This is a genomic window from Halolamina salifodinae, assembly GCF_017874235.1.
Lineage (GTDB): Archaea > Halobacteriota > Halobacteria > Halobacteriales > Haloferacaceae > Halolamina > Halolamina salifodinae.
Window position 1 is genome coordinate 163,864 of record NZ_JAGGLC010000003.1, and the last position, 220,821, is coordinate 384,684.

General features: G+C 67.4%; 236 protein-coding genes, 1 tRNA gene, 1 other RNA gene and 4 pseudogenes (1 of these 242 only partly in view). 118 read left to right on the forward strand and 124 right to left on the reverse strand.

The features are described 5' to 3' along the window. Positions 1-28 precede the first annotated feature (28 nt). A complete protein-coding gene (locus J2753_RS07810; protein WP_321168790.1) occupies positions 29-1,927 on the reverse strand; it encodes an ABC transporter substrate-binding protein in 1,899 nt (632 codons plus the stop codon). A gap of 197 nt (positions 1,928-2,124) precedes the next feature. Between J2753_RS07810 and J2753_RS07815 the strand changes: the two genes are divergently transcribed. Next, positions 2,125-3,264 (forward strand): acyl-CoA dehydrogenase family protein, encoded by a 1,140-nt coding sequence (locus J2753_RS07815; RefSeq protein ID WP_209491380.1) that lies wholly within the window; start codon positions 2,125-2,127, stop codon positions 3,262-3,264. Here the strand turns inward: J2753_RS07815 and J2753_RS07820 are convergent. Continuing rightward, on the reverse strand, positions 3,252-3,485 hold the full coding sequence (locus tag J2753_RS07820) for a DUF7542 family protein (RefSeq protein ID WP_209491381.1): 234 nt from the start codon (positions 3,483-3,485) through the stop codon (positions 3,252-3,254). The genes J2753_RS07815 and J2753_RS07820 overlap by 13 nt on opposite strands. A 126-nt stretch (positions 3,486-3,611) precedes the next feature. Here J2753_RS07820 and J2753_RS07825 point away from each other — a divergent pair, with 126 nt between their 5' ends. Continuing rightward, positions 3,612-3,980 (forward strand): cupin domain-containing protein, encoded by a 369-nt coding sequence (locus J2753_RS07825; protein ID WP_209491382.1) that lies wholly within the window; start codon positions 3,612-3,614, stop codon positions 3,978-3,980. Here the strand turns inward: J2753_RS07825 and J2753_RS07830 are convergent, their stop codons facing one another. The 6 genes from J2753_RS07830 to J2753_RS07855 all read right to left on the reverse strand — a co-directional run bounded on the left by J2753_RS07830 (position 3,981) and on the right by J2753_RS07855 (position 9,760). Then, positions 3,981-4,715 (reverse strand): hypothetical protein, encoded by a 735-nt coding sequence (locus J2753_RS07830; RefSeq protein WP_209491383.1) that lies wholly within the window; start codon positions 4,713-4,715, stop codon positions 3,981-3,983. A 2-nt stretch (positions 4,716-4,717) separates the two neighbouring features. Further along, entirely contained in the window at positions 4,718-5,773 is a 1,056-nt protein-coding gene (cyoE, locus tag J2753_RS07835) for a heme o synthase (RefSeq protein WP_209491384.1), read from the reverse strand. A 3-nt stretch (positions 5,774-5,776) separates the two neighbouring features. Then, positions 5,777-7,540: a cytochrome c oxidase subunit I gene (locus J2753_RS07840; RefSeq protein WP_209491385.1), complete on the reverse strand. Its 1,764-nt coding sequence runs from the start codon at positions 7,538-7,540 to the stop codon at positions 5,777-5,779. Continuing rightward, positions 7,541-8,545 carry a halocyanin domain-containing protein gene (locus J2753_RS14395; protein ID WP_245334542.1) on the reverse strand — a complete coding sequence of 335 codons (1,005 nt, stop codon included), beginning with the start codon at positions 8,543-8,545 and terminating at the stop codon, positions 7,541-7,543. 6 nt (positions 8,546-8,551) lie between these two features. Next, positions 8,552-8,695: a hypothetical protein gene (locus J2753_RS07850; protein ID WP_209491386.1), complete on the reverse strand. Its 144-nt coding sequence runs from the start codon at positions 8,693-8,695 to the stop codon at positions 8,552-8,554. 96 nt (positions 8,696-8,791) lie between these two features. Continuing rightward, a complete protein-coding gene (locus J2753_RS07855) occupies positions 8,792-9,760 on the reverse strand; it encodes a nucleotidyltransferase family protein (protein ID WP_209491387.1) in 969 nt (322 codons plus the stop codon). A 98-nt stretch (positions 9,761-9,858) separates the two neighbouring features. Between J2753_RS07855 and J2753_RS07860 the strand changes: the two genes are divergently transcribed. The 4 genes from J2753_RS07860 to J2753_RS07875 all read left to right on the forward strand — a co-directional run bounded on the left by J2753_RS07860 (position 9,859) and on the right by J2753_RS07875 (position 13,771). After that, a complete protein-coding gene (locus J2753_RS07860) occupies positions 9,859-10,146 on the forward strand; it encodes a transcriptional regulator (RefSeq protein WP_209491388.1) in 288 nt (95 codons plus the stop codon). 47 nt (positions 10,147-10,193) lie between these two features. Continuing rightward, the gene (locus J2753_RS07865) at positions 10,194-11,747 is read left to right on the forward strand and encodes a DHH family phosphoesterase (RefSeq protein ID WP_209491389.1); all 1,554 of its coding nucleotides are present in this window, start codon (positions 10,194-10,196) and stop codon (positions 11,745-11,747) included. 44 nt (positions 11,748-11,791) lie between these two features. Continuing rightward, a complete protein-coding gene (locus J2753_RS07870) occupies positions 11,792-12,589 on the forward strand; it encodes a CBS domain-containing ParB/RepB/Spo0J family partition protein (RefSeq protein ID WP_209491390.1) in 798 nt (265 codons plus the stop codon). A 66-nt stretch (positions 12,590-12,655) separates the two neighbouring features. Next, positions 12,656-13,771, forward strand: coding sequence for a M24 family metallopeptidase (locus tag J2753_RS07875; RefSeq protein ID WP_209491391.1), 1,116 nt, complete (start codon positions 12,656-12,658; stop codon positions 13,769-13,771). Between the two features lie 33 nt (positions 13,772-13,804). Here J2753_RS07875 and J2753_RS07880 read toward each other — a convergent pair whose 3' ends face one another. The 5 genes from J2753_RS07880 to J2753_RS07900 all read right to left on the reverse strand — a co-directional run bounded on the left by J2753_RS07880 (position 13,805) and on the right by J2753_RS07900 (position 18,032). Continuing rightward, positions 13,805-14,089: a hypothetical protein gene (locus J2753_RS07880; RefSeq protein WP_209491392.1), complete on the reverse strand. Its 285-nt coding sequence runs from the start codon at positions 14,087-14,089 to the stop codon at positions 13,805-13,807. 42 nt (positions 14,090-14,131) lie between these two features. After that, complete coding sequence (locus J2753_RS07885; RefSeq protein ID WP_209491393.1) at positions 14,132-15,349, reverse strand: putative manganese transporter; 1,218 nt, start codon at positions 15,347-15,349, stop codon at positions 14,132-14,134. A gap of 115 nt (positions 15,350-15,464) precedes the next feature. Next, positions 15,465-16,331: an ABC transporter ATP-binding protein gene (locus J2753_RS07890; RefSeq protein WP_209491394.1), complete on the reverse strand. Its 867-nt coding sequence runs from the start codon at positions 16,329-16,331 to the stop codon at positions 15,465-15,467. After that, positions 16,328-17,485: a FecCD family ABC transporter permease gene (locus tag J2753_RS07895; protein WP_379810698.1), complete on the reverse strand. Its 1,158-nt coding sequence runs from the start codon at positions 17,483-17,485 to the stop codon at positions 16,328-16,330. Before J2753_RS07895 ends, J2753_RS07890 begins: the two co-directional genes overlap by 4 nt. Positions 17,486-17,552: 67 nt before the next feature. Continuing rightward, on the reverse strand, positions 17,553-18,032 hold the full coding sequence (locus tag J2753_RS07900) for a YbaK/EbsC family protein (RefSeq protein WP_209491396.1): 480 nt from the start codon (positions 18,030-18,032) through the stop codon (positions 17,553-17,555). Between the two features lie 81 nt (positions 18,033-18,113). On the opposite strand from J2753_RS07900, the gene J2753_RS07905 reads away from it, so the two are divergent. Continuing rightward, the gene (locus J2753_RS07905) at positions 18,114-18,515 is read left to right on the forward strand and encodes a DUF7522 family protein (RefSeq protein ID WP_209491397.1); all 402 of its coding nucleotides are present in this window, start codon (positions 18,114-18,116) and stop codon (positions 18,513-18,515) included. 16 nt (positions 18,516-18,531) lie between these two features. Here the strand turns inward: J2753_RS07905 and J2753_RS07910 are convergent, their stop codons facing one another. The 17 genes from J2753_RS07910 to J2753_RS07990 all read right to left on the reverse strand — a co-directional run bounded on the left by J2753_RS07910 (position 18,532) and on the right by J2753_RS07990 (position 35,714). Next, on the reverse strand, positions 18,532-20,013 hold the full coding sequence (locus J2753_RS07910) for an NADH-quinone oxidoreductase subunit N (RefSeq protein WP_209491398.1): 1,482 nt from the start codon (positions 20,011-20,013) through the stop codon (positions 18,532-18,534). Next, positions 20,013-21,542: a complex I subunit 4 family protein gene (locus tag J2753_RS07915; protein WP_209491399.1), complete on the reverse strand. Its 1,530-nt coding sequence runs from the start codon at positions 21,540-21,542 to the stop codon at positions 20,013-20,015. Before J2753_RS07915 ends, J2753_RS07910 begins: the two co-directional genes overlap by 1 nt. Next, on the reverse strand, positions 21,543-23,603 hold the full coding sequence (gene nuoL / locus J2753_RS07920) for an NADH-quinone oxidoreductase subunit L (RefSeq protein WP_209491400.1): 2,061 nt from the start codon (positions 23,601-23,603) through the stop codon (positions 21,543-21,545). A 1-nt stretch (position 23,604) separates the two neighbouring features. After that, the gene (gene nuoK / locus J2753_RS07925) at positions 23,605-23,907 is read right to left on the reverse strand and encodes an NADH-quinone oxidoreductase subunit NuoK (protein ID WP_209491401.1); all 303 of its coding nucleotides are present in this window, start codon (positions 23,905-23,907) and stop codon (positions 23,605-23,607) included. Next, positions 23,907-24,299 (reverse strand): proton-conducting membrane transporter, encoded by a 393-nt coding sequence (locus J2753_RS07930; protein ID WP_209491402.1) that lies wholly within the window; start codon positions 24,297-24,299, stop codon positions 23,907-23,909. The genes nuoK and J2753_RS07930 overlap by 1 nt, the downstream gene beginning before the upstream one ends. Continuing rightward, positions 24,300-24,563 (reverse strand): NADH-quinone oxidoreductase subunit J, encoded by a 264-nt coding sequence (locus tag J2753_RS07935; RefSeq protein WP_209491403.1) that lies wholly within the window; start codon positions 24,561-24,563, stop codon positions 24,300-24,302. A 4-nt stretch (positions 24,564-24,567) separates the two neighbouring features. Next, positions 24,568-25,029 (reverse strand): NuoI/complex I 23 kDa subunit family protein, encoded by a 462-nt coding sequence (locus tag J2753_RS07940; protein WP_209491404.1) that lies wholly within the window; start codon positions 25,027-25,029, stop codon positions 24,568-24,570. Further along, positions 25,026-26,093, reverse strand: coding sequence for a complex I subunit 1/NuoH family protein (locus J2753_RS07945; protein WP_209491405.1), 1,068 nt, complete (start codon positions 26,091-26,093; stop codon positions 25,026-25,028). Before J2753_RS07945 ends, J2753_RS07940 begins: the two co-directional genes overlap by 4 nt. Next, positions 26,090-27,754 carry an NADH-quinone oxidoreductase subunit D gene (locus J2753_RS07950; RefSeq protein ID WP_209491406.1) on the reverse strand — a complete coding sequence of 555 codons (1,665 nt, stop codon included), beginning with the start codon at positions 27,752-27,754 and terminating at the stop codon, positions 26,090-26,092. Before J2753_RS07950 ends, J2753_RS07945 begins: the two co-directional genes overlap by 4 nt. Next, the gene (locus J2753_RS07955; RefSeq protein WP_209491407.1) at positions 27,751-28,452 is read right to left on the reverse strand and encodes an NADH-quinone oxidoreductase subunit B; all 702 of its coding nucleotides are present in this window, start codon (positions 28,450-28,452) and stop codon (positions 27,751-27,753) included. The genes J2753_RS07950 and J2753_RS07955 overlap by 4 nt, the downstream gene beginning before the upstream one ends. Beyond that, the gene (locus J2753_RS07960; protein WP_209491408.1) at positions 28,449-28,862 is read right to left on the reverse strand and encodes an NADH-quinone oxidoreductase subunit A; all 414 of its coding nucleotides are present in this window, start codon (positions 28,860-28,862) and stop codon (positions 28,449-28,451) included. Before J2753_RS07960 ends, J2753_RS07955 begins: the two co-directional genes overlap by 4 nt. A gap of 112 nt (positions 28,863-28,974) precedes the next feature. Beyond that, positions 28,975-29,583, reverse strand: coding sequence for a 5-(carboxyamino)imidazole ribonucleotide mutase (gene purE, locus J2753_RS07965; RefSeq protein ID WP_209491409.1), 609 nt, complete (start codon positions 29,581-29,583; stop codon positions 28,975-28,977). A 2-nt stretch (positions 29,584-29,585) separates the two neighbouring features. Then, positions 29,586-30,812: a 5-(carboxyamino)imidazole ribonucleotide synthase gene (locus tag J2753_RS07970; protein WP_209491410.1), complete on the reverse strand. Its 1,227-nt coding sequence runs from the start codon at positions 30,810-30,812 to the stop codon at positions 29,586-29,588. A gap of 67 nt (positions 30,813-30,879) precedes the next feature. Continuing rightward, positions 30,880-32,709: a flippase activity-associated protein Agl23 gene (locus J2753_RS07975; RefSeq protein ID WP_209491411.1), complete on the reverse strand. Its 1,830-nt coding sequence runs from the start codon at positions 32,707-32,709 to the stop codon at positions 30,880-30,882. Positions 32,710-32,836: 127 nt separating this feature from the next. After that, positions 32,837-33,691 carry a universal stress protein gene (locus J2753_RS07980; protein ID WP_209491412.1) on the reverse strand — a complete coding sequence of 285 codons (855 nt, stop codon included), beginning with the start codon at positions 33,689-33,691 and terminating at the stop codon, positions 32,837-32,839. 38 nt (positions 33,692-33,729) lie between these two features. After that, on the reverse strand, positions 33,730-34,578 hold the full coding sequence (locus J2753_RS07985) for a hypothetical protein (RefSeq protein WP_209491413.1): 849 nt from the start codon (positions 34,576-34,578) through the stop codon (positions 33,730-33,732). A 359-nt stretch (positions 34,579-34,937) separates the two neighbouring features. Further along, the gene (locus tag J2753_RS07990) at positions 34,938-35,714 is read right to left on the reverse strand and encodes a DICT sensory domain-containing protein (protein ID WP_209491414.1); all 777 of its coding nucleotides are present in this window, start codon (positions 35,712-35,714) and stop codon (positions 34,938-34,940) included. A 91-nt stretch (positions 35,715-35,805) separates the two neighbouring features. Here J2753_RS07990 and J2753_RS07995 point away from each other — a divergent pair, with 91 nt between their 5' ends. Continuing rightward, entirely contained in the window at positions 35,806-36,114 is a 309-nt protein-coding gene (locus J2753_RS07995) for a hypothetical protein (protein ID WP_209491415.1), read from the forward strand. Here J2753_RS07995 and J2753_RS08000 read toward each other — a convergent pair whose 3' ends face one another. Next, the gene (locus J2753_RS08000; RefSeq protein WP_209491416.1) at positions 36,115-37,446 is read right to left on the reverse strand and encodes an isochorismate synthase; all 1,332 of its coding nucleotides are present in this window, start codon (positions 37,444-37,446) and stop codon (positions 36,115-36,117) included. Positions 37,447-37,472: 26 nt separating this feature from the next. Continuing rightward, a complete protein-coding gene (locus J2753_RS08005) occupies positions 37,473-38,063 on the reverse strand; it encodes a sulfite oxidase-like oxidoreductase (RefSeq protein WP_209491417.1) in 591 nt (196 codons plus the stop codon). Positions 38,064-38,213: 150 nt separating this feature from the next. On the opposite strand from J2753_RS08005, the gene J2753_RS08010 reads away from it, so the two are divergent. From J2753_RS08010 to J2753_RS08020, 3 genes are all read left to right on the forward strand, one after another. Continuing rightward, positions 38,214-38,426, forward strand: a complete 213-nt coding sequence (locus tag J2753_RS08010) for a DUF7120 family protein (RefSeq protein WP_209491418.1) — start codon at positions 38,214-38,216, stop codon at positions 38,424-38,426. 113 nt (positions 38,427-38,539) lie between these two features. Further along, entirely contained in the window at positions 38,540-38,818 is a 279-nt protein-coding gene (locus J2753_RS08015; protein ID WP_209491419.1) for a UPF0058 family protein, read from the forward strand. Beyond that, complete coding sequence (locus J2753_RS08020) at positions 38,819-39,148, forward strand: DUF4112 domain-containing protein (RefSeq protein ID WP_209491420.1); 330 nt, start codon at positions 38,819-38,821, stop codon at positions 39,146-39,148. Here the strand turns inward: J2753_RS08020 and J2753_RS08025 are convergent, their stop codons facing one another. Further along, positions 39,149-39,694, reverse strand: coding sequence for a GNAT family N-acetyltransferase (locus J2753_RS08025; protein ID WP_209491421.1), 546 nt, complete (start codon positions 39,692-39,694; stop codon positions 39,149-39,151). Between the two features lie 100 nt (positions 39,695-39,794). On the opposite strand from J2753_RS08025, the gene J2753_RS08030 reads away from it, so the two are divergent. The 7 genes and pseudogenes from J2753_RS08030 (at position 39,795) to J2753_RS08050 (ending at position 47,090) form a co-directional block, all read left to right on the forward strand. After that, positions 39,795-40,952: a M24 family metallopeptidase gene (locus J2753_RS08030; protein WP_209491422.1), complete on the forward strand. Its 1,158-nt coding sequence runs from the start codon at positions 39,795-39,797 to the stop codon at positions 40,950-40,952. Positions 40,953-41,030: 78 nt separating this feature from the next. Then, on the forward strand, positions 41,031-42,332 hold the full coding sequence (locus J2753_RS08035; protein WP_209491423.1) for a hypothetical protein: 1,302 nt from the start codon (positions 41,031-41,033) through the stop codon (positions 42,330-42,332). 100 nt (positions 42,333-42,432) lie between these two features. After that, positions 42,433-43,149: pseudogene (locus J2753_RS14780) on the forward strand (hypothetical protein); the annotation flags it as partial. Between the two features lie 12 nt (positions 43,150-43,161). Beyond that, positions 43,162-43,353: pseudogene (locus J2753_RS14785) on the forward strand (hypothetical protein); the annotation flags it as partial. Further along, positions 43,336-44,046, forward strand: coding sequence for a hypothetical protein (locus tag J2753_RS14790; RefSeq protein ID WP_379810982.1), 711 nt, complete (start codon positions 43,336-43,338; stop codon positions 44,044-44,046). The pseudogene J2753_RS14785 and the gene J2753_RS14790, both read left to right, overlap by 18 nt. Positions 44,047-44,124: 78 nt before the next feature. Beyond that, entirely contained in the window at positions 44,125-45,354 is a 1,230-nt protein-coding gene (locus J2753_RS08045) for an MFS transporter (RefSeq protein WP_209491425.1), read from the forward strand. A 26-nt stretch (positions 45,355-45,380) separates the two neighbouring features. Further along, a complete protein-coding gene (locus J2753_RS08050; RefSeq protein ID WP_209491426.1) occupies positions 45,381-47,090 on the forward strand; it encodes a rhomboid family intramembrane serine protease in 1,710 nt (569 codons plus the stop codon). Here the strand turns inward: J2753_RS08050 and surE are convergent. The 3 genes from surE to J2753_RS08065 all read right to left on the reverse strand — a co-directional run bounded on the left by surE (position 47,081) and on the right by J2753_RS08065 (position 49,306). Then, positions 47,081-47,890 (reverse strand): 5'/3'-nucleotidase SurE, encoded by an 810-nt coding sequence (gene surE / locus J2753_RS08055; protein WP_209491427.1) that lies wholly within the window; start codon positions 47,888-47,890, stop codon positions 47,081-47,083. The two genes, J2753_RS08050 and surE, sit on opposite strands and share 10 nt — an antisense overlap. A 69-nt stretch (positions 47,891-47,959) precedes the next feature. Beyond that, a complete protein-coding gene (locus J2753_RS08060) occupies positions 47,960-48,787 on the reverse strand; it encodes an HAD-IIA family hydrolase (protein WP_209491428.1) in 828 nt (275 codons plus the stop codon). Positions 48,788-48,829: 42 nt separating this feature from the next. After that, the gene (locus tag J2753_RS08065) at positions 48,830-49,306 is read right to left on the reverse strand and encodes a DUF4112 domain-containing protein (protein ID WP_321168804.1); all 477 of its coding nucleotides are present in this window, start codon (positions 49,304-49,306) and stop codon (positions 48,830-48,832) included. Between the two features lie 89 nt (positions 49,307-49,395). On the opposite strand from J2753_RS08065, the gene J2753_RS08070 reads away from it, so the two are divergent. Together J2753_RS08070 and J2753_RS08075 are read left to right on the forward strand one after the other, a co-directional pair. Further along, the gene (locus J2753_RS08070) at positions 49,396-50,055 is read left to right on the forward strand and encodes a hypothetical protein (RefSeq protein WP_209491429.1); all 660 of its coding nucleotides are present in this window, start codon (positions 49,396-49,398) and stop codon (positions 50,053-50,055) included. Between the two features lie 135 nt (positions 50,056-50,190). Continuing rightward, on the forward strand, positions 50,191-50,949 hold the full coding sequence (locus J2753_RS08075) for a GTP cyclohydrolase III (protein WP_209491430.1): 759 nt from the start codon (positions 50,191-50,193) through the stop codon (positions 50,947-50,949). A gap of 44 nt (positions 50,950-50,993) precedes the next feature. Here the strand turns inward: J2753_RS08075 and J2753_RS08080 are convergent, their stop codons facing one another. After that, on the reverse strand, positions 50,994-51,167 hold the full coding sequence (locus tag J2753_RS08080) for a hypothetical protein (protein WP_209491431.1): 174 nt from the start codon (positions 51,165-51,167) through the stop codon (positions 50,994-50,996). A gap of 85 nt (positions 51,168-51,252) precedes the next feature. Between J2753_RS08080 and J2753_RS08085 the strand changes: the two genes are divergently transcribed. After that, positions 51,253-52,167: a hypothetical protein gene (locus J2753_RS08085; RefSeq protein WP_209491432.1), complete on the forward strand. Its 915-nt coding sequence runs from the start codon at positions 51,253-51,255 to the stop codon at positions 52,165-52,167. A 74-nt stretch (positions 52,168-52,241) separates the two neighbouring features. Then, a complete protein-coding gene (locus tag J2753_RS08090) occupies positions 52,242-53,063 on the forward strand; it encodes a BtpA/SgcQ family protein (protein ID WP_209491433.1) in 822 nt (273 codons plus the stop codon). A 147-nt stretch (positions 53,064-53,210) separates the two neighbouring features. Here J2753_RS08090 and J2753_RS08095 read toward each other — a convergent pair whose 3' ends face one another. From J2753_RS08095 to J2753_RS08110, 4 genes are all read right to left on the reverse strand, one after another. Next, positions 53,211-53,876, reverse strand: coding sequence for an alpha/beta hydrolase (locus J2753_RS08095; RefSeq protein ID WP_209491434.1), 666 nt, complete (start codon positions 53,874-53,876; stop codon positions 53,211-53,213). After that, positions 53,873-55,021: a VOC family protein gene (locus J2753_RS08100; RefSeq protein ID WP_321168791.1), complete on the reverse strand. Its 1,149-nt coding sequence runs from the start codon at positions 55,019-55,021 to the stop codon at positions 53,873-53,875. Before J2753_RS08100 ends, J2753_RS08095 begins: the two co-directional genes overlap by 4 nt. Further along, complete coding sequence (locus tag J2753_RS08105; protein WP_209491435.1) at positions 55,018-55,656, reverse strand: VOC family protein; 639 nt, start codon at positions 55,654-55,656, stop codon at positions 55,018-55,020. The genes J2753_RS08100 and J2753_RS08105 overlap by 4 nt, the downstream gene beginning before the upstream one ends. A gap of 89 nt (positions 55,657-55,745) precedes the next feature. After that, positions 55,746-56,774, reverse strand: a complete 1,029-nt coding sequence (locus J2753_RS08110; RefSeq protein ID WP_321168792.1) for a carbohydrate kinase family protein — start codon at positions 56,772-56,774, stop codon at positions 55,746-55,748. Positions 56,775-56,940: 166 nt separating this feature from the next. Here J2753_RS08110 and ilvA point away from each other — a divergent pair, with 166 nt between their 5' ends. After that, positions 56,941-58,161, forward strand: coding sequence for a threonine ammonia-lyase (gene ilvA / locus J2753_RS08115; protein ID WP_209491437.1), 1,221 nt, complete (start codon positions 56,941-56,943; stop codon positions 58,159-58,161). Positions 58,162-58,166: 5 nt separating this feature from the next. Here ilvA and J2753_RS08120 read toward each other — a convergent pair whose 3' ends face one another. The 5 genes from J2753_RS08120 to J2753_RS08140 form a co-directional block, all read right to left on the reverse strand. Further along, complete coding sequence (locus tag J2753_RS08120) at positions 58,167-58,904, reverse strand: class I SAM-dependent methyltransferase (protein ID WP_209491438.1); 738 nt, start codon at positions 58,902-58,904, stop codon at positions 58,167-58,169. A 63-nt stretch (positions 58,905-58,967) separates the two neighbouring features. Next, on the reverse strand, positions 58,968-60,815 hold the full coding sequence (locus J2753_RS08125; RefSeq protein ID WP_209491439.1) for an outer membrane protein assembly factor BamB family protein: 1,848 nt from the start codon (positions 60,813-60,815) through the stop codon (positions 58,968-58,970). Between the two features lie 2 nt (positions 60,816-60,817). Further along, positions 60,818-61,729, reverse strand: coding sequence for a twin-arginine translocation signal domain-containing protein (locus J2753_RS08130; protein WP_209491440.1), 912 nt, complete (start codon positions 61,727-61,729; stop codon positions 60,818-60,820). Between the two features lie 956 nt (positions 61,730-62,685). Continuing rightward, complete coding sequence (locus tag J2753_RS08135; RefSeq protein WP_209491441.1) at positions 62,686-63,006, reverse strand: hypothetical protein; 321 nt, start codon at positions 63,004-63,006, stop codon at positions 62,686-62,688. Positions 63,007-63,055: 49 nt separating this feature from the next. Then, positions 63,056-63,790 (reverse strand): pirin family protein, encoded by a 735-nt coding sequence (locus J2753_RS08140; protein WP_209491442.1) that lies wholly within the window; start codon positions 63,788-63,790, stop codon positions 63,056-63,058. Between the two features lie 199 nt (positions 63,791-63,989). Here J2753_RS08140 and sod point away from each other — a divergent pair, with 199 nt between their 5' ends. Further along, on the forward strand, positions 63,990-64,592 hold the full coding sequence (gene sod, locus J2753_RS08145) for a superoxide dismutase (protein WP_209491443.1): 603 nt from the start codon (positions 63,990-63,992) through the stop codon (positions 64,590-64,592). A 196-nt stretch (positions 64,593-64,788) separates the two neighbouring features. Further along, on the forward strand, positions 64,789-65,409 hold the full coding sequence (locus tag J2753_RS08150; RefSeq protein ID WP_209491444.1) for a TetR/AcrR family transcriptional regulator: 621 nt from the start codon (positions 64,789-64,791) through the stop codon (positions 65,407-65,409). On the opposite strand, the gene J2753_RS08155 is transcribed toward J2753_RS08150, so the two are convergent. Both J2753_RS08155 and J2753_RS08160 read right to left on the reverse strand, forming a co-directional pair. Beyond that, on the reverse strand, positions 65,392-65,805 hold the full coding sequence (locus J2753_RS08155) for a Rieske (2Fe-2S) protein (protein WP_209491445.1): 414 nt from the start codon (positions 65,803-65,805) through the stop codon (positions 65,392-65,394). The genes J2753_RS08150 and J2753_RS08155 overlap by 18 nt on opposite strands. A gap of 48 nt (positions 65,806-65,853) precedes the next feature. Next, positions 65,854-66,651 carry an SDR family oxidoreductase gene (locus J2753_RS08160; RefSeq protein ID WP_209491446.1) on the reverse strand — a complete coding sequence of 266 codons (798 nt, stop codon included), beginning with the start codon at positions 66,649-66,651 and terminating at the stop codon, positions 65,854-65,856. Positions 66,652-66,770: 119 nt separating this feature from the next. On the opposite strand from J2753_RS08160, the gene J2753_RS08165 reads away from it, so the two are divergent. Beyond that, positions 66,771-67,724, forward strand: coding sequence for an AAA family ATPase (locus tag J2753_RS08165; protein WP_209491447.1), 954 nt, complete (start codon positions 66,771-66,773; stop codon positions 67,722-67,724). 20 nt (positions 67,725-67,744) lie between these two features. Here the strand turns inward: J2753_RS08165 and J2753_RS08170 are convergent, their stop codons facing one another. The 4 genes from J2753_RS08170 to J2753_RS08185 all read right to left on the reverse strand — a co-directional run bounded on the left by J2753_RS08170 (position 67,745) and on the right by J2753_RS08185 (position 74,367). Next, positions 67,745-69,340 (reverse strand): DUF7519 family protein, encoded by a 1,596-nt coding sequence (locus tag J2753_RS08170; RefSeq protein WP_209491448.1) that lies wholly within the window; start codon positions 69,338-69,340, stop codon positions 67,745-67,747. A 34-nt stretch (positions 69,341-69,374) separates the two neighbouring features. Continuing rightward, a complete protein-coding gene (locus J2753_RS08175) occupies positions 69,375-70,868 on the reverse strand; it encodes a DUF58 domain-containing protein (protein WP_209491449.1) in 1,494 nt (497 codons plus the stop codon). After that, a complete protein-coding gene (locus J2753_RS08180; protein ID WP_209491450.1) occupies positions 70,861-71,529 on the reverse strand; it encodes a DUF7269 family protein in 669 nt (222 codons plus the stop codon). The genes J2753_RS08175 and J2753_RS08180 overlap by 8 nt, the downstream gene beginning before the upstream one ends. A 69-nt stretch (positions 71,530-71,598) precedes the next feature. Continuing rightward, entirely contained in the window at positions 71,599-74,367 is a 2,769-nt protein-coding gene (locus tag J2753_RS08185; RefSeq protein ID WP_209491451.1) for a transglutaminaseTgpA domain-containing protein, read from the reverse strand. Positions 74,368-74,523: 156 nt separating this feature from the next. Between J2753_RS08185 and J2753_RS08190 the strand changes: the two genes are divergently transcribed. The 6 genes from J2753_RS08190 to J2753_RS08215 are packed head-to-tail and all read left to right on the forward strand — an operon-like array spanning position 74,524 to position 78,382. Continuing rightward, positions 74,524-76,386, forward strand: coding sequence for an aldehyde ferredoxin oxidoreductase family protein (locus J2753_RS08190; protein WP_209491452.1), 1,863 nt, complete (start codon positions 74,524-74,526; stop codon positions 76,384-76,386). After that, positions 76,383-77,333, forward strand: coding sequence for a DUF7124 domain-containing protein (locus J2753_RS08195; protein ID WP_209491453.1), 951 nt, complete (start codon positions 76,383-76,385; stop codon positions 77,331-77,333). The genes J2753_RS08190 and J2753_RS08195 overlap by 4 nt, the downstream gene beginning before the upstream one ends. Positions 77,334-77,382: 49 nt before the next feature. Then, positions 77,383-77,646: a hypothetical protein gene (locus tag J2753_RS08200; RefSeq protein WP_209491454.1), complete on the forward strand. Its 264-nt coding sequence runs from the start codon at positions 77,383-77,385 to the stop codon at positions 77,644-77,646. Further along, positions 77,646-77,789: a hypothetical protein gene (locus J2753_RS08205; protein ID WP_209491455.1), complete on the forward strand. Its 144-nt coding sequence runs from the start codon at positions 77,646-77,648 to the stop codon at positions 77,787-77,789. Before J2753_RS08200 ends, J2753_RS08205 begins: the two co-directional genes overlap by 1 nt. Then, positions 77,789-78,142, forward strand: coding sequence for a hypothetical protein (locus J2753_RS08210; RefSeq protein WP_209491456.1), 354 nt, complete (start codon positions 77,789-77,791; stop codon positions 78,140-78,142). Before J2753_RS08205 ends, J2753_RS08210 begins: the two co-directional genes overlap by 1 nt. 39 nt (positions 78,143-78,181) lie before the next feature. Next, positions 78,182-78,382, forward strand: a complete 201-nt coding sequence (locus J2753_RS08215; protein WP_209491457.1) for a hypothetical protein — start codon at positions 78,182-78,184, stop codon at positions 78,380-78,382. Positions 78,383-78,413: 31 nt separating this feature from the next. Here J2753_RS08215 and J2753_RS08220 read toward each other — a convergent pair whose 3' ends face one another. Continuing rightward, positions 78,414-79,040, reverse strand: coding sequence for a TorD/DmsD family molecular chaperone (locus J2753_RS08220; RefSeq protein ID WP_209491458.1), 627 nt, complete (start codon positions 79,038-79,040; stop codon positions 78,414-78,416). 2 nt (positions 79,041-79,042) lie between these two features. Further along, complete coding sequence (locus tag J2753_RS08225; protein WP_209491459.1) at positions 79,043-81,160, reverse strand: 4Fe-4S dicluster domain-containing protein; 2,118 nt, start codon at positions 81,158-81,160, stop codon at positions 79,043-79,045. Between the two features lie 271 nt (positions 81,161-81,431). Between J2753_RS08225 and J2753_RS08230 the strand changes: the two genes are divergently transcribed. From J2753_RS08230 to J2753_RS08245, 4 genes are read left to right on the forward strand one after another with little or no spacing between them, the layout of a single operon-like run. After that, positions 81,432-84,644: a formate dehydrogenase subunit alpha gene (locus J2753_RS08230; protein WP_209491460.1), complete on the forward strand. Its 3,213-nt coding sequence runs from the start codon at positions 81,432-81,434 to the stop codon at positions 84,642-84,644. A gap of 1 nt (position 84,645) precedes the next feature. After that, positions 84,646-85,350, forward strand: a complete 705-nt coding sequence (locus J2753_RS08235) for a 4Fe-4S dicluster domain-containing protein (RefSeq protein WP_209491461.1) — start codon at positions 84,646-84,648, stop codon at positions 85,348-85,350. Next, the gene (locus tag J2753_RS08240) at positions 85,347-85,739 is read left to right on the forward strand and encodes a hypothetical protein (RefSeq protein ID WP_209491462.1); all 393 of its coding nucleotides are present in this window, start codon (positions 85,347-85,349) and stop codon (positions 85,737-85,739) included. The genes J2753_RS08235 and J2753_RS08240 overlap by 4 nt, the downstream gene beginning before the upstream one ends. Then, complete coding sequence (locus J2753_RS08245; RefSeq protein ID WP_209491463.1) at positions 85,736-86,728, forward strand: cytochrome b/b6 domain-containing protein; 993 nt, start codon at positions 85,736-85,738, stop codon at positions 86,726-86,728. The genes J2753_RS08240 and J2753_RS08245 overlap by 4 nt, the downstream gene beginning before the upstream one ends. An 85-nt stretch (positions 86,729-86,813) precedes the next feature. Here the strand turns inward: J2753_RS08245 and J2753_RS08250 are convergent, their stop codons facing one another. Continuing rightward, on the reverse strand, positions 86,814-87,212 hold the full coding sequence (locus J2753_RS08250) for a hypothetical protein (protein WP_209491464.1): 399 nt from the start codon (positions 87,210-87,212) through the stop codon (positions 86,814-86,816). Positions 87,213-87,302: 90 nt separating this feature from the next. Here J2753_RS08250 and J2753_RS08255 point away from each other — a divergent pair, with 90 nt between their 5' ends. Further along, on the forward strand, positions 87,303-87,482 hold the full coding sequence (locus tag J2753_RS08255; RefSeq protein ID WP_209491465.1) for a hypothetical protein: 180 nt from the start codon (positions 87,303-87,305) through the stop codon (positions 87,480-87,482). 108 nt (positions 87,483-87,590) lie between these two features. Here the strand turns inward: J2753_RS08255 and J2753_RS08260 are convergent, their stop codons facing one another. Next, positions 87,591-91,160, reverse strand: coding sequence for a UvrD-helicase domain-containing protein (locus tag J2753_RS08260; protein ID WP_209491466.1), 3,570 nt, complete (start codon positions 91,158-91,160; stop codon positions 87,591-87,593). 34 nt (positions 91,161-91,194) lie between these two features. Further along, on the reverse strand, positions 91,195-93,213 hold the full coding sequence (locus J2753_RS08265; protein ID WP_209491467.1) for a hypothetical protein: 2,019 nt from the start codon (positions 93,211-93,213) through the stop codon (positions 91,195-91,197). A gap of 122 nt (positions 93,214-93,335) precedes the next feature. Here J2753_RS08265 and J2753_RS08270 point away from each other — a divergent pair, with 122 nt between their 5' ends. After that, positions 93,336-94,325 carry an asparaginase gene (locus J2753_RS08270; protein WP_209491468.1) on the forward strand — a complete coding sequence of 330 codons (990 nt, stop codon included), beginning with the start codon at positions 93,336-93,338 and terminating at the stop codon, positions 94,323-94,325. 41 nt (positions 94,326-94,366) lie between these two features. Further along, on the forward strand, positions 94,367-94,642 hold the full coding sequence (locus J2753_RS08275) for a hypothetical protein (RefSeq protein ID WP_209491469.1): 276 nt from the start codon (positions 94,367-94,369) through the stop codon (positions 94,640-94,642). Here the strand turns inward: J2753_RS08275 and J2753_RS08280 are convergent. Beyond that, entirely contained in the window at positions 94,639-95,619 is a 981-nt protein-coding gene (locus tag J2753_RS08280; RefSeq protein ID WP_209491470.1) for an AAA family ATPase, read from the reverse strand. The two genes, J2753_RS08275 and J2753_RS08280, sit on opposite strands and share 4 nt — an antisense overlap. Positions 95,620-95,724: 105 nt before the next feature. Next, positions 95,725-96,189 (reverse strand): cupin domain-containing protein, encoded by a 465-nt coding sequence (locus tag J2753_RS08285; RefSeq protein WP_209491471.1) that lies wholly within the window; start codon positions 96,187-96,189, stop codon positions 95,725-95,727. A 95-nt stretch (positions 96,190-96,284) separates the two neighbouring features. On the opposite strand from J2753_RS08285, the gene J2753_RS08290 reads away from it, so the two are divergent. Further along, the gene (locus J2753_RS08290; RefSeq protein ID WP_209491472.1) at positions 96,285-97,682 is read left to right on the forward strand and encodes a sodium-dependent transporter; all 1,398 of its coding nucleotides are present in this window, start codon (positions 96,285-96,287) and stop codon (positions 97,680-97,682) included. Here J2753_RS08290 and J2753_RS14750 read toward each other — a convergent pair. Further along, positions 97,566-97,934 (reverse strand): hypothetical protein, encoded by a 369-nt coding sequence (locus J2753_RS14750; protein ID WP_379810671.1) that lies wholly within the window; start codon positions 97,932-97,934, stop codon positions 97,566-97,568. The two genes, J2753_RS08290 and J2753_RS14750, sit on opposite strands and share 117 nt — an antisense overlap. A gap of 106 nt (positions 97,935-98,040) precedes the next feature. On the opposite strand from J2753_RS14750, the gene J2753_RS08300 reads away from it, so the two are divergent. Next, positions 98,041-98,271, forward strand: a complete 231-nt coding sequence (locus J2753_RS08300) for a hypothetical protein (protein ID WP_209491473.1) — start codon at positions 98,041-98,043, stop codon at positions 98,269-98,271. Between the two features lie 158 nt (positions 98,272-98,429). Here the strand turns inward: J2753_RS08300 and J2753_RS08305 are convergent, their stop codons facing one another. Beyond that, the gene (locus J2753_RS08305; RefSeq protein ID WP_209491474.1) at positions 98,430-100,367 is read right to left on the reverse strand and encodes an aldehyde ferredoxin oxidoreductase family protein; all 1,938 of its coding nucleotides are present in this window, start codon (positions 100,365-100,367) and stop codon (positions 98,430-98,432) included. A gap of 176 nt (positions 100,368-100,543) precedes the next feature. On the opposite strand from J2753_RS08305, the gene J2753_RS08310 reads away from it, so the two are divergent. The 3 genes from J2753_RS08310 to J2753_RS08320 are packed head-to-tail and all read left to right on the forward strand — an operon-like array spanning position 100,544 to position 101,469. Further along, the gene (locus tag J2753_RS08310) at positions 100,544-100,927 is read left to right on the forward strand and encodes a hypothetical protein (protein ID WP_209491475.1); all 384 of its coding nucleotides are present in this window, start codon (positions 100,544-100,546) and stop codon (positions 100,925-100,927) included. Then, the gene (locus J2753_RS08315; protein ID WP_209491476.1) at positions 100,924-101,202 is read left to right on the forward strand and encodes a ubiquitin-like small modifier protein 1; all 279 of its coding nucleotides are present in this window, start codon (positions 100,924-100,926) and stop codon (positions 101,200-101,202) included. Before J2753_RS08310 ends, J2753_RS08315 begins: the two co-directional genes overlap by 4 nt. After that, positions 101,203-101,469, forward strand: coding sequence for a hypothetical protein (locus J2753_RS08320; protein WP_209491477.1), 267 nt, complete (start codon positions 101,203-101,205; stop codon positions 101,467-101,469). It begins immediately after the preceding gene. Between the two features lies 1 nt (position 101,470). Here J2753_RS08320 and J2753_RS08325 read toward each other — a convergent pair whose 3' ends face one another. Then, complete coding sequence (locus J2753_RS08325) at positions 101,471-101,821, reverse strand: hypothetical protein (RefSeq protein WP_209491478.1); 351 nt, start codon at positions 101,819-101,821, stop codon at positions 101,471-101,473. A gap of 105 nt (positions 101,822-101,926) precedes the next feature. Between J2753_RS08325 and J2753_RS08330 the strand changes: the two genes are divergently transcribed. Together J2753_RS08330 and J2753_RS08335 are read left to right on the forward strand one after the other, a co-directional pair. Continuing rightward, entirely contained in the window at positions 101,927-103,564 is a 1,638-nt protein-coding gene (locus tag J2753_RS08330; RefSeq protein WP_209491479.1) for a SufS family cysteine desulfurase, read from the forward strand. A gap of 114 nt (positions 103,565-103,678) precedes the next feature. Next, on the forward strand, positions 103,679-104,818 hold the full coding sequence (locus J2753_RS08335) for a PAS domain-containing response regulator (protein WP_209491480.1): 1,140 nt from the start codon (positions 103,679-103,681) through the stop codon (positions 104,816-104,818). A 183-nt stretch (positions 104,819-105,001) separates the two neighbouring features. On the opposite strand, the gene J2753_RS08340 is transcribed toward J2753_RS08335, so the two are convergent. The 10 genes from J2753_RS08340 to J2753_RS08380 form a co-directional block, all read right to left on the reverse strand. Next, positions 105,002-105,388 (reverse strand): type IV pilin, encoded by a 387-nt coding sequence (locus J2753_RS08340; RefSeq protein ID WP_394357471.1) that lies wholly within the window; start codon positions 105,386-105,388, stop codon positions 105,002-105,004. 95 nt (positions 105,389-105,483) lie between these two features. Next, positions 105,484-105,912 (reverse strand): type IV pilin, encoded by a 429-nt coding sequence (locus tag J2753_RS08345; protein WP_209491482.1) that lies wholly within the window; start codon positions 105,910-105,912, stop codon positions 105,484-105,486. Between the two features lie 928 nt (positions 105,913-106,840). Further along, complete coding sequence (locus J2753_RS08350; RefSeq protein ID WP_321168795.1) at positions 106,841-107,869, reverse strand: tyrosine-type recombinase/integrase; 1,029 nt, start codon at positions 107,867-107,869, stop codon at positions 106,841-106,843. Further along, positions 107,866-108,315, reverse strand: coding sequence for a hypothetical protein (locus J2753_RS08355; protein WP_209491483.1), 450 nt, complete (start codon positions 108,313-108,315; stop codon positions 107,866-107,868). The genes J2753_RS08350 and J2753_RS08355 overlap by 4 nt, the downstream gene beginning before the upstream one ends. Then, positions 108,308-108,613: a hypothetical protein gene (locus J2753_RS08360; protein ID WP_209491484.1), complete on the reverse strand. Its 306-nt coding sequence runs from the start codon at positions 108,611-108,613 to the stop codon at positions 108,308-108,310. Before J2753_RS08360 ends, J2753_RS08355 begins: the two co-directional genes overlap by 8 nt. Beyond that, the gene (locus tag J2753_RS08365; RefSeq protein WP_209491485.1) at positions 108,606-108,959 is read right to left on the reverse strand and encodes a hypothetical protein; all 354 of its coding nucleotides are present in this window, start codon (positions 108,957-108,959) and stop codon (positions 108,606-108,608) included. The genes J2753_RS08360 and J2753_RS08365 overlap by 8 nt, the downstream gene beginning before the upstream one ends. Next, the gene (locus tag J2753_RS08370; protein ID WP_209491486.1) at positions 108,956-109,549 is read right to left on the reverse strand and encodes a J domain-containing protein; all 594 of its coding nucleotides are present in this window, start codon (positions 109,547-109,549) and stop codon (positions 108,956-108,958) included. The genes J2753_RS08365 and J2753_RS08370 overlap by 4 nt, the downstream gene beginning before the upstream one ends. After that, positions 109,546-109,671 (reverse strand): hypothetical protein, encoded by a 126-nt coding sequence (locus J2753_RS14540; protein ID WP_281064189.1) that lies wholly within the window; start codon positions 109,669-109,671, stop codon positions 109,546-109,548. Before J2753_RS14540 ends, J2753_RS08370 begins: the two co-directional genes overlap by 4 nt. Then, a complete protein-coding gene (locus J2753_RS08375; RefSeq protein ID WP_209491691.1) occupies positions 109,671-109,997 on the reverse strand; it encodes a hypothetical protein in 327 nt (108 codons plus the stop codon). Before J2753_RS08375 ends, J2753_RS14540 begins: the two co-directional genes overlap by 1 nt. Further along, complete coding sequence (locus J2753_RS08380) at positions 109,994-110,401, reverse strand: PadR family transcriptional regulator (protein WP_209491487.1); 408 nt, start codon at positions 110,399-110,401, stop codon at positions 109,994-109,996. The genes J2753_RS08375 and J2753_RS08380 overlap by 4 nt, the downstream gene beginning before the upstream one ends. A 478-nt stretch (positions 110,402-110,879) precedes the next feature. Between J2753_RS08380 and J2753_RS08385 the strand changes: the two genes are divergently transcribed. Together J2753_RS08385 and J2753_RS08390 are read left to right on the forward strand one after the other, a co-directional pair. Beyond that, positions 110,880-111,098, forward strand: a complete 219-nt coding sequence (locus tag J2753_RS08385) for a winged helix-turn-helix transcriptional regulator (protein WP_321168796.1) — start codon at positions 110,880-110,882, stop codon at positions 111,096-111,098. Next, positions 111,099-111,701, forward strand: coding sequence for an AN1-type zinc finger protein (locus J2753_RS08390; RefSeq protein ID WP_209491489.1), 603 nt, complete (start codon positions 111,099-111,101; stop codon positions 111,699-111,701). A 16-nt stretch (positions 111,702-111,717) separates the two neighbouring features. On the opposite strand, the gene J2753_RS08395 is transcribed toward J2753_RS08390, so the two are convergent. After that, positions 111,718-111,996: a hypothetical protein gene (locus J2753_RS08395; protein ID WP_209491490.1), complete on the reverse strand. Its 279-nt coding sequence runs from the start codon at positions 111,994-111,996 to the stop codon at positions 111,718-111,720. 111 nt (positions 111,997-112,107) lie between these two features. Between J2753_RS08395 and J2753_RS08400 the strand changes: the two genes are divergently transcribed. Next, entirely contained in the window at positions 112,108-113,145 is a 1,038-nt protein-coding gene (locus J2753_RS08400) for a Cdc6/Cdc18 family protein (protein WP_281064190.1), read from the forward strand. A 65-nt stretch (positions 113,146-113,210) separates the two neighbouring features. After that, a complete protein-coding gene (locus J2753_RS08405) occupies positions 113,211-113,633 on the forward strand; it encodes a zinc-ribbon domain-containing protein (protein WP_209491492.1) in 423 nt (140 codons plus the stop codon). Positions 113,634-113,679: 46 nt separating this feature from the next. On the opposite strand, the gene J2753_RS08410 is transcribed toward J2753_RS08405, so the two are convergent. From J2753_RS08410 to J2753_RS14755, 3 genes and pseudogenes are all read right to left on the reverse strand, one after another. Continuing rightward, on the reverse strand, positions 113,680-114,090 hold the full coding sequence (locus J2753_RS08410; RefSeq protein ID WP_209491493.1) for a hypothetical protein: 411 nt from the start codon (positions 114,088-114,090) through the stop codon (positions 113,680-113,682). A 69-nt stretch (positions 114,091-114,159) separates the two neighbouring features. Then, positions 114,160-114,750 (reverse strand): CAP domain-containing protein, encoded by a 591-nt coding sequence (locus tag J2753_RS14405; protein WP_321168805.1) that lies wholly within the window; start codon positions 114,748-114,750, stop codon positions 114,160-114,162. A 126-nt stretch (positions 114,751-114,876) separates the two neighbouring features. Next, a pseudogene (locus J2753_RS14755) lies at positions 114,877-114,942 on the reverse strand (hypothetical protein); the annotation flags it as partial. A gap of 125 nt (positions 114,943-115,067) precedes the next feature. On the opposite strand from J2753_RS14755, the gene J2753_RS08425 reads away from it, so the two are divergent. Next, complete coding sequence (locus J2753_RS08425) at positions 115,068-115,655, forward strand: DUF2188 domain-containing protein (protein WP_245334543.1); 588 nt, start codon at positions 115,068-115,070, stop codon at positions 115,653-115,655. Positions 115,656-115,790: 135 nt separating this feature from the next. Then, positions 115,791-116,177 (forward strand): hypothetical protein, encoded by a 387-nt coding sequence (locus J2753_RS08430; protein ID WP_209491496.1) that lies wholly within the window; start codon positions 115,791-115,793, stop codon positions 116,175-116,177. A 2-nt stretch (positions 116,178-116,179) separates the two neighbouring features. Here the strand turns inward: J2753_RS08430 and J2753_RS08435 are convergent, their stop codons facing one another. Next, a complete protein-coding gene (locus J2753_RS08435) occupies positions 116,180-117,091 on the reverse strand; it encodes a recombinase family protein (RefSeq protein WP_209491497.1) in 912 nt (303 codons plus the stop codon). A gap of 140 nt (positions 117,092-117,231) precedes the next feature. Here J2753_RS08435 and J2753_RS08440 point away from each other — a divergent pair, with 140 nt between their 5' ends. Next, positions 117,232-117,669 carry a hypothetical protein gene (locus tag J2753_RS08440; RefSeq protein WP_321168797.1) on the forward strand — a complete coding sequence of 146 codons (438 nt, stop codon included), beginning with the start codon at positions 117,232-117,234 and terminating at the stop codon, positions 117,667-117,669. Beyond that, on the forward strand, positions 117,666-117,902 hold the full coding sequence (locus J2753_RS08445) for a hypothetical protein (RefSeq protein WP_209491498.1): 237 nt from the start codon (positions 117,666-117,668) through the stop codon (positions 117,900-117,902). Before J2753_RS08440 ends, J2753_RS08445 begins: the two co-directional genes overlap by 4 nt. A gap of 22 nt (positions 117,903-117,924) precedes the next feature. Here J2753_RS08445 and J2753_RS14635 read toward each other — a convergent pair whose 3' ends face one another. The 5 genes from J2753_RS14635 to J2753_RS08470 form a co-directional block, all read right to left on the reverse strand. Further along, positions 117,925-119,139, reverse strand: a complete 1,215-nt coding sequence (locus tag J2753_RS14635; RefSeq protein ID WP_209491499.1) for a vWA domain-containing protein — start codon at positions 119,137-119,139, stop codon at positions 117,925-117,927. 176 nt (positions 119,140-119,315) lie between these two features. Further along, a complete protein-coding gene (locus J2753_RS08455; protein ID WP_209491500.1) occupies positions 119,316-119,468 on the reverse strand; it encodes a hypothetical protein in 153 nt (50 codons plus the stop codon). Continuing rightward, positions 119,465-120,646, reverse strand: a complete 1,182-nt coding sequence (locus tag J2753_RS14420) for an AAA family ATPase (protein WP_209491501.1) — start codon at positions 120,644-120,646, stop codon at positions 119,465-119,467. The genes J2753_RS08455 and J2753_RS14420 overlap by 4 nt, the downstream gene beginning before the upstream one ends. 165 nt (positions 120,647-120,811) lie before the next feature. After that, the gene (locus tag J2753_RS08465; RefSeq protein WP_209491502.1) at positions 120,812-121,705 is read right to left on the reverse strand and encodes a zonular occludens toxin (zot); all 894 of its coding nucleotides are present in this window, start codon (positions 121,703-121,705) and stop codon (positions 120,812-120,814) included. 9 nt (positions 121,706-121,714) lie between these two features. Beyond that, entirely contained in the window at positions 121,715-122,329 is a 615-nt protein-coding gene (locus tag J2753_RS08470) for a hypothetical protein (RefSeq protein WP_209491503.1), read from the reverse strand. Positions 122,330-122,764: 435 nt separating this feature from the next. Here J2753_RS08470 and J2753_RS08480 point away from each other — a divergent pair, with 435 nt between their 5' ends. From J2753_RS08480 to J2753_RS08535, 12 genes are all read left to right on the forward strand, one after another. After that, the gene (locus J2753_RS08480; protein ID WP_245334544.1) at positions 122,765-123,292 is read left to right on the forward strand and encodes a hypothetical protein; all 528 of its coding nucleotides are present in this window, start codon (positions 122,765-122,767) and stop codon (positions 123,290-123,292) included. 49 nt (positions 123,293-123,341) lie between these two features. Then, complete coding sequence (locus J2753_RS08485) at positions 123,342-123,815, forward strand: hypothetical protein (RefSeq protein ID WP_321168798.1); 474 nt, start codon at positions 123,342-123,344, stop codon at positions 123,813-123,815. A 6-nt stretch (positions 123,816-123,821) separates the two neighbouring features. Next, on the forward strand, positions 123,822-124,178 hold the full coding sequence (locus J2753_RS08490) for a hypothetical protein (RefSeq protein ID WP_245334545.1): 357 nt from the start codon (positions 123,822-123,824) through the stop codon (positions 124,176-124,178). Positions 124,179-124,180: 2 nt separating this feature from the next. After that, complete coding sequence (locus J2753_RS08495) at positions 124,181-124,753, forward strand: hypothetical protein (protein WP_209491506.1); 573 nt, start codon at positions 124,181-124,183, stop codon at positions 124,751-124,753. Positions 124,754-124,832: 79 nt separating this feature from the next. Continuing rightward, positions 124,833-125,891 (forward strand): hypothetical protein, encoded by a 1,059-nt coding sequence (locus J2753_RS08500; RefSeq protein ID WP_209491507.1) that lies wholly within the window; start codon positions 124,833-124,835, stop codon positions 125,889-125,891. A 477-nt stretch (positions 125,892-126,368) separates the two neighbouring features. After that, a complete protein-coding gene (locus J2753_RS08505; protein WP_209491508.1) occupies positions 126,369-128,609 on the forward strand; it encodes a hypothetical protein in 2,241 nt (746 codons plus the stop codon). Beyond that, positions 128,606-128,896: a hypothetical protein gene (locus J2753_RS08510; protein ID WP_245334546.1), complete on the forward strand. Its 291-nt coding sequence runs from the start codon at positions 128,606-128,608 to the stop codon at positions 128,894-128,896. Before J2753_RS08505 ends, J2753_RS08510 begins: the two co-directional genes overlap by 4 nt. A 5-nt stretch (positions 128,897-128,901) precedes the next feature. Beyond that, positions 128,902-129,198 carry a hypothetical protein gene (locus tag J2753_RS08515; RefSeq protein WP_209491509.1) on the forward strand — a complete coding sequence of 99 codons (297 nt, stop codon included), beginning with the start codon at positions 128,902-128,904 and terminating at the stop codon, positions 129,196-129,198. After that, a complete protein-coding gene (locus tag J2753_RS08520) occupies positions 129,195-132,296 on the forward strand; it encodes a LamG domain-containing protein (RefSeq protein WP_209491510.1) in 3,102 nt (1,033 codons plus the stop codon). The genes J2753_RS08515 and J2753_RS08520 overlap by 4 nt, the downstream gene beginning before the upstream one ends. Further along, positions 132,293-132,676 (forward strand): hypothetical protein, encoded by a 384-nt coding sequence (locus J2753_RS08525; protein WP_209491511.1) that lies wholly within the window; start codon positions 132,293-132,295, stop codon positions 132,674-132,676. Before J2753_RS08520 ends, J2753_RS08525 begins: the two co-directional genes overlap by 4 nt. After that, entirely contained in the window at positions 132,673-133,023 is a 351-nt protein-coding gene (locus J2753_RS08530; protein ID WP_209491512.1) for a hypothetical protein, read from the forward strand. The genes J2753_RS08525 and J2753_RS08530 overlap by 4 nt, the downstream gene beginning before the upstream one ends. Next, positions 133,020-133,424, forward strand: coding sequence for a hypothetical protein (locus J2753_RS08535; RefSeq protein ID WP_209491513.1), 405 nt, complete (start codon positions 133,020-133,022; stop codon positions 133,422-133,424). The genes J2753_RS08530 and J2753_RS08535 overlap by 4 nt, the downstream gene beginning before the upstream one ends. A gap of 5 nt (positions 133,425-133,429) precedes the next feature. On the opposite strand, the gene J2753_RS08540 is transcribed toward J2753_RS08535, so the two are convergent. The 9 genes from J2753_RS08540 to J2753_RS08575 form a co-directional block, all read right to left on the reverse strand. Next, positions 133,430-134,035 (reverse strand): hypothetical protein, encoded by a 606-nt coding sequence (locus J2753_RS08540; RefSeq protein ID WP_209491514.1) that lies wholly within the window; start codon positions 134,033-134,035, stop codon positions 133,430-133,432. 157 nt (positions 134,036-134,192) lie between these two features. Continuing rightward, the gene (locus J2753_RS08545) at positions 134,193-134,504 is read right to left on the reverse strand and encodes a hypothetical protein (protein WP_209491515.1); all 312 of its coding nucleotides are present in this window, start codon (positions 134,502-134,504) and stop codon (positions 134,193-134,195) included. A gap of 194 nt (positions 134,505-134,698) precedes the next feature. Then, the gene (locus J2753_RS08550; RefSeq protein ID WP_209491516.1) at positions 134,699-135,559 is read right to left on the reverse strand and encodes a hypothetical protein; all 861 of its coding nucleotides are present in this window, start codon (positions 135,557-135,559) and stop codon (positions 134,699-134,701) included. A gap of 216 nt (positions 135,560-135,775) precedes the next feature. Beyond that, positions 135,776-136,492, reverse strand: a complete 717-nt coding sequence (locus tag J2753_RS08555) for a hypothetical protein (protein WP_209491517.1) — start codon at positions 136,490-136,492, stop codon at positions 135,776-135,778. Between the two features lie 318 nt (positions 136,493-136,810). After that, the gene (locus J2753_RS08560; RefSeq protein WP_209491518.1) at positions 136,811-138,835 is read right to left on the reverse strand and encodes a DUF7845 domain-containing protein; all 2,025 of its coding nucleotides are present in this window, start codon (positions 138,833-138,835) and stop codon (positions 136,811-136,813) included. Then, entirely contained in the window at positions 138,832-139,359 is a 528-nt protein-coding gene (locus J2753_RS08565) for a DUF488 family protein, N3 subclade (RefSeq protein ID WP_209491519.1), read from the reverse strand. The genes J2753_RS08560 and J2753_RS08565 overlap by 4 nt, the downstream gene beginning before the upstream one ends. A gap of 127 nt (positions 139,360-139,486) precedes the next feature. Beyond that, positions 139,487-139,621, reverse strand: coding sequence for a hypothetical protein (locus tag J2753_RS14545; protein WP_281064192.1), 135 nt, complete (start codon positions 139,619-139,621; stop codon positions 139,487-139,489). After that, positions 139,618-140,160, reverse strand: a complete 543-nt coding sequence (locus tag J2753_RS08570) for a hypothetical protein (protein ID WP_209491520.1) — start codon at positions 140,158-140,160, stop codon at positions 139,618-139,620. Before J2753_RS08570 ends, J2753_RS14545 begins: the two co-directional genes overlap by 4 nt. Positions 140,161-140,442: 282 nt before the next feature. Then, positions 140,443-140,514 (reverse strand) — tRNA-Ala (locus tag J2753_RS08575). A 247-nt stretch (positions 140,515-140,761) separates the two neighbouring features. Here J2753_RS08575 and J2753_RS08580 point away from each other — a divergent pair. From J2753_RS08580 to J2753_RS08595, 4 genes are read left to right on the forward strand one after another with little or no spacing between them, the layout of a single operon-like run. Continuing rightward, positions 140,762-141,229: a 30S ribosomal protein S15 gene (locus tag J2753_RS08580; RefSeq protein WP_209491521.1), complete on the forward strand. Its 468-nt coding sequence runs from the start codon at positions 140,762-140,764 to the stop codon at positions 141,227-141,229. After that, positions 141,230-142,330, forward strand: a complete 1,101-nt coding sequence (locus J2753_RS08585) for an exonuclease RecJ (RefSeq protein ID WP_209491522.1) — start codon at positions 141,230-141,232, stop codon at positions 142,328-142,330. Beyond that, a complete protein-coding gene (locus J2753_RS08590) occupies positions 142,327-142,578 on the forward strand; it encodes a KEOPS complex subunit Pcc1 (RefSeq protein WP_209491523.1) in 252 nt (83 codons plus the stop codon). The genes J2753_RS08585 and J2753_RS08590 overlap by 4 nt, the downstream gene beginning before the upstream one ends. Then, the gene (locus J2753_RS08595; RefSeq protein ID WP_209491524.1) at positions 142,575-143,198 is read left to right on the forward strand and encodes a 30S ribosomal protein S3ae; all 624 of its coding nucleotides are present in this window, start codon (positions 142,575-142,577) and stop codon (positions 143,196-143,198) included. Before J2753_RS08590 ends, J2753_RS08595 begins: the two co-directional genes overlap by 4 nt. Before the next feature lie 248 nt (positions 143,199-143,446). On the opposite strand, the gene J2753_RS08600 is transcribed toward J2753_RS08595, so the two are convergent. Further along, positions 143,447-143,893, reverse strand: coding sequence for a cupredoxin domain-containing protein (locus J2753_RS08600; RefSeq protein ID WP_209491525.1), 447 nt, complete (start codon positions 143,891-143,893; stop codon positions 143,447-143,449). A gap of 118 nt (positions 143,894-144,011) precedes the next feature. On the opposite strand from J2753_RS08600, the gene J2753_RS08605 reads away from it, so the two are divergent. Further along, positions 144,012-144,746, forward strand: coding sequence for a protein sorting system archaetidylserine synthase (locus J2753_RS08605; RefSeq protein WP_209491526.1), 735 nt, complete (start codon positions 144,012-144,014; stop codon positions 144,744-144,746). Between the two features lie 24 nt (positions 144,747-144,770). Here J2753_RS08605 and J2753_RS08610 read toward each other — a convergent pair whose 3' ends face one another. From J2753_RS08610 to ilvD, 3 genes are read right to left on the reverse strand one after another with little or no spacing between them, the layout of a single operon-like run. Next, positions 144,771-146,036: a HEAT repeat domain-containing protein gene (locus J2753_RS08610; RefSeq protein WP_209491527.1), complete on the reverse strand. Its 1,266-nt coding sequence runs from the start codon at positions 146,034-146,036 to the stop codon at positions 144,771-144,773. 24 nt (positions 146,037-146,060) lie between these two features. Continuing rightward, positions 146,061-147,782 (reverse strand): histidine kinase N-terminal 7TM domain-containing protein, encoded by a 1,722-nt coding sequence (locus J2753_RS08615; RefSeq protein ID WP_209491528.1) that lies wholly within the window; start codon positions 147,780-147,782, stop codon positions 146,061-146,063. Positions 147,783-147,833: 51 nt separating this feature from the next. Further along, positions 147,834-149,618: a dihydroxy-acid dehydratase gene (gene ilvD / locus J2753_RS08620; protein WP_209491529.1), complete on the reverse strand. Its 1,785-nt coding sequence runs from the start codon at positions 149,616-149,618 to the stop codon at positions 147,834-147,836. A 123-nt stretch (positions 149,619-149,741) separates the two neighbouring features. Between ilvD and J2753_RS08625 the strand changes: the two genes are divergently transcribed. The 8 genes from J2753_RS08625 (at position 149,742) to J2753_RS08660 (ending at position 158,342) form a co-directional block, all read left to right on the forward strand. Continuing rightward, positions 149,742-150,995 (forward strand): LeuA family protein, encoded by a 1,254-nt coding sequence (locus J2753_RS08625; RefSeq protein ID WP_245334578.1) that lies wholly within the window; start codon positions 149,742-149,744, stop codon positions 150,993-150,995. Positions 150,996-151,236: 241 nt separating this feature from the next. Beyond that, on the forward strand, positions 151,237-153,048 hold the full coding sequence (ilvB, locus tag J2753_RS08630; protein ID WP_209491530.1) for a biosynthetic-type acetolactate synthase large subunit: 1,812 nt from the start codon (positions 151,237-151,239) through the stop codon (positions 153,046-153,048). Next, positions 153,045-153,851, forward strand: a complete 807-nt coding sequence (gene ilvN / locus J2753_RS08635; protein ID WP_209491531.1) for an acetolactate synthase small subunit — start codon at positions 153,045-153,047, stop codon at positions 153,849-153,851. The genes ilvB and ilvN overlap by 4 nt, the downstream gene beginning before the upstream one ends. Further along, positions 153,844-154,878, forward strand: coding sequence for a ketol-acid reductoisomerase (ilvC, locus tag J2753_RS08640; RefSeq protein ID WP_209491532.1), 1,035 nt, complete (start codon positions 153,844-153,846; stop codon positions 154,876-154,878). The genes ilvN and ilvC overlap by 8 nt, the downstream gene beginning before the upstream one ends. A 5-nt stretch (positions 154,879-154,883) precedes the next feature. Beyond that, on the forward strand, positions 154,884-155,249 hold the full coding sequence (locus J2753_RS08645) for a hypothetical protein (protein WP_245334547.1): 366 nt from the start codon (positions 154,884-154,886) through the stop codon (positions 155,247-155,249). After that, positions 155,246-156,718 (forward strand): 3-isopropylmalate dehydratase large subunit, encoded by a 1,473-nt coding sequence (leuC, locus tag J2753_RS08650; RefSeq protein WP_209491533.1) that lies wholly within the window; start codon positions 155,246-155,248, stop codon positions 156,716-156,718. Before J2753_RS08645 ends, leuC begins: the two co-directional genes overlap by 4 nt. Next, a complete protein-coding gene (gene leuD / locus J2753_RS08655; RefSeq protein ID WP_209491534.1) occupies positions 156,715-157,368 on the forward strand; it encodes a 3-isopropylmalate dehydratase small subunit in 654 nt (217 codons plus the stop codon). Before leuC ends, leuD begins: the two co-directional genes overlap by 4 nt. Further along, complete coding sequence (locus J2753_RS08660) at positions 157,365-158,342, forward strand: isocitrate/isopropylmalate dehydrogenase family protein (protein ID WP_209491535.1); 978 nt, start codon at positions 157,365-157,367, stop codon at positions 158,340-158,342. Before leuD ends, J2753_RS08660 begins: the two co-directional genes overlap by 4 nt. On the opposite strand, the gene J2753_RS08665 is transcribed toward J2753_RS08660, so the two are convergent. Beyond that, complete coding sequence (locus J2753_RS08665) at positions 158,339-159,085, reverse strand: DUF1405 domain-containing protein (RefSeq protein ID WP_209491536.1); 747 nt, start codon at positions 159,083-159,085, stop codon at positions 158,339-158,341. The two genes, J2753_RS08660 and J2753_RS08665, sit on opposite strands and share 4 nt — an antisense overlap. Before the next feature lie 215 nt (positions 159,086-159,300). Here J2753_RS08665 and pdxS point away from each other — a divergent pair, with 215 nt between their 5' ends. After that, the gene (pdxS, locus tag J2753_RS08670) at positions 159,301-160,209 is read left to right on the forward strand and encodes a pyridoxal 5'-phosphate synthase lyase subunit PdxS (protein ID WP_209491537.1); all 909 of its coding nucleotides are present in this window, start codon (positions 159,301-159,303) and stop codon (positions 160,207-160,209) included. A 93-nt stretch (positions 160,210-160,302) separates the two neighbouring features. Here the strand turns inward: pdxS and J2753_RS08675 are convergent, their stop codons facing one another. Then, positions 160,303-160,773 carry a DUF5793 family protein gene (locus J2753_RS08675; RefSeq protein WP_209491538.1) on the reverse strand — a complete coding sequence of 157 codons (471 nt, stop codon included), beginning with the start codon at positions 160,771-160,773 and terminating at the stop codon, positions 160,303-160,305. Positions 160,774-160,914: 141 nt separating this feature from the next. On the opposite strand from J2753_RS08675, the gene J2753_RS08680 reads away from it, so the two are divergent. The 5 genes from J2753_RS08680 to J2753_RS08700 all read left to right on the forward strand — a co-directional run bounded on the left by J2753_RS08680 (position 160,915) and on the right by J2753_RS08700 (position 167,360). Next, positions 160,915-162,570 carry a type II/IV secretion system ATPase subunit gene (locus J2753_RS08680; protein ID WP_209491539.1) on the forward strand — a complete coding sequence of 552 codons (1,656 nt, stop codon included), beginning with the start codon at positions 160,915-160,917 and terminating at the stop codon, positions 162,568-162,570. Positions 162,571-162,572: 2 nt separating this feature from the next. Continuing rightward, entirely contained in the window at positions 162,573-164,669 is a 2,097-nt protein-coding gene (locus J2753_RS08685; protein ID WP_209491540.1) for a type II secretion system F family protein, read from the forward strand. An 18-nt stretch (positions 164,670-164,687) separates the two neighbouring features. After that, on the forward strand, positions 164,688-165,323 hold the full coding sequence (locus tag J2753_RS08690) for a class I SAM-dependent methyltransferase (RefSeq protein WP_209491541.1): 636 nt from the start codon (positions 164,688-164,690) through the stop codon (positions 165,321-165,323). A 48-nt stretch (positions 165,324-165,371) separates the two neighbouring features. Further along, positions 165,372-166,064 (forward strand): competence/damage-inducible protein A, encoded by a 693-nt coding sequence (locus J2753_RS08695; protein ID WP_209491542.1) that lies wholly within the window; start codon positions 165,372-165,374, stop codon positions 166,062-166,064. A gap of 231 nt (positions 166,065-166,295) precedes the next feature. Continuing rightward, entirely contained in the window at positions 166,296-167,360 is a 1,065-nt protein-coding gene (locus tag J2753_RS08700; RefSeq protein ID WP_209491543.1) for an ATP-NAD kinase family protein, read from the forward strand. 86 nt (positions 167,361-167,446) lie between these two features. Here J2753_RS08700 and mvaD read toward each other — a convergent pair whose 3' ends face one another. From mvaD to J2753_RS08715, 3 genes and pseudogenes are all read right to left on the reverse strand, one after another. Next, positions 167,447-168,445 carry a phosphomevalonate decarboxylase MvaD gene (gene mvaD, locus J2753_RS08705; RefSeq protein WP_209491544.1) on the reverse strand — a complete coding sequence of 333 codons (999 nt, stop codon included), beginning with the start codon at positions 168,443-168,445 and terminating at the stop codon, positions 167,447-167,449. 103 nt (positions 168,446-168,548) lie between these two features. Then, positions 168,549-168,782, reverse strand: a pseudogene (locus J2753_RS14550) (ATP-binding cassette domain-containing protein); the annotation flags it as partial. A gap of 171 nt (positions 168,783-168,953) precedes the next feature. Then, positions 168,954-169,382, reverse strand: coding sequence for a DoxX family protein (locus tag J2753_RS08715; RefSeq protein WP_209491546.1), 429 nt, complete (start codon positions 169,380-169,382; stop codon positions 168,954-168,956). Between the two features lie 271 nt (positions 169,383-169,653). On the opposite strand from J2753_RS08715, the gene J2753_RS08720 reads away from it, so the two are divergent. Next, positions 169,654-169,977, forward strand: a complete 324-nt coding sequence (locus J2753_RS08720) for a transcription factor S (RefSeq protein WP_209491547.1) — start codon at positions 169,654-169,656, stop codon at positions 169,975-169,977. Positions 169,978-170,098: 121 nt separating this feature from the next. Here J2753_RS08720 and J2753_RS08725 read toward each other — a convergent pair whose 3' ends face one another. Together J2753_RS08725 and J2753_RS08730 are read right to left on the reverse strand one after the other, a co-directional pair. Continuing rightward, entirely contained in the window at positions 170,099-170,839 is a 741-nt protein-coding gene (locus J2753_RS08725) for a methyltransferase domain-containing protein (RefSeq protein WP_209491548.1), read from the reverse strand. 4 nt (positions 170,840-170,843) lie between these two features. After that, positions 170,844-171,230, reverse strand: a complete 387-nt coding sequence (locus J2753_RS08730) for a nascent polypeptide-associated complex protein (protein WP_209491549.1) — start codon at positions 171,228-171,230, stop codon at positions 170,844-170,846. Positions 171,231-171,342: 112 nt separating this feature from the next. Between J2753_RS08730 and J2753_RS08735 the strand changes: the two genes are divergently transcribed. After that, positions 171,343-172,140 carry a creatininase family protein gene (locus J2753_RS08735; RefSeq protein ID WP_209491550.1) on the forward strand — a complete coding sequence of 266 codons (798 nt, stop codon included), beginning with the start codon at positions 171,343-171,345 and terminating at the stop codon, positions 172,138-172,140. A gap of 23 nt (positions 172,141-172,163) precedes the next feature. Here J2753_RS08735 and J2753_RS08740 read toward each other — a convergent pair whose 3' ends face one another. Together J2753_RS08740 and J2753_RS08745 are read right to left on the reverse strand one after the other, a co-directional pair. Continuing rightward, complete coding sequence (locus tag J2753_RS08740) at positions 172,164-172,838, reverse strand: O-methyltransferase (RefSeq protein WP_209491685.1); 675 nt, start codon at positions 172,836-172,838, stop codon at positions 172,164-172,166. Positions 172,839-172,883: 45 nt separating this feature from the next. Then, positions 172,884-173,339, reverse strand: coding sequence for a transporter (locus J2753_RS08745; protein WP_209491551.1), 456 nt, complete (start codon positions 173,337-173,339; stop codon positions 172,884-172,886). 117 nt (positions 173,340-173,456) lie between these two features. On the opposite strand from J2753_RS08745, the gene J2753_RS08750 reads away from it, so the two are divergent. The 3 genes from J2753_RS08750 (at position 173,457) to J2753_RS08760 (ending at position 176,464) form a co-directional block, all read left to right on the forward strand. Then, on the forward strand, positions 173,457-175,142 hold the full coding sequence (locus J2753_RS08750; RefSeq protein ID WP_209491552.1) for an acyl-CoA mutase large subunit family protein: 1,686 nt from the start codon (positions 173,457-173,459) through the stop codon (positions 175,140-175,142). A gap of 222 nt (positions 175,143-175,364) precedes the next feature. Beyond that, complete coding sequence (locus J2753_RS08755; RefSeq protein WP_209491553.1) at positions 175,365-175,772, forward strand: hypothetical protein; 408 nt, start codon at positions 175,365-175,367, stop codon at positions 175,770-175,772. After that, positions 175,772-176,464 carry a hypothetical protein gene (locus J2753_RS08760; protein ID WP_209491554.1) on the forward strand — a complete coding sequence of 231 codons (693 nt, stop codon included), beginning with the start codon at positions 175,772-175,774 and terminating at the stop codon, positions 176,462-176,464. The genes J2753_RS08755 and J2753_RS08760 overlap by 1 nt, the downstream gene beginning before the upstream one ends. Before the next feature lie 425 nt (positions 176,465-176,889). Here the strand turns inward: J2753_RS08760 and J2753_RS08765 are convergent, their stop codons facing one another. After that, entirely contained in the window at positions 176,890-177,204 is a 315-nt protein-coding gene (locus J2753_RS08765) for a YbjQ family protein (protein WP_209491555.1), read from the reverse strand. 132 nt (positions 177,205-177,336) lie between these two features. Between J2753_RS08765 and mce the strand changes: the two genes are divergently transcribed. From mce to J2753_RS08795, 6 genes are all read left to right on the forward strand, one after another. Further along, the gene (gene mce / locus J2753_RS08770; RefSeq protein ID WP_209491556.1) at positions 177,337-177,729 is read left to right on the forward strand and encodes a methylmalonyl-CoA epimerase; all 393 of its coding nucleotides are present in this window, start codon (positions 177,337-177,339) and stop codon (positions 177,727-177,729) included. A 90-nt stretch (positions 177,730-177,819) separates the two neighbouring features. Then, positions 177,820-179,997: a DUF4350 domain-containing protein gene (locus J2753_RS08775; protein ID WP_209491557.1), complete on the forward strand. Its 2,178-nt coding sequence runs from the start codon at positions 177,820-177,822 to the stop codon at positions 179,995-179,997. A gap of 83 nt (positions 179,998-180,080) precedes the next feature. Then, positions 180,081-180,683 (forward strand): DUF6517 family protein, encoded by a 603-nt coding sequence (locus tag J2753_RS08780; protein WP_209491558.1) that lies wholly within the window; start codon positions 180,081-180,083, stop codon positions 180,681-180,683. Between the two features lie 48 nt (positions 180,684-180,731). Beyond that, positions 180,732-182,573, forward strand: a complete 1,842-nt coding sequence (menE, locus tag J2753_RS08785) for an o-succinylbenzoate--CoA ligase (RefSeq protein ID WP_209491559.1) — start codon at positions 180,732-180,734, stop codon at positions 182,571-182,573. A 69-nt stretch (positions 182,574-182,642) separates the two neighbouring features. Further along, positions 182,643-183,794 (forward strand): acyl-CoA dehydrogenase family protein, encoded by a 1,152-nt coding sequence (locus J2753_RS08790; RefSeq protein WP_209491560.1) that lies wholly within the window; start codon positions 182,643-182,645, stop codon positions 183,792-183,794. A gap of 109 nt (positions 183,795-183,903) precedes the next feature. After that, the gene (locus J2753_RS08795) at positions 183,904-185,286 is read left to right on the forward strand and encodes an ATP-binding protein (RefSeq protein ID WP_209491561.1); all 1,383 of its coding nucleotides are present in this window, start codon (positions 183,904-183,906) and stop codon (positions 185,284-185,286) included. 83 nt (positions 185,287-185,369) lie between these two features. Here the strand turns inward: J2753_RS08795 and J2753_RS08800 are convergent, their stop codons facing one another. Further along, on the reverse strand, positions 185,370-186,665 hold the full coding sequence (locus tag J2753_RS08800; protein ID WP_209491562.1) for an MFS transporter: 1,296 nt from the start codon (positions 186,663-186,665) through the stop codon (positions 185,370-185,372). 113 nt (positions 186,666-186,778) lie between these two features. On the opposite strand from J2753_RS08800, the gene J2753_RS08805 reads away from it, so the two are divergent. After that, complete coding sequence (locus J2753_RS08805) at positions 186,779-187,258, forward strand: YeeE/YedE family protein (protein ID WP_209491563.1); 480 nt, start codon at positions 186,779-186,781, stop codon at positions 187,256-187,258. Further along, positions 187,255-187,707: a DUF6691 family protein gene (locus J2753_RS08810; protein WP_209491564.1), complete on the forward strand. Its 453-nt coding sequence runs from the start codon at positions 187,255-187,257 to the stop codon at positions 187,705-187,707. The genes J2753_RS08805 and J2753_RS08810 overlap by 4 nt, the downstream gene beginning before the upstream one ends. On the opposite strand, the gene J2753_RS08815 is transcribed toward J2753_RS08810, so the two are convergent. After that, on the reverse strand, positions 187,704-188,084 hold the full coding sequence (locus J2753_RS08815; RefSeq protein WP_209491565.1) for a hypothetical protein: 381 nt from the start codon (positions 188,082-188,084) through the stop codon (positions 187,704-187,706). The genes J2753_RS08810 and J2753_RS08815 overlap by 4 nt on opposite strands. An 81-nt stretch (positions 188,085-188,165) precedes the next feature. Between J2753_RS08815 and J2753_RS08820 the strand changes: the two genes are divergently transcribed. The 3 genes from J2753_RS08820 to pyrI all read left to right on the forward strand — a co-directional run bounded on the left by J2753_RS08820 (position 188,166) and on the right by pyrI (position 191,443). Next, on the forward strand, positions 188,166-189,938 hold the full coding sequence (locus J2753_RS08820) for a MutS-related protein (RefSeq protein WP_209491566.1): 1,773 nt from the start codon (positions 188,166-188,168) through the stop codon (positions 189,936-189,938). Positions 189,939-190,059: 121 nt separating this feature from the next. After that, positions 190,060-190,989 carry an aspartate carbamoyltransferase gene (gene pyrB / locus J2753_RS08825; RefSeq protein ID WP_209491686.1) on the forward strand — a complete coding sequence of 310 codons (930 nt, stop codon included), beginning with the start codon at positions 190,060-190,062 and terminating at the stop codon, positions 190,987-190,989. Further along, positions 190,982-191,443: an aspartate carbamoyltransferase regulatory subunit gene (gene pyrI, locus J2753_RS08830; protein WP_209491567.1), complete on the forward strand. Its 462-nt coding sequence runs from the start codon at positions 190,982-190,984 to the stop codon at positions 191,441-191,443. The genes pyrB and pyrI overlap by 8 nt, the downstream gene beginning before the upstream one ends. 21 nt (positions 191,444-191,464) lie before the next feature. Here pyrI and J2753_RS08835 read toward each other — a convergent pair whose 3' ends face one another. Further along, positions 191,465-191,785 (reverse strand): antibiotic biosynthesis monooxygenase family protein, encoded by a 321-nt coding sequence (locus J2753_RS08835; RefSeq protein ID WP_209491568.1) that lies wholly within the window; start codon positions 191,783-191,785, stop codon positions 191,465-191,467. 90 nt (positions 191,786-191,875) lie between these two features. On the opposite strand from J2753_RS08835, the gene J2753_RS08840 reads away from it, so the two are divergent. Next, positions 191,876-193,051, forward strand: a complete 1,176-nt coding sequence (locus J2753_RS08840) for a trans-sulfuration enzyme family protein (protein WP_209491569.1) — start codon at positions 191,876-191,878, stop codon at positions 193,049-193,051. A 5-nt stretch (positions 193,052-193,056) separates the two neighbouring features. Here J2753_RS08840 and J2753_RS08845 read toward each other — a convergent pair whose 3' ends face one another. From J2753_RS08845 to J2753_RS08860, 4 genes are all read right to left on the reverse strand, one after another. After that, positions 193,057-193,740 carry a DUF7546 family protein gene (locus tag J2753_RS08845; protein ID WP_245334549.1) on the reverse strand — a complete coding sequence of 228 codons (684 nt, stop codon included), beginning with the start codon at positions 193,738-193,740 and terminating at the stop codon, positions 193,057-193,059. Between the two features lie 2 nt (positions 193,741-193,742). Next, the gene (locus tag J2753_RS08850; protein WP_321168800.1) at positions 193,743-195,143 is read right to left on the reverse strand and encodes a heme o synthase; all 1,401 of its coding nucleotides are present in this window, start codon (positions 195,141-195,143) and stop codon (positions 193,743-193,745) included. Between the two features lie 188 nt (positions 195,144-195,331). Further along, positions 195,332-195,820 carry an adenylyltransferase/cytidyltransferase family protein gene (locus J2753_RS08855; RefSeq protein ID WP_209491570.1) on the reverse strand — a complete coding sequence of 163 codons (489 nt, stop codon included), beginning with the start codon at positions 195,818-195,820 and terminating at the stop codon, positions 195,332-195,334. Further along, positions 195,817-196,317, reverse strand: coding sequence for a Mov34/MPN/PAD-1 family protein (locus J2753_RS08860; RefSeq protein WP_209491571.1), 501 nt, complete (start codon positions 196,315-196,317; stop codon positions 195,817-195,819). Before J2753_RS08860 ends, J2753_RS08855 begins: the two co-directional genes overlap by 4 nt. Positions 196,318-196,447: 130 nt before the next feature. On the opposite strand from J2753_RS08860, the gene J2753_RS08865 reads away from it, so the two are divergent. Next, on the forward strand, positions 196,448-198,388 hold the full coding sequence (locus tag J2753_RS08865; RefSeq protein ID WP_209491572.1) for a DHH family phosphoesterase: 1,941 nt from the start codon (positions 196,448-196,450) through the stop codon (positions 198,386-198,388). A 15-nt stretch (positions 198,389-198,403) separates the two neighbouring features. Here the strand turns inward: J2753_RS08865 and J2753_RS08870 are convergent, their stop codons facing one another. Beyond that, positions 198,404-200,098 carry a phospholipase D-like domain-containing protein gene (locus tag J2753_RS08870; protein ID WP_209491573.1) on the reverse strand — a complete coding sequence of 565 codons (1,695 nt, stop codon included), beginning with the start codon at positions 200,096-200,098 and terminating at the stop codon, positions 198,404-198,406. 42 nt (positions 200,099-200,140) lie between these two features. Further along, positions 200,141-200,428 carry a DUF7111 family protein gene (locus J2753_RS08875; RefSeq protein WP_209491574.1) on the reverse strand — a complete coding sequence of 96 codons (288 nt, stop codon included), beginning with the start codon at positions 200,426-200,428 and terminating at the stop codon, positions 200,141-200,143. 91 nt (positions 200,429-200,519) lie between these two features. Here J2753_RS08875 and J2753_RS08880 point away from each other — a divergent pair, with 91 nt between their 5' ends. Beyond that, on the forward strand, positions 200,520-201,287 hold the full coding sequence (locus J2753_RS08880; protein ID WP_209491575.1) for a DUF7547 family protein: 768 nt from the start codon (positions 200,520-200,522) through the stop codon (positions 201,285-201,287). On the opposite strand, the gene J2753_RS08885 is transcribed toward J2753_RS08880, so the two are convergent. Both J2753_RS08885 and J2753_RS08890 read right to left on the reverse strand, forming a co-directional pair. Next, positions 201,288-201,671 carry a nucleic acid-binding protein gene (locus J2753_RS08885; RefSeq protein WP_209491576.1) on the reverse strand — a complete coding sequence of 128 codons (384 nt, stop codon included), beginning with the start codon at positions 201,669-201,671 and terminating at the stop codon, positions 201,288-201,290. After that, the gene (locus tag J2753_RS08890) at positions 201,668-202,834 is read right to left on the reverse strand and encodes a thiolase domain-containing protein (protein WP_209491577.1); all 1,167 of its coding nucleotides are present in this window, start codon (positions 202,832-202,834) and stop codon (positions 201,668-201,670) included. The genes J2753_RS08885 and J2753_RS08890 overlap by 4 nt, the downstream gene beginning before the upstream one ends. A gap of 85 nt (positions 202,835-202,919) precedes the next feature. Here J2753_RS08890 and J2753_RS08895 point away from each other — a divergent pair, with 85 nt between their 5' ends. The 3 genes from J2753_RS08895 (at position 202,920) to ffs (ending at position 204,507) form a co-directional block, all read left to right on the forward strand. Further along, positions 202,920-203,339 (forward strand): DUF7548 family protein, encoded by a 420-nt coding sequence (locus tag J2753_RS08895; protein WP_209491578.1) that lies wholly within the window; start codon positions 202,920-202,922, stop codon positions 203,337-203,339. Positions 203,340-203,381: 42 nt separating this feature from the next. Beyond that, positions 203,382-204,104 carry a hypothetical protein gene (locus tag J2753_RS08900; protein WP_209491579.1) on the forward strand — a complete coding sequence of 241 codons (723 nt, stop codon included), beginning with the start codon at positions 203,382-203,384 and terminating at the stop codon, positions 204,102-204,104. A 91-nt stretch (positions 204,105-204,195) separates the two neighbouring features. Then, positions 204,196-204,507: signal recognition particle sRNA (gene ffs / locus J2753_RS08905), an RNA gene on the forward strand. Positions 204,508-204,550: 43 nt separating this feature from the next. On the opposite strand, the gene J2753_RS08910 is transcribed toward ffs, so the two are convergent. Both J2753_RS08910 and J2753_RS08915 read right to left on the reverse strand, forming a co-directional pair. Further along, entirely contained in the window at positions 204,551-205,192 is a 642-nt protein-coding gene (locus J2753_RS08910; RefSeq protein ID WP_209491580.1) for a hypothetical protein, read from the reverse strand. Positions 205,193-205,261: 69 nt separating this feature from the next. Then, complete coding sequence (locus J2753_RS08915) at positions 205,262-206,407, reverse strand: NADH:flavin oxidoreductase/NADH oxidase (protein ID WP_209491581.1); 1,146 nt, start codon at positions 206,405-206,407, stop codon at positions 205,262-205,264. A 132-nt stretch (positions 206,408-206,539) separates the two neighbouring features. On the opposite strand from J2753_RS08915, the gene J2753_RS08920 reads away from it, so the two are divergent. The 4 genes from J2753_RS08920 (at position 206,540) to fer (ending at position 210,225) form a co-directional block, all read left to right on the forward strand. Then, positions 206,540-207,373 carry a hypothetical protein gene (locus tag J2753_RS08920; protein ID WP_209491582.1) on the forward strand — a complete coding sequence of 278 codons (834 nt, stop codon included), beginning with the start codon at positions 206,540-206,542 and terminating at the stop codon, positions 207,371-207,373. A gap of 81 nt (positions 207,374-207,454) precedes the next feature. Then, the gene (locus tag J2753_RS08925) at positions 207,455-207,598 is read left to right on the forward strand and encodes a hypothetical protein (RefSeq protein WP_209491583.1); all 144 of its coding nucleotides are present in this window, start codon (positions 207,455-207,457) and stop codon (positions 207,596-207,598) included. A 232-nt stretch (positions 207,599-207,830) separates the two neighbouring features. Next, entirely contained in the window at positions 207,831-209,516 is a 1,686-nt protein-coding gene (locus J2753_RS08930) for a hypothetical protein (RefSeq protein WP_209491584.1), read from the forward strand. 46 nt (positions 209,517-209,562) lie between these two features. Continuing rightward, entirely contained in the window at positions 209,563-210,225 is a 663-nt protein-coding gene (gene fer / locus J2753_RS14555) for a ferredoxin Fer (protein ID WP_209491585.1), read from the forward strand. On the opposite strand, the gene J2753_RS08940 is transcribed toward fer, so the two are convergent. Continuing rightward, the gene (locus J2753_RS08940; RefSeq protein WP_209491586.1) at positions 210,222-210,551 is read right to left on the reverse strand and encodes a hypothetical protein; all 330 of its coding nucleotides are present in this window, start codon (positions 210,549-210,551) and stop codon (positions 210,222-210,224) included. The two genes, fer and J2753_RS08940, sit on opposite strands and share 4 nt — an antisense overlap. A gap of 169 nt (positions 210,552-210,720) precedes the next feature. Here J2753_RS08940 and J2753_RS08945 point away from each other — a divergent pair, with 169 nt between their 5' ends. Then, positions 210,721-211,065, forward strand: coding sequence for a cupin domain-containing protein (locus J2753_RS08945; protein WP_209491587.1), 345 nt, complete (start codon positions 210,721-210,723; stop codon positions 211,063-211,065). Between the two features lie 82 nt (positions 211,066-211,147). Beyond that, positions 211,148-211,345, forward strand: coding sequence for a heavy-metal-associated domain-containing protein (locus J2753_RS08950; protein ID WP_209491588.1), 198 nt, complete (start codon positions 211,148-211,150; stop codon positions 211,343-211,345). Positions 211,346-211,351: 6 nt separating this feature from the next. On the opposite strand, the gene J2753_RS08955 is transcribed toward J2753_RS08950, so the two are convergent. Continuing rightward, positions 211,352-212,437 carry a hypothetical protein gene (locus tag J2753_RS08955; RefSeq protein WP_209491589.1) on the reverse strand — a complete coding sequence of 362 codons (1,086 nt, stop codon included), beginning with the start codon at positions 212,435-212,437 and terminating at the stop codon, positions 211,352-211,354. An 84-nt stretch (positions 212,438-212,521) separates the two neighbouring features. Between J2753_RS08955 and J2753_RS08960 the strand changes: the two genes are divergently transcribed. The 3 genes from J2753_RS08960 (at position 212,522) to J2753_RS08970 (ending at position 215,653) form a co-directional block, all read left to right on the forward strand. Then, complete coding sequence (locus J2753_RS08960; RefSeq protein WP_209491590.1) at positions 212,522-213,544, forward strand: PLP-dependent cysteine synthase family protein; 1,023 nt, start codon at positions 212,522-212,524, stop codon at positions 213,542-213,544. A gap of 124 nt (positions 213,545-213,668) precedes the next feature. Further along, complete coding sequence (locus tag J2753_RS08965; protein WP_209491689.1) at positions 213,669-214,379, forward strand: DICT sensory domain-containing protein; 711 nt, start codon at positions 213,669-213,671, stop codon at positions 214,377-214,379. 185 nt (positions 214,380-214,564) lie between these two features. Further along, positions 214,565-215,653, forward strand: a complete 1,089-nt coding sequence (locus tag J2753_RS08970; protein WP_209491591.1) for a putative sulfate/molybdate transporter — start codon at positions 214,565-214,567, stop codon at positions 215,651-215,653. A gap of 465 nt (positions 215,654-216,118) precedes the next feature. Here J2753_RS08970 and J2753_RS08975 read toward each other — a convergent pair whose 3' ends face one another. Both J2753_RS08975 and hpt read right to left on the reverse strand, forming a co-directional pair. After that, complete coding sequence (locus tag J2753_RS08975) at positions 216,119-217,495, reverse strand: uracil-xanthine permease family protein (RefSeq protein ID WP_209491592.1); 1,377 nt, start codon at positions 217,493-217,495, stop codon at positions 216,119-216,121. Positions 217,496-217,588: 93 nt separating this feature from the next. After that, positions 217,589-218,140, reverse strand: coding sequence for a hypoxanthine/guanine phosphoribosyltransferase (gene hpt / locus J2753_RS08980; RefSeq protein WP_209491593.1), 552 nt, complete (start codon positions 218,138-218,140; stop codon positions 217,589-217,591). A gap of 88 nt (positions 218,141-218,228) precedes the next feature. Between hpt and J2753_RS08985 the strand changes: the two genes are divergently transcribed. Further along, the gene (locus J2753_RS08985; protein WP_209491594.1) at positions 218,229-218,555 is read left to right on the forward strand and encodes a rhodanese-like domain-containing protein; all 327 of its coding nucleotides are present in this window, start codon (positions 218,229-218,231) and stop codon (positions 218,553-218,555) included. 1 nt (position 218,556) lies between these two features. Beyond that, entirely contained in the window at positions 218,557-218,976 is a 420-nt protein-coding gene (locus J2753_RS08990; RefSeq protein WP_209491595.1) for a desampylase, read from the forward strand. Here the strand turns inward: J2753_RS08990 and J2753_RS08995 are convergent. Both J2753_RS08995 and J2753_RS09000 read right to left on the reverse strand, forming a co-directional pair. After that, positions 218,973-219,407, reverse strand: a complete 435-nt coding sequence (locus J2753_RS08995; protein WP_209491596.1) for a YccF domain-containing protein — start codon at positions 219,405-219,407, stop codon at positions 218,973-218,975. The genes J2753_RS08990 and J2753_RS08995 overlap by 4 nt on opposite strands. A 42-nt stretch (positions 219,408-219,449) precedes the next feature. Beyond that, positions 219,450-220,821: the 3' portion of a thiamine pyrophosphate-binding protein gene (locus tag J2753_RS09000; protein ID WP_209491597.1), read on the reverse strand. 263 nt of this gene lie beyond the right edge of the window; 1,372 of the gene's 1,635 nt are visible here — the last part of the coding sequence; the start codon falls outside the window, past its right edge; the stop codon is at positions 219,450-219,452.

The following is a 220,821-nucleotide window of genomic DNA, read 5'->3' on the forward strand; positions in this document are numbered from 1 at the left end:
GGCGCTCGGGCTCCGCTTCGGACGCAGCCTACTCCTCTCGCGTCCAGGCCGCGAAGTCCCAGCCGTTGAAGTAGTCCTCGCTCGGGCCGCTGATGTCGCTGGCGTAGCCGATGGTGTCCGCCGGGAACGAGAGCATCCCCATCGGCTGGTCCTGTGCGATATGCTCGAAGATCTTCGTGAGCGTCTCCTGAAGCGCCTCCTCGCTCTCGGCGCCGCGCGCTTCTGCGAACAGCCCCTCGGCGTCCCAGTCAGGGTAGTAGCCGTAGGGGTTGTACGCGTCGTCTTCGACGAAGAAGATGCTCGCAGTCGTGGGGTTGAGCGGGTAGGTGTTGAGCCCCCAGACGATCTCCATGTCCCAAGAGTTGGCGCTCGTGACCTCGCGCGGCCCGGCGTTGAACGAGCCGTTGGACCACTCGTACTCCTCGGGGTTCTCGGGGAGTTCCTGTTGCCAGTAGTTCGTGTTGAACGTCGTCGTGTCGATGGCTTCGGGGTGGACGACGATGCCGGCGTTCTCCTCGATCTCGCGGGCGATGAACCCGGCTTTCGAGCGCTCGAGTTCGTCGCCGGCGCCGTAGTAGAGGTCGATCTCACACTGCGCGCCGCTGGGGTTCAGCAGGTACTCGTCGCCGTACTCGTAGTCGGTGTCGGCGATGGCCTCGCGGATCCGGCTCCGCGTCGCCTCACGGCCGTAGAGGTCGCCGGTCCCGTACTTCGGGATGTCGGCGTCCTCGGGGTACCAGCGAGACCAGCGGGGCTGCCAGGTGTACTCGACGTTGGCGTAGCCCCGTTGGACGCCCTGTACGATGCTCCCCTTGTCGACGGCGCAGGCGAGGCCCTGCCGGAACTTCGTCTCCCGGAACAGGTTGCCCGGGCCGGCGCTCCAGCCGTTGTCCCGCATGTTGTAGGTCAGGACGTCGTTGTACGGCTGCGGAACGACCTTCACGTCGACGCCGTCGAGTTCCTCGGTCCGGGCGACCTGACTCGGCGGGACGCCGGCGCTGTCGGTCTCGCCGGTTTCGAGTGCGCCCAGCCGCGCGGCCTGCTCCTTGACGACCGAGGACTCCAGCCGTTCGAAGTACGGCGCGTTCCCGAACAGCTGGGGCACGTCGTCGGCCTCGCGGAGGTAGTACTCCTCGTTGCGGACGAACGAGCGCTCGCTGCCACGGTTCCACTCCTTCAGGGTGTAGGCGCCGAGGTTGCCGGCAAAGGAGAGGTTCAGCAGTTCCTGATCGCGCTGCAGCCCCTGGGCGTCCTTCGACTCCACGTACGGTTCGAGGAGGCCCTTCGGGATGGGGTAGAGCAGCGGGTCCTGCGTCTCGGGGTAGAGCAGGTTCGCCTCGGGCAGCGTAATCTGGAACTCGAACTCGCCGGTCTGTTCGACGGACACCTCGCTAGGCCACGAGGAGGCCTGTGCCGTCGCCGCCCAGTCGGACTGGTGGACCGCCCGGACCTGGTAGACGAAGTCCTCGGCGGTCACCTGCCCGTAGGGCTCGCTGAACCGGAGGTTCTCACGGAGCACCGCAGTCCACGTCTTTCCACCGTCGTCGGTCGATAGCTCGTAGAGCTGACTGAACGACTCGTTGCCCCGTCGGTAGGCGTAGCCGGCGTCCAGCGCGTAGCTGATGATGGTGCCTGCGGTGCCCTCACGGTTGTACAGCGGGTTCAGCGTGTTCACTCGCCCGGATGTCACCGTGCGGTAGGTGCCGCTGACCTCGGGGAGCGAGTCGCGTTCGGTGCCGGTTGGCTCGGCCGTCCCGAAGGCGTTCTCCTCGGTCTGGGTCGCCGTCGACTGGGCGTCGCCGCCCTCGTCGCCGCCGGTACAGCCGGCCAGCCCAGCGGCGCCAGCCACTCCGAGCGCCTGAAGCCATCGTCGTCGAGTCGTCGCCGCGCCGTCGCTGCCTTGCGGCCGCTCAATCGAACGTTTCACAGTACGCGGGATACGCGGTGGGAATACAAAAGACTTCTTTGATGCGCAATGGTAATCTGCGGTTCTCGGGACCTCTGGCGCCCCATTTGTGTTGTTTACAGTTAACATGCAACGGGAATCGAGTGACCCCCGACCACTGACCTCGGCGGCCGGGGGCGCCGGGCGTGTTTAACTATGGTCGGGTCTAAGCCGGCCGCATGGATTTCGCGCTGACCGAGCACCGACGCGCCCTCCAGTCGGAGGCTCGCGAGTTCGCCGAGACGGAGATTCGTCCCCGGGCGATCGAGTTGGACCGAGAGGAGGCGTACCCCGAGGAGATTCTCGACGCGCTGGGCGACCAGCGCTACGCCGGCCTGACGCTGCCCGAGACGTACGGCGGCCGTGGCGAGGGGCTGGTCGAACTGGTACTGGTGATCGAGGAGCTATCGGCGGCGCTGATGCCCGTCGCGAGCACGCTCGCGCTGCATCTCGGCGTCGCCACGGTGATCGAACGGTTCGGCACCGACGCCCAGCGCGAGCGTTTCCTCCCCGAGATGGCGACGTTCGACACAGTCGGCGCACTCGGCCTGAGCGAGGAAAACGCCGGTAGTAACAAACTGGAGATGGGGACCACCGCCGAACGCGACGGCGATGGCTGGCGACTCGACGGCCACAAACAGTGGGTCACGAACTTCCTCGACGCCGACTACGTGCTCACCTACGCCAAGACCGGCCCGGACGCCGACGCACCGCACAACGTGACTGCCTTCCTCGTCCCGACGGAGGCGTTCGACGTCGACCGCGTCTGGGAGACACTGGCCGCCCGCCCGGTGAAGTCGCCGCGGGTCTCGCTCGACTCGGTCCACGTGCCCGACGAGCAACGCGTCGGCGAGGTTGGTGAGGCGTACGTCCAGCGCGGCGAGATTCACACCGGCGTGAACGTCCCGGCCCGCGGCGTCGGCATCGCCCGGGCCGCGCTCGCGGACACGGTCGCGTACACGACCGAGCGCGAGCAGTACGGCCGCTCGCTCAGCGAGAATCAGGGGCTGCGCTGGGAGTTGGGCAAGATGGCCGAGCGCGTCGACGCTGCGCGCCTGCTAACGCTCCGGGCGGCCGACCGCGCCGACAGGGGCGCGGAAATGGGCCGAGCGTTCAGCATGGCCAAGATCAACGCCACGCAGGCCGCCGTCGACAACGCCAACGACGCCGTCCAGTTCCACGGCGGCGTCGGCCACACGACGGACCACCACGTCGAGCGCTACCTCCGGGACGCGAAGCTACTCACCATCGCCGGCGGCCCCAACGAGGGCCACAAGGACACGCTCGCGGCAGAAACGATCGCCGACTACTCGCCCTGATACAGCGGCGACTCCGTGTCGGTACAGTCGGGGCTCCCACAGACGCCCGCCTCGTCGCCCGCGCGCTCGACGCCCGAGGCTAACTGGGGTAGCTCCCACGTCGCCTCGTGACCCGTCTCGGTCCGGTGGTCCTCGATGAACGACCGCGCCGACCCGAGGCCGTCGAACGTCTCCGTCAGGCCACACTCGGGGCAGTCGACGGTGACTCGCTGCTGACTCATTACCCGACCTACCGGCGCTGGCCACTTAGCGCCCGCGGCCTCGGTCCCGACCACGATCTGCGACGACCGCCACCCGCGAACGTATTCGGCACAACCGGGAGGCCGGCGCCGAAGCGAGCCGTACGCATGCCGCACACCAGCGTCGACGCCGAGCGCGCGTACGGAGACGCCCGATTCACGGCCCGGGAACTGTTCCGGACCGAGCGCAGCAAGACCGTCTGTGGCTACTTCGAACCCGGCCAGTTCATCCCGGTCCACGCGCCCGACAGCGACGTGACCGTCGTCGTCCAGTCGGGCCACGGCGTCGTCCGCGAGGGCGAGCAGACCCACGAAGTCAGTCCGGGATCGGTCGTCACGGTGCCCGCTGGGGAGGACCGCGGCGTCAAAGCCGGCGACGAGCGACTGGAGACGGTCCTCGTGACGGCGCCGCCGCCGACCGACGCCGAGCACGAACCGGTTCGAAACGGACTCAAAAACGACGAGTTCGAGCCGTAGCTACCCGTCGTCGATTATCGCCAGCCGACGGGTGTAGCGCCGGACCATCCCCCCGTCCTCGTCCTGCAGGCGGACGGTGAACCGTTTCTCCCCGGCGACGGTCTGGATGTTCTCGTCGTGGACGGTGAACTCGTAGGGCGGATCATCGTCGACGAGCAGTCGACTGTCGCCGCTTCGAACCTCGATTCGGTCCACGGCGTCGGTCTCGCTCAGGTGGCAGTGGACCGAGGTCCCGTTCTGTGTCGTCGACTTCGTACAGAGCAGGTCCGGGCTCACGTCCGGGCTGTTCGACCCGAGCGCACTCTGGAAGTCGACGACCATCGGGCCCGCGGGGAACGTTCCCAGCACGATCACGAACGCCAAGAAGGCCGCCAACATTCCGTTGGGTAGTCGTTTCCCGAGGTCCTGTTTCGCGCCGGTCGAGCGCCGCCAGCGGAACGCCAGCGGGAGGACGACGAGGTGGTGGATCGGCCCGTAGACGATCAGCGCGAACCCGTAGGCCATCGGGTACTGCAGCAGCGTCAGTTCCGGGTTGTACGAGTAGAGGACGTTCGCCCCGGCCCAGAGGAAGAAGCCGAAAAACAGCAGGCCGCCGGCTTTCAGCACCCGCCAACTCGGGGAGTTGGCGTAGTAGACCGTTTTCAGCGTGCTCCAGGCGCTACTGACGAGGCTACGGACGCTGACCGACGGCTCCTCGGGGCTCGGCCGGTCGCCGCCGACGGAGTCGTCGGACATCGTCACTCACCCTTCCCCGGCCGGTCGTGTTCACGGGCCATCCTGAGTTGGAACGCGGCCACGCCCGCCGCGATCCGGTCGGTGACTGGGCGCCACTCGCCGCCCACCGAGGCCGGCACGCCCCGGAGCGACGGCTGGGCGGCCCACATCCCGACGAACAGCGCCGGCAGCGCAGCCAGCGTGAGTAGCTGACTCCACGGCGTCAGATCCGGGAGCACGCCGCCGGCGCCCCACGCGACGAACAACACGGCGAGATAGAGGTTCGACGTGAAGAACGCCCGAACTGCCGTGCGCTCGCTGCCGGTCCGGAGGAACGGCCGGAACCCCAGCACGAACAGCACGCTCCCGGCGACGGCGGTGACGGCGTAGGGTGGCTCGGCGAAGGGGATGACGGCGAGGACGGTGGCAACCGTCGACCAGACGGCGTAGCGGATCCCGCGCTGGACCTGCGCCGTCGACGCCACCACCGGAAGCGTCGGGATGTCGACCGAGGCGAACTCCTCGCGGTAGACGTACGCCAACGCCCACGCGTGGGCAGGCGTCCACGCGAAGACGACCAGCGCCATCACGAGCGGCGCCGCCGTCAGCGGTCGCACCGCGGTCCAGCCGGCCAGCACGGGAAACGATCCGGCTGAGCCGCCGAGGACGACGCCGAGCCAATGGCGTCGCTTGAGCGCGACCGTGTACAGGCCGACGTACGACGCGAAGCCGAGCAGCATGAACGCGACTGACTGCGCGGGCAACAGCGCGAGACCGACAGCGGTTCCGACGACCACGAGAGTCGTCGCGAACGCGGCGGCGACGCGGTGATCGAGGCGACCGCTGGGCAGCGGTCGGTCGGCGGTTCGCTCCATATGCTGGTCGAGGTTGCGGTCGTACCAGCAGTTCCACGCCGCCGCGCTGGCGGCGATGCAGGCGCCGGCGACGACGAAGCCGGCGACTGTCGCCGCCGACGCGCCGCCGGCCGCCAGCAGCGAGAACGCGCCGGTGACACAGAGCAGCGTCACGATACGGGGCTTGACCAGCGACCAGAGGTGTGCAGGGAGTTCGGTGTCCATGGGTCAGGGACCGATCTGCCAGATAGTCGAGAGCAGGTACCAGTTCAGCGCCCAGAGCGTGACGAACGCCCCGAGGAACACGAGACAGAGCACGAACGTCCCGCGCATGCTGTAGGCGTGGGTCGCCTTCGACCCGCCGCCGTCGAATCGGTGATCCGACGAGGATCGCGAACCGTCGGTTCGCTCACCGCCGTCGGCGGCCGCCCGGTCCACGTCGCCGACCGGGCCGCCCTCGAAGGCGTCGCCGAACACGAGCGACCAGAGCGCGACGACGACGAACAGCGCGCCCCCGAGGATCGAGAGCAGCGCGGCGATGCCGAACACCGCGAAGAACGGCTTGGCGGGCGAGAAGCTGAACGCCGTCCCGGGGATATCCATCACCGAGGGGTGCCGACGGGGCACGCCGAACAGGATGCCGACGTACATCATCATCAGCACCGTCAGCCCCATCGCGCCGCCGTAGAGGTACGGCTGGATCTTCGCGAGCAGGCCCGGCGACCAGTCACGGCCGAACACGAGCCTGAGGACGTAGTAGCCCAGCCCCATGAACGCCAGCGTCGTCCCGGTGGCGACGGTAGCGTGGAAGTGCCCGACCGTCGCGAGGGTGTTGTGCCAGGTCATGTTGAGCTGCATCTGACCCATCATGACGCCGGTGATGCCCCCGAGGAAGCCAAACAGGATGATGCTCAGGATCGTCGCCGAAAAGCCCGGATCGTCCCACGGACTGCTCCAGAGCCAGCCGAACAGGCCGCCGGCTTTCCCTTTCGCGCGGCGACCCACTTCGAGGCCGGCCGGGATGGCGAAGGCGTGGATCATGCTCGCGATGACGGCGCCGTAGGCGGCGTAGGAGGTGTTCCACATCCGCCAGCCGGCCGAGACCACGGGGTCGGACATCAGGTGGTGGGCCGCCCCGAGGTTGATGAAAAAGAGGTAGAGCACGAACGCGCCCCGCGAGACTTTCTGGCTCGCGACTTCGGCGCCGCCGATGACGTGGGTCAGGAAGTACCAGACGGTGATCATCGCCAGCAGATTGATCTGCTGGGTCCCGTGGCCGATGATCCAGTACATCTGCCGGTAGAACGCCGGGTCGATGCTCTCGAAGTAGCCCACGCGCCAGAGCAGCGTCGGGACGTAGGTGATCACCCCGCCCAGCAGCGCCTCGAGCGCGACGATGCTCGTGATGAACGCGCCGAAGGTCACGAGCGGGAGCGTCTTCCTCGGGTTCTCCTGCTGGTGGTTCCAGATCGTCGCGAGGAAGGGTACGGCGGCGACGATGGCGCCGACGACGAACACGCTCGCGCCGAGGTAGAACTGCCAACTCGAGGGCAGCGGGACGTACGACGTGAGCAGCGGCGCCTGATTCGGGTACTCGGTCAGCAGGATGGCGGCGTTGACGAGCACGGCGCCCCCGGCCATGATCACCCAGCCGACCTTCGCGACGCTGGGCAGCGAGAGCCGTCGGCCGAGGACGAACGGGCCGCCCACGTAGAGGATCGCGATCTCCATGAACACCATCCAGAAGATCAGCAGGTTCCAGGCGTGGACGCTGAGGTAGGTGTAGAAATCGCCGGCCGGGAGCAGCCCGATCACCTCCCAGCGGGTCATCGCGACCGTCAGCGCGAACACGCCCCCGACCGCGAGCGCGAGGATGGCGGTCAGGCCGTACAGCTTCACCATGTCCTCGGCGGACTTATGGATGGTGAGGCCGGTGACGCTACACTCGCGGAAGCCGTCGTCGTCGTACTCGTAGGTGCTGAATCCGAACATCTAGACCACCTCCACGACGCCCTTCATCCCGACGCCGAGATGGGGCTCGCAGTAGTACTTGTACACGCCGCTGGTCTCGAACGTGTGCTCGACGCTGAACCCCTCGTTCTCGATGGGTTCGTGGCCGCCCCAGTTCGCGCCGTCGGGCTGGGAGTCGACCAGCACGTTGTGGTTGTTCGACGCCCACTCGAACGTCACCGCCGTCCCCTGTGAGACGGAGACTGCGGGCGGGTCGAAGGCGTACGGGCCGCCGTTGCCCTCGGCGCCGACCGTGACGGTGACCTGATCGGAGCCGGTCTCGTCGACGGTCGTCCCGTCGTAGTTTCCGGTCGCGCCGCCGGTGTCGTCACCGGTGAACCAGCCGCCGTAATCGGCGCCGCCGTTGCCGCCGGATTCGCCGTTGCCGCCCGACTCGCCGCCGCTCTGCGCCGGCGGCGTCACGGCCGACTCGTCGTAGTCCTGGACGAGGAACTTCCCGTGCATCGAGCGGTGGCCCTCGCCACAGAACTCGTTGCAGACGACGTGGTAGGTGCCGGGGTCGTCGAACGTCATCTCCAGCACCCACTCGTAGCCCGGCAGGATCTGCAGCGAGATCTGTTGGCTCAGGTTGTCCGCGTTGCGCACCGAGAAGCCGTGCTGGACGTCGTAGGAGCCAAGGTGGAACCGGTAGGTCTCGCCGGGCTTGAGCACCGCCGGAAGCCCGTCCCAGCCCCACTGGAGCGCGCCGACGTACACGTCGTTTTCGGCGGGAACGAGTAGCTCCTCGCTGTCGACGCTCAGCGTGCCCGCGGACTGCTTGTAGTTCTGGATCTTCTGCTGGAGTGCCTGGGTGGAGACCTGGTAGGTCTGGCCGGTCTGGTTCTGCCCGCCGAACTCCGTCCAGCCGAGCATCCAGCCGAACAGCGTCAGCGCCCAGGCGCCGCTGATCCCCAGCCAGATCGACTCGCGGCGGTTGATCCGCTCGCTCCACCAGTTGCCGTCGGGTGAGTCCAGGGGTGAGTCCATCAGTGATCACCCCACCGGCACCGTCAGGACGTCGACGACTCCCCAGACGACGTAGGCCAGCATCCAGAAGATGATGGCTGCCAGCGCGAGCAGCCAGATGCTGTCCAGCAACTGCTGTGGCCACGGCGTTCGCTCTGTATCAGTCGCCATACCCGATACACGCCGGAACAACCCCGTCAACCTACTCCCGAACGTATTCGCCGTCGGCGATAGTCGCCGACCCGGACGCGACAAGAGTACGGCGTGTTACTCCTCGGCGTCCGCGATTTCGGAGTGGGCGCCCACGAGCGCCCCCGAAAGGTCGAGCCCCTCGACGTAGCTCGATTCGTCGACGATGGACTCCAGAAGCGCCGAGTCGACGACGGTGGCGTCCTCGAACACCACGCTATGGTCGAGTTCGCTGTCCTCGACGGTCGCGCCGGACATCACGTGGACGTTCTCGCCCAACTCGGCGTCGACGGTGGCGTCGTCGGCGATCAGGTTCTCGCCGCCGAGTTTCCACGCGACGGCTTCGAGGTAGCTCTCGGGCGTCCCGATGTCGAACCAGGCGCCGTCGAAGGTAAAGGCGTGGACGGCCTCGCGTGACTGGAGCCACTGGATGAACCAGCCGGGCTCGTCGGGGTTGTTCTCGCCGGCGAGATACGTCTCGAACTCCGGCAGCGTCCCCTGTGGGAACGCATAGCAGGCGATGGAGACCAGCGTGCTTTTCGGGTGCTCGGGCTTCTCCTGGAAGTCGACGATGCAGTCGCCGTCCAGATCCACGAGGCCGTAGGAGGAGGCTCGCTCCTTCGACCCCACGTCGTAGGCCGCGATGCAGGGCGTGCCCTTCCCCTGGAAGAAGTCGCCGAACTCAGCGAGGTCGAAGGAGATGAGGTTGTCGCCGGCGACGACGAGCAGGTCGTCGTCGACGTTCTCGCGGTCGATGAGTTGGGCCAGCGCGCCGACGACGCCGAACTTCTCGTCCTCGTCGACGGTCTCCTCGACGGAGATGACGGGCTTTTCGAACTCGCTGTCCGCGAGATACGCCTCGAAATCGTCGGCGAAGCGCTCGTTGGTCGAGACGTACACCTCGTCGACGCGCTCGTCGGCTTCGAGGTCGGCGAACACGTCGTCGATGACGGTTCCCTCGCCGACGGGGAGGAACATCTTCGGGCGGTTGCGGGTGATGGGCCAGAGGCGCGTCGCGTAGCCGCCCGCGAGAACGATTGCCTTCATAACGTCCCCGTTCCGGGGGGACTGGTAAACCCTTTTTCCATTGAGACGGCCGCCGGCGGCGGGAAAAGCGGTTTGTCACCGGACCGCTAAGGAGCAGTATGGAGACGACTACCCGCCAGCGCATCGTCGACGCCCTCCGCGAGGGGCCGGCGACGCCCCGAGAGCTCTCGAAACGGCTCGGCGTCCCCACGAGCGTCGTCTACGACCACGCCCAGCACGTCGCCAAGAGTCTGGAGAACGAGGACGAACAGCTACTGGTCGCGCCCCCGGAGTGCAAGGAGTGTGGCTTCACGGGGTTCGACGACCCGCTCTCGGCGCCGAGCCGGTGTCCCGAGTGCAAGTGTGAACGGCTGACCGAGCCGCAGTTGGTCGTGGAGTCGCCGTAGCGACTGCCGACGGTAAGGCTTTCCCGCGCTCCCTTCCTCTCCCGACTATGGTTACCCGGCTGGTGTTGGGCTGTGGCGGGGTCGGTTTCGACCTCCTCCAGTGGCTGGGCGACGGCGCGTCGACGGTCGTCACTGACGAGCCGACCCGCGCCGAGAGCCTCCGCGAAGCGAACGTCGCCGCTGTGGAGGGCGACCCCACCGACCCAGTCGCCTACGAACCCGACGCCGACGTGATACTCGTCGCCGCCGACGACCCCGAGCGCAACCGTGAGGTCGCTGGGGCGGCCCGCGAGGCGTTCCCCGACGCGATGCTGGTGGTCTACGCCGGCGAGGACCCCGCCCGCGAGACCGTCGACGCCATCGAGGCGACGGCCGACCGGGTCATCGACCCCACTACCGCGCTCGCCGAGCGCGTGCTGGACCGAACGGTTGGTTTCGAGAGCGAGCGCGCACGCGGCCTGCGACAGGCACTGTTGGCCGCCGAGGAGCCAGTCGCCGTCGTCGCCCACGACAACCCGGACCCGGACGCTATCGCCAGCGCGGTGGCGCTCTGTCGCCTCGCCGACCGCATCGGGGTCGAGGCCGAACCCTGTTACCACGGCGAGATCAGCCACCAGGAGAACCGAGCGCTGGTCAATCTGCTCGAACTGCCGCTGCGGGAGCTCGAGATCGGTGAAATCGAGGAGTACGGCGGCATCGCGCTCGTCGATCACTCTCGGCCGGGCATCAACGACAGCCTGCCTGCGGACACCGAGATCGACGTGGTGATCGACCACCACCCGCCGCGGGGCCCTGTCGACGGGGAGTTCGTCGACCTGCGCAGCGGCGTCGGCGCCACGAGCACGCTGCTCGCTGAGTATCTCGAGCGGTTCGACGTGACCGCCGACACGACGACCGCGACGGCGCTTCTCTACGGCATTCAGATCGACACCAAGGAGTTCACTCGCGAGGCCTCACAAGCCGACTTCGCGGCGGCGGCCTCGCTGATCCCCGCGGTCGATTCCGACACGCTCTCCCGGGTCGAGTCGCCCAGCGTCTCGCTGGAGACGCTCTCGGTGCTCGCGGCGGCCATCGAGAAACGCACCGTCCGCAACGGGGCACTCTCGACCTGTGTCGGCGAGATCCGGGACCGCGACGCGCTGGCCCAAGCCGCCGAGCGCTTGCTGGACATGGAGGGCGTCCAGATCACGCTGGTCTATGGCTTCATGGAGGACACTATCTACGTCTCCGGCCGCGCCCGCGGTTCGGATCTGGACCTCGGGGAGACGCTCCGGGACGCGTTCGGCGCTATCGGCGACGCCGGCGGCCACGCGGACATGGCCGGCGCCCAGATCCCGCTGGGGATCCTCGGCGAGACCGGCCCGGAGCTAACCGGATCGTTGACCGAAGTGGTCTGGGAAGTCGTCGACGAGCGGTTCTTCGACGCACTCTCGGACGCGCCCGACGCGCCGACGGCTGACGAGGGACTGGAGTACGACTACGCGCCCGAGGGCGCCGCGTCGCTGGCGTACCCCTCCAGGGGCGGGCTGAGCGACGCGCTGGTCGTCGACGAGGAGTCGGCCGACCGCGAGACGACCGACGACGGGACGGACACCACCTGACCCGGACCTGACCCTTTTTCGTCGGCCGGCCCCAACGCCGCGTAATGAGTGCCAAAGCGCGGGTCAAGGAGTACATGACCCGGGAGGTGGCGACCGTCGAGGCCGAGGACACGGTAGCCGACGTGGCTCGCCGCATCGTCGAGAGCGACCACAACGGCTTCCCGGTCGTCGACGGCCGGAAAGTCGAGGGGTTCGTCTCCGCGCGGGACCTGCTGCTGTCCGACGAGGACGCCCCGATTTTCACCGTGATGGTCGAGGATATCGTCGTCGCCCACCCGGAGATGGACGTGACCGACGCCGCGCGCGTGATCCTGCGCTCGGGGATCCAGAAGCTCCCGGTCGTCGACGACGCCGGCAACCTCGCGGGGATCATCTCCAACACCGACGTGGTGCGCAGCCAAATCGAGCGCGCCACCCCCGAGAAGGTGGGGGAACTGATGGAGACGCTCCAACATATCCACGACGTGCGGGTGCGCCAGGAGCGCCGGAAGGTCCGCCTCGAGGACCTCGTGCCCACGCAGGACCGCGTCTACGCCGACGAACTCGAGGGGCGGCGCTACGAACTCGAACACGGCCTCGCGGAGCCGCTGGTGGTCATCGCCAACGCCACGGGGGACTCGGAACGACTGCTGCTGACTGACGGCCACCACCGCGCACTGGCGGCCGACCGCCTCGGCGTCGAGGAGACCGACGCCTACGTCATCGTCGTCGAGGCCGACGAGCCAGTGACGCTGGGGATGGAGCGCACCGCGGAGAAGGAAGGGCTCGACTCCATCGACGACGTGGCGGTCGTCGACTACGCCCGTCACCCGCTGATCGAGACGACCAAACGCCTGCAGTAGCCCCGGTCCGCCGAAGGAACTGTCTCCCTCCGGCAGCTATTCGTCCCCGCCGGCACGTCTCCGCCCATGAGCGACGCCGACAGCTTCGAGCGCCGGACCCGCGACGCCCAGCAGCGCCTGCGCGACCGCGGCGACGCCGGCCTCGTCCTGTTCCCCAGCCGGAACCTCCGCTATCTCGCGGGCTACGCCGAGGAGCCAGCCGAACGCCACCTGCTGCTGTTCGTCCCCGCCGAGGGCGACCCCGTCTTCTTCGTGCCGGCGCTCTCGGGCGAACAGATCCACGACGCCTCGTGGGTCGCCGACGTGCGCACGTGGGCGGACGCCGAGAACCCCGTCCCCCGAATCGCCGCCATCGCCGAGGAACTCGACCTCGCCGGGGGCCACCTGCTCGTCGACGACACCATGTGGGCGCTGTTCACCCAGGACCTCCGCAGCGCCCTCCCAGAGTCAACCTTCGGCCTCGCCAGCGAGGTGGTCGGCGACCTCCGCGTGCGGAAGGACGAGGCCGAACTCGACGCCATGCGCCGGGCCGGTGCCGTCGCCGACGAGACGGTCCGGGACCTCCGGACGATGGGCGAGGAAGTGCTGGGGCTCACGGAGGCCGAACTCGCCGCGGAGATCGAGGAACTGCTCGAAGCCAACGGCGGCACGGGGGTCTCCTTCGCGACCATCGTCGGCGCCGGCCCGAACGGCGCGAAGCCGCACCATCACCACAGCGACCGGGAGATAACCCCCGGCGAGCCAGTCGTACTGGACTTCGGCACCCGCGTCGATGGGTACCCGTCTGACCAGACTCGTACCCTCGTCTTCGGCGGCGAACCGAGCGAGGCGGTCCAGGAGGTCCACGAAGTCGTCGAAGAAGCTCAGCAGGCCGGCGTCGAGGCCGTCGAGCCGGGTGTCACGGCGGAGGCCGTCGACGCCGCCGCTCGCGAGGTCATCGAAGACGCGGGCTACGGCGAGGAGTTCATCCACCGCACCGGCCACGGTGTCGGCCTCGACGTGCACGAGGAGCCGTACATCGTCGAGGGCAACGACCGGGAACTGGAGCCGGGGATGGTGTTCAGCGTCGAACCGGGAATCTACCTCCCCGGTGAGTTCGGCGTCCGCATCGAGGATCTGGTCGTGGTCACCGAGGACGGCTGTGAGCGCCTGAACGAGACGGATCGGGGCTGGCGCTGTTGAGCCAGTCGACGCTGTCCGCCCAGCCGCCGGGAGTCAGATGAGGTCGTCCGGATCGTGCTGTTCGGCCATGCGTTCGGCCTCGGCGGCGTACTGTTCGAGTTTGTCCTCGTCGGTCTCGCCGAGGTTGCCGGGGTCGGCGTCGATGGCTGCGGTGGTGTCCCGCCGGTCGTCGAAGGAGGTCAGTGCGCGCTCCTTTCTGAGGTAGCGCTCGCCGTCCGGCGTGGCGTAGACGAGGATCACGATGTTCTGTTCGTCGTCGGAGTAGGTACGCTCGACGAGCCAGACCTGGACGCTTTCGCCGGTATCGTTCTCGGTCATGAGTGATCTGAGGGGTGGCTCCCGGAAAACGGTTCAGGCCGCTCAGAGCACGCCGAAGCCGAACATCGGGCCGTAGAGCAGATGCAGGCCGACGCCGACGATCAGTGCCGGAATCGTGGTGTAGATGCTGGCGACGATGGCGGCGGTCTTGTCGATGGCCAGCAGCGGGAACAGCGCGTCGCCGTCCTGACTGATCGCGTTGGCCGTCAGCGCCGAGAACGGGATCGCACCCTCGGCGTAGGCGGTCGCGAGCACGATCTGGGGGCCACAGCCGGGGATCACGCCGATCAGCGCGCCGCCGATGGGTGCGAGCACGCCCGCGGCGGCCGCGGCCGCGGCGACATCGATGCCGGTGAACACGATGCCGTACTCGTAGAGCAGGTAGGCGGCGATCACCCAGACGGTGACGAAGGAGGTCTCCATCGCGGCGTGTAGCAGCGTCTCGCGGGCGTTCTCGAACGTGTCCTCGGCCTCGCCGATGGCGCCGTGGCCGAGGTGGTGTCGGCCCACGAAGTAGAGGTAAAAGGAGAGCGTGGTCCCCACGAGGCCGACGACGGTGAATGCGCCCGCGAAGTTCGTGCCGAGGCTGAGCGCGATTTCGGGCGCGCCGCGGGCGAGGAACGCGATCCCGATCACCAGCCCCGCGGCGGCCGCGAGCCACCAGCCCCAGAGCGCGGCGTTGCTCAGATGCCAGAGCGCCCCCGTGGCCTCCCGGGAGACTGCCTCGCCGCCGTCCGCGGCCTCCTCGACGTCCGCGACGGCGGCCTCCTCGTAGTGGTGGACGCCGCTCCCGGTCGGGACACGGTGGGCGGCCGTCGACGTGGCCCGGCTGACCTCCGAGACGGCGGCGTCGACGCGCCCGACGCCGAGGCCGAAGCGGTCGATGGCGTAGCCGAACAGCGTGCCCGCGACCAGCGCGGCGGCGTAGGCGTAGAGCCCCGCCTCGGGCGCCAGCGCGATGATCACGAACACCGAGTCGCCGGCGGTGGCCACCAGCGTGGCCACCACGGTGCCGAAGCTGATCGACCCGCGGACGTACAGCGGCATCATCACGATGGCGCCGCCACAGCCCGGGGTGAGCCCCATCAGCGCGCCGATCAGCGGCTGGGCGCGCTCGTGGTCCTCGATGGCGGCGATCAGTCGCCCCCCGGTTCGGTATTGGACGTAGCTAAACAGCAGTACCGTCACCGCGACGAAGGCGCTCACCTGCAGGAACCCGTCCCGCACGGAGACGAGGAAGATATCGAGGATCTCGGACATAATTAGACGCGTCTAAATCAAGAGTTGTGTTGTGGCTACTTATATCTCCCGACGGGGGCAACTCTCGGCGGCGCCGCTAATCGAGGTCGCAAACGGTGGAGAGAACGGGGCGGCCTCAGTCGTCTTCGACGGGTCGTCGGGGCACGATTGTCGGTCCCTCGGGGCCGAAGCCGACCTCGGCTTCGACGCCGAACACGTCCTCCAGCAGGTCCGGCGTGACCACCTCGTCGGGGGGGCCCCACTCGTAGGGAGTGCCGTCACGCAGCGCGATGAGGTTGTCTGCGAACCGGGCTGCCTGCCCGATGTCGTGGAGGACCACGCAGACCGTCACGCCGCGCTCCTCGTTGAGTTCGCGGGCCGCGCGCAGCACGCGAAGCTGGTGGTGCAGGTCGAGGAACGTCGTCGGCTCGTCGAGCAGTAGCGCATCGGTCTCCTGGGCGAACGTCATGGCGAGCCACGCAAGCTGTTGCTGGCCGCCCGAGAGCCCGCCGACCGGGCGGTCGGCGATGTCGTCGACGCCGACACGTTCGAGCGCGCGGTCGATGGCGCGCTCGTCGCCCTCGCTCAGCGAGTCGAAGAAGCCACGGTGGGGGTAGCGCCCGTGGGCTGCAAGCTCCCGGACCGTCGTCGACGCCGGCGCGGTGTTCTGCTGGGAGAGCAGGCCGAGCTGTTGGGCGAGTTCGGTCGTGCCGTACTGCTTGACGTCCCGGCCGTCGAAGTAGACGGTGCCGTCCTCGGGGTTGAGTTCGGCGTTCATCGACTTCAGCAGCGTCGACTTCCCGGAGCCGTTCGGGCCGACCAGCGCGGTCACCTCGCCGGCGGGGACGGTCAGCCGGTCGAGTTCGACCACCGGCTTACCCGGCTCGTAGGACAGCGTGAGCTCTTTGGCCTCCAGTTCGGGCGGCTCGCCGTCGACGTCGATGGCGTCGCCGCTCGGTCCCGCGATGCTGTCCGTCGAGTCAGGGGTGTCGCCTTTGCTCATAGTTCACCGACCTCGGTTTTGCGCATCAGGTAGAGGAAGTACGGGCCGCCGACCAGCCCCGTGACGATGCCGACCGGGAGTTGGGTGCCCGGCACGGCCAGCCGTGCGCCCACGTCGGCGACGGCCACCAGCGCGGGCCCGGCGAAGACGCTCCCGAGCACCACGCGCTTGTAGTCCGAGCCGACAAGCTGTCGGACCATGTGGGGAACGATCAGGCCGACGAAGCTCACGATGCCGGCGACGGCGATGGCCGTCCCGGCCGCAAGCACCGCGACCGCCGAGAGCAGGAACCGAACGCGCTCGACGGACATCCCCAGCGAACGCGCGGTGCGCTCGCCGAGCAACAGGACGTTGAGTTGCCGGGCGCCCAGCAGCGTCAGCGGCACCGTAAACAGCACCGTCCACGGGAGCGCGATCCGGACCTGCTCCCAGTCGACGCCGGTCAGCGAGCCCGTGGTCCACGAAATCGCGGACTGAACGACGCCCAGATCCTCCGTGAAGAAAAACAGGCCCGTCTGCATCGAGCCAAACACTGTCGAGACGATGACGCCCGCGAGCACCAGCCGAACCGGGTTCGTGCCGCCCTTCCACGCGATGGCGTAGACGAGCGCGAACGCGATGGCGCCGCCGCCCGCCGCGATCAGCGGGAGGAAGGTCGCGAGCCCGGAGAACACCACGAGCGTGAGCAGGATTGCCAGCCCAGCCCCCGCGGAGACCCCGAGAATGAACGGCGAGGCGAGTTCGTTGCGCGTGACCGCCTGAAACACCGCCCCGGAGATGGCGAGGTTCGTCCCCACCAGCACAGCGACGAGCACCCGCGGCAGGCGAAGCCCCCAGACGATCAGGCTCTCCCGCGCGAGGTCGACCGGCGCCGTCGAGAAGCCGAGCAGGCGTGCGACCTCCGTCCCCAGCCAGTCGCCGAGCAGCAGACGAAGCGGATACTGGGGGTTCGTCCAGACGGCGGGGTCGAACACCGCGGCCCAGGCGTCGGCGATGGACATCGTGTACGTGCCGAAGCTGACCTGCACGAGGCCGGCGGCGGCGACGATGGCACAGCTCCCGAGAATCAGGCCGGCAAGCCGCGCGTCGATCCACGAAACGGCTGACCGAAGCTCCGGGACGACCTCCCCCGTCTCACTCGCCACGGTGATCACCCGCGCGTTCCATATGGTTTAGGCAGGCCCAAACCCGGATAAGCGTAGCGGTCCGAGCCGGCTGCCCCTACTCGGTGAAGGGGACCACCTCGGCGCCCGCTGTGTCTCGGAGCCGTGCCGGCTCGATCTCCCACATCGACGTTGGTGTGCCTGCAGCAGCCCAGACCGTCTCGGACTCGCGCAGCGCCGGATCCAGCAGCGTGGGGAGATCGGTCTCGTGGCAGATCGGCGGGACGCCGCCGATGGCCCACCCGGTCGCCTCGCGCACGTCCTCGGGGTCGGCCATCGAGACGGCGCTCTCGTCGACGCCGGCCCACGCCGCGAGTGCCGCCTCGTCGACGCGCTCGGCGCCCGAGGTGAGACAGAGCACCGGGTCGCCGTCGACCGAGAGCACGAGGCTGTTGACGATCTGGGCGATGTCACAGCCCACCGCCGCCGCGGCGTCGGCGGCCGTTGGCGTCCCCTCCTCGGGGAACTCGACGGGGTCGATAGACAGGCCGTAGCGCTCCTCGGCGATGTCGGCGAACTCGGCGACGCGTCCGTGCATACCCGTTGCTGGCCCGGGTGGGTCATCTGTCTAACGGGGCCGCCGACAGATTCATAACGGATAATCGTGTTACTAGTGAACATGCCACAAGAAACGGACGATTCGACCGACTCGCAGGTGCAGGCACTCGAACACGCCTGTCGGGGTGTCGTCGGCGACCGGCTCCGGAGCGTGAGCGTCGACGGCCCCGACCACAGCGGCACGCTCTACCGACGCAGCGACCTCCCGGCCCGGGCTGACGCCCCCGTCCACGAGGCCATGGCTGACGGCGCGTCCTGCCAGTCGCCGGTGCTTACCGACGGCGGCCGACCGTCGCCGCCGTCCGCTGGCGCCGATGGCGGGCGAACTGTCTGTGCGTTCGAGAACGGCTACGTCGCCCGGATCCAGGTCGGCGACACCAGCGTCGTCGCCACCACGGACGGGATCAAGATGGATCGCGATACGGAGCTCTCGGCGGCGGTTCGGGGCGTTCTGCGCGAGTAAAAAGGGATGTCGCCGGTCAGGCGAACAGCGCCGTCGCGGCCTCCTGTGCGGTCTCGATCACCGGCCCGAAGCCGGGGAGGAGGACCACGGTACCGACCAGCGCGATAGCCAGTGCGGCGTAGAGGGCCGTCGGGGCCCCGCTCAGGTCGTGGTCGCCCTCCTCGAACCACAGCGCCCGCACGACGCGGGAGTAGTAGTACAGCGAGAGCGAACTGTTGATCACGGCGATCACCGCCAGCCACCAGAGGCCGGCGTCGACGGCGCCCGCAAAGAGGAACAGCTTCGAGAAGAAGCCGCCCAGCGGCGGGACGCCCGCCAGTGAGAACAGGAACGCCGTCATCGCCACCGCGGCGAACGGCTTCTCGGCGCCCAGTCCGTTGTAGTCCTCGAACCGGCGCCCGACGCCCCAGTTCTCGGCCAGCGCCACGAACAGGAACGCGCCCGTGTTCATGAACCCGTAGACGAACAGGTGGGCCATCGCGGCGCCCATCACGTCGCCGTTGGTGCTGGCCTCGGCCGACAGCGCCGCGAGGCCGATCAGCACGTAGCCCGCGTGCCCGATGGAGGAGTACGCGAGCATCCGCTTGACTTTGTCCTGGGTGGCCGCGGCGAAGTTACCGAGCACCATCGTCGCCACCGCGAGGATCTGGAACAGCAGCGCCCAGTCGATGCCGGCGCTCGTCGCGGCCCCCAGCGGGAAGCCGACGACGAACACGCGGAACGCCAGCGCGAAGCCGGCGGCCTTCGACGCCGAGGAGAGGAACGCCGAGACCGGCGCGGGTGCCCCCTCGTAGGCCTCGGGCGCCCAGAAGTGGAACGGCACCGAGGCGGTCTTGTACGCGACGCCGCCGGCGATCATCAGCACGCCGACGCCGGCGATACCGGTCCGCTCACCGAGACCGGACTCGAACGCCGCCGCGATGTCGGGTAGCAGCAGCGACCCGGTCGCGGCGTAGACGAGCGAGATGCCGAACACGAAGATGGCCGAGGAGAGCGCGCCGATCAGGAAGTACTTCAGCCCTGCTTCGGTGCTCCCGCGGTCCTGTTTGAGGAACGCCACCAGCGCGTAGGACGGTAGGCTCGCGAGCTCGAGGGCGACAAAGGCCGTCGCCAGCGAGTTCGCGCTCGCCATCACCGACATCCCCGTCGCCGCCAGCAGCACGAGACCGTACAGTTCGCCCCGCTTGCCGTCGATGGGGTCGTAGTCGTGGGCGCCGAGCGTCACGAGGACCGTCACCGCCGCGAACAGCGCGGTGAAAAACAGCGACATGCCGTCGACGACGACGGCGCCGCTGAACTCGGACATGCCGGCCACGAGGCCGGTGTCGGCCGTCAGGAACCAGCCTGCGGTCCCCAGCGACGCCAGCGCGCCGACCACGGAGATGCCCGTGAGCACGCCCGCACCGCCGTCGTCGGTCCGCAGACTGTCGTAGAGCAACACCGCAAGCGCCGTGAGCCCCAGCAGGTAGGTCGGCGTCATGGGCGGTGCCGTCACCATCAGGCACCACCTCCGACCAGCGGGGCAATCGCGTTCAGGATCATGTCGAGGAACAGGTCAGGCTTGACCCCGAGGGCGATGACGGCGAGCAGCAGCACCGCCAGCGGCGCCACGTCGTGGAACGGGGCGCGGCCGACCTCGTAGTCGGCGTCGAGGCTGAACGGCCCGAACAGGGTGCGCTGCATCGCCAGCAGCAGGTAGCCCGCCACGATGACGATGCCGAACATCGCGACTGCGGTGAACAGCGGCGCGCTCGGGATCACCGTCGAGTGGAACGACCCGACGAAGATGAAGTACTCGCCGGCGAAGCCGGCCATCAGGGGCAGCCCCATGTAGCCGAAGGCGCCGGCGATGAGGATGCCGACCGTGACCGGCATCCGGTCTGCCAGCCCGGACATGTCGCCGACCATCCGGGTGTGGGTCGTGTTGTAGATGACGCCGACGGCCATGAACATCAGCCCGGAGATCAGGCCGTGAGCGATCATCTGGAAGGTCGCACCCGCGACGCCGAACTCGGTGAACGCCACGAGTCCGAGGAGGACGTAGCCCATCGACGACACCGACGAGTAGGCGACGATGCGCTTGAGGTCCTCCTGTGCCAGCGCGAGGATCGCGCCGTAGATCACCGAGAACGCACCGAGTGCGGCGATCAGGATCGCGAGATCCGACGCGATGTCGGGCAGCATCGTGAAGTTGAACCGCAACATTGCGTACGTCCCCATCTTCAGCAGCACCCCCGCCAGCATCACCGACGCCGGCGTGGGTGCCTCGACGTGGGCGTCCGGCAGCCACGTGTGCAGCGGTGCGACGGGCACCTTCACCGCGAACCCGACGAACATCGCGAGGAACGCGACCAGTTTCAGCGCCTCGGGGCCCAGCCCCATGAACGAGCCGACGTTGCCGCCGGCTTCGAGCGCCATCGCGACGGCGGGCAGCGACAGCGTGTCGATGCTGTCACCGAGACCGCCGAAGGTGAGCGCGATGAACCCCACGAACATCAGCAGGCTCGCCACGTTCGTGTAGACGAAGAACTTGATCGCGGCGTACTTCCGGCGCGGACCGCCCCAGACGCCGATCAGGAAGTACATCGGCAGCAGCGTCGCCTCCCAGAAGACGAACCACATGAAGAAGTCCAGTGCGGTGAACATCCCCAGCAGGTTCGCCTCCATGAACAGCATCAGCCCGTAGAACTGCGACTGGCGGCTGTCGATTGGCGTCCACGCGCTCACGATGGCGAGCGTCGTCAGGAACGCCGTCAGCACGACCAGCGGGAGGCTGATACCGTCGAGGCCGGTGAACCACTGCACCTGATAGCCCGAGAGGGTCAGCAGGTCGAACTTCGTCTCGAACGCGAGCGTCCCGCCCGTGAGGGCGTTGCCGCTCCCGTCGAACTGTGCCCAGAGCCAGAGCGTCCCCACGAGGGGGACGACGCTCAGCGCCGCGCCGACGCGGCCGGCCACCTCGTCGGGCACGAGGAACGTGACCAGCGCGGCGACGAACGCGAAGCCGATGAGGGTCTCGATAAGCATTCAGAACCACCCCCCGTAGACCGCGAACCCGACGAGCAACACCGTCAGCCCGAGGGTGAGCATCGCGGCGTAGTGAGTCACCAGCCCGTCCTGCACTCGCTTCAGCCGCGAGCCACCGAACAGGCTCACGCTCGAGACGCCGTTGACGACGCCGTCGACGACCGCCTGGTCGAACACGTCAGCGACCTTCGACAGCGGCAGCACGACGTTCTCGGCGAGCCAGACCTGGTACTCGTCCTGGTAGTAGTTGTTGTACAGCACCCCACGTAGGCTCCCCAGCTTCTCGGTGTGGGGTTCGGGATCGGCGCCGCCGTAGAGGACGTACGCCGAGCCAGCGCCCACCAGCGCGAGCGCCAGCGAGAGGCCCCCGGCGAGGTACGACGGCACGTCGGCCGCGTGGATCCCGCCGAACTCCTCCAGCAGGTGGTGGTACTGCTCGACGGAAACCGACTCGGGCGCACCCGAGAGCCACATGTTGAGCAGTTCGATATCGTGCATCCCCGTGAGGTCGGCGACGGGGGTCATGTTGACCAGGCCGACGGTCGTCGCGAGGATCCCGAGCACGATCAGCGGGAGCTTCACGTTCCAGCCGCCCTCGGCGGCCTCGCGGGCCGTCTCGGAGCGGGGCTCGCCGTGGAAGGTGAGCATCACCATCCGGAACGTGTAGAAGCCGGTGAACAGCACCGCGAGCAGGCCCATCCCGTAGGCGACCAGCAGCGCGGTGCCGAGGCCGCTCGTGGTGCCGAGTCCGTGGACGAGTGCCTCGTACAGCACCTCGTCTTTGGACCAGAAGCCGGCGAAGGGAACGATGCCCGCGAGCGCGAGCGAGCCAGCGAGGAACGTGTAGTAGGTGACGGGCATCCTCTCCTTCAGGCCGCCCATCTCCCACATGTCCTCGTTGTGGTGCATCGCGATGATCACCGACCCGGCGCCGAGGAACAGCAGCGCCTTGAAGAAGGCGTGGGTGAGCAGGTGGAACGTCCCGGCGACGTAGCCACCGGCCCCCAGCCCCAGCATGATGTAGCCGTACTGGGAGATGGTCGAGTAGGCGAGCACCTGCTTGATCTCGTCTTTCACGAGGCCCATCGACGCCGCGAACAGCGCGGTGAACGCGCCGACAAGCGCGATGATCGCCAGCGCCGTCGGCGAGAGCGCGTAGAACCCGTACATCCGGGCGACGAGGTAGACCCCGGCGGCCACCATCGTCGCCGCGTGGATCAGCGCCGAGACGGGGGTCGGGCCCTCCATCGCGTCGGGCAGCCACGTGTGTAGCGGGAACTGGGCGGACTTGCCGATCACGCCACCCAGCACCAGCAGACCGATGACGGTGAACCACGCCGCCGGCTCGAGGCCGAGGAACGTGTTGACCGTCGCTTCGCCTGCCAGTGCGTGCTCGGCGATGCGCGGGAAGGAGTGCTCCCCGGCGAACTTCGCCGTCCCGAACGTCGCGAAGACGGCGACGACGCCGATCAGGAAGAAGTAGTCACCGAACCGGGTGACCAGGAACGCCTTCTTGGCGGCGCTCGGCGGCCCCTCACGGCGGAACCAGAAGCCGATGAGGAGGTACGAGCAGAGCCCCACCAGTTCGAAGAACATGAACGCCATGAGCAGGTTGTCCGCGAGGACGAACCCGAGCATGGAGGCGGTGAACAGGCCGAGGCCGGCGTAGTACCGGGGGAGGCCCGTCTCGCCCTCGTCGTTCATGTAGCCAAGCGAGAACACGTGGACCAGCAGCGCGACCAGCGAGACGATGAGCAGCATCATCGCCGACAGCGGGTCGAGCAGCATACCGAACGACAGCGTGAGCGGTTCGCTCAGGCTGCCGGTGGCCGCCTCGCCGGCGGCCCACGTGTAGAACGTCTCGTTGTACGTCTCGCCGCCGCTAACCGTGAGGAACACCCATGCCGAGAGCAGCAGCGACCCGCCGGTCGCCGCGATCCCGGGGAGCGCGCCCCCCTTGGGCAGCAGGTCCCGCCCGGAGAGGGCGACACCGACCGCGAGACAGAACGAGAGGAACGGTAACACCGCGATCGCCAGCGCATAGTCGAAAGCTCCTGCCATCTTACCACCTCATCTCCTGCGGGACTGTCACGTCCACGTCCTTGAAGTTACGATACAGTACGAGGATGATGCCGATACCGACGGCCACTTCGGCCGCCGCAAGCGCCATCACGAACAGGCTGAACGTCTGCCCGGTGAGGTTCCCCCACTGGGCGCTGAAGGCGATGAAGTTGATGTTCGCCGCGTTGAGCATCAGCTCCACCGACATCAGGAAGAACAGCGCGTTCTCCCGGGTCAACAGCCCGTAGAGGCCGATGGAGAAGACGGCCGCCGAGAGCACGAGGTAGTACTCGACCGGGACCATCAGCTCTCCACCTCCTCGTCGTCGCCGGACTCCGCCCGGCGTTCCGAGGCCTCGCCATCGACGGGCCGACCACCGTCGGTCAGCGCCGTCACCGGCCCGTCGCCCTCGGTCTCACGGCTCGCCAGCGTCACGGCAGCGACGGTGGCGGCCACGAGCACGAAGCCGACGGTTTCGAACGTCGCGAGGAACCCCTCGACGCCGACGGCGGACTCGGCGTGCAGATCCATCAGCGCGTAGCCGATGCCCGCGACCAGCGAGGCGTCGGCGGCGAAGCCGGCGGCCTCGCCGAAGCCCGCGGTCAGGAACACCGCCACGAGCACGACGAACAGCACCGACGCCGCCAGCCCGTTGACGTAGTTGGCGTCCTCCTTGAGTTCGGGTCGACTGACCATCTAGCTGTACACCTCCGCTCTCGGCTTGTCCGTTCGCGTCAGCATGACGGCGAACGTGATGAGCACGAGCACGCCCCCGATGTAGACGAGCACCTGCATCGCCGCGGGGAACGTGGCCTGCAGCATCACGTAGTGGACCGCCAGGCTCGAGAGTGCGCCGCCGAGGAACAGCGCGGCGTGCCAGGGGTCCTCGACGAGGACGACCCCGAACGCACACCCCACCGTGATCGCGGCGAACAACGCGAACGCGATTGTCTCGATCATTGTGTTACTGGTAGTCGACCTCGCCCGCGCCCTCGCCGACCCACGCGGATCGGTCGGGGTTGCGGGCTTCGAGGGGGTCGCTCCCCTTGTACCACGGGACGTTCTTGAGCTGTTCTTTGTCGTAGACGAACTCGTCTTTCGTGTCGGCCGTGAACTCGAAGTTCTGGGTCAGCAGGATGGCGTCGACGGGACAGACCTCCTCACAGAGCCGGCAGTAGATACACTGGCCGACGTGGAGGTTGTACTCCTCGCCGTTGCGCTGATCGTCCATCACGATCTGGATCGTGTCGTTCGGACAGACGTTCTCACACTGCCGACACCAGATACAGCGCTCCTGGCTGAACTTGTGGACCCCGCGGAACCGCGGACTGACTTCGGGTGCGACCTCCGGGTACTTCACCGTGAAGGTGTTGCCGTCCAGTGCGTGCTTCATCGTCGTCGCCATTCCTTTCAGGATTCCGATCATACAACCACCCCCACGATTAGGGCCGTGAGCACCAGGTTCAGGAAGGAGAGTTCGAGCATCCCCTTCCAGCCGACTTCGATCAACTGGTCGATACGCAGGCGCGGTGCCGCCGAGCGCAGCCACTGAGTGAACAGGAAAAAGGCCCAGATCTTGACCACGAACCAGAGGAAGCCGATGCTCTCCGGGCCGGGGCCGGCCGCGCCGCCGAGGAACAGCACCGCGGTGATGGCGCCGCCGAGGAAGATGTGGAGGAACTCACCCAGATACAGCAACACGAAGTAGACCGAGGAGTACTCGGTCTGGAACCCGGCGACGATTTCGGTCGGCGCCTCCGGGATGTCGAACGGGTTCCGTCCCACTTCGGCGATGTTCGCCGCGAGGAAGAGGACGAACGCGAACGGGTTCACGAACACGAACCACGACGGGATCGCGACGCCGCCGAGGGAGATCAGCGTCTCCTGCTGGGCGGCGACGATCTCGCTCATCCGGAGCGATCCCGTGAACAGCACCACCGAGACCCCGGTGATCACCAGCGGGATCTCGTAGGCGAGGTTCTGTGCGACGGCGCGCAGCGCGCCGAGCATCGAGTACTTGTTGTTCGACGCGTAGCCCGCCATCACCATGCCGAGGCTGGCGATGGAGGCGACCGCGAACACGTACGCGAGCCCCACTTCGGGGTCCGCGACCTGAATGCCGCTCCCCATCGGGATCACCGCGAAGCCGAGCATCGCCGACCCGGCGACGATCAGCGGCGCGATGTCCCAGGCCGGGCGGTCGGCGCCCTCGGGGACGATCAGCTCCTTGGCCAGCAGTCGGACGGCGTCGGCCGGGATAGTCCCGATGCCGGCGGGTCCGATCCGGTTGGCGGCGATGCGGTCCGTGAACTTCGCGGTGATCTTCCGCTTTGCCCACGGGCCGGCGACGCCGGTCATCGCCAGCATCACGTTCCCGACGATGAACGCGGCGATGAACGAGGCGACGAACTCGCCGGCGACGCCGAAGCCGCCGAGACCGAGCAGGTTCGCCAGCGTGTCCGGCAGCGGCGTTTCGCTCTGCAGGATCACCGGTCCACCTCCCCGAGCACGATGTCGAGGCTACCCAGCGCGGCGATCATGTCCGGGATGTACTCCCCGTTGCTCATCTCCGGCAGCGTCTGGAGGTTGGAGAAACAGGGGCTCCGGATCTTGAACCGCGCGGGCTTCTCGGTGCCGTCGGCTCGGATGTAGACGCCGAGTTCGCCCTTCGCGCCCTCGACGGTGCGGTATATCTCCGTGTCGTCGTCGGGTCGAAGCGTCCGCGGGACGTTGGCCTGGATGTTGCGCTCCTCTTCGGGCCAGTCCTCGAGCAGGTCGACACACTGCTCGATGATCTTCGCGGACTCCTCGACCTCGCGCATGCGGACGAGCAGGCGGCTGAAGTTGTCACAGCCGTCCTCGACGGGGACCTCCCAGTCGAGTTCGTCGTAGTAGCCGTACGGGTCGTCCCGCCGGATGTCGTAGTCGATGCCCGACCCACGGGCGACCGGCCCGGTCGCGCCGTAGTTCTTGGCGACTTCCTCGGGCAGAACCCCAGTCCCGACCGTCCGCATCTGGAGGATCTCGTTGCCCGTGATGAGGTCGTGGTACTCCTCCAGCAGCTCCGGGAGCTCTTCAGTGAAGCTCCGGACCTTCTCGAAGAACTCCTCGCGGGGTTCGGGCAGATCCCAGACGACCCCGCCGAGTCGGAAGTAGTTGAACATCAGTCGCTGCCCGGTGAGGTCCTCGAGGATGTTCTGGGCCTTCTCCCGGTCGCGGATCGCGTACATGAAGATGGCCGTGAAGTCGCCGTAGATGTCGAGGGCGAACGTCCCGACCGCCAGCATGTGGGCCGCGATCCGGCAGAGTTCCGCGCCCATCGTCCGGATGATCTGGGCGTACTCGGGGACCTCGATATCCGCGAGGTCCTCGGCTGCGCGGGCGTAGGCCCACTCGTTGAGCAGCCCCGCCGAGATGTAGTCCCAGCGGTCCGGGTACGGCATGATCTGGTAGCGGTAGGTGGACTGCTGGGCCATCTGCTCCTCGTTGCGGTGGAGGTAGCCGATGTCCGGTTCGACGTCGACGACCTGCTCGCCGTCGAGGGTCGTCTCGAGGTGGAGCACGCCGTGGGTCGCCGGGTGGTGGGGACCGATGTTGACGAACATCGTGTCCGAGTCGGATTCGGACCGGTGGTCATCCTCCAGCGGGTTGGCGTGCTCGCGCAGCGGCACCATCTGGGGCCGGTTCTGGTCGTAGTCCCGCCCCATCGGGTGGCCCTGCCAGGTCTCGGGTAGCAGGATCCGGCGCAGGTCCGGGTGGTCGTCGTAGTCGATGCCCACCAGGTCGTACGCCTCACGCTCGTGCCAGTCGGCGGTCCGGAAGACGGGTTCGGCGGACTCACTGACCGGGTTCTCCGCGTCGGTCGGGACGACGATGCTGACCTCGTCGGTCGGGTCGTCGAACTTCTTCAGGTGGTAGATCGACTCGTAGCGGTCCGGGTACTCCTCGGCGGTTACCAGCGAGAGGTGGTCGTAGCCGGCCTCCTCCTTCAGGCGGCCGAGCGTCTCCTGGACCGTGTCCGGGCGGATGACGAACGCGGGCGCGTTCTCGTGATCGTCGCGGTCGACGATGAGGTCGTCGAGCAGCGCCTCCAGTTCGGTCTCGCCGGACTCGATCTCCGGGGTCTCCTCGCCTTCCTGTAGACTGCTCATGGTGAATCAGCCCAGTTGTATCGCATCACCAGATCCTCCTCGTCGATCTCGGACGCGAGTTCGTCGACGATTTCGTCCTGTTCGAGATCGCCGAACTGTTCGAGTTCGTAGGGCTTGACCGTCACCGGCGACGCCTCGCCGTTGGCGATCCGCTCCTGTAGCTTCGCGACGCCGTAGACCAGTGCCTCGGGGCGGGGCGGGCAGCCGGGGACGTGGATGTCGACCGGGATGACCTCCTCGGCGCCCTTGACCACGTTGTACCCCTCCTGGAACGGGCCGCCGGAGATGGTACAGGAGCCCATGCCGACGACGAACTTCGGCTCGGGCATCTGGTCGTACACCCGCTTCATCCGCGGGGCGAACTTCGAGACGATGGTCCCCGGGACGATCATCACGTCGGCCTGCCGGGGCGAGGCCCGCGGGACGCCGGCGTGGAAGCGGTCGAGGTCGTGCTTGACCGCGTACGTGTGCATCATCTCGATGCTGCAGCAGGCGATCCCGAACTGCAGCATGAACATCGACGAGCCCCGCACCCAGTTCATGAACTTATCGAACTTGGTGAGGATGAACGGCGACGAGCCGAACACCTCGCGAAGCTTGGAGTTGAACCGGTCGCCCTGCCCGGTCATCCGTGCGTCGCGGGTCTCGGTCTGTACTTGCGTGTCGTCGGTGCGGAAGAGTTCTCGTTCGCTACTCATTGGTTGGTCTCCGTCTTCTGTTCGAGCGCACGTGGGCTCGACACCCACTCGACGGCGCCCTGCCGCCACGCCCAGACGAGTCCGACGGTCAGCACGCCGATGAACACGAGCATCGGCGCGAGCACCTCGACGAGCGAGGCACCCCCTTCGAGGGCCGGCCGGTAGATAACCGTCCACGGGAAGATGAGGACGGTCTCGATGTCGAAGACGACGAACAGCAGCGCAACCATGTAGTACTGGATGTTGAACCGGATGCGCGTCGTCCCCGTCGGGATCTCGCCGCTCTCGTAGACGGCGCTTTTCCCCTGTTCGGGCACGGTGGGACGGATCAGCGAGGACACCACCATCATCGCGATGGGGATGCCGACACTGACCAGCGCCAACGCGCCGATAGCTATCCATGGGTTCATGTCGGATTCTCCGTAACGTCTCCGGGGTTCGACCCCACGGCTCTTAAGCGTTCATTTCCCCGCGCCCGCAAGCATGCGAATCAGTACCGAAGAACCGTCCGAAACCGGCCGTCTATCGCTCCCGGAACCCCGCCACACCCAGATCGTGCAGCGCGGCCGACACGTCCCCGACGCCCTCGCGGCGTTCGTCGTGGAGTTCGACCAGCCGTTCGCGCACCTCGGGGTGCTCGCGCGCCAGGATCTGGGCCGCGGAGAGCGCGGCGTTGTACGATTTCCCGGCGTCGACGGCCGTGATCGGTGCGCCGGTGGGCATCCCGATGACGGAGTCGACGGACTTCTCCTGAACCGGCACCCCAATCACCGGCAGCGGGAACGCGATTGAGGCGGTCATGTTCGGCAGGTCCGCGGACTTCCCGCCCGCGCCAGCAACCACTACGTCCAGTCCGCGCGCCTCGGCGGTCTCGGCGTAGGCGTACAGCAGGTCCGGCGTCCGGTGGGCCGAGACGACGTAGGACTCGTAGCTGAACCGTCCCTCCGGCGGGTCGGCGTGGTCAGTCTGCTCGGCGAAGCCCAGCGCATCCAGCGCGTCGAACGCGCCCTGCATGGTGTCGAGGTCCGAGTCCGAGCCCATGATCACCCCCACGTCGGGTGTCGATTCCTTCGGCCGCGCCGCGGCGGCGTCCGATTCGAGTCGCTCGATGAGGTCGGTGACTGAAGGCATGGTTACTGGAAGGTCAGCGAATCGCGCAGCGATTCGGCGGTTTCGAGGGCGGCCTGTGCCGCGGCGTCGGCGTCCGCGTCGCCGGAGAAATCCGTCTCGGTCACAGTGAGGTGGCCCATCTTCCGGAGCGGCCGTGCCTCGCGCTTGCCGTACCAGTGGAGGCTGGCGGTTGGCTCCGAGAGCACGGTTTCGACGCCAGACAGCGTCGCCTCCTTGGGAGCCTCGACATCGCCGAGAATGTTGGCAGACGCGGTGGGCGCAACCCGGTCGACAGGACCCAGAGGCCACCCCAGAACGGCCCGAACGTGCTGTTCGAACTGCGAGGTCGCGGCGCCCTCGATGGTCCAGTGCCCGGAGTTGTGGGGACGCGGCGCGATCTCGTTGACGACGATCTTGCCGCCGAGGTCGAACAGTTCGACGCCGAACACGCCGCGGCCGTCGAGCTGGTCCAGCACGTCTTCGACGACCTCGCGGGCGCGCTCCCGGGTCTCGTCGTCGACGCGGGGCGGCGAGACCGTCCCGCGAAGGATCTCCTCGCGGTGGATCGTCTCGGTTACAGGGAACACGCGCGTCTCGTCGTCCGCCCCGCGAACGCCGATAGCGGCCAGTTCGCGGTCGAAGTCGAGCAGTTCCTCGGCGACGGCATCGCCGGAACCGCTTCGCGCTTCGGGCTGGCTCGCGGGAGCATCGCTCCCGCGAACGTCGCCGCCGACGGTCTGGAGCACGTGCTCGGCGTTCTCGGTCTCGGTCACTGGCTCGTTTCCGCGGCCGTCGTAGCCGCCCTCACGGGCTTTCAGCATGACGCCGCCGAAGCGGTCGACGGCCGCCTCGACCGCTGTCGGGGTGTCGGCGGGGACGAACCGCGGGACGGGAATCTCCGCGCCCGCGAGCATCTCCTTCTCCCGGAGTTTGTCGCCCGTGACCGCCAGCGTCTCGGGGTCGGGGTGGACCGGCGTCCCGGTCTCGGCCCGGACTGTTTCGAGCAGGTCCGGGTCGGCGGTTTCGATTTCGTAGGTCAGTACGTCCGCGCGCTCGGCCAACTCTCGGACGGCCTCGGGGTCGTCGAGGTCGCCCTCGATCTGGTCGGTGACCCGTGCAGCGGGACAGTCGGGTGTCGGATCCAGCACGACCACGTCGACGCCCAGCGGCGACGCGGCCTCCCCGAGCATCCGCCCGAGTTGGCCGCCGCCGACGACGCCCAGCGTGGGGCCGGGTAGCGTGACGCTCATGCGCGACGCTTCCGGACGAGCGTGGATAAGTATTGCTCCATCGAGCGCGAGATAGGCACGTTCGTGGTCAGGCGCCGGCCGCGGCCAGCGCGTCCCGGTCGATGAACACGACGATCTCCTCACCCCAGAGTTTGAACGCGTGCTGGCGGGCCTCGTAGCCGTCGAGTTCGGCTTCGATCTCCCCGCGGGCGTCGTCGTGGGCGATCACGACTGGCGGCGCGCCCGTGAGCGCCTCGGCAGGCGGCGTGTCGGGTGCCGACGAGGTCACGTTGGCGCCGGCGCGCTCGAGGTACCACGGCAGCGGCAGTCGCGAGTGCCACGACGGCCCGCCGGGCGGGGGCTGGTTCAGACTCGATTCGTCGGCGACGTGGAACTGGACCCCGCCGCCCACGCTGGTGCCGTACAACAGCACGTCGGTGCCCGTGTTCTCCGCGGTGATGGCCTCCACGTCGGCCATCGCTGGCTGCAGGTCGTTGCTCGGCTGGGCCCACTGGAGCACCTGTTTGTCCTCCTCGGCGCTGCTGTTCCAGTAGTCGACGTTCAGACCGACGACGCCGACGGCGCCGCTGGTGAGTAGCAACGCAGCGACCAACACGGGCACCGTGAGATCGGCGCTCGGCGCCCCTTCGTCGGCGATCCGGCGGATTGCCTCGGAGAGCGTCTCGTCGCCGGTGGTGATCCCGCGCTCGACGATGTCGACCAGCGAGGCAGCGCCGACGGCGGCCGGAATCGTCAGCGGGAGCACGATGTGGTAGGCGGCCCACGGCGCCTGAATGTCGGTCGCGATTGGGTAGCCGATCACGCTCGCGGCGGCCCAGTAGAGCGTGAACGACACCAGCGCGCGCCGCCGGGGATCTGTGCCGGCGACGCCGTAGCCGTCGGTGAGGTAGCCCGCCAGCGCCAGCCCCAGCAGGACCGGCGCGCCGAAGGCCAGCGTCTCCAGAATGTCGTGGAAGAACGCGAGGTAGGAGCGGTCGCCCCCGTCGCGCTCCAGCCACACGTCGATTAGCTGTTCGCCGGTGTCGACAGTCGCGGTGAGCGTCACGTCGATCAACCCGGAGAGCGAGGAGAGCGCGTTCCACGCCTCGGGCCGCGGCGCGTACATGACGACGGTTATCGCGAGGAACGTCGCCGCCAGTCCCGCGAGGACGCCGCCGGCCCAGACGGGGTACGGGACGGTTCCGGATCGCTCCGCGAGCCAGTTCCGGGTCGCCGCGAGGTCGGCTCGCACGCGTTCGGCGAGGCTCGCTTTGGACTCAGTCTCGCCACCCGTCGCCGCCCGGACGAGTCGGTGGTCGTAGCAGACCGCGGCCGCGCCGCCGAAACAGAGCACGTACAGCAACGCGTTCTCCTTGCTCGCAAACGCCAGCGCCATCGACGCCGCGGCCGCGAACGCCGGCGCCAGCCGTCGGGTGTCGGACGCCCGCACGAGCAGCGCGAACGACGCGAACGCGAACGCGCCCACCAGCGGGTCCGAGCGCATGAACCGCGAGTAGTAGAGCAGCAACGGCTGCACTGTCAGCAGCAGGCCGAGCGCGACCGTCTCGCGGCCGTCGAGGTGGCGCCGGAGCAGCCACGCGGTGAGCGGGAGGGCTGCGGTGATGACCGCGATTGGGAATCGTGCCCAGAAGTCAGTCGCCGGAACGACGTGAAACAGCAGCGCGTCGACGTGCTGGATGAACGGCCCGTGGATGATCGGCCGGTAGGCGAACTCCCCGGTCTCGTGGTAGCGCAGGATCCAGTAGCCCACGCGGCCCTCGTCCCAGTGGAAGATGCGGCCGCCGAGGCCGAACAGGCGCAGCAGCAGCGAGACCACCGAGAGGCCGAGCAGCGCCCGGAAGGCGCGCGCGCCGGCCCGGTCCTCGCCGCTCGGCTCCCCCTGCTGCGCCGGTGACATGCGCGGTCGTTCCGACCCGAGGCATGAAGGTTTGTGGGTTCCGTGCCGGGCACGCCTCAGCGTCACCCACACGCTCTCTCGGGGTTACACCGGACCCGTCGGTGGTGACGAGTGGACCATTTCTTGATCAGTCGTCCCCGACCGTGATTACGGGGATGTCGGCGGTCCGGACCGTCTTCTCGGCGACGCTGCCGAGCAGCACGCGCTCGATGCCCTGCCGGCCGGTGGCGCCCATCACAATAGCGTCGAGTTCCTCGCGGTCGACGATTTCGCGGATCACCTCGTCCGGGTCGCCCGTCTCGAGGTGGGTCGTCACCTCGTCGACGCCGCGGGACTCGGCGGCTTCGACTACTTTGTCGACTGCCGCCTGTGAAGTCCGCTTCCCGTCGCCGACGGCCTCGCCCGCGTTCGCGAGCAGCGAGTCGTCGGTGGCCGAGACGACGTGGACCGACGCGCCGAGTTCGGCCGCGAAGTCGAGGCCGTGGCGGGCCGCCCGGAGCGCGGCCTCACTCCCGTCGGTCGGGAGCAGCAGATCGTCGTAGGGGAACGCGAAACCCTCCGACTCGATGGGTGCGGTGAGTACCGGCATCGACGCGAGACGGACGACCTTCCCGGTGACGCTGCCCAGCAGGTAGCGCGAGAGCCCCTCGCGACCGTGGGTCGGCATCGCGATCAGGTCGTGGCCCTCGCGTTCGGCGTAGTCGACGATGGTCCGGGCCGGCGTCCCCTGCTGGACGCTGGTGCTGTAGTCGACGCCCAGCGAGTCGAGCACGTCGGCCGCCTCGGCGACGACGTCCTCGCCCTCGCCGACGAGCACGTCGATCAGGTCGCCGTCGGCGACGGTGACGCTGTCACGGGTGGTGTCGGCGACGAAGAGCAGTTCGACGCTGGCGTCGTCCCACGTGGCGAGTTCGGCAGCGTGGTAGAGCAGGCTGCTCTCCACGGCCGCCTCGTCAACGGGGAGGAGGATCCGGTCGTACATGGCCCCGGGTTGGAGCGGGAGCCGGTAAGAGGTTCGGGCTAGCCGTGACTGACGCCGTCGCGGTCGTCGGCGTCCTTCCGGCGGACCGCGGCCTGCGCGTTGCTGGCGTCGTAGCCGAAGAACACCTCGTTCGCGTACGTCTCGGCCACCTCGGCGGCGTGGATCAGGTCGTCGACGTCCACGTCGACGGCGTACAGTTCGATGGAGAAGGGCGTCCCGGCCTCGGGCGTCTCGGGTGACCAGCCAAGCAGGTCCTGAAAGCCCGAGGCGATGCTCTCCAGCCAGTAGGTCGTCGAGTAGTGGGTGTCGTACAGCGGCACGACGAACTCGTCGACGTATGCAGAGAGTAGCGAGAGGTCGAGGCCGGCGCGGTCGAACAGGTGGCCCGGGTAGGGATCGGGGTAGAGGGTGAGGTACGTCTTCCCCGGGATGCGCTCGCTGGCTTCTTCGACGAACTCGGTGATGACGCTCCCGCGCCAGTCCATCCGGTCGTCGTAGTCGCTCTCAGCGAACAGTCGCTCACAGCGGTCACACCGGCAGTACTCGGCGCGCGGGAACCCGACATCGTCGAGGCGCACGTCCTCGTTGGCGGCGGCGCAGTCCGAGATGGTCTCCAGTAGCCCCTCGCGGTAGCCCTCGTGGGTCGGGCAGACGTACGCCCAGTCGAAGTAGGGCTGTTCGCGGGTCGCCCGGTTCCCCTCGCCGTCGACGGGCACCAGCTCCGGGCTGGACTCGCCGGCGGCGTTGTCGCCGAAGCAGGAGACCATATTCACCGCCTCGGGCAGCGGTTCGGCCGCCCGGCCGGTCACGTCTTTCACCTCGTAGAACCCCCGGTCGAACGCCGGCCACTCCACCTCTTCGGCGTTGCGCGTGACGACCCCGTACATGCCTCTGGGGAAGGTGCGGGCCGGGGTAAGTGGTTCGCTCCCGGCGGGGGAGCGGGAGAACCGCCGTCGGTGGGACACGCCGACGGCGGAGTGTTCGTAGCCGAGACACGAAGGTCTCGACGGAACTCGCCGTCGCGGTTATACACGCCGACGGCGGAGTGTTCGTAGCCGAGACACGGAGGTCTCGATGGAACTCGCCGTCGCGGTTACTCGCTCTCGACTTCGACTTCCACCGGCTCGGCGTCACTGCCGACGAGGAAGTAGACGATGGTGACGAACGCGAACACGAGCATGACTTTGGCTTTCGTGGACATAGACGCCTCTTCGGGCAACTGGCTCATAAAGCCGCCGACGGCGACTCAGAGCTGGTCCCGAGCGTAGTCGTCGACGGCCAGCGCCTCTGTCCGATCCGTGGTGAAAAACCCCTCCCAGACGCCCGACTCGTCCTGAATCGCCAGGAGTGCTAGCGGCTCCGGCCCCGCCGGACGCTCCGCGCCCGACGGCCGGTGAACCACGAACCACGAGTCGCGGTAATCGGTCGACTCGCCGGCGTGGACAGTTACGCTCAAGTCCGCTGCCCGCTCGGCGCCGCCGTCGTCGACGCCGTAGACGTGCGTGTCGACGCCGCTCTCGGCCAGCCGGCGGTAGACGCGCTGGGTCCCCTCCTCGTCGATGATCCGGGAGAGCTTCTGGAACGACGCCCGATGGGTGCCGTCACCGTGCTCCCACGCGACCCGTTCGATGTGTCTGGAGACGGCGATCAGCAGGAGTTTCTCCTTGTCGGACTGGGGGTAGCCCCGGAGCCGGAACTGCACTCCCTGGAGCCCCGTGATCACGTCCGGGAGGTTCGTCTCTTCGAGGTCCGTCGAGCCGGTGATGAACGCGTCGGAGTTCGTGAACAGCAGCGACTCCGCGACTGCCGACAGCGACGACTGGGCGAGCACCTCCCCCTCGCCGTCCAGCAGCAACACCGTGTCCTCCGGCAGCCCCTCGACGGTCGTCTCGTCGACGCCCACCGACTGCTCGGCGAACAGCCCCGACAGCATCGACATGAGCTGTTCGGGCTGGCTCCGGTTGGCGAGCACCAGCGCTCGCTCGGCGCCCTCGTGGGCGTCGACGAACCGTTGGAGTGACATCCGACGGACGGTTCTCCGCTCGGCTACATATTCCCTTCGGCAGATCTCCCCCCGGCACAACAGCTATCCGAGAGGCGACGGGAATGCCGATATGTCCCTCCAGCCTGCCAGCCTCCCGCGTTCCCTGATTGGTCCCACGACGCTCGCCGTGTTCTCCCTCCTCGGTGCCGCCGTCGCGCTGGCGGAGTGGGGAGTTCTCCCGGACGCGACCCGGATCCTCGGCGCCCCGGCGCTTGCGGCCGCGCTGCTGCTCGATACGTTCCTCTACAACGAGTTCCTGATCCGGACCGGCCCGTGGGTCTGGGCCGAGATCTACGCGTTTCTCTACGTCGAAGCAGCCGTCGTCGCCGCAATCGTCCACCGAATCCGGCGCTACTGGCGCGAGCCAGTGGCCGCCTGATCAGTTCTCGCGTTCGAGTGCCGCGAGGATCGGCTCCAGTTTCAGGCCGACCTCCTCCCACTCGGCCGCGGGGTCGCTGTCGGCGACGATGCCGTTGCCCGCGAACAGCGTCGCCCGGCGCCCGCCCGCGACGGCCGAGCGAATGCCGACCGCGAACTCGCCGTCGCCGCTGGCGTCGAACCAGCCGACGGGGGCGGCGTACCAGCCGCGCTCGAACGTCTCCGTCTCGCGGATCACGCGCTCTGCGGTCTCTGGTGGGAGCCCACCCACGGCGGGCGTGGGGTGGAGCGCATCGACGAGATCCAGCACGTGCGCGTCGCCGTCCAGATCGGCCTGAATCGGCGTGTGGAGATGCTGGACGGTCGCCAGTTTTCGGACGCCCTGCTCGGCGACGGTTACCTCACCCAGCGGGGCGAGGTGCTCCTCGATGGCCTCGGCGACCAGCGCCTGCTCGTGCTGGAGTTTCTCGCTGTCGAGCAGCGAGTCCGCGAGCGCGGCGTCCTCCTCGGGCGTGTCGCCGCGGGCGACCGTGCCCGCGAGCGCCTCCGTCTCCGCGTGGTCGCCGTCGAGGCGGACCAGCCGTTCGGGCGGGACGCCGAAGAAGCCCGCCTCGTCACTCGGTTGGATGAGGAAGCGGAAGCAGTCGGGGTAGGACCGGCGCAGACGTTCGAGCGTGTCCGAGACGACGACCTCCTCCTCCAGCGTGACCGCCAGTGCGACCGCCAGCACGACCTTCCGCAGGTCGCCCTGCTCGATACGCTCGATGGCGGCCTCGATGCCGGCGGCCCACTCGGCCTCGGTGGTGGTGCGACGGCTGGCGACGACGCCCGGTGGCTCGCCAACGGGGCGCATCGCGGGGAGGTCGTCGATCTCGGCCGCAGCGGCGTCGAGATCCCGCGCTAGCGCCGCCTCGTCGCCGTCGCAGCGCGCGACCGTCAGGTGGGTCGCTTCGTCGGTCCGGACCAACTGGATCCGGGGGAGCACAAACGTCGCCGGCGGGAACCCCTCCCACGGCGGCGCCGGATCGTGGTCGTCGTGGAACGCGCCGCCGCCGAAGAAGCGCGGGCGGGCGGCGCCATCCGGCATCCCTGCCCTCTCGAACGTCGTCTCGGCGGCGTCCCGGATCGCTTCGAAGCGCTCGGCGCCTTCGCCGGTCAGGCGTGCCGCCTCGCCCGCGCCGACGACTTCCAGTCCGTCGGGCGCGGCCCAGTGAACACGCGGCGCTCCCCGGCCGGCGAGGAACGCGCGGAACGAGACGTCCGGCACCTCACGGCTCCGGGCGACGAGCGTCGTCTCTGCCGGGTCGCCCCCGGCCTGCCGCGGTGACTCCATCTACCCCTCTTTCTCGCGGGGCGGCCCTAACTGTACCGCTCCTCGTTCCAGGGGTTCGCGCTGTCGGAGTAGCCCCGCTTCTCCCAGTAGCCCAGTTCGCGCTCGGTGAGGAACTCCACGCCCTTCACCCACTTCGCCCCCTTGTAGGCGTACTTGTGGGGCGTCACCACGCGCAGCGGGCCGCCGTGGTCCGCGGGCAGTGCCTCGCCGTCGAACCCCCAGACGAACATGACCTCCCGGCGGTCACACTCCGCCAGCGAAAGGTTCGTCGTGTAGCCGTCGTGGGCGTGGAACATGACGTGGGTGGCGTCGTCCTCTACCCCGACGGCGTCGGCCAGTTCGGGGAACGGGAGGCCGGTGAACTCGCAGTCGAACTTCGACCAGCCAGTCACGCAGTGGAAGTCCTGAATCTGGGTCTCGGGCGCCAGCGCGCGGAACTCCTCAGCCGAGAACTCCCGTTCGTCATCCACGGCGCCGGTGACGGAGAACGTCCAGCCGTCGTCGACGTTCGGCGTGTTCCCCTTCGACAGCACCGGGAAGCTCTCGGTGAGTCGCTGGCCCGGCGGGAGTCGCTCCTCGCCGAACTCCTGGTGGAGGTCGGTCACGTCCGTACTCATACTCGAAGGGAGTCGGTCCGCTCACGTATGGCTATCGGATCCGGCCCGTCGAGGGGTTGATCGGCGTGTTGGGGGCCGCAGGCGGGTCGTTCGGCGGCGCACGTCGCGCCAACGAGCTTTTATAGCCCGTGGGCCAAACTCCCCTGACAGATGCCGAAGGTCGATCTCACCGTCCCCGAACACCTGGAGATGCAGATCGCACAGCTCGTCGAGCAAGGCGAGTTCGTCGACCGCAACGATGCGGTCGAAGAGCTGCTCTCGACAGGACTGAAAGCCTACAAAACAAGCGGCCCGATGGACGACGAGGAGCCCGAGTTCGAGGACGAGGGCATGATGGGCCACGAGGACGAGTACGTCTTCTAACCCGACGTTTTTGCGGCCGTGTTCGCGACAGCCAGCCGCGCGGCCGCCGACCGCCCGCGTGTGTGCGAGTCGCCCCCAATAACGTTTAACCCCCGGAACCGCGTGGTTTGGGTATGCACAAGGACGAACTGCTCGAACTCCACGAACAGATGGTGATCATCATGGAGAACTTCCGGGAGCGTGAGGACGTCGAAACCGGGACGTTCGACGAGTACGACAAACTCGACGTCGACCCCTCACACGTCCATAAATCGAAGAGCGAGCACAAACACGCCGTGTTCGTGCTGGGTAACGCACTCGCCTCGGCGATGAGCGACGACGAGTTCTCCTCGGCGGGCCGCATCGGCAAGCGCATGCAGGAACTGGCCGAGGACGCCGAGAGCCGCCTGTAGATGGCCGACCGGACTCGGCTGGCCCGCGCCCGCCGGGTTGCAGACCTCCTGGATTCGGCGTTCACGATCCCCCAGATCGGCAAGATCGGGCTCGACGGTCTGCTGGGCCTGCTGCCGATTGTCGGCGACTGGGCCACCGCGGTCCCCGCGCTCTACATCGTCTATCAGGGCTCCCGACTGGGCGTCCCGAAACACGCCGTCGCGTGGATGCTGCTGCTGGTGTTCGTCGACGCCGCCGCCGGTAGCGTGCCGGTGGTCGGCGATCTGCTGGACATCGTCTGGAAGGCGAACCAGCGCAACGTCGCGCGCATCGAGCGCCACGTCGCCTAACTACAGCGTTCTGGACATCCGGTGGGACGGCCCCATCGCGTTGATCACCGAGAACCCGGCGCGGCCGTAGAACCGCTGGATATCCCGTTTCCAGGCCTCGACCGAGAGCCAGACGTACTGGACCCCCTCTTCTTGCGCGTGGCCGAGTCCGGCAGCCATGAGTCGCCCGCCGATCCCGGCACGCTGGTACTCCTGGTGGACGAAAACGGCGAGTTCGTGGCGTCCGGTCCCGTCGGGGACGAAGCTGACGTGCCCCACCACGCGGTCCCGGTGGCGCGCGACCACGTTTACCTCCGCCAGAAGGTCCGGTAGCCAGTTCCGGATGGCGTCGGCGCCGATGGGTGGGGTGCCCTGTGCACGCTGCTCGGGGTCGAACGTGTCGTACATCTCCACGAGGGCCTCGAAATCAGCCGCTCGGTACGGCCGGATCTGCACCTCTCGCTCGCGGGCGTCGACGAACGCCATCGGCGGGTTCTCCGGGCGGATCCGTTCACCCCGGAAGCGTGAGACGACCCGACCGACGATCCGGCGTAGCGTGGTGATCACTCGGGCACCTCCTGTGGTACGTACCCACATAGATCGAGCCCAATAAACACCGGTGGCGGTCTCCCCCGGAACTAAGCCCCGGCAGCCACTCCCGGGAGCCATGGACGCCGCCCTCATCAGCGAGAAAGTCACGCAGGCCCGCGACGCCGTCGCCGACAGCGACGCCGACGCGTGGCTCATCTTCTGCCGCGAGACGACCGAGATCGACGAACCAGCGCTGCCGTACGTGCTGGGGTTCGACGTGGTTTGGCCGACTGCGGTCGTGATCGGGCCCGAAGACTCCACGGTGATCCTCGGCCAGCACGACGCCCCGCCGGCAGAAGAGCTAGGGGTACACCGGGTCCGACCCTACGACGAGTCGATCCGAGACGACCTGCAAGAGACGCTCGCCGGGATGGACGCCGACACAGTGGCCATCGACGTAGACCGCGACGACGTGGTCGCCGACGGCCTGACGCTGGGGATGTACCGCCGGCTGGAGGATCTGCTCCCCGACCGGGAGTTCGTCGGCGCCGGCGACATCGTCCGCGACGTGCGCGGGATCAAGTCCGAGACCGAACACGAGCGCATCGAGGCCGCCGCCGAGACGACGCTTGACCTACTCTCGAATCTGGCCGACGAGTGGACGCCCAAGAGGACCGAGGCCGACGCGGCCGACTACCTCCACGAACGGATGCGCGAGGCGGGCTACGGTAGCGCGTGGTCGTGGGACGCCTGCCCGACGGTCCACGCCGGCGGCGACGCCGAAGTCGGGCACACCCACCCCGGCGACCGAACCGTCCCCGAGGGCGAACTGCTCCACGTCGATTTCGGCGTCGTGAAAGACGAGTACGCCGCGGACCTCCAGCGGCTCTGGGTCAACGGCGAGCCGAGCGATGGGCTCCAGCAGGCGTTCGAGGACGTCCGCGCAGCCATCGAGGCCGGCCGCGAGGTGCTCGAACCGGGCGCTGTCGGACACCGCGTTGACGCCCGCGCCCGCGCCGAACTCGTCGCCCGGGACCGCGACCTGTTCGATCACGCGTTCGGGCATCAGGTGGGCCGCAGCGCCCACGACGGCGGCCTGCTGCTCGGCCCGGAGTGGGACCGATACGGCGAGTCCGTCGAGGGCGAGGTCCGTGCGGGCGAGGTGTACACCCTCGAGTTGGGCCTCGAGACCGAATGGGGCTACGTGGGGCAGGAGGAGATGGTTCGCGTCACGGCGGACGGCACTGAGTTCGTCGTCGACCCCCAGACGGAGTTGTGGCGGCTGTCGGCGTAGGTCGGCTATCGTTGTCGGCGAGCCCGGAAACATCGGTGGTGTCAAGGTTTATGGTCGTGTAGGTGAATCGATCCGTGAATGCCGCAGGGCAGCCCAGACGCGTCGCGACGACGGTTTCTCGGATCGATCGGCGCCGGAATCGCTGTACTCGGCGGACTCCGGTCGGCGGTTGGCACCGCCCGCGGCGCCGACCCGGTTCGGCCGGCGGAGTACCGCTGGGACCTCCACCCCGAACGCGAGGAAGCGCGCCGGAGCACGCTGTCCGAGTACGTCGACGACGTCGGTCCGCTCGTGGAGGAGCATCCGGCCTTCGAGTACGACACTGAACGTGCGGGCGACGACCACGGGATCGATTTCGCGGCGTTAGATCTCTTCCGCGAGCGGAACTACGAGCAGTACGCCGAGCAGTGGCAGATGGACCGCATCGTCGAGGCGTTCGACGACCCCGACGCGTTCGAGACAGCCAAGACCGAGCGGTTCTACGCCGCGCGAGAGGACGCCCCGCGCAACTGGGACCAGGAGGCGTGGCGCAACGCGGATAGTTTCGGGGAGTCGCTCGACTACGCCCACAGCCTGCTCATCTCCATCGACCACAACCTCCGGGACTCCCGGTTTGGCTCGTTCACCGCGATGCTCCGGGAGGCGTACCGCCGCTACCACCCGGCCTACGAGCCGCTCGCATGGACGTTTCGGATGGACACGGACATCTTCGCCACCAGTCGAGCCAAGGGCTGGGTGGGTCTCGTCTACTCCTCGACGGCGGACGAACTCCGGGCGTTCGTGCTGCAGCCGGACCGGCGAATCGGTACCGGCGGCTCGCGGCAGTTGCACCCGCGCATCGAGAACTGGCCCGTGACCGACGACCCGGACGGCGATAGGGGCTACATGAGCCCGAACAACCTCGCCCACCCGCTCCTGTTCCACACCGAGGGGTGGAGCCGGAGGTGGAGCTTCCCGACAGCGAAGACCCGCGCCACCCAGATGGTGAGTCATATCGCGACCGACCCCGTCCGGAGCCACTACGACCGCGAGGGGCGGGTCGAAATCACGACCGGCTTCCTCACACAGCTGACCCGGACGCTGCTCACGTACAACGACAACGACGCCGAGTTCGCCCACCTCCGCCAGCTCTCGAAGGTGATGGAGCTCGCCCGCGAGCTCGGCGGGAGCTACGTCGTCGACCTGCCGCCGGGGAGCGACGGCTACGACGGCGTCTTCGGCGGCGACTTCGCCGTCTACGAGGTCGGGTACGACTACGTCCTCGATCTCGTGGCACGGGACGGCGAGCGCCAGTTCGACACGTTCGGCGAGACCTACGGACTCGACGCCGACGCGACCGGGACGCAACAGGGCCCCGCCTCGCGGCGGGAGGGGTGGTAGCGTGGTCTCGTTCAGAGCCGCTGCTGCCCTGTTGGTCGTGCTCTCACTGTCCGCGGGCGTCGTCGGCGCCACGAGCGCGGTCGGCCTCGACGGCGACCACATCCCGGCGTTCACCGAACTCGATGACGGAACCGACCCGCTCGCGACCGACACGGACGGCGACGGCCTGGACGACCGACGGGAGAAGACGTACGGGACCGATCCGACCGACCCCGACACGGACGGCGACGGCCTCGAGGACGGGCCGGAGATCAAAGAGTACGACAGCGATCCGCACGAACCGGACACGGACGGCGACGGCCTCGAGGACGGCCCGGAAGTCCACGAACACGGCTCGGACCCGACCGTCGTCGACACCGACGAGGACGGCCTCGACGACCCGGCCGAAGTGAACGACCACGGGACCGACCCGGCGGCGGCCGACACGGACGAGGACGGGCTGAACGACAGCGCTGAGATCGACGCCGGCGCCGACCCGACGGTCGCCGATACCGACGAGGACGGCCTCGATGACGGCCCGGAAGTGAACGAGTACGGATCGGACCCGACTGCGGTCGACACGGACGGCGACGGTCTCGAGGACGGCCCGGAGGTCCACGAGTACGGAACGGATCCGGCGGCGGTCGACACGGACGGCGACGGGCTTGACGACCCCGAGGAACTCGACGGGCCGACCGATCCAACCGTGGCCGACACGGACGACGACGGTCTCCCGGACGGCGCGGAACTCGACCGCGGGACCGACCCCCTGGAGAGCGATACCGACGGCGACGGGGTGGACGACGGGCCCGAAGTCACCGAGTACGGCAGCGACCCGACGGCCGTCGACACCGACGGCGACGGGCTGACTGACGACGAGGAAGTGAATGACTACGGCACGAACCCGACCCGTGTCGACTCGGACTTCGACGGCCTCGACGACCCCGAGGAGGTCGACGGGCCGACCGATCCGCTGAAAAGTGACACCGACGGCGACGGGCTATCGGACAGCCGGGAGCTCGAGATCGGGACCGATCCCCGGGATCCCGGTACGGACGGCGACGGCATCCCGGACGGCGCCGAGGTGAACCAGCCCGAACTGTTCCCCGACGCCGACCCGCTCCGGACGGATATCTACGTCGAGGTCGACACCGTCGAGGGGATGGCCGTCCCGGACGATGCGCTGGACCGCATCGAGGAGCAGTACGCCGACGCCCCCGTCGACAACCCTGACGGGTCGACGGGGATCAGCCTCCACTTCGTCGTCAGCAACACCAGTCTACCTGACTCAGACCAGTTCGACGAGAGCAACTGGTACGACCTCCGGCGCGACCACTTCGACAACGACGGGAAGGGGTACCACCACCTCCTGCTCGTCGACGATGCGGGGCTTACGGGTAACGGGGGCCCTGCGGCCGGCCTCGCGGACGGGGAGCGCGCGTTCATGATCGTCACGCAACAGCGCTCAGAGAGGACGACCGGGTCGGTCGTCATGCACGAACTCGGCCACTCGGTCGGACTGTGGCCCGCCGATCACGACGGGATCGACTCCGAAAGGTACGGCGCCGAGGCGTACCCCAGCGTGATGAACTACAACAGTGCCGAGGACTCCTACGACTACTCCACCGGCGACGCCGGCCCGAACGACTTCGACGACTGGGGCCACATCGAGGAGCATCTCTACGTCCCGAACACGGGCCTGATCGACGTTACGGGCTACGAGGCGGCGGGGTAGCCCGACTCCGCTTCTCCCCCCTCGGTACCGGACCGCCTTGTCGGGAGCCACAGCTATATGCCGCCGTGAGCGAACCCTGTGGTACTACTGATCATGCGCCGCATCGCCGAGAGCGTCGAGGCCGCCCGCGCGGAGTTCCGCGGCGACGGCCGCGGCTGGTCGGTCGTCGCCGTCGCCCTCGGCTGGGCGATGATCGTCGGCACCATGCTCTCGGTGCCGGCGGTGCTGCCGTTCGTCCGCGCGGAGTTCACGGTGAGCAACACTCAGGCCGGCCTCGCGGTCACCGCCATGTGGCTGGTGTACGGCGCCTGCCAGTTCCCGATGGGGCTGCTCACCGATCGGGTGGGCGAGCGCCGGATGCTGCTGGGTGCGATGGCGCTCGGCGCCGCCGTGGCGGCCGCGTTCGCCGTCTCCCCGACGTTCCCGGTGTTCGCTGCCAGCGCGGCGCTGTTCGGCATCGTCGGCGGCCTGTTCGCGACGCCGCGCGTGACGCTGCTCTCCCGGGCGTACCCCGAGAACAGCGGTACCGCCATCGGCGTCGTGATGGCCGTCGGCAACGCTGGGTCGTCGCTCCTCCCGGCGGGGGTGGGACTGCTCGCCGCCGCGGTCGGCTGGCGGGCCGGCTTCGGCCTGGAGATCCCGCTGTTCCTCGTCGCCTTCGGCGCGCTCTGGCTGTCGATCCCGGGCCGACGGCCGGCCGAGCGGGTGTCGGACGATAAGCCGCTCGGCGAACTGGTGCCGCGCGTGCTCGCGGCGGTCAGACAGCGCGAGATCCTGCTGGTGACCGCCGCGGTCACGCTGACGTTCTTCACGTTCCAGGGGATGACCGCCTTCCTCGCGACGTATCTGGTCGCGGAGAAGGCGATCGGCGACAGCACCGCCGCACTACTGTACGGTGGGCTGTTCGCCGTCGCGGCGATCACCCAGCCACTGGCCGGCCGGATCGCCGACCGAACCGCCAAGCGGGCCGTGTTGGTCGCGATAACCGGCGTCTACGCCGTGCTCCTCGTGGCGCTCGTCGTCAGCGGGGAACGGCTGGTACTCGGGGCGGTCGTCGTCCTGCTCGGCACCCAACGCGGCGCCACGCCGGTCGCGACGTCGTATATCGTGGCCGCGCTGCCGGCGGAGATCCGCGGCAGCGGCTACGGACTGCTCCGCACCGTGTTCACCACGGTCTCCTCGTCGGCGGCCGTCGTCGTCGGCGTCTTCGCCGACGCGGCGCTGTTCGACGCCGCGTTCCTCCTGCTTTCGGTGATGGCGGCGCTGGCGACTGGCTGCTACCTGCTGCTCCCGTCAGCCGAGCTTTGAAGTCCAATCGCGGCGGTACTCTCGCCATGACCCTCTCGCCGGCCCTGCAGTTCGGGGCCGTCCCGTGGGCGCTGTTCCAGCGCCTGTTCGTCCTCCTCGCGCTGCTGGCGGGCCTCGCGCTCGCGCTGTTCCTCGACGGCGGTCGAGTCACCCGACGCCTCCGCAGGCGGTTCGTGTTCGGGGTCCCGTGGGGGAGCCTCGTCACCGTACTGGGGGTGCTCGCGGTGTATCTGTTCCTGCAGGGCGGCTTCTGGCACTGGTACCGGCCGCTGGTGATCCCGTTCCGCGCGTGGTCCTACTTCGACCCGCTGGGGATGGTCGTCGCCGGCTTCGCCCACGCCGGCCCAGCGCACCTGCTGGGGAACCTCTTCGGCGCGCTCACGCTCGCGCCCATCGTCGAGTACACGGTCGGCCACTACCCGCCTGACGGCCCGCGTCTCGCACCGGCGACGACGCTCCGTGAGCGCCTCGACGCGCTCCGCCGGGATCCAGTGATCCGCGCCGCGGTGCTGTTTCCCCTCGGCGTCGCCGTCGTCGGCGTCCTGTTGACCCTGTTCACTATCGGCGCCGTGATCGGCTTCTCCGGCGTCGTGTTCGCGTTCGCCGGCTTCGCGCTCGCACGCTACCCGCTCGCGACGGTGCTGGCGCTGGTCGGCTCGGACGTGCTGAACCTCGTCTACAACGCGCTCCAGCGCCCCACGACCACGGCGTCCGGCCGGTCGACGTTCGTGACGCCGTGGTGGGCCGACATCGCCATCCAGGGCCACGCAATCGGACTCCTCGCCGGGGTCGTGCTCGGCGCCGCCCTCCTCCGGCAGCGCGACGCCGGCCGACCCACCGCCCTGCGACTCTGGATCGGCGGGCTACTCCTCGCGAGTAGCCAGTCGCTCTGGGCAGTGTACTGGTACCGCGGCGGCACGGAGTACGTGCTCTACCGCGCGGCCGGCCTTGGCCTCGTCGCGCTGGCCGCGACGCTGATCGTCGTCGCCGTCGTCGGCCCCGACAGGCGGTTGCTCCCGGTCGACCCCTCGGATGTCGCCGACGCCGCTGATCGACTCCGCGACCTCTCGGTTCGGCAAGTCGGCGTCGCCGCGCTGGTGGTCATCGCGGCGCTCCTCTCGGGCCCTGCGGTGGCGGTGAACTTCGCCGCGGCCGAGGGCGACCTGCCCGGGGAGCCAGCGAGCGTTGACGGCTACGAGGTCACCTACGCCGAGGGGGTGCCCGACGGGATGGTGTCGGCCATCCCGTTCTCGGCGTTCGGTGAGACCACGCAGGTCACCACCTCGGGGATGATCGTCGCTAACCCCGACCGGGAGATCTGGCAGACTGTCGTCCCGAAGGGCAGACTCGCCGCGAACGGCCGCGCGACGGTCGTCGTCGGCGGTGTCGGCTGGCGGGACACGGTGACCGCGGTCCGCCAGGGATGGAGCGCCGTCGGCGGCGGCACAGCCTATCGAGTCAGGCTGGAACACGACGGCGAGCGGCGGACGGTCTACACCTCCGAGCCGGTACAGGCGGAACCGCGCGTCGCCGGCCAGAACGTCTCGGTCGCGGCCGAGAACGACTCGTTCTACCTGATCGTGAGCGAGAACAACGAGACGGTTCGGCGGCCGCTCCCGGAGCGAAACGAAACAGTGACGGTGCGGAACGTCACCTACGTCGGCGGCGACGGCCGGGTGATCGCGACCCACGACGGGACGCAGGTCACGGTAGTTCGGGTCGAGCGCTACAACTGAGTCGCCCGGTCGCCGGCGTAGGCTGCCGCCAGTTCGTCGAGGCGCTCGTGGCGCTCGACGGTGTGGGGCGCCGTCAGCGGCGAGACGCTGATCTCCCCGTCGACGACGGCGCGGCGGTCGGTCCCCTCCTCGTCGGGGATGTTGCCGGTCTGCATCCGCTGCCAGACCTCGTCCTCGAGCCGCAGCGTCTCGCCGTCGAACTCCGCGCTCATGGCGTACAGCGGCGAGGGTTCGGTGACGGTCATCGGCGGCCGCTCCGGGGCGTCATCGGGTGCGGGCGCGTTGACGTTGAGGTAGTCCGCGCGGTCGAACACGTCGGACTCCGAGGCGTGGTCGACGAGGTAGGCTGCGGCCTCGCAGGCGTCCCCGTAGGTCTCCTTCGGCGGCGTGAGGTTCTCGAACTCCTCGTCGGCGGTGGTCGGGACGTACTGCGAGACGGCGATTGCCGGCACGTCGAAGAAGGTCGCCTCGACGGCCGCCGAGACGGTCCCCGAGCGCCCCATCACGTACGAACCGAGGTTCGCGCCCTTGTTACAGCCAGCGACGACCATGTCGGCGTCGGGACAGAGTGCCTCGATGCCGGCGATGACACAGTCGACTGGGGTCCCCTCGACGGCGTAGCCGAGGTCGTACTCGTGGACTGTGGCCTCGAACGAGCGCGCGCGGCCGACGGCGCTCTGGTTCGAGTACGGCGCCACCGCAACCGGATCGCCCACCTCCTCCAGCGCCTCGTAGAGCGCCCGGAACCCCGGGCTCTCGATCCCGTCGTCGTTGGTCACCAGAATGCGTGGCTCGCTCATGTCCGCCGATGCGTCGGAACCGGGGTTAAGCAGTTCGACTCGGGGCGGGCCGGGACAGCAAGCCCGGGCTCAGGGTTCGTACTGCGACGCCACGCCGTCGATCACCGGCGCGATGTCGGCCAGCGAATCGATCACGTAGTCCGGCGTCACATCGGACCGCGCGAGGCGCGCGTCATTGGTCACGCCCGAGCGGACGAGCACCGTCGTCATCCCGGCGTCGGCGCCCAGCGCGATGTCGGTGTCGAGGCGGTCACCGATGACCAGACACTCAGCAGGGTCACAGTCGAGGCGCTCGAGCGCGAGCCGTCGGGTGATCTCGTGGGGCTTCCCGAGCACGGCGTCGGGGTCGCGCTCCGCGGTGCCGGCGACCGCGGCGATCATCGCGCCCGACCCGGGAACGTTGCCCTCCGCGGCCGGGATCACGGCGTCCGGATCGGTGCCGACGATGGGCAGATCCCGACCGCGGATCGTCCGCGTCGCGGCCGCGAGCGTGTCGTAGTCGAACGAGCGGTCGATGGAGACCACCGCCACGTCGGCGGCCTCGGCGGCCTCGGCGGCGTCCTCATCCGCGGCCCAGACATCGAACCCCGCGCGCTCCAACTGCTCGCGGACGCCGGGGTCGCCGACGAGGTAGACGGTCTCGTCAGGGTGGTGACGCCGCAGGTACTCGACGGTGCTCGTCGCGGCCGTGATGATCTCGTCGGGCGCGGCGTTGATGTCCGCCGCCCGGAGTTTCTCGGCGTACGCCTCCGGCGGCCGGGTGGGGTTGTTGGAGACGAACAGCCGTCGGATCGACCGCGAATCGAGCGCGGTCAGGCCGGTCTCGGTGCCGGGGAGCGCCTGCTCGCCGCGCACGACCGTCCCGTCCACGTCGAGGATGGCGCCGCTGTAGGTCATGCGCAGGCTACGACGCGTGGCACCGAAAAGGCGCGGTTCGCGTCACTCCGGCGTCGTCACGGGGATGGTGACAGCGTCGCCAGTATCGTCCTCCGGCGCTGCGTTGTCGCTGGCCTGCTTCGGGAACAGATCCTGGAGCGCGGCCTCGACGTTCCACTTGTTGGCTTTGAACACCGCGTCGAACGCCGGGCCGACAACTGGGACCGAACCGGCGGCGAAGTCGAGGCTGATGCGTGCGAGCATCCCCAGCAGCGTCGTGAAGGAGACGCCGAGTCGGGCTGACTCGACGACGATGTACAGCGAGATGCCGGCGCTGAGCGCGTCGCCGATCCCCGGGATGGCCGAGAGCAGCGGATCGAGGCCGATCCGGTACTCCACGACCGGGAGCCGGATCGACTCGTCGAGCGCCACCGCGACCGTGCGCATGCGCTCCAGCGCCGCGCGGTCGACCGTCTCGGGCACGTCGGCCGGGTCGATCCCCTCGAACGCGCTCGCGATGTCGTCGGTCACGGCCGTGATCGGGCCGAACGACCGAAAAGCGCTGTGGCGATCCGCGCCACGGACCGCGGCCGGGGACAGTTAAGCCGGGGGCGGACCAACCCCCGTCCATGAGCACGCTCGAAGTCGTCGACCGCTGGGACGACGGTATCAGTTGGACGCTCGCCGAGGAGATCGGCGGGATGCACCGGACGAGCCACGCGATCCGGACCGAGGAGGGCGTCTGGCTCGTCGATCCCGTCGACGCGCCGGGGCTCGACGACGAACTCGCCGAACTGGGCGAGGTGGCGGGCGTTACCCTCCTGCTGGACCGCCACAAGCGCGACGCCGACGCAATCGCGACCCGACACGACGTCCGCATCGCACTCCCGACCAACCTCGCGGGCGTCGCCGACGACCTCGAGGCGCCAGTCGAGACCTACAGCGAGTCGCTCTCGGAGACGGGGTTCAAAGCGATCACCGTCGTCAACAACCAACTCTGGCACGAGGTGGCGCTCCGCCACCCCGGCACGGGGACGCTGATCGTCCCGGAAGCCGTGGGGACGGCGGACTTCTTCACTACCGACGACGAGCGACTCGGCGTCCATCCCGCGCTACGCCTGTTCCCGCCGCGGAAGTCGCTGGGGAGCCTCTCGCCCGACCGGATCCTCGTCGGCCACGGGCCGGGCGTGTTCGACGACGCCACCGCGGCGCTCCGGACCGCACTCGCGAACTCCCGCCGGAGCGCGCCGAAGTACTACGCGGGGCTGGCGCTGTCGGCGATCAAGTAGGCGTCGTCGGCCTAGTCGGTGTCGTTGTCGGCGTATTTGGCGTCATCGTCGTCACCGTCGACGCCGTCGGCGCGGCGGCCCCACACATTCGGGAATACCAAACTACTACTGCCTCACCCGCTCATCTCCGGTACGATGACTCGGCCGCAGCTTACGCATATCCAGATCGACAACTACGGCCCGTGGACCGTCGAACCCGAGCCACGCCGGGAGATGGACCTCCAGACGCTCCAGTCCCGGCTGTTCGCGGACATCGCGCAGTTCGTCGGCTCGCGGGACGGCTACGCCTTCTTCACTCGCTTCGACAACATGGTCGCGGTCACCAACGGTCTCGATCAGGCCGACCACGAACTCATGCAGGAATCAATCGGCAACCGCTACCCGATTTCGATCAGTCTCGGCACGGCCGTCGACCCGGTGCCCATCGAGGCCCTCGAAGGCGCGACCGAACGCGTCCAGCAGGCCGGCAGCGCGCAGGACCGCGGCCGGCGCGAGGTGCTCGGCGGCGAGTACCGCCCGCCCGAGGAGGGTGACGTGAGCATCGCGCATTTCGACGTGAACGACGCCACCGGGAAGTACACCGACCGACTCAACGAGTTCGACTCGTTCATCCGCATCGAGCAGGCGTACGCCAGCCTGATGCGGCATATGCGCGAGGCCCACGGCGCGCTCTCCTTTTTCGTCGGCGGCGACAACGTCATCTCGGTCGTTCCCGATATGGCCGAACAGGAGTATCTCGACGCCATCGACCACGTGAGCGACGACGCCGACGTGGAACTCAAGGTCGGCGTCGGCCACGGTCCGACCCCCCACGACGCCGGCATCGACGCCAAGCACGCGCTGGAGGACTGCCGCTACGACGGGACGCGCGTGGAGTTCGCCCGCGAGGACTGAGTTCTCTCCACGGTCTCGCCTCGAGTCTGTTGCCCAGCCTCTCCTCAGGCGTGTTCGAGCAGCAGATAGCCGACAGTCGCCATCGCGAGCATGAGGCCCACGAGGTAAGCGACGAACCGGCGGTCGGCGTCGGCGAATATCGCGTCCCCCAGCACGCTCACGACGCCGAACAGCGCGAGCGCCACGCCGGCGAGTAGGACCGTCTCTGCGAGGCTCACGCCCGGACTGGCGGCGCGACGGGGCTTAGCCGTTGTGGCGTCCCCTTCCGCAACCGCTTTTTCTGTCGGGCCCGTCGTTCGCTCAATGACTGACCCCGTTCCCGTCGCGGTCCCCCGGAAAGGGCGCCCGCTGGAGGCGGTGTTGGAGCGGGTCGCCACTGTCGCCGCCACCGACGAGGCCGCGGCGACCGTCGACCAGGTGACCTCCGTACTCCGGTACGAGAAGGCGATCACGAAGGGCGAACAGACCGCCGAGAAGGGGAGCTACGAGCGTCTCGTGGAGTACTCCGCGCCGAACGACCCCAACGGCCCGGAGTTCACGCTCCTACGCGACGACCGCCAGGGGAAGCCCCGACGCATCGTTTTCGACAGCCTCACGGTCGAACTCGAGGGCGTCCCGGTCCACCTCGTCGGCCGGGAGGAGCCGTTCCGCGCGCTGCGTACCCACGAGTTCGCGCTGGGCTTCGACGCCGCCGACCTCGTGCTGGAGGAGGTCGTCTCGCTCGGCCCGGAGGGCATCGCCGACCTCGCAGCTGTGAACGAGCGCATCGACCCCACTGAGTCCGACGTGCGCGTCGTCACCGGACTCGGTGACACGGTGTACCACACGCTGCTCGCGGCGCCCGAGACGGTCCCGACCGGCGTCGACCTCGACCGCGAGTTCCTCGCCGACTACGAGGGGCCGCTCTGTATCTCGCCGCGCTACGAGCGCCTCGTGGAGGCGGTGCTGGGGATGGACGCCATCGACGGCGTCGAGTTCGTCTACCCCGAGAACGGCCAGGAGGAGGAGGCCGCCATCGCTGAGGCCGGCCTCGGCGTTTACCTCACTGTCACCGGGAGCACCGCCCGGGAGTTCGGCCTCGTGCTGGGCGAGAAGCTGTTCCCCAGTGAAACGGTGCTGCTCGAGAACACCGCCGAGGTTGCCGGCGAAGACGCCATCGAGGCGGTCCGCTCGATCATCTCGCAGGGGCTCCGCGAGGAGACCGAGCTCTGGGCGTAGTCAGCGCAGCTTCTTTCACGCCGTCCCAAGCGGCGAGTCGTCAGAGCTTACCGGGCCGACTTCGATGCTCGGACATGGATCTCGAAACCACGTTCGGGCAGAGTCAGCCGATAGTCGGGATGGTGCACCTCGATCCGCTGCCGGGCGCGCCGAAGTTCGAGGGCGACCGCGAGGGCGTGATCGAGCACGCCCGTGCCGACGCCCGGGCGCTGGAGGCCGGCGGCGTCGACGCCCTGATGATCGAAAACTTCGGGGACGTGCCGTTCTACCCCGACGACGTACCCAAACACGTCGTCGCGTCGATGACCCACGCCGCAGGCGCCGTCGCCGACGAGGTAGACCTGCCGGTAGGCGTGAACGTGCTCCGCAACGATGCCACCGCCGATCTAGCGGTCGCACAGGCCATCGGTGCGGAGTTCATGCGCGTGAACGTCCACACCGGCGCGCGCGTCGCCGACCAGGGCATCATCGAGGGGAAGGCCTACGAAACGATGCGCGAGCGCGACCGTCTCGGCGCCGACGTGGCGGTGTTCGCCGACCACGACGTGAAGCACTCCGCACCCATCGCCTCGGAGGACTTCACCGCCGAGTCGTTCGCCGACAACGTGGAGCGTGGGCTGGCCGATGCCACCGTGGTCTCCGGGATGGGTACGGGCCACGCTGTCGACCGCGAGACCCTTCAGCAGGCGTCCGACCGCCGGGAGGAGTTCGACCTGGACGTGCCGCTATTCGTGGGCAGCGGCGTCACCGCCGAGACGGTCGGCGACATCCTCAGTATCGCCGACGGCGTTATCGTCGGCACCGCGCTCAAGGGCGGCGACGAGTCGGGCGACCCCGTGAGCGAGGAGCGAACCCGGGCGCTAGTCGCTGCCGCCGACGAGGTCCGGGAGAACTGAGCCCCCACCGGCGCCGTCGCTCACGAGGCTAGCGAACAGGCGACCGCTCCGTCGCCCGAGGCGTGTGGCCGCACACCCGCTGACGCCCCGGGACGGCTCTCAGTGCATCGACGGTACTGGTCGCGCTTTCGTACTTGAACGCTCGGTCTACAGCAGGTCGGCGACTGTAGTTCGCAGCCAGTCCATCTCGTCTTCGTTGATGCGGTGGCCCATCCCCTCGTAGAGCCGTTCGGTCACGTCGGCGCCGCGCGCGTCGTAGGCCTCGGCGGACTCGTGGACGCGGGATTCGGGGATGTGTGGATCTTCGTCCGAGCAGCCGAAGAAGGCGGGCGTTCCTTCAAGACTCTCCTCGCCGGCCTCGGGCCAGGTCATCCCCTCCGGACCGATCAGACCGCCGCTGAACGCGGCCATCCCGCCGTAGCGCTCTGGGTTCTGATAGACGTACTCGCTGGCGAGACAGGCGCCCTGCGAGAATCCGGTGACGACGATATTCTCGTGCGGAATGCCCGCAGCAAGCGCGAGTTCGACGGCATCGTCGACGGCCCGGAGCGCCGAGTCGAGATGCGGCTGATTGGCCTCACGGTCGGCCATGAAGGAGTTCGGGTACCAGGTGTTGTGGTGCGCCTCCGGAGCGATGTGAGTCACGCCGGAGTGTCCGAGTTCGTCGGCGAGATCAAGCACGCTCCCCGGGCGCGCGCCGCGGCCGTGGAGTAGCACGAGCGCCGCCTCGGCGGCCTCTTTCGGCGCCCCGGCGGTTTTGATCGGCTGGCCGGCGTGGGGGCCGTCGCCGCCGACGGCCGGGCCGTTACTCATCGGTCGCCTCCCTGTGCGTCCGGGTTTTCGGTGTCGTGGGTGTCTGGCTCATCAGGTCGAACGGGTTTGTCGAGCGGCGGTAGCTGTTCGCGGATCATCTCCTTGTCCTCCTCCAGCCACGGCGGCAGGCGGAGTTCGCTGCCGAGTTCCGGGATCGGTTCGTCGCGGTCGATTCCGGGCCCGTCGGTCGCCAACTCGAACAGGACGCCGCCAGGGTCCCGGACGTAGACCGACTCGAAGTAGTAGCGGTCCCGCGGGTGCGATGGCGAGAGGCCGGCGTCGACGAGGCGGTCGTACCACGCCTCGAGCGCCGCGCTGTCGGGCATCCGGATCGCGACGTGGTGGCCGGTGCCGGCGCCCTCCTTCCCCCACGGCTCCTCGCGGCCGTAGAGGTCGATGACGGTGCCGGGCGTCGGCTCGCGGGCAAGGTCGGTCGTGTCGGCTTCCAGCCCCTCGGTTTCGACGCCGTCGGCGCCGGCGACGTAGCGCACGCGTTCGCCCGCCTGCCCGACGAGGCCGAAACCGAACAGTTCCAGCACGCGCCCGGTAACGTAGGGGCTGTTCGAGCGCAGCGTCACGGAGTGCATCCCCCGGATCGCGTGCGTCTCGGGGACGCTCTCGTCCCACGGTTCGACATCGACGCCGTCGACGCCCAGCCGCCCGGCGTCGGCGCCCTCGATCAGCGCGAGGTCGAGGCCGTCCGGGTCCGTGAAGGTGACAATTGGCTCGCCGAACCGCTCTCCTTCGTCGGCGTCGACGCTTTGTTCGTCGAGGCGCTCCTGCCAGTAGTCGAGGCTCCCCTCCGGCACCGCGAACGCCGTCTCGCTTGGCTGGCCGGCGCCGCGCCGGCCACCCGAATCCAGCGGGTAGGGGAACGCCGTGAACGTCGTCCCGGGCGTGGCTTCCTCGTCGCCGAAGTAGAGGTGGTGGACCGCCGGCTCGTCGTGGTTGACGGTGCGCTTGATGAGGCGCAGCCCCAGCACGTCGCGGTAGAACGTCAGCGTCCCGTGGGGGTCGCCGGTGACGACCGAGACGTGGTGGATGCCGGGCGTATCGGGTGCCTCGCCGGCGTCGATGTCGCCGACAGCGCCGTCGACGCCCGCATCGGGGGCGAGCGAATCGAGGTCGGGTTCCCGCTCGCTCACAGTCCCCCCGACCCGGAGGCGGCCGTGCTCGGGATCTCGATCTCCTCGACGGGGATGTCGAGTTCCTCCAGCGCGGCGCGCATGTGCTCGTCTTTCACGTACTCGGCGCCGCTGTCGACGCGGTGAGCCTGGGCATGCGCCAGCACCTCGCCCCGGCGGTCGTCCGGGATCTCGAACTTGTCCGCGGCGAGTTCGATGGTGAGGCCGTTGTGGTCCCGGGTGTAGAGCGAGTGGAACGCCCCGCGGTCGAACTCGTTGTAGCCGTAGCCGTGGTCCTCGAGGCCCTCGGCGATCTCGGCGAGTCGCTCGCCGTCGACGCTGAACGCGAGGTGGTGGACGCCGCCCATCCCGACGCGCTGCGGGCGGTCGTCGGAGTCCCGTTCGTTGACGAAGAACGTGATGATGCGGCCGTCGCCGGCATCGAAAAAGAGGTGAGTCGCCTCCGGGTTGTCGAGGTTCGGCTGGCGGAGCACCAGCGGCATCCCGAGAACGTCCCGGTAGTACTCCACGGTATCCTCCTCGTTGCTACCGATCAGCGTGATGTGGTCGACGCCGGTGACGCCGACGGGGCTGTCGGGGTTCTCGGCGGTGACGGGGATGTCGCTCTCGTCGGCCTGGGTGGGTGCGTCAGTCATGGTTGTCTCGTGATACTGGGTTCTCGTCCCACGGATAAATCCGTTCCCCGACACGGGCGATACCCGGTGACGCGGGCGTTACTGCCCGGTCAGCCGTCGCGCTCTGCGAGGAACGCCCGGACGGCCTGGGGATCGGGAAGGCCACCCCGGGCACCCTCGGCACCACAGTTCAGCGCCGCCGTCGCCGCGGCGAATCGCCCCGCCGTCGCAGCATCGGCGTCGCCAAGCAGCCACCGCTCGGTGAGCGCGGCGGTGAAGGAGTCGCCGGCGCCAGTCGTGTCGACGGGGTCGATATCGAACGCCGAGATCTCGGTACGACCCTCTCCCTCGAACAGCGTCGCCCCGTCAGTACCGAACGTGACGGCGCCGCGCGAGCAGTCCCGCTCCCTGAGTGCGTCGACGGCCTCGCCCGCGGGGCAGTCGAGGTAGGACTCGGCGGCTAGCCGGGCGGTGATGAACAGGTCCGCCACCTCAACCACGCGGTCGATGGTCTGGCGTTCGGTTCCGCGGCCGCGTAGCTCCTCGATCGGCCCGGAGAGATCGAACACGAGCGCCGGCCCCGCGGGATCGGCCGCCATCTCGGCGATTTCGGCGGTAACGGCGTCGGGCACGTATGCGGTCACGAACACGGCGTCGGCGCCGCGGATCGCCGCGCGGTCGGCGTCGTCGAGTTCGAGGCGAACTGTCGAGTCGCCAGCGGTGACGATCATCCGCTGGCCCTCGGGCCCGCGGGGGATCACGCAGTGGGTCGTGGTGCCCGGGCCGCGCTGGATCAGGTCAGTCGAGACCGGGCCGGCCTCGAGGTCGGCGAGCACGCGGTCGCCCATGTCGTCGTCACCCAAACGGCCGAGGAGGGCGGTGTCGCGGCCCAGCCGTGCCAGTCCGGTGGCGACGTTGGCGCCCACGCCGCCGAAGCGGTCGGTCACCTCACGGGCGAACGCGCCGCCGTCGGGTTCGGGGAGGTTCGTCACCTCGTAGAAGCGGTCGACGGTGGCGGCGCCGACGGCGACGACTTCGGTGGCGCCGTCCGCGGGCGCGCTGCCTGCGGGGTCGTCGCGCGCCCGTGCATCGTCGGCCGGGCCGTCGCCCGCCGAACCATCCGACGTTCGGTCAGTCACATCCCCGCTGGGGGGCGTCCGGGGATAAGTGTACGGCGCTCGGGCCGGCACCACCCCGTCACCCCGGCCGGATGAGCGAAGGACTAAGTTCGTCTCGGCCAACCACCGCGAGCGTGCACTACGACGTGAACCGACGCGAGACCGAGGCGGCGACGGGGACGTGGGGATGACGGTCACCCTCGAGGACGTGCGCGCGGCCCGCGAGCGCCTGAACGAGGTCCAGCGCATCCGTGAGACGCCAGTCAGACACAGCGCCACGCTGGGCGAGACGGTCGGCGCCGACGTGTGGCTCAAACTCGAACACTTCCAGAAAACCGGCTCGTTCAAGCCCCGCGGGGCGTACAACCGGATCAGCCAGATCGCCGAGCGCGGCGAGGCCGAACGCGTGGTCGCCGCCAGCGCGGGCAACCACGCGCAGGGGGTCGCGTTCGGGGCCACCGAGTGTGGCCTCGACTCGCTGGTGTTCATGCCCGAGACGGCGCCGCAGGCCAAGATCGACGCCACCCGGGGGTACGGTGCGACGGTTGAACTCCGGGGCGAGACGTTCGCCGAGGCGATGGCGGCCGCCCAGGAGCGCGCCGACGAACCGGGCACCGCGTTCGTTCACGCCTACGACGATCCGGACGTGATCGCCGGGCAGGGAACGCTCGGCCTCGAACTGCTGGAGCAGGTGCCGGATCTCGACACCGTCGTCGTCCCCATCGGGGGCGGCGGCCTGATCTCCGGCGTCGCGACGGCGATGCAGGCCGTCGAGCAGGACGTGCGCGTCGTCGGTGTGCAGGCCGAGGCCGCCGCGACGGCGCCCCAGAGCCTGAAGAAGGGTGAGCCGGTCGCCAACGAGACGCCCAACACCATCGCCGACGGCATCGCGACCGGCAGCCTCTCACAGCGCACGTTCGAGATCATCGAGGAGCGCGTCGACGAGGTGGTGACCGTCGACGACACCGAGATCGCGAACGCGACGCTCTGGCTGCTCGAACGCACCAAACAGATGGTCGAGGGCGCAGCCGCGGCGTCGGTCGCGCCGCTGCTCGCGGGCGACCTTGAGGTCGACGGAACGGTCGTGCCGCTGCTCTGTGGCGGCAACATCGACATCGCGACGCTGCAGGACGTGCTGACTCGTGCGCTGGTCGACCGCCGGCAGTTCGTCACGCTCCGCATCCGGATCGACGACCAGCCGGGGGTGCTGGGCGAACTCGCCACCCTCATCGGCGCCCACGACACCAACATCCGCAGCGTGCGCCACGACCGCTCGGAGCAGGGGCTCCCGGTCGGCGAGGCGGATATCGTCGCCCGGCTGACGACGCCCGGCGAGGCCGCTATCGAGCGCATCGTCGAGGAGATAGAGGACGCCGGCTACACGGTCCGGGAAGTCGTCCCGCGGTAGCGACCTTACTCGGCGGGCGTCGCGACGACGACAGTGTAGTCACCCTCGCCGCCGGGCCACGGGAGCGTCCGGACCGTCTCGATTTCGAGGCCGGCGTCGGCGACCAGTTCTTGCCAGAAGTCGGCGCTCACTGGCCGCTCGTCGTTGATCAGCGGGAGTTCGATCAGCCCGACACGGCCGTCCGGCGCACAGACCCGGCCCATCTCTTCGAGCGCCGCCCGCGCGGTGCCCTCAGGCAGGTCGTGCAGCATCATACACGAGGTGACGACCTCGTGGCTTCCTGCATCCAGCGGCATCCCGGTGGCGTCGCCGGCGACCAGTTCCGGGTCAAGCCCGGCTTTGCCGGCGTTTTGCCGCGCCAACTTGGGGCCGTTCCCGAGGATGATCCGGTCGTCGAAGCGGTCGAGTCCCGTGACCGTGCAGTCGTCGCCGATCGCCGGCGCGAGGCCGACCAATGATCGGCCAGTCCCGCAGCCGACGTCCAGCAGCGAGTCGGCGTCGTCGAGCGACAACTCCGCCGCCAGCGCCTCGTAGCGCCGGCGGTTCAGCGACCACGGGCGGGGGTGGAGCAGGCTCTCGATACCCGTTGCACCCGCGATGCCGAACCCCGCGGCGGCGACGGCGGTGAGCAGCCTGCTCCGCGAGGGCAGCCGAGCGGCGACGGCCGCCAGCATCGCGGCCGCGACGACTGCCGCTGCTGCCCGCAGCCCTTTCCGCCAGTGATAGACGCCGAAGTAGTACACGTGTGGTCTCTGGGTCGGTTAGTACGCGACCGAAAAAACGCGTGTCGGTGAGTCAGACGCCGATCAGGCGTCGTCGTCTTCGTCGTCGCCGTCCGAGCGCTTCTTGGCCGCGGCGGCCGCGCCCGCGACGCCGGCCGCACCGGCGGCGGCCCCGAAGCCGGGACCGCTCGTCTCGGTGGACTCCTCGGTATCGGTCGCCGTCTCCGTCACCGCCTCGGTCTCCGTGGCGGTCTCAGTCTGCGTGGCCGTCTCGGTCTCCTCGGTGAGTTCGGCCTCGACCGAGTACACTTCCAGCCCCGTCGAGCTGGTGATGGCGACGTACTGTTTGTTCTCCGCGGGCACGTCCCACGTGATCGGTGCGGGGCGGATGCCGCTCCCGATGTCGATCTCGTGGGCGATCTCGCCGGTCTCGGCGTTCAGCACGCGGAAGGCGCCGGTGCCGGTGCCGCTGAGGACGACGTTCCCGCCGGTCGGCGTGTTGCCGCCGGTGAACTGGAACGGCGCGGCCTCGTTTTCCTGCGTCCAGACGATCTCACCCGAGTCGGGGTCGATGGCGCTGACGCGGGTGGCGCGCTCGCCGGATTCGGCCGGGATCGGGAACGGCTTCCCGCCGCCGACGCTGTGCTCCAGCGAGTCCGGGCGGAACTCCCAGTCCGGGTCGTACCACGGCTCCCAGAAGTCGTCGTTGGAGTCGAGGTAGTACAGCCCCGTGTCGGGACTGTAGCCGCTGGGGTGCCAGTCGGTCGCACCCATCGCGGTCGGGGACTGCTCTTTCTTGTTCTCTTCGCCCGCGGGCGGGAGCGCGAACATCGGGAGCTCGGCGCCCTGATTCGCGTGGGGCTCCGAGCGACGGAGGAGCTGTCCCGTTTCGGCGTCGATGACGTAGAACCAGCCGGTCTTGTCCTTGACGCCGATGACGCGCGTGGTCTCCCCGTCGATCTCCATGTCGATCACAGAGGAGAGGTACGCGTCGTAGTCCCACCAGTCGTGTGCGGTCAGCTGGTGGACCCACTTCTCCTCGCCGGTCTCGATGTCGAGGGCGATGACGGAGTCGGAGTGCTTGTTCGGGCCGGCACGCACCACGCCGTTGACCTGCGGCGAGGGGTTACCGGTCGTGAAGAAGACGGTGCCGGTCTCGGGGTCGACGGAGGGCGTCGTCCACGGCGCGCCGTCGCCGAAGCGCCACGTCTCGTCGATCCAGAACTCCGGCGGGATGACGTTGTAGTCCCAGAGCTTCTCGCCGGTCTCGGCGTCGAACGCCATGAAGGCGCTCCAGTTGCCACCCTCGCCGCTCTGGCCCTTCAGGACGACGCCGTCGAAGACGAGCGGCGCGCCACTGTTGGTGAGGCGGTGAGTCGAGGGGTTCATCTTCTCTTTCTGGCGCTCGGAAACCGCGTGGGTCTGCCACTGCAGTTCGCCGGTGTAGCGGTCGACCGCCATCAGGCGGAGGTCGGCCGCACAGTAGATGACCGTGTCGCCCCAGACGCTCGCGCCACGCTGGTTTCGGCCGACGTTGTGTTTGTACTCGAGTTCGTACTCGAAGGTCCAGTAGACGTCGCCGGTGTTGGCGTTGAGCGCCGTGAGGTTCTGGCCCTCGGTGACGTACATGACCGGGGGCTCGCCCTCGCCGCCGGGCACGACGATGGGCGTCTGCTGGCCGCCGCCGAGCTCCATGCTGTACTCCTCGGTGAGCTGGTCGGCGTTCTCCGGCGTGATGCGGGCTGCGGGGGAGTAGCCACGCTGTTTGAGACCCTTGTTGTACTGTAGCCACGACTCCGGGTTGTCGTCGTCGGCACGGAGCTGTTCGTCGGTGACGGTCGAACCGGGCGCCTCCGCCTGGAAGTTCTCCGCCAGCCGCTCGGCGGTCGGTTCGATCTCGCTCTCTCGGTCGGGTTTGTCTTGCTTAGCCATAATCAGTTACGGGGGGCTCGCATCTCCTCGGTCACCCAGTAGACGTCCTTCGGGAGCATGTTCTGGGCGATCGCCTGTACCGCGAAGCCGGTGGTGAGCAGGGCGCTCAGCTCCTCGTCGGAGAAGCGACCGGACTCCTCGGCGACGGCTTTCGCACCCTCGCTCACGAGCTGGAGGCCGGCGGCCATCGAGCGGGCGTGCCAGACGGCGTCGCCGTAGTGACCGTCGTCGAGGAGCACCTGTTTCTGCCAGAGATGCTCGTCGAGGTCGTTCAGCCACGCCAGCACGCCGAACGACGCTGCCTTCGTCATGGGCGGGATCTTCTCGCCGAACTCGATCTGGGAGCGGGGGATCTCCTCGCTCGCGACCCAGTGGTAGGCATCGAGTTCCTCGGCGTTGGCGATGACCTCGGTGAGGAGGTCGACGCCGTCGCCGTCGGTCAGGCCCAGCGAGGCCAGCGGCTCGGTCAGCGCCTCGGACCCGACGAACGTCGAGACGGCCGACTCGAGGTAGCTCGGTTCGAACTGCGGGAGATGAGCGTCAGTGCTCTGGAAGAAGCCAGTCGTCTCGAGATGGTCGTAGATGGGCTGGCTCGCGGTGGCGAGGCTCTCGAACTCGGCGCGCTGTTCGGCGGCCGGGAGGCCCTGCTCGGCAGCGGCCGTCAGCGAACTGACGGCACTGGCGAGTTCGGCCTGGCCGTCGGCGAGTGCGGCGGCGTCGAGCGAGCCCGTGAGGTCCGCACGGACGTCGCTACCGATCTGTGCGAGCTGCGCGCTCTCGCCCGCGGTGACGGCGTTCCGAACGTCGTCGAGCGACGCGGAGCCGGCGGCGACGGCGCCGCCGACGCCCAGCGCCTTGAGGAACGTCCGCCGGTCCTCGTCGGAGATCTGCCCGTTAGTGTTCTCAGTCACCATTTTGGATCACAACGTTCTGGGAATCGGCATGAACATATAAATGGGTTATGTGTTCAGAAGTGGATTTACGTGGTTGTGTCACAATCACAAATGATCAATCGGTGACTAATGTTGGGATGTTCTGGAAATCCACAAACGGGAACTTCTGGCCGGATTTACTAATCATTCAGTGCGGATTCAGCGACCCACCGATGAGACAAACGGATATCGGTGCGGCCACTGCTATATCTTTTCGTGCGTGTTACTCAATAAAAATCATGATAGATACGACCGCTAGCGGCGGTTGATCCGTCCAGCGGTTCTCCTTCGGTGCCTTCGCCTCGTGTTTCGTGAAGTTCCATCGGAGGTGATCTCGCCGCCATAAACCATATACTGAGATATGCAATCGTCCGGCAGGCATGATCGAGCAGGTGGACCGAGCGAACGACGAGAAACACACGACCGATCGGGCGTGAAGCGGATCGAGAGGCCCATCTTCAGGACCCCACCCCACGCGGCCCGGTCTCGCAGCGACCCCGGCCGGCGTTTGTTGTCGACGATGAGCTGTCGGGAATCTACTCGAGTTCGTCCTGCGCGGCGCCCGCCCCGGATGGGGGTTGCGTTCATTGCGTGACCCGGCGTGTGGACGGCGACGACGCTCGCTGCTCGAGGTGCTGCCGGTCATCGCTTGGATCACGTTGGCTGCGTGCGCGAACGAAGTAGGCGAGTGACGCCAGCGCGGAGGCCCCGTAGAGCGCGTCCACACCGATTCGATATCGCGCTATAAAATGTATTAACCGGAACTGGATACGGCAGTCGGTACGCTGGAGAGCCTAGAAACAGGACGAGGAGACGAGACTCGCGGATAGAGCCCGCAGAGCGAAGGTGACGGCTATCGACAGAATCGCCGTTGGCGCGGTGGTTAGGCTCGGCTACCGTACTGGTCCGGAGTCATCCGCGGACGGCGCGGGCCTGAATCAGGCGTCGTCGACGGCTTCCCACTCGGAGGCCGCCGCGAGCGAGGGACGGGCCTCGCGGAACTCCCGCCGCATCGCGCCGTAGAAGCGACTCCGGCCAACGGGAGACGTGAGCCGGAGCAGAAGCGTTTCCGCCGTCGCGTCGAACGCCGTCAGCGTCCAGCGGCCGCCGACGTGGCGCCACTCGCCGACGCGCTCGGCGTCGTCGACGACCCGGCTGCCGAGTTCCCAACGCTGCCGGGAGAGGTGCTCGAGGTCGAACGGGAGAACGTCGGGAAGCGACGAACGAGCCGCCTCCCCGTGCTGTGCATGCGTCGCCATACCACGTCACTGGGCGTCCGGGCTCAAAAGCGCTCCCATCGCGACCCGATCAGAACACGAACGGGCCGCGCTGCTGGATCGGCTCCTCGTGCGGTTCGCCGGCGACGGCGACGAGGCGGACCTCGCCCTCGACGGTCACGCCGCCGGCCTCCGTTGCTGGCAGCACGTCGCCCTTCCCGAAGCTATCGCCGTTGACGGCCCCCTCGCCCTCGACGCCGAACAGGAAGCCCGACCAGCCCTCCGGCGTGGTCCACTCCCACTCGCCGTCGACGCGCACGTCGAGGTACTCCATCTCCGTGTAGAGCGAGAGCGGCGAGCCCTCGCCGACGACGGTCGTGACCCTCGCGCCGTCCAGTTCCTCGGTGGGGAGTTCCTCGGGGCTAGCGTCCTCGTAGTCGGGTTCGACCTCCTTCTGCTCGCGCGGGAGGTTCACCCAGAGCTGGAGGCCGTTACAGCCAGCGCCGTCGGCAGGCATCTCGGAGTGCTCGATGCCGGCGCCGGTGGTGATCCCCATCGCGTCGCCGGGGTACGCCGTATGGGTCACGCCCAGCGAGTCCTCGTGCTCCATCCCGCCCTCCAGCATGTAGGAGACAATCTCGAACCCCTTGTGGGGGTGCATCGGGAAGCCGTCGTCCGGGTCGATGTAGAAGCGCTCGAACAGCACGAACGGGTCGAGATTCTGCTGATAGTTGCTCGTCGGGAACGCGCGCGTGGCGTTCACACCCGTCCCGTGGCGGACCGTCTCCCCCGGCAGTGGGGAGTTGACCGTTTGGTCGAAAGACATGGCTCGACCGAATCGGTCGGCACTGATAACCATCACGGCGCCGGCACCACAAAATCCTCTGATCGTGGATACTGGCTTTCGAACTTCTGGACTAGCGGGCTCAAACGTGACCATTACCTCGTCTCCCAACCCTTCGGCTTTGAAACTTGAATCCGTTTCAGCGAACGTTCTTACCACGTCGGTCCCAACGGGTGGTTGCATGAGCGATTACGAACTGCCGCCGCTGCCGTACGACTACGACGCACTGGAACCCTCCATCAGCGAGCAGGTGCTCACGTGGCATCACGACACCCACCACCAGGGCTACGTCAACGGCTGGAACAGCGCCGAGGAGACCCTCGCGGAGAACCGCGAGAACGGTGAGTTCGGCTCTTCGCCGGGCGCCATCGGGAACGTGACCCACAACGGCTCGGGTCACATCCTCCACGACCTGTTCTGGCAGTCGATGAGCCCCGAGGGCGGCGACCAGCCGTCCGGCGCGCTTGCCGAGCGCATCGCCGAGGACTTCGGCTCCTACGACGCCTGGAAGGGCGAGTTCGAGGCCGCCGCGTCCTCCGCCGGTGGCTGGGCGCTGCTGGTGTACGACTCCTACAGCAATCAGCTCCGGAACGTCGTCGTCGACAAGCACGACAAGGGCGCACTCTGGGGCTCGCACCCGATTCTCGCGCTCGACGTCTGGGAGCACTCCTACTACTACGACTACGGTCCCGCCCGCGGCGACTTCATCGACGCCTTCTTCGATGTCGTCGACTGGGAGGAGCCCTCGGCCCGCTTCGAGCAGGCCGTCGAACTGTTCGAGTAAGGTCCCCCGTTTCGGCCCATCTGCGGTTTTGCCAGTTGGGCAACCAGTTACTCGCTGCCCAGCTAATGGGCGGTACGCGCTCCCCGCGGCGGCGACGGTGATCGACGACGGTTGGCACACGGCGCCGTCGACGCCCGGCAGGCGCGTTTTCACCGCGGTCCGCGGAGCTAATACCCTCGAGCGCCGTTCATCGTCCATGGCTACGCCCGAGGAGGTCGAGTCCGGCGGCGACACTCGCCGCGAGATCATGGAGGCCACGTTCCGCGCGCTGAGCGAGCACGGCTACGCCGACCTCAGGGTGCGCGACATCGGCGAGGAGTTCGAGAAAAGCCGAACGCTGATCCACTACCACTTCGACGGCAAGCACGACCTGATCGCGTCGTTCCTGGAGTACCTCATCGAACAGTACGAGGAACCCGGCGACGGCGAGATTACGGACCCCTGGGGCGCGCTGTCGGACCGCCTCGATCAGTGTCTGTTCGGCCCGGAGATCGACGCTTTCGACCACTGGGAACGCATGACCGTCTACCACGAACTGTTCGCCCACGCGCGCCACGACGAGCGCCACCGCGCGGTGTTCAACGATCACTACGCACAGCTCCGGGGTAACCTCACGCACGTGCTCGAGGCCGGCGTCGAGCAGGGCGCGTTCCACGACGTCGACGCCGAGTCGCTCGCACAGTTACTCACTGACGTGATCCACGCTGCCCGAGCGCGGCGCATCTCGCTGGGTCACGAGGACGCGCCCGAGCAAGCCCGCGAGGCCGTCGACGAGTTCGTGCTCGACTCGCTGGCGGCCTCAGAAAGAGAGCGGTGAGGTCGAACTCGGCCCGCTGTCGTCGTCGTCCAGCCCACCAGTTTTGAGGAACTCGTAGTCGTTGTCGACGAGCACCACGTCGCTGTCCGCCACTTCCACGTCGACAGAGAGAAGCGACATCCCCGCGGCCGGGCCGTTCCCACACCCCCCCTCGCAGGCGTCGAACATCGAGCCGTGTTTGGGGCAGATGATCTCGCCGTCCCGCATCGCCGCGCCGGAACCGCGGTCCAGTTTCTGGGGCTCGTGCGGGCAGTCGTTGATCCACGCCTCGACGCCGGGGTCGTCCTCACAGGGGACGATGATCGCTTCGCGCTCGTTGGTGAACGCGTCCTCGACGCTGAACAGGTAGGAGCTGTTCTCGGGCACCTCCGAGACTGCCGTGATCGTCTCCGCCATCGGCCGAGCAACGCCCCGCCCGCGCAAAAGCCTGCGGAACCACTGCGGCTAGAACGCGTGGCGGTGCCAGCCGCCGTCGACGGGCACGTGGCTGCCAGTCACGTAGTCCGCGGCGGGCGAGGAGACGAACGCCGCGACCCGGCCGAACGTCTCCGGATCGCCGAGGTCCTCGACGGGCAGGTCCGCAAGTCGCTGCTCCAGCGCCTCGTCCCGGGTGATCCCCTCGCGCTCGGCGCGCTCCCGGAGTTTGTTCTCGATTCGGTCGGAAGCGATCCCTTTCGGGCCGACGCAGTTCGAGCGCACGCCGTCGTCGCCGTAGGACTCCGCGAGCGTCTTCGAGAGCCCGTAGATCGCGGGCCGGAACACGTTACAGAGCGCGCTTCGAGGGCCGGGCTCCAGCGCCGAGACGGCCACGAGGTGGGTGATCGCGCCACCGCCGTCCCGTAGCGCGGGCAGCGCGATTTCGCAAGCCTGCACGGTCGACCGGAGGATCCCCTGATAGCCGGCGTCGACATCGCTCATCGTCAGATCCTCGAACGGCACCGTCGACGGCCCGCCGTGGTTGGTCACCAGCACGTCCAGCCCACCCAGTTCGTCGATGGCGTCGGTCGTCCCCGCCTCGACCGACTCGGGGTCATCGAGGTCACAGACGACGTAGTCGACGGCGTCGGCGGCACAGTCGGTCCCATCGCGGATGTCGTCGACGGCGCCAGCCAACCGAGTCTCGTCGCGCGCGGCGATCACCACCTCTGCGCCCTCTCGGGCCAACTCGGTGGCGACTGCCTTCCCGATCCCGCTGCTTGCCGCGAGCACGAGCGCCCTGCTGTCTGCCAGTCCGATGTCCATGGGCCACCGTGACACGGGGGCGCGTTAAGCGTGCCGCCCCGCTCCGTCCGAGGGTTCCGACACCGCGGCTGTCGTCCCCACCGGTAACGTCATGTTGGGTGGCCCATACCTACTCCCAAATGGATCCCGAAGCGGCGGCCGGGCGAGCCGGAGACGTAATCGACGAACTGAGCGCGGCGGTGGTCACCGACCGCTCGTTCCTGAAAACCGTGATGACTGGCGTGCTCGCCGGCGGCCACGTGCTGCTCGAGGACGTACCCGGAACGGGCAAGACCCTCGCGGCCCGCAGCCTCGCCGGCGCGCTGAACCTCTCCTTTACCCGGATTCAGTTCACTCCGGACCTGCTGCCGGCGGACATCACCGGGTCGAACGTGTTCGACGAGAGTTCGGGCGAGTTCCAGTTCGCCGAGGGCCCCATCTTCGCGAACGTCGTGCTGGCCGACGAGATCAACCGCGCGCCGCCCAAAACGCAGGCCGCGCTGCTGGAGGCGATGGGCGAGGGACAGGTGTCCGTCGACGGCGAGACTCACCAGCTACCGGACCCGTTCATCGTCATCGCGACCCAGAACCCCGTCGAGCAGGAGGGGACCTTCGGCCTGCCGGAGGCCCAGCGCGACCGATTCATCGTGAAGACGTCGATGGGCTACCCGGAGTTCGACGGCGAGATGGAGCTAATCGACCGCCGCGCGGGCCGGACGGAGTCGGTGCCCAGCGTCTCGGCGGTCGCCGACGAGGCGACGGTCCGGGACCTGCAGGCGGTGCCGGAGACGATCACTGCCGAGCGGAACGTCCGCGAGTACCTCGTGAAACTCGGGCGCGCGACCCGCGAGCACCGCCACGTCTCCGTCGGCGTCTCGCCCCGCGGGATCCAGCACCTGTTCGAGGCCGGCCGTGCCTACGCGACGCTGCAGGGCCGTGAGTATCTCGTCCCCGACGACGTGAAACGCATCGTCGACGACGTGTTCCCCCACCGACTCGTGCTGACCGCGGAGGCGGAGATCGAGGGCATCGACGCTGCCGACGTGCTAGAAGACGTGAAGGGGCAGGTGCCCGTGCCCGCGATGGAGGCCTAGCGGGCGAGCACCTGAATCGCCTAGCGGGCCAGCACCAGACTCGCGAGGAACGCCACGCCGACCGCGGCGAACAGCGCGACGGCGGCCGCCGACTCGGTCGCAATCGACACCGGCGTCGTCGAGACGGCTGCCAGCCCGAACGCGGCGGTGACCGCGCCGATCAGCGCGGCGGTGAGTACGCGAACGAACTGCACCGGGAGCGACGACGCCCGGCGCCCGACATCCTGGCCGAGATTGACGCCGAATCGCCCGAGGTCCCAGACGACGACGGCGCCGACGAGCGCACCCAGCGACTCGGGCAGCGGCGCCCCGAGCGCGGCGGCAAATCCACCGGCCGCGAGCAGGCCTGCGCTTGCGAGCCCATGCCCGCTGTGGCGTGCCGGCACCACGCGGAGTATCGTTCCCAACCGGAGCACGCCCAGCGAAATCGCGGCGGTCGCGCCACCCAACGCGACCAGCCCCAGCGCGACGACCTCGCCGGTGTAGTACTGGATCACGCTGTCGACCTGCTGGAGCACTATCTCCGCGACCTGCCCCGGGAGCGCGGCCTCCAGCCGCCCCGTCAGCGTGTTCAGAAGCAGGTCGTGGCCCATCCAGCCGGCGGTCAGCGCCAGCGCGGTGCCGGCGACGACGGCGATCTTGCCGAGATGCTGGCCGATCCCGGCGCGGTGGAGCCGCCGGATCAGGTACACCAGTACGACGACGGCGGTGCCGACGACCAGTAGCCTGATCGCTAGCCAGCGCAGGAGCGTCGAGCGCGCGAGGCCGTCGAGCAGGCCGACCACGAACGGGGGGAGCGACGCCCAGAGGTCGACGTACGTCGGGCCGAGCAGCACGCGAGCGGCGAGGAGCACGATGCCGATGACGACGCCGATTGGGGAGCGGTCGAGGGCCGACTGGAGTCGCTCGTACCACTCGAGTGCGGCGTCGTCGTCGCTGGAGCGGTCGTCGAGCAGTTCCGCCACCGGGAGCGCCTCCAGCGCAGCCCCGAGCGCCAGCAACGCGAGCGAGACGAGCAGCAGGAAGCTCCCGAGCGGCGGCACCAGCGTGGCTTCCGGGATCAGTTCGGGAATCGTCTCGGGCAGCGGAAGGTCGGCGAGGGGCTCCATCCCCTTTTGGGTCCGGACGGCGTTCCCGACCAGCGCGCCCGATACCGCGAGCAGCCCAACCGCACTCAGCAGGGCGCTCTTCGTGGCCGCGCTCACGCGCTCACGGTCGGCCGAGTCACTTGGGATCGACGCCGCACCGAACCCGGCGAGCACGACGCTCAGCCCGACGAAGACGGTCCCTTGGGGCGCGAACCCTGCAAGCTGGGCGATCAGCGCGTAGCCGACCCCGACGAACAGCAGACCACCCGCCAGCGGCGCGACGGCGACGCCGAGCAGCGTGCCGAGGGTGCTGAAGCGCTCCCGGCCGACCAACCAGACGACGGCCGCGACGCCGGCGCCGCCGATGGCGGCGATGGAGAGCGAGTCCAGCACGCCCAGCGCGTCCGCCAGCAGCCAGCAGCCGACGGCGACGATAGCTACCGCAAGCGCCGACCCGGCGCGTGGCGGCCGCCAGTTCGTCGCGGAGAGCGTCGAGACCGCCTCCTCGTCGCTGGTCTCGGCCGCCATCACCGGCCACCCCCGTCGGCGGTGGCGGTTGCCATCACCGGCCACCCCCATCTACCGCAGCGGCGACTGCCGAGAGCGACCGCTCGGCGGGCCAGTCGATCACGCGGTCACAGACGCCGCGGGCCTCCCGAAGCCGGATCTGTCGGCGGGCCCCGCCCAGTCGGCCGCCCGCACTCTTGTTGCCGGTCGGATCCGGCGAGAGCAGCGTCGGCGCGTTGCCGACGACGGCCGCGCGCTTGGCGTACGACAGCGGCACCCGGTCGACCAACGGGGAGACGATCAGTAGCTCCGCGCGCTCGGGGAACTGCGCGACCAGCCCTGAGACCGCGCGGCGATTCGGCTCGGACTCCTGCTCGGCGAGCGACGAGAGGGCGGTGTCGGCCGCAGTTCGTCGGGCAGCCACGTCGGCGGCAGCCGAAAACACCGCGTCTGCAGCACGCTGGCCCGTCTCGGTGCCGGCGTTCTCGACCCAGAGTGCGTCACCGGCCTCCCGGACCGGCACGTCCACCTCCGAACCGTTGATGCCGAGCACCGCCAGCGAGACGCGGTGGCCCAGCCCGCGGTAGCGCTCGATCGCCGCCTCGGCGGCGTAGGCGGCGTACTCCGCGCCAGTCGGGTGGGTCGGTGCCGAGGAGCGTCTGGTCTCGGGGCGCACGTCGAGCAGCACGATCTCCCGGGCCGCACGCTCCTGCCTGAACTCCGTGGTGACGAGATCGCCGGTTTTGGCGTACTGGCGCCAGTTCACCCGGTTCCGGGCGTCGCCGGCGCGGTACTCCCGGGTGGAGTGGAACTCCAGCCCCTCGCCGCCCCGGTCACTCTGGGTCACGCCGGTCCGGAGCTTCGTCGCCTGATCCAGTCCTTCGAGCGCCGCGGGGTCGGTGCAGTCGACGGAGTCGGCGCCGCCGACGGTCGCCGAGAGCGTCGCGGTGTCGGTACCCAGCAGCGAGCGCGCGACCAGCCGTGCGTCGCCGAACGCGAAGTCCCCGCGCTTGGCGATCACGGTGTAGGAGACCGACCCGGTAGCGCCGGGCCGCAGCGCCAGCGACGCCCGCGGCGAGCCCTCGGTGACGGCCAACTCCTCCGGCACGCCGTCGACGACCCGGAGGTCTGTCAGCACCGAGTCGCCGGTGTTCGTGACCGACACCGTCACCTCGACAGGGTCGCCGGGGGTCAGCCGCCGGTCGTCGACGCTGCGCGCCACGTCGAGCGAGAGGTCCGACGGCAGCGTCGACAGCGCGGCGTAGCCAACGTAGACGAACGGGATGGCAGCACCGGCGACCAGCGCCGCCTCGGCGTAGAACAGCCCCAGCGCGAGCAGGAAGAAGCCGCCGACGAGCCAGACGCTCCACGGGCCGACGCGGCGCACGCGGCGCAGGAGCGTCAGCGCGGAGCCGGCCGTCTCTTGCTCTCTCTCGACCGCTCGGACCTCGTCGCTCGTCGCCGTCGCGTCGCCGTCCGACTGCGTCGGCGTCGCCGTCGATCCGGTCGCATCCTGTTCCTCGCGCTGTCGCTGGGTTGCGTCACTCATCTGTCTCTCCCCCCTTGATCGGCGTCCGCGCGGCGGCGTCGGGCGCGGCCGCGAGCGCAGCGACGGCGTCGACACTGCGGACGAGGCGACGCCGGCCCTCGGCAGCCTCGTCGAGCCACCCGCGTAGCCGAGCGAGCAGTGGGACCGGGGCGGCGTCGCCCAGGAACCCCGCCGCGAGGTCGTCGTCGGTCCACGAGCCCTGTTCGATCCGGTGGCGGGCCGCTTCCGGGCTTTCGCCCGCCGTCTGAAGCGCGGCGACAACGCTCTCCCGGAGGTCGTCACGGAGCGCGCGGGCGTCCTCGAGCGAGTCGACGCGCTCGATGGCCTCGTCGGCCGCGTAGCCCGAGACGGTCGCCGGGTCGACGCTGACCGACTCCGGCGGCCGCTGGTCGTCGGCGACGAGCACTGGGTCCGCCTCGCCGCTGGCGCCCGAGAACTTCCGGATCGCGACGACGAACAGCGCCATGGCGACGATGCCGCCGACGGCGGTCATCAGCAGTTGGTTGGTGTCGTACTCCGCGAGCAGGTCGTAGACCGGCGTCAGGGCGTCCTCGGCGGGGGCGAGGAGCTCCGGTGCGAGCAGTAGCGCGGCCGCGACGCCGAGGAGGGCCAGCAGGGAGAGCGTGAGCAGGCCACGCCGGAGCAAGCGGAGCACGCTCATGCAGTGTCACCCCCTTCGTCGGTGGCGGTTGCCATTACCGGCCACCCCCTTCGTCGGTGGCGGTTGCCATCACCGACCACCCCCTTCCTCGGCGTCTGCCGCCCGCTCGGCGTCGATGGAGTCCACGGCCGCTTCGGCGACATCCTGCCGAGAAGCTGGATCGGCGCCGCCGTAGGAGACCTCCCGGTAGGCGTCCCGCAGGCGCTCGACCGGGCCGGCTGGGAGGTTTGTGTCCTCGACGGCGAATCGGGCGACCTCACCCGGCGTCAGGGTGCGCACCCGGCGCAGCGGGAGGATACTCAGGAAGCGCTGCCACGCCTGTCGGATGCGCTCGCGGGCGGCCGCGCTCTCGGGGTCCTCCTCGGCGGCGTCGGCGACGCCGGGTCTGGTGGCTGTCGCCGACTCAGCGGCGCGAATCCCGCGGAGCCACGCGAGCAGCCGTTCCGGGAGCGTCTGGATCGTTACGACAGTCGAGGTAGCCCATGCCGTGAGCGCGGCGACGATGATCCGCGCCACCTCGCTCGGGGTCTTGGTGCGCTCCCGGAGCGCCTGTGCGAGTTCGACTAGTCGGTCGGCGGCGGTCGACAGCGCCGCTATCGTGGCTTCGACGCCGCGACTCAGCGCGTCCGATAGCGAGACGACGGCGATCAGGACCAGTTGGTAGCCACGCCTGACCCCCCGGCCTCCCCGCACGAGCAGGCCACGAGGGGTGATCCCGCGGTAGTAGGCGATCCCGAAGACGGCGCCGACACCGGCCAGCAGGCCGCCGAGGATCTGTGCGAGCGTGCCGAACAGCCCCTCGATGTCGACCGTGGCGCGCTGACCGTACGCGCTCACGCCGAGCGTGACCGAATCGGCCGGTGGGAGTCGCCGGACTGCGGTGCCGTTGACGCCGGTCGTGCCGACGGCCTCGCCGTCGATGGAGACGGTGGCGTTGGGCAGCGGTTCGTCGCCGAGCGTGGCGTTGAGCGTCACCGGCGCGAACGGGATCGTCGCCGGCCAGCCGACGCTGTAGTTGAGTTCGAGCGAGCGGATCGTGACGGTCTCTGCGCCCTCGACGCTCCCGCGGCTGACGGCGTACTCGTAGTCGCCCGGGTCACTGGGGAGGCGGAGTTCGAAGCGGCCGCGGTCGTCGGTCTGGCCGATCTGCTCGCCGTTCAGCGTCACGGTGGCGGTCCGGACCGGCACGTCGTCCACGGTCGCGACCAACGTCACCTGCGCGTCGCTGCGCACCTCGCCGACAAAGGAGATGGTGGCGTTGGTGTCGAGGGTGAACGTGGTGTTCTCGCCGGTCTGGAGCGCGTAGCCGTCGACGGCCCGCGGCGCATCGCTTGGTGGTGGTAGGGCGCCCGCAGTGTCGGTACGGACGGTTACGTTCAACTCCGCGGTGTACGGGACTTCCGCGACGACGGTCCCGTTCCCGTCAGTCCGGCCGACCGGGTCGCCGTTGAACAGCACCTCGGCGCCGACGACTGGCTCGCCCTCGCGGAGCACCGTGACCTGGACGGTAGCGCCGGGCACGGCGGACCTGTTGAGTGAGACGTTCAGCGACGGGTCGCTCTGGGCCTCGGTTGGCGTTGGTGTCGGCGTCGGAGTCGGCGAGGTCGGCGTCCCGGTCGTCACCGTCTCCGGCGTCCCCTCCGTGGTTCGGTTTCCGTCGGTCGCCGTACCCGCCGGGGGCGTCGGCGTGGGCGTCGGTGCCGGCGTCGCGGTGGGCGTCGACTCGAGGGCGTCCTCCTCGGCGGCCTGTCGGTCCGCGCTCGGCGTCGGGTCGAAGCGGACCCAGCCGACTTCGGGGAAGTACACCTCGACCCAGGCGTGTGCGTGCATGCCTCGGACAGTGTACTCGTTTGCCCCGGTCTGCTCGCCGGTCGCGTAGCCGACAACGTAGCGCGCCGGGATGCCCTGCGAGCGCAGCATCGTCGTCATCGCAGTGGCGAAGTACTCGCAGTAGCCCTGGTCCATCTCGAACACGAACTGCGAGGTGATGGTCCCGTTCTCGCGGTCGTGGCTCGCGTTCAGCGAGTACTCCTTGTTCGACTCCAGCCAGGACTCGATCCGAGTGGCAGTCTCGTATGGCGTCTCCGCGTCGGCGGTCAGTTCGTCGGTGAACGCCCCGACCTGTCGGGTGTCTTCGCCGGCGGGGAGGCCCGTGTAGGTGGACTCGATCTCCCTGGGGTAGTCTTGGCCGGCCGAGCGGAGCAGTTCGGGGTCATCCGGCGGCGCCACGGACTCGCCGACGTAGGTCGTGCCGGCCGGGACTGGCTCCTGACTCGTTATCGCGCGCCCCGGGCCCAACTGGAGCGCGTCGCTGTCGAGGGAGAGCGACTGGGGGCGCCAGACCGTCGGCAGCGCCGTCGCCGACTTGGCCAGCGTCACTTCGTAGCGGATCCGGTCGCCCGCGGCGCCCTCGACGGGAGTGGTTCCGTCGAACGGCTGGGCGTCGCCGGTCCGCTCCCAGCCCTGCCCGGTGTAGCGGTCGAACGAGCCAGTGCGCCAGTAGCTGGGTTGGTCGCTCCTGACGACGAAGTGGACCTGCTGATTCAGGCTGCTGTACGGGTTCGACGCCGAAGAACTCTCGCTGCTGCCGGCAGTCGTCTGGCTGACCGCCGAGAGCGCGCCGAGCGCGCTCGATGCAACGTCGCCAGCGGCGCCGCCACCCTCGCCACTCAGCGGCTGGCCGAGGTCGAACTGGGCGGCCGGCGCCCCGGCGTCGCCGGCGAACAGCGGGAGCGCCACGCTGGCCAGCACGACGGCGGCGACACAGACCAACGTCAACAGGACGCGCCACCATCGGCGGTCGGCTCCGAGTTCGATGGCTCCGTTGTCGTTGCTCACGTGTTTCGTTCCCTACCTTTGCCCCGGGGGTCATGAATGATGCGGTGGGGACGGTCCGACCGGCGGCGACGCGCCGACGCCTGATAGCCGGCCTCCGAGTCGCTGCCCACCCGAGTCGAGCAACTCTTTTAGCGCTGCCCGCCTTGAACGGGACAGATGCAACGGGAGGGAGTGCTGCGTGTCGACCTCACGGAGGGGGAGCTATCCCGCGAGGAGGTACCCGAGCGGTGGCGTCGACGGTATCTCGGCGGGAAGGGGCTGGGCGCGCGCTACCTCTACGAGGAGCTATCGCCGGGGACCGATCCGCTCGGTCCCGAGAACCGACTCTGTTTCGCGCTCGGGCCGCTCTCGGGCTATCTCCCGGGCGAGACCCGCTACGCCGCGGTGACGAAATCGCCGCTTACGGGCGGCTTCCTCGACTCCTACGCCGGGGGACAGTTCCCGCTCGCGCTCGCCGGCGCGCTGCCGGACTGTCTCGCGGTGATCGTCCAGGGAACCGCCGAGGAGCCGACGACGCTCGTCGTCGAGGACGGCGAGGCCGAACTCGTCACCGCCGAGAACTGGGGGCGTGATACCGTCGAAACCGCCGACGCCTACCCCGACGCCAGCGTGGCCTGCATCGGCCCCGCGGGCGAGAACCAGGTGGCCTACGCGACGGTGGCCTCCGACGCCGGCGACCACCACGCGGGCCGTGGCGGCGTCGGCGCCGTCATGGGCGCAAAGCGACTGAAGGCCGTCGTCGCGCGTGGCGACGCGCCGGAAATCCCGGACGCCATCGCCGACCTGCGCGAGCGAACCGACGCCGAGTACGCCGACCACGCGACCGGGCGCTGGCAGGCCGCCAGCGCCACGTTAGAGTCCGTGGAGTTCGCCGACGAGGTCGGCGCGCTCGCGACCGAAGGCTGGCAGGCCGGCCGGTTCGAAGGCAGTGAGGGCGTCGGTATCGACGCCGCACGCGACGCCGCGGTCGAGCGCGAACGCGAAGACGACCGCGTGCCCGGCGGCTTCCGGGTCGACACCGACGAGGGCGAGAGCGTCCCGCGCGGCGCAACCCCCATCAGCCTCGGCGCGGGGCTGGGAATCGACGACTTCGACGCGGTGGCGGCGCTCGGCGCCGCCTGCGACCGCCTCGGCGTCGACGTGATCGAGTCCGGGAGTGCTGTCTCCTGGACCGTGCTCGCGTCGGAGGCGGGCGTCGTCGACGAGTCTGTCTCGTTCGGCGACGAGGACGCGGCCCGGGAACTACTCGAACGGATCGCGGCCCGAGAGGACCCGCTTGCGGACGCGCTGGCCGACGGCGTTTCCGCGGCCGCAGCGGCCGTCGAGCGCGGCGACGGCGCAGTCTCCGACACCGCGGCTGCCGACGCCGACGTTTCGGGTGATGACCTCGTCCCCACGGTGAAGGCGATGGCGCTGCCGGGCTACGACCCGCGCGGCGCCGAGGGGATGGCGCTGGCCTACGCCACCAGCGACCGCGGCGGCTGTCACCGCCGGGCCCGACCCGTCGAGGAGGAGGTGTTTCAGGACCGCGCCCGGGCGGAGACGGTCCGGGCGGTGGCGGAGGCCCAGACCGCCCGCTCGGTGCTCTGGAGCCTCGTCGCCGACGACTTCCTCGGCGACGTGCTCCGCGCGGATCTGGGCGCCACGTGGCTCCGTGCGGTCGGCATCGACCACGACGCCGACTCGCTGGCCCGCGCCGGCGAGCGCATCTGGACGCTGGTCCGCCTGTTCAATGCCCGCGAGGGGTTCGACCGCGCGGACGACGAACTGCCGGCCAAACTTCGGGAGGCCCGCGCGGACGGCGCCGCCATCGACCCCGAGGCGTTCGAACGCACGCTCGAGGCGTACTACGACTACCGCGGCTGGGGGCGTGACGGCCTCCCCACCCGCGAACTGGTGGACGCGCTCGGTCTGGGGGCGGTCGTCGACGACGCGACGCCGCTCTCTGAGCACCCGCCAGTCACGGCGGGCGCCAGCACCGACCTGACTGCCGCTGTCACAGACGACCCCCAAGAATGACCGACAGGATCGACCTCGACGACGTCGTACAGCCGGACGAGGAGACTGCGGAGGACCAGCCGAACCCCGGCGACTGGCTCTGGCGCGGCGAAGGATCGCCCGACGAGGAGCCAGACGCCCCCGAGCGGAGCGTCGACATCGGCGCCGACGACTTCGCCGACGACGGCGCGGCGACCCCGCGGATCCCCCGCGAAAACGACGACCGACCGGTCGGCGTTCCCGTCGAGGGCGGCGGCGCCGGCGGCGCGGCCGCAGGCTCGGGGAGTGCTCCCACCGGCGGCGTCCCGCCGAGCGACGGCGAGGCCAGCGAGGGTGGGGACAGCGGCAGCGAGACGCGCGAGGACCCCGCCGACACCGGTGACACACCGAGTCGCGCCTGGGGCGAGGCGGCCCGCGAACACGGCGACTCGGCCGACGCCGACGGCCCGAACCCGGGGACGCCCTCGGGCGGCGGCGGCGCGACGCCGAGCGCGAGCCGAACGGCCGAGGGCCACTCCCGCGGCGAGGAGTGGGAGGACGCCCAACCGGTCCAGCAGTCCGACTCGACGCCGGGCGCGGCCTCGCACGGCTCCGCGCCGACGCGGACCTCGGACATGACGATGGCGCTCTCCTACCGCGCGATCCGGCGGCTGAAGACCGTTCACGCCGCGCTGGCCGACGCGGAGAACTGGACCGACTATCTCGGCATCGTCGGCGACGTGGACGCGACGGTGATCAACAAGTACCAGCGCGAGAACGTGCTGGATCTGGACTTCTTCAACGGCTCCGGCACTGGCCCGGCCGAGCGACTCGCCGCCGTCGGTCCGAACTCGATGTTCTACGCCGAGCGGATGGTGCTCGTCGGCGTCGACGAGCGCGAGCAGGCGTGGGCCCAAGAAGCGGATTGGGAGTTCGTCCCGCTGGAGACCGCCGCCGAGGAGGCGGGCTGGGAGTTAGGCGAGAACTGAGTCGGCGGCGACCCATGGGTTTTTGCCCCGACGGGTCTATGTTTGGCCCATGAGTTTCAGAGACGCGTTCGAGCAGTCCCGACTGCTGACGCTGGTGGTGCTCGCCGCCATCGGCTGGACGGTGTTCTCCGCGGCACGCGTGCTGGGCCAGTTCGACTACTGGAACCCCGAGGCGTACGGGATGACCCCCGGCGCGGGGATCGTCGGCCTGCTCGTGATGGCCGCCGGCGTCGTGCTCGCGTTGGCGCTACTGGGCGCGTTCGAGCACGACGAGCCCGCACCCGAGACGTGGCCGCCCGAGAACGCCAACTGATGCAGTACGTCTGCACCGAGTGCGACACCATGGCGCGGTTCGGCGCCGAGACGGGGCCGGTAACCACCGAGTGCATCGTCTGTGAGGCAGTCACCCGCTGGGAGCCCGCCTTCGAGGGTGAGGCCAAGGGGGTGTCGTTCTGATGGCACTCGAAGTCTCTATCGGCGACCGACTCGTCGACGCCGCCGCCGAGTGGGCCGATCAGCGCATGCTCGACGAGGACGACGCGCTGGAACAGAAACTCGAACAGGCGCTGCTGGAGGTCGAACATCTCGCTTCGGGCACGACCGAACTCGAGTTCGAACTCGACGACCGGACGCTGCAGTACGCGCCGAGTGACGAACTCGACGAACTGCTCGAAGAGCAGGCCGAGCGCATCGACGGCGACCCCGCCGCGGTGCTCGAACTCCACCTGGAACTGTTCGCACGAACGTTCCTCCCCGACGACACGGTCCAGCCCGGTGCCGGCCCGGGCGCCCCAGTCGACGACTGGTGAGGGACAACGGCTAAGTTGCGTCGGGCCGAGGCTCTCCCCATGGCTCACAAGGACACTGGCTGGCGCCCCGACGGCGCGATGGACGCGTACGGTGGCTACGAAGTCTGGGAGTACAACATCGGCCCCCACGAGATCAACGACGGGGTCGTCGACGGCGACATCGACTTCGGGGAGTACGCAGAGGGCGAGAAGGATCCGTTCGCCACCTCGGTCGACGACATCGACGACGACGAAAAGTAGCGCCGTCAGTTCCGTTCTGCGGTTTTCCGCGTTACAGTAGCTGTGCGACGATCTCGTCCTCGAAGGCAGCCGTGCCGGCGGCGATCTGGGCGCCCGCGATGAACAGCTCCTCGTCGGTCTCCTCGGCGATGTGGTCGGTGAACGCCTCCAGCCACGTCAGCAGGTGTTCGTCGAGGAACACGCGCTCGAAGCCGACGGTCTCGTCGGCGCCGGCGCGCTGGCGCTGGATCAGGTTCCGGAGGAACGCGAACTCCACGGCGATATGGTCGTTCTCCTCGCCGTACTCCTCGGGCGGGTTCCAGCCGGCGGCCCCGTAGCTGGCTTCCACGTCTGCCAGCCCCTCGCCGATGAAGTCGGTGTCCTCGCGGTAGAACGTCTCGTGGGGGAGCACGTCCGGTCGCGGGCCAACCATGATCCGGGTGTACTCGATAGCGAGGTCGTTGGCGACCGCCTCGGGGTCCCGCCCCTCGTTCTCCTCGACGAACCGTTCGAGCGCCGCGAAGCCGGCGTCGAGGTAGTCGTTGACCTCGTCGCCGGGCGTCTCGATCTCGCCGTTCAGCAGCCGTTCGATGAACGCCTCGTCGGGCGTGTCGTGAAAGACCTCGATGACGAAGTCGACCAGTTCGATGCGTGCGTCGTAGACAGCGTTGTCGTCCATGTTTAGCCCTGGAAAACCACTTTCGCGCGGCACTCGTCGCAGTACTCGAAGATGCTGTGTTCGGTGTCGCCGGCGACGCCCTCGACGAGGCCGCCCACCTCGTCGCGAACCGTCTCCATCGACCCGCGGCTGGTGAAGGGAGTGCCACAGCGGACACATTCGATCATCTCGCCCTCGAACACCGGCTCCCACTCCTCGCCGTCGCGGTTCTCGGGGAGCCGCGAGCGGTCGAGGCCGGCCTCCATCGTGATGGCGCCCTCCGGACAGCCGCTCTCACAGAGCCCGCAGTTTACACAGTCCGCGTGGTTGAACTGGAGCTCCCCGTCGTTGGTGCGCTGGATCGCGTCGGTCGGACAGAGCGTCGAACACGTCGGCGTGAGGTTACACGCGTCGGAGACCTCCATCCGCCCGAACGTGTCCAGCCCGCGGATCACGTCGCGGTCGGGGTCGACCTCCCCGATGATGGTTCGGAGCGACTCCAGCGCCCAGTCGTGGGTGCTGAACGGCTCGCGAGCCGAGTCCGGCCGGCCCGTCCCGGTCGCTTCGTGCTCCCCGGTCGGGAGCGGCGAGGCGTCGAGGCCCGAGACGAACGTGCCGAGGTCGTCGGCGAAGCTTGCGGGGTCGTCGCCCTCGGGCGCGAAAAAGGCGGTCCGCGCGCCGAGTTCGAGGTTGTTCGTGGCGATGTTCAGGCGCTCGACCAGTTCGGCCTTCGGGTCGGGGCCGGAGTGGAGACACGCGTCCCCACAGCCGACGATGGCGACGCCGTCGGCGCCGGCCGCGAGCGCGTGGAGCACGTGGGCCTCGCCCACGGTGTCGGTACAGTTCACGCGAACGGGGAGGATCGGGTCGTAGCCCGCGTCCTCGCCGCGGCCGGCCTGCCGGCCGTATCGCTCCAGCGCGTCGGCGGCCCGCTCCGAGCAGACGAACGCGACTACCGGGGACTCGATGCCGCTATCCTCGCCGAGGAACTGCGAGAGGCGGCCGCCCTCGTCGATGTCGACCAGCGATTCGACCTCGCGGGCCAGTCGCTTGTTCGTCGGTTCACGGAGTTCGACCGCGCCGGTCGGACAAGCCGAGGTACATGCTCCGCAGTCCATGCAGGCGGTCTCGTCGAACGCCACCTCGTCCACGGCGGGCCGGGTGACGGCCTCGTGGGGACAGGCATCCGTACAGCGCGTACAGCCCTCGACGCCCGAGTCACCCGAGGCACAGATGTCCATGTCGATATCGAGGTGCTGGGGTTTGGTGATGCCGCCGAGTTGGCTCTCGACGGCCGCGGCGACGCCGCCGTCGAAGTGGGTAAAGTAGCCCAGCAGGCCGCCCCGGGCCTTCGACGGGCCGCCGGGGTAGATCACCTGATCGGCTTCGATAGTGCGCTCGACGCCCTCGGGTTCGATGGCGTCGACCGGACAGCAGTCGAGATAGTCGCCGTCGGGGGCGTCGGGCGCGATGTCGACGGGGTAGCTGGTGACGCCCTCGTCGGGGCCCTGCTTGACACACTCCATGCAGCCGATACACTCCTCGCTGACCCGGGCCTCGACGGCGAGTTCGAACTCGCCGAACGACCCCGAGACCGTCTGCACGCGTCCCCGCTCAACGCTCACGTCGTCGAGATCGAGGGTCGGGTCGCCGAACTCCCGGCCGTTCGCCAGGAGCGTCACGTCGGCGCGGCCCGCCAGTGACTCCGCGGCGGCGGCGTCGCCGACGACGACGACGTGGTCGCCGGCCTCCTTCGACACCGAGCGCGCGGGCGACTCCTCGCGCAGGCCGGCGACGGTGGCGTCGATGGTGCGAGCGGTCTTCTCGGTGGCTGCGGCGGTGTCGTGGACCCACCCTGAGCCCTCCCGGTGGTCGACGAACGCCGTCGCGTCGGGGTGGAGGCCCTGGGATTCGGCCATCTCGCGGATCCGTTGCTGGCAGCCGGCGTCGGGTGCGGTGGCCACCACGTGATCCAGATCGTACTCGTCGACGACGGCGGCAGCTTTCCCGAGACCGTCGCCACAGAGATGGCTCGCGCTCGCGACCACCTCCACGTCGTCGTCGGCGACCCCCTCCCTGACGCCGTCGGCGTCGATGGCGTCGGGGGCGCCGCAGTCGCAAACGAACGCGCCTACCTTCATCGTCCAAGTGGTTGCCTACCACCGACAATAGGACTTGCGACACGCACAATCTCTCCGGGCGACGGCAGTCGATTTCTCGGACGTTCGGGGTATCGGTTTCGCTGTGTGAGTATCCTTCCTGTACGTTCATGAATATGGTTTCACTTTTCGGGGAATTCGGGCCTTAGGCAGCCCTAAAACCGCCGTACAGCCGTGCGATGGATTGAAGGTGAGCCCGTTCCTGTCTCCGCTAATTCGCGGCTGGCGTTTCCAGGCGCGACTGTACCAACCAATGAGCTCAGAACCAGTCTCCCTTGACCTGGATCGCAGGTCGTTCCTCAAGGCCAGTGCGCTCGCGGGCGCGGTGGCACTCGGGGGCGGCGGCGCGGGCCAGGCGCTCGCAGCGGGCGACGGGGAGGTCGACGGAACCGACGAAGAGGGTGAACTCACGAAGACGGTATGTAACTTCTGTGCCGTCGGGTGTGGGTTCCGGGGCGAACGCCAGGGCAACGCCTTCGTCGGGCAGGAGCCGTGGCACGAGAACCCGATCAACAACGGCTCGCTCTGTTCGAAGGGCGCGGCGATCTTCGGCAGCGAGCACTCCGAACGTCGTCTGAAGCATCCGCTGATCAAGGACGGCGATAGCTGGCGCAAGGCTGGCTGGCAGGAGGCGCTCGACAAAGTCGGGAGCGAGATCAACGAGATCCGGGAGCAGCACGGCCCGGACTCGGTCATGTGGATGGGTTCGGCCCACTTCTCCAACGAGGAGTCCTACGCGTTCCGAAAGCTGAGCAGCCTGTTCGGAACCAACAACGTGGACCACCAGGCCCGGATCTGTCACTCCACCACCGTCGCCGGCCTCGCGAACACGTGGGGCTACGGGGCGATGACCAACACGATCAACGACTACCGGAACTTCGACCTCAACATCATCATCGGCCAGAACCCGGCCGAGGCCCACCCGATCGCGATGCAGCACATCCTCGAGGGCCAGAAGCGCGGCGGCGAGATCGCGGTCGTCGACCCGCGGTTCACCAAGACCGCGGCCAAGAGCGACTACTACTACCGGATGCGGCCCGGTACCGACGTCGCCCTGATGATGGGGATCATGAAGTATCTCCGGGACGAGCAGAACCTCGACCAGGAGATGCTCCAAGAGCGGGTCATGGGCTGGCCCGACGTCGAGGCCGAACTCGATCAGTACGACCTCGAGACCGTCGAGGACATCACCTGGGTCAGCCAGGAGCAGATCCAGCAGCTCGGTGACCTGATCGCCGAGAACGCGCCCAACGTCCAGATCGAGTGGGCGATGGGTGGGACCCAGCACAACAACGGGACCCAGAACATCCGGTCCTACGCGCTGACCTCGCTGGCCTCCGGGAGCGCCGCCCACTCGGGCGGTGGCCTGCAGGTCATGCGTGGCCACGCGAACGTGCAGGGGGCAACCGACCTCGCGGTCGCGAGCCACATTCTGCCGGGCTACTACTCGGTCGGGTCGCCGGGATCCTGGCGCTACTGGACCGACGTGTGGAGCAAAAGCCCGTACACGAGCGGGGAGATCGGGTTCGAGGAGCTGTACAACGAGTACGACCTGATGCCGGAGGACAAGTACGACCGGCAGTCGGGTGACGGGGAGGTCGACGAGTCCTTCCCGAACGACCGGTCGATGATGTTCCAGAAGGGGATGACCGTCGCGCGATGGTTCGACGGCGGCCTCCCCCAGGAGGAGCGACTCAACCAGACGCCGCTCTACCAGCCCGACGAGCTGAAGGCGGTCGTCATCTGGGGCCACTCCATCAACTCCATCTCGGAGATGCAGAAGATGAAAGACGCGATGGACCGGATGGACCTCGTCGTCGTCGTCGACGTGTTCCCCTCGGTGGCCTCGGTGCTTTCCGATCAGGACAACGTCGTGATCCTCTCGGCGGCGTCCCAGTACGAGCACCACCGCTCGCTGACGAACTCCCACCGCTCGGTCCAGTGGTCCGAGCCGGTGCGACCGCCCTCGCACAACACGAAGCCCGACCTCGAGATCATGCAGGAGCTGGCTCGCCGCTTCGGCTTCGGCGACCACTTCGACTGGGGTTCGGGCTCCGGCCTCTACAACGGCAAGAGTACCTACGAGGAGGTGCTCCGCGAGGTCAACCTCGGCGTCCGAACGATCGGCTATCAGCAGGACCCGTCGCGACTCCAGGAGCAACAGGAGTACGACTGGGCGTTCTCCACGGACAACCTCCGCGCCGAGGAGGAAGGGCTCCCCGTCTCCGGGGAGTTCTGGCAGCTTCCGTGGCCCTGCTGGGGCGAGGGACACCCCGGCACGCCGATCATCTGGAACGACGACCTCGACCCGCGAAACGGCGGGCAGGACTTCCGCGCCCGGTGGGGGGTTCAGGCCCCGACGCCGGACGACTGGGAGCAGATGGACGTCGGCGACAAGGAGTACCCGATGCAGGAGACGTACGACCAGCAGGGCGAGGAGGGCTTGAACCTCCTGCGTGATCCGTACACGCCCGACTGGGAGTCCGACTTCGATCAGGAGGTCCAGGGCGTTCCGCAGTACCCCGGCTTCGCGACCACGCTGCCGGAGGACTACACGAACCCGGACCAGCTTTCGCTGCCGTACGCGTACGCACTCGACCCGACGAAGTCCGTCTACGACACGGCCGTCGCGATGAACGAGCGCTACGGGACGGAGTTCGACGAGGAGTTCTACGAGCAGTACGACTTCGCACAGCCGGACGCGCCGACCGGACGTGGCCGTGCGCGTGCGGTCGTCTGGGGCTTCCTTGACACGGTTCCGGTTCACCGCGAACCCGTCGAGAGCCCGCGTCCCGATCTGGTGGAAGACTGGCCCGCGAACGGCCAGCAGACCAACTTCTACCGGCTCGACCAGAACAACGAGGCAGTGCAGGAGCGGGCGACCGCCGCCGCGAACGATCCCGGCGACGAGAGCGCGTTCAGCACGGTCATGACCACCGGGCGGCAGGTCGAACACCAGGGTGGGGGCGCGGAGTCGCGCTCCAACGAGTACCTGGCTGACCTCCAGCCCCACATGTACGTGGAGATCCACCCGAACATGGCCGATGAGATGGGGATCGACGGCGGCGACCTCGTCGTCGTCTCCACCACCGACCGCGGGTCGGTGCTGGTCAAGTCCCGCGTCACCCCCCGACCCGGCCACGGGCCGGAGGAAGAGGAGATCTTCCTTCCGTACCACTGGGGCGGCATCGCGAAAGGTGAGAGCCTACTCGAGAAGTACCCCGACGGCAACGAGCCGTTCGCCATCGGCGACTCGGTGAACTTCATCACCTCGCGCGGGTACGACGTGGAGACCCAGATGCAGGAGACCAAGGCGGCGCTGGCGAAGGTCCGACCGGCCACCCAGGAGCTCGTCGACGAGCTCAACATGGACATCGACCTCGACTCCTTCACGTTCCCACAGGACGAGGCCGGCTTCGGCCAGCAGAAGGACTTCGACACCCGCGACAACACGACGACTCAGTAAAATGTCCACTAACGAAGCAGACACCGAAATGATGAGCCAAGGGGTGATGAGCACCGGCGACGACACGCGCATCTTCCCCGACGTGGCTGCGTGTATCGACTGTGGCGGCTGCGTCGTCGCCTGTAACCGAACGTGGGACATGCCCCGCGACGAACAGCGCATCAGCATCTCCACGATGCTGGAAGGCGAGGAGGGCGCGACGGAGGCCGCCGACGTCGGCGGAACGCGCCGGATCAACGACCCCTCCGGGGCAGTGGCCAACGGGCAGCAGCCCGGCGAGACCAGCGTCCCGATGCAGTGTTACCACTGCGACAACGCGCCGTGTGTGACGGTCTGTCCGGTCGACGCCCTCGTCAAGAAAGACGACGGGTTCGTCGACGTGCGCGACGACGTCTGTATCGGCTGCCAGTACTGCCTCTCGGCCTGTCCGTTCGGCGCCCCGCAGTTCCCGGGCTCCAACGACGGCGCCGCGGAGATCTTCGGTACCGGCGGCACGATGGACAAGTGTACGATGTGTCAGGACCGACAGGACGTGGGCAAGGGCCCCGCCTGTGCCGAGGAGTGTGCGACCGACGCCATCCTCGTTGGCTCGACCGAGCAGATCGCCGACGAACTCGAGAAGCGTGACTCTGGAACGTTCTTCAACGACGAGGCGATGAAAGTCGTCTTCGGCGAGGACGAGGCCAAGGAGGCGTTCGGCGTATGAGCAACCCGACCGCAGAGAGCGGCGCCAGCAGCTACTCGGGGACCGTCGTCGCGGTCAACGCCGTGATCTCGGTGGTTGTCGCGCTCGGGCTGGTCTGGGTCGTCAACGGGTTCAACGTGTTCTACGAGCGCCTGGACCGCGTCTCGCCGACCGTCGAGGGCGGCGCGATCGGCAGCGCGTTCGTGAAGGGCAACGAGATGGAGCTTCTGGTGTTCATGGTCGAAGCGATCCACGTGATCGACGTGATCGCCGGCCTGGGGATCCTGTTGATCATGTTCATCCACTGGGGGGCGTTCCGTCGCATTGCCGGTCGGATGCGCCAGCCCGGCGACTCGCGAGCCGTGACCGACGGCGGCGAGGCCGCCGACGAGGGGGGTGAGACGCAATGACGAACCTCGACCACGGGAAGTTCACGCGCATGACGACAGTGTTCCACTCGCTGCTCGCCATGGACGTGTTCTTCCTGTTTTTCACGGGCTACGCCATCATGTTCAACGACGAACTCTGGTGGATGCTCACCCTGATGGGCGGCTCGGGCTCCGTCGCGGCGCTCCACCGCGTGTTCGGCGTGGGGTTGCTCGCGCTGGTCACGTTCTGGGTGCTGATGATGGTAACCACCGACACCGGGCGTTCGAACTTCCGTGAGCTCATGCCGACGCCCGAAGACGCGAAGGCGTTCGTCCAGGACATCCAGTTCGTGCTGGGCAACGCCGAGGAGCGCCACCCCAACGCCCGCCAGTTCGCCGGCGGCACCGCCGACGAGATCCCGCTGCTGAGCTACGTCGGCAAGGGCGTGATCTTCATCTTCGCGGCGGAGCTGACAATGCTGTCAGTCTCGGGGCTGCTCATCTGGAGCAAGGCTGGGCTGATGCAGTACTTCGCCACCCAGACGGCGGCGATGGCCTTCGTCGTCTTCCACGGCCTGCTCGGGGTCGTGATGATCATGGGTGTGATGTTCCACATCTTCGAGCACGGGTTCCACCCGGCGTTCTTCCCGGTGGAGACGAAGGCGTTCATCCCGCGCTCGATGATCCCCGAGGACCACGAGGACGACACCGAGGGGACCGGGATCGAGCAGCTCGAACTCTCGCCCGCGTGGGCGAGCGCGACCAACCTCGCCGGCGCGGCGACGGTGATCGGCATCGTCAGCGTGATGGTGGCCAGCATCTACGACACCGGCTTCCCGGTGTCGACGGAGCTGATCATCGGCGGCGGCCCGAGCAACCTGCTGTTGACGGTGGGCGTCAACATGGGCGTGCTCGTGCTGTTCCTCGGCATGGTGCTGTCGGTGTACGGCAACCTCGTGCGCATCCGCTGGGAACAGCGCATGCAGGAGGAGGCCGACGCCGAGAGCGTCGACGTCGAGACAGCCGACTGAGGCCGTTCGCGGTTTTTCGTTCTTTTTCGACCGGCCAGCGGCGCCGCTGGCACGTCGATGATCGGCGAAAAAGCCACAGGCGGCGTTACGAGATGAGTTCCGCGCTCTCGGTGGAGAGCGAGACGGTCACGTCCTCGGTCGCGTGCTGCTGGATCTGGTCGATGTTCCGGGTCAGCACCTCGAGGACGTCCTCGGGTTCGGGGTAGACCAGCATGTTGCCGTCGTCGTCCTCCATCACCAGTTGGGTGTCCGACAGCTGGATCTGGCCGTCCTCGATGGAGGCGACGATGGCCTTCAGCGCCTCCGAGCCGCCGGGTTCGCCCTCCTTGACCTTCGTGATGTAGAGGCTGTCCATCCCGATCAGGTCCTTGTACTCCCGGACACGCTCCGCACAGCGAACCATGTCCTTGGTCACCGCCGTCTTCTCGGGGTTTCCGTGTTCGCCCTCGTAGCAGTGTTTGCAGACCCGCAGTTCCATTCGCATACTCCCGCGTGGGGCGTGGCCGCGGATATAGCTGTCCACCTCGGCCCGCCGTGCCGGGGAGTTATAGTGGAGGCGCTGCAACGCCCGCGTATGGCTGGAGCACTACTCAACATGGGGTACGCCTGGGCGGCGGCGATTGTCGCAGTCCTCGGCGTCATCACGACGATGCTGGTCACCGACGACCCGGCAGGCAACAGTACGGCTTCGAACGTAACAGCGATCGCGGTCACCGTGTTCACCGTCGCCGTCGTGGCGTCGGTCGCGCTCTGAGCGCGAGCACAGCGATTTTCGACGGGGCGATTTTCCACAGACGTGCAGCACCTGCCACCGAGATCTGTGAGTCCAGATTGGCGGGGAGCGACCCCACGAACCGGACGCTTAGGGCTCGCCGTTCCAGCGTCGCTCCGCCAGCCTGTCGAGCAGTTCCTGCACCTCCTCTTGGCCGGCCTCCACAGTCTGGGACTCCTGATGGGCCCCGACGGTCGTGACCGCCGCAGTCACGTCCGTCGGCCCCTGTCGCTCCAGCAGCCACGCGTACGTCGCGGCCTGTAGCTCGTAGCGCTCCTGTAGCTCCGGCTCCGGTGGTCGCAGGCCGATTTTGAGTTCGTCGACGTGCCAGTCCCCGCCCGCGTCGACCGAGACCACGTCCGCTCGGCCACCGACCTCGACCGCGAAGCCGTGGATCCGGACGACCGCGTCCAGTGGCTCCTCGACGAACCGACGCTCGCTCTCGGCGAGGCGTTCGTAGGCCGCCGAGTCGGCCAACTGCGGACAGAGCGTCCCAGAGAGGTAGCGCCGCAGTTCCTCGCGCTCCTCGGGCGCCACGCCCCGAGCATGCCTGTCGACCGCGCGGTCCAGCGCTGCCGGGAGCGGCCCCGAACACTCACGGAGCGCTGCGGCGTCGACCCCCGCCGAGAGGGCCGTCGTGAACAGGTCGTGAGCCACGTCGCCGACCACCTCCGGGCCCATCGTCTCGAAGGAGAGCGGCACCGTCACCCCGTCTTGGTCGGCGTGCAGCGGCTGGCCGCTCAGGTGCGCGAGCACGCCCTCCTCGGGCGCCGCAGCGAGTTCGTAGACGGTGCTCGGGTTCACGAACCGCGGCGTCCAGCCGCGGTCGGGGACCGCAGGTGACTCCGGCGGCCCCTCGCCCAAGCCCTCCGACTCGACTGCCGTCGTGAGTTCTTCCGTGAGTCGGTTGACTGCGACAGTCAGGGGATCGTGATCCCCCGGCGTGTCGATGCTGTACTCACCGCGCCGGCGCTCGTCGAAGTCGAACGCCTCGCACAGCGTGTCGACCCAGCGGTCCCGCGGTGTCGGCGCCGAGCGGCGGTCCGGCAACGGAATCACCAGATGGTCCCGCGCCCGCGAGAGCGCGACGTACAGCAGGCGCCAGCGCTCGGCGCGCGCGGCCGCGACGGGCGGCCCCAGCGGCGGCGGGCCGGCGATCCGCGGCTGCTCGTCCTCCGCCCAGCGTTCGCTCGCCCAGCGCAGGCCGGCGTCGCCGTCACCAGGCGAGGCGTCCGGGTCGTAGGGACCGTTCGCGAGTACCGTCCCGTCCAGATTCGGGTAGTCGTCGCCCGTGTCGATGTTCGTCGGCGGCGCGAGCGCGACGTGGCTCCCGTGGGCGATCAACTGGTCGAGGTAGGCGCCGTAGCGGCCCAACCCCGTCCCGAGGTCCGCAACTGCGATCACGTCGTCCTCGTCGCCTTTCGCGCCGTGGATCGTGCGGAACGTCACGTCGGCCTCGGCGGCGGTCGGCAGGCTCGGCCCACCACGGGGGTTGCGCCGCGCGTGGTTCAGCGCGGCCGAGAGCTCCGCGAGCGAGTAGCTGTCCTCGCCCTCCCAGTCGCCGACGATGCCGACGAGGCGGTCCAGCACGGCCGAGTTGTCGTCAGACGGAGTCTGACTGCCCGAGGGACGCAGCCCCTCGACGTCGACGGCCGTGGCGCTCTGATCGAGCGGGTCGTCCGTGAGCGAGAGCGTCTCGATTACGTCGGCCACGATGTCGGCCCCAGCCGCTGCAAGGATCTCTGCCCGGCGCTCGGCCAAGTCGGCGAGTCCGTCGACCAGATCAGCCTCGGCGCCGCGCATCGCACCCGACTCAGCGACGGCGCTGATCGACCAGTCCGCACGCATCAGGCGGTCAACGAGCCCCGTGATCGGCAGGTCGTCGTCGTTCGTCAGGTCGAGGGTCGCCGACTGGCTGGTCGGCGCCTGGAGCCAGTCGACCACCGCACAGACGGCACCGACGAGCGGGTGGTCGAACAGCGCACGGCTGGTGTCCCGGACCGAGAGCCCAGCGTCCGCGAACGCGTCGACGTAGGTGTCCATGTGGGTCCGGCGGTGGAACAACACCGTGACGCCCGGTTTGTCCGCGTCTCCACCTTCGTTCCCGTCCTCCACTACGAACCGACCCTCCGCCAACCCAGTCGCGACGCAGTCCGCTAGCGCCTCGGCCTCGCCGACGCCGTCCGTTGGATCGACCCAGGTCGGCGACCCGGGGCGGCCGTGCTCCGGGAACGCGGCGACGTGGACGCTCGGATCCGGTGTCGGGTCGCGAACAGCCGAGAGCAGGTCGTACTCCGTGATTTCGTCCCCGTCAGTGAAGTCGTCGATGGCATCCCGAGTGGGGTCCGTAAACACCGGCCCGAACACGGTGTCGATAGCTGCGGCGACCGCTGGCCGGGAGCGGTACGTCCGGGTCGCGGTCCGGCGCTCGTGGGTGTCCCAGTCGACGCCGAAGTAGCGCCCCTCGGTGGCCGCGGCGGCGAACAGGCTCGGCTGGGCGTTGCGCCAGGCGTAGATGCACTGCTCGCGGTCGCCCACGAGCAGCACGCGCGTCTCGGCGTCGATCAGCGGCGCCAGCGCGTCGTGCTGGGCGCGGGAGACGTCCTGGGCCTCGTCGACGATCACCGTCGAGAGCCGGCCGGTCCAGCGCTCACGGAGGCGTTCCCGGAACGCGCTTTCGTAGGCCGGCTCCTCGAAGAACGTCGCGATCCAGTGGGCCACGTCGACGTGGGCGACGACGCCCGCGCGCCGGCAGGCCTCGTCGTAGGCGTCGAGATAGGCCGGGAGCACCGTACAGAGCGCCTCGACGGCCTCGCCCCACGCGTCGTGGCAGTTCCGGTCGGCGCCGACGATAGCTTCCTGATTCCCTTCGCCTGCGGCGTCGAGGCCGCGTTCGACCGCGGCCCGCTCTTCGGCGCCGAAGAACCGTTCCGTGTCCCGGAGCACGTCCGCGAGCGAGTCCGGTGGGCCGTCGGGGTAGCTCCCGGAAACGACTGCAGTCAGGCGCTCCCGCAACTCTCCGACCGAGAGCCGACGCTCGCGGCAGGCGCTCCGGGCCGCCGCGAGCAGGTCGGCGGCGTCGGCGTCGTAGCGTCCGCCGGGGTAGGCGTCGTCGAGCGTCGAGAGCGGTTCGGAAAGCGCCGAAGTCTCGCGGACGACCTCGAGCGCGTCGCCGTGGACCTGTGCGAGGGCGGCGCTGTCGCCGGCTTCAGGGGTGCCGTCGAAGCCGACCTCTTCCGCGACGGCGTCGAACACCGAGCCCAGCACGCTGTCGATGGTGCCGACCCGGTCGCTCCCCCGGAGTGCGGTCCCCAGTTCAGCGGCCGTCTCCTTATCAAGCGAGACAGGCGCGTCCGGGTCCTCGACGAATCCCCGGAGTGCCGCCTCGACGCCCGGGAGGATGCTCGCGGCGTCGTCCCGGGAGAAGGAGGTGAGACAGAGCGTCTCCGCCGGGCTGTCGCCCCCCGAGCGCGCCTTGCGCGCGAGGTCCTCGGCCGCGATGCTGTCGGCGGTGACCGATTTGCCCGCGCCCGGCCCGCAGTCGAGGACGAACAGCCCCGACTCCGCGGCGAAGAAGGCATCCCGGATCTCGGCCTGTGCGCCCTCAAGCCGGCGATAGCCGTCCACTCGCCCGCCGATAGGCCGTTCCTTTTCAGTCATCGCGAGCCACCCCCGTCGGCGGTGGCGGTTGTCATCACCGTCCACCCCCATCGGCGGCGAGGGCGTCCGGGAGCGTCCCAGCCGTCAGGAGCGACTGCGCCGCCGACTCGTCGATGCGCTGGGTCGACACCAGATCCAGCAGCGCGGACCGCTCCATCGCGGTCCCTTCGCGGTCACGGCGGTAGCGGGTGCAGGCCAGCGTCTCGCTCGCGGCGCTGAGGCCGGCGGCGAGGTGGTCGGCCTCGCGGGCGGCGGTCCACCGGCCGGGGACCGCCAGCCGACGAGCGGCAGCGCTGTCACCCGAAACGACGGCCTGCCGGAACGCCTCCGGGAAGACGCTCTCGACCCGGCGCGGCCAGACGCCGTCGACCAGCCCCACTGCGACGACGTGGGGTACCTCGCGGAGCCACGCGTCGGTCGCGTCGATCACGTCGACAGCCGCCGCGTTGGCGTGCTCGCGGCGCCCCGGCCTGGTCGTGACCACGCGTTCGGCCAGATCGGCGACGGCCAGCCACGACCGCGGAACGTCGCCGGTGTCGAGCCACTCGCCGTACTTCGCGCGGGTGTCGGTGAGTAGCTCCTCGATCCGGGAGAGCGCCCGGGCGTAGCGTGAGGTCCGGGAGAGATCCGTGGCGTCGTCGGCGAACACCGCCGGGAGTGCCACCTCCCGGCCGGCCTCGATCACCGGCTCAAAGGTCCGGTGGAGCGCGCTCGGGTCGGGAGTCCCGGGCTGGTCGCGGGCCCAGCCGAGGAGCGTCCGGAGCGGTTCGGCGTCCGCGGTCGGGAGGGCACCATCGTCGACGGCCGCATCGAGATGGTCGGCCCACCCGGCGACCGAGCGCGCCGAATCGGCGTCGAGCGTCTGCCGAAGGGCACCGATCTCGACGGTCGGCAGTGGCCACGCTGTCGACTCCTCGCGCTTCGCGGCGGGTGGAACCCACCGGAACTCGAGCGGCGCGAGTAACCCATCGAGGTCGACCGTATCGGCGCCCAACAGCTTACAGACCGCGTCGAACTGCCGGTACGGGATCGTTCGCTCGACCGGGAGCTGTGCCCAGACAGCGAGGCTGATCCCGTGGCGGCGGGCGGCACGGCGCAGGGGACGCTCGTACTCGGCGGCGTCGCGGGCCACGACCAGCATGTCGCTCGGCGACACGCCGCTCCGGAGGTGGCCGGCGACGACGACGGCCGCGAGCCGTGCCTCCGCCTCGGGGGTGTCGGCGACGAACTCCGCGGCGGAGAGGTCCGGAGCGACGCCGGCCCCGCCTTCGGCGTCGATCTCCGAGCCGGTGAGTCGATGGCGCAGCCGGTCGACGATGGCCGGGCCGGTTCCTGGCCGGAGCGAGAGTGTCACGTCGACGCCCGCACTGGCTGCGGCGTCGAGTAGATCGAGTAGCGGCGCGTCGACGGCACTTACGCCGGCGACCGAAAGCCGTTCGACCGAGGGGAACGCCTCGCGCCAGAGATCCGGGTCGGTCTGGAGGCGTTCGGCGGCAGCGGGCAGGAGCGTTTCACGGGAGTGGACGGGGGCGACGCGCTCGGCGAGCCCCTGTTCCAGCGCGCGAACGCCGGCAATCACGTCGGCAGTGTCCCGCGGAGCGACGCCCGGGAGCGACGATGCGACTGCCGAGAGCGCGTCGAGGCGACCCTCGGCCCAGCCGGTCATCTCGCCGACCCGGCTGTGGGCCGCGGCGATGGTCTCGGCGCGCGCGGTCAGATCGCTACCGAACGCGGCTCGAAGCCGGTCGTTCGCCTCGGTGTCGTGGTCGAGCAGCGTGTCGAGGTGTTTGAGCCGGTCGATCCGGTCGATAGTCTCGGTCTGGGTGCCTGCGGCGTCGAGCAGGTCGCCGGCGACGACTGTCGCGTCGATGAGTCGCAGGCTGCTTCTCGGGGCGGCCCGCTCGGCCAGCCGTCGCTTGAGGTTCCGTCGGTGGAGCCGTTCGGGGGTGACGACGAACTCGGTCGGAGTCGGCGCGCGCGCCGCCCGGTCGAGCAGCGCGTCGGCCTCGCCGACCGTCGCTCGGAACGTGCCCCTGTCGTGAGCGTCGGTCATGTGGGGAAGTGGATAGCTCGGAGGAGGGTCCGGACCGGGAAGAATCCGTGGGGCGGCGCCGCAGTCGCGGCAATCGGTTCCGGAAGCAGCCGGCGTATCGCCCGTCGGTGTGGACTCTCGGTATGCACGTCACGGTTCTGAGCACGGGCGGCACCATCGCGAGCACCGGCGGCGACAGCAAGACGCCGACGAAGGCCGGCGAGGAGCTACTCGACGCCGTTCCGGGGCTCTCGGAGTTGGCGTCGTTCTCCGTCGACCGAGTCGCGAGCGTCTCCGGCTTCGACGTGACCTGGGAGCGCGCGGCGGCGCTCCGCGCGGCGACCGAGCGCGCGGCCGCGGAATCGGACGGCATCGTCGTCACCCACGGCACCGACACGATGGCCGAGTCGGCGTACCTGCTCGACCTGACAACCGACCTCGATGTGCCGGTGGCGTTCACCGGCGCCCAGCGGCCGTTCGATCAGGTCGGGACCGACGGCCCGCCGAACCTCCTCTCGGCGGTCCGGACAGTCTCCCACGAGCGCGTCGACGACGGCACCTACCTCGTGTTCGACGACGAGGTCCACGCAGCCTGGGACGTGGTGAAGCGCCACACCAGCGCGCTCTCGACGTTCGACTCGCCCGAGCGGGGGCCTGTCGGGGAGTTCACGCCCGCGGGATTTCGGCTGTTCCGGGAGACCCGGAGCTACTCGGGGTCGGCGCCGGACGTCGACGAGATCGAGGCGGAGGTACCGGTACTGACCTCGGGGCTGGGTGTCGGCGGCGACGCGCTCTGCCGGGTGGTCGACCTTGACGACGGTCCGTTCGTGGATGGGGTGGTCGTCGCCGGCACAGGATTGGGGAACACCACGGGCGCGCTCTGTGGGGCCATCGAGGAGGTCCGAAAGGCGGGGATCCCGGTCGTCATCGCCTCACGCTGTCACGAGGGGGCGACCGCGCCGCTGTACGGCGGCGACGGCGGCGGGACGACGCTGGAGGAGTTCGGCGTGCTCTGGGCCGGCGACCTGCCGGCGTGGAAAGCCCGGATCAAGTTGGCCGTCGCACTCGCGCGAGAGGGGGAGGGGGTCGACGAGGCGTTCTTCGAGGCCGGCCTCCGTGAGCCGGGACAGTAGGGCTGCACAGCCGCTTTTGTCGTCGGGCGTGTAGAGAGTGTATGAGCGAGGGATCGGCTGAGGGATCGGCGGCGGCGCGGGTGGCTCTTTCCCTCTCGCCGAGCGACGACCGGACCGTCGACGCCGTCGACAGCGAGCGATACCGGGCGTACATCCGGCGTGCGCACGCGGGCCCGGTCGCGGTCGGCGAGGAGTGGGCCGAGTTCGTGAGCCGTGGCTGTGGTACGACTCGGGACGTGGAACTCAGAGTCGAGTCGGTCGAGGGCGGGGAGGAAATCGGCGAGGGGACCGAGTTCGCGTTCCTGTCGCGCGGTTAGGCCTCGGGGACGGCGTCGACGGTCGGCACCGAAACGCTGTCCAGCACGTCGCCGACGACCGTCGACTTCTCGATGCCGTCGACCTGAGCCTCGGGGGTGAGTACGAGGCGGTGGGCCAGCGCCGGGCCGGCGACGGCTTTCACGTCGTCGGGGGTGAGGAACTCACGGGAGCGCAGCGTCGCGTGGGAACGACTGATCTCGAACAGCCGCTGGGTCCCGCGCGGGGAGACGCCGACCTCGACGCGACGGTCCTCACGGGTCGCCCGGGCGATGTCGGCGACGTAGTCCAGCAGGTCCGGGTCGGCGTGGACGTTCTCGGGGACCTGCTGGAGCGCCTCGACCATCCCGTCCTCGAGCACGCGCTCGACGGCGGGAACCTGCTCGGTCCGGCCGGCGCGGCGCCGGAGCAGTTCGATCTCGCCGTCGCGGTCGGGGTAGCCCATCGAGTCCTTCACCGCGAAGCGGTCGACTTGGGCCTCCGGCAGCGGGAACGTCCCCTCGCTCTCGACGGGGTTCTGGGTCGCGATGACGATGAACGGTTCGGGGAGCTTCCGGGTCTCGCCCTCGACTGTCACCTGGCCTTCGGCCATCGCTTCCAGCAGCGCGGCCTGCGTTTTCGGCGGCGCGCGGTTGATCTCGTCGGCCAGCACGACGTTCGCGAACACGGGCCCGGGCTGGAACTCGAAGTCGCCCTCGCTCTCGTGGAACACGTTCGTCCCGGTGATGTCCGCGGGCAGAAGGTCGGGAGTGAACTGGATCCGGGAGAAGGAGAGCCCCAGCGCGGTGGAGACGCTCTGGGCGGTCAGGGTCTTGCCCGTGCCGGGCACGTCCTCGAGGAGGACGTGGCCGCGGGCGAGCACGCCCACGAGGACCGTTTCGAGGAACTCTCGGCGGACGATCACGCCGCCTTCGATGGCGTCGAGCACCGCCTCGCAGCGCTCGCCGGCCGCCGAGACGGAGGGTGGGTCTGTCGTCATTCGACTGGGGCTTACGCCGCGGGGGCCTAAGTTCCTCGGCTCGCGTTACCGCGGGGCATCGACGCCCGTGGACGGCTCGGCCGCTTGGCTGGTCGATTCGGCGGTCTACCGGCCGAGTTCCGTACCGCACTCGGGACACTCGGTGCCCATCTCGCCGCCCTCGAAGGTGAGCGCCAGCGAGTCGTTCTCGCACTCCGGGCACGGGCCGGGGACGCGCACGTCGGTCGTCTCCTTGGGCGCGCCGAACGCCAGCGCCTCGACGGCCTCGTCGCCCTCGTTCTGGCCGGTCTGGTACTCGCCGGGGGCGAATCGGACGACTTCGCCGGCCTCGACCTCGACGGTCTCGAGGTCGTCGAGGGGTTCCTCGGCGACGTCGAACGTCGCGGTACCCGAGAGGACGTAGAACAGTTCCTCCTGATCGAGGTGGGTGTGGAGGCCACCCGAGAACTCCTCGCCTGGTGCGAGTTCGTAGTGATTGATCGCGAAGTCGGTGGTTCCGAGTGCGCCGGTCAGATCGCGGCGGTCCATCTCCTCGTGCGTGTCGACGTCGTCGACGGTGACGTGTTCCATCATCTCACTGACCGGTCGCCCGGGCGAAGAAGCTTCGGCTCCCGGCGGGCGAAACAACACCGACTTCACCCCCCGTCTACCAGCCTTGTACACGAATGGCAACACGTGACACGTGGGTGTCGAATCTCGGATTCGTCCTCGCCGCCGTCGGGAGCGCGGCCGGACTGGGGAACATCTGGCGCTTCCCGTGGCTGACCGCCGGCAACGGCGGTAGCGCGTTTCTCGCCGTCTATCTGGCTATCGTCGTAAGCGTCGGCGTCCCCGGCCTGCTCGCTGAGTTCGTGCTCGGGCGTCGCGGCCGCCAGACGCCGATGGGGGCGCTGCGCTCGCTGACTGGCTCACGCTGGGGGTCGGTGCTGGGCGCGTTCAACGTGCTGACTACGCTCCTGATCCTCTCGTTTTACTCGGTTGTCGGGGGCTGGATCCTGCGCTACACGCTCGTCTCGCCGACTGGGGCCTACTTCGCACAGCCCCAGCAGTACTTCGGCGCCATCGGCTACGGGTTCGAGGCGGTCGGCTTCCACCTCCTCTTCCTGGGGATCGTCGCGGGAATCGTCTTCTTCGGCGTCAACCGCGGCATCGAGCGCGTTTCGAAGGTGATGCTCCCGGCGGTGGTCGTGCTGCTGGTGGGGCTGGCGGCGTGGACCGCGACCCAGCCGGGGACGGCAGCGGGCTACGCGTTCTACCTCGGGTTCGACGGCGAGTACCTGTTCGCGAACTTCGCGAGCGTGCTGGGGCCGGCAGCGGGACAGGCGCTGTTCACCCTCTCTGTCGGTGCTGGGACGATGTTGACCTACGCCTCCTACATCGACGAGGATAGCTCGCTCCCGCGGGACACCATCGTCATCGCCGTCTCGAACACGTTCATCGGCGTGCTCGCGGGACTGGTCGTCATCCCGCTGCTGTTCTCGCAGGGCGTCGATCCGGGACAGGGTGGCCCGGGTGCGCTGTTCGTCGGCCTCGCGGCCGCGTTCGAGTCGCTCCCCGGCGGGCGCGTCGTCGCGACGGCCTTCTTCGCGGCGGTGCTGATGGCCGCGGTGACCAGCGCGATCAGCCTGCTGGAGACGCCCGTGGCGACGCTCGTCGACGCTGTGGGGATGCCGCGCCGTCGGGCGACGCTGCTGATCTCCGGCGTGCTCGCGCTCACCGGCACCGGGCTCTCGCTCTCGGCACCGATCTTCCAGTTCGTCTCCGGCACGGTGGCCGACCTGATGCTCTCGGTCGGCCTGTTCGCGTTCCTCGTCATCGTCGGCTGGATGCTGCGCGAGGACGCCATCGCGGAGTTCCGCGCCGGCGCGGGCCGCATGGGCGTGCTCGCGCCCTCGTGGCTGTTCACGGTTAGCTGGCTGCTCCCGGTCGTCGTACTGTTCTCGCTGTCAAGCACCCTCGGCTCGCTGGTCGGCGTCTCGCTCGATCTGGGTAGTCGTGTGGCCGTCGCCGTGGTCCTCACGTTCGTCTGTCGGGCGGTCGTCGCCGTCGCCGTCGACGGCTGAGGTCGGTGTTGATGGGTGATCGGATCGGCGCCGGTCGACGCCGACTTCCGGCGACTGCGGGCCGAAATAGCCCCATGCCTGCGGGCGGTCGCCCTCGCCGTCGATCCAGCGCTCGCCGATGTCGTCGCGGTAGTAGCGGTTCGGCATCGCGATGTTCTCGACCCGGCTGTAGCACTGCTCCGGTGTGTCCTGTATCGTCTCGCCTTTTCCGGTGACGACGACGGGCATCCCGTTCTCCCTGGGACATGTCACTGGCCGCCGACGCGTTCGGTGTCCTCGAGGTGGACTCCTCTCGGTTTCGAAGACGCCGGTGTGGCCCCCCGACGGCTTTTTGGCCCGTCGGGTAATACTGTCGGGTATGAGAGAACGAATTAAGCGAGTCATCCGACGCGCACAGTTCGCCGCCGCGGGCGCCGCCATCGGCGGCGGTCTCGGTGGGCTGGTCGGCCGAAACGCGGCGAGTACCGGCGCCGGCTTCGGCGCCCTCATCGGGGCAACCGTCGCAGAGAAGATGGGACCGGTCGACGCGATGAAGGAACGATTCGACCGCGGCGGCGACGACGCCGACGCCGAAGCCGTCGCCGAGTAACGCGGTCAGCGTTTTTCAGTCGTCGCCGGCTGTTCGCCTCGGCGACCTCTTTAGTCGTCGGCCGGCTGTTCGCCTCGGCGACCTCTTTAGTCGTCGGCCGGCTGCTCGCGTCGGCGACCTCTTTAGTCGTCGGCCGGCTGCTCGCGTCGGCGACCCCGTTAGTCGTCGGCCGGCGCCGCGCCGCCCGACGAGACACCCGTTCCCGGACCGATCTCGATCCCGAGATCGTCGAGTTTCTCGTCCGGGACGACGCCGTCGACCCAGCCGCGGTGCTCGTAGTACTCCTCTTTCATCGCGTCGAGTTCACAGAGTTCGCCCTCGATCCCGCCGCCGGCGGGGACGGCGTCCTCGTCGCCCTTCACGAACCGGCCCGGGAGCGAGTCGTCGTCGCCGTCGAAGCCCGCGAGGTTGTTGTAGTAGCGCTCGAGGTTGTAGACGCGCTCGCCGGCCTCCATCAGCGCCTCCTCGCCCACGCTGCGGCCGGTCATCCCGTTGTACTGGTCGATGTACTCCTCGACGCCCTCCGCAAACGCGTTGAACTTGCAGATGTCGAAGGAGTCCGAGATGGCGTGGAGGTCCTGGAACGTCGCTGTGAGTTCGCCTTTGCCCTCCCACTCGGTCGGGTCGATTTTCTCCGGAATGCCGAGGATCTCGGCGGCCGGGGTGTAGCCCCGGAGGTGGCAGCCACCGCGGTTGGAGGTGGCGTAGGCGATGCCCATCCCCTTCAGGCCCCGTGGGTCGTAGGCGGCGATGGACTGGCCCTTCACGTCGAGGCGGCAGTCGTGGGCGTCGAGGGTCTCGGCGGCCCGTTTCTGGCCCTCCGCAAGCACGTCCGCGAGGTCCGTTTCGCGGTGGGCGACCTTCTCGAGCATCTCGACCATGGCGTCGACGTCGCCCCAGTCGAGGGTTTCGTCGAACTCCGCGAGGTAGCCCTTCTCGGCGGCCTCCATCGCGAACGCCAGCATGTTGCCACCGTCGATGGTGTCGATTCCGTAGTCGTTACAGCGGTCCATCAGCAGCGCGGTCCTGTCCCGGTCGTCGTTCATCGAGTTCGGGCCCAGCGCCCACGCCGACTCGTACTCGAAGGACTCCATCCTGACGTTCAGGTCCTGGCCCTTGTGGTTGACGTCGACCTCGACTTCCTTCTTGCAGGCGACGGGACAGGAGTGACACGTCGGGTCGTTGATCAGGATGTTCTGCTCGACGTTCTCCCCCGAGACCTTCTCGGAGTCGATGTTGGGTTCGCTCGGGTCGTTCTCGGCCTCGGTGCTCGTCGACGTGAACCGCCCGTTCCGGGTGGGGAGACCGTCCATCTCCTCGGCGAGGTTCATCAGCACGTTCGTCCCGTACACCGAGAGGCCGCCCTCGTTGGGCGCGGTCACGTCGGACTCCTGAATCGCCTGCATCGCGGCCTTGTGGCCGTCCATGAACGTCTCGCGGTCGGCGGGCTTGGGCATCTCCGTCCCGGACTTGATCACGACCGCTTTGAGGTTCTTCGACCCCATCACTGCGCCCGTGCCACCCCGTCCCGAGGCCCGGTCGTCCTCGTTGATGATGCAGGCGTAGCGCACCTGGTTCTCCCCGCCGGGACCGATAGCCATCGTCGAGAGGTCCTTGCCGTACTCGCCCTCGACTTCGTCCTCGATGGCGTCGACCGTGTCGTGGACGCCGTGGCCCCAGAGATGACTCGCGTCACGGAGTTCCACCTCGCCGTCCTCGACGACGGCGTAGACGGGGTCCTCGGCACGCCCTTCGAACAGGAGGCCGTCGAAACCGGCCCACTTGAGGCGCGCGCCGCTCCACCCGCCGTGGTGGGAGTCGGTCACCGTGTCCGTCAGCGGTGATTTGGTACAGACGGCGATCCGGCCGCTCATCGGCGTCTGGGTCCCCGTGAGCGGGCCGTTCATGAACGCCAGCAGGTTCTCGTCGCTGAGCGGTTCGACGTCGGGGCCGTTGTCGAACACGTACTTCACGCCGAGGCCGCGCGCGCCGATGTACTTGCGCGCGTCCTCGTCGTCGATGCTCTCGTAGTCGGTGTCGCCGGCCGTGAGGTCGACACGGGCGACCCGGTCTCTGAATCCGCCGAGGTCGGTCATGGGTAATGTACGACCGTTACATACGGTGCGTTACCTGTTAGTCGTTCCCACAGTGAGGTAGCCGAATTCGGTTACGTCGACGGCACTCGCGGGCCGCTCGAACGCGGCGTTTCCCGCTCCCCTCGGGCGGTTCCACGGGCGGGAACTTTATGCGGGTCGGTGTGCCATAGGGGCCCATGGAGCCGGTCTCTCTCGGCGTACCCGAACCGATTCTCGACTCGCTGCCGGGCGACGACGACGCCCGCACGGACATGCGCGAAGCCGTCGCCGGGTGGGAGCGCCGCCTCAACGGCGCCATCGAGGCCGCCGAGGACGACGGTGAGGCCGCGGGCGACGTGGTCGACGCCCTCGAACGCTTCGAGAACCGGATGGAGCGCTTCGACGAGTTCGTCCCCGAACTCCGGGCGTGGGGCCAGTCCCCCATCTACGCCATCGCGTGGCGAAATCTCTACGCCGAACTGATCGCCCAACTGTACGACCACGACGAACTCGGACCGGCGCTGGACCGCGAGCGCAACCAGCGGCTGGTCGAGGACGGCATCCGGTTCGGGGGCCGATGAACGTCCAACTCCGGTTTTTCGCGACGTTTCGCCAGGCCGTCGGCAGCAAGGTGGTCGAACGGGAGTACCCCGAGGGAACCACTATCGGCGAAGTACTCCGGGATCTGGAGGCCGAGTACGAGGGGCTGGCGGGCCAACTCATCGAGGACGGCGACCTGCGCCCGCACATCAACGTCCTCAAGAGCGGGCGCGAGGCGCTGCATCTCGACGGGATGGAGACGGAACTGGAAGACGGCGACACGCTGAGCGTGTTCCCGCCGGTGGCAGGTGGGTAGATGCGCCGCGAGAAGGCGTTCCGCGGCATCTCGGTCCGGTTGGCCCGGAACTATCTCGAGAGCCTCGGCGGCACGGCCGTCGATGACGCTACCGTCGAGGCTGCGGAGTGGCGCGCGACGCTCTCCGCGGAGAAAGTGGCTATCGGCGCGTCGCTCGAACTCACCGAGGTCACCGTCGTCTTCGAGGCCGACGAGTCGTTCGGTGAGGAGGCCTTCGAGACGCTGATCGAGGAGTTCTCGCGGAAGGCAATGCGGGCCGGCGGCTGACTCACTCGGTGAGGCTGTCGATCACTCGGGCGGAGAACGCCACCTCGTCCAGTTCGCCGGCATCGAGTGCATCCAGCCAGTCGACGTCGACGCGCCAGCGACCTATCTCGCCCCCGTCGAGATCAGTGACCGTCGCCTCGATGTCGCGGACCGGCCAGTCGCGTTCCTCGGAGAGCGTTCGGAACACGTTCACGATATCGCCCACCTGCTGGTGGGGAATCTCGCCGTGCTGGTCGGCGGCAGCGGATTCGTAGGCGAACCGGTAGGTGTCGTCCTCGACGGCGACCGACCGGAGGTAGCAGCCGTGGTTCGTGAGCCGTGACTCGAGCGCGAACGCGCGGTCGTCGTCCATCGGCGGGTGGAGGCGGCGACGGGGAATAGGTGTTTTCCCAGGGCGGCAGCGCTGACCACCCACACCCCGGGAAGCTTTAACAGACTACGTGTATATGAACAGCACATGTCCCCCGAGGTAGCCGCCGTTCGCGAGGATTTTCCCGTTCTCGACCGAACTGTCGATGGCCAGCCGCTGACCTACCTCGACAACGCCGCGACGACCCAGACCCCGCGACAGGTGTACGAGACCTTCGAGGCGTTCTACGCCGGCTACAACGCCAACGTCCACCGCGGGATCCACACGCTGAGCCACGAGGCGTCGCTGGCCTACGAGGCGGCCCACGACCGCGTCGCGGAGTTCGTCGGCGCCAGCGGCGGCCGCGAGGAGATGGTGTTCACCCGCAACACTACCGAGAGCATCAACCTCGTGGCCCACGGCCTCGCGCTGCCCGAGTTCGGTCCGGGCGACGCCATCGTCACCACGGAGATGGAGCACCACGCTTCGCTGGTCACCTGGCAGCAGGTGGCCAAGCGCACCGGTGCGGAACTACGGTTCGTCGAAGTCACCGACGATGGCCACGTCGACCTCGACCACGCGAAATCACTGATCGACGACGACGTGGAGCTGGTGTCGATCCCGCACGTCTCGAACGTGCTGGGGACGATCAACCCCGTTCGGGCGTTTGCGGACCTCGCCCACGACGCCGGCGCGGTGCTGCTGGTCGACGGCGCCCAGTCGGCGCCGACGCGGCCCGTCGATGTCGAGGCCATGGGCGCTGACTTCTTCGCCTTCTCGGGGCACAAGATGGCCGGCCCGACGGGCATCGGCGGTCTCTACGGGCGGAAAGAGCTACTCGAGGGGATGGAGCCGTTCCTCTACGGCGGCGAGATGATCCAGCACGTGACGTTCGACCGCTCGACGTGGAACGGCCTGCCCTGGAAGTTCGAGGCCGGCACGCCCCCAATCGCGGAGGGTATCGCGCTCGCGGCCGCCGTCGACTACCTCGACGACCTCGGGATGGAGTGGGTGCGCGAGCACGAGAACCGCCTCGCGCAGTACGCGCTCGAGCGGCTGGAGGCCCGCGACGACGTGGAGACGTACGGCCCGGGTCCGGGCGAGGAACGAACGGGGCTGGTGAGCTTCAACGTCGACGGCGTCCACGGCCACGACCTCTCCTCGATCCTGAACGACCGGGGGATCGCGGTCCGCGCGGGCGACCACTGCACTCAGCCACTCCACGACCGCATGGACGTGCCCGGGTCCGTGCGCGCGTCGTTCTACGTGTACAACACCACCGAGGAGGTCGACCGCCTGCTCGACGCCATCGACGACGCCGGGGCCAAACTCGACGCCTACCTCTCTTCCGACCGGTACAGCGAGCGCCTATACGACCACCACCGCAACCCCCGGAACGGGGGTAGCCTCACGAACCCCTCGCTGGTGAAGTCCTCCGAGGAGACATCCTGCGGCGACGAAGGTGAGTTCCACGTCGAGATTGCCGGGGACGGCACCATCGAGCGCCTCGCGTTCGAGAGCCGGTCCTGCGCGGTGAGTCGCGCCGTCGCGAGCCTCATCACCGAGTATCTGGAGGGGCGGACGGTCGCCGAGGCCGCCGAGATGGAGGGCGAGGTAGTGTCGATGCTCGACGGGCAGTTCCCAGACCTCCGCAAGGAGTGCGTCGTCGGCCCGGAGGACGTGATCCGGGAGGCCGCACGGGAGTATCTGGATGGGGAGGTCGGCGAGGCGGTCTCGACGGCGTAGCCTGCGGCATCTCGTCGCGCCTCGGTCCGGGGTCTGGCGCTCATTCCTTTGGCTAACTTGACATATCTCCGTAACGTTATGCCGTTCCGGGTTCACGGATAAGGGGAACACCGGATGGAGCACACCGGCGACGCGATCCGCGTTCTGCACGTCGACGACGATCCGGCGTTCGCGGATCTCACCGTGAGGTTCCTCGAACGCGAGAACGAGCGCTTCGAGGTCACGACGGCGAGAAGCGCCAGCGCCGGCCTCGAACGCCTCGTCGCCGAGCGGTTCGACTGCGTGGTCTCGGACCACGATATGCCCAGGACGACGGGTATCGAGTTCTTGGAAACGGTCCGGGCCGAGCAGCCAGGTCTCCCCTTCATCCTCTTCACTGGGAAGGGGAGTGAGGAAGTCGCCAGCGAGGCGATCTCCCGCGGCGTCACCGACTACCTCCAGAAGGCGCGGGGAACTGAACACTACGCGATCCTCGCCAACCGGATCGGCAACGCCGTCGGGAGCTACCGGGCCGAGCGCATGGTCGAGCGGACCCGCTCGCAGTTCGAAGCCATCGCGGAACACACGCTGGACGCCATCGTGACTATCGACGCCGACAGCCGCGTCCGGTTCGCGAACCCGGCCGTCGAGGACCTGTTCGGCTACGCGCCCGATGAACTCGAGGGAGAGCCGTTGCTGGCGATCATGTCGGAGCGCTACCACGCCTCGCATCTCTCGGCAATCGACCGATACGTCGACACCGACGAGCGGACTATCGGCTGGTCGAACGTGGAGTTCCCGGCGAAACACCGTGATGGGACGGAGGTCCCGGTCTCGATCTCCTTCGGGGAGTTCGAACACGACGGCGAGAAGCGGTTCATCGGCATCATGCGGGAGGTCTCCGGCACGCCACAGTACGGCGGGCAGGACCCCGCGTTCCTCGAGGCGTTGGTCGAGACCATCGGTGTCGGCGTCGCCGCATACGACGAGAGCGGCACGCTTAGCTACGTGAACGAGCGGTTCGCCGAAAACCTCGGCACCGATAAGGAACACCTCGAGGGGACAGCGATCTGGGAGATCAACCCCGTTCTCGACCGCGAGCAGTTCGATGCCTACTGGGCGTCGTTCGAACCCGGCGAGACCCGGACCGCGGAGACGACCCACTCCTTCGAGGGCACGGAACTCCCCGTCGAGGCGGTGACGACCTGTGCGGATATCGCCGGTCCCACGTACCACTTCGGAACCGTTCGGGACATCAGCGAGGACCTGGGCTAAGAGGAGCGCTTCCGGGCGTTCGTCGAGCAGTCCAACGGCATCCTCACCGTGCTCAACGGGTTTGGGGGTTTCAGCGGCGTTTGTGTGTGGGTTATTTTCTGGTCTAACAGCTGCTCAAAAGGCTGTACCATCCGATATTAGCCAATTCGAAAAGAAAGAAAAAATTCGCGTCGAACTGAACGGTTAGGCCGGGACGTCGATGGTCTTGTCCATGAGGACCGACTCAGACGGTCCATGGATGACCCGGACACGGACTTCCCCGCCGGAATTCGATCCGACAGTGTCCGAGTTAAGCCCGTTGCCGTCAGTGAACGTCGCACTGTCGCCAACGGTGAACTCGTCACTGGAACTGTACCCATCAGCATCACTGAAGTTGAATGAAGTGCTGCCGATATTGATCTGGAGGTCACTTACCGTCATCCCGTCGCCACCGTCGTGGGAGATCGTGACCGAACTATTGTTGCCAGCATCAGCACTGAGCGTCGACTGTGGCGCCTGATTCAGGCTGTCGCCGAGACCGAGGACGAACGTGCCGATCACGGCCGCGAGAATCACGGTGATGGCGACCATCAGGATTACGCCTATGACAGGGCTAACGGCCCGATCATCGTCGGAAAATCCGTTTTTATTATCTTTCATTGGTGGTTTTGAATCTTAAACAGTAGTTACTGGACATCAACTTCCGTGTTGAGCAGGATCGACTGCGACGGGTCATGGATAACCTTGACTGTATAGGTATTTTCACTACTAATGTTTCCGCCACTAACCGTTAGAGTCCCGCCAACAGAGAGTTCGCTATCGGTCCACCCACTGACACTAGTGGTCAGTTCGGAACCAGAGCTATTCGTGACGGTGATCGAAATATCGCTCTTGGGGAGGGGGTCGCCGCCGTTGTGGTTAATCGTAATGTTACCGCTATCACTGCTTGCATCGAGCGTCGACTGTGGCGCCTGATTCAGGCTATCTCCGAGCCCCAGGACGAACGTCCCGATCACCGCTGCCAGAATCACGGTAATGGCGACCATCAGGATGACGCCAATAACCGGGCTTACGCCCCTTTCCTCGTCGAGTAACGCTTTGATCTGCTGTTTCATGTATAGCCTACGACACGGATCGTTCGCGAACGAAACCGCGTCTACTACTCAAAACTGAGCGGGGACCCATAAATACCGTGGCCAGATTATCAGTTGCGAGAGTGACGCCCTCCGCCACTTTCAGGATGATTGGCAGAAACCCGGCGCCGGTGTGGCCGCCACCGGATCTCCGCGTCGTAGGATTTGCCCCATGCTGGGGCTACTCAATCTGGGGGACCCAGAAGCATAACCCCTCCGGCGTAGGGCTGGCCACTGATTATGGCCTCTCCGAATTATCCTTTTTCGCCTCGGCCTGCCTACCCCCAGTGACGGCTCCTCTGGAGCCACCGCAGTCGTAGGAATGAGGTATCGCTCGGATCAATCCCGGCTCACAGGGTGGTTGATAGACGCGCATCGTCTCCCGGGGGCGTCGCCGGCCGGTTGCGACAGTCACGCGTACGCCCGATCAAACACTAGAGCATCACGAGTTCCAACACCACTGCGAAGATACTTTTGAGGGGCGTCGACGCATGCCGGCGATGCTCTGCCCGCAAAGAGACCAGGAGGGCGTCTGAAAGCATGAGTTGAAAGTACCCTACTACTGAGTAGAAAGAGCCCCACTAACCGAGAATGCGTGTGGACTCGCGGGGGTCTCGCGAGCGAAGCCGAAGGCTGAGCGAGTGAGGCCTAGCGAGTCCACGACTGGAGGGAACGAAGTGACCGAAAGGAGTGGACTCGCGGGGATGTTGAACCAGAGCCAGACGTGCTCGCTTCGCTGCGCGCGACTGGTAGGGTTCAAATCCCCGCTCGTGACAGTTTTGCGCCGCTCGCGACCGTTGCTCGCGACGCAAAAACATGGACTCGCGGGGGTCGGCACCCTTTCGGGGATGCTGACTGTCCCGGGGGAGTCCCGATGCGATGCGCTCTTCTTCTGGACTGGTGTTGTGAATCATACGTCGGGAACGAACTCGCGGCGGATCTCCATCCGCTCGCGTGAGGTTGTCTCGTCGTAATGACGCTCGAGAACGTCCTGAGTGACGTTCATCCTGTCAGAAACCACGTCCCGCGGCGCTCCTTCGCGGAGATGTTTGGTAATGGATCCGCGACGGATGCCGTGGGGCGATCGTGACGACGGGCAATCGGGCCGATTATCCTTCCGACGCCACTCGCAGGTCGTCGGGTCTTCGTCGTGTGGGCACTCGCCGATCTCGCACGGGAGCGTCCACTTGTAGCAGATGCGCCGGATCGGCGACTCGGTCAGCCGGCCCTGCGCGCTGGTGATCAACGGCCGGCGCCCGTAGTCGTCGACCACGTCGTGGCGGTTGTTCTCGATGTAGGCCTCGAGCATCTCGACGTGGTACTCGCCGACTGCGATCGAGCGCTCAGCCGCGTGCTTGTTCTTCAACGGCGTCTCGGACTCCGGCCGGTGGCAGAGATCGAGGCATTTCGCATCGAAGTCGAAGTCGTCGACGTCCAGGGCTCGAAGCGACCCGAGACGCATCCCCGTGTGCCACAGCAGCGAGAGGATGACGTGCGGGCGCGATGCGTAGCGGAACCGGTCGAGATGATCCAGGATCTCATGAGCCCGGTCCTCGTCGAGCATGACGTCCTTCGAGATCTCTTCGTCCTCGAGTTCGGGGATCAGCACGCGCTCGCGCATCCCCTGCTCGACGCCGTCGATGCTCGCGCAGAACTCCAGGAACTTCCGGAGCGTCTGGAGGTTCCCGTTCAGCGTGACCTTCGAGATCTCCGAATAGCGCTCGCCGTCACCGTTCCGGCGCCAGACTCGGTACTTGTGGAGGTCGCGACCGGTCAGCGCGTTCAGGTTCTCGATGCCCTCCTCTTCGCAGAAGGAGACGAACGAGCGCAGCCGGTAGCGGTGGTTCTCCAAGGTCTTCGCACTTAGCTCCGGCTCGCGATGATCCAGGTAGAGCTCCATCGCCTCCGCCGGGCCGATCGGCTCGAGGTCGTCGCTCACTGCGATCCCTCCTGCCGGAAGGGGTTACGCAGGAACCCCGACACGAGCCGGCTGTCTCGGCTTTCGCCGTCGCCTGGATCATCGTTCTCGGGCGACCGACGGCTCCCTGCGCGGCTGAGCGGGATGCCCTCGGCCTCGGCGATCGCGTGGTAGCTGTTCCGGATAGCGACCGTCGAGACGCCGGTCGCCGCGGCGACTGTGCTCTGGTTCCGCTTCGCGTTGTGGATCAGGCAGGCGAGGTAGATCGACCCGGCCGCGAGCGACGACGGCGACGGGTCGAAGTCCTCGAGGGGCTCCTCGAGACCGTACTGAGTCGCGAGCCGCTGAACGTCCTCCCAGAGGTCGGATCCCTCGCTGATATCGAGGTCACGCATCGCCTCCTCGGCGTGCTCCGGCGCCGTCTTCCAAGGGATCTGATCGACATCGGCGGTAGGTGTGTCACCCATCTGCCCACACCTCCTCCAGTATCTCGCCGTCTCTCCAGACCTTCGCGAGACCTACAACGGCCCCTTTCTCGTACTCTACTGTGTCGAATCGCTCATCGGCCCGGTCCGATAGGTCCCACAGCGCATCCCTGTGCCACTTTTCAAACCCCCACCGTGGATGCGGGATGTATGGGCCTGTAGCGTGCGCCCGCCATTGCAGAGTTCCGTCGCTAACCGGGGTGAGTTTCACCCGGACATTCGGTTCCCAGTCTCCGGTGTGTTCGACAGCCACCGTAGACTCCGCGTCGGAGTCAGGCACCGTCCGACACCTCCGAAAGAGCGTCTTCTACTGCTTCCTGAGCATCCGGGTTCTCAACTGGACCCATCGACATCCACCATGCCGTGAACGAGATGTGGTGGCGCTCGCAGAGACCGCGGCTAACTGTTTCACCAGTCTCCAGCTCCTCGAACTCTGCGGCGTAATCGGCCTCGGCTGGACAGAGGGAACATTGTTCGACAGCGCTCTCGGATTCCTCATCCTCGTCCGTGTTTCCGGACTTCCGCAGGTAGCTACGGAGATGGGACTTAGCGTCTTCAATGCGGGAGGCCTTCAGCAGCCGGAGCGCACGACGAACGTGGTCCTCTGGAGAACGACGGTCGCTCACGTCGACTCACCCCCGAGCATGGCATCACGGGCCTGCTTCACGCGCTCGAACTCCGCGGTGTCGCCGCCCTGATCAGGGTGCGCCGACTCCATCTTCTGCCGGAACGCCGCCTTCACCACCTCATCTCCGGCGTCCGGAGCGACCTCGAGGACCTCGTGCGGCGGCGCCGTCGCGACCACGGTCTCCTCGTCGCCGGAGGGTAGACGCGCGGCCGCGAACTCGGAGTCGCCAGTCTGCACGGGGCGCTGCGACCGCATCCGGGTTTCATTAACCCAGAGGTAGATCGAGCGGGCGTTATCCCGGAGGTCGGAGTAGTGATCGCAGGCGACGGCGAACTGCTGGCCGTCGTCGCTCCATCGCAGCACGAATCCCGGATCGTCCGGGTTGGCGCTGTGCTTGGGGAGGCCGTTCGAACGGACGTGCGAGCCGCCCGATCCCGTCGACGCACGGTAATCGTCGACGCCCATCCTGCCCATCTCGGTCGCGATGGCTTGGCAGGTCTCCGCGAGCGTCGCGCCGAACTTCGTCGTTCGCTCTCGATCGGCCGGTGGCGTCCGCGGACAGCCGGCGGGCCACTCGATCTCGCTCATCGGTCACCTCCGTCGAACTCAGTCAGATGGCGCTGCCGGATGTCCATGCGGGCCTCCGCGGTGCGACGCTCGCCGACCGCCTCGAGCCTCGCGAGTTCGGCGTCGGTGTAAGCGCTCGCCATCAGGCGTCACCTCCTTCAGACTCTTCGACAAGGTCATGCCACCAATCGAACTTGCTGTAGGCCGTCTCGACGAACTGGGCGACCTCGTTCGGAAGCTCTCGTCCATCGACCTTCCGGAGCGCGTCGCGCGCATCTGCGATATGTTCGTACTGTTCGCGGGGAATCGACTCCCCACCGTCGGTCACCAGCTTCGCACCGCCGTCGATGCGCCCGTCGTCGACGTTGTGGCCGGTCTCCTCCTCGTGGGTCTCGACCGTCTCGTCGGCGTCGGCGTCGTCGACGAGCGCCTCGAACGGGCAGTCGCGGCAGACGACGTGGGTCGTCATCGGTCCACCTCGCCCCCGTCAGGGATGACCACTCGCGACAGGTCCAGATCGACCCATGCCTCGCGCTGCTCGCGAAGCATCTCGCGCCCCGGCTCGCTCAGCTCGTAGCTGTTCGTCCGCTTGTCGATCTCGCCCTTCTCGATCAGGCCGGCGCCGGCGAGGTCGTCGAGATTGGGGTACAACAGGCCGTGGTTGATCGACTCGTCGTAGCGATCCTCGAGGCGGCTCTTGATCTCGACCCCAGCCATCCGCGCGCGTTCCGACTCCATCGTGGCGACGACGCGCAGGATGTCGCGCTTGAAGCCGGTCAGGTCGTACCAGGAGACGCTGCTCTCGGGACTGTTACTGTTGGTAGACTGTTCGCTGTCGGTACGTTTTTCGCTCTCAGAAACGTTGGTACTCATGGTCTCGTGAAGTCTGGAGATGACCCTCTCCGAGGGTGATCTGCGGGCGGTTCGAGGCCGTGGTGCTCGCGTCGACGCCTAGAACTCTGCCAGGAGGTGAGGCGTCGTCGCGAGACACACCATTCTGCGGAGCAGAAGGTGGCGGACCGGTCAGAGCCGGGGTTTCAAGCCCCGGCGCATCTACGTTGTACATGGCTTTCGTGGCCAGATCACGAAGGCCCGCGCGGGCCCGTGTCACCAGCACGGGGTCCGCTTCGGTTTTCGAGTAGGGACCCATCGGCGACCGACGGGTCCGCGTGAGACCTTCGTTAGTCAACTCATACTGTTCGGCCCACTTAGTTGTTTGGACTAAACTGTTGAACTGCTCTAAGCCAACTGAAAACAGTAAGGCAATTGTGTTCAGGCAGCTAATTTTCGTGTGAAAATATGTACGGGGAGCACAGAGATAGGGCAAATGCCGGGTGGACGGGAGGAGACCGTGGACGATAAGCAGATTCTGGAGATCTTCCAAGAGGAGGGCGATCCCGTTCTGTTTACTGGTGAAGTCGCCGACAGAATCGGCTTCTCGAACCAAGGTGCACTCCCGAGACTCAAGGATTTGGAGGAAGAAGGACTCCTGAAGTCCAAACGCGGCGGAAAGGTTCTCGTGTGGTGGCTCTCGGAAGAGGGGCGCGAGTATCTCGAGAGGGAGGCGTGAATGGCCTCGTGCTCGGTCTGTGGTGACGACGACCGCTTTCTCCACACCTGCAACCACTGCGGGAAGAAGCACTGCCCCGATCATCAGCTTCCGGAGAACCACGTCTGCATCCCGAAAAAGTCGGAGCTGAGCGACGCCGATGGGTCGTCGGATCGATGGTTCAGCGAGAAGCACGAGCGGAGCAACGTCATGGCTGACGAGAGCCGTGGGGAACGGAAAATAATCGAGGACCCAGATCCTCACCTCGAGGAGACTGAGACCAAGCGCCCGCTCGACGAGGACGAGATCGACGCCGACACTTCCTCCTCGCCCCACGAGTGGGTCCGCGACGTCCAAGAAAACCGTGAGGAGCTGAACCGGCGTCTTCAGGAGCGCCACCGAGCGTGGGAAAGCGAGAACTCCAGTACGTCCGACGAAGAGACGTCGTCGTCGCATCCCGCTTCCCAGCGCGACTACAGCGCGTCGACGCCGCCGTCGCCGATGACGGGCTCCAGCAGCACAGAGTCGAACACCGACACGCCCCAGCGCATCCCGAGCGCGCTCTGGATCATCGCACTGCTCGTGCTGCTGGTAATCGCGTACGTCGCGATCGGGGCGATTTGATCGACTCATCTACGGACTACCACTCGAGGCGGACGCCGATCCGGTCGGCGACAGCTTCGACCCATTCTGCGGGATCGCGGTCGCCGACGACCTCGCCGACGCCGTCGCCGACGACCTCGCCGACGCCGTCGCCGACGACCTCGCCGACGCCGTCGTCGACGCGGATCTCGACGACCTCGTCGTCGTAGTTCTCCAGCCGGAGAACCTTCTCGCATCCGGCGCCGTCTCGCATCTTCATCTCCACGCGGTTCTCTTCGCTACCCATCTGTTCGACGATCCAGTCGTCTTGGCTCATGGCCATACGCGACGGTGAGGGGAGTAGGGACCAAATAGCCCGAAGGGGGGGTGTATCGCGATACACCCCCCTCCCGCCCTTTATTACCCCACGTCGCATCAGGGGTGGAGTATGTTCAGCAGGAGAGAGGTATTCACCGAGAGCTTCCTGCCGAGAGACCTCCCCGGGCGGGAGATGCAACTTGACGACCTTTCTGGCGTTCTGGAGCCAGCGACTGGAGGAGAGCCAGCCCAGTCGTGCTGGGTTATCGGACCGAGCGGCTCGGGCAAGACTTCGACCTCGCGCTTCCTCCTCGAGGAACTCCACGTCGATTTCGGCGTCCCGTGGGTCCGCGTTGAGTGTGTCGGCGCCTCGCGTTGGGAGCTGCTCCGCGACATCGCCGCGGAGCACCCGAAGGTAGCCCAGCACAACGGAATGGGGACGGCGCAACTGCTGACCAAGCTCGATGACGCCGACTCGGATCCATTTCTGATCGTGCTGGACGAGTTCGACGGCCTCGAGGTGCCGGAGGTCCTGATCGATCTCGACAGAATCGACAACGTCTCGATGATCTGCATCGGCCACGACGAAGCCGAGGCCATCGCGAGCGTTCCGAACTCCGTGGATGACCTCCGAAACGGTCCGACGGTCAGGTTCGAGCCCTACACGACAAAGGCCATGGTGAAGATCCTCCAAGCCCGGGCCGACACCGGACTTCAACCGGGGGTCGTCGACGACGATCAACTGGAGCGAATCGCCGACGAGGTCGCAGGATCGGCGCGCTACGGAGTCCAGTCGCTCCGTAGCGCCGTCGAACTCGGCGAGGAGCGTGGCCATACGTCGGTCACTGACGAGGACGTGGCGGACTCCTTCGAGCACGCGAAGGCGCGCATCCGTGAGCAGCTACTCGCGAGCCTCTCCCGACAGTATCACGTCGTCTACCGGGTGATCAGGGAGGCCGGCGAGGACGGGATCCGCCCGGCCGATCTCTTGGAGCGCTATCGAGAACAGTCAGACGATCCTCGAGGGCGACAGGCGGTAATGAAGTACAGGAAGAAGCTCAAGCGCTACGGCCTGATCGACTGCGAGGGCGACGGATCCTCCCGGTGGCACCGCTGGTGGGCCGTTGACGATACGCTGAAGGCGCCGCTTCGGGAGCCGGTTCTCTGATTGCTACTTTGTCCCGGCGAAATAACTATACTCTCACCGACACCGTAAGATAGCAGACAAACACCATGATCATATTCGGCCGCAAGGTTCGCGACAAGGACTACGGCGAAGCGTACCCGATACACTGCCCGAACTGCGACAACGACGTCTACTACCACGCGTTCAAGTGGCGGTCGTGGTTCCACATATTCTGGATTCCGCTGATCCCGTGGACGGCGAATCGCGAGGTCGTCTGTCCGATCTGTAATGCTGGATTCGAGGTCTCCAAGAGCGCCTTCAAAGAAGCGAAGGAACTCGTGGATCCCACGGAGTCCTACCGCCGCGGAAATTTGTCCGATAAAGAGTATGCGTACGACGTTCGCGAATTCGAGAAGGAGGCCCCGTTCATCAATCAACCGTTGAATCCTGAGAACTTCGAAGGATCTGCCGAAGTAGATCTGCCGGAAGACGAACTTGACGATACGGAACTCGAAGAACCTGAAGACTAGTTCGGCGTCCCGCCTGATGGTAGAAGCCCTCAGCAGGGTTGTGTGACTACAGTTCCTGCTTCATCTGTTCGGCATCGTCGTCGGTGAACTCACGAGGCGGGAGGTTCCGACCACGAACCGCTGGAGGTAGTCGCTCGAAGTCGCTCGGACTGATCGGTGGGTCTGTACCGGGATCGTGGGTCCTGAAACGACGTATCTTGATCTCCGGATCACCGTGTTCCAAACGTTCGTCGGATCTGATTTCCTCCAGAGGAATGTCCTCAAACTCAACGTGCTCCCCGGTTCGGTTTGCGAGGAGCTTCGCCTTCTCCCCGTCAGGAGAGACGAGGAAGAGGAATGGACACTCGTCAAGCGGACGATCGCCACCGCCGGTGTCGATTGCCCACATCTCCAAGTGCTCCTTGCTGGTCTGGGGCAGACGCGGTCGAAGTGATCGAAGGGTATCGAAGACTCCCATGCCGGGTCGATAGAACCGAGAACGTAAACCACTATCTACGGACTGGCCCCTTACTGGTAGCAGGAGCCCTCAGCAGAAGTTCTGGGTGACGTAGACTGCGGTGTTACCGTTCTGCTCGGTGATGTTGATCCCGATCCCTTGCGCCCGCCAGACGTCGTCGACGAGGTTCTCCCGGTGCTCCGGGGAGTTGATCAACTGTTGGGCGATGCCCTCCGCTAGCTCCTCGGGAGTGCTGTAGTAGTCGCCGTTCGTGAGTTCTTCCTGGTACCACGTCTGGGCGACGTTCTCGCCGCTGGTCCGATACCGGCCATCGCCCTCCGGGACGCGACAATCGTAGCCGAACCGCTCGTACCGATCCTCCACGGTCTCACCGCTGGGAGAGGTGTGGTAGATGTCCCCATCTTCGGCCATCTGCGCCGAGTGGTAGTCGGCGATCTCGGCTAGATCGTCATCGTACTCGAGCCTGCCGACGCTCTGGTTAGCTCGGTAGTCGTTGATCTCCTCGTGGAGTAGCTGCTCGACGTTCTCCTCGTCGAGTTCATCGTCGCCACCGAAGCTGAGGTCCATCGAGGGGACCGTCCCGGGGTTGGCGGCGACGAATCCGACAGCGCCGGCGACGAGCACGGCAACGATGACGACGCTGAGCAGCTTCCTCCACACCGAACCCTGCGACGACGACTCGGCTGCGCCGGATCGATCCGGGAACCATGCGCCACCGTCGTTTCCGCGGCGGAGCCCTGGACAGTTGTGGTTCTCAGGAAGCCGGTGGTCGGGACAGAACGTCCCTCCGCAGCGCTCACACTCGTACGGGAACCGGTCGTCTCCCTTGCAACCCGCCGCGGTGCACGACATCGTCTACGGAACACTCGCGCGTTGTCTTAATGATTGGCCACCCATCAGATGCCGCAGGTCTGCCGGAATCCACGAGATAAGCTTAATCGTGGGGGTGTTTGGAGAAAGCGGCCAGATAGACGCTCATGACGCGGTATAACGTCATGCCCACGGGACCACAGGAAGCGTACGACTGGAAGGTGGAGGCGAACGGCCGAAAGACCAGCTCCCACCGAACCCAGGAGAACGCGGTCGCGGCCGCTCGCGAACGTGCGCGGCCGGGCGACGAGGTGAAGGTGCACGTTCGCGAGCGGCCAAGTGCGGAAGTCGTTCACGGTGAGAGCATGAACGTCGACGTTCGCCTTTCGCCGACTGGTCGCGAGGTCGTCGATGACGTCGGGAGTGAACGCGCACGGGAACACGGAGAGAGGTACTACCAGGTGAGGGAGGCTATCGAGAACGTCCTCGAGGTCCGAACCCGTCGCAAGCGCGTAAAGCACGTCGTCAAGACGTCCCCGAGAGGCAGAGTGGGAACCGTCGAAGCCTTACTCGGGCCCTCCCGACGAGGATCGGAGCTATCCGGGGGGAGTCTGCCGGGTAGCCTGTCCACCGAGAAGGTTCCGGTCGGCGACGTGACTTCGGAAACGACCCTCGATGTCGGCCTCGAAGAACTCTGCGACGAGTTGCTCGAGGCCGTTCTCGACGAACTGGACACGGAGGACGGAAGCGCGTAATCATGTGCCACTGTAGCCCTGCGCCTCCAAACTGCCCCGAGAACATGGTCTACAACGCGATGTGCCTGCCCGGGGGCGAGATGGCGGCACTCGGTGTCGGGCTGCTGGTCACCGCCATCCTGATCTCCATCATCTATGTCCGGAACGAGTGACGATCTCGATCCCGAGACGGACAGTCGAGAGCTCATCGCCGACTGGTCGGAGGCGATCGTCGAACGACTCGGACCCGAAGGCTACCTGCTCACGACCCTACTCAGCGGGGTGGCCTCGTTCTCCGAGTTCTCGAACGGCGCCGCGCTGATGGGGGCGTTGTGGCTGTCTCTGGCTCTTCTCCAAGCCATCGCGTTCGTCCGGGTCCTCGGTACCTTCGAGCACGGGCTCAAGCGAGGGATCCTCTGCGACCGGTTCGCGTGGCACGATGGAGAGCTACGAGAGTTCGACAACAGCGAGATCGCGGTCCTCCAGTGCAAGCGGTGCGGGAAGTTCCACCGCGTCCTCGTCCGCCAGAAGTACGACGTCTAGCCTCAGCCCTCGCACGCGATGATGTGGGCCTCCCACTCCTCCCGTGACGCGAACGACTCTCGCTCGCAGTTCGGACATCCGTTCTCGGGTTCCTCCTCGTCGGCGCCCGGCCGGCCCATGTTGCCCTGGAGCAGTGCTTCGAGCTGATCGACACGCGCCTCGAGGTCGCCGGCGTCGTCGACGTCCGGATCCGAAAGCGGCCGAACCTCATCGAGCGCCTCGTCGACGCGGTCGTCGTCGGCCTCCCCGTAGAAGTAGAGATCACGTCGATCGTCGCGAAGGTGCCGGAGTGTGGAGTTCGCGATCCCCGTATCGTCGGAGACCTCGGAGATGGGCTCACCGCTTCCGATTCGCTCTAGCGCACGACGTGTGGCTAAGAACTCCGCGGGTTCGACCCGGAGGACGCCGTTGTCGTCAACTCGGAAGCCCTTCGGGGGCCTCCCGGTCCACTTCCCTGCATCCTGCGCTGCTCGGATGCCGGAGTTGATCCGGCGGAGCTTCTGCTTGTGCTCGACCCGGGCGAGGTCTCCCATCAGCCCGGCGATCATCTGCTTCACCGCGTTCGTGACGGGCGAGTCGTCGAGATTGACCTCGAGACCGACCTCCAGATCTTTGACCGAGGTGTCGTTCGCGAGTGAGTGCTCCAAGAGTTCGTGGATAGCACCGGCGCCGAGGCGGGAGACCCGAGATAGCTCGTGTACGACGACCAGGTCTAGGTCGCCGGCGTCGATGTCGTTCCAGAGGCGTTCGTACTCTTCGCCACGTCCCTCATCGACGCCGGAGATCACGTCGGGGTACAGCCGAATGTCCGGATCGTCGAATTCGTTGGTCGCGTACTCGCGGGCTTCGTTGATCTGCCGTTCGACGTCCTGCTCCTCGGTCGAGACGCGAGCGTAGAGCCCAACTTGTGCCATAGTTCTTGCGCGGCGGTGGCAACGGATAAAGGAGGGCGCTTAATGTGGTCCCCCAATAACGACTACCTTCTTGCGGTCGAGAACGCCGAGATAAGGTTATTCTCCGCGGTTTATGGAATCCCGAAGAGAACGGTCTGAGTGTGGTTACAGCCACACCGGGTGATCTCGCGATGCAGGAAACTGTCTCAGGCCTCAGTCCAGCCGGCTACGTGCTCCTGGCCATCTTCGGCCTCGCGCTGGGGTGGTCGTTCGCACGTCTCGCCGCTGGAGCCGACGAACCTCGAGAGTTCTTCGCGCCGCCGACGGTGGTCGACCGCCTCGCCGTCAGCCTCGGCGACCGGTTCGGCACGCGGATCCTCGGCGAGGAGCCGACCGACGACGACTTCGAGCGCGTCGTCAAGAACGGCCTCGCCGCGGCAGGGTTCGCCGGCGCGCTGGGACTGCTGGCCCTGATGGCGGCACCCGCGCACAAGCTGCTCGCTGCCGCGGCGTGCATCGTCGTCGTGCTCCTGGAGCTCGGTGAGGTGCTCGTCGCCTACGGCGTGTCGGACAAACCGATCCTGTTCACAGAACCATGACCGTAACTCACTACGACGTCGTCGAAGGACGAATCGCACTCGCACTACTGATCGGGCTGCTCTCGCTCGCTCTGTTCGCACACCTGGTGATCGGGCAGCCCAGTTCGATGATGCCCGCGCTGATCGCCCTCGGTGGGCTCATGATCCTCACGTTCCAGAACGTGCTGATCTACCTCAGCCAACTCGGCGCCGGCGAGGAAGAGGAGGAGGCAGAGGGCGCCAACGCGGCATGAGCGTCCGCGGAGATCTACTTCTTCAGCGCTGATCGAGTGTCGCGTCCAGTTCTAGCTGGTCTAGGTAGGCACCGACGAGTGCGCGCGGGAGGTCCTGAACGTCGACATGCCGATAGCCGCCAGTGCCGAACATCTCCTCGAGCGTCTTCTCGTTGACGCTGCCGAAGCCGAATCCGACGACTGCGGTCCCGTAGGTCCGGAGGTCCTCCACGAGTTCCGCGATCTCCTCGGCACGCCGCGGCCGGCCGTCGGTGATCGCGAACAGTACGCGCTCGCGGCCACCGAGCGGACGCATGAGCCGAGTCACGTCCCGCAGCGCCGGGAGCATCGGCGTGCCGCCGCCGGGCTTCGTCGCATCGAGATGCTTCCAGCGCCATGTCTCGTAGGGGCCGGTGATCAGGGCGCTCTTGCGCTTGCCCTGCGGGAACGCGGTGATCACGATATCGTCGTCGACGGCGTCCGCCGCGAGCGACAGTGCACCGACGGCGGCCTTCGCGGGCCCCTCGGCGCTGCGCATACTCCCGCTCATGTCCAGCGCGATCCCGACGACACGGTCGGCCGGGTCCTCGGTCTCGCTGCGGGTCCAGAGGTCGTCGATGACGGTGTCGTCGCCGGCGAGCAGCCGGATCGCGTTCCGGACATCGAGCCGCTCGCCGACACGGTCGGTGACGCGGATCTCCTCTGAGACCAGGCGCTTGAACTCCCGCACCACCGCCGCCGCGGTGCCGCCGGCGCGGAGCGCATCCCGCACGTCGGCCGCGGGCGCGGCCCCGGAGTAGTTGTCGGCGCGGTGGTTCCGGGCGCTCTGTCGGTCGGGGAGGCTCGAGGTCGCCTTACCACCTCGGTGGGTCCCGCCGACCTCCGATAGCTCGGCGGAGAGATCCTGCGCGTCGTTCGGCGTCTCCTCCCCATCGTCCACTCGGGCGATGTCCTGATCGTCGTCTGGCGGTTCAACGTCGATCGACCGGAGCTCCCCGAGTTCGACGCTCGCGCTCGTGCGTACGGGCGCGGTCACCCACTCGGTGAGGCCGTCGCCGGCCATACGCTTCCGCGCCGCGAGGTGGTAGTGCGTCCCGCCGTTGTCGACGACCAGGGCTCGGTGGCCGTCGTTCTCCTCGGGCTCGAGGACGTCGACGAGCGCCCCGGAGACGTTGAGCGACTCGGTGGTGAACGAGACGTCTGACTCGTCGACGTAGTGCTCGGGAACCGCCGCGATCACGTCGCCTATTTCACTCACTGTTGGTCACCTTCTCCGTAATCACCGCTGCCAGAGATCGCGGCCACGGACCTCTTCGAAGCACGCCTCGCAAATCGGTAGAGCACCGAGTTCCTGACCGAACGTGAGCCGCTTCGGATCCTCGACCTCTTCGTCGCAGCGGATACAACTAGGAGTACGCCCACCCTCCTCACCAGTCATATCGGAGGACCTCCTGTTACGGGCATTACCAGTTCCAAGAGCAGTAGCACGGCGATCGTGAAGAAGATGCCAACGAGGAAGCCACTCAGGAAGTAGTACATGCGGCCATAGTGCCCGAAAGCTCCTCCGTACGCATCGTTCTCGGTCATGCTTTGGCTTCCTCCGTGTTCGATAGCTCTGGCTCCTGGTCGGCCTGCTTCAGCGCCGAGTGGATCTTCCCGGCCACGTCGCCGGCGACCTCGTCGTAGACGGGCTTCACCACCGCGGACTGCATGGCCCGGCCGACCGGATCGTCGATGCCTCGCTCCGCGAACGCGTAGGCGGTCTGCGCCCACGAGATGACGGCGGGGGTAGGGACTCCCCGCGTGAGCGCGGGCTCCGACTCGTCCTCGGCAGCGTCGCGGACCACGTTCGCGGCGTCGACGAGCACGCGGGCGTCGGCGCTCTCCATCGGCGTCTTGTCCGCGACCAGGTCGGCCTCGAGGCCGGGCGAGTGCTGACCAAGGTACGGGAGTTCCCACTTCAACCCGAGCCGGCGCTCTTCGGCGGCGTCGAGCGACTCGGTCTCGTAGTCCTGCCCTTCGTTCATCGTCGCCACCGTGATCAGGTTCGACGCGTCGCCGGCGATCAACTCGTTCCCGCGCGGCTTGATTTTCACCTCGGCGCGGTGATCCAGCGCTGGGAACAACGTTCCTTTACTCCGCGCGGTCGCACGCGTGACCTCGTCGATCAGCACGACGACCTCGCGTTCCCTCGAGGCGAGGAGTGCGCGAGTGAGCGGACCGTCGACCCACATCACGTCGCCGCCGACGATCTGCGGCGTGCCGAGCAGTTCGGCGCCGCGGAGCGCGTAGTTGCACTGGATCGTGATCATGGGCGCGCCGCGGTCGGCCGCCAGGAACTCGGCGAGCGTCGTCTTCCCGCAGCCCGTCGGGCCACTGATCTGGAACCGCGGAAGCTGACCGGTCGACTCGCGCGCCTCGAGGACGGCCTCGATCTCGTCGAGCTCCTGGTCGGCCTGCCGGTACGCGGGGACGTCATCGACCTCGGGCACGAACCGATCCCAGTCGTAGTTCCGGGAGCCGAGGATCGGCAGGTCCTCCGCGTCGTCGACGGCGTCCTCCGCCGGGATCGTGTAGACGTAACCGCCGGCATCGCCGTGGTTCCAGTGACGATCGAGGCGGACGTCCTCGTTCTCGACCCACTCCTTCAGCTTCCGGTTCGTGTTGGACGGCGACTTGCCGACGTGCTCGGCGATCTCGTTCTTCGTTCCGGCGCCGTTCTCGATCGCGTCGTGAACGTCGTCGATCTTTAAGTGAGAGCTCACGGCGATCGACCTCCTCGCGCTGCGCGCTCCGGCGTGGGTGCAACCCCGGTATCATGGTGTTGCCATCGTTGCGACGCCGAACTGCCGCGTGATCTAACACGCGTAATACTATCTGACCAATAAGGGGGGTGGGGGGGAGTCCCCTTCGCATATCCTCCCTGTGGATCACATGACGTCAAGGTCGAACCTCCGTTTCATCAGGCTCTTGGCGGTCTTACTCTCGTTCTCGGTCAGTCCGTAGTCCACCTTGAGGAGGTTCCGGTTGATGTACTGCCCTCCGGGTGAGTCCTCGAGGTACGCGTCGATGGCGTCGCGCGACTCGATCTCGTCGACAGCCTCGCGGGGCGTGTACTCGTCCTCCTCCTCCTCGGGTGCGACGGCCTCCTTGGCGCCTCGGTTGAGCGAGTCGGTGAACTCCTCCTTGCGCTCCTCGTAGGCCTCGCGGAGTTCCTCCGAGGGAAGTCCGAAGGTGAGGCCCTTGTACATCCGCTTGGTGCCGTCCCACCGGAGCCGCGGGTACCGGAAGTAGTTCTCGCCGGTCCGTGGGTTCGTCTTGATGTTCTTGTACTGGGCCCGACTCCACTGCTCGTCGTGGTTGATCCGGATCATCTCGAAGTAGCCGTGAAGCCGAGAGCGGGCGACCGGGTCCAGCTTGTCGAGTTCGGGCAGCGTGAGGATCGCGATCCGGTTCTGGTGGCGCCAGGTCTGAAGGACGTAGTTGAGGTGCTGGTGGGCGTCGTCGTACCAGTCCCGGTGGGAGGCGCCGACGCCGGCCTCGTCGAGCACGATCACCGAGCCCTCGGGCTGGTCCTCCTCCACGAGGGAGAAGAACTCCTCGAGGGTGAACGCGATGTTGTCGACGCTGAAGTTGGGGTCGAGCGCCTCGGCGATGCGGAGCGCCGCGTAGGACTTCCCCTTGCCCGTCTCGCCGACGAAGGTGCCCATGAAGTTCTGGTTCCACTCGTGGACCCGCCTCCAGATCACCTTGCGGAGGATCGGGGAGTGCCGGACGGGCTCGGGGATGAGTTCGGTCGTGGTCTGGGTATTTGCTTTCGCCATGGATTCTGGTTATATCGGCTCCTTCTCCCACTCCTCGGGGACGTCCCCCTCGGGTCCGAACCCGAGCTTCGACGCCGCCTGGTCGAGTACGGTGTGCACGCGGATGGTGTGCTTCCGCGGGAGGTACTGGGGGAGTTCGCGATCGACAGCGGTGCGCCCCTCAAGGACGTCGTCGTACACCTGCCGCTCGCGCGTAGTCCGGGATCGCCACGCCTGGAGCGATCGCAGGCCGTGCATGATCCCTTCGTCATCCCGGGCCTCGATGGGGTAGTTCGGGTCCTGCTCCATCCACTTGAGGCAGTCGAGCGCGGACTCAGCGTCGACGTTGTAGTAGTCCATGAGCGCGTCGACCACCTGATTCCGGTCGGACCCGACTGGGTTCGGGAAGAGGGACACCTGTTCCCAGTAGTGCGGCCGCTGGGGAAGATGAGGTTCGAGCCGGCTGTAGTACTCGATCACACTGGCGAAGTACTCTGCCTCCGCGATGCTCGTGCTGACAACGCGGTCGGGCACGAACGGCGCGAGTTCGGCGCGCTCGCGGTGCTCCGCGGCAGACTCGTAGGCGTTGAAGATCAGACGATCCGATCCGGTTCGGTCGTCGTCTCGAGAACTAGGCCCGCTCATGACTCTTTGGCGATCTCGTAGGGCTTGATCAGGATGGCCTCCTCACGCACTTCGACCTCGAGGAGTTGGCCTTTCTCGATGCCGTGGTAGTCCTTTCCGAATCTCGTGAGGTTCACCTGGAGGCAGTTCTCCGAGTTCCCGTTCGCTTGGGCTTGCCTCGTCTTCGTGTCGTCGTGAACTTTCTGCCCCGCATCAAGAGAGGATTCCCCCGAATCCGGCTGTTCTGAGCCGTGACTGCGGGGATTGGTACGTGACATACGAAACGGTTGAAGGTATGCTTACAAAAACAGTGGTCCTTAACCTTACCAAAAACCAGTATTTTGCACTTAACTACCGGGTAGTAAGCGGATCCCTGATTATCGGGTGTTTATGGAGGGTCATCCAACCCCCAGCGCTGGCCTCGGCCGGCGTGGCAACGGTGAAGCACAGATCGACATGAGTGAGAACCTCGAAGCCGAACTCGAGGAACTGGACGAAGCCGACGGGCTCACCGCCGAGCAGCGGGCGGGGCTCGTCTCGGCCGGCCAGGCCGCGATCGTCAACGGCGTGAACGACGTTCGTGAGCGTCTCGGGAACGGCCTCGAGGACGTCCGAACTGCTGCCGTGATGCAGCAGGAGATGGCCGACGCCTACGCGTGGAAGCAGTGGGAGAAGGTCGACGAGGAGCTCGGCCTCGCCGAGGAACTCGGTGAGGACTCCAAGGTCTACGCCGCCATCGAGGGGACGTTCACCCGCATGGTGAGCGCGGCCGTGACGCTGATCGTCGGCATCTACGTGTTCGCGCAGATCGGCAACACGATGCCGGCTCCGGACAATCCGGAGTTGGCGAACGCGTCCGACACGGTCATGTCGACGACAGGGAACGCGTTCACCCTCGGCGCCGTGGCGATCATCGTGCTCGTCGCATCGGTGATTCTCGGGCTCGTCGGTGGCTTCGGCGGTCGTGGCCGAGGTCGCCGCTAACTGCCACTCGCCCCTCAAACACTATTCATGAGCAACGGAGGTGAGAATCGTGGAGGACGCGTTTAATCAAGTGGTGACCGTCGCGGTGATGCTGCTGGTCGGGGTGTTCGTCGTAGCCTCGATCTTCAGCACGCTGCCAGCGACGTCTGTCGTCGCCGTTTCTGGCGAGTCGGTGACTATCGACTACGGGAACACGACGACAGTCGACGACACCACTGGCGAGTCCTACTACGATAACGAGACGATCACGTACAGCGGTGCTAACCTGACCGAGGGTACCGACTACGAGTGGTACCCGAGCAACCAGTCGGTGAGGTGGTACAATTCGACCAACACAGACGACGGTGCGACCGCGGAGATCGACTACGCCTACGACGCGAAACCAGAGATGGCGCGCAACTCGATCGGCACGATCGGGAGCGCGTTCACTCTCGGGGCGGTGGCCATCATCGTGCTCGTCGCGAGCCTGATCCTCGGGCTCGTGGGTGGGTTCGGTGGCGGTGGCCGCCGTGGGCGGAGGTGATCTCCGTTGCTCGTACCTGTTTACCTCGCGCTTTTTCTAGGCGCGCTCGGGGCGGCGAAGTACGCGCTGATCGACCGTCGAGCGCCGCTGACGACCATGCCCGCGAGCATGGTGTTCTTCGCGGCGTTCGCGATTGGCTCGTTCTCGGTTGAGCCCCTCACCGGGGGCGACCCGAGATCACTGATCGGGATGTTCGCTCTCGGCTTGGGCGGCGTTCTGTTCATGGTCGCGATGCTGATCCTCGAGGCGCTAGACAAGCTGCCGGATCATCCGGTAGAGGCTGTCTTCGGCAACGACAACCCGGCGGTCCGAAGCGGGCCGCCCGGTCCCGAACAGCGCGAGAACCCGAAACGAGGTGACTAATCGTGGATCAACAGACGAACGGACACGCTGAGAACGGACACGCACAGCCGGCCAAGAACCCCGCGAACGGCCAGAGCACATCCCGAACGGAGGACTGGCAGCCGCGGACGTGGGACCGGAACGCAGCGCAGGGTGGGATGAACTACGGCGACCACCCAGCGGGGGATCTCCTCTCGACGCTCGCCAGGAGCGGTGCCCCGCCGGATGCAGCGAAGTTGTTCGCGTCGGAGCTCAACCAGGACCACCTCCTCAGTAAGCTCGACGAGGCCGAACTCTGGTACCGCCGCCACGAACTCAACATCAACCTGGATCTGCTCCTCGCGAGCGCGCCTCCGTCCGAGTCGATCTGGCAGGGGCCACGCCGTGATGCGGCTGGCCTCGAGGGCAAGCCGTGGGCGTTCACGCCCAAGGAGATCCACGAAGCACGCGACACTCGCGACGCGGCCTACGAGCGCAACGCGCGCTCGCGGGACGGGTGGCAGCAGAAGCTCCTCGCGGAGCAGCAGTCGGAGCGCCGTATCGTCGAAGAGCGCGACGACAACAGCGACGGCCTCCTCTCGAAGCTAGTTGGATGACCATGTTCACGACTACAACCACGAACGTCCGGTCCGGCGAATCGCCTGCGAACAGCGCTGCCAACGGGGGTGACGCCTGATGGCGATCATGCCGTGGATCGGCGTCTTCATCCAGATCCTCTGGCAGCAGGTCATGCCGATCGTCGGGGCGATCTCCGTTGTGGTCCTCGTAGTGTACAAGATGGGCCACAAGATCCCGGTGGCTACTGTTCGAGACAAACTCGGTCGGATGCTGATCGGCCGAGGTTCGCGTATCCTCGGCCGTACGCTGATCGCGGTCAAGGACGAAGACGGCCTCTGGAGCCTCAAGCCGGCGACCTACGACGGCCAGAACAACGGCTACTGGGTCCCGACGGCGGACGGCCGCGAGTTCTACGACGCGGCCGGTGTCGGCGGTGACCCTGGTGGCTGGTACGGCGGTACTGCGCTCGCGGTCGCCTACGACGGCCTCGGTGCGCTCGCCGAACCCGCGTCGGGCGAGGTCGGCCGGCAGGCGCGGATCAAGATGCAGCACTACGCCGAGGACCTCTCGACGATCGACTACGCGGAGTGGAAGGCAAAGGAAGACGGTCCGCCCCTAATCGCCGCTGCTGGGGACCAGATCGCGAGCAGCCTCGCGGGTGGCGGGCGAGCGGTCGCCGATGGGGGCCGTCGTGTCCGCAATAAGTTCGGAAAGGGAGCCAACGTTGCTCGCGATCGTGTCGGAGACGGCGTCGAGTCCGCACGTGGCCGTATCGGTGACGACGACGACGGCGACGCGGAGGACGACGAGGACGAGGACGGGGATCTCCCAGTTCGCACCGACGGTGGCCAGGTCACGGACGAGGCCGACGACGGCAAGACCGTGATCGACGAGTGGGAGGTCCAGCTCCCGAAGCGGAAGGTCGTCGACCTACGCGACACGATCCACGCGGCGCCGTTCAACGTCAAGCCCCAGCAGTTCCACCGCGTCGCGGAGAACGCGAAGAAGGGCCAGCAGGGCTTCGCCTCGCTCGGTCCGCTCGGGCAGGCGGGCATCATCATGGGCGCGTTCATGATGGGTGCGATCGTCGCCTACATCGGCTTCTCCGCGGCCGGCAGCGGTGGTGGCGGGATCTCGATGCCCATGACCATCGCGGCAACGGGGGTGCTACCGTAGATGGCCCGCCAGCCCGTCGACATGGGTGGCGGAGGCGGTGGCGGCGGTGGCAGCGATGGCGGTGACTCCTCCGGTAGTGATACCGATGGGCCCGACATCCCCGACGGAGTTCAGCAAAGCGGCCCCGGCCCGGCCGATAGCTCGAGTGACCCTGAGCCCACCGAGCCGCCGGACGACGCACTGCGTGGCGCGCGGACTGATACTGCAACGACGCCCGTCGACGACACGGGCGATGGCGGAGACCAACCCGCGGCGACCGAACCAACGGACCAGTTCGATCGCAGCGATCCAGTTCGCGACGGCTCAACCGCACGCGAGGACGCCCTCGAGCCCGAATCGGGGTCGAATGACACCGGTAGGTCGGAGACCGATTCAGGGGGTGATACGCAGGCTACCCGCGACGCCAATCTTGACGAAACGGGCAGCGGGAACCTAACTCGCGGATCAGCTTCGACACCGGACGGTGTTCCAGAGACCGTGAAAGGTGCCGAGACGCTGACTAGTGACGACAACCGGATTGACCGGATGCTCGGTGACTTCGACGAACGGGTCAGTAGAGGTGCCATCGACGCGATCGACGCAGTGTTCCAAAACCCTGAGGAGATTGGACTTCCCGATCAGGGCAGTATCGATGTATCGGGCCCCAGCGTGGGAGGCCGGTCAGGTAATGGTGGTAAGCTCGACCGCGATGTCACCGACGACCTCACCAGCGGCAAAGGCCTAATCCCAGAGAAATCGGAGGGGGCCGACGACTCGTTCTTCAGAACGTCTGAGGCGGAACTCCAGAAACGAGTCGAAAAACGCCGCGAAGCCCTTTCTCCGCTGGCGGAAGGTGCGGGTGATGTCGTCACCGATGTCACCGGAAGTGACAAAGCCGGAAATATCGCGGAGGGCGCAGCGAACGCCCCCGTCGGCCTTGCGTCGCAAGGCGGTGCGGGGCTGCTACTCGCAGCCGACACAGCTACTGAAGTGGCTGGCAACACACCTGGCGCAGTCAGGGAATATGGGGCGGGAGAAGTGGCATACGCGGGCGCAGAGGTCGGTGGCCGAGTCACAGAAGCGATACTCAATCAGGCGCAGAACAATCCATACAAAACTACCGGTGAGCTTGTAGGGGGATTCGCTACCGGCGCGGCCGGGTTCAAAGCGATCGAGAAGGCCGGCGATGTCGGGAGGCAAGCCAGTCTATCTACCAAAGACACGGTCAAGTTCGAGGATATCACCTCGGACCGAGCAGCAGAGACAGGTGAGTTGCCCGGTTTCGATGACCCAGGGGCGAGTACATCGAAGGCAGTTGAAGAAGTTCGGGAGAAGGCAGCTGATAACCCCGACGCTGTGACGGAGAAGACCGGTGGCGAAACGCTCTATCACGGAACGCAGGACGACTTCGGTACTGACATCGACGTAGGCGAGGGTGCGTCGGAGCTTCCCGGGTTGTTCACATCGCCTGATGCCTCGACGATAGCGCTTTCCGGGAAGGGATCATCGCTTTCACTGTCGTCGATTAAGCCCCGTCTACCCGACCCGGCAGGGAACTCTGACCGATTTGTTGGGCTTCCCGGGGACCGTGTTGACTCTATTCCGGAGGGAAGAGCCGCGCAGGGCTACGAGTTGCGAGATCCGGACACGAGTGAACAGGTCACGGGCGGGCTAGGACGTGGCGAGGCCAAGGCGGCTGCCGACGGAAACGACGGTGTTGAGGTCCGTCCTGACCAGACTACGAGCGGGTACGAATACCTCACGGAGGATGCTGAGGTGGGGACCGGCTACGTGAAGCCTTCTAGCACGCGATCTCCTGAGCTTGAGGCTGTCTTCCCACCGGACTCGAAGTTCGAGAAAACGGGCCAAGTTAGCGTAAAAGTGGGGCAGAAGAAGGTCCCCGGGACCGATACCGAGATCCCGCTCACGGGCCGTAGCGTTCCCCTAGATACGTACAGACGTATCGACGCTGATCGAGATCCGGACACCGATCTTGGCGACACGCCGTCCACTGGCGGGAACGGCGAAGTAGTCGATTATGACGAGCTAACCAGTGAAACCATGGATTCTCGGGGATCACCTGAAGGGTCCCCCACTGTTGGTGGCGGTGTCACAGGGGCAACCTTGGGGGGAATCAGCGGTGGTACAGCTGGGACTACCAGCCCAAGCGAGTCGAGTGGTACCCCCAAGACAGTTCCCACGGCTACGATCCCGCCGACCGATCCAACAGTTCCCGAGTACCCAACGGACCCACCTACCCTTCCACCGAGCACACAGCCGCCAACGGATCCACCGTCCACGCAGCCACCGACGGATCCACCGTCGAGTCTGCCGCCGTCAAGCCCCCCGGCGTCACCGCCGGGATCAAGTCCGCCAACATCCGGAGACCCGACCTCCGTGGGCCCTGGCTCTGGTTCGCCGGGATCGGGCTCTCCGACAGGTTCGCCAGGTGGTTCTGGTGGTGGTCCTCCAACGCCGTATGGTGGCGGTGGTGGCGGTTCGAGTCGTCGCTGGGACTTCGATGACGAGGAGGACGAGTTTGACCACATGGGCCGCTTCGATGGCTACGGTGACGACTGGACGAACCCGGTTGCGTCCGCCCAAGAGGCACTCGATGCGACGCTCGGAGGCGTCGATGATACGGTGGCGCCGCTGGACCGTTCGCTTGACGACGCCGACGCCGCCCTCGAGGAGACGCTGGAGGGCGTCGACGACCAGTTCGGGGGTGGGGGCTGGTGATACCCTCACCCCGGCTTGAAGAGGACGTGAGCACCCACGCGAGCTTCGCGTGGTTCTTCCTGATGCTGTTCGGGGTGCTCTTCCTCGCCGTGCTGATCTGGTCGTTCCTCGACGGTCCCGTGCACACGATGCTCGGTCTCGGCAACGACCTCTCGGACTCGAGTCGGGGTGAGGAAACCGTGCGACGAACTAGGCTGCTCTGGGAGTACTGGCCCCTGTGGGGCGCAGCGCTCGCCGGCCTGCTGATCTCGCTCCGGAGAGCCGTGAACGAGACGGGGAGGAGGTGATCAGGATGCGACCAGCACAACGAGGTGGGAGCTACCTCACGGCGTTCGTGATCGTCGTCTTCCTGGTCTTCATGCTCGTGCTGTTCGTCGTTGCCGGGATTCCGACGATCGACGGCACCAGCGACGCCGTTCAGCAGGCCGACGACGGCGCGATCGAGAAGATGGGGTACAGCGGCAACATGAGCTTCGTGCTCGACGTGAGCCTCGTAATCGCGCCTGCGATGCTCATGATCGGGATCGTCGTGTACCTCTACGCCGTGGTCGCGGGCAAGGGCTCGTTCCGCGGAGGTGGTCCCCGATGATCGACCTCAAGGGACGCTCTCGACGGGTTGCGTTCCTCTCGGCCGTGTTCTTCGCGGTCTACCTCGTCGTGAGTGCTCCACCTGTCGCGGCAGCGAACGTGGCGATGGTGAGCTCGCACACGACCGCGAGCGAACTGAAAAACGGGACGATAAAAAACGCTGAGGTAGCCCGAAGCGGCGAGGCAGGAGTCGTTAGCCATGACGTATCGAGATCGAGTGCACTTGCGCGCTACACGTTTGATTCCGGGAGCGGGTCGACAATATACGACTCCGTCGGATCGAACGACGCGACATGGGCCGGTTCGTGGGTGAGTACCGAGTACGGATCTGGTGTTTACCTCGACGGCTCATCGAGTGCCGACCTCGGGAATATCGTCGATCTGGGATCGGAAAACTGGACGATTAGTGTTCGCGCAAGTTACGACGGGACATCTGGCACGGTGTGGTCATCGTCCGATGGCGACATCAATTGGGAGTCCGGCGAGAAACGTCTGGACCTGACTAATGACCGGGTCGTTTTTGCGGCCTACGGCTTCCAAACGACCGAAGTTACGGGAATCGATACCTCGAAAACGCACACCTACACTGTCTCTTACAACGGGTCAGCAATCCGGGTGTATGTCGACGGCGAGCTAAGAGCCGTTGAGTCGGGGACGATGCCGTCGGACAACACGGGTGAACCGCTACGATTAGGCAGCGGATCGAAACCAGATCTTAATGCCGTCATTGACGAGTTCAGGGTCTATCAGGAGTCGCTTAGTCCCGGGCTCGTGCATCGGTTATCCGACTCTCCGGTCGCGAAACTCACGCCACAAGCTAATGAGCGGTGGGCAATGGATGCCAGTCAGGGAAATGTGGCGTATTCGGATACCGGAACCCGCCCGGCGACGCTGAACGGGACGTCGTGGACATCCGGCATCTCCGCTTCCGCACTCCAGTTCAACGCCAGCTCGGGCGACTACGCACACGTGACGAACTCTGGAGGGTGGGACCAGGCGATAACACTCAGCGCTTGGATCAACCCGAACCAGACGACGACAGAGCACACCGTTGTTGATTCCCGGTCGAACGGCGGTGTCAACCTCCGTGTCGATAACAGTCAGTTCGAGTGGGTTATTCGGGACGATTCAGGGAACGAATACTTCACAGTTGGAGGAAACGTCAATCCTGACGAGTGGACCCATGTCATGGCGGTGTACAATGGGTCCTCGCTGATCGTTTATCAGGATGGAACCCAAGTAGCGTCGAAGGAAATCGGTTCGATCACGATATCGTCTGGTGGTGATCTCTATATTGGCAACTTCGAGGGGCTGGGAACGCAGTACGCTTGGGACGGAAAAATAGACGAGGTGCGGATGTATAATTCGGCGCTGACGGATGCTCATGCGAACTGGATCGCCGATAACCCGGCTGCTGCAATTGAAGAAAAATCGGAGTACGAGGGTGTCCACAGCGTTACGAATTCCGTTAGTGGCTTTACTGACCTCTCTCTTCGGAACGCGACGGCGACCGTCACTTGGAAGACGGCCAGCGGGAGGGTGCTGAATCAGACGACGATCTCGTCGAGCGGGAACCACACTCTCACTTGGTCGACATCGAGCTCCGATACCGTTGAGGTCAAAATCGAGTTCGATCCGACGCACCCCGACCACACGGCGAGGCTCTTAGGAGAGGGAGTCTACGCGGAAAATCGGCAGCCCACTGTAGATGATTCGACTGCCTCGCCCAACGACACGGATCGGACAGTCGATTCTCCACCGATCACGCTATCAGTTGATGTGTCTGACCCCGAATTTGGAACCGCACAAGGGGATCAGGTCGCAGTAGAGTTCTACCTTGACGGTTCGATAGTAGGGACCAGAACGACGACGTCGAACGGTACTGTCTCATACGACGTTGATTCGATAGAGGGAGGTGAACACTCCTGGCGTGTCGAAGTCCAGGACCAGTACGGATCTAACTCAACGAGTGGATCGTACTCGTTCTTAGTCCCGGGTTCGCTACACGTTCGGCCGATCGCGAACACGAGCGCGTTGATCGAAGGTCAGAACGTCACCGTCACGGGCCGGTTCTTCTCCGGGGAGCTCGTCTTCGAGAAACAGACGAACAACGGCGAGATCGACATGACGAACCTCCCGGCCGATAAGACCTACGTCCTCGTTCTCGAGGCCGACGGGTACTACCGGAGGACGGTGATCGTCAAGTCCCTGTTCGATCAAGACTCGGTTTACCTACTCAATAGCTCTAAAACGGCGTACTACACCGAGTTCGTCCTCAACGACATGACCGGCGAGTACACCGATGCTGACGATCAAACCCAACTCTACATCGAGCGACCGATCAACACGTCCGACGGCTTGGAGTGGGTCACGGTGGCCGGCGACTTCTTCGGCGCCGAAGGGCGCTTCGAGGCAGATCTCGAGCAGAACGCTCGGTATCGGATCCGGCTGGTCAACCAAGACGACACTCGCATCCTCGGTGGCTACTCGGCCACTCGCGAGGGCACTGTAACGCTCAACGTCGGGGAGGTCTCTTGGGAGGTCGACGACTCCTCCGGAACCCGCCGGCACTCGGCGTCCTACATCGACCTCACCGACGATGGGGAGATCCAGAATGGCGTCGTGCACTTCCAGTACAACGATCCGACTCAGAACACCTCGAGGATCCGCGTGGTGATCCACGAGTCGGGCAACCACAGTAACGAGATCATGAACTCAACGTTCAACGACGGCTACGGCACGCTGAGCCTCAATCACTCAGTAACGGGCAATCTCACAGATGTAGACTGGCAGGTGAGTTGGACGGCCTACAACGCCTCCGGCGCGATGATCGCCAGCTCGGCTGACGTCGCGGGCGGGAAGCGCTACGTCGTCGACAACCCGATGGGCGAGAAGATGACGCCCGTCGCACTGACGGTGCTGTTCCTGTTCGTGGGAACGCTCTTCGGCGGTCGACTCTCGTCGATCGGCTCGGTCGCAGTGGTCGGCGTTGCCGCCGTGATGTGGTGGCTCGGTTGGTACACGGCCTCCGGCGGCGTGGTGGTGTTCGCCGGGATCGTGGCTGTCGCGATGGCAGTCGGTGGGGGTGGTCGACGGTGAGGCACCCCACGACGGTCCTGCTGTTCATCGTCTGTGTCGCCGCTGTCGCTGGCGCGATGGCAGCGTCCGGGACCGCCGGGTGGCTCGGCGTCGACGACCCGAGCGTCGGCGTTGAAGATCAGGTGAACCAGAGCGAGGGCGAACTCCACGACTACTCTGCTTCGAGGCAGGGCGGGGACACGTCGTTCATCGGTGCGACGATCTCCGGAACGGACGAGGTAATCTCCTCGTTCGTGGTGATCTTCGCCCTCTCAGATATGATGGTGAACGCTGGCCTGCCTGTCTGGTCAGCAGTGATGCTTTCCTCGCCTCTGGCGTGGTGCTTCGGCCTGTTCATCATCTACATGTTCTCCGGCCGATCAGAGGTGCGTCCGCGATGACCTCGCTCCTCGAGGCGGCGTGGACGCTCTCGCTACTCCTCCAGTACGACAGCGAGTACGACGACCCGTGGAAGGAGGGAAACGTCTGGGAGGGCTTCACGCTGCCGTTCACGGAGCTGCTGGGTCCGGTCGCTCCGGCGATCCTCGGGATCGGTATCGCGTCGATCCTCTACATCCTCACAGAGGGCCGGCCTGGGCTCCCGGCGGTCGTGTCCATCTTAATCGGCGGGTTCCTGATGCCGTTCCTCCCGCCGACCGCGAAGGTGGGCGCGTTCATGTCGATCTTGTTCGGCGCCACCCTCGCGCTCTACGCGCTCTGGAACGGTGGAGGTGCTCGCCCGCGATGACGACAACCACTGACGCCGGCGTCGACGACGCCGTCAACGAAGGGAGCGATACCGGGATCGTCGATCTCCTCGGTGCGGTGATCATGTTCCCGGCCGTCCTCGCACACGAACTCACCCACGCACTGGTCGCGTGGCACTGGATCGACGCGTCGACGCCTTCGGACATCGTCGATCGCTTCGTTCCACCGCGTCTTGAGCTTCGCTACCCGGCCGGGACGCCCGTGGTCGTCGTGGTTGTCGCGAACCTCGCACCGACGTTGGTCGGCGCCGCGCTTGCGCCGTTCCTCCTCCCGTGGGTGTTCTCCTTTGAGGTGCCGCTTCTCGCGTACGTGTTCGGCTCGTGGGCGCTCTACACCTTCCCGTCCGCCGACGACCTCGCGGTTATTTCCGATGTCTTCTGAGGCTCTTACCCTTCGTCCCCAAATTTCTCCTTGCCGTCTTTCACAAGCTCTGCTAGAATTTTGAGGTAGTATTTCAGATCGTCCTCTGCGTCTGTAATATCTCCATATACCGGGTCCCCATCCTCTAAATCTGGGAAAAACAGTCCAGACTCCACAGAGACATCCTCGAATTCCATATAGAACTTCACCTCTTCACCATCATCTGTCTCAACAGTAAATCCAGAACCCCCCCATTCGTCACCAATAAAAATCGAGTCTGACCAGCTAGGTACCTGTCTCTGCAACTCTGAGGGACTTCCGGAGAAGGAGGCGTAACTTGCGACTCCCGATGCGCCTTCTTTCTCCATTTTGTTACGAAGGTCCTTCATGTGTCGGCAAACGGGGTCTTCCTTGAGAACCTCAACGCGATCTGCGTACCACGCGTCGAACTCCTCATCCTGAGATGTTGCCTTCTGTAGCGCGAAGGTCAGATTTCTCCCGAACGAAACTGCGTTGTAGACACCGAGATACTTCTCCTCGCCGGAGCCGGACTCAAATTGCTTAAGTCCAGAATACGCCCCTTTGAGCATCCGCTCAGCACGTTCAACCGCCTCCGTTGGCTCAAGTCCCATACCCAACCTATGAAGCTAGCCCTTCAAGAACGTCTGGTTCAGATTACAGATGCTTGATTAGGCGGTGCGGAGAGGCGCCCGAGTCAGGGCGCCGACCTGCGTTGCGGGTGGAGTCCGCGACCGAAGGGAGCGGTGTTTTGGTCGAGTAAGTCCTTACTCACACGACACGGATGTGGATTAGCTCAGATACCGTGGCGATCACGGTGGAGAATGTGATTAGGTAGTAAACTAGGAGACTATAGGTGAGTGCAGCCACAATATCTATACCCCTTATTGAGACCCCGAATTCGGGAAATAGCTTGAATATGCCTCCAAGTGTAAGGGTGATTATCCCTATGCTAAGGGTGTGTATGGAAATGTACAGGCACTTCTTGTAAAGGATCTCAAGCTCCGTTTCATCCTGAGAATCCCCCTCGTTTTGGCTGTCCTCGTCCGCTTGGATGTAGTACTCTGATGAGTTCCCCAGCATTACGACAGCGTTTATTGTAAATCCGAAAAGAACCGCTGTGACTGTTAAGATCGGAAGCGTGGATGCTCTGTCACTACTCGCAAGGAGAACCCCGATGACAAGGCTGCAGACTACATAAAAAGGTAGACGGATAGGATACTCTACCCGGTCTGAATAGCCCTTGATTTGAATAGCAGTACGAAATAGGTTCAGTATCATTCTCCCTGAGTATCTTCTTCTACTTCCAACTTATTGAGTGCGTTCCTGACAGCAACTCTTCCTGCTGAGCTCACTTCGACTGTTTCTCGGATGGCCCGATCTCCACCTTCACCGAGTCTAACGATACCTTGTGTAGGAGTTTCGATCTTAATAGTGGATACGATGTCGGATTGTATGATACCTTCAAAAGTACCTACATTATCCATCCACTCCGACTGCGGAATTTCAACCGTGATCTGATGTGTTCGTGAGACATTCATCATTGATAGAATATCATTTAGGGGGTCAGTCAGTCCAAATCCTTCCTCCTCTCGAAGATCCCCGTCTTGCGGTGGACGGGCAAGCGATGCGGTCAAATCATAATCCTCGGAGAAGTCAAATGTTGTCTCACCTATCTGATCTGAGTTCTGTATTGCTCTTATTGCCTCTGATGAGTACCGTGGATGTAGGTCCATCCCTAAGGAAGCTCCTGCAAAATATGATCCAAACGTATTCTCAACAGCTAGAAAGAGGGTGCCATCAATCTCTTTGACACCCATAAGCCCCCGCTGAAATGCTTCTTCATCTTCAGAAAGAACTTCTTCGATCGTCACTTCGTCCCCTTCTCGGCTGAATTGGTGGAGGGCACGGCCCTGATTTGTATCCTTGTAAATATCTGCGTGCACAACCTCCGGATCTCCTTCATAGCGAATATCGTCTACAAGAAGTCTCGTCGATTGGTTTTCAAGAACACGCTCCAAACTCATATCCTCAAGGATGTCCATCATCCTACCCAGGCTCTGATTGATATCTTCATCAACCCTACTGAGCGACGCAGTCTTGACCTTCGGATCTGCAGTATAGATTAGAAATTTCATTGGCTGTGGTGTTGACCCTATGAACAATATATCTTACGCGCCAGTCATCAATAGTAACTCTCTCGACGAGGTGGCCAGAAAACACCGTTCACCCATTCAAAATGGTTCGAACCTCTATTTCCCGTGCATCAACTGGAGATTTCTGCGGGAGGTGGGGGGCGGTGCGGTGTATTTTGCTGTCCATGTCCCGTTAGGGACAGCGGACAACTTGGAAAATCACTCGTCGACGTACTGATACGCTGACTGATCATATACCAGCTCGTATAGCTTATCCAGGATGGTGGGGATGTCGTTTATCCTGTCTAAATCCTCAAGGGGTGACAGAGTAAATCGTTCCTCAACATCATGTACCAAGTCTCGCCGAATTTCTCGTATATGCCGGACTCCATTCCGAGTTTCATCGTCGATTATACCAGCTTTTGCCAAGAGATCAGCACGCCCCGGGTACGATTGAATCTGGCTCACGAGAACGTTCCCTGTCCCATCATCCACATCGTCGCTCAGCACCTCTGGAAGGAGGTGCTCCAGCATGTCGTCAACAAATTCGTAAGCCATTGAATACACCAAGGTGACGTTATTACCGATGGTGAACCTCCCCGCGCTTTCAGCTACCTGTTTTGCGGCTTCATCATCAAGTAAATCCGCGGGAATAGAGGAAAGGAATTCTTCCGCTTGCTCTTGGAACTTGTCCTCACCTGCCCCGATCATGGTAGCAATTCTGACCGCCGTGATGTAGTGATACTCGTAATCCTCAATCTCACTAGCATCGGTGAAGACTATGTAGTCAGATGCGGCCTTCTCGATCAAATCAGAAGCCTCTCTCGGGTGATCGCTCGTATTCAGACCTTCTCGATCCAGGCGTGATCTCACGTATCCATGCACATCGGGAGGATATTCGCTATCGCTATCATCCTCCTGACGATCGTCGTCCATACTCTGGAGTAAGCTTTCAACCTCAAACCATTTTCGCAGATCCATCTATAGCATCTGCGGAAGAAGAGAAAGGTACGTTTCTCGTGGATCAACTGGAGACTGAGGAAGGTGTGGGGCCGTGATTCCGGAACCGCTCCTTATGGACACAGGCTAAGAGGGATCGACCCACCTTCCGGGACGGCGGGGGCGCTCGGGAGGGGGAGTCGGGAGTCATCGCGATGGCGTCGACGACGATCGAGCGCCGGATCGGGGCCAGCGCGCGGGATTGCTTATAAAGAATCAGAACGAACGCGAGTGTTGCCACTGATCTGTCGTGCGCTAGCGGAGGGCCTTGTAGGGGGCTCCGGAGATGACGACCTTGTCCTGGGTTCCGTCGTGGCGTACGAAGTTGTCGTCGGAGACGCGGTGCCCGTCGACGTTCCGGTAGACGACCGTGGCGGTCTTCGCGAGCTCCCGCGCGGTGTGGCTGCCGGTGGCCTCGGCCGCGTCGAAGCCGTCGCGCATCATCGTCCAGAGGTCGTACCAAGAGAGACGGCGGCCGTCGATGCGGAACGTGAAGCCGTCCTGACCTCGGTCGACGTCGACGCCGTGGCGACGGGCCCACGAGAGCAGCGGTGTGTCCTCGAGGCGGCTGTCGTCGACGGCGGTCTCGAGAGAGGTGACCTGCCCGCGGACCCAATCGGCGACGTCGTCGAAGACCGAGAGGGCGCCGCGAAGCTGGTCGCGAACAGCGCGATCCTCCAGCGACAGGCGGCCGTTCTCGAGATTGAGCAGGTCGGGGAACGCCCGTGCAGCGCGGTAGATCGTGCTCTTCGAGACGTCGACGGACTCCCGGATCTGCTCCCAGTGCTTGCCGTCCGGACTGTCGACCAGGTCGGCGAGGACGGCGCGCTCGCTCTCGGAGTGGTCGCCACTGGAGACGTGCTGGCGGACGAGGTCGCGCTCGGCGTTCTCGATCTCCTGCGTAGGATCGGCGACGAAGTCGACGTCGCGCTGCTCCTCTTCGACCGGGAAGTACGGATCGGCAGTGAAGACGTCCTCGTCGGCGCGCGTGGGCAAGCCGGCCCACTCGAGGAAGTTGTAGAGCGTGCTGTCGATCTCGTCGACGAGGTCGAACAGGTCGAACTCCTGGTCCGAACGAACGGGAACAGGATCCGAGCCCTCCCACGGCGTCTCGTCGTCGAGAAGCGAGGGAGAGGCGTGCTGGAGTTCGATCTTCGGGTCGCGGAGCTCGTCCTCGTCGGCGGAGGTATCGGCACTCCGTGCGTTCAGCGGGTGGTAGCTCTTCAGCCGCTTCGAGTGAGTGCTGTCGGGGATGAGCTTCAACCACCCGGGCGCGTCCATCGCGATGGACTCGTAGTGGCCGGTGACGTCCTCATCGTCCCAGATGTGGGCACCCTTGCCACCGAGGCGGGGAGCAAGCTGGGAGAGGCGCTCGATCAGGCCGCCGGAGCCGACGATGTGCTGTTCGGAGAGTTCGCGAGTGACGCGAAGATAGCGGGCGAGTTGGGTACAGCGGCTCCACTCGTGAACTGCCTCGAGGCCGAAGGGCTCGGGATCGAGGCCGAGTTCGGCGACGAAGCGCTGTAGGAGCTGGTAGACCTGTCTCGGGTGGAGGTTCGAAGAGTTCGACTCCACGCGAACGCCCTTGGGATGGTCGGCAGGAAAGCCACGAGCACGCGAGCCGTCGGGCTTGCGGGGCTCGGGGAAACCGGGCCGGACGGTGAAGACTGCCTCTTTCTCGCCGACGTCGTCGACGGCGACGAGAGCGAACTGGAACTCGAGGAAGCGGCCGTCCTCCAGGTCGGAGGCGGTGGCGTAGTCGCGTTGGGCATCGGGGATCGCCCAACCGTCACGCCAGCACTTCGTCGTCTCGTGGTTCACAACCCACTTGTCGCCGTCGAACTCGAAGCCGTCGACGTCGTCGGCGACGGCTGTCGGATCGTCGTCGAACGTCCGCCGCAGCTGCCAGAACGGCTCGATGCCGTGCTCTGCGAAGAGGCTCTGGATCCTGAGTTCGTGGGTGTTCGGGCAGACGACCGGGAAGAGGCCGTCCTGATCAGCGCCGGCGAGCTGATCACGACCCGGACAGGAGTGAACACGCTCGGCGCTGCGGACGGAGAACTCGGCGTCGCAGAAGCGACACTCCGCGAGGATCTCGTCCTCGTCGAGCCGATCGGCACCAGTCTGGGCGTCGTCGACGGCGCCTGCCTCGGCGCCGTGGGTCTCCTCGGAGTGGCGCTCGGCGGCGGCCTGATAGTCGTCGACGTCGCTCTCGACGCTATCCTCTGCGGAAGACCGCACCTCCTCGGCCTGATCGAGGGCGTCCCACTCGGAGCTCAAGCCGACTCACCTCCGTCGAAGTCGTCGAGAGCGACCTGTGGATCCTGCTCGCTCTCCGGCGGCTCGTAGATCTCGCTGAAGTGCGCTGGCTCCTCGTCGACAACTCGGGCAGCGAGGAGTCGCCGGTGGCAGAAGGCCTCGTTGGCCTCGAGGCAGACGAGCCACACGACGCGCCCGTTGTCGAGTCGATCCCGGAGGGTTTCGAGGACCTCCTGGGGACCGGCGCGATCGAGGTAGTTCAGGTAGCGCTCACGGAAAGAGACGCCGTCCCACGCGACACGGCGGGCCTCGTCGTCGGTGTCCGGGACAGACTCGTCCTTCGCTGCGGCCTCTCGCACCGCGTTGTAGGCGTCGAGAAGCTCCTCCGGGGGAGCGAGCGCCGGAACGTTCCGGTCGACGGAGCGATCGAGGAAGTCGTACTCGTAGCGAACAACGCCGAGCACGAGGTCCTCGTCGGCGACGTCAGCGCTGGCGAGCCCGCCGACGTAGGTCGTGCGGATCTCGCCCTCGCGATCGGCGCTCAAGCTGCCTCACCTCCTGACGCCTTGGAAACCGCAGCGGGCAGGCTGGCGAGGCAGTCGCCGCAGTAGGGGCGATCGCTGGGAACGCCGTCGGCGCCGCAGGGACAGCGACTCGAGGGGAAGATGCCGGTCAAGGCGCCTCACCCCAGAAGTTGGTGATCTGGGCCGGGCGGATCCACGGCCGGACCCACGCGTCGCCGACCCAGTTCGCTTGGACCGTGGCGCCGTAGACGCGCTCCTTCGGGCCGGGGCTCCACGAAGTCAAGGCTCACCACCTCCGTAGAGCGCCGCCAGCGCATCGTCGGCCCACTCGTGCACGCCGCGGGCTTCTTCGACCCAGGTGAGAAGGTCGCCCGCGAGGCTGCGCGGGATCTCCTCGCGGCTGTCGATCTCGAGGGACCGATCGACGGTGAGGTAGACGACGGTCTCGTCGGGATCGTCCTCCTCGTAGAGCGCGCGGCCGGTCGCGAGCAGCGCGACCGCGACGAACTGCTCGTCGAACAGCGTCTCGGGAACCTCGTCGAACGTGAGGAACCGATCACCGCGCGTCGCGTACGCGGTGAGGTCCTCGTCGACGGCCTCCTGGAGGCGCTCCCAGAGCTCGGGATGGCGCGCGCGGTACCGAGCGAGGTGATAGCCGCAGTACGCGACGTCACCCCCGACGGAGGGCCACGGGACGCGGTAGACGGCGTCCGAGTCGCACGGACCGACTGCGCACGGCTCGTCGTCGACGGCCCCGATCTCGACCTCGAGGGCGGCGCCGACGCCGCTGGTGAACCGCGCAAAGTCCTGCCCGCGGCTCATGGTTCACACCGTCCGTCGTCGAGCGCGGCGCACTCCTGCTCCGGATCGAGGATCGGGAACCCGCAGAACTCGCAGATGAGCGTCTCTTCCTCGGAGAGCGCGCTCATGCGGACCACCCCCGTCCCCTGAAGCCAGGCCCAGACGGCGTCGACCCGCCCTCCTTTGGGGAGGCTAATCTCTCTGAGAAGGGGTGATTTCGGGAACCCTCAAAGCCGGAAAACGGAACGCAAGAGGCTTCTAGCGTTGAAACTAGGAACCCTTGCCACGACAGTAAATTTCGAGTGGACTCGCGGGGATTTGAACCCCGGGCCTTCCCCGTGCCAGGGGGATGATCTACCACTGATCTACGAGCCCGCTTCGCATCAAACCGTATCGCCGTCCGGTTATTAAGGCCTTCGATGCGACCGCACTCCGGCACCGAGTACCATCGACGCCACATCGACGCCACGCGGGATGGAAAGCCATTAAGCCCCTCGACGGTCACTCTCCGTTGGGAACAGCACGGCCGCAAATCTGACTTCGCCCACTGGGGGCTTGGGATTGCGGAAGTGTCCGACGCACAGTCGGTCTTTTCGCGGTCAGTGCCGTTCCAACTCAACCAATGGCACGAATGCACACACGTCGCCGCGGGTCGTCCGGTTCGGACGCCCCCGCGGCAGAGGAGCCGCCGGAGTGGAGCGACGTCGACGCCGAGGACATCGAGTCCCGCGTCGTCGAACTCGCAGAGCAGGGCCACGACCCGAGTCAGATTGGCCTGAAACTGCGCGACGAGGGCGTGAAGGGCACGCCCATCCCGGACGTCAAGCTGGCGACCGGGAAGAAAGTCACCGAGATCCTCGAGGAGAACGACGCCACCGACGACCTCCCCGAGGACCTCCGGAACCTGATGGAGCGCGCAGTCCGCCTGCGCAAGCATATGGGCCGGAACCCGCAGGACGCCCAGAACAAGCGCGCCCTGCAGAACACCGAGTCCAAGATCCGTCGCCTGGTGAACTACTACCAGGGCGACAAACTCGACGCCGACTTCGAGTACGAGTACGAAACCGCCGAAGAGATCCTCAAAGGCTAGATGTCCAGCGCGCGCCCAGTCGAGGAGCCACTCGCCGAAACGCTGTCGGCGGCCCCGTTCGTCCGGGTCGCCGCCGCCAGCGACGGTGACAGCCTCGCGGCTGCCGGCCTCCTCGCCCGGGCGTGTGCCGAACGCGCGATCCCGTTCCAACTCCGCCTCGACGACGAGGCGGCCGCAGCGACCGAGGACGCCGTCACCGTCTCCGTCGGCCCCACGGCCGTCGACGGTGACGCGAGCCTCGACCACCCGGCGAGTCCGACCGCGTTTACGGTCGCTCGCCGACTCGGCGCCGACCACGACCCGGTCCTCGCCCTCGCCGGCACAATCGCCGCGGGCGAGACGGTTCGGGCCGCCGAGGACGCACTCGAGGCCGCACAGGAGGCCGGTCTGATCGACCGGGAGCCCGGACTGGCGCTCCCGACCGACGAGATCCCGGCCGACCTCGCGGCGTCGACGCTGCTGCACGGCCCGGCCTCGGGCGACGAGGCCGCGGCGGCCGCGGTGGTCACCGAACTCGAATCCGAGGAGGAATTCAGCCGCCGACTCGCCTCGCTGGTCACCATCGACGCGGTGGCCGCCGAGGACGCGACCGAACGCGCCGCCCGAGGGATCGAGCGCGCGCTCCGGCCCTACCGCACGCCCGACGCGCCGTTTGCCACGCTCGGCGGCTACGCCGACGTGCTCAACGCCGCCGCTCGCAGTTCCCCCGCCGCCGGCATCGCGCTGGCGCTGGGCGAACACGACGGCGCCGACGAAACGGCGCTCGCGGCGTGGCGGGAGTACGGCCGCGCGGTCCACGAGGGCCTCCGCACCGCGGAGACCCGCCGACACCACGGCGTCTGGGTCCTCGAAACGGACGCAGACCCCGCGGTCCTGCCGGCAGTCGCCCGCCTCGGGCGGGATTTCCGCTCGCCCGAACCGGTCGCGCTGGCGCTCACCGAGGGCGCCGCGGCCGCCGCGGGCGAGTCCGGAGTCGGCGACGCCGTTTCGACGGCCGCCGACGCGGTCGGCGGGACCGGTCTCGGCACCGACGCTACTGGACGGGCGCGCTTCGACACGGACACCGAACAGTTCACAGAGACGTTCCGGGAGACAGTATGAGCGAGGCCACAGAGTCGAGCCACGAGGCGACGCTGACCACCACCCACGAGGATTCGCGGGCGGTGGCCGCCGCGCTCGCTCCCGACAACACCGATGCGATGACGACGAGCGTCGACGGCGAGCAGGTCCGGACCACCATCGTCCGCGAGGACGCGGGTGGGCTGGCCGCGTCCGTCGACGACTACCTCGTCAATCTGACCGTCGCCGACGCCGTCTGCGAGACGGCACGCGACACCACTCAACCATGAGCGAGAAATCCACCACGATCGAAGGCAAGCGATGGTACACCGTGCTCGCGCCCGAGCAGTTCGACCGGGCCGAGATCGGCGAGACCGTCGCTGAGGAACCGAACCAGGTCGTCGGCCGCACCATCGAGACCACGCTGGGCGAGATGGAGGGCGACCAGGGACAGAACAACAACAAGCTGACGTTCAAGATCAACGACGTCGGTAGCGACGCCGCCTACACCGAGTTCATCAAGTACGAACTCACGCGGGACTACCTGCGCTCGCTGGTCCGACGTGGCGCCTCGAAGGTCGCCGCCAACATCACGGTGCTGACGACGGACGACTACCGCGTCCAGATCCAGCCCGTGGCGCTGACGACCCAGAAGGCCGACCGCTCCCAGGAGAAGGCGATCCGTGCGGAGATGGTCGACATCGTCGAGGAGGCCGCCGAGGAACGCAGCTTCGAGCAGCTGGTCGACAGCGTCGTCGAGGGCCGGATCTCCTCGGCCATCTACGGCGAGGCCAAGACCATCTACCCGCTGCGCCGCGTCGAGGTCCAGAAGCTCACTCTCGAGGCCCGACCCGAAGAGGTCGCCGCCGAGGAGGAAGCCGCTGTGGACGTCGACGAGAGCGCCGAGTAGGCGCTCTCGTCTGCCAACCAGAAATCTCCGATTTCTGGTGACGTCGACGAGGACTAACGGAGTCAGTTCTCGTCAACGCCGAGTAACGACGCCGACTGTCGGCCGTCCCAGACGGGATCGGCCGCGGATTCACGCGCTTTTCGCCTTTTTCACGCCGGATAGCGGCGGCGCCAGTGGCGTCGCCAACGATGGAGGCCGGCGACGGCGGCCAGCGACTTCGTCAGCGTCGGGGTCTGCGACGCTGCCGACTACTCCTCGGGCGTCGCCGTCGGCGTCCGATCCTCGACGATCACGGTGCCCATCATTCCGCCGCTCTCGTGAGGGATGCAGAAGTACTCGTACTCGCCGGGGATCTGGAACGTGTAGGAGAAGCGGTCGCCGTTGCTCAGCGCGCCGCCGGAGCCGTTGGCCCAGGCGTCGCGGGCGGCCTGCTCGTCGTCGTAGTCGCCCGAGGCGAAGAACTCGGCGCCGTCCGGCAGCGAGTTCTCGTAGGCCGTCACCGTGTGGTCGCGGGTGCCCGTGTTCTCCCAGACGACCGCCTCGCCTTTCGCGACGGTTATCGTCGCGGGATCGAATGCGGTGGGACGCATCCCGATGTCGTAGTCCACGTTCTCGTCCGGCGTCAGGCCGAGACAGCCCCCGAGACTCAGCACGGCGGTCGTTCCCGCAGCGACGAGATAGCGTCGGCGGTCCATGGTTCGCCGTTGGTCACGGAGCGATTTAGGCGGTGTGATTCAGTCATGGTCGGCGGGACACCTCGCCGCCTGCGCGCGGATGTAAACACGTAAACCGTGGCCGTTCCTCGCGTGGGGCATGCGCTTGCGGTTCCTCGGCCGTCTCGGACCAGCCGACGCCGTTACCGTCGGGAACGCCGCGCTGGGCTTTCTCGCGGTGGTCGCCGCCACCGTCGACATCGGCCTCGCGGCACGGCTGGTGCTGCTCGGCGCCATCGCCGACGGCCTCGACGGCGTCGTCGCCCGGAAGTACGGCGGCACCGAGGCCGGCCCCTACCTCGACTCGCTCGCGGACGTAGCGACGTTCGGCGTCGCCCCAGCCTTCCTCGTCGCCGTCGTGACTCGGCGAGAGTGGGGTACCCCGGCGTCGCTGCTTTCGGGGATCTCCCCCGACGGCCTGCTCGCGCTTGCGGGCCTACTCGTCCCCGCGCTCTACGTCGCCGCCGCAGTGGCCCGGCTCGGCCTCTACACCGCCTACGACACCAAGAGCGACGAGACGGTCGGCGTCCCCACGACACTCGCGGCGACCATCTTCGGCGCCATCGTGCTCACGGGCTACCGGAGCACCGAGACGGTGTTGATCGGCTTCCACGACGCTGGCTTCCTGCTGGCGCTCGCGGCCGTGCTCACGCCGCTGATGGTCTGTGACGTGGTCTATCCGGATCTCCACGCCCAGGACGCGCTGGTGATGGGGGTCGTGCAGGCTGGCGCCGTCCTCCTGCCGGGCATCTACGGCCGGGGCTTCGCGTTCGGCCTGCTCTATCTCGCGCTGGCGTATCTCGTGCTCGGGCCGGTGGTCTACTGGCGTCGATAAAGAGAGAACTGCCGTTCTGAGTCTTTAAGCTTCGACAGCAGCAGCGTCGAGCGCGTCGCCGGCTTTCTTGGCCTCAGCCTGCAGCGTGTACGCCTCGGCGTCGTCGTACTCGGCGGCGGCTTCGAGTGCCTCACGAGTGCCGATCTGCCGGAGCGCCCACGCCGCGGCGGTGCGGACGTTCCGGTCCTCGTCCTCCGCGACCGTCTCGGCCAGCGGCTCGATGGCTCGCGTGTCGCCGATCATGCCGAGCGCGCGGGCCGCGAGCGGCCGGACGTTATCGTTGTCCATCTCGAGTTTGTCCGCGAGCGCCTGCGTGGCCTCCTCGCTGCCGATCTCGCCCAGCGCGCGGAACGTGACCTTCTGGAGCTGTGGGTCGGAGTCGGTGTCGACGTATTCGACGAGCGTCTCGACGGCGTCCTCGGCGTCGGGGCCCATCTTGCCCAGCGCCTCGACCCCGGGCTGGTCACGGCGGCTGGCGCGGTCGTGCATCTCCTCGAACGCCTCGGCGTCGCCCATCCGGGTCAGCGCCTCCAGGCAGTGCCGTTCCATGAACTCCGAATCGAGCGCGTCGAGCGCGCGCAGGATCTGATCGACGTTGCCCTGCTGTTCGTGCTCCTTCAGCGCGGCCCACTCGACGGGGTAGTCCTTGTAGTGGCCGAGCACGTCGTAGAACCCCTCGGCGAGGAGCTGTTCGTTGGTCTGGAGGTCGTCCCACTCCTCGGCGGCGTCGAGGCCGGTCTCCAGCCCCTCGGTCGCCTCGACCAGCGCAGCGACGGTCTCTGCGTCCGCGTCGGCGTCGAGGTCCGCAGCCTCGATGGCGTCCTCGACGGCGTCGAGTTCGTGGGCCAGCGCCTCGGGGCTCTCGTCCTCGGCGGTGCCGAAGTCGGTATTGAGCGCGTCGCCCGCGGCGTCGAGGTAGTCGTCGACGGCGTCGCGGGTCTCGGACGTGCCGGCCTCGGTCCAGCGCGTCTCGGTCAGTTTGGTTCGGAGGTCGTCGAGGTCAGCGCACACGTCCTCGGCGTAGGGGCCACGCTGGGCCTCGATCTCGTCGCGGAGCTCCTCGATCCGGGACTCGACTGCCTCGTCCGGGGACTCCTCGTCGTCGGGCTCTGAGAACTCGGCGGCCTCGAGTGCCTCGGCGACGGCGTCGACGGTCGCTTCGACGTCGTCGAGGTCGGCCTCGGTTTCGGCGGCCTCGAGCGCCTCGCTCGACTCGTCGAGACGCGACTCCATCTCGTCGGCGGTGAGCTGGAGCGCGTCACCCTCGGTCGGCTCCTCGTCGTCGGTCATAGCTCGGAATGGGGGCGAAACTGATTAAGGCGTTTCCCTTCCGGGCGCGCCCTCGACGCCGTGGAACGCAATGTGCGCGCCGCCGGCCTCGCTCTCGCCTACCTCGACGGTCCAGCCGTGGGCCCGCGCGATCTCGGCGACGATGGCCAGCCCCAGTCCGGTTCCACCCTCGTTGGTGGTGTACCCCCGCTCGAGCACCGCCTCGCGCTCGCTCTCGGGGATCCCTGTGCCGTCGTCGGCGACCGCGAACCCGTCCGAGATCCCCTCGACACGGACCGTGAGGTCGCCGCTATCGTTGTGCTCCACGCTGTCGCCGGACCCCGTCCGGCTGCTCGTGGAGCTATGCTCCACACTGTTGCGGAAGAGGTTCTCGAACAGACGGACCAGCCGACCTCGGTCCGCGGGCACGGTGCAGTCGACCGTCACCGTGAGCGTGGCATCGCCCGTCGGGACGGTCTTCCATGCCTCCTCGGCGATGGCGGCGAGGTCGACTGACTCGGGATCGGTGACCGCCGACGCCTCGCGCGCGAGCGCCAGCGTGTCGTCGATCATCGTGTCCATCCGGTCGAGCGCCGACTCGACGCGGTCGACGTACTCGTCGTCGGCGTCGTCCTGCTCGATCAGGTCGGCGTAGCCCTGCGCGACGTTGAGCGGGTTCCGGAGATCGTGTGAGAGCACGCTCGCGAACCGTTCGAGCCGTTCGTTCTGCCGCTCCAACTGCTCGGCCTGCCGGTGCTGCTCGGTCACGTCCGTGAGCAGCACCACCCGGCCGCGCCCGGGGAGCGCCGAGCGTTCCACGTCGAACACGCGTTCGCCGCCGTCGATGGCCAGCGAAAGCGTCTCCGCCCCGTCGGCTTCGCGACAGGCTGCCGCAAGCGCGGCCGGTGCGACATCATCGACAGAGTGGCCGACGACATCGTCGTTGGCAGTCGTCAGGAGCCGCCGGGCCGCGGGGTTGGCGTCGACGACGCGGTCCTCCTCGTCCAGCACGATCACGGCTCCCTGCATCGCCTCGACGACGGTGTCGCGGGCGATAGGGGCCAGATCGAGGAACTGGAAGCGGAACACGGCGACGCCGATACAGAGTCCCGTGATCGTGAACACGATGGGCCCGAGGTCGATCGGCGAGTCCGAAAGACCGGAGATCTCTATCAGGTTCCCCAGCCACGGCGCCGAGATGCCGATAAGGATGTACTGGGCCTGTCGCCGGTAGGGCCCCTCGGCGTCGACGCCCCAGCGGACGAACAGCACGACCGCGAGCACGATCAGCACCTGGGTGTACGCGAAGTAGATCCAGAACCACGGCCGGTAGGTCACCTCGTACACCGAGAACGGCGGCACCGACACCATCATCCCCTCGATCCAGACGAACCCGTGTTCAGGGTTGGTCGCCACCAGGCCGACGGTCACGGCGGGGATCACACAGAGCAGGCCCACCGTATCCGAGGAGACGTACTCCTCGCGGTCGGTGTACTGCAGCGCGATGACCAGCACCGTAACGGGGATGAACGGGACGAACACGAACCGGAGCCGTCGCGCGACTGCCGCGACCGACGGCTCTGCGGTGACGAGTTCGACGATCTCGGTCAGCGCCCAGAGCAGCAAAATACCGACGAGCGTCCCGAACGTCCGCGCACCCCGCCGGTCGCTGTTGGCGATGGCGAGATAGCCCATGAACCCACAGACGGCGGCCGACACCAGCAGCGCCGCCAGGTAGAGGATCCCCGGTTCGACGTGGAGCGTCACGGTACCTTCCCCGCACGTCGGGGGGCCTTTTCGGTGTTGTGGCTGATGCCGCTACCGATCACGCAGACCTGGGTTCGTAACCGCGCCGTCAGCCGCGGAACCGAACTGTGCGCCGTATTTCCCGAGCACGCCGTCGGTGTAGGCGCTCTCGGGTCGCTCGCGCTCGTCGAGGCGCTCCTCGATCTCCGCGTCGGGGAGGTCGACCTCAAGCCTGCGCTCGGGGATGTCGATAGTGACGTGGTCGCCGTCCTCCAGCGCGCCCAGCGGCCCGCCGACGTAGGATTCGGGGGCGACGTGGCCGATCATCGGCCCACGCGTCGCGCCGGAGAAGCGCCCGTCGGTGACCATCGCCACGTCGTCCTCGTGGCCCTGCCCGACGACGGCGGCGGTGACGCCCAGCATCTCGCGCATTCCGGGGCCGCCGCGGGGGCCCTCGTTGCGGATCACGATCACGTCACCAGACTGGACGCCAGTCTGGTTGCCCGACGAGGTTCCCTCGTCGACGTCACCGGATTCGATGCCGCCCTCCTGGACGTACTTCATCGCGTCCTCCTCGCTCTCGAAGACTCGGGCGGGCCCCTCGTGGTGGAACTGATCCTCGCCCGTGACTTTGAGCACGGCGCCGTCGGGCGCGAGGTTCCCCCTCAGGATCTTGATCGCGCCCTCTTCGTGGAACGGGTCGTCGACGCGCGCGAGGAAGTCCGTATCGTCGAGGGTCTCGTCGGCCGGCAGGTCGAGTTCCGCGAGTTCCTCCGAAATCGTCCGGCCCGTGATCGTCGCGGCGTCGCCGTGGAACAGGCCCGCCTCGACCAGTCGGCGGATCACGACCGGGACGCCGCCCGCGTCGTGGAGGTCCTTCATCACCCGCGAGCCACCCGGCTGGAGGTTCGCGATCTTCGGCGTCCGGCGGGCGATCTCGTCGAAGTCGTCGATGGTGAGGTCGACGCCGGCCTCGGCGGCCAGCGCGAGCAGGTGGAGCACCGCGTTGGTCGAGCCACCCATCGCAACCTGCACCGCGATGGCGTTCTCGAAGGATTTCCGGGAGAGGATGTCCGAGGGTCGGCGGTCGTTCTCGACGGCGTCGAGGGCGAGTTCGCCCGCGCGCTCGGCGACCGTTGTCCGGCCCTCGCTCTCGGCCGGCGGCGACGCGCTGCCAAGCGGCGCCAGTCCCAGCGCCTCGGTGATGGAGGCCATCGTGTTCGCGGTGAACATGCCGCCACAGGAGCCAGCGCCCGGGCAGGCGTTGCGCTCCAGTTCGTCCAGTTCCTCGCGGCTCATGTCGCCCTGCGCGTGGGTGCCGACGCCCTCGAACACGTTCTGGACGGTCACCTCGCGACCCTCGTGCTGGCCCGGGAGGATGGAGCCACCGTAGAGGAACACGCTGGGCAGGTCCGTCCGGATCGCGGCCATCAACATGCCGGGGAGGTTCTTGTCACAGCCGGCGACCGTCACCAGCGCGTCGAGGCGCTCGCCGAACGCGACCAGTTCGACGGAGTCGGCGATGACCTCCCGCGAGACCAGCGACGCGCGCATCCCCTCGGTCCCCATCGAGATGGCGTCGGAGATGGTGATGGTGCCGAACTCGATGGGCATGCCGCCGGCGTCGTCCACCCCCGCGATGGCGCCGTCGGCCACGTCGTCGAGGTGGACGTTACAGGGCGTCACGTCCGCGGCGGGGTTGGCGACGCCGACCATCGGCGACGCGAGGTCGTCGTCGTCGAACCCCATCGCGCGGAACATCGAGCGGTGTGGGGCCCGCTCCGGTCCCTCCGTCACTTCCCGGCTCCGCAGGTGGGCTGGCTTCCCACCGTCCTCGGGTGTGTCCTGTTTACTCATACCGACCCACGCGGCCGGGCGCACTTAACTCCGTTCCGACCATGTGGGTGATTCCCCCCCTAATCAGGGATTCCGCGTTATTAACCGTGATGGTTTCAGCCGACACGCTTAACAGGTGGTACCCTGTATCGTGGGGTACAATGTCTCACGACAACGAGGGTACGTCGGCATCCCCGGCGGATCGAGTTCTCCCAGGGCACGCTGAAAACTGATTCCGAGTTCGCCACGGCTCGGATCTTCGACACCACCCTGCGAGACGGTGAACAGTCGCCCCGAACTTCGTTCTCCTACGACGACAAGCGCGAGATAGCCGCCGCACTGGACAGTGCCGGCGTCGACACGATCGAGGCGGGCTTCCCCGTGAACTCCGACGCGGAGTTCGCGGCGGTCCGTGACATCGCGTCGGCGGCCGACGCGACGGTGTGTGGGCTGGCTCGCGTCGTCGACAAGGACATCGAGACCGCACTCGACGCCGGCGTCGATCTGGTCCACGTGTTCGCGTCGACCAGCGACGTTCAGATCGAGGACTCCATGCACGCCAGCCGCGAGGCCGTGCTGGAGCGCTCCGTCGAGAGCGTCGAGCGCGCCACGGAGGCCGGGGCAGAAGTGATGTTCTCCCCGATGGACGCCACCCGGACCGACCCCGACTACCTGCGCGAGGTTGTCGAGGCCGTCTCCGCGGTCGGCGTCGATTGGATCAACGTCCCGGACACTTGCGGGGTCGCCACTCCCGGACGGTTCGCGGACCTGATCGAGACCATCGGCGGCTACACGGACGCCAAAATCGACGTCCACACCCACGACGACTTCGGGCTGGCGAGCGCCAACGCGCTGGCCGGCTTCGAGGCCGGCGCCGACCGCGCACAGGTCTCGGTGGGCGGTATCGGCGAGCGCGCCGGCAACGCCGCCTTCGAGCAGGTCGTCATGGCCGCCGAGAGCGTCTACGGCGCCGACACCGGGATCGACACCACCCAGATCACCGAACTGGCTCGGCTGGTGGAGGAACGCAGCGACGTTCCGACCGCGCCGAACACGCCCATCGTCGGCGACAACGCGTTCGCCCACGAGTCCGGCATCCACGCCGCGGGCGTCATCGAGAACTCGGCGACGTTCGAGCCGGGGGTCATGACCCCGGAGATGGTCGGCGCCGAGCGCGAGTTGGTGCTGGGCAAGCACACCGGCACCCACTCCGTCCGCCAGCGCCTGGAGGACGCGGGCTACGACCCGTCCGACGAGCAGGTACGCGCGGTCACCCGCGAGGTGAAAGATCGCGGCGCCGACGGCGACGAGATCACCACCGACACGCTGGCGGCCGTCGCCGAGGCCCACGACGTGACTCGCGGATCCGAACAGATCAGGGAGGGGCCGGCCCGATGAGCCCCGTCGACGACGCCCCGCGGCAGCCGCAGCGCACGCGGTCATGCCACAATGTGACATGCCTCGGAAAGGATTATGACGGGGGACGCCGTTCCATCACCCATGACGCGCCGACGCCACACGGGTTCGCCCGGCGTCAGCGTCTCGCTCGCGATTGTAGGGGCTGCCTAACCCCTACACCCAACTCTCCTCACCCGACCGTCGCATCAGCCGACAACCGAGCCTGCAGTCACATCAGCACATGAGCGAGCGAGCACGCACCGCGGCCCGGCCCACCGAGGAGGCGGCCGAGCCGCGAGACGACGACCGACCCGAATCGAGCGACGACCAGCCAGCCGAACCGGCCACCGGCGCCGACGCAGCCATCGCCGCCCTCACGGCCGCGGACGTGGAGCACGTCTTCGGCGTACAGGGCGGGGCCATCATGCCCGTCTACGACGCGCTGGCGAACGCCGAGGCCGGCCCGAGTCACGTCACGATGGCCCACGAGCAGGCAGCGGCCCACGCCGCCGACGCCTACGGGCAAGTGACGGGGACTCCGGGCGTCTGCATGGCCACCTCCGGCCCGGGGGCGACGAACCTCGTCACGGGCATCGCCGACGCCGACATGGACTCGGACCCGTTCGTCGCGCTGACCGGACAGGTGCCAACGGAGTTCTTGGGCAACGACGCGTTTCAGGAGACCGACACCGTCGGCGTCACCCGACCGATCACGAAGGAGAACTACTTCGCGGGCGACGCCGACCGCATCGGCGCCACCGTCAGCGAGGCAGTCGAACTCGCGGGCACGGGTCGCCCGGGCCCGACGCTTGTCGACCTGCCGAAGGACGCGACGACGACCGAGACCGACGCCGGCCCCGAACCGGGGCGGCTGCCGACCTACTACGACGCACCCGAGAAGGCCGACGAGGCGGCCGTGGAAGCGGCCGCAGAGGCGTTCGCGCGCGCCGAGCGCCCGGTCGTGCTCGCGGGCGGCGGCGTGGTGAAAGCCGACGCCGCCCCGGAACTGCGGGCGTTCGTCGACGCGTTCGACGTGCCCGTGGTGACGACGATGCCCGGCATCGGGAGCGTCCCAGAGGACCACGAGCGCTGTCTCTCGTGGGCCGGGATGCACGGCACCGGTGCCGCGAACATGGCCATCTCGCATACGGACTGCCTGTTCGCCATCGGGACGCGCTTCGACGACCGTCTGACCGGCGGCGTCGAGACGTTCGCGCCCGGCGCCGAGGTCATCCACGCCGACATCGACGCCGCCGAGATCTCGAAGAACGTCGAGGCCGACCACGCGCTGGTCGGTGACGCGGCGGCGGTGATCGAGCAGGTCCACGAGAAACTCGACTCGCGCGTTGAGGCCGCCGACACCAGCAGTGACCGCCACGCGGACTGGCGCGAGCAGTGTCGCGAGTGGGAGGCCGAGTACCCGATGACCTACGCGGCGCCGAAAGACGAGCCTGTGAAACCGCAGTTCGTCGTCGAAGTCGCCGACGAAGCGACGCCCGACGACGCCATCGTCACTACCGGCGTCGGCCAGCACCAGATGTGGGCCGCCCAGTACTGGACGTACCGCGACCCGCGCTGCTGGGTCTCCAGCCACGGGCTGGGAACGATGGGTTACGGCCTGCCCGCCGCTATCGGCGCCAAAGTCGCCGCGCCGGACCGCGAAGTGGTCTGTTTCGAGGGCGACGGATCGTTCCTGATGACGGTCCAGGAGCTCTCGGTTGCGGCCCGGGAGAATCTGGACATCACCGTCGTCGTGCTGAACAACGAGGCCATCGGGATGGTGCGCCAGTGGCAGGACGCGTTCTTCGAGGGACGGCACACCGCCTCGGAGTACGGCTGGGTCCCGGAGTTCGAACCCATCGCCGAGGCGTTCGGCGCGAAAGGGTTCACGCTGGACCACTACGACGAGGTGGCTGACACCCTCGAGGCGGCGTTCGACTACGACGGCCCCTCGGTCGTCGACGCCCAGATCGACCCGCGGGAGAACGTCTACCCGATGGTGCCAAGCGGCGGCGACAACAGCGGCTTCGCCCTCTCGGAGGAGCAGCTATGAGCCGGCGCAACGGCGAGGCCGCCGAGGCCGAAGATGCTGCCGACGCCGACGACGCCGACGACGCCGAAGACGGCGCCAACTCCCAGTTCGCCGACCCGAGCGAGCGCCGCGAGGGTCTGACTGGCCCCGGTCCAGACGACCGCCCGCGACCGGCCGAGCGACGGTCGAAACAGGGCGTCCGGATCGACCCCGAGGCCGAAGCGAGCCACCCCGCGCGCCGGACCACCATCTCGGCGCTGGTGAAACACGAACCGGGCGTGCTGGCGGAGGTTGCCGGACTCGTGAGTCGGCGCCAGTTCGACATTGACTCGCTGACCGTCGGCCCGACGACCAACCCCGAGACGGCCCGGATGACGCTGACCATCGAGGAGCCGGAGCCGGGCGTCCGGCAGGTCGAGAAGCAGTTAGAGAAGCTGGTTCCGGTGATCTCGGTCCGTGAACTGGGCCGGGACGCGGTCCGGCGAGAGCTGGCGGTCCTGAAAGTCCACGACGACCGCCCCGCCGCCGTCGAGTCCGTCGTCGAGATGTTCGACGGCGAAGTGCTCGACGCCCAGCCCGGAACCGTGACCGTCGAGGTGACGGGCAGTTCCGCGGAGGTCGACCGGGCCGTCGAGGCGTTCCAGCGCTTCGGCGTCCGGGAACTGACACGCACGGGCACGGCCGCGCTGGCCCGCGGGAACGAGTGGACTACCCACGCGGAGGAGGAGCGCTACGAGCGCCAGCGGATCGACCCGAGGACGAATCGCGCGACCGACCAATCGACGACAGAGACGGCGCCGGGAGCGCCGACAGACGATGACTGAGAACACTATCTACCACGACGACGACGCGACGCACAGCCACATCGAGGAGAAGACGGTCGCCGTACTCGGCTACGGCAGTCAGGGCCACGCCCACGCCCAGAACCTCGCCGAAAGCGGCGTCGACGTCATCGTCGGCCTGCGCGAGGGCTCGGCCTCCCGGAAAGCGGCCCGACAGGACGGCCTCACCGTCGCGACGCCCGTCGAGGCCGCGGCAGCCGCCGACGTGGTCTCCGTTCTGGTGCCGGACAACGTCCAGCCGGACGTGTACGAGGCTATCGAGCCGGAGCTGGAGGCCGGCGACACGCTCCAGTTCGCCCACGGCTTCAACATCCACTACGACCAGATCGAACCGCCCGAGGACGTGGACGTGACGATGGTCGCGCCCAAGGGTCCGGGTCACATCGTCCGCCGGCAGTACGCCGCGGGCGAGGGGACGCCCGGCCTGATCGCGGTCTACCGCGACGCCACCGGCGATGCCCACGACCAGGCGCTGGCTTACGCCGCGGCCATCGGCTGCACCCGCGCGGGCGTCATCGAGACGACGTTCCGCGAGGAGACCGAGACCGACCTGTTCGGCGAGCAGGCGGTGCTCTGTGGCGGCGTCACCGAACTGGTGAAGGCCGGCTACGAGACGCTGACCGACGCGGGCTACAGCGAGGAGATGGCCTACTTCGAGTGTCTGAACGAGCTGAAGCTGATCGTCGACCTGCTGTACGAGGGCGGCATGAGCGAGATGTGGGATTCGGTCTCCGACACCGCGGAGTACGGCGGCCTCACCCGCGGTGAAGTGGTCGTCGACGACCACACCCGCGAGCAGATGGAGACCGTGCTGGAGGAGGTCCAGAACGGGGAATTCGCCCGCGAGTGGATCACCGAGAATCAGGCCGGCCGGCCGTCCTACGGCCAGCGTCGTGACGCGGAGAAGGCCCACGACATCGAGGAGGTAGGCGAGGAGCTACGCAGCCTGTTCGCGTGGAGCGACGAGGAAGGGAACCGGGAGAAAGCAAACGCGCCGGCGGACGACTGACACAAATGAGCCGACACACCACCGACGACCGAGAGAACCGACGTGAGACCAGCCAGCGGACGATGGGCGGGGTGAACCACACCAACCCCATGACCGGCGAGACGTTCGGCGACTCGCAGGTGTTCGAGCGCGGCAAAGTCGCCGTCGTCGATGGCGGTACCTCGGACCGCCATCCCTCCGCCGACGGCGGGGAGGCTGGCGAGGCCGCAAACGGCGCCGATGAAGACGACCACGACGACGAACCGATGGGCGAGATCGACCACACGCCCCGCGAGGACGCGCCGAGCGCCGAAGCGGTGTACACTCGCGGTGAAGAGGATCCAGCCGTGGAGTCCGCCGACGTAGAGGAGGAAGACGAGGGCGCCGTATGAGCGAGGGGACGCTCTACGATGCGGTCTGGGACCGCCACCGCGTCCGACGGCTGCCGAGCGGGCAGGACCAACTGTTCGTCGGCCTCCACCTGATCCACGAGGTCACGAGCCCACAGGCGTTCGGGATGCTGCGCGAGCGCGGACTGGAGGTCGCCTATCCCGAACGGACCCACGCGACCGCCGACCACATCGTCCCGACCGACGACCGCGAGCGCCCCTACGACGACGACGCCGCGGAAGCGATGATGCAGAAGTTGGAGGAGAACGTCGAGGACGTGGGGCTCACGTTCGACCACCCCGACACTGGCCGGCAGGGAATCGTCCACGTCGTCGGGCCGGAGCAGGGGCTGACCCAGCCCGGAATGACTATCGTCTGTGGCGACTCCCACACCGCGACCCACGGCGCCTTCGGCGCGCTGGCGTTCGGTATCGGCACCTCCCAGATCCGGGACGTGCTGGCGACCGGCACCGTCGCGATGGAGAAGCAAGCAGTCCGAAGAATCGAGGTCACGGGCGAACTCGGCGAGGGCGTCACGGCGAAGGACCTGATCCTGACGATCATCGGCGAACTCGGCACCGACGGCGGTGTCGGCTACGTCTACGAGTACGGCGGCTCGGCCGTCGACGCGCTGTCGATGCCCGGCCGGATGACCATCTGCAACATGTCCATCGAGGGCGGTGCCCGCGCGGGCTACGTGAACCCCGACCAGACAACCTACGACTGGCTCCGCGACACGGACGCCTTCGAGGACAACGAGGAGCGAAGCTCCTCGAGCAGCCGGACGCAGTCCGGCGACGACCCCGAGAAGTTCGCCGAGCGCAAGGAGTACTGGGAGTCGATCCGCTCGGGCGACGACGCGACGTACGACGACGTTGTCACCATCGACGGCTCGGCCATCGAGCCGACAGTCACCTGGGGTACCACGCCCGGACAGACCGTCGGCATCTCCGAGCCAGTCCCGCACCCGGACGACTTGGCGCCGGAGGACCGCGCTGTCGCCGAGCGCGCACAGGAGCACATGGGCGTCGAACCAGGGGAGCCGATGGACGGCTACCCCGTCGACGTGGCGTTCCTCGGCTCCTGTACGAACGCGCGGCTCTCGGACCTGCGCGCGGCCGCAGAGGTCGTCGAGGGCCGCGAGGTCGCCGACGACGTGCGAGGGCTCGTCGTTCCCGGCAGCCAGCGCGTGAAAGCCGCCGCGGAGCGGGAAGGACTGGACGAAACCTTCCGCGACGCCGGCTTCGAGTGGCGCGGTGCGGGCTGCTCGATGTGCTTGGGGATGAACGACGACCAGCTCGTCGGCGACGAGGTCTGTGCCTCCTCCTCGAACCGGAACTTCGTCGGCCGGCAAGGCAGCGCCGAGGGGAAGACGGTGCTGATGAGCCCCGAGATGGTCGCCGCCGCCGCGGTGACGGGCGAGGTGACCGACGTGCGCGAACTGGACGCGGCCCCGGAGGTGGCGCGATGAGCGCCGACGACGGCCCCGTCGACGTACCGGCTATCGAGACGGTTCGCGGTGCCGGTATCCCCGTCCGCGGCAACGACATCGACACGGACCAGATCATCCCCGCGCGGTTCCTGAAGGTGCTCACCTTCGAGGGACTGGGAGAGTTCGCCTTTTTCGATCAGCGCTACGAGACGGCTGGCCCGGACGGCGAGGGCGGGCAGGTCGCGGAGAACCCCACCGACCACCCGTTCAACGACGAGCGCTTCCGGGACGCGAACGTGCTCGTGGTCAACGCCAACTTCGGCTGTGGCTCCTCCCGTGAGCACGCCCCACAGGCCCTCCAGCGCTGGGGCATCGACGCTATCGTCGGCGAGTCGTTCGCGGAGATCTTCGCGGGTAACTGTCTCGCGCTGGGGATCCCGACGATCACCGCCGACAGCGAAGCGGTCGAGGCGCTGCAGGATCACGTCGACGAGCATCCGGACACCGAGATCACCGTCGACGTGGGCGACGAGCAGGTCCGATACGACGGCACGGAAATCGACGCCGCGGTCGACTCGGCCCAGCGCCAGTCGCTCGTGGCCGGCGAGTGGGACACCACCGCGCTGCTCGGCGCCAACCCCGAGGAGGTCGCCGCGACGGCAGAATCCCTCCCCTACACCGAGCTATGACGGCGGAGATCGCGGTCGTTCCCGGCGACGGGATCGGCCAGGAGGTCGTCCCCGCGGCGGTGCGGGTGCTGGAGGCGGTGGATCCCGGGTTCTCGTTCGTCGAAGCCGATGCCGGTGACGCCATCGCCGAGGCGCAGGGGACGCCGCTCCCCGAATCGACGGTTGAGACCGTTCAGGCGGCGGATGCGACGCTGTTCGGCGCCGCGGGCGAGTCAGCCGCCGACGTGATCCTGCCGCTCCGTGAAGCGGTGGGGAGTTTCGCGAACGTTCGGCCCGCGCGGGCATACCCGGGCGTCGATGCACTCCGACCCGAGACGGATCTCGTGTTCGTTCGGGAGAACACCGAGGGCGTCTACTCGGGCATCGAGAGCGACCTCGGCGAGGGTGTGACGACGCTCACTCGCGTCGTCACCGAGTCGGCCTCCCGGCGGATCGCGGAGTTCGGCTTCGACTACGCCGCCGAGCGCGGCGCCGACGTGACCGTCGCGCACAAGGCGAACGTGATGCGGGTCACCGACGGGACGTTCCTCGACTCGGTCGACGCCGTCGCCGACGAGCGCGGTGCCGACTACGACACGGAACTGATGGACGCGCTGGCGACGAAACTCGCGCTCGACCCCGAGCAGTACGACGTGATCGTCTGTCCGAACCTCGCTGGCGACGTGCTCTCGGATCTCGCCGCGGGGCTGGTCGGCGGCCTCGGCCTGCTCCCCTCGGCGAACGTCGGCGCCGAGAACGGCCTGTTCGAGCCAGTTCACGGCACCGCGCCGGACATCGCCGGCGAGGGCGTCGCCAACCCCACCGCGGCCATCCTGAGCGCCGCGATGCTGCTGGAGCACTTGGGCCACGACGAATCGGCGAAAGGGGTGCGCGCTGCGGTCGAGGGCGTGCTCGAAGACGGCCCGCGAACGCCGGATCTCGGTGGCTCGGCGACGACCAGCGAGGTCGCCGACGCCGTGATTTCCCGGCTCTAAGCCGACTCCGTTTCCAGTTTCTCGATCCTGGTCGCGAGCGTCAGGAACGTCGCCGTCACCGTGAGCGTCACTGCACCCGCGGCCGCGAGGCTGTGGATCTCCGTCGGGTGCGTGAGAAAGCCGTCGACGCCGAGGGTCTGACCGGGGATGAGCGTGTGGTGGGGCGTGCCCACCAGCGGGACGAAGTAGTCCACGAGGTCGTTCAGGCCGTACCAGAGTAGTGCGACGCCGACCGCGCGGACCGGGAACTCCGAGATCCGGTGGAGGACGAACGCCTGCACCACCATCGCGAGGTGGCTGAACAGGAGGAAGAGGTACATCGGCAGCGGCGTCGTCGCGAGGAAGTTCTCCGAGAAGACCGTCAGGACGAACGGCGTCCAGAAGCCGAGTTTCCAGCAGCCGAAGAAGGCCAGTGCGTTCAGGTACTCGCTGGAGCGATCCAGCGCCCACGCCCCCAGCGCGAGCGCGATGAACAGCGTCGCCACGGGGCTGTCGGGGATCAGCGGCCAGAGAATCGCTGGCTCCATCGCGAACTGGCCGGTGATCAGCGGGTCCGAGAGCGGGATCGGGTGGAAGCCGTAGTACCAGAAGCCAAAGACGGTGCCCACGAGGTTGGTGAGGACGACGAGCCACACCGCCCGGAGGCCGAAATCCTCGACGGCCCGCGGGAGAGGGGCGAGCCAGCGCGCGAGCGCGTCGCGGTCGGGCAGGCGCGAGCGGGGGAGCAAGCCCGGCAGGGTCATGGGTTTTGGCAGCAGCGGGGAGGGCAAAGGGCTGCCGGTGGCGGTGCGCGATTGATTTTGGGGTGCCGACGGATGGCGAACCAGCCGGCAGGGAGGGACTGAAAGGGGCTTTCACGGTGTTGCTGTTCACGGAACTGTCGCAGTAGTGGAAGAGGAATCCCGGCCGAACGGGCCGAAGCCACCTCCCTTAAGACCCGTCCGCTGCAAGGGCGCGTATGGACGAAGTGGACGACATCGAGGAGCTCAAACGGGGCACCGACCTCGTGAAGCGCGGCTTCGCGAAGATGCAGAAAGGCGGCGTCATCATGGACGTCGTGAACCGCGAGCAGGCCCGGATCGCCGAGGACGCCGGCGCCGTCGCGGTGATGCACCTCGAAGCCGTCCCGGCGGACATCCGCAAGCGCGGCGGCGTCGCGCGGATGGCCAACCCCGGCGAGATCGCCGAGGTCACCGACGAAGTCTCCATCCCGGTGATGGGGAAGGTCCGGATCGGCCACCACAAGGAAGCCGAGATCATGCAGGCCGCGGGCGCGGACATGGTCGACGAGAGCGAGGTGCTCACCCCGGCGGAAGAGGAGTACCACATCGACAAGCGCGACTTCACCGCGCCGTTCGTTTGTGGCGCGCGCAACCTCGGCGAGGCGCTCCGGCGCATCGACGAGGGCGCGGCGATGATCCGGACCAAGGGCGAGGCCGGCACCGGCGACGTGAACCAGGCGGTCCACCACCAGCGCAACATCAAGAGCGCGATCCGGAAGCTCTCGGGCATGAACTACGAGGAACGCGAGATGTGGGCCCGCGAGAACGAGGCGCCCCGCGAACTGGTCCACGAGACGGCGGATCTCGGCCGGCTTCCGGTCGTCAACTTCGCGGCCGGCGGCATCGCGACGCCCGCCGACGCCGCGCTGATGATGTATCACGGCTGTGACGGCATCTTCGTGGGATCGGGGATCTTCGGCGCAGAGAACCCCGAGAAGATGGGCTCGGCTATCGTCGAAGCGGTCAACAACTGGGACGACCCCGAAGCGCTGATGGAGATCGCCTCCGATGTCGGCGGCGGCATGAAGGGCGACGCGAACGTCGACCTGCCCGAGGAAGAGAAGCTCCAGGGCCGCGGCAACTAACCCGGCGACTCGGCGGTGTTTTTTCGGCTCGGCTCCCGGACGATTTGGTGCGCTATCGCTAGCCGGGGATGGCTGATCACGGGGAGAAACCGGCTACAGTTCGACGCCCGGGGGGATCAGGCTCTCCTCGCGGAGGAACTCGCCGTCGGCGTCGTAGACGAGGAACGTTCCCTTCTCGTACTCGACCAACTGCTCACCCTCGATGGAGACGATCACGCGGTAGCCGCCGCCCTCGTCTGTCTCGCCGAACGCTCGGGCGGCGTCGATGAACCGGAGCACGTCGTCGGCCGCCTCGTTGAGTTCGAGCACGTACTCCCCGGTCACGCGGTTGGTGACGGCGACGACGCCCGGCGTCGGCCCGTCGCCGTCGCGTGGCTCCTGCAGGCGGAACGCGACATCGACGTCCTCGCCCGCGAGCAGGTCGCCGTCGGCGTCGCTGAGGCGCTCCCGGAGCATCTCGGCCGGGCCGCTGAACTCGATTTCGACCAGCGGCTGGGCGGGCGTCCCCCCCTCCGTCGCCCGATCGACGTTCGTCACGTCAAGTTCGAAGTAGTCACGCCTCATTCGATGCTGAAGGGTTAGCGATGGGAACCTAAAACCGTGACGCCCGTCCGCGGTGATGTCGGCGGGCTTCGACACCCCGTCACCCCCGCACAGTGCGCACATATTTATGGTGGGCCCGCTGGTACCTCAGACAACTACTGCATGTCCGGGGAACGCACCGAGGGGTCCGGCGTCGAGGACACGCTATCGGCGCTCAAGCGACGGATCTCCCGAACCGTGGAGATGCTTCGAGGCTCGGAGCTGGAGCTCCGCCCGTTCCGCCCCGGCGAGGACGGCCCGCTGGCCTCTTTCGACGTGCCGCCGGGCCACGAAGAGGTCGACCGCTACTGGGTGAACGCGCCCTACGCCTACGTCGTCATCACCTACGACCCGGAGGCGAGCGAGCACCAGTACCACGCGGTCGAACCCGACCTCGACGAGTTCGAGACGCTGCTGCTCCGGCGGATCGTCGAGGACATCCGCGACCCGCTGCTCTACCGCGCGGCCCGGACCGAGGCCGACGAGGAGACGCTGCGCGAGGAGCTTTCGGGCCTGCTCGAACAGTACGGCGTCGAGGCCGAGATGGACACGTTCTACTCGCTACTGTACTACCTGGTCCGGGACTTTCGGGGGTACGGGAAGGTCGATCCGCTGCTCAACGATCGCCACATCGAGGACATCTCGTGTGACGGCTACGACCTCCCGATCTTCGTCTACCACGACGACTACACCGACATCGAGACGAACGTCATCTTCGAGGAGGAGGCGCTTGACAACTACGTCATCCGACTCGCCCAGCAGTCCGGGCGCCACATATCCGTCGGCGACCCCATCGTCGAGACGACGCTGCCCGACGGCTCCCGCGCGGAGTTGGCGCTGGGCGAGGAGGTCACTCCCCGGGGCTCGGCGTTCACTATCCGCCAGTACGCCGAGGAGCCGTTCACCCCTATCGACCTGATCAACTACGAGACGTTCACTATCGGCCAGATGGCGTACTTCTGGCTCTGCATCGAGCACAACAAGAGCCTCATCTTCGCCGGCGGCACCGCCTCGGGGAAGACCACGTCGATGAACGCCGTCTCGATGTTCATCCCGCCGCGGGCGAAGGTGCTCACAATCGAGGACACCCGCGAACTCTCGCTGTATCACGACAACTGGCTCTCCTCGATCACCCGGGAACGGCTGGACGAGGGGACCGATATCGACATGTACGACCTGCTGCGCTCCGCGCTGCGCCACCGGCCGGAGTACATCGTCGTCGGCGAGGTGCGCGGGGCGGAGGCGGTGACGCTGTTCCAAGCGATGAACACCGGCCACACGACGTTCTCGACGATGCACGCCGACTCCATCGAGACGGTGATCAATCGGCTGGAGAACGAACCGATCAACGTCCCGCGCGCTATGGTCCAGAGCCTCGACATGATCTCGATCCAGGTGCTGACCCGGAAGGGCGAGGAGCGCGTGCGCCGGGCCAAGACCATCGGCGAGATCGGCGGTATCGACCAGCGCACCGGCGAACTCGACTACTCCTCGGCGTTCCGGTGGGACGCCGAGTCCGACACCGTCAGGCGACAGGACTCGGACCTGCTCGACGAGATTCAGGACGAACGCGGCTGGGGCCGGTCCGAACTGCTCCAGGAGATCCGCAACCGCGAGCGGTTCCTCGAGTTCCTCCAGAAGCGCGGCATCACCGACTACCGGGCGTTCACCGCGCTGATCAACGAGTACTACGCCCACCCCGAGCGCGTGATGGAACGTGTCGAGGCCGCCGACATCGACCTCTCGGCGGGCGAGGAACTCGCCGACGCGGTGGAGTAGCGATGCTCTGGGCGCTGCCGCTGCTGCTGGCCGTCGCGATCCTGCTCCCCCTCGGAATCGAGCGGTTCAGCCGACGGCCACGACTGCTGGTCTCCCGAACCGCGCTCTCGCTGTTCGGCGACTACGTCGCCAACGAGAGCCCGCGCAAGCAGGACCAGCAGTCACGGCTGCGGGCTGCCCACGTCGAGATCACCCACCGTGTTTACGCTGCCCGGACGCTGCTGTACAGCCTGCTGTTCGGCCTGAGCGGGAGCATCGTCGGCGTCTACGCCGCCGCAGCGCTGCTCTGGCTGCTCCGGATCAGCGGCGACGCTGTCCGGGCAAGCCTCCCGCCCGCACTCGCCTTCCTCGCGGATCTCACCCGGGTCACCCAGCTCTCCGTTTCGGAGCTGTTCGTGCTGCTGTTCGTCTCCAGTGCGACGGTCGGTACCTTACTCGCCTTGGGCACCTACTACGTCCGGTGGGCGCTGTTGGAGGAGCGCGCCGACCGCCGTGCCGGCCAGATCGAGGCGACCCAGCCTCGGACTATCGCGTTCATCTACGCGCTCTCGCGCTCGGGGATGGCGTTCCCGGCGATCCTTGATACGCTGACCCGGAACCGCGACGTGTACGGCGAGGCGGCCGTCGAGATCGGCGTCGCCGTCCGGGACATGAACACGTTCGGCACCGACGTACTGAGCGCGCTCGACCGGATGGCCAACCGCACCCCCGGTTCGAGCCTCGAGGAGTTCGGCGAGAACCTCGCCTCGGTGCTGGGGTCGGGCCAGTCGCTCTCGAACTTCCTCAAGGACCAGTACGACCGCTATCAGGAGCAGGCCGAGGCCCAGCAGCGCCAGTATCTCGATCTGCTGTCGACGTTCGCCGAGGCGTACGTGACGGTGTTCGTCGCGGGCCCGCTCTTTTTCATCACCATCCTCGTCGTCATCGGCCTCGTCCTGCAGGACACGCTGGGGCTACTACGCGCGGTCGTCTACCTCGGCGTCCCGCTGGCGAGCCTGCTGTTTATCGGCTATATCAGCAGCACGACCAGCCGGGTCAGCGGCACACTGGGCGGCGAGCGCGAGGTGATCCCGGAAGTCGGCATTAGCGGCATCACGGACGTAGAAACCGAGGTGCTCCCCGATGGTGGGGTCGGTGCCGTCGACGACGACTGGGCCGTGAGCCGCGAGCGCCTGAACGCGTACGTCCAGTTCGAGTCGACGCTCGGCTGGCTCCGAAGCCCCGGGCAGACGGTGCTGCGGAACCCCGAGTACAGCTTCTTCCTCACCGTCCCGCTCGGCCTCTGGTGGATCGGGATGCGCTCGGGGGCGGTCCCGCTCTCGCCGTTGGCGGCGCTCCGGACCGTCGACACGCCGGTCGTCGAGGCGATCCTGTTCGGCGCGGCCGTGTTCGCGCTGCTGTACGAGATCAACAAGCGCCGAGTACGGGCAATCGAGCGGGTGATCCCGGACTTCCTCGAACGACTCGCAAGCATCAACGACGCCGGCGTGAGCGTCGTCCAGAGTTTGGAGCGACTCACCCGCTCGGATCTGGACGCGCTGAGCCCCGAACTCCAGCGGGCGTGGGAGGACGTGCGCTGGGGCGCCGACGTGCGCGCCGCGTTCCGACGGATGGAGCGCCGGATCGATTCGCCGATGATGACCCGCGCGACGGTGCTGGTCACCAACGCGATGACCGCCAGCGGCGAGATCGCGCCCGTCCTCGAAATCGCGGCCGACGAGGCCCGTGCGAGCCGACGGCTCCAGCGCGAGCGCCGTCAGGAGATGCTAACCTACCTGATGGTCATCTACATCTCCTTTTTCGTGTTCATCGGCATCGTGTTCGCGCTCTCCTCGTCGTTCATCCCGGCCATCGAGAGCGCGAATCTCGGCGCCAGCGGGGGCGGGAACCTTCCAGGCGGCGTCACCAGCGGCGTGTTCAGCGGCCTCGGGAGCGTCAACACCCACGCGTACACGCTGATCTTCTTCCACGCCGCGGTGATGCAGGCGGTGTTCTCGGGCCTCGTCGCCGGCCAACTCGGCGAGGGGTCGCTCGCCGACGGCGCGAAACACGTCGTCGTCCTGCTGACTCTGACCGTAATCGCGTTCATCTTCCTGTAGCCCGCCCTCACCCCGACCATGTCCCATGCCGGCCACACCTACGACCGCATCGCCGCCCACTTCTCGAAGACCCGCGAGTACGCCTGGCCCGAGATCGAGTCGTTCCTCGAGGACCGAACGGGCGAGATCGGGCTGGATCTGGGTTGTGGCAACGGCCGCCACGCGGAGGTGCTCGCCGACCACGCCGACCGCGTCGTCGGTGTCGACGCCAGCACGGGACTGCTTGCGGAAGCCGCGGCCCGGGCCACAGAGCGCGGCTTCGACGCCGACCTCGTCGCCGGCGACGCCGCCGAAATCCCGCTGCAAACTGATACGGTCGATCTGGGGGTGTACATCGCCACACTCCACCATCTCCGGCCCCGGGAGCGTCGCCTCGCCAGCCTCGACGAACTGGCTCGCGTGCTCGCACCGGGGGGCCGCGCGCTGGTGAGCGCGTGGAGCACCGAACACAGCCGGTTCGAGGACGGGGAGACCGACGGTTCGGGGCTCGATACCGAGGTCGACTGGACGCTTCCCGGCGGCGAGACGGTCGGGCGTTTCTACCACGTCTACGACCCCGCGGAGTTCGAGGCGGATATCGAGGCGAGCGATCTGGAACTGCTGGAGTGGGAGCTTTCGAGCGGGAACTGCTACGCGGTCGTCGGCACCGAGTAGGCGCCCCTGCCGTCGTCCTTTTCAGTCGTTCGCGCCTATCGCCGGCAAATGGACGCCGCTATCGTGACCGTCGGCGACGAACTGCTCACTGGCGACACCGAGAACACCAACGCGACGTGGCTCTGTGCCCGCCTCGACGACCGGGGCGTCGACGTGGAGCGGGTCACCACCCTCCCGGACCGCGTCGCCGACATCGCCCGCGTCGTGAACGAGTACCACGCCGAGTACGACGCGGTCGTCGTCACCGGCGGATTGGGGCCGACCCACGACGACGTGACGATGGCGGGCGTCGCCGCGGCGTTCGGGCGCGACGTGGAACTGAACGACGAAGCCGTCGCGTGGCTGGAAGAGGAGGGCGGCTACGCGGCCGACGACCTCGCGACGGGCACCGCAGAACTCCCCGTCGGCGCCCGAGCGCTGCACAACGCCGAGGGCGTGGCGCCGGGCGCCGTCGTGGAGTCCTGCTACGTGCTCCCCGGGGTGCCCGGCGAGATGAAGGTCATGTTCGCCGGCGTCGCCGAGGAGTTCACAGGCGAACAGACCTACAGTGAGACCGTCGAGACGAGCGAACCGGAGAGCGCGCTACTGGATCGGCTTTCGGAGGTGCAGGATCGGTTCGACGCCTCTGTCGGCTCCTACCCCGGTGAGACAGTCCGGCTGAAAGTGACCGCAACGGAGCCCGCCGAAGCCCGCCGGGCGGCCGACTGGCTGGCCGAGCGAGTCGAGAGCGTCGCGGCGTAGCTACCGGTAGAACGCCAGCGTCCACGCCGCCGTGAGACCGATAGCGAGCACCAGCGCGACGCCGCCGGTCACTGCGGGATCGAGCGAGACGCCTTCGACGGAGGTCTGAAGCATACGCCGGCGTTGGGCCGACCGGCGCTTAGCTCTGGTGGTCCACGGTATCGGCGCCATTTCCGGATCAGCCGTCGCCGCGTCCGCGGTCGTTTTCCGCTCGCCCCGCCAAGGGTGGGTATGCACGTAGGCTTCGTCCTCAACCCCATCGCGGGCATGGGTGGCCGCGTCGGGCTGAAGGGGACCGACGAGAAGGTCACCGAGGCCCGCGAACGCGGCGCCGAACCCCGCGCCCCCCAGCGCGCCGAGCGCGCGCTCGCGGAACTCGCCGAGCGACGCCCGGATGCCGAGGTTTCGACGTGGGGCGACCCGATGGGCGAGCAGGAAGCCCGCGCGGCGGGCTACGACCCTGACGTTCTCGGCGCGCCGGCGGGGGAGGAGACTGGCTCCGAGGATACCCAAGCGGCCGTCTCCACGTTCGTCGACGCGGGCGTGGATCTGGTCCTGTTCGTCGGCGGCGACGGGACGGCGGCGGACGTGGCCGAAGCCCTCGAAGGAACGGACACGCCGATGCTCGGGATTCCCGCGGGCGTGAAGGTCTACTCCTCGGTATTCGCCGTCTCGCCGGAGGACGCCGCCTACATCGTTGCCTCCTACGAGCGCACGGAGCGCCGCGAGGTGATGGACATCGACGAGGACGAGTACCGAGAAGGTGAGGTGAACCCCGAACTCCGCGCCGTCGCGCAGGTGCCCGTCGCCGAGGCGATGCAGTCCTCCAAGCAGTTAGGCGGGGGGACCGTCGAGGCGCTCGCGGAGGGTGTCGCGAACGACATCCGGGCCGAGCCGGGGAAAACGTACGTGCTCGGGCCCGGATCGACGGTCGGGACGGTCAAGGCGGAACTCGACTTCGAGGGATCGTCAATCGGCGTCGATATCTGGCGCGACGGCGAGGTGATCGTGAAAGACGCCACCGAGGAGGAGATCCTCGACGAACTGGGCGAGGAGAACGTCATCGTCGTCTCGCCCATCGGCGGGCAGGGGTTCGTGTTCGGCCGCGGGAACCCACAGCTCTCGCCGGCCGTGATCCGGCAGTGTGACGTGACTATCGTCGCCTCGCGGGCGAAGTTGGACGGCGTGAGCGTGCTGCGCGCCGATACCGACGACCCCGAACTCGACGAGGGGCTACAGGGCTGGTGGAAAGTTCGGGTCGGGAAGTTCGAGACCCGGATGATGAAGTTGGTCTGAGCCAGCAACGGTCGGGTAGACACAACCACGGCATGGGCTCCGATACTGCGAGACGAGACTCGCAGTCGGTCACGCGCCGTGGTTGGCTAGAACAGACTCTCGCTCCCGTCCAGCACCTCTGCCGGCCCGCCGACCTCCCAGACCTCCGTCTCGACGCCCGTCTCGGCGACCTTCTCTTCGACCACGTCGGCGTAGTCCGCGGTCGTGTTCACGTACACCGACGCGCCGGTGTCCGTCGAGAAGTAGACCGGGACGCCCGTCTCCCGAAGCTCTCGAACGGCGTTGAACACGGCGATAGTCTCGGGCTTCCAGTACACCCAGCCCGATGGCCCGGTCATCGTCGTCGCGGTCAGCGAGAGCGAGTCGTGCTCGGCGGTGCCGAAGATGCGGTGGAACTCGCCCTCGCGGAGCGCGTCGCGCATCTCGACCAACTGATCCTGCACGTGCGCCAGTCGCGCGTCGAACATGTGGCTCGCCTCGGCCTCCTTGTGGGCCTCCTCGGTCTCCTTGTACGCCGGGACGAGCGCGGTGATGATCCGGAGATCCTCCTCCGGGTCGAAGCCGTCGTCGCCGGTGCCGGTCGAGAGTCGGTGTGAGCGGCAGTCCTCGTCGTTCAGTCCCGCAGAGAGGTCCGAGTAGGCGCCCGTCACCGCGCGGGCCGCGGACGAGGAGCCGCGGCGTGCGATGGTCGAGATTTCGGGTCGGGTGAGGTCCATCCCCGCGGCCTCCGTGGCCGCCATCGCCAGTGCGGCGAATCCCGAGGAGGAGGAGCCAAAGCCGACGTTCGAGGGGAAAGAGTTCTCGCTCTCCATCCGGACCGCGTCGTCGGTGTCAGCGAGGTCCCGGACGTGGTCGAGCACGTGGCGGATGCGCTCGGCGCCGCGGCCGTCGACGGCCTCGCCGTCGATGATGTACGTGTCGTCGCCGGCGTCGGGGACGAACTCGACAGTGGTGGTGGTGTTCGACGGCGCGGTACAGACGCTGATCGAGTCGTGGTAGGGGAGGCGCAGATCCGTATCGCGCATCCCGTGGTACTTCACGAGCCCCTGAATGGGGTGGGCTCGCGCGGTGGCCTTGCGAGGCATCTCTGTCGGGAGTCCTCGGCGGCCCGGGTTAGACGTGTCGGTGCGCGGCGAAGGGAGGCGTCGAGGACCGCCGCCGGGTTCTTTGCTCCGCAGTCGAGAGCAGCAACTTCCGGAGTAGCTCCATCGTCCCGCGGTCGCTCTCCTCGGTCAGGGAGTCGACGGTGGCTTCGCCCGCAGTGGGTTCGACCAGCCCCGAGAGCATCTTCAGCGTCGCCGTCTTGCCGGCGCCGTTGGGGCCGACGATGCCGAAAATCCCCCCCATGGCGGCTTCGAACTCGCCGCCCTCGACGGCGACGGACTCGCCGTACGTTTTGCGGAGCCCGGCGGCACGGATCATGCTCGGGTCTCGCCCTCGCGTGCGAAAAGGCTCGCGTCGGTCACCCTCAGCCCGACCCGGCGTCGACCCACTGGCACCTCGATCTAGTGAGGGTGTCGTCGATGCGAGCGCTACCGCTCTGGAAGCGGTCGTGGGTGGTAAAAACGGGAAAACCGGGGCTCTGCTACCGGCTCAGAACAGGCCGACGTTCAGCGCGAGCGGCCAGTCGGCGCCGCCGAGCGCGAGGAAGGCAAGCGAACCACCGAGCAGCGCGGCGTTCTTCAGGAAGTGAGTCATCTCGCCCTGCGTGTCCTCGGCGTTCCAGAAGTCGTGGATCGTCGGCGTCGAGACGACGAAGAACACGGCGATGGCGCCCGCGGCAAGCACGGGGAAGGCGCCGGCGGCGATACCGAGGCCGCCCAGGATCAGCATGACACCGGAGGCGATGACGCCGAACGTCGGCGCCGGGATGTTCTTGGCGGCGGCGTAGCCCGACAGCGACTCGACGCTCTGGAAGTGGTTCAGCCCCATGAACGCGAGCACGAGGCCGAACAGCAGGCGCGCGGCCAGGAAGATGATCCCGGCGGCGCCGTCGAACGCGGCGGCCTGCAGCAGGCTCATCGGCGATCCCCCGTGGTCGGTTCGGTTGCGAACAGTGCTGTGTGGGTGCGTAGTTGCATCACACTACCTGCTACGAGAGCGAACCACTTGAGGGCTCGCGAACCCCGGAGTCACCGGGTTACAACGGTGTTACCGGTCGTTCGTGTCGAGGGGAGTTGCACCCCCAGGGGTGCACATAGAGCGCCGGCCGCCTTGCCAGACACGTTCGGCCGATGGCCCGGAGGCGCGGAACCCCGGCGCTTAAACAGCCCCACCCGCTAGGAATCAGTCAATGAAGTTCTGCGACGAGTGCGGCTCGATGATGAAAGCCGAAGGCGACGAGTGGGTCTGCGGGAGTTGTGGCGCCACCGAGGCCCGCAACGAGGCCGAGGAGGCCGGCATGACCACCGAGCAGGAACAGGAGGAGAGCGACATCGTCGACATGTCCGACGTGGGTGAGGAGGCGATGGGACCGACCACCAAAACCCGCTGTCCCGAGTGTGGCCACGACCGCGCCAGCTACGAAATGAAGCAGATCCGCGCGGCTGACGAGTCCGAGACGCGCTTTTTCACCTGTACGGAGTGTGGCCACAAGTGGCGCGAGGACGACCACTGAGGACCGACGCGTAGCTAGCGACTTTTTGCAAAAACGGGAAACAGTGGGCAGCGCCGCCTATTCCTTCCGCGCACGGTCGCGGCATCGAGTTCCGTCACTGTGACACGACGGTCACAGTCGCTCACTCGCTGCGACCGGCTCTCGCGAACGTCAGATAGCCCGTATGGCCGACGCCGGCCGTCGACGGCCGGGTGCCGCGTTCGCCCACGTCCATCCGGCGCTGGATCGTCTCGAACGTCCGGATGTCGGTGAGGTCGCCGCTGGCAGCCGCGACCGTCTCCTTGATCGACTCCACGAACGGCGAGTAGACGGCGATGAAGCCGCCGGAAGCCAGTAGCTCCGAGGCCCGCTCGACGACGGCCGGCGAGTCGCCGGTGTCGAGCGTGAGCACGTCGAAGGGCCCCTCCTCGACCAAGTCGTCGAGGTGTTCGGTCACATCGCCGGTGCGCACGTCGACGCGGTCGTCGACGCCGCCCAACTCCATGTTGCCGCGAGCCACCTCGGCGAACTCCTCGTCGGTCTCGTAGGTGGTGACCTCGGCGCCAGCGCGGGCGAGGTAGGCTGCGAGCACGCCCGTGCCCGTGCCCGCGTCGAGCACGCGGTCGCCGCCGCCCGCGCCAGTGTGTCCCATCACGAGGCCGGCGTCGCGGGGCATCATCGGCGCGCCGGTGCGCTCGAAGTGGTCGAACAGGTCCGGGCCGCGGAGTTCGCGGACGCTGAACGGCTCGCCGAGGTGGGTCTCCAGTTGGTCGCCGTGGCTCACGTCCTCCGGGACGTCGAGCACCCCGAGGTCGGTCTGGAGCTCCTCGCCGGGACGGCGTACGTACTCACGGTCGCCATGAACTAGGAGAAATGCACCCACCGGACTACTCCAGCTGAGAGACGGCGGCCGCGAGGTCACCGTCGTTCTCCTCGAGCACCGCCCGGGCCGTGGACTCCGTGACGCCCGCTCGCTGGGCCACGATCTCCACGTCGGCGTCGGGGATGCCGCCTTCGTCGGCTTCCTCGGACTCCGCCTCGCCGGCCTCGATGGCCTCGGCCTCGCCCGTCTCGCGGACGTTGGGCTCGCCGACGATCTGGTAGGTCTCCTGGCCCTGCGCGTCCATCTTGGTGACCTGGGCGCCGTCGAAGTAGAGCTCCTCGTCGGCGGTCCGGATGATCACTTCCTCGGCATCGAGCTCCTCGACGTCGATGCCCATCTGCTTCATCATCTGTTGCATCTTGCGCGGGTTGAGACCGCCGCCTCCAAACATAGTCAATCGTGGGGTGGCAGGCGTCAAAAGCGTGGCGAAGCCCGCGCTGGCACCCGGAGCGCCACGCTCCGACGAAGCAGGGTTTAGGACCCCGCGACTCCTCAGCCGGCCCATGTACCTCGCCGACCAGACCTGGCCCGACGTCGCGACGGCCGACCTCGGCCCCGTGGCGTTCGTGCCGCTCGGCTCGACCGAACAGCACGGCCCCCACCTCCCGCTCTCGACGGATCACGTCATCGCTGAAGGTCTCGCCCGCGCGGCCGCCGAGCGCACGGGCTTTCTCTGTACGCCCACCGTCAAGATCGGCGTCAGCGAACACCACCGACAGTTCCACGGGACGATGTGGGTCTCGCCCGACTCCTTCCGTGATTACGTCGAGGATCTCACGCGGAACCTCACGTATCACGGCATCGACCGTGTCGTGTTCGTGAACGCCCACGGCGGCAACGACCAGCATCTCCAGGAGGTCGGCCGCCGTGTACGCGCCGACGAGACGGCGTTCGCGACGCCGTGGATGTGGGACAACTCGATCCCGGAGTTGGTGAACGAGATTTTCGAGACCAACGGCCCCCACGCCGGGCCGAAGGAAACGTCGATGCTGCTGCATCTCGCTCCGGAGACGGTGAAGGAAGGCGAGTTCGAGAACGCCCGCGACGGCGGGCTACAGGACCTCGGGAGCGCCGGCCACAGCCGCCACGGCGCTCGGATCCACTACGACGCCATCGACAACGCCGAAAACGGCGCCTTCGGCGACCCGACCGACGCCAGTGCCGAGAAGGGCCAACGCATCTTCGAGGCCGCCTGCGACGAACTGGTCCAGTTGGCCGAGTGGCTCGCCGACCAGCGGTTCGCAGACCTGATGCCCCGCGAGCACGTCGGAAGTGGCGAGGCTCACGGAACCGAGATGTAGGCCGGGCGTCGGCGTCGAGGCGGTCAGTCCTCTCGCGGCGCGATCCGCGTACTCATGCAGAGCCCCGACCCGACCGGGAGGATGAAGGACTCGAACGCCGGGTCCGCCCGGACGTGTTCGACGTACTCGACGATACCCGCCATCGGGTCGCCGACGTCGTCGGGGAGGGGTTCGCCCTCGGCAAAGTAGTCCGCGAGCACCTCGATATCTACCGGGCCTTTGGTCATGTTGTCGGCGACGACGACGCCACCCTCTGGAACCTTCTCCCGGGCGAGATCGAACCCCTTCGCGTAGCGCGCTTTGTCATGGTCGATCAGCACCACGTCGAACGGGCCGTCGTAGTCCGCTACGGCGTCGAGCGCGTCGCCGTGTTCGAACTGCGCCCGGTCGGCGGTGCCCTCCCGGTCGAGGAAATCCCGGGCCATCTCGAGTTCGTCGGCGTCGATTTCGGTCAGCACCACCTCGTCGGCGCCGCCGGCGAGGAACCACGAAGCGCTGTAGCCGAAGCCGGACCCGAACTCGAAGACCCGCTCGGCGTCGGTCAGGCGCGCGAGCAGGCGCAGCACCGCGCCGGCGTCGGGACCGATGATGGGGAAGCCGTGTTCGTCGGCGTGGTCAGCCATCTCGGCCTGAACGTCGCTGTGGTCGGCACCGGTCGCCCGGACGTAGCGCTGGAGAGCATCGGAGTGCATGCCCAGAAGGTGTGCGAGCGGGGGCCTAAACGTTCCCCCGTCGAATCAGCCTCAGACCAGCGGCTGGGCGAGATAGCCGCCGAGCAGCAGCAGAACGACCGAGAACGTCGCGGCGACGCGGATCAGCGTCTCGTTCTCGTGGCCGGCGGTCTGGATCTTCCCCTCGCCGAGTGCGGTCTGGATCTTGCCGATGGCGGCCTCGAGCAGCCCCGTAACGACCAGCCAGAGCACGAGCATCCCCAGAACCGCGTGGCCCATCGGGTCGCTGAACAGGCGGCCGTCGGCGTAGCCAGTCCCGGCCATGTGGCCGCCGGTGGCGACGAAGACGACGGCCCCGATACGGGTCAGCCAGCGGAGACCAGTAGTGATGGCCATCGCCGGCGTCACGCCGATGTCGCCGTCGACGAGCAGGGGGTGGATCCGCCAGGCGTAGAAGACGGTCGCACCGGTCCAAAGCCCGGCGAACAGCACGTGCAGCATACTGAACGCAGTGTCGAGGAGTGCCATAGCGGGCGTTGGATCCGCCCCCCGATAAAGGCGGGTGACTCCGGCCCTCCTCAGCCGGTCCCGGCGCCCGTTCCCGTCCCCTCTACGTTTAAGTCCGAACCGCCCGGATTTGGGGGCATGTTCGACGAGGCGGACCTCGCGGCGATCCGCGAGGGGAAAGAGCGCTGGGAGGAGGAGACCTACGGCCCGACCGTCGACCGCTTCGGGGAGCGCGAGGAACAGTTCACCACCGACACCGGGGGTCAGGAGGTCGACCCGCTCTACACCCCGGCGGACGTCGAGGATCTCGACTACGACGAGGATCTGGGGTTCCCGGGCGAGGAGCCCTACACCCGCGGCGTCTACTCGACGATGCACCGCGGTCGGCTCTGGACGATGCGCCAGTACGCCGGAATGGGGACGGCCAGCGAGACCAACGAGCGCTTCCACTATCTGCTCGATCAGGGCCAGACGGGCCTCTCGATGGCGTTCGACCTGCCGACACAGATGGGCCACGACTCCGACGCCGCGATGGCCCGCGGCGAGGTGGGTCGCTCGGGCGTCGCCATCGACTCCATCGAGGACATGCGGACCGTCTTCGAGGAGATCCCGCTGGACGAAGTCTCCACGTCGATGACGATCAACGCGCCCGCGAGCGTGCTGCTGGCGCTGTATATCGCCGTCGGCGACGAGCAGGGCGTCGACCGCGAGGAACTCCGCGGGACCATCCAGAACGACGTGCTCAAAGAGTACGCCGCGCGCAACACCTACATCTACCCGCCGGAGGCATCGATGCGGCTGATCACGGACATCTTCGAGTTCTGTGCCGACGAGGTGCCGAACTTCAACACCATCTCCATCTCGGGCTACCACATCCGCGAAGCCGGGTCGACCGCGGCCCAGGAGGTCGCGTTCACCCTCGGCAACGGCATCGAGTACGTCGAAGCCGCCATCAACGCCGGCCTCGACGTCGACGAGTTCGCCCCCCAACTCAGCTTCTTCTTCAACGCCCACAACAACGTGTTCGAGGAGGCCGCGAAGTTCCGGGCCGCCCGGCGGATGTGGGCCACGATCATGGAGGAGCGCTTCGACGCCGAGAACCCCAAATCCAAACAGCTGAAGTTCCACACCCAGACCGGCGGTTCCACCCTGACAGCCCAGCAGATCGACAACAACGTCGTCCGAGTGGCGTATCAGGCGATGGCCGCCGTCCTCGGCGGCACCCAGAGCCTCCACACCAACGGGAAGGACGAAGCGCTCGCGCTGCCGACTGAGAAATCCGTCCGGACGGCGCTGCGAACCCAGCAGATCCTCGCCCACGAGTCCGGCGCCGCCGACACCATCGACCCCCTGGCGGGGAGCTACTACGTCGAGAACCTCACCGACGGGATCGAGGAAGACGCCTTCGACATCCTCGACGACGTGGACGAGCGCGGCGGCATGCGCGGCGCCATCGAGGACCAGTGGGTCCAACGCCAGATCCAGGAGGTCGCCTTCCAGCGACAGGAGGAGATCGAGGAGGGCGAGCGCATCATCGTCGGCGTCAACGAGTTCGAGGTCGAGGATTCGGAGCCGGAGATGGATCTCGAGTCCATCGACGAGGAGGACGAGCAGCGACAGATCGACCAGCTCGAGGAGCTACGCGAGAAGCGCGACGACGAGGCCGTCGAGGCGGCGCTCGAGGCTCTCGCCGATGCCGCCGATGGCGAGGAGAACGTGATGCCGTACATCGTCGACGCCGTGAAGGCGAAGGCGACGGTCGGCGAGGTCTGTAACGTCTTTCGCGACGCGTTCGGCGAGTACCAACAGGGCGTATCTGTATAGAGCCACTGGGGAACAAATTCGAGCTTACTGTCCAATGTGACAAAACGCGTTAGAGTGCGCTAGCATTTAATTACTATTATTAATTATATATTTCTAAATCAAATTATTTATGAATGTAGATATGCATCCTTGTTTGTAGTCAAAAGCAATAGTCCGAAATCAAGAAGAGAGATTCTAAAAACAGCCGGTATCGCAGTTGCATCTTCAACTGCGTTCTCATCTGTGTCTTCCGCAACGAGCGGCTCGAAATATACAGGAGTCGCGTATGACCTGAATACTCATGAAATTGTGGGAGAGGCGTCAGGACAACTCAATGGGATTCATGGCGAATTGACGGGGAATCTTAGAGTTAATGGGATGAAAAAGAATATGAATAAGGTAAATAATAGAAAATCGGTTGTGAAGAACGGAATGAAACAATCGAAGCATATTGATTCCGGAAATCAAAGTGATGGCAAGGATCCTGCAAAAATGGGGAACCTATCGACGATGACCACAGTCGGGGATGGAGGAATTGGAGGTTATCTGCAAAAGGACGGAAATAAGACTGGATTCTCACTTACACCAAAGAGGATAGACACAAACTGGGAACAATTTTTGGCTATGTCCCGGATTGGAGGTGAGAAATAATGGGCTACGAAGTAATGACTTACTTCCAAGACTATGGTTCACCGCCGTCAGACAGTAACACGTCTGATTGGGAATTCGTCGGATTTCTATCCGGGAATGAAGATAGTTCAGGAAGTAGGCCTGGAGAACTAGAAACTCAGACCTCAAATCGATATATCCTACAAGGATTCTTTGAAAATCCACCAACAGTAACTGATGATTCGGTCGGGTGCCCGACGTACAACGGAGGGAATGTGTTTATTGAAGGGACCGAGTCAAACTTTAGTCTCGAATATCCGAATAAGCCTGATACACAGAATTCTCTCAAAAGCACCGCTCACACACCTCAGACAAACTACGATCCAAGCAGTATCCAGTATACTGTCTCTGCTGGCGTTAGTAGTGGCCCTATCTCTGCGGAGGCTTCAAAGGCGTATTACGAGGGACCGATACTGAATAATACTCCATATCAGAATGCAAATTGGACGCTTGACTATGGTACTGGGACACAGGATCTTCCCACCTCCCAAGATGACGGAGTTGGTGTAATGTTTGACTTTGCAGCACAAAGTACAGAAGACTTTGTTAACGTTAAATTTAACCAGGGGTACCTGTTCCAAACGCAATATCAATGCCAGACTGTGCCTACAGTCTTGTATAGTGGTACCGGAACGGTTGACCTATATGACGACATCTCAATAGTCTCTCCGTAAAATAATGAATAGGAGAACATTCTCGAAACTCGCGGTCGTCGGGAGTCTGGGCTGTTCGGGTTGTCTATCGATTGAACAGCCCGCTAATGCCGATATTCAATGGGCAAACGGGACCGATAAAGAGCTCCGCGTTCGACTTGTCCTCCGTACGGACGGACCGCTTCCAAACCAGCAGGATACGGTCCTTAACGAAACGATCGAACTTGACCCGACAGGAGCGACTCGCCGGGTGCAAGAGGACGTTGTGCCGACGCAAAAGTACAGCATCTCACTTCGAATCCTCTCAGGCCCCGACCCACCGTACGTCCACGACGATCAACAGTGGCTCCCGAAGGGATGTAAGGAACAGACGCTGATAATCGAGATCGATACACCTTCAGAAGTGAAGTTCCTTCAATCAAGGTGTGGGAAGTAGCACGGGTCGCTTACGCCAGTTTCACGGCCGTCCCGTAGGCCAGCATCTCCGCACCCGTCCCCGCGATCTCGGAGGTCTCGAAGCGCACGCACACAACCGCGTCGGCGCCCAGCCCCTCTGCCTCTGTGAGCATCCGCTCTTCAGCCTCCTCCCGGGAGTCCGACAGCAGCTCCGTGTACGCCTTCATCTCGCCGCCGACGATGTTCCGGAGACTCTGCGTGAAGTCCCGGCCGACGTTCCGGGCCCGAACGGTGTTTCCCCTGACGGTTCCCAGCGTCTCGGCGATCTCTTCGCCCGCGATCGACTCGGTAGTGGAGGTCTGCACGGCCGTATCTGGGCGCGACGACGGCATAATCGTGTCGCCGATCGGGCCACGAGACTCGGGAGCCGGAACTGCACGCCACGAACGGCGCCGGAAACGGCTCACGTTTTTGCTCCCCCCGGTCCCACGGCCGGTATGGAGTTCGACCACGCTGGCGTCGCAACCGACGACGCCGCCGAGACCGCCGCGCTGTTCGCCGACCTGCTGGACGCCGAGATCGTCCACGAGGAGACCGACGAGGAGCGCGGGATGCGCTTCGTCTTCGTCGATCTGGGCAACGGCTACGTCGAGGTGATCGAGCCCCTCGACGACGGGGGCACCATCGCCGACTACGTCGACAGCGAGGGTGGAGGGCTGCATCACGTCGCCTTCGCCACCGACGACGCCGCGGCGGCGCTTTCCCGCGCCCGGGATCTCGGGGTCGAGACCATCGACGACGAACCACGGCCGGGCGCGTGGGGCCACGATATCGCCTTCCTCCACCCCCGGGACACCGCAGGAGTCCTCGTCGAGTTCGTGGAACACTGACGGCTATATAGCGTCTGTATTCCTCAGTAGTGTATATATCCATGCGATTATCGGGTGATTTATACACGACCGTTCGTCATGACAGACCGCATGCGACGACGGTCCTTCCTCCGGACGGCGGCGGCCGGTGTACTGCTCGGTAGTGTCGGCGTCAGCGCAGGCGGGACGGCGCTGGCGGCGACCGACGAGATCGATCCGCTCATGTTCGACTCGACGGCGAGCCTACTGAACGCCAACGGCGAACCGTTGACCGACGACTCGCTGGTGGCGGTCTGGGCGGGTACGGCGGCGACAAGTACGGACGCGGACGGCAAGGGCGATTCGGTCGACTACCCCGCCGACACGGACATCCCGTTGGTCGCGAGCGAGGGTGGCGTCGTCGGCTTCGGCGCCCCTGTCGCCCAGGACGACACCAACTTCGGCTACGGCAACGAGGAGTTCGTGCTGAACGTCCTCGACGCCGAAGTCGGCGGCGGAACGGTCGCGTTCGACGAGGGGCACGGGCAGTACTACGGGACGTGGGAGCACGACCAGTTTATCGAATACGCCGAAGAGAACGGCTACAGTGTCGAGGCGAGGACCGATATCGCGGCGACGCTGGGTGACGCCGACGCCGTGATCATCACCACCCCCTCGGACGCGTTCTCGCAGGAGGAACTCGACGCGCTTTCGACGTTCGTCGACGACGGCGGCAGCGTCCTGCTGTTCCACCAGTCCGACTTCCGCAACTTCGACGAGACGGCCAATCTCGACGCCATCGCGGCAGCCCTCGACGTCGGCTTCCGGTTCAACGACGATCAGGTCCTCGACGAGGAATCCAACGATGGCATCGGCTTCGTCCCGGTCACCGACCGCTTCAACGACGACGAGTTCGACTACTTCAGCGAGCGCCCGGGTCTCGGCCCGCCCGAACTGGAGAAGGGCCAGCGCTACGAGGTGGACGTGATTTCGGTCACCGACGGCGACACCATCGACGTGCGCTTCCCCAACGACTACGAGGACACCGTCCGGGTGCTCGGCCTCGACACCCCCGAAACCGGGGACACTGAAGAGCGAACCGAGGAGTGGGAAGGGCTGAGCGACGAGGCGTATCTCAAAGCGGAGGGCGACGACGCCACTGCGTTCGCAGAGGAGAAACTGGCCGGCGAGACGGTCTCGATCCGGTTCGACGACGAGGAGCCACTGCGCGGGGACTTCGGCCGCCTGCTGGCGTACGTCGACTACGACGCCGACGGAACCGAGGGGTACAACATGCCCTACAACCGGCTGGCAGTCCGCGAAGGCTACGCTCGCGTCTACGACTCCGGGTTCGGCCAGCACGATAGCTTCCTGCAAGAGGAGTTCGCGGCCCGCGAGGACGGCGCCGGCGTCTGGGCCGAGAGCGCGCCGAACGAGTCGTCGACGATCCGGAACGGCGCAGTCGAAGAACTCTACGCGCCCTACGCCGCCAGCGTGCGGACCACCGACGGCCGCATCGACCGGAAGCGCGTTCCCGTCTCGGCAGCCAAGACAGCGTACCAGCAGGACGCCGCGGTCGAGTACGACGCTGCCGCGCCGCTCGTGGGTATCGATCAGCACGCCCGCGTCGCGCTGAGCGGTACGTCGTTCATCGACGAGTCGTTCGAGCAGGGAGAGGGGTTCCCGGAGAGCGTCTCGGGGTACGGCAACTACTCCTTCCTCACCAGCCTGCTCGACCGTCTCTCTGAGCGCGAGGGCGAGGTGCTCATCGACGGCGGCCACGGCCAGTTCGGCACCGAACGCTCGGTCGGCGCGGAGGACGCGGCCTACTACATGCGCTATCTCGAGGGCGTCGACCTCGGCTTCGAGCAGGTGAACGACCTCACTGGCGACCTGCTGGAGCGCGGCCGCGCGCTCCTCATCTCGGCGCCCGCAGAGCCACTCAGCGACGCCGAACTCGACTCGCTCCGCTCGTTCGTCGCCGACGGCGGCGGCGTGGTGCTGCTGGGCGGCGACGTGCCGACCGCCCACCGCGAGAACCTCAACGCCGTCGCCGAGGCGCTGACGACCGACCTCCGCCTGAACAGCGGACGCGTGCTCGACGAGGAAGCGAACCTCGACGGCCGCGCCAGCCTCCCGACGACCGGGAACCTCGACGAGTGGTTCCGCCTGTTCGGTGGCTACGACGCCGACACGAACTACAAAGGTGCCCGCGGCGGCCCCGGCAGTCCGGGCGCGAACGGGAAGGGCCACGGCAAAGGCAACGGAAAGGGCCACAGCAAGGGGAAGGGCAAGGGCCACGGTGACTGAGCCCCCGAACGGGCTTTTTTTGCTGACGCTCGCGTGTGTCGCTGAAGCGAACGGTTAAGCCGGCCGGTTCATAACTCCGGCCCATGCTGCGGGAACTCTTCACTATCGCGCTCGTCGGCACGGTCCTTGTCGCCGGCGGTGCCGGCGGGTGGCTGGTGGCCGGGGGTCCCCTCCAGGGTACCGCGTCGGCGCCGGTGACCGTCGACGCGGGGACGGCAGCCGAGCACGGCTTCGAGGAGCCGACGGCCGAACAGATCGCGTTCGACGAGCGCGTCGCTGTTCAGGGCGTCGAGAAACGCATCGACGTCGCCGCGTACGTGATGACGGCGACGAACCCCGACGCGGGCGCGGCGGTGACCACCATCAGCCTCCCCGGCTGGACCGTCGGGGGTGTCTCACTGAACCCGCTTACCTACGTGCCGCTGAAGCAGGCGGTGACCCACATTCTGCCGAACCTCCCGATGGAGACCCCCGAGGTGCGCTACGAGGACGAGAGCACCGTCGCGTTCGCCGGCGAGAACGTGACCGCCGGCGAGTACGCTGTCGAGGGCGAAGGGCCTCGGCTGGTCGTCGCGAGGCGGACGATGGGCGGCGACACGGTGTTCGGCGTCGGTCTCTACGACCCGTCGGCCCCCGAGAGCCGCGACGCCGTCGACGCGTTGTTCGCCGATCTGTCCCATGGCTGATCGCCGTCGGTGCGAAGAGGCAAGTACCAGCAGCCACCTTCGGTGACCATGCACGACTGGCTGGCCCACCGGGCACGGACGACGCCCGACCGGGAGGCCCTCGTCAACGCGAGTTCGGGCAACGCGTGGACGTACGCGACGCTCGACGAGACCGTCGAGGAGATGGCCGGACGGCTCGCCGCGCTGGGCGTCGACGAGGGGGACCACCTCGGGGCCGCGCTGGAGACCGGCGTCGAGGAGGTCTGTCTGATTCACGCCGCGATGCGGCTGGGTGCCGTCTTGGTGCCGCTGCCGCCGGAGTTCACCCCGCCCGAGTTGGCCGAGCGCTTCGACCGCGCGGACGTCGACGCCGTCCTCTGTGACGAGACCACCGAGTCGCAGGTGCGGGGCGCTGCCGAGCGCGTCGACCCCTGGCTCGACGTGTTCACCATCGACGACGCCGAATGGAGCGAGGCGACGCCGTTGGCGACCGCCGACCCCGCGCCGGTCGACCCAACGGACTGGGAGCGCTCGGACACGCAACTGCTGCTGTTTACCTCCGGAACCACCGGGACGCCGAAGGCCGTCCGGCTGACGATGGGGAACCTGCTTTCGAGCGCCGTCGCCAGCGCGTTCCGGCTCGGCATCGACCCGACGGACCGCTGGCTCGTCCCGCTCTCCTTGCACCACATGGGCGGTATCGCGCCCATCCTCCGCTCGACGCTGTACGGCACGACCGTCATCGTGCGCGAGAGCTTCGACCCCGGCGGCACCGTCGACGACATCCGTGAGCACGAGGCCACTTGCATCTCGCTGGTGCCGACGATGCTGCGCCGGATGCTCTCGGCCCGGGGCACCCTGCCCGGCAGCCTGCGGTTCGCGCTCGTCGGCGGCGCCCCCTGCCCGGCGGAACTGATCGAGCGCTGCCGGGACTACTCGGTGCCGATCTGTCCGACCTACGGGATGACCGAAACGGCCTCGCAAGTCGCCACGGCCCGGCACACGAAGGCGTACGACCACCCGGAATCGGTCGGTCGGCCGCTGCTCCGGACGACCGTCACGGTGGTCGACTCCACTGGAGCCCCTGTCGAACCGGGCGAGAAGGGGGAACTGGTGGTCAGCGGTCACACCGTCACCCCGGGCTACTACGACGATCCGGCGGCGACGGGTGAGGCGATGGGCCCCTACGGCTTCCACACCGGCGACGTAGGGCGGTTCGACGAGGACGGGCGGCTCTACGTACTGAACCGCCTCGACGACCGGATCCTCTCGGGCGGCGAGAACGTCGACCCCGGCGAGGTGGTCGACGCGCTCCGCCAGTACCCGACTGTCGAGGACGCTGCCGTCGTCGGCCTCGACGACGAGGAGTGGGGCGAGCGCGTGGCCGCGCTGGTGGTCCCGGCCGCGGGAACAGACGAGGACGAGACGACCGAAATCAGCGTTGGCGACCTCGAACCGTTCCTCCGGGACCGGCTGGCGGGGTTCAAACTCCCGCGAACGGTCGGCGTCACCGACGAACTCCCGCGGACCGTCTCGGGCACCGTCGAGCGTGAGGCGGTCCGGGAACGGCTGACTGAGTGCGAAACCCGGTCGATTGGCCGGGACCAGCCGAACGCCCGCGCGGTCGCCGACGAGGAGAGCGTCCGGGCTATCGCACGCGACGAGGAGGAGCCGTCCGACTCGGTCGGCGGACTCTCCGAGGCTGAGGAGGACACGGACGAGGAAGACCGCCGCGGCGCCGCAGCGCTCTCGAGCGAGGATGTGAGTCGGGCGCTGTCGGACTCCGAGAGCGACCGACTCACGGGAATCGGCGGGGAGGGAAACGACGCAGACGAGGGCGCCGACGAATGGCTGCCCGGCGAGTCCATCGACGGCAGCGATGACGGAAGCGACGACGAGGACGAGGAGTAGCCGACAACGGCTCACCACGGAGGGGAAGTTCTAGGGGGATTTTTGCGACCCCCGGCCGAGCCCCGGGGTATGAACCTACTCGACGAAGCGGTCGTTCCTGAGCACGCACGCGAGGCGAAAGCCGAGGCCCGGGCGTTCGCCGCCGACGAGATCGAACCCGTCGCCGCCGAGGCGTTCGCGGCCGGCGAGTACCCGTGGGACGTGCTGGAGGCAGCCATGGAGGCCGGCCTCGTCGCCGCCGACCTGCCCGAGGAACTCGGCGGCCGCGGCTTCGACATCCACCAGATCCTCGCCATCGCTGAGGAGTTCTACCGCGCCGACGCCGGGATCGGCCTGACGCTGATGCTGGCCTCCTTCGGCTGTGAACTGGTCGAACAGTACGGCACCGAGGCGCAACACGAGAAATACCTCCGACCCGTGGCTCAGAACGAGCAGATTTCGGGGCTCGCGGTCTCGGAGCCCGAAACCGGGTCGGATCTGGCGGGCATGACCACTTCCGCAGAAAAGGACGGCGACGAGTGGGTGCTCAACGGCGAGAAGTACTGGGTCGGCAACGCCGTCGAGGCCGACTGGCTCACCGTCTACGCCAAGACCGGCGACCGCGACGACCGCTACAGCAACTACTCGCTGTTTATCGTTCCCACCGACGCGCCGGGCTACGAGGCCGAACACATCCCCGAGAAGATGGGGATGCGCGCGTCCAAGCAGGGCCACATCGTCTTCGACGACTGCCGGATCCCCGAGGAGAACCTCGTGGGCACGGAGGGCGGCGGCTTCTACGCGCTCGCGGACTTCTTCAACCACGGCCGCGTCGTCGTCGCCGGCCACGGTCTGGGAATGGCCGCCGCCGCCATCGAGGAGGCAGAAGCGTTCGTCCACGAGCGTGAAGGGTTCGGGCGCAACATCAGCGAGTTTCAGGCAGTCCAGCATATCCTCGCGGATATGCAGACTGAGTTCCGGGCGGCGCGCTCGCTGACCTGGCGCGCCGCCGAGCAGGTCGCGAACCACGACAACCCCGGCTATTGGGCGGCGATGGCCAAGACGAAGGCGACCGAGACGGCCGTCGACGTGGCAGAGCGCGGGATGCAGCTCCACGGCGGCCGCTCCATCTTCACGGACCGCCGGATCGCCCGGGTGTACCGCGACGTGCGCATCCCCGTCATCTACGAGGGTGCAAACGAGATCCAGCGAAACCTGATCTACCGACAGACGCCGCGGTAAGCGGCAAGGGAACCAATGTGCGGTTCCTTCCCCACCGCGAAACTCGACGAGTTCGACACCGAGTAGGCGAAACACACAAGTCATTATCGCAGTAATCATTACTTAGATAATGACCTTCTACGACAGGGAGGCGGAACTCGAGGCGCTCGAGACCGCCTACGCGTCGGCGGAGGCCGAGTACTTCGTCGTCTACGGGCGTCGACGGATCGGGAAGACGGCGCTGCTGAAGGAGTTCTGCGAGGACCGGCCGCACATCTACTTCCTCGCGGCGCAGGAGTCCGAACAGCGACAGCGAGAGAAGTTCGTTGAGCAGATCGCCGGCCACGTCGACGAGCGCCCGCCGAGGATTGCGGACTGGGAGGACGCACTCGGCTACCTCGCCGAGAAGCTTCAGGACGAGCAGCTCCTCGTCGTCATCGACGAGTTCCCCTACCTGGTGGAGGAGAACGACTCGCTTCCCTCGTACTTCCAGTCGTTCATCGACGAACAGCTTTCAGGAACCGACTCGATGCTCGTGCTCTGTGGATCCAGCGTGAGTACGATGGAGTCGGAGGTTCTCGGCCACGAAAGCCCGTTGCACGGCCGGCGGACTGGCCAGATCGATCTCCAGCCGTTCTCGTTCCGAGATGCCCGTGAGGTAATCACCTACGAGTTCGAGGACGCCGTGCAGTCATTCAGTGTCACCGGTGGGACGGCGATGTACTTGACGCAGTTCGACTACGACCGCTCGCTGGCCGAGAACATCCAGCAGGAGATCCTGTCGCCGACGGCGATGCTGTACAACGAACCGGAGTTCCTGCTCCGGACCGAACTACGGAGTCCCGCACGCTATCTAAGTATCCTCGAAGCGATCGCGACCGGCCACACAACGCCAAACGGGATCGCCGGTGCGACTGGGGTCGGGTCGGGGCCACTCTCGAAGTACCTTCAGACGTTGCGACGACTCCGCCTGATCTCGCGGGAAACGCCAGTCACGGCGTCGGCGAAGCAGTCAAAGCGGTCTCGGTATGTCGTCGCCGACGAGTTCCTCCGGTTCTGGTTCCGGTTCGTCGAACCGAATCGGTCGAGCATCGAGGAAGCACCGGAGATGGTGTATGAGGGAACGATAGAGCCCGGACTGCCGGACCACGTCTCGTCGACGTTCGAAGATATCTGTCAGGAAGCCGTTTGGGAAGCGATCAGGCAGGGAGAGTTGGGCCCGTACGCTGACCTTGGCCGATGGTGGTACGGGGAGCAGGAGATCGACATCGTCGGTCTATCACCGAGTGACGACCGCATCCTCTTTGGTGAATGTAAATGGACTGCTGACCCGGTCGGCTACGGGCTCGTCGGTTCACTAACCGAGAAGGCAGATGATGTCCGCTGGGGACCCGCTGATCGGACTGAAGAGTTCGCGCTGTTCTCCCGAAGCGGGTTCGTCGACGGACTCGCCGAGGACGTCGACGAGAACTGGTCGTTGTTCGGACCGGACGAACTGAACGCGCTTCTCTGAGTGGTATCGACTGAGCGATATCCGCTGGACGGAATCCCTTCTTGGGCTGATCCGCGCCCCCCGCCGCTGCGTCTAACCCCGCCTCAGCCCTCCACCGGCGCCCCGTTCTCCCGCGGCGAGAGCGTCCGTTCGAACGTCAGCAGCCCCACTGCCAACAGCACACAGAGCCCGATTAGCGTCGGCCAGAGCCACGCCGCCAGCCCGTAGTCGAAAAAGAGGCCACCCGCGAAGGAGCCGACGCCCATCCCGCCGCGCTTGGCGACCTCGAGAACCGAAAGCTGGGCGCCGCGTTCGCCGTCGCTGCCCAGCGCGCTCATCAGCGAGGTCGAAATCGGCGAGTGCAGCACCTCGCCGATGGTCCGGGTCACGAGGTGGGCACCGACGAGAACGACGCCGAGCGCGAGCAGGGAATGCCGACCCACCGGCGCCGGTCCGAGGTCGAGCAGGTAGATCAGCCAGACCACCAGCATCGAGACGGCCCAGAACCCCGTCGAGAGCGTCAGCCCGCGGGTGCGGCGCCAGTCCGTGACCGCGGCGACCAGCGGGATCTGGAGCAGCACGAGCGTGAGGGGGTTCAGCACGTACAGCGTGCCGATCTCCGCCGAGGAGAGCCCCAGCCGTGCCTCGGCGACGATGGGGACGGTGGTCTGCATCTGGGCGTACAGCACCGAGAAGCCGCCGTTCAGCGCCGCCAACGCGAGCACGCGCCGCTTCGTGACCGCCCCGGTCCAGTCACCGACGGAGTCCCGGAACGCCACGCCCGGCTGACCCGCGTGGATCCGGGGAACGAGCACGACGAGCAGTACAGCGACGACCGCCGAGGTGAAGCCGTCGGCGAGGAAGACTGCCACTTCGGCCCACTCGTACAGCAGGCCACCGACGACAAAGCCCATCCCGAACCCGACGTTGTTCCCGACTTTCAGCAGCGAGTAGGCGCGGTCGCGCTCCGCACCCTCGGTGAGGTCGGCGATGTACGCCTGTCCGGCCGGGGTGTAGAGGCCGTTCGTGGCGCCCGAGAGCGCGGAGACGCCGATGAACGCACCAGCGGCGTCGAGCGGCGTCGCGGCGGCGATGGCGGGGACGAACGCGTAGCCCGCCAGCGTGACCGCGTTGCCGGCCATCGCCGCCACCATCACCGGTTTGCGGCCGATTCGGTCCGCGAGATAGCCGCCGACGGTGGTGGCGACGGCGGTGCCGACGCTCTTCACGAGCAGCCCCAGCCCCACAAGCGAGAGCGCGATACCGATCTCGAGGTGGAAGTGGATGGTCGCGAACGGGTAGACCAACCCGGAGCCGAAGACGTTCAGCAACTGCCCGGCGGCGACGATGTAGACCGCGCGGTCGAAGCCCCGGACGGCGTCGAGCGATGGACGGCGCACGGCAGAGCGTCGCCAGCCGGGGGCTTATCGGTGGGGGTTCCGGCGAATGCGGTCGTCCGTCGGCGGCGCACGGGTCCGCGACGTTCAAACCGCCCGGGCGCCGAGAACCGGTAATGCCGCTCGATTTCGCGACGCTGTTCCCCAACGGCGTCGATCACTACCTGCTCGGCGGGATCCTGATCGGCCTCGCCACCGCCCTGATCTACCGCGGGACGGGCATCGCGGCGGGCGCGAGCACCTTCCTCGAGTCGACGCTCTCGTACGTCTCGGACCGCCCGCGCTTCCAGCAGTTCCGGTTCGTCCAGTCCCGGGACTGGCGGCTGGTGTTCACCGTCGGCATCGTGCTGGGGGGATTTGCCTACACCGCCCTCTCGGCGGACCCGTGGTTCGTCACCGACGTGTCGCCAACGCGGCTGTTCGTCGGCGGGGTTCTCGTCGGCGTCGGCACCCGGGTCGGGAAGGGCTGTACCTCGGGCCACGGGATCTGTGGCGTCGGGTCGCTCGCTGACGCCTCGTTCGTGAACGTCGCGACGTTCGTGCTCGTGGCGGCCGGGACCGCACAGCTACTGTTCGCGATGGGGGTCCGGCCATGAGCGGCGAGAACTCGGCTGGTGACGAGCGCCACCCGCTGTTCATGCCGCTCGTGCTGCTCGGCGGCTTCGTCTTCGGCGTCGGCCTCGCCGTCTCGCGGATGGCCCGGCCGGAGGTCGTCCTCGACTTCCTCCAGTTCGACGACTTCGGCCTGCTGTTCGTGATGGGCGGCGCGGCGCTGGTCGCCGGCCCCGTCTTCCACCTCTCGACCCGGAGCGGGAAGCGCGCGCCGCTGACCGACCGCGCCTACGAGCTCCGGCGGAAAACGCTGGACAGCAACGTCATGATCGGCGGCGTCGTCTTCGGCGTCGGCTGGGGCATCTCGGGTATCTGTCCGGGCGCGGCCTACGCCAGCGTCGGCATCGGGAACTGGCCGATCCTCGCGGGTATCGCGGGTATGTTCGTCGGCGCGTACGCGCAGGGCGTCGCGCGGGACGTGCTCAGCGGCTAGGCATCGAGCGTCGCCCGGACGATGTCGATGCCGTCCTCGACGGCGACCATCGACACGTCCTGATCTCGCTCGACGGAGAACAGACAGCCCCGTTTCGGGCCATCGGTGACTTGGACGACCCACGAGCGCTCGAACGTCCGGACCAGCGCCTCCTGGGTCCCGAGTCGGAACGACTGCTCGATAGTCGAGGCGTCGATCTGCTGGTCGATACTGGTGTCGACGAGCGCCCGGATGCCGTCCTCGGGGTACTGGGCCGCCACGTCCTGTCGCATCGAGTGGTCGATGTCGGCGCCGTCGTACCGCACCACGGCGCGGAGCGCGGTGCCGAGTCGATCCGCCAGTGCGGTGTGGATCGTCTCAGCGTCGATGTCGCCCATATCGGTGTTTCCGTCTCGGGGGCAAAAAACGTCCCCGTCGGGAGACTAAACCATCAAGAGCCCCCGGCCGCATCACCACCCATGCGACTGCAGGAGTACTGGGGGGTCGGCCCGAAGACGGCCGACCTGCTCGAAACCGAGTTGGGTGTCGAGCGTGCCGTTCGCGCCATCGAGTCCGCCGACGTGGGGACGCTGGTCGACGCCGGCCTCCCGCGCGGGCGAGCGACGCGGATCCTCCGCCGGGCGACCGGCGCGGCGGGGCTCGACACGCTGGGTACCGGCGACGCCCGGGACGTGTACGGCGACCTGCTGGGGCTGGCGGCCCAGGACGCGCTAACTGACGGTGCCGCCGACCGGATCCGGGTGCTCACGCCGCTGGAAACACAGGAGGCCGCGGCGGAGCGACTCGACCGCGTCGATGCCGCGACCGAGGTCTGGGCCGGCCTCGATGACGCCGAGCGCGCGGCCGTGATTTCGGCGTTCGAGCAGTACGACGAGGCCGGGGCGGGCCGACGGGCCGCCGTCGAGGCCGTTCTCGACCTCCGAGCGGTCGGGAGCGACGGGGGCGGGCCGTTCGCCCGTCTCGCGGACCTCGACGCCGAGGCGCTAGCTGATGCCGTCGACGCGCTCGGTGCCGTCGAGGGGGAGTTCGCGGCCGGCGGCGACGAACCGCTCTCGGTCGGAGAGGGCGCCGACGACCGCCTCGACGAACTCCGGACCCAGCTAACCGCGGCGAGACGGTTGAACGACGCCGCGCTGGACGTACTGGAGACGGTCCGGAGCCAGGGCGTGCGCTCGCTGGAGGCGTTCCAGAGCGCCGTCATCTCCTACGTCGCCGAGGAAACCGGCGCCACGGCCGGCGAGATCCGGGCGGTCGCGCCCGACGAGGCCCGCGACGAGAGCGACTTCGTCTCCGCGACGCTGCGCGCGCTGGTCGAGGATCTGGAGGAGCAGGTCGCCGACCGGGAGACCACTGTTGCGGCCGACCTGCGGGAGACCCTCGGCGCCGCGGGCGAGGAGATAGCGGCAGCCGTTGACGCCGTCGACGCGCTCGCCTTCGACCTCTCGCTCGCCCGATTCGCGGCGAAACATGACCTCACGCGACCGGAACTCGTGGCCGACGGGCTGGCTGTTCGGGGCGCACGCAACCTCTTTCTCGACGGCGAGATCCAGCCGATCACCTACGGCGTCGGCGAGCACGCGGTCGCCGGGCACGGCAGACCTTCTCCGCCGTCGGGCGACCGCGTGACGGTGCTCACTGGGGCGAACTCCGGCGGGAAGACGACGCTGCTGGAGACGCTCTGTGCCGTCGCGCTGCTGGCGGCGATGGGGCTGCCCGTCCCTGCGGAGGAGGCAGAGGTCGGCCGCTTCGACACCGTCGTGTTCCACCGCCGGCACGCCTCGTTCAACGCCGGCGTACTGGAGTCGACGCTGCGCTCGGTCGTGCCGCCGCTGACGGGCGAGGGCCGGGCGCTGATGCTCGTCGACGAGTTCGAGGCGATCACTGAGCCGGGTCGTGCGGCGGACCTGCTGAACGGGCTGGTGGACCTGACCGTCGACCGTGACGCACTCGGTGTGTTCGTCACCCATCTCGCGGAGGACCTCTCGCCGCTGCCAGACACCGCCCGCATCGACGGCATCTTCGCCGAGGGGTTGACCGACGACCTGGATCTGCGGGTGGACTACCAGCCCCGCTTCGGTACGGTCGGGCGCTCGACGCCGGAGTTCATCGTCTCGCGGCTGGTCGCGAACGCCCGCGACCGCGACGAGCGCGCGGCGTTCCGCTCCATCGCCGCCGCGGTCGGCGAGGAGGCCGTCCAGCGCACGCTCTCGGACGCGGAGTGGGAGGGCTGACCGGCCCGACCGGACGCTACGAGATTCGTAACCACCCGCGCCCGCGCCCACATCGGCGTGCACAGTCGTGGACACTGCCGATCCGCGGGATTCAAGGTCGTGCCCATCCCGCTCTCTGATGATGCGTCAGGACCACCTCGTCGCCGCGGGGCAGCTATCTCGGGCGGACGTCGAACGGGTGCTGGACCGCGCGGCCGAGTTCGACGCGGCGCTGTCTGCGGGTGGCGGCGAGGCGTTGCCCGCCCGCTACCCCGAGACGGTGCTCGCGCTCTGTTTCTACGAACCGAGTACGCGGACCAAGATGTCCTTCGAGACGGCGATGAAGCGTCTCGGCGGGCAGGTCGTCGACATGGGCGGCGTCGACGCCTCGTCGGTGAGCAAAGGCGAGAGCCTCGCGGACACCGTGCGCGTGGTCGAGGGGTACGCCGACGGCGTCGTGCTCCGCCATCCCCGCGAGGGCGCCGCGAAGATGGCCGCTGAGTTCGTCGACGCGCCGGTGATCAACGCCGGCGACGGCGCGGGCCAACACCCCAGCCAGACCCTGCTCGACCTCTACACCATCCGGGAGGCTGCGGGGCTGGACGACCTCACCATCGGGATCGTGGGCGACCTGAAGTACGGCCGGACGGTCCATTCGCTGGCGACCGCGCTGACGGAGTTCGACGCCCACATGCATTTCGTCAGCCCCGAGTCGCTGCGCCTCCCCCGGTCGGTCCGGTTCGACCTCCACGAGGCCGGCGCCGAACTCCGGGAACACACCGAGATCGACGACGTGCTCCCCGATCTGGACGTGCTCTACGTCACCCGGATCCAGCGCGAGCGCTTCCCCGACGAGGACGAGTACCAGAAAGTCGCCGGGGAGTTCCAGATCGACGCCGAGACGCTGGCGGCCGCCAAGGAGGATCTGACGGTGATGCACCCGCTGCCCCGGGTCGACGAGATCGATCCCGACATCGACGACACCGACCACGCGAGCTACTTCGAGCAGGCCCACAACGGCGTCCCGGTCCGGATGGCGCTGCTCGATCTGCTGTTCCAGAACCATGAGTGACCACGAACTCCGCGTTTCGAAGATCCGCGACGGTACCGTGCTCGACCACCTCCCGGGCGGGAGCGCGCTGAACGTGCTCGCGATGCTGGACATCGACGGCAGCGAGGGAACCGGCGTCAGCGTCGCGATGAACGTCCCCTCCGAACGCCTCGGAACGAAGGACGTGGTGAAAGTCGAGGAGCGCGAACTCTCACAGGCCGAGGTCGACGTGCTCTCGCTGATCGCGCCGCGGGCGACGGTCAACATCGTCCGGGAGTACGCGGTCCGGGAGAAGAAACAGGCCGAGCGCCCGGAGTCGGTCCGGGGGGTGCTCGCCTGCCCGAACAGCTCCTGTATCACGAACGCCGAGGAGCCAGTACAGACCCGCTTCGACGTGCTCGAGGACGGCGTGCGCTGTGGCTACTGTGAGGAGATCATCCGGGAAGGGATCGCGGACCATCTCGACGTGGCCTGAGGCGTCGAACTGAGAACCGCCCTACGCGGGCGGGTCGGCGTCGTCGCCGAACCCGCTCCCGTACGAGTCGAGGATTTCCGTGACGGTGACTTCGTACGCGTCGTACCACTCCGTCCACCGCTGTTTCGCCTCCTCGTGTTCGGAGTACGCGCCGAACGTCTCGAGTGTGTCTAGCGACTCCCAGTAGTAGACCACGAGAACCTCCTCGCTCTCCGGGGCGTGCCATGTCCGCTTGCCGAGATAGCCGTCCGTCCCCTCGGCGGCCGCCTGTATCGCGTCGTTCAGGTCGTGGAACTCCGCGTCGTACTCCCCCGGATCGAGGCGAAACGTGACGAGATACACGGTAGGGGTTTGGGTGCCCGGGTGACTAAGAACCTCCTCCTTCAGGTACACCTGTACCGCCACGAACGTGGCAAAGAGTGTGAATCACTAATGACACGAAACACCAACCGATCCCTCGGAAACCGGTTCGCGACTGTCGCTGTTGGCTCCGTGGGGAACGACTCCAGAGGCGGAACGAACGATGTCGTCCCACCGATCCACCTCTCCACTACGTTCGGGTGGGCCAGCGGGGCGGAATCGAACGAACACGACTACTCCCGCGAGAGCAACCCCACGCGGGCAGCGCTCGAAGAGCAGTTAGCCCGTCTGGACGGTGGCGACCATGGACTCGTGTTCGCCTCGGGGATGGCCGCCATCTCCACGACGATGCTGACGCTGGTTCCGCCGGGTGGGCATCTCGTCTCTTCGGACTCCATCTACGGCGGCACCGAAAAACTGCTCACGGAACTCGCTGCTGATCACTTCGGCATCGACGTCGACTTCGTCGACGCCCGCGACCCCGGGCGGGTCTCCGCAGTAGTGGATTCGGACACCGACTTGATCTGGGTGGAGACGCCGACCAACCCCCTGATGCGGCTATGCGACATCGAGGCGATAGCCGACATCGCCGACGACGACGGCGTCCCGTTCGCGGTGGACAGCACCTTCGCGAGTCCCTACTGTCAAGCCCCGCTCGAACTGGGCGCCGACATCGTGGTCCACAGCACGACCAAGTATCTCAACGGCCACTCCGACTCGACTGGTGGGGCGGTCATCACGAACGACGACCGAATCGCCGAGCGGTTGGGGTTCGCCCAGCAGACCGGCCTCGGAAACGTCCTGGCGCCCTTCGACTGCTATCTAGTGTCTCGAGGCGTGAAGACGTTACCGGCACGGATGGAACATCACGAGGAAAACGCGATGGCGGTTGCACAGTTCCTCGAGAGCCACGACCGGGTTTCCAGCGTCTACTATCCGGGTCTCGCGAGCCATCCACAACACGGTCTGGCGAACCAGCAGATGTCGGGGTACAGCGGAATGCTGTCCTTCGAGTTCGACGGTACGCCGCTCGAACTCGAAGCGTTCCTGGAGGGCCTCGACGTGTTCACCCCAGGCGCCAGCCTCGGTGGGGCAGAGAGCCTCGTCGAACTGCCGTCGTTGATGATCCCCGACGAGGCGAGTCATGGCGAGGCGACCGCTGCGATCCCCGAGACGTTGGTTCGGGTATCGGTCGGCCTGGAAGACGCCGACGACCTCCGGGAGGATCTCCGGACGGCGCTACCGTAACCGCCTCACCGCAGCGACCCGAACGACGGCCGCCACGAGAGCAGTGCGACCGTTACCAGAAAGACCACGGTCGAGACGTCGTAGGCGTACGTCGTCGTCGCCACCGCGACGAACGACCCGCCGCCGAACACCGCCGTGCCGATGGAGGCGACGATGGGCCACGAACAGGAGAGACAGGAGAACAGTCCCAGCAGCCCCGGTGCTGCCGATCCGGCGGCGTCGATGACGGTGACGTAGATCAGGTACGCGAGCGCGAGGTAGCCCACGACCCGGGCGGGCATCAGGATGAGTCGGACGAACTCGCTTTTGAAGATGAGTGCCGGCCCCCACCCCGGCGGGAGCCAGAGCACCGAGAAGCCGGCGACGTAGTCGAAGCTTTCGGGGATGCCGCCGGCGACGAGGCCACCGGTGTACGCCAGCAGGGCAAAGTAGCCCACCGCGACTGCCGCCGCGCGGCGCTTGGTGGAACGGCCCGCCGCTGGAACGTCTGTTCGGAAGAACACCCAGAGCGCGGCGTTGATCCAGAGCAGGCCGTAGAGAGCGAATCGCGGGCTGTCGACCGTGCTCGTGTGGCCGAACAGCCAGTAGCCGGTCAGCGCCATCACTTCGGCGTAGAGCACGCCGGTCCAGAGCAGGATCGTCCGTGGCGCCGGGAGGTCCTCGGCGTCCGGGAAGGAGCGCGTCGCCATCGTCAGAGCGCGAGCGTGTCGAGCACGACCGCGAGCAGTACGCCGCCCAGATAGGCGTTCGAGGCGTGGAACGCGCGGAACGCCGCGGCCTCGGTGCGCTCGAAGTGGAGGCGGACGACCGTCCAGAGGAACAGCGCCGCCAGCGCGACGCCGAAGGCGACGAACAGCCAGTCCAGCCGGACCATCAGCGCGAGCGCGGCCGTCGCCGCCAGCGTGGCGCCGAGGTACCAGAGGATATGCCGGCGGGTGGTGGTCTCACCGCGCACGACGGGCATCATCGGGAAGCCGCCGGCCGCGTAGTCGTCCTTGTACGCCAGCGCGAGGTTGTAGAAGTGTGCGGGCGTCCAGAGGAAGACGATGGTCGCGAGGCCGAGGCCGCCCCAGCCGATCTCGCCGGTGACCGCCGCCCATCCGATCAGCGCGGGAAGCGCGCCGGCGGCGCCGCCGATGACGGTGTTCTGGACGGTGTTGGGCTTGAGGATCAGCGTGTAAACCACACTGTAGAACGCGATGGCGGTCAGGCCCAGTACGCCCGCCAGGAGGTTGATCGAGGCGAACAGGCCGACCGAGATGGCTGCGAGCGTCAGGCCGAAGGCGACGGCGTTGCGGACGGGCACCAGATCAACCGCCAGCGGGCGGTCGCTGGTGCGCTGCATCCGGCGGTCCACGTCGCGTTCGAGCACGTGGTTGAACGTGCCCGAGGCGCCGATGGAGAGCGCGCCGGCGACGAGCGTCTTGGCGACGACGGGAACGGTGAAGTTCTCGCCGCCGGCCAGCGCCATCGCCGCCGAGGCGACCAGACAGAGCAGCCACATCAGCCGGGGCTTGGTCAGGCGGGCGTACGCCTGCAGTTTTGCCTTCGTTCGGGGCCAGCCCGGTTCGGGCATCGCCGCCGAGGGAGCGTCGTCGATCGGCGGCAGTTCGTCGTCGAGCGGGTCGGTCGGCTCGTCGTCGGGGTCGCCGGTCGCATCCTCCAGCGCCCACGCCAGCGCCGCGAGCACGCCGCCGAAGATGGCGACGCCGAGCGCGAGGTGGATCGTGGAGACGTTCGCGGTCGGCGTGACGGCGGTGGTGGCGATGACGGCGCCGACGCCGGACTGGAGCGGGAAGAGGGCAAGCGCGAACAGCAGCGCGCCCTTCACGCGACGGGACTCCTCACGGCGCCACGCGACCACGGTGGCAGCGATGAGCAGCAGGCCGGCGCCGAGTGCGCCGATCCGGTGGCCCATCGCGAACCAGCCGTCGGCGGAGGTCGGGAGGGCGAGACCGCCACCGCAGGCGGGCCAGCCACTACAGGCGGCTGCTGCGTCGGTTATCGCCGTCGTCGCGCCGACGGCGACGAGGAGGTACACCCCCATCGCCGCCGCCGCGAGCAGGCCGGCGAACTGGCGGTCGGAACTCACTACCAGAGGTTGCGCGCCGCGCTACTTATCGGCTTCGCGTCGGGCGCGCTCGTGGGAACCGAGCCAGCCTATTTAGGTGTCGAGGAAGTCGGTGAACGAATCCGGCTACTGGGTCTGTAGGCGGTACCCACTGATCCTTCCGCTACGTGCCTTCGCGCCGTCGCCGTTGGCTCCGGCGACGACCAGCCCTACCCACGGCGTTCGAGAATCCGGTCGACGATGTGACCGGTCGAGAGCAGTTCTTCCTCGTACTTGGGCTCCCGCGGGCCGGCGCGGGTCACCTCGCAGTCGATGCCCCGTTCGTCGAGCGCCGCCTGCACCGCCTCCTCGTCGTGGTGTTGGTCGTAGCCCAGCACGATGGTGTCCGGGCTGATGCGCTCGATTGGGACGAAGATGTCCGACTCGTGGCCGAGGTGGGCCTCGTCGACGGCGTCGATGGCGTCGACGACGTCCCGGCGCTGGCGCGCCGGCAGGACGGGCGACTCCTTGTGAGAGACGTTCGAACTCCGGGCGACGATGACGTGGAGTTCGTCGCCGAACTCGGCCGCCTCCCGGAGATAGTGGACGTGGCCCGGGTGGAGGATGTCGAAGGTTCCCTGTGCGACCGCGCGGGTGGGTTCGCTGTCGGAGGACTCGTCGGGGTCGTCGAGGGTCTCATCGCCATCGCCGCGGTTCATGACTCGTCCCCGTCGAGGCCGAGTTCGGCGTCGATGTCCTCCTGCGTGAAGTGGAAGAACTCCTCGCCGTCGTCCATCTCCACGTCGTACACCGGGAGGCTGCGGCGCTTGCCCTCGCGGTCGAGGGCAACCCAGTCCTCGCGACCGTAGGGGTGGCCGATGATGATGTGGACCTGCCCTTTGCCGAACGTCGCGAGGTCGGCCTGTGAGGGCTGGAGCACGCCGTTTGGGTGGGAGTGAACCGACCCGACCGAGGAGAAATCGTTGGGGATCATGTTGGTCTTGACCGTCGCGCTGACGGGGTTGGACTCGGTTCCGGGGACGATCAGCACGTCAGTCACGAGCAGGCCGTCGTGGTCGAGGCCGAACTCGGAGGCGGGTTCGCCCCGCAGCAGCCCCATGTACTCGTCGGGGTGAGTCTCGCGGGAGGCTTCGAGCGCGAACGTGAGCGCGTCGTCGGCGATGCCGATCACATCGCCCGACCGGAACAGTCCCATCTCTCCGGTACTCGGTGGTCCCGGCAACTAAGGATTCCGGGACGGGCCTGCCGGGGTCGCGGGCGCAAGCGAGCGCTCGGACGAGGGCAGAACTGGAAGACTTAACACTCGCGACGGCCGACTTTTCGGTATGAGCGATAACTCCGCCGGCGAGGACGCCGGCACCACCGAGGGCGGTTCGCCCTCGGACCGTCGGGATGTTCCCGACGACGCGACACTCGTCTACGACCTCGACGACGACTGCACCATCGACGACGTGGCCGAGGGGACCCGCTACCTCGTCACGGTCAACGGCGTCGTCGACTACGGCGTGTTCGTTGACGTCTCGGACACCGTCTCCGGGCTGGTCCACGAGTCCAGCCTGCAGGGCGACTACTCGGAGGGCGACGAACTGGTCGTCCGCCTGACCGAGATCCGGGAGAACGGCGACATCGCGTTCGAGGAGGTCGACCCGGCCGAGAACCAGGTTGTCAGCGTCGAACACGAACCGGAGATCACTCCCGTCGACGACCTCCGCCGCGGCGAGGACGCCACCGTCGAGGGCGAACTCACTCAGATCAAACAGACCGGCGGCCCGACCATCTTCCACGTCGGCGACGAGACCGGCGTCGTTGCCGCCGCGGCGTTCGAGGAAGCCGGCGTGCGCGCCTACCCCGAGGCCGAGATCGGCGACATCGTCCGTATGAGCGGCGAGGTCGGCCTCCACGAGGGCGTCCGCCAACTGGAGGTCGACGACGTGACCGTCCTTGAAGCCGAGAAAGCCGAGGCCGCCCGCGAGCGCCTCGACGAGGCCCGCACCGAGCGCGCCGGCCCCGAGTCGGTCGAGCCGATGGTCGAGTGGGACGCCTTCGAGAAGCTCCGACCCGACCTCGAGGATCTCGCGCGCTTGCTCCGCCGGACGGTACTGGAGGGGCGCCCGATCCGCGTGCGCCATCACGCCGACGGCGACGGCATGTGTGCCGCCGTCCCGGTCCAGCGCGCCCTGGAGAACTTCATCGAGGAGGTCCACGCCGACCCCGACGCCGGCCGCCACCTCCTCAAGCGGCTGCCTGCGAAGGCGCCGTTCTACGAGATGGAGGACGTGACCCGCGACCTCAACTTCGCGCTGGAGGGCCGGGCCCGTCACGGCCAACAGCTCCCCTTCCTGCTGATGCTGGACAACGGGAGCACCGAGGAGGACACGCCCGCGTACCGTAACCTCGCACACTACGACATGCCCATCGCGGTGGTCGACCACCACCACCCCGACCCGGAGGCCGTCAATCCCCTGCTCGACGCCCACGTCAACCCCTACCTCTACGACGAGGACTACAGCATCACCACGGGGATGATGTGTGTCGAACTCGCGCGGATGATCGACCCCGAAATCACCGACGACCTCCGGCACGTCCCGGCGGTTGCGGGCGTCTCGGACCGTTCACGGGCCGACGCGATGAGCGATTACGTCGCGCTGGCCGAGGAGGAGGGCTACGACCGCGACGATCTCGACGACGTGGGCGAGGCGCTGGACTACGCCGCCCACTGGCTGCGCTACTCCAGCGGCCACTCGGTCGTCAACGACGTGCTCAACGTCGGCTGTGACGACCAGCAGCGCCACGAGGAACTGGTCGAGTTCCTCTCTACCCGCGCCGAGCGCGACGTGGAGCAACAGCTCGAGGCCGTCGAGGAGAACGTCGAACACGAGACCCTCGAGAGCGACGCCCACCTCTACCGGATCGACCTGGATCAGTGGGCCAAGCGCTTCACCTACCCCGCGCCGGGGAAGACTACCGGCGAACTCCACGACGTGAAGGTCCAAGAGACGGGCGACCCCGTCATCACCATCGGCTACGGGCCGGACTTCGCCGTCCTCCGGAGCGACGGCGTGCGGCTGGACATCCCGCGGATGGTCGAGGAACTCAACGAGGAGCTGCCCGGCGCCGGCGTCTCCGGCGGCGGCCACCTCGTCGTCGGCTCGATCAAGTTCGTGAAGGGCCGGCGCGAGCAGGTGATCGACGCGCTGGTCGAGAAGATGGCCGACGCCGAGATCGACGAGGAACTCTCCTCGACGGCGGCGGCGCTGGACGACTGATCGAGGAATCGCTCCTCACTTCTCCCACTTTTCGACTGTCGCGAAGCTGAGCGACCGCTTCGCCACGAGGCCGGCGACGCCGACCGACGCCGCGGCCCCAGCGGCGAACAGCCACGTTCCCCCACCACCACTGCCACCTTCCCAATCCGCCGCGAAGCTCTCGCGGTAGAACGCGACCGGCTCGGGCCCGTGGAGCGCGAGCGCCACCTCGCGGTTCCGGGTCGCGCTGTTCTCGTTCCAGTTGAGCGAGCCGACGACCGCGAGGTCGTCGTCGACCAGCAGCCCCTTCGCGTGGATCTTCTCGTAGCGGTCGCCGGGTTCGGCGATTCGGGCGGTGAGCGGGGCGTTGTTGCGGTCAGCCCAGTCGTTCAGCCACGAGACGAGCGCCGCGTTCTCCTCGGCGGAGTACCACGCGCCGGAGAGCAGGACCCGCACCTCGACGCCACGCTGGGCGGCCCGGAGCGTCGCTCGCACAAGCGCGTTGTCCTGCCGGCCGAGCGTCGGCTGGAGTACGTCGACGCGGAACTCGGCGTCGTCGATGGCACGGACCAGCGCCGACTCGGCGTTGCCGGGCGCAGTCAGGAGTGTGGCGTTCCGCGCGTGAACGCGCTCGGGGGAGAACTCGGCCGGGTAGCTCCCGTTCGCGCTCGGAATTGGTTCGAACCGGCGGCCATCCCGGAACGACGACCAGGTCCGGCTGTCGGGCGCGGCGGCGTCCTCCCGGAACAGCGCGGCGAGCGCATCGGCTGTCGAGCCGTTTTCGGTGCGGACGCCCCAGCCGCGGCTCGACCGACCGCCGATGCCGGAGGGCTTCCAGTTCTCGGTAAGTACTAGTGCCCGGTCGTCAGCGACTGCGTATTTCGGATGGTGGTAGTTGAACCGCGAGGCACCGACGCCGACGACGCGCACGTCGACACCTGCAGCGACGAGTTGATCGAGCAGCCGGGCCTGCTGGGCGGAGATGCCGTCGACCGGCCCTGACTCGACCAATAGCCGGATGTCGACGCCACGCTCGCTTGCGTCGATCAGTGCGTTCGCGACGCGCTTGGAGGTGAACGTGTAGCCCGCGACAAGTAGTCGCTGATGTGCGCTGCGGAGCGTTTCGAGGGGAATGCCCGGCGAGTCCGGGAGGAGGAACGCGGTCGCGTTCGTCGGCCCGATAGTGACGGGATCGCGTGGATCGAGCCCGACGGGGCGCCACTTGTCCGTCGCTGGGCGGTATCGCTTGCCCTCCTCAGTCTCGCCATAGCGGACGCGGTGGACGACCGCGCCGTCGCGTCGTAGCACGACTGCCTCGCCGGAGTTGGACAACTCGAGACCTTCGCCGACGATTCTCGGGCGTGTGCCTTCGGGGCCAGTACCGGTGCCGTTCCGGATCTGTTCAGGGTCGTCCGTGACCAGCACGCGACCTGTGCGGTTCCTGAGACGGACGGTCGATTCACCGTCCGAGATACTCCAGTTCCCGGGTTCGGGAAGTCCGAGGAGTACGTACTCGCCCGCATCACCATCGCGGGCCGGGTCGGGATATATCTCGAGGATGGCCGCGGAACTGCTCGCGCCCTCATCGCTGGCGGCGACATCGGCGGCTCCCGGGCCTGCGACGGCAACGCCCGGGAGAAGCGAGAGAATCAGGAGCCCGCAGACGACGGCCCGCGCCGTGGCTACGGCGCTCGGCGTGAGCCGATCGGTCGGCGGCTGTTCTCGCGCCACGGGTTGGCTGGTCCCGTCATCACTTAAGAAGGCTCGGGCGTGCTACATCCCCATGTCTTCGGCCGGTTCGGGGACCGGGAGGTCGTCGACGCCGACCCCGAGCAGTTCGGCGGCGTGATCGAGCGCCATGTCGAAGCCGTAGTAGCGTTCGAGTTCGTCGCCGTCCGGGCCGGTTCGGACTTTCAACATGGCGTAGCCCTCGATGTTCTGGGCGATGGAGGCGGTCCGGCCCTCGCGTTGGATGTCGAGTCGGCGCTCGCCGGCTTCCTCGGTGTAGCGGGCGGTCACGTCCCCCGCCGTGCGCTCGGTTGCGCCCTCGTGGTCGCTCATGAATCGGGGTTTGCCCGCCCCGGAGTAAGTCCCATCGGTGTCGACGGCGCCGCGGTGCAGGCTTATACGCCGGGCGCCCCAAGCGCGAGTCATGACCGACCGCCGCGACCCCGAGGCGGAGGAGCTCCGGAGCCGCATCGCCGACCTCGAATCGACGCTGGTGGAACTCCGCAGGGAGTTGGACGGGGAGGGAACCGAGCAGCCGACGATTCCCCGGGGACTCCCCGGTGGCGGCCGACCCGCACCCCGGCCGCCGCGGCTCCGGGAGGTGCTCCGGTTCACCGAGGAGTACACCATCCCGACGCTCATCTCGGTGCTGGAGACGAACATCCGGCTCCTCCGCCTCGGCGGCGCGGCGCTGCGCGCGCTCGACCCCGAGCGCTCGGCCGTGCGGGAGGGCGGCGATAGTGCGGTGGGTCGCGCTATCGACGCCGGCCGTGGCTTCTCGACCGATCGGCTGGCCGACGGGCTTTCGGAGTTGAACGACGCCGTCGCGGGCACCGAGGCCCCGGATCCGGAGGCCCGGGAACTGCTCTCGGAGGCCGAGGAACTCTCCGCGGAGATTCAGGACCGACTGCGTGAGACTGGCCGGGAGCCGAGCAGGTCCGAGCGCTCCGAGGGGTCAAGCTCCGAGGACGATGCGGTCCATATCGACGTGACGCGTGGTACCGACGATACGGACGCGGGCGAGGACACGGACGAGAACGGGGAATCCGCCGACGCTCCGGAACCGGACGTGGACGCCGAACTCGACTCGATACGGGAGGAGGTACGGGGTGCTGCGGAAGATGAGGGAGGGGAGCCAGAAGACGACGCCGTCGAGAGCGGCGACGACGCCGACGGAACCGCGCCGGAGTAGCTACTCGACGGGCCGGAACCGGAAGCCGTCCCAGTCCTGACTCTCAGGCTCGCGGATACCCGTCTCCGGGTCCCGGAGTTCCTCGACGTGGAACGGCTCCACGGTGTCGCCGATGTCGACGTTCTCCTTCTCGAGTTGGCCCAGCGCGCGGACCGGTACCCCGTCCACGTCGAACTCCACGATGGCGAGGTGGTTCGGCTGTCGGACGCCGGGCGGCGTCGCCGTCGAGGTGGTCCAGGTTACGACCTCGGCGGTGTGTTCGCTGAGGTCGACGGTCCCGACTGGCTCCTCGCCGCCCGGGCCATAGGGGTGACCGGGGTAGGTGATGCTGCCGTCGGGGTAGCGGTACGCCGTCATCTCGGGGTCGGATTGCTGGTCGCTCATTCTGCCTCCGGGGTTTCGAGAATCGTGGTTGTCACGCAGTTGCCGAAGCCGCCGACGTTGCATGCGAGCCCGATTTCGGGGTCGTCGAGCTGTCTGTCGCCGGCCTCGCCCAGTAGTTGTTCATACACTTCGACGGCCTGTGCGACGCCGGAGGCGCCGAGGGGGTGGCCCTTCGACTTCAAGCCGCCGGAGGTGTTGATCGGCAGGTCGCCGTCGCGTTCGGTGCGGCCCTCCTCGATGGCCTTCCAGCCCTCACCCTTCTCGGCGAAGCCGAGGTCCTCGAACTGCAGGAACTCGAGGATGGTGAACATGTCGTGGAGTTCGGCGAACTCGATGTCTTCCGGCTCCCGGTCGGCCATCTCGTAGGCCTGCCGGCTGGACTCCACGACGCCGCGCATCGTCGTCGGGTCGGGGCGCTCGTGGACGACATGTGTGTCCGTCGCGCCCGCGACGCCCGAGACGACGACGTACTCGTCGGTGATCTCCCGGGCGACGGACTCGGGGCAGAACAGCATCGCCGCCGAGCCGTCCGTGATCGGACAGAAGTCGTACAGTCGCAGCGGGTCGGCGACGATGGGCGACTCCAGTACGGTGTCGAGGTCGACCGCCTTCCGGAACTGGGCCTTGGGGTTGTCGACGCCGTTCTCGTGGTTCTTCACGGCGACCTTGCCCAGGCTCTCCCGTGGCGCGTCGTACTCGTCGAGGTAGAGCCGCGCGGTCAAGCCGGCGAAGGAGGGGAGCGTGACGCCGTGTTTGTACTCCGCCGGGTGGGTCAGGGAGGCGATGACGTCCGTCGCCTCGCCCGTGGTCTTGTGGGTCATCTTCTCCCCGCCGACGAGGAGTGTGGTCTCGCTCGCGCCGGAGGCGACCGACTGCCACGCGGCGTAGATGCCGGCGCCACCCGAGGAGGAGGTCTGGTCGATCCGGGCTGTGTAGGCTGGCTGGGCGGCCAGATCGTGGGCGAGCATGTTCGGGACCCCGGTCTGGCCCTCCAGTTCGCCGCTGGCCATGTTCGAAACGTACAGGTGGTCGACGGCGTCGGCGTCGACGCCGGCGTCGTCGAGACAGTCCGCGCCGGCCTCCGCGAGCAGGTCGCGGAGCCACTCCCCCTCCCGGTCGCCGAAGGGGGTCATCGACGCGCCGACGATGGCGACTCGTTCCATATCGGGTGGCCGGCCGCGGGTCGCTTACGCGTTTCCCTTCGCGGAACACGAGCGATTTATGGCCGCCCCGGCGCCATCCCTGGACATGAACCCTCGAGAGCCTGCGGACGCCGGCAAGGCGGTCGCAGTCGTCGCCGCGCTGCTCGCCGTGGTGGTGTTCGCGCCGCTGCTGGTCGTCTCCGGCACGGGGAGCACGCTCGGCGCTTACTACTCGGCCGGCCCGTTCGGCCTCACCGCGGTCGGCCTGCTGGCCGTCGTCGCCGCCGTGGTCTTCCTCTCGGTCGGTCAGCCCCACACCGACGAAACGATGCTCTCGGGGGTCGGCGTCGTCGTCGCCCTCGGTGTGCTCCTGACGGCGGTGGCGTGGCTGCTCACCCTGGACTCGACGGTGCTGTTCAGTTTCCCCGCGGAGTACTCGTGGATCGAGAACCACCGCTGGGTCGTGCTCGTGGGCGCGCTCGCGCTGGCCGCGGCCTCGGGCCTGCAGGGCCGGACGGCGCTCTGACCTGACCGCGAGCGTTTTCTCCCCGTCGCGTCTACGACACCTGTGACCGACTGGCCGCCGGTAGATCCCACGGACGTAGAAGCCGTTGCTGAGCAGCGCGACGACGTCGTCGCCGCCGTCGCCGACCACGCCGGCGACATCGCCTACCAACTCGCGCTGCTGCAGGGCGGCGACTACGGCCGGACGACGTTCGACACGCCCGGCGGCGAGTGGACGGTGAAACACGAGGCGGGCGCCCTGGAGTTCCTGCTGTTCGACCCCAAGAGCGGCTCTGAAGTGTACGTCGTCTCCACGAAGCGCCAGCCGGACCCCGAGGACCTCGCCACCGCGCTCACTGACTACGCGGCGTTCGTCGAGGCCTACAACGACCACGTTGAGGAGGCCGAAGAGACGCTCGTTGACGTGCCCAACGAGTTTCCCGAGGCCAAAACCACCGAGACGGCCGTCGCGGAGCGTCGCCGCGTGCTCGGCCGCGTCGAGGAGGTCTGTAACCGCATCGCCGGCGAACTCCACCGCTTTGAGGGCGGGGAGTACGGCACCTACGCCGAGCGCATCGACGGCCTGCGCTGGGAACTCAACTGGGACCGCGACGGCGTCTCCTACCTCCGCGTCGGCGGCAGCGACGGCGTCTATCTGGTCTCACAGTACCAGCCACCCGCGGCCGCGGACGTGCGTCGGTTCGTCCCGAAGTTTTCGGCGTTCGTCGACACGTACAACGAACACGTCGACGAACTGGAGGCGACGCTCGAACCGGTCGAACTCTGAGGGTCGGCGAGGCGTCGTCGCCGTCGTCTCACAGTGCTGCGTGTGGGGATCTCTGTCCCGAAAGGGCCTTATGTCCCACCCCGCTATCCTGAGGTGGACTAGGTCGGGCGGTTAGGCCCCGCTCGTCACCCCCGAGATAGTCTTCAGGGGGGACCGAACCCCGGGTTCGTCCGGTCAGACCGGCACGGGCCTCGGGAGCCGACGTCGAAGCCTCGTCCTACGGGGACAGCGGTCCACGACGCTCGCCTGCAGGGGCGATCCGTCGTGGTTGATCGACGGTACCGGGTCAGGCGCGGAAGCGAGCAGCCCATCGTCGGACGCCCGTCGCTCGTAGGGCCGCGGGGTGGAGGAGGCAACCGAGACTACCCGCGTCGGAACGCCGGGCAACCCCGGGCGTCCGCCATTCATTTCGTTCTCTCACTGTCGAGCGACCGCCTCGGCGGGATCTATCGGTCCGACTCGTACTTGCTCGATAGGTAGGCGATCAACGGCGTGCCGACGATTGTCGGCCAGACCCACGCCAACACACCCAGCGTCGGCGTGAGGTTCACCGCCGAAACCGCACTGACGGTCGCGATGAACGCCCCGAGCATCCGCTGAAGGTGGCTGACGAGCCACGCCCCGCCCTCGCTGTGGTAAAACGACCGGAGGTCCTGTCCGCCGAACGTGACGCCGATAGCGCCGAAAACGACCATCACGACGCCGAAGGAACTGCCGCCCAGAAACCAGACCACGCCCCACACGCCGAGGGCCAGACACGCGGCGACCACGGAACCGGCGGCCAGCCAATCGGCCGCGTGTGCGGTGTCGCTCGGCCGCTTCCGCGAGAGCGCCCGGTAGCCGGAGAACGCGAGATAGCCGCTGAACACGGCGACGAGCGTGAGGACGATCCGGAACGAAGTGGGTACGAGGACGACGAGTACGAACACCGTCGCCACGGTAACGGCCATGGCGGCGAGAAAGAGCCTTCCAGCCTGTCGATGGCGCCGGCCACCCTTCGTCGTCGCCAGCGCGGCGACGCCGGCAGCCACCGCGACGGTGCCGGCGGCGATGTGGAGCCACAGCGACCAGGCTTCGATGGCGCCCATGGGTAGTCATGGGTGACATCCAGCTTAAGCTTTCGTGCGGAAATTCCTCCCGTCCGGTCCTCTTCGGGTTCAGGCCCGCTTGTACTGGTCGGGCCACTCCGGCGCGTTCTCGGCGTCGAGTTCCCGGCCGGCGTGCAGCGAGAAGTACGGGTCACGCAGGTGTTCGCGAGCGAGCAGCACCGCGTCCGCGCGCTCGTTGCCGACTAGCGCCTCGGCGTGCTGGGCCTCGGTGATGCCGCCGACGGTGCCGACGGCGATTTCGTCGCTGCCGGCCGCAATCGTGTCGCCGGTGAGCGTCTGGCCCTCGCTCTCCAGGGTCTCGCGGATGGTCTCGGCGTACTGGGCCTGATAGCCCGGGCCGCTGCGGGGGATCTGCTGGTCGGGGTGGATGCCGCCCGAGGAGACGTCGAGGAAGTCGACGCCGAGATCCCCTAGTTCGCTCGCGAGGCGGGCCGACTGGGCCACGTCCCACGACTCGCGGTCAGGGAGCCAGTCGGTCGCGGAGATCCGGACGAAGATGGGCTTCTCTTCGGGCCAGACCTCGCGGACGCCTTCACAGACCTCCCGGAGCAGTTTCGTCCGGCCCTCGAAGTCGCCGCCGTACTCGTCGTCGCGGTCGTTGGTGACCGGCGAGAGGAACTCGTGGAGCAGGTAGCCGTGAGCGGCGTGGATCTCCGGCACCTCGAAGCCGGCGTCCAGCGCGTACTCGGCGGCGTCGACGAAGGAGTCGACGATATCCCGCACGTCGTCCGTGTCCATGCGCTCGGTCGGCGCCGTGTTCTCCTCGTCGCGGGGGTATGGCTCGTCGGAGGGACCCTTCGGCGTCCACCCGCCCTCGTCCGGTTTGACGAGGCGGGGAGAATCCTCCCACGGGCGCCGGGTGCTGGCTTTCCGGCCGGCGTGGGCGAGTTGGATCGCCGGGACGCTGCCCTGGCTCTTGATGAACTCGGCGGTCGGTGCCAGCGCGTCGGCGTGTTCCTGACTCCAGATACCGAGGTCCTCCGGCGAGATGCGCCCGCGTGGTTCGACGGCCGTCGCTTCCGCGATGACGACGCCGGCGCCGCCGACGGCACGGCTGCCGAGGTGGACGTGGTGCCACTCAGTGGCCAGTCCGTCGCGGTCCTCACAGGAGTACTGACACATCGGCGACACCATCACGCGGTTCGGGATCTCCGTCTCGCGCAGCGTGAGTGGTTCGAACAGTGAAGCGTGCACACTGCGGTTTCGGCCGGCCGGGAGAAGGCGCTGTCGGCTCGTGTCTCGTTTGCCGATTTCGGGGAGATGACTCGCCGTCACGTCATCTGCCGGATTCGGGAGCTTTTCAGCCTCGCCGCGGGGAGAGAGCGTATGGCACTCTCGACGGAGGAGATCATGCAGATCAGTCTCGACCTCGTCGGCTGGGACGAGGTGCCGGCAGACAGCGGGGTTCACGTCCCCGCCGACGCCGTGGAAACCGCACTCGTGGGCATCGACCTCGAGTCCCCGGAGATCCAGCTTGCCGAGCGCGAAGGGTACGACCTCGTGCTGGCCCACCACCCGCCGGGGGGCGACCCGCGGGTCAACTTCGCGCCCGTACTGGACAAGCAGGTGGAGTTCATGACCGCCCACGGCGTCCCCGAGGAGCGCGCCGAGGAGGCCGCCGCAGACATCATCTCCGGCATGGAGCACTCGGGCCACAGCACGAACTACCGCCACGACCCCTCCATCGCCGAGCATCTGGATCAGCCGTACATGAACGTCCACCTCGCGCCGGACGAACTCGGGCGCCGCCGCTTCCAGGAAGTCGCTGACGATCTCGACGACGACGCCACAGTCGGGGCGTTCGCCGACGCGCTGGGCGAGATCCCCGAGATCGAGGAGGCGATCACCGACGTGGAACTCCGCCTCGGCGAGCGAGACAACGACCTCGGTGAGGTGGCTATCCACCACGCCGCCGGCACGAACGGCGGCAGCGACGTGGCCAGTGCGTACTTCGACCATGGCGTCGACACGGTGCTGTACATCCACATCGGCGCCGGCGACACCGCGGAACTCACCGAGGAGTACGGCGACACTGAGAAGAACCTCGTCGTCACCGGCCACATCGCCAGTGACGCCATCGGGATGAACGAGTTCATCGACGCGCTGGAGGAAGAAGGGCTGGAGTGTGACACGGTCTCTGGCTGCGGGATCGGCCGGTAAGACCTGAACCGGAAGCGTCGTTTTCGACCAGTAGAGGCCGCTATCGACCGACTGGCGACTCGTCCTCGAGATAGTTTCGACGTGGTGGGTGTCCTCCTCGACCGTCTCCAGTACATTCCGCAGGATCTCCTCGGTCGTGTAGTCGCCGAGGATGTTCGCGAGTTTTACGTGCTCGCACATCCCGGTGATGATCTCGCTGTAGATCGCATGGATGTTCCCGAGTGACTTACGCACGTCATACACGTCGTCGTCTTCGGGTTCGACCGTCGCGTGCTCGGTCAGGGATGTCATCCGAGCGACCGGTATGCTGCCGATGCTGCCTTTCTGGGTGCTCATCTCGCCCGAAAATCGGCTCCCCGGACAAGAAGCCGTCATTGCCACCCGATTCGGGGCGATGTCTGACGCTCAGGCGTAACGTTATAGGCCCGGCTGGAGTAGCACCTGACGTGATGGGGGAATGAACGGCACCGAACAACTCAGTCTGAAGGACATGACGTTCCTGCGGGCGATCCGGGACATCAACGGCTCGCCCGAGCGGTACGCGTCGACGGCGCAGGGGGAAACTCCGGCGACGGCCACTGCGATCACGGCGGCCACCTCGCTGAGCGAGCAGGAGGTCACGTACCGTCTCGAGCATCCGAGACTCGGACAGAGCGGGCTGGTGACGGTGTACGAGGCGGGTACGGCCGGCGACGATTCTGCCAGCCTCACCAGCGCCGAACTCACCGAGGCGGGCGTCCGCGCCATCGCGGCGGCGGACGACCGGACCGATACCGACGACGGCCACAGCCGCCGGCCCGACGACGACCACGAACAGATCGCCGAAATGCAGGAGTGGGAACCCGCGGATATCGACGATGACGGCACCTCGACGACGGAGCGCACCGCCGCCGGCGCCGCCACAGCCGCGACACAGCCCGGCGCGGAGCCGCCGGAAGCATCCCGGAAAGCGGCTGCCAGCCGAGCGACGGCGGCCACCGAATCATCTCCCACGGACGAGCCCGACGGCGACCGACTCGCCGCGCTCGAGTCCCGGATCGAGGCGCTCGAAGCTGCACAGACCGGGAGCGAGCAAGAGACGAGCGAAGCGGCCGAACCCGAGCGCGTCGACGACATCGCTTCCGAGGTCGCGTCGCTCCGGGAGTCCACCGACCGACTCGCCTCGCGGCTCGACGACGCCCTCGACGAACTCGACGCGATCAAGGAGTCCGAGTACGGCGCACTCGCCGAGAAGCGCGAGCGACAGTTCGAGACCGCGGTCAAGTCGATGGTCGCGTTCCACCAGCTCGCGACCGAGGTGCTCGACGTGCGCGTCGAGAACTACGAGCCCGAAGCCGGCCGCGCCGACCCGGAGCGCGTTGCCGTCACGCGCAACCGGATCGGCGACGCGCTCGGCGTCGGCAAGCAGCGTGGTGGCGCCGACATTACCCTCGAACGTGACGAGACCGACTGGCCCGACCCGGAGGAGGCTGCCCGCGGCGAGCAGGTGTTCGGCGAGGACGAGACCAACGAACTTGACCCCGAACCCGAGTCGGCAGCGCCGGACACGGGCGTCTACCCGCCCATCGCCGGGGACGACGACGATGGCCCTGAAACGGCCGCCACTGAGGAAGCCAGCGAGGCGGATCCAGAGTCCGACGCCCCCGACACGGGCGTCTACCCGCCAATCGGTGGGAATCGGGAGGAGGACGAGGAGGCGGAGCCCACAGAAGCAGAGACAAAAGAGGGCGGCGCCGATTCAGGGGTTCCCGATACGGGTGTCTACCCACCGATTGGGGGCGACCAGGATGAAGAGCCGGAAGACGACCCTGAGGGCTCGCTCCCGGCGAGCATACGCCCCGGCAATGACGACGATGGCGGGATCTCCGAGACCGCGGCCGAGGAAAGTCACGTCGTCGATCCGATCCGGAGCACTGACCACCACAGAGCCGGGCCCCGACTCGACATCGACGCCGAACTACAGGGGACGGTTCGGACGGCGATAACCGAGGTACGGGCCGCGGCAGACGACCCTTATCCCGCCGGCGAGGCCTACGCCCGAATCATCGGCGAGGCGCCCGTTGGAGATGGCCCCGCCGCAGCGAGCGACCGGTCGGCGACCGGCGCCGCGGCCGACGTGGCGCTGGACGATGACGACGACTGACTCCCGCTTCCGTTCTGCTTAACTCCGCGGGCGCGCAAGCCAGCGTGTGGATCCGTTCGAAGTGCTCGGAGTCGATCCCGACGCCGACGAGTCGGCGGTCGCCCGAGCCTACCGCGACCGGGTGAAAGAGACGCACCCGGACCAAGGCGGTTCTCGTGACGCGTTCATGCGGCTCCAGCGGGCCTACACGGCGATCCGGAACGGCGAGGCGTTGATCCAGGAGGAGAACCCCGATGACGACTCGGTGACTGCCTCGTCCGCCGCCGCGGCGTCGACACCCGGCGAGCCACCGGGTCCCCCGCCGGGAACGGCTCGGATGGAGTATCTCGACTACGAGGTGCTGGCCGACCACGGCTGGGAAGTCGACGACGAGGACCTGTTCGAGGCGGCCGCAGCGGCCGATCTGGGGCCCGAATCCTACGGCCGACTGCTCGTCGAGCGCGAGGAGACGTTACTCGAAGCCGCCGAACGGGCGGGGTTCGCGTGGCCGTTCGCCTGCCGCGGCGGCGCGTGTGCGAACTGCGCGGTACTCCTCCGCGAGGGGGAGGTGGAGATGGCCCAGAGCCACGTGCTCCCCAACGGGATGGTCGAGGAGGGGATCCGGCTCTCCTGTCTCTGTCGGCCGCGAAGCGACACGCTCCAGGTGGTCTACAACGTCAAACACCTCCCGGGACTGGACGAACTTCGCCTGCCGTCGCAGCGCTTCTAGTCGAGTCGTGGGTTCGTCCACGCCAGTTCGCTGTCGACGTGTTCGAGCGCGCGCTCGGGGTCGTCGACGGCCTGGCCCAGCGGTCGCGCGCTGCCCAGATCCGGGCCCACATCGGTGATTCTGACTGCGGCGACACAGCGTGTTCGTGTCGAGTGATACACAGCTTCCTCCGCGCCGGCGAGCACCCCGACCAGCGTCCGGTTGCCGATGTCGGCGTCGTAGAGCCTGTCGGCGGTTCGCTCTCGGAGCGCCGCGTCGGGCGTTCGCGGGCGCAGCGCTTGGACGAGCGCGTCGAACGGCCGCAGGGTGCGCGTTCGAGTAGCCATACTTCCCGCTCCACACGGGAGGGTAAAGGGAGTGAGCCATGCCCGGAGTGAAAGTGAAGGATACGGCGAAAGTGAACCGTGCGGCCGAACGCGGGGGGGTCGGCGCCGACCACCGGCGACGCCCGCCGGACGCACAACAGTGATGTGGACCCCCGCCCACCGCCCGGGTATGGAGTACGTGGCGTTCGACGAGGCCGAGACGTACGAACCCGACGAGGGCTGGCAGCGACGGGCCCTCGCCGGCAGCGACCGGTTCACCTTTGAGTGGTTCGAGAAGCCGCCGGGCCACTCCTCGCCGATGCACGACCACGAGAACGAACAGGTCTGTCTCTGTCTGGAGGGCGAACTCACCGTCCACACCGAGGGGGATTCGGTGACGCTCTCGAAGAACGACTCTGTCCACCTCGCGGCCTGGGAATCCCACCGCGTCGAGAACGAGTCCGGCGAGCGCGCGGTCGGTCTGGACGTGTTCGCGCCCGGCCGTGGTTTCGACTTCTGGACCGACCGCGACTGATCTCCCAGTGCGCGCTTGGCGACCGCGCGCCACGGATGTGGTGACCGAAACGCTCTCCATCCGTAGTGCCCTATTTGGACGCATGGCACAGGATATTGCCGTCGAAGGCATGGCCTGCGGTAGCTGTGAAGAGGCAGTCGAAACGGCGGTCGCCGCGCTCGAGGGCACCGAGTCCGTCGAGGCCGACAACACCACCGACACCGTCGAGATCGAGGGCGAGGTCGACTCCGACTCAGTGGCCGACGCCATCGAGGACGCCGGCTACACTGTCCTGGGCTGAGTCGGTCTAGTCGCCGTTTTCCGATTGTCCGCGTTCGAGTAGCGACATGACCCGCTCGGGTCGGTTCATCCCGGCACAGACCGACAGCACCGTCAGGTCGAGACCGTCCTCCACTGGTGTGTCGCCGCCGCGAACTGCGCCACCCCCGATAGCCTCGTCGAGGCTCCGACGCGCGTCGACGATGGCCTCACGGTTGAGCCACTCCGGCGGCCCCATCGTGACCAGCAGCGCTCGCGTCGCCAGCGAGAGGTCCGTATCGGCGGAGCGCTGGCGGAACAGCGAGCGCCGGACCGAGGTTTCGATGGTGCTGTAGCTCTCGATCCCGTCGGGCGACTCGGATTTCGAGCGCAGGCGGTCGAGGAAGGAGGGTTCCTCCCGGACCTGCTCGCGCCAGTAGCCGACGGTCGCGTAGCCACCCTCTCCCAGCGTGGCGATGATCTCGCTGGCATCGACGACGCTCTCACCGACTGCGGCGGCGTCAGCGGCCTCGCCCGCGCCAAACAGCGCGGCGACCCACTCGGCGATAGTCGCGTTCACGTCAGCATAGGCGTCGGCGGCGTCCGCCTCGGCCGGCCGCTCCTCAGGGGCGTCGAGGCGGCCGTTATCGAACAGTAGCTGTGTGTCGGCGGTGGCTTCGAGCCCCAGCAGCCCCGCGCGGGCGTTCGCGACGACGCCGGCTGCCTCTTCTTCGGTCGGTTCCGGGAGGACTGTCAGCGCGTACACCGGGATGTCGATGACGTTCCGGAGCGTGTCGATCAGGACCGGCGCGGCCCCGGCGCCGGTCGCGCCGCCGACGCCGACGGGGACGAGCACGCCGTCGGCGGCCGCGGGGACGGCGTCGGTCGCCGACCGGCTGAGTTCCCGCGCGTTCCCCTCGGCTGCGGTGCGGACGGCCGTCGCGTCGGCCGAGCGGGCGGTGGTACCGAACGCGTGGCGGTGCTCCCGGGGGAGATCGAGGTCGGCGAGCGCCTCGGGATCGGTGTCGAAGGCGGCGACGGCGGCGACCGAGGGGCGGTCGTCGGGGTCGGCCGCCGCGAGGCGTGCCGCCAGCCGACCACCCGCGCCACCGACGCCGAGGACGGCGAGTTTCACGGTTCGGCGTTGCCCCCCGGCGGCAAAGGTGCTTCGTCGCGCGCCGGGCAAGCGCATTTCCGACTGCCCGCTGTAGCCGGGCTTATGACTGCGAGCCCCCCGGCCGTCGACGAGACCCGAATCGGCCGGACGCCGCTGCTCGAACTCGCGCTCGATGTGGCGCCGACGGTGTACGCCAAAGCCGAGTGGTACAATCTCCCTAGTCTCGGCTACGGCGGCGGGTCAGTGAAGACCCGGATCGCCCGCGAGATGCTCGACGGCGCCGAGGAACGCGGCGACCTCGACCCCGGCATGCGGATCGTCGAACCCACCAGCGGCAACACTGGCAGCGAAATCGCCCGGCTCGGCGTCGCTCGAGGGTACGACGTGACCATCGTGATGCCAGACGACGCCGCCGCGGGGAAGGTCGGTGCGGTCCGCGACGCCGGCGCCGAGATCGAGTTCGTCGCCGCGGAAGCGGGCTACGACGCCTGTATCGAGCGCTGCGACGAGATCGTTGCCGACGACTCCGAGGGAATCTACGAGCCCAACCAGTACGAGAACCCCGACAACCCGGGCGCCCACGAGCGTACGACAGCCGCCGAGATCTGGGAACAGACCGACGGCGGCCTCACCCACTTCGTCGCCGGCGTCGGGACTGGGGGGACCGTCACGGGGGCGGGAAGAGGACTACACGACCGCGGGGACGTCGAGGTCGTGGGGTTCGAGCCGGTAAATCCGACCCACGCCATCGGCGGCCTGAAGTATCTCCGTTCGGACAGTTCGATCCACCCCGGGACGTACGACGAGTCGGTGCTCGACCGCAAGCTGTACGTCGAGACCGCCGACGCCGACGACGACGCCCGGGACCTGCGCGAGCGCTACGCCGATAGACCGGTCGAAGTCGCTGACCTGGGTCAGTATGACGAGGCGACGGTCCGAGAAAATCTGCGCGTCGACGACCAGTTCCTCGTCGGGCCCTCCAGCGGCGCTGGGGTAGCGGCGATCCGCCAACTCGACGCCGCTGGCGAACTGGACGGCGACGACGTGGTGGTCACGATGCTCCCCGACCGCGGCGACAAGTACGCCGACGGCCTCTGGGAGGGGTACGTCGACAGCGCTGACTGACCGTCGGCTGGCGCGGCGATCAGGCCCCCTGCGTCAGAAGCACTATATCGGCTCGTCCCTGTAGTCTTGCCCGAGAGATGCGTCCGAACCGACCACGGGACCGACTGGGAGGCGGCTGTTGACCATGCTCGACAGCCTGCTCACCGACGCCCGGTCGAGCGACCACCAGTTCGTTATCCACTCCGACGACCCCGAGACGGCGGCGGCGGACTGGTTCCGGAACCACAACGTCGACGTGACCCACCGCCCGCTGCCGGAGGGGATCCCGCGCCCGTTCCTCGTCGTCGAGCGTGACGGGGAGTTCGTGGGGGTGCTGGACCTCGAGGAGGTCGAACGCCTCCTCGAACCGCCGGTCGAGCCGCCGGCCCCTCGCGAGGAGCTCTCCGAGGGCCATCGGGGGTTCTTCGAGGCGCTGTCCGACACCGTGTTCACCTCGATCAGTCGCCGGGAACTACTGGCCGTGAGCCGGGAGATCGAGGACCGCGCCCACCGCGTCGGCGACGGCACCCTGCACGTGAGCTTCCAGCGCCTCTCGGCGTTCCAGTCCCAGCGGCGGGTGTACGAGCAGATCGCCGCGGAGACGACGCTGGACATCCACATCCATGGCGTCGACGACTGGACGCCGCCGGAGAGTCAGGCGATCAGCTACCACGCCCACCAGGACGGGCGACTGGAGCCCTACTGGGTACTGGCGTTCGACGGCGGCCCCGAGGAGATGCAGCCCTCCGGCCTCGTCGCCGAGGAACGGCCCGGCGAGGGGTTCACCGGCTTCTGGACCGACGACGGGGAGACGGTCGAACGGGTTCTCTCGAGCGTCGCGTCCGTAACCGTGTAGCTGTCGGGAGCCGTCGAACAGCTGACACGCGAGCTGACAAGCGGACCGACGCGCCGGATGGGGCCCCCGCCCGACACAACCGATAACGCGAACGTGTTCGGGAAACTGATACCGGTTTCGCAACGGGTTGGCCGAACCCTTCTCACCGGAAAGACTGATACGGGAGTCGTTCCAGAACCGTAGTAGTGGGCGAACTACGGATCTCCTCCAGGGTCGACTCCGTTTCGTTCACCAGGCGCGAGCTGACCGGCGCGTTAGGGGATTCGGTTACGGTGCTCCCCATCGTCGTCGCCGTCGGCGCGCTGACGGAGCTCTCGCTCGCCCGGATGCTGCTGGGGTTCGGGGCGTTCCAGATCATCTGGGGGCTCTGGTACGGGCTCCCGGTTTCCGTCGAGCCGATGAAGGCGCTGGCGGCGCTGGCGATCGGCGGCACCCTCGGGGCCGCTGAGTTGGCGGTCGCGGGCCTGTTGGCCGGCGTCGCGCTGGTGGCCATCGGCGCCACGGGCTCGCTTGACCGGATCGCTCGGTACGTCGGCGAGCCAGTCACCCGCGGGGTCCAGTTGGCCGTCGCGCTGATCCTGCTCCGAACCGGCGTCGGCCTCGGCGTCGGCGACCCCGCGCTGGCGCTCGCGGGGGTCGTCGCCGCCGGCGCCGTCGTCCTCGCGGGCTACCGCCGGGCGAGCGCGCTGGTCGTGCTCGCACTGGGGCTCGCGCTGGCGCTCCGGAGCACGGGCGTGCCTGCTCTCGCGCTCCCCTCGCTGACGCTCTCCCTCCCCGACCCCGCCGGACTCACCGCCGGCGCCGCCGAGGCCACCGCGGCGCAGTTGGCGATGACCGTGGGGAACGCCGCCGTCGCGACCGCGTTGCTGCTTTCGGAGTACTACGACGCCGACGTGACCCCGGACGACCTGGCGACCAGCATGGGCGCGATGAACCTCGCGGCCGTGCCACTGGGCGCGCTGCCGATGTGCCACGGCTCCGGCGGCGTCGCGGGCAAGCACGCCTTCGGTGCCCGGACCGCCGGCGCGAACGTGCTGCTGGGCGGGCTCTACGGCCTCGCCGCGCTCGGCACGGCGGCGGTGACGGCGTTCCCGACGACGGTGCTGGGTGTCGTGCTGGCACTGGTCGCCCTGGAGTTGGGTCGCTCCGCATTCAGTACTGATGATCTGGCGACGACGGTTGCGGTTGGTGCGCTGGGGCTGGTGACGAACGTCGGTGTGGCGTTCGTCGTCGGCGTTGGATGGTGGGTTGTTCGTGATCGGTTCAGTTTGTAGGTGGGTTTGAGGAGAGCGGTTGATTGGCGATTAGGGTTGTCAGCGACAGCACCAGCAGCCTCTATCGTTGGCAACTGAGAGACCACAGGGCGCTGGACACAGAGTCCGGCGCTGCGCCGATTCCCCACTCCTCCCCCGCGGGGGTCAACGACCGACGTCCGCGAGGCGTCCACCGCCCCACGAACGCGGCGGCGGTGGTGCGAAGCGGTCGCGCCTCCGTGCGCGACCCGAGCGCGAGGGTCCCGCGAGCGAAGCGAGTGGGACCACGAGGGAGCTTGCTCCCTCGGAGGACGAGCGAGGGTTAAGCCCGAGCGAGTCGGCTGGGGAGGCTGTGGCCGATGAACGGTCAGCGGTGCGGTCACAAGTGGTCAAGCATCGAGATGCTGTCGGTGCAGCTGACAGCAGTCGTTGCACCTCAAGAACCGGCCAATACCTCAAAAACAGAATATCGACCGAATAAGCGTCCTAATCGTCGTCAATCGTCCCAGTCGGCTCCGGCCCGAGCGGCGGCTCCTCGGCCTCGTCGAACAGCGGACTCGCCTCGCCGGGCGCCACCGCGTTCAGCACGAGCGCCGAGAGCGCCGTCAGGATCACCGGCTGGGTCACGAACGTCTCCAGCGCCGCCGGCAGACCGCTCGCGGCCTCGGGCCGAGTGGCGATCCCGAGCCCCAGGCCCAGCGAGACGGCGATGACGACCATGTTCCGGCGGTTGAACTGCGCGTTCTGCTCGATCAGTCGCACACCGCTGGCGGCGACCATCCCCGCCATCAGCAGCACCGCGCCGCCGAACACCGCCGACGGAATGGTGGTCACGAGCGCGCCGATCTTGGGGCTCAGCCCCAGCAGCGCGAGGATCCCGCCCGCGATGGCGACGACGTAGCGGCTCAGCACGCCGGTGAAGTTCACGATCCCGACGTTCTGCGAGAACGAGGTGACGGGGAACGCACCGAACGCGGCGCCAATCGAGGAGAGCAGGCCGTCAGTGAACAGGCCGCCGCGGAACTCCTCGTCGGTGGGGTTCCGTCCCTCAGCCGCGGTCACGCCGGACATGTCGCCGACGGTCTCCATCGCCGAGACGAGAAAGAGGAACGCGAACGTGACAATCGCCACGGGGTCGAACTCCGGCGTGCCAAAGCGCGTCGGGTTCGGGAGCGCCACCCACGCCGCGGCGCCGACGGGCGCGAAGTTGACGACGCCCAGCGCGATGGCGGCGACGTAGCCCGCGGCGATCCCGACGAGCGTGCTCAGGAGGCGCGTCACGCCCTCTCCGTAGAGGTTCAGCCCCACGGAGATGGCGAGCACGAGGCCCGCAAGTCCGATGTTCTGCATGGAGCCGTAGTCGGCGGCGCCGACGCCGCCGGCCGCGTAATCCATCGCCACCGGGACGAGGTAGAGGCCGATGATCACGACCACCAGCCCCGTCACCAGCGGCGGGAAGAAGGGTTTGATGCGGTCGAACTGCCAGCCGATCAGCCCTTCGACGATGACGCCGGCGACGAGCACCGCGCCGAACACCGTCGCCAAGCCGGATTCGGCGCCGATGGCCGACGCCGCCCCCACGAACGTGAAACTCGTGCCCATCACGATGGGGAGCTTCGAGCCGACGGGACCGGCGCCGAGCGTCTGGACCAGCGTCGCGATCCCCGAAAAGAGCAGCACCATCTGGACCAGATACGCCACGTCGGCCCCGGAGGCGCCGACCTCGCCGGCGACGATGTACGCCACCGCGGTGGCGGGCACCACCATCACTGCGACGTGTTGGATCCCCAGCAGCGCGGCCTTCACCGCCGGGGGTCGGTCGTCGAGGCCGTACTCGATGTCGATTGCGCCATCCTCGGGCATCTATGCTCCCGACGAACGACCCAGGGGGCATAATCGTTCCGCATCGGTGCGCATCTCACGGGTCGTTCCCCGCCGAGATATGCACACCTGTGCTCAGTCGTGGATCGTGACGCCCTCGTCGTCGACGGTGATGTCGAGCAGGCTGGTGGCCTCGTAATCGGTGTCTTCGAGCGCGGAGTCGCCGACCTTCCGGAGCGCGACAACGATGTCGGTGATCTCGGCGCCGATGTCGTCCAGCGCGTCGCAGATGGCCGCGAGCGTCCCGCCGGTCGAGAGCAGGTCGTCGACGATCAGCACGCGGTCGCCGTCCTCGATGTCGTTGATGTACATCTCGGACTCCGAGTAGCCCGTCTCCTGGTGGAGTGCCACTTCGCCCTCCAGCCCGTAGGCGCGCTTGCGGATCACGACCAGCGGGATGTCCGTCTGGAGCGAGACGGCGGTGGCGATGTGGATACCCATCGCTTCCGGGGCGACGATCTTGTCAACGTCAGCGAGATCCGCGGCGCGCATGACGCCGACGGTGACCTCCCGCAGGAGTTCCGGATCCAGTGAGGGGACGCCGTTCGAAATCGGGTGAACGAGGTAGTCGTAGCCGTCCTTGTCGATGATCGGCGCGTCGTGGAGCGACTCGCGCAGGCGTTCCATGCCGTCGGTATCCGCGAAGGTCCCAAAAACCGTTCGCTCCCGGCCCGCGCCGAAAGCCGGATGGGCGTCCGTGTCGTACGGGCCAGCAATGGTCGTGGAGATCTCCCCCGAGGAACTGGCCCGAAAGCTCGACGACGACGCCCCACAGCTAATCGACATTCGGCCGCCCGGCGCGTTCGCACAGGAGCACGTGCCGGGCGCGCTGAACGTCCCGATGACCGAACTCACCAGCCGCGTCGACGATATCGAGTTCGGCGACGAGGTCGTCGTCGCCTGCCAGATCGGCCAGTCCTCGAAGCAAGCGGTGAAGCTCCTGTCGAGCTTCGAGGGTACCGGTGATACCGACCTCCAGAGCCTGTCTGGCGGCCTCGACGCGTGGGACGGCCCCGTCGAAACGGGTCCCGCAGAGAACTGACGTGCTCTCGCTCCCACGCGCGGCCTACGACGAGATTCTCGCACACGCCGCCGGGAGCGACGGGGAAATCTGCGGGATTCTGGCCGGGGAGCGCGGCGGCGACGACCCCGGCGGCGAGTCCCGCGTCGAGGCAGTCCACCGCGCCACGAACGTCGCCGACAACCCAGAGACGCGCTACGTTATCGACCCGGAGGAACAGCTACGGATCATCGAGGCAATCGAGGACGGCGGCCGCGAGGTGGTCGGCTTCTACCACAGCCACCCCGAAGGGCCACCCGTCCCTAGCGAAACCGACGCCGAGCGCGCGGCATGGCCGGGGTACAGCTACGCCATCTGCGTACCCGGCGAGCACCCGTATCTCGGCTCGTGGCGCTGGACCGGCGAGCGCTTCGAGCGCGAAGCGGTCGCGCTCCGGCCCTAGTACTCGTAGAGCGAGACCACGAACGGCAGTTTGTTGTACATCATCACGGCGACGGGGATGCCGACGATGCTCACCGTGAAGGCGTAGGCGACGCTCATCCAGAGGCCGCTGGCCCACCAGCCGACGAACACGAACCAGATCCCGCGGACGAGCAGGCCGTAGCGCTGCTGGCCGGCGCCTCCTTCCTCATCGTCGGGCGAAGCCCGACTGCCTGAGGGACGGCGTCCCTCGCTGTCGACGAGATCCCGCTCCTTCAGCGAGAGCACTTTCGGCGTGACGTTGATCATCTTGATCCCCAGCGGGAGGCCGACGATGGTGACGTTCAGGAACCACGCGACGCCGAGCCAGATGCCCGTCGCCCACCAGCCCACGAGCAGGAACCAGACCGCACGCACTGCGAGTGAGGGGGCGGCGCTGTCGGATCGGGACATAGTCGAGAGAAGGGTCGTCGCCGGGATAGCCCTGACGGCTAGTCAGTCCCGGGTCAGGTAGTCGCTGGCCTGCGGTTCCGTCGGGTCGGTCGGCACCTCCACCAGCCGTGGCTCGTCGGCGTCGACGGCCGCCGAAACCGCATCGCGCACCTCCTCAGGCGTCTCGGCCCGAGTCGCGTCGACGCCCATCGACTCCGCGAGCGCGATGAAGTCGATGGGTGTGTCGCCCCACGCGTACGACCCGCGCGGGAGGCCGTGCTCGCGCTCGGCGCCCTCGCTGATGATCGCGTAGTCGTTGTTCCGGAACACGACGGTCGTCACCGGCAGCCCCTCGGCCGCGGCGGTATGGAGTTCGTGAACCGCCATCATCAGGCCGCCGTCGCCGGTCAGCGCAACCACGTCGGCGTCCGGGTCGGCGGCCTGCGCACCCAGCGCGGAGGGGAGACCGCTGCCCATCGTCGCCCACGATCCGGGGTTGACGTACGAGCGCGGGCCCATCGCGGGGAACGTTGCGAGCGCCCAGATCCGGAACCCCCCCGCGTCGGCGGCGACGACCGCTTCGTCCGGAACTGCTTCGCGGACTGCTTGGAGCGCACCGGGGGAGGTCAGCGGGACCTCGCCGTCGACCAGTTCCTCGACGCGCCGCGAGACCGACTCGCGCAGGCGGTCGGCGATGGTCTCGGCGTCGTGGTCTGACTCGGGCACGTCGGCGGACAGTGCGGCCAGTGTCGGCTTGGCGTCGGCGACGATGCCCACCGCTGGGTCGTAGTTCGTCCCCAGATCGTCGGGGGAGAGCGTGACGTGGACCAGCGCGTCGGGCACCACGAGCGTGCGCCCGCGGGTGACCAGTTCGTCGAAGTCCGTCCCCACCGCGAGCGCGGCGTCGGCCTCGGCGACGTAGTCGTCTATCTCCGGCGTCGTCGCCCCGCAGAGCACGCCCGCCGAGAGCGGGTGGTCCTCGGGGATGACGCCTTTCCCCTTGTACGTCGTGAGGACGGGAGCGTCGTATCGCTCGGCGAAGGCTCGAAGCTCATCTGTCGCCTCGGCACTCCGGACGCCGCCACCGGCGATGATGACGGGTGCGTCGGCGTCGTTCAGGATCGCTGCGGCGTCGGCGACGGTGTCTACGGGTGGCTGCCGCGGTTCGGTGGCCTCGATTTCGGCGACGCCGCCCTCGGGCTTCGGGGCCGGGAGGTAGGATTTGGGTATCCCGAGTCGGACCGGGCCTTTCGGCGCTGTCGTCGCCGTCTCGACGGCTCGCTCGACCTCGGCGAGCACGCCGTCGGGGTTCTTCACGACGCGGTTGGCTTTGGTGACGGTGTCGTACGTCTCCGGCGGCGTCTCGTGGATGCCGTCGCGGCCCCGGATCTCGGGGTCAGTCTCGACGGCGATGTGGACCAGCGGCGTGTTGTCG

Bases quoted from the DNA above. Each gene is read 5' to 3' on its own strand.
- J2753_RS07815 (WP_209491380.1), top strand. From the start codon at position 2,125: ATGGATTTCGCGCTGACCGAGCACCGACGCGCCCTCCAGTCGGAGGCT.
- J2753_RS07820 (WP_209491381.1), bottom strand. From the start codon at position 3,485: ATGAGTCAGCAGCGAGTCACCGTCGACTGCCCCGAGTGTGGCCTGACG.
- J2753_RS07825 (WP_209491382.1), top strand. From the start codon at position 3,612: ATGCCGCACACCAGCGTCGACGCCGAGCGCGCGTACGGAGACGCCCGA.
- J2753_RS07830 (WP_209491383.1), bottom strand. From the start codon at position 4,715: ATGTCCGACGACTCCGTCGGCGGCGACCGGCCGAGCCCCGAGGAGCCG.
- cyoE (WP_209491384.1), bottom strand. From the start codon at position 5,773: ATGGACACCGAACTCCCTGCACACCTCTGGTCGCTGGTCAAGCCCCGT.
- J2753_RS07840 (WP_209491385.1), bottom strand. From the start codon at position 7,540: ATGTTCGGATTCAGCACCTACGAGTACGACGACGACGGCTTCCGCGAG.
- J2753_RS14395 (WP_245334542.1), bottom strand. From the start codon at position 8,545: ATGGACTCACCCCTGGACTCACCCGACGGCAACTGGTGGAGCGAGCGG.
- J2753_RS07850 (WP_209491386.1), bottom strand. From the start codon at position 8,695: ATGGCGACTGATACAGAGCGAACGCCGTGGCCACAGCAGTTGCTGGAC.
- J2753_RS07855 (WP_209491387.1), bottom strand. From the start codon at position 9,760: ATGAAGGCAATCGTTCTCGCGGGCGGCTACGCGACGCGCCTCTGGCCC.
- J2753_RS07860 (WP_209491388.1), top strand. From the start codon at position 9,859: ATGGAGACGACTACCCGCCAGCGCATCGTCGACGCCCTCCGCGAGGGG.
- J2753_RS07865 (WP_209491389.1), top strand. From the start codon at position 10,194: ATGGTTACCCGGCTGGTGTTGGGCTGTGGCGGGGTCGGTTTCGACCTC.
- J2753_RS07870 (WP_209491390.1), top strand. From the start codon at position 11,792: ATGAGTGCCAAAGCGCGGGTCAAGGAGTACATGACCCGGGAGGTGGCG.
- J2753_RS07875 (WP_209491391.1), top strand. From the start codon at position 12,656: ATGAGCGACGCCGACAGCTTCGAGCGCCGGACCCGCGACGCCCAGCAG.
- J2753_RS07880 (WP_209491392.1), bottom strand. From the start codon at position 14,089: ATGACCGAGAACGATACCGGCGAAAGCGTCCAGGTCTGGCTCGTCGAG.
- J2753_RS07885 (WP_209491393.1), bottom strand. From the start codon at position 15,349: ATGTCCGAGATCCTCGATATCTTCCTCGTCTCCGTGCGGGACGGGTTC.
- J2753_RS07890 (WP_209491394.1), bottom strand. From the start codon at position 16,331: ATGAGCAAAGGCGACACCCCTGACTCGACGGACAGCATCGCGGGACCG.
- J2753_RS07900 (WP_209491396.1), bottom strand. From the start codon at position 18,032: ATGCACGGACGCGTCGCCGAGTTCGCCGACATCGCCGAGGAGCGCTAC.
- J2753_RS07905 (WP_209491397.1), top strand. From the start codon at position 18,114: ATGCCACAAGAAACGGACGATTCGACCGACTCGCAGGTGCAGGCACTC.
- J2753_RS07910 (WP_209491398.1), bottom strand. From the start codon at position 20,013: ATGGTGACGGCACCGCCCATGACGCCGACCTACCTGCTGGGGCTCACG.
- J2753_RS07915 (WP_209491399.1), bottom strand. From the start codon at position 21,542: ATGCTTATCGAGACCCTCATCGGCTTCGCGTTCGTCGCCGCGCTGGTC.
- nuoL (WP_209491400.1), bottom strand. From the start codon at position 23,603: ATGGCAGGAGCTTTCGACTATGCGCTGGCGATCGCGGTGTTACCGTTC.
- nuoK (WP_209491401.1), bottom strand. From the start codon at position 23,907: ATGGTCCCGGTCGAGTACTACCTCGTGCTCTCGGCGGCCGTCTTCTCC.
- J2753_RS07930 (WP_209491402.1), bottom strand. From the start codon at position 24,299: ATGGTCAGTCGACCCGAACTCAAGGAGGACGCCAACTACGTCAACGGG.
- J2753_RS07935 (WP_209491403.1), bottom strand. From the start codon at position 24,563: ATGATCGAGACAATCGCGTTCGCGTTGTTCGCCGCGATCACGGTGGGG.
- J2753_RS07940 (WP_209491404.1), bottom strand. From the start codon at position 25,029: ATGATCGGAATCCTGAAAGGAATGGCGACGACGATGAAGCACGCACTG.
- J2753_RS07950 (WP_209491406.1), bottom strand. From the start codon at position 27,754: ATGAGCAGTCTACAGGAAGGCGAGGAGACCCCGGAGATCGAGTCCGGC.
- J2753_RS07955 (WP_209491407.1), bottom strand. From the start codon at position 28,452: ATGAGTAGCGAACGAGAACTCTTCCGCACCGACGACACGCAAGTACAG.
- J2753_RS07960 (WP_209491408.1), bottom strand. From the start codon at position 28,862: ATGAACCCATGGATAGCTATCGGCGCGTTGGCGCTGGTCAGTGTCGGC.
- purE (WP_209491409.1), bottom strand. From the start codon at position 29,583: ATGCCTTCAGTCACCGACCTCATCGAGCGACTCGAATCGGACGCCGCC.
- J2753_RS07970 (WP_209491410.1), bottom strand. From the start codon at position 30,812: ATGAGCGTCACGCTACCCGGCCCCACGCTGGGCGTCGTCGGCGGCGGC.
- J2753_RS07975 (WP_209491411.1), bottom strand. From the start codon at position 32,709: ATGTCACCGGCGCAGCAGGGGGAGCCGAGCGGCGAGGACCGGGCCGGC.
- J2753_RS07980 (WP_209491412.1), bottom strand. From the start codon at position 33,691: ATGTACGACCGGATCCTCCTCCCCGTTGACGAGGCGGCCGTGGAGAGC.
- J2753_RS07985 (WP_209491413.1), bottom strand. From the start codon at position 34,578: ATGTACGGGGTCGTCACGCGCAACGCCGAAGAGGTGGAGTGGCCGGCG.
- J2753_RS07990 (WP_209491414.1), bottom strand. From the start codon at position 35,714: ATGTCACTCCAACGGTTCGTCGACGCCCACGAGGGCGCCGAGCGAGCG.
- J2753_RS07995 (WP_209491415.1), top strand. From the start codon at position 35,806: ATGTCCCTCCAGCCTGCCAGCCTCCCGCGTTCCCTGATTGGTCCCACG.
- J2753_RS08000 (WP_209491416.1), bottom strand. From the start codon at position 37,446: ATGGAGTCACCGCGGCAGGCCGGGGGCGACCCGGCAGAGACGACGCTC.
- J2753_RS08005 (WP_209491417.1), bottom strand. From the start codon at position 38,063: ATGAGTACGGACGTGACCGACCTCCACCAGGAGTTCGGCGAGGAGCGA.
- J2753_RS08010 (WP_209491418.1), top strand. From the start codon at position 38,214: ATGCCGAAGGTCGATCTCACCGTCCCCGAACACCTGGAGATGCAGATC.
- J2753_RS08015 (WP_209491419.1), top strand. From the start codon at position 38,540: ATGCACAAGGACGAACTGCTCGAACTCCACGAACAGATGGTGATCATC.
- J2753_RS08020 (WP_209491420.1), top strand. From the start codon at position 38,819: ATGGCCGACCGGACTCGGCTGGCCCGCGCCCGCCGGGTTGCAGACCTC.
- J2753_RS08030 (WP_209491422.1), top strand. From the start codon at position 39,795: ATGGACGCCGCCCTCATCAGCGAGAAAGTCACGCAGGCCCGCGACGCC.
- J2753_RS08035 (WP_209491423.1), top strand. From the start codon at position 41,031: ATGCCGCAGGGCAGCCCAGACGCGTCGCGACGACGGTTTCTCGGATCG.
- J2753_RS08050 (WP_209491426.1), top strand. From the start codon at position 45,381: ATGACCCTCTCGCCGGCCCTGCAGTTCGGGGCCGTCCCGTGGGCGCTG.
- surE (WP_209491427.1), bottom strand. From the start codon at position 47,890: ATGAGCGAGCCACGCATTCTGGTGACCAACGACGACGGGATCGAGAGC.
- J2753_RS08060 (WP_209491428.1), bottom strand. From the start codon at position 48,787: ATGACCTACAGCGGCGCCATCCTCGACGTGGACGGGACGGTCGTGCGC.
- J2753_RS08070 (WP_209491429.1), top strand. From the start codon at position 49,396: ATGAGCACGCTCGAAGTCGTCGACCGCTGGGACGACGGTATCAGTTGG.
- J2753_RS08075 (WP_209491430.1), top strand. From the start codon at position 50,191: ATGACTCGGCCGCAGCTTACGCATATCCAGATCGACAACTACGGCCCG.
- J2753_RS08085 (WP_209491432.1), top strand. From the start codon at position 51,253: ATGACTGACCCCGTTCCCGTCGCGGTCCCCCGGAAAGGGCGCCCGCTG.
- J2753_RS08090 (WP_209491433.1), top strand. From the start codon at position 52,242: ATGGATCTCGAAACCACGTTCGGGCAGAGTCAGCCGATAGTCGGGATG.
- J2753_RS08095 (WP_209491434.1), bottom strand. From the start codon at position 53,876: ATGAGTAACGGCCCGGCCGTCGGCGGCGACGGCCCCCACGCCGGCCAG.
- J2753_RS08105 (WP_209491435.1), bottom strand. From the start codon at position 55,656: ATGACTGACGCACCCACCCAGGCCGACGAGAGCGACATCCCCGTCACC.
- ilvA (WP_209491437.1), top strand. From the start codon at position 56,941: ATGACGGTCACCCTCGAGGACGTGCGCGCGGCCCGCGAGCGCCTGAAC.
- J2753_RS08125 (WP_209491439.1), bottom strand. From the start codon at position 60,815: ATGGCTAAGCAAGACAAACCCGACCGAGAGAGCGAGATCGAACCGACC.
- J2753_RS08130 (WP_209491440.1), bottom strand. From the start codon at position 61,729: ATGGTGACTGAGAACACTAACGGGCAGATCTCCGACGAGGACCGGCGG.
- J2753_RS08135 (WP_209491441.1), bottom strand. From the start codon at position 63,006: ATGGCGACGCATGCACAGCACGGGGAGGCGGCTCGTTCGTCGCTTCCC.
- J2753_RS08140 (WP_209491442.1), bottom strand. From the start codon at position 63,790: ATGTCTTTCGACCAAACGGTCAACTCCCCACTGCCGGGGGAGACGGTC.
- sod (WP_209491443.1), top strand. From the start codon at position 63,990: ATGAGCGATTACGAACTGCCGCCGCTGCCGTACGACTACGACGCACTG.
- J2753_RS08150 (WP_209491444.1), top strand. From the start codon at position 64,789: ATGGCTACGCCCGAGGAGGTCGAGTCCGGCGGCGACACTCGCCGCGAG.
- J2753_RS08155 (WP_209491445.1), bottom strand. From the start codon at position 65,805: ATGGCGGAGACGATCACGGCAGTCTCGGAGGTGCCCGAGAACAGCTCC.
- J2753_RS08160 (WP_209491446.1), bottom strand. From the start codon at position 66,651: ATGGACATCGGACTGGCAGACAGCAGGGCGCTCGTGCTCGCGGCAAGC.
- J2753_RS08165 (WP_209491447.1), top strand. From the start codon at position 66,771: ATGGATCCCGAAGCGGCGGCCGGGCGAGCCGGAGACGTAATCGACGAA.
- J2753_RS08170 (WP_209491448.1), bottom strand. From the start codon at position 69,340: ATGGCGGCCGAGACCAGCGACGAGGAGGCGGTCTCGACGCTCTCCGCG.
- J2753_RS08175 (WP_209491449.1), bottom strand. From the start codon at position 70,868: ATGAGTGACGCAACCCAGCGACAGCGCGAGGAACAGGATGCGACCGGA.
- J2753_RS08180 (WP_209491450.1), bottom strand. From the start codon at position 71,529: ATGAGCGTGCTCCGCTTGCTCCGGCGTGGCCTGCTCACGCTCTCCCTG.
- J2753_RS08190 (WP_209491452.1), top strand. From the start codon at position 74,524: ATGCAACGGGAGGGAGTGCTGCGTGTCGACCTCACGGAGGGGGAGCTA.
- J2753_RS08195 (WP_209491453.1), top strand. From the start codon at position 76,383: ATGACCGACAGGATCGACCTCGACGACGTCGTACAGCCGGACGAGGAG.
- J2753_RS08200 (WP_209491454.1), top strand. From the start codon at position 77,383: ATGAGTTTCAGAGACGCGTTCGAGCAGTCCCGACTGCTGACGCTGGTG.
- J2753_RS08205 (WP_209491455.1), top strand. From the start codon at position 77,646: ATGCAGTACGTCTGCACCGAGTGCGACACCATGGCGCGGTTCGGCGCC.
- J2753_RS08210 (WP_209491456.1), top strand. From the start codon at position 77,789: ATGGCACTCGAAGTCTCTATCGGCGACCGACTCGTCGACGCCGCCGCC.
- J2753_RS08215 (WP_209491457.1), top strand. From the start codon at position 78,182: ATGGCTCACAAGGACACTGGCTGGCGCCCCGACGGCGCGATGGACGCG.
- J2753_RS08220 (WP_209491458.1), bottom strand. From the start codon at position 79,040: ATGGACGACAACGCTGTCTACGACGCACGCATCGAACTGGTCGACTTC.
- J2753_RS08225 (WP_209491459.1), bottom strand. From the start codon at position 81,160: ATGAAGGTAGGCGCGTTCGTTTGCGACTGCGGCGCCCCCGACGCCATC.
- J2753_RS08230 (WP_209491460.1), top strand. From the start codon at position 81,432: ATGAGCTCAGAACCAGTCTCCCTTGACCTGGATCGCAGGTCGTTCCTC.
- J2753_RS08235 (WP_209491461.1), top strand. From the start codon at position 84,646: ATGTCCACTAACGAAGCAGACACCGAAATGATGAGCCAAGGGGTGATG.
- J2753_RS08240 (WP_209491462.1), top strand. From the start codon at position 85,347: ATGAGCAACCCGACCGCAGAGAGCGGCGCCAGCAGCTACTCGGGGACC.
- J2753_RS08245 (WP_209491463.1), top strand. From the start codon at position 85,736: ATGACGAACCTCGACCACGGGAAGTTCACGCGCATGACGACAGTGTTC.
- J2753_RS08250 (WP_209491464.1), bottom strand. From the start codon at position 87,212: ATGCGAATGGAACTGCGGGTCTGCAAACACTGCTACGAGGGCGAACAC.
- J2753_RS08255 (WP_209491465.1), top strand. From the start codon at position 87,303: ATGGCTGGAGCACTACTCAACATGGGGTACGCCTGGGCGGCGGCGATT.
- J2753_RS08260 (WP_209491466.1), bottom strand. From the start codon at position 91,160: ATGACTGAAAAGGAACGGCCTATCGGCGGGCGAGTGGACGGCTATCGC.
- J2753_RS08265 (WP_209491467.1), bottom strand. From the start codon at position 93,213: ATGACCGACGCTCACGACAGGGGCACGTTCCGAGCGACGGTCGGCGAG.
- J2753_RS08270 (WP_209491468.1), top strand. From the start codon at position 93,336: ATGCACGTCACGGTTCTGAGCACGGGCGGCACCATCGCGAGCACCGGC.
- J2753_RS08275 (WP_209491469.1), top strand. From the start codon at position 94,367: ATGAGCGAGGGATCGGCTGAGGGATCGGCGGCGGCGCGGGTGGCTCTT.
- J2753_RS08280 (WP_209491470.1), bottom strand. From the start codon at position 95,619: ATGACGACAGACCCACCCTCCGTCTCGGCGGCCGGCGAGCGCTGCGAG.
- J2753_RS08285 (WP_209491471.1), bottom strand. From the start codon at position 96,189: ATGGAACACGTCACCGTCGACGACGTCGACACGCACGAGGAGATGGAC.
- J2753_RS08290 (WP_209491472.1), top strand. From the start codon at position 96,285: ATGGCAACACGTGACACGTGGGTGTCGAATCTCGGATTCGTCCTCGCC.
- J2753_RS08300 (WP_209491473.1), top strand. From the start codon at position 98,041: ATGAGAGAACGAATTAAGCGAGTCATCCGACGCGCACAGTTCGCCGCC.
- J2753_RS08305 (WP_209491474.1), bottom strand. From the start codon at position 100,367: ATGACCGACCTCGGCGGATTCAGAGACCGGGTCGCCCGTGTCGACCTC.
- J2753_RS08310 (WP_209491475.1), top strand. From the start codon at position 100,544: ATGGAGCCGGTCTCTCTCGGCGTACCCGAACCGATTCTCGACTCGCTG.
- J2753_RS08315 (WP_209491476.1), top strand. From the start codon at position 100,924: ATGAACGTCCAACTCCGGTTTTTCGCGACGTTTCGCCAGGCCGTCGGC.
- J2753_RS08320 (WP_209491477.1), top strand. From the start codon at position 101,203: ATGCGCCGCGAGAAGGCGTTCCGCGGCATCTCGGTCCGGTTGGCCCGG.
- J2753_RS08325 (WP_209491478.1), bottom strand. From the start codon at position 101,821: ATGGACGACGACCGCGCGTTCGCGCTCGAGTCACGGCTCACGAACCAC.
- J2753_RS08330 (WP_209491479.1), top strand. From the start codon at position 101,927: ATGTCCCCCGAGGTAGCCGCCGTTCGCGAGGATTTTCCCGTTCTCGAC.
- J2753_RS08335 (WP_209491480.1), top strand. From the start codon at position 103,679: ATGGAGCACACCGGCGACGCGATCCGCGTTCTGCACGTCGACGACGAT.
- J2753_RS08340 (WP_394357471.1), bottom strand. From the start codon at position 105,388: ATGGTCGCCATCACCGTGATTCTCGCGGCCGTGATCGGCACGTTCGTC.
- J2753_RS08345 (WP_209491482.1), bottom strand. From the start codon at position 105,912: ATGAAACAGCAGATCAAAGCGTTACTCGACGAGGAAAGGGGCGTAAGC.
- J2753_RS08355 (WP_209491483.1), bottom strand. From the start codon at position 108,315: ATGGGTGACACACCTACCGCCGATGTCGATCAGATCCCTTGGAAGACG.
- J2753_RS08370 (WP_209491486.1), bottom strand. From the start codon at position 109,549: ATGAGCGAGATCGAGTGGCCCGCCGGCTGTCCGCGGACGCCACCGGCC.
- J2753_RS14540 (WP_281064189.1), bottom strand. From the start codon at position 109,671: ATGGCGAGCGCTTACACCGACGCCGAACTCGCGAGGCTCGAGGCGGTC.
- J2753_RS08375 (WP_209491691.1), bottom strand. From the start codon at position 109,997: ATGACGACCCACGTCGTCTGCCGCGACTGCCCGTTCGAGGCGCTCGTC.
- J2753_RS08380 (WP_209491487.1), bottom strand. From the start codon at position 110,401: ATGAGTACCAACGTTTCTGAGAGCGAAAAACGTACCGACAGCGAACAG.
- J2753_RS08390 (WP_209491489.1), top strand. From the start codon at position 111,099: ATGGCCTCGTGCTCGGTCTGTGGTGACGACGACCGCTTTCTCCACACC.
- J2753_RS08395 (WP_209491490.1), bottom strand. From the start codon at position 111,996: ATGAGCCAAGACGACTGGATCGTCGAACAGATGGGTAGCGAAGAGAAC.
- J2753_RS08400 (WP_281064190.1), top strand. From the start codon at position 112,108: ATGTTCAGCAGGAGAGAGGTATTCACCGAGAGCTTCCTGCCGAGAGAC.
- J2753_RS08405 (WP_209491492.1), top strand. From the start codon at position 113,211: ATGATCATATTCGGCCGCAAGGTTCGCGACAAGGACTACGGCGAAGCG.
- J2753_RS08410 (WP_209491493.1), bottom strand. From the start codon at position 114,090: ATGGGAGTCTTCGATACCCTTCGATCACTTCGACCGCGTCTGCCCCAG.
- J2753_RS08425 (WP_245334543.1), top strand. From the start codon at position 115,068: ATGACGCGGTATAACGTCATGCCCACGGGACCACAGGAAGCGTACGAC.
- J2753_RS08430 (WP_209491496.1), top strand. From the start codon at position 115,791: ATGTCCGGAACGAGTGACGATCTCGATCCCGAGACGGACAGTCGAGAG.
- J2753_RS08435 (WP_209491497.1), bottom strand. From the start codon at position 117,091: ATGGCACAAGTTGGGCTCTACGCTCGCGTCTCGACCGAGGAGCAGGAC.
- J2753_RS08445 (WP_209491498.1), top strand. From the start codon at position 117,666: ATGACCGTAACTCACTACGACGTCGTCGAAGGACGAATCGCACTCGCA.
- J2753_RS08455 (WP_209491500.1), bottom strand. From the start codon at position 119,468: ATGACCGAGAACGATGCGTACGGAGGAGCTTTCGGGCACTATGGCCGC.
- J2753_RS08465 (WP_209491502.1), bottom strand. From the start codon at position 121,705: ATGGCGAAAGCAAATACCCAGACCACGACCGAACTCATCCCCGAGCCC.
- J2753_RS08470 (WP_209491503.1), bottom strand. From the start codon at position 122,329: ATGAGCGGGCCTAGTTCTCGAGACGACGACCGAACCGGATCGGATCGT.
- J2753_RS08480 (WP_245334544.1), top strand. From the start codon at position 122,765: ATGAGTGAGAACCTCGAAGCCGAACTCGAGGAACTGGACGAAGCCGAC.
- J2753_RS08500 (WP_209491507.1), top strand. From the start codon at position 124,833: ATGGCGATCATGCCGTGGATCGGCGTCTTCATCCAGATCCTCTGGCAG.
- J2753_RS08515 (WP_209491509.1), top strand. From the start codon at position 128,902: ATGCGACCAGCACAACGAGGTGGGAGCTACCTCACGGCGTTCGTGATC.
- J2753_RS08520 (WP_209491510.1), top strand. From the start codon at position 129,195: ATGATCGACCTCAAGGGACGCTCTCGACGGGTTGCGTTCCTCTCGGCC.
- J2753_RS08530 (WP_209491512.1), top strand. From the start codon at position 132,673: ATGACCTCGCTCCTCGAGGCGGCGTGGACGCTCTCGCTACTCCTCCAG.
- J2753_RS08535 (WP_209491513.1), top strand. From the start codon at position 133,020: ATGACGACAACCACTGACGCCGGCGTCGACGACGCCGTCAACGAAGGG.
- J2753_RS08540 (WP_209491514.1), bottom strand. From the start codon at position 134,035: ATGGGACTTGAGCCAACGGAGGCGGTTGAACGTGCTGAGCGGATGCTC.
- J2753_RS08545 (WP_209491515.1), bottom strand. From the start codon at position 134,504: ATGCTGGGGAACTCATCAGAGTACTACATCCAAGCGGACGAGGACAGC.
- J2753_RS08550 (WP_209491516.1), bottom strand. From the start codon at position 135,559: ATGAAATTTCTAATCTATACTGCAGATCCGAAGGTCAAGACTGCGTCG.
- J2753_RS08555 (WP_209491517.1), bottom strand. From the start codon at position 136,492: ATGGACGACGATCGTCAGGAGGATGATAGCGATAGCGAATATCCTCCC.
- J2753_RS08570 (WP_209491520.1), bottom strand. From the start codon at position 140,160: ATGAGCCGCGGGCAGGACTTTGCGCGGTTCACCAGCGGCGTCGGCGCC.
- J2753_RS08580 (WP_209491521.1), top strand. From the start codon at position 140,762: ATGGCACGAATGCACACACGTCGCCGCGGGTCGTCCGGTTCGGACGCC.
- J2753_RS08585 (WP_209491522.1), top strand. From the start codon at position 141,230: ATGTCCAGCGCGCGCCCAGTCGAGGAGCCACTCGCCGAAACGCTGTCG.
- J2753_RS08590 (WP_209491523.1), top strand. From the start codon at position 142,327: ATGAGCGAGGCCACAGAGTCGAGCCACGAGGCGACGCTGACCACCACC.
- J2753_RS08595 (WP_209491524.1), top strand. From the start codon at position 142,575: ATGAGCGAGAAATCCACCACGATCGAAGGCAAGCGATGGTACACCGTG.
- J2753_RS08600 (WP_209491525.1), bottom strand. From the start codon at position 143,893: ATGGACCGCCGACGCTATCTCGTCGCTGCGGGAACGACCGCCGTGCTG.
- J2753_RS08605 (WP_209491526.1), top strand. From the start codon at position 144,012: ATGCGCTTGCGGTTCCTCGGCCGTCTCGGACCAGCCGACGCCGTTACC.
- J2753_RS08610 (WP_209491527.1), bottom strand. From the start codon at position 146,036: ATGACCGACGACGAGGAGCCGACCGAGGGTGACGCGCTCCAGCTCACC.
- ilvD (WP_209491529.1), bottom strand. From the start codon at position 149,618: ATGAGTAAACAGGACACACCCGAGGACGGTGGGAAGCCAGCCCACCTG.
- ilvB (WP_209491530.1), top strand. From the start codon at position 151,237: ATGAGCGAGCGAGCACGCACCGCGGCCCGGCCCACCGAGGAGGCGGCC.
- ilvN (WP_209491531.1), top strand. From the start codon at position 153,045: ATGAGCCGGCGCAACGGCGAGGCCGCCGAGGCCGAAGATGCTGCCGAC.
- ilvC (WP_209491532.1), top strand. From the start codon at position 153,844: ATGACTGAGAACACTATCTACCACGACGACGACGCGACGCACAGCCAC.
- J2753_RS08645 (WP_245334547.1), top strand. From the start codon at position 154,884: ATGAGCCGACACACCACCGACGACCGAGAGAACCGACGTGAGACCAGC.
- leuC (WP_209491533.1), top strand. From the start codon at position 155,246: ATGAGCGAGGGGACGCTCTACGATGCGGTCTGGGACCGCCACCGCGTC.
- leuD (WP_209491534.1), top strand. From the start codon at position 156,715: ATGAGCGCCGACGACGGCCCCGTCGACGTACCGGCTATCGAGACGGTT.
- J2753_RS08660 (WP_209491535.1), top strand. From the start codon at position 157,365: ATGACGGCGGAGATCGCGGTCGTTCCCGGCGACGGGATCGGCCAGGAG.
- J2753_RS08665 (WP_209491536.1), bottom strand. From the start codon at position 159,085: ATGACCCTGCCGGGCTTGCTCCCCCGCTCGCGCCTGCCCGACCGCGAC.
- pdxS (WP_209491537.1), top strand. From the start codon at position 159,301: ATGGACGAAGTGGACGACATCGAGGAGCTCAAACGGGGCACCGACCTC.
- J2753_RS08675 (WP_209491538.1), bottom strand. From the start codon at position 160,773: ATGAGGCGTGACTACTTCGAACTTGACGTGACGAACGTCGATCGGGCG.
- J2753_RS08680 (WP_209491539.1), top strand. From the start codon at position 160,915: ATGTCCGGGGAACGCACCGAGGGGTCCGGCGTCGAGGACACGCTATCG.
- J2753_RS08685 (WP_209491540.1), top strand. From the start codon at position 162,573: ATGCTCTGGGCGCTGCCGCTGCTGCTGGCCGTCGCGATCCTGCTCCCC.
- J2753_RS08690 (WP_209491541.1), top strand. From the start codon at position 164,688: ATGTCCCATGCCGGCCACACCTACGACCGCATCGCCGCCCACTTCTCG.
- J2753_RS08695 (WP_209491542.1), top strand. From the start codon at position 165,372: ATGGACGCCGCTATCGTGACCGTCGGCGACGAACTGCTCACTGGCGAC.
- J2753_RS08700 (WP_209491543.1), top strand. From the start codon at position 166,296: ATGCACGTAGGCTTCGTCCTCAACCCCATCGCGGGCATGGGTGGCCGC.
- mvaD (WP_209491544.1), bottom strand. From the start codon at position 168,445: ATGCCTCGCAAGGCCACCGCGCGAGCCCACCCCATTCAGGGGCTCGTG.
- J2753_RS08715 (WP_209491546.1), bottom strand. From the start codon at position 169,382: ATGAGCCTGCTGCAGGCCGCCGCGTTCGACGGCGCCGCCGGGATCATC.
- J2753_RS08720 (WP_209491547.1), top strand. From the start codon at position 169,654: ATGAAGTTCTGCGACGAGTGCGGCTCGATGATGAAAGCCGAAGGCGAC.
- J2753_RS08730 (WP_209491549.1), bottom strand. From the start codon at position 171,230: ATGTTTGGAGGCGGCGGTCTCAACCCGCGCAAGATGCAACAGATGATG.
- J2753_RS08735 (WP_209491550.1), top strand. From the start codon at position 171,343: ATGTACCTCGCCGACCAGACCTGGCCCGACGTCGCGACGGCCGACCTC.
- J2753_RS08745 (WP_209491551.1), bottom strand. From the start codon at position 173,339: ATGGCACTCCTCGACACTGCGTTCAGTATGCTGCACGTGCTGTTCGCC.
- J2753_RS08750 (WP_209491552.1), top strand. From the start codon at position 173,457: ATGTTCGACGAGGCGGACCTCGCGGCGATCCGCGAGGGGAAAGAGCGC.
- J2753_RS08760 (WP_209491554.1), top strand. From the start codon at position 175,772: ATGGGCTACGAAGTAATGACTTACTTCCAAGACTATGGTTCACCGCCG.
- mce (WP_209491556.1), top strand. From the start codon at position 177,337: ATGGAGTTCGACCACGCTGGCGTCGCAACCGACGACGCCGCCGAGACC.
- J2753_RS08775 (WP_209491557.1), top strand. From the start codon at position 177,820: ATGCGACGACGGTCCTTCCTCCGGACGGCGGCGGCCGGTGTACTGCTC.
- J2753_RS08780 (WP_209491558.1), top strand. From the start codon at position 180,081: ATGCTGCGGGAACTCTTCACTATCGCGCTCGTCGGCACGGTCCTTGTC.
- menE (WP_209491559.1), top strand. From the start codon at position 180,732: ATGCACGACTGGCTGGCCCACCGGGCACGGACGACGCCCGACCGGGAG.
- J2753_RS08790 (WP_209491560.1), top strand. From the start codon at position 182,643: ATGAACCTACTCGACGAAGCGGTCGTTCCTGAGCACGCACGCGAGGCG.
- J2753_RS08795 (WP_209491561.1), top strand. From the start codon at position 183,904: ATGACCTTCTACGACAGGGAGGCGGAACTCGAGGCGCTCGAGACCGCC.
- J2753_RS08805 (WP_209491563.1), top strand. From the start codon at position 186,779: ATGCCGCTCGATTTCGCGACGCTGTTCCCCAACGGCGTCGATCACTAC.
- J2753_RS08810 (WP_209491564.1), top strand. From the start codon at position 187,255: ATGAGCGGCGAGAACTCGGCTGGTGACGAGCGCCACCCGCTGTTCATG.
- J2753_RS08815 (WP_209491565.1), bottom strand. From the start codon at position 188,084: ATGGGCGACATCGACGCTGAGACGATCCACACCGCACTGGCGGATCGA.
- J2753_RS08820 (WP_209491566.1), top strand. From the start codon at position 188,166: ATGCGACTGCAGGAGTACTGGGGGGTCGGCCCGAAGACGGCCGACCTG.
- pyrB (WP_209491686.1), top strand. From the start codon at position 190,060: ATGCGTCAGGACCACCTCGTCGCCGCGGGGCAGCTATCTCGGGCGGAC.
- pyrI (WP_209491567.1), top strand. From the start codon at position 190,982: ATGAGTGACCACGAACTCCGCGTTTCGAAGATCCGCGACGGTACCGTG.
- J2753_RS08840 (WP_209491569.1), top strand. From the start codon at position 191,876: ATGACACGAAACACCAACCGATCCCTCGGAAACCGGTTCGCGACTGTC.
- J2753_RS08845 (WP_245334549.1), bottom strand. From the start codon at position 193,740: ATGGCGACGCGCTCCTTCCCGGACGCCGAGGACCTCCCGGCGCCACGG.
- J2753_RS08855 (WP_209491570.1), bottom strand. From the start codon at position 195,820: ATGAACCGCGGCGATGGCGATGAGACCCTCGACGACCCCGACGAGTCC.
- J2753_RS08860 (WP_209491571.1), bottom strand. From the start codon at position 196,317: ATGGGACTGTTCCGGTCGGGCGATGTGATCGGCATCGCCGACGACGCG.
- J2753_RS08865 (WP_209491572.1), top strand. From the start codon at position 196,448: ATGAGCGATAACTCCGCCGGCGAGGACGCCGGCACCACCGAGGGCGGT.
- J2753_RS08875 (WP_209491574.1), bottom strand. From the start codon at position 200,428: ATGAGCGACCACGAGGGCGCAACCGAGCGCACGGCGGGGGACGTGACC.
- J2753_RS08880 (WP_209491575.1), top strand. From the start codon at position 200,520: ATGACCGACCGCCGCGACCCCGAGGCGGAGGAGCTCCGGAGCCGCATC.
- J2753_RS08885 (WP_209491576.1), bottom strand. From the start codon at position 201,671: ATGAGCGACCAGCAATCCGACCCCGAGATGACGGCGTACCGCTACCCC.
- J2753_RS08890 (WP_209491577.1), bottom strand. From the start codon at position 202,834: ATGGAACGAGTCGCCATCGTCGGCGCGTCGATGACCCCCTTCGGCGAC.
- J2753_RS08895 (WP_209491578.1), top strand. From the start codon at position 202,920: ATGAACCCTCGAGAGCCTGCGGACGCCGGCAAGGCGGTCGCAGTCGTC.
- J2753_RS08910 (WP_209491580.1), bottom strand. From the start codon at position 205,192: ATGGGCGCCATCGAAGCCTGGTCGCTGTGGCTCCACATCGCCGCCGGC.
- J2753_RS08920 (WP_209491582.1), top strand. From the start codon at position 206,540: ATGGCACTCTCGACGGAGGAGATCATGCAGATCAGTCTCGACCTCGTC.
- J2753_RS08930 (WP_209491584.1), top strand. From the start codon at position 207,831: ATGAACGGCACCGAACAACTCAGTCTGAAGGACATGACGTTCCTGCGG.
- J2753_RS08940 (WP_209491586.1), bottom strand. From the start codon at position 210,551: ATGGCTACTCGAACGCGCACCCTGCGGCCGTTCGACGCGCTCGTCCAA.
- J2753_RS08945 (WP_209491587.1), top strand. From the start codon at position 210,721: ATGGAGTACGTGGCGTTCGACGAGGCCGAGACGTACGAACCCGACGAG.
- J2753_RS08950 (WP_209491588.1), top strand. From the start codon at position 211,148: ATGGCACAGGATATTGCCGTCGAAGGCATGGCCTGCGGTAGCTGTGAA.
- J2753_RS08960 (WP_209491590.1), top strand. From the start codon at position 212,522: ATGACTGCGAGCCCCCCGGCCGTCGACGAGACCCGAATCGGCCGGACG.
- J2753_RS08965 (WP_209491689.1), top strand. From the start codon at position 213,669: ATGCTCGACAGCCTGCTCACCGACGCCCGGTCGAGCGACCACCAGTTC.
- J2753_RS08975 (WP_209491592.1), bottom strand. From the start codon at position 217,495: ATGCCCGAGGATGGCGCAATCGACATCGAGTACGGCCTCGACGACCGA.
- hpt (WP_209491593.1), bottom strand. From the start codon at position 218,140: ATGGAACGCCTGCGCGAGTCGCTCCACGACGCGCCGATCATCGACAAG.
- J2753_RS08985 (WP_209491594.1), top strand. From the start codon at position 218,229: ATGGTCGTGGAGATCTCCCCCGAGGAACTGGCCCGAAAGCTCGACGAC.
- J2753_RS08995 (WP_209491596.1), bottom strand. From the start codon at position 219,407: ATGTCCCGATCCGACAGCGCCGCCCCCTCACTCGCAGTGCGTGCGGTC.